Raw genomic sequence first — 230,686 nt, 5'->3', positions numbered from 1 at the left:
CCCGTTTATGGCAAGTTTGTATTCTTTTCCTCCATAAGTCATAAATCCGTCGCGGATCCGCCCCACGTGCGGGAACAGTATGGGCGCATGATATTTCCAAACGGACGGATCTCCATTCCAAATGAACTCTGTTCCGTCGGCAATTTCCTGCAAGGAATTTATCTCAGCCCCGTGTGTGTCGATTATCGCTCTGAAACGAGCGTTTTCCAATGTAATATTCATAATAAAAATATATCACATCGGCGCACTTTTAACTATAACAAAAATTCTGTATAGTAAGTCTATGTTCGAAATAGAACTGAAAGCTCATATCCTTGAACGAAAAAAAGTAATCGCCAGATTGATTTCTTTCGCCGAATTCGCGGGAAAACTTGAGCGGCACGACTTTTATTGGCGCCTATCGCCTCGGGTTTTACTTTGACCGACAAAAAAAATAGTATATAATTGGAAATATTCTACGTCGTACGGGACGGCTGCGCTTGAACTGTGCACTGTTCCCCCTCCGGGCAAAGTCAAGATCGTTGCAGATTTCTGCAAAAGTTTTTATAGGAGATAAACATGTTTGATTCGGCTTTATACAAAAAAAGAGCGAAAGTACAGCTGAAGGGGCGCCGCCGGGTTCCGATGATAATGACGGCAATATTTTTATTCATAATCACGCTGCTTTTAGCGCCGTCAATGCATTTGATGAAGTCGATAAGAATTGAAACGTTTTTTCAGACAAGGCCGAATTTCAATTTTAACGTGGCCTTGAATGCGGATCCGGAACCCAACTTGGCGATATTGTATATTTTAGTATATATTCTGGTTACCGCTCAGCTGTACGTATACTTAAAGGCTGCAAAAGAAACCGCTCCTTTACATTTTAATAATTTTTTGGACGGGCTTACGCTTTGGTTCAGAGCTTTGAGAGCGGGAATTTGGTTTACCTTGTGGGTTTCCGTATGGTCGTTTTTATTTGTGATTCCGGGAATAATAAAGGCCTTTTCATATTCGCAAATTTTCTTTTTGATTGCGGAATATCCCAAACTTCCCGTACGCAAGGCGATGAAAATCAGTAAGATCCTTACAAAAGGATACAAGGGAGACTTGTTCGTCATGGGCTTAAGTTTTATAGGCTGGTATATATTGTCGCTGCTCTCATTCGGCATAGGATTTTTGTGGCTTTGCCCTTATGCGGAACTCTCGTTTACAAATGCGTATCTTGACCTAAAAGAGATGGCATTTAAAACAGGCAGGCTTTTGCCTGAGGACTTGAAGTAAAACATGATACGCCGGCAATCGGCTGCGGAAAATGAAAATTTTATCATTAAGGAACTTCTAAAAACTTCAGTTTTTAGAGGTAACTCGGCATCTTTAAAAAATAGACAAAGACAAATTTTTAAAAGATGCCATTTATATTAAGAGGACGGACGGAATGTCATATAAATCAAATACCGACAAAGAAAACAAAGATTCTGAAGGTTTTACAAAAAAAAGAAGGCGCCTTTCCAAAGGATATATTGTTCTTATAGGTCTGATAATTGTCGCGGCTGCAGCGGGAATTTATCCCTTGTTCTTTGCACATACAAACTCGTTAAAAACCTCCGATACCGTAAATTCCACGGATCGCAAATCCTTTGACGTATCTCCTTCCGATAAGCTCAATAAAATAACGGACATAAAAAACCTTTTTGAAAAAAGATTCAACATCAATGAACTTAAAAAAAGCGACTATATAGCCGTCGTTTACATAGAAGGCGTAATAGAAGACAAAAATAAAACTTACAATCAAAGCGAATTGCTTGACGTCATAAGCGATTTGGAATACGACGAAAGGAACAAGGCTATCCTGCTTTTTATAAATTCTCCGGGAGGAGGAGTTTATAAGTCCGACGAAGTATATACCGCGCTTGAAAGATATAAAACCTCAGGAAAAAAAGTTCACGCATACATGGGGGAACTGGCGGCCTCAGGAGGCTACTATATAGCCTGTGCCGCAAGCCACATAAGCGCAAACAGAAACACACTCACAGGCTCCATAGGCGTGATTGCAGGTCAATCTTTGGACGCTACGGGACTCCTTCAAAAATTGGGCATAAAAGCAAAAACAATCACGGCCGGCAAAAATAAAAACATGATGAATTTTGACGAACCGCTTTCTCAGGAACAGCTGTCCATAATGCAGTCCGTAGCCGACGACGCTTACGTTCAGTTTACAAACATAGTCGCAAACAGCAGAAACATGTCTCAAAAAAGGATACAAACTCTTGCGGACGGAAGGATCTATACTGCGCGTCAGGCGCTTGAAAACGGTCTTATCGACAGCATATGCTCCGTTGAAGAAGCACAAAAAAAACTTGAAGAAGATCTTAAAATGCCTATGATCGACAAGAGGACTTTCAGGTTTGAAAGGCGGCCTTCGGTTTATGATTATTTTACGGACATAGAAACGGCCGTTAAGATATTTGCCGTTTTTGCAAATACGGGTTCTATTGACGCGGCGTTAAAGCAAGCGAGCGGAATGTCCTATCCTGCTTACTATTATTCCCGGTAAACTCTTTCCACTATTTTTGAAAGACTGTCAAGGACGAGCGGTTTTCTAAAAAAATGTGCTACTCCCAATTTTTCAAGCCGCTCTTCTATTCCGGTTTCTTCCAAGGCCGTTATAACCAAAACTTGAGGATTGCCGAATTTTCCGCCTTCATAAATCTGTTTACAGAGTTCGAAGCCGTCCATTCCCGGCAAATCAAGGTCAAGAATCAGACACTGGGGGTGCTTGCTCGCAAGCAAGAGCCCCGCTTCAAAACCGTCATAGGCTTGAAGAATATTTATGGCAGGAAATTTTTTCCGCATATAATCGGCAATAACGTCATTTAAAGGCCTATCGTCGTCTATTATTAAAAGCGTGTTAAGTTCGTATGCTGATCTGTCCTTGCAAAGTTTAAGCAGAGCTTCGGGGATAAGCATGTTTCGGCTGCTCATAAAGGAAGCCAAATCGTCGGGATACACGCGGAACTGTCCGCCGGGAGTGGTAAAAGCTTTTAAATATCCGCTTCTAATCCAATTAATAGCAGTCTGATTTACAACGCCGCAGATATTTGCAACTTCAAGTGCAGAAAAGACAACGGATTTGGTACCTCTTTTTGACATTATTCAAGCCTCATAATAAAACAATACGTATCAAGTCATTTTAGCATAATACGCTTTTCTAGGGCAAGGCGCCGGAAACGGATAAAGGGAAAAAGGCCGAAACTTCAGCTTGTGGACAATTTTCTTGGATATATGTGCCCGGCAGTCGTTAGACTGCAGCACCTTAATGTTGTTGACGTTTGCACTGCCGCCGGTCTGCTGTTGTCTTGCCGGTCGCAGCCAGCCGCATACGGACGTCAAATAAACTCTGTGTCGGCCGCAGGCAGAACATCCCGGATTAGATTGTATGAAAACCCCGCGCGCAACAAGGCGGCAAAGGTTTTGTTTTGATCTTTTTTAAGCCTGCGGCATTTTTCCAACGCCTTAATGCAGGCGTCTCTTTCATCGTTTTGAGCAAAAAAATCGTCCAGAGCTGCGGCGGAAGTTTCTTTATCAATGCCGCGTGCGGCAAGTTCACATGCAAGTTTTGACCGGCCTTCGCTGTGAGTTATTTTTCTGTTATTCAGCCATGCGCGCGCAAAACGCATGTCCGACAGATACGAAGCGCTCTCCAAATGATCAAGAGCTTTATCTATCGCAGTTTTTTCAAATTTTTTTGCCTTAAGCTTACGATAAAGTCCCGCCCTGCTTTGCTCCGCGCGGGACAGGTATTCCAGCGCTTTTTTTTCGGCGGCAAAGGCAAGCCCCGCATTTATAATGTCGTCTTCTTTTTCTTCGATAAAAACCGAACCGGAAACTATTTGTTCGGGAGGCACGAGTGACAGATAAGAGCTGCGGATAAAAAAAGAAGGTCCCGACTCGGTTATAATTTTAATACAACCGGCAGAGACCTCTTCAACGCGGGAAATAACCAAAGTTTAACGTTTGCTGAACTGGAATCTTCTGCGTGCGCCCTTCTGGCCGTATTTTTTACGTTCAACCATGCGGGAGTCGCGAGTAAGGTACCCGTTAGCCTTAAGAGCCGTGTGCGTATCCTGGTCGATCTGTGTCAGGGCGCGGGCAATACCGTGCAAACAGGCAGCGGCCTGTCCGTTTAATCCGCCGCCGAGAACATTGATCACGATATCGAATTTGCTGTCATTTGAAGTAACCAAGAGCGGCTGATGAACGATACGAATCTGTTCTTCGGTCGCAAAATAATCTTTTATATCTTTTCCGTTTACAACAATCTTTCCGCTGCCTTCACGCATAAAAACACGGGCGACCGCAGTTTTTCTTCTACCTGTACCAATAGCAATATCTTTTACCATCTCAAGCTCCTGTTAAATTTCAATCGGCTGCGGATTTTGCGCAGAATGCGGGTGTTCGGCGCCGGCATAAATTTTTACATTGCCGGCCATAGTGCGGCCGAGTCGTCCGCTCGGAAGCATTCCGTTTATCGCACGGCGCATCGGTTCTTCAGGATGCTTTTTGATCAATTCTTCATAGCTGCGTTTTTTTAAGCTGCCTACAAAACCGGTCGTATAATTGTAATAAATCTTATCAGTCTGCTTAGCGCCTGTCATGGCCGCCTTCCCGACATTGATAATGACAACATAATCACCCATATTTTGATTTGCGGTAAACGAAGGTTTGTTTTTGCCGCGCAATATTGAAGCCGCTTTTGCAGCAACGCGCCCTATCGGTTTATCCGTCGCATCGATCAAATACCATTTACGGTCTTGTTCGTGTTCTTTTACGAAAATAGTTTTCATGCATATACCTTACTAAAATAAAGTTGTTCGCTTTGGGATCTTGCATCCGATCCTTAGGCGCACCGATGATCGAGCAAAACATCGGCATTACGGGGTATATAAATATAAATGAATTTAAATGAAAGTGTCAAGTGAATTACAAACCGCTGTCGCAGCGAATCGCTGCGCGGCAGGCGCGACAACGAACAATCGAATCGGCACGCTGCCGGCACAACAATAGCGGAATCACGGCGCGACAATAGTCAGCGAAACCGAATTTAAAATCGCAGATTCCTGCACCGACAAAATATATATCAACGGAATGTAAAAAATAAAAGCTCGCTTACTTCAAAGCGCGCTGTTTTATAAAATGCGCTGTTTCACTGAACGACGAAATTTATTTTTTTTCTTCCGCGGACTGGGCGGCGGCCTCTTCTTTTTGAGCTTCTTTTTTGTCTTTAATGTCGGCCGCCCCGATAAACAAGGCGATAAGGCCTATAAAGGCGGCGAGAACCGGTGCGCATCCTTTTAAAAACGCAATTATTTCCGCACTCCAATCGAGACACGAGGGAAGCGCCGCAACAACGGTAAAAGCGATCAAAACCAGACCTATAATTATTGAAACCATAACATCCGTCCTTAAACAATTTAAAATTTTCGACTGCCGTCGTAGATGCGGCTGCAAGACCGAACAATATCAATCTTACACAATTTTTAAGGCAAGTCAATGATGTTCTGCCGCATAGTTTTACCCGCAATCGGGTTTGTAACAATCGGGTTTATTTGCACAAGGATATAAGTTTAGCTATACTATAAAAATGAACAGATACTACATCGCGCAGGCCGTTAAAATAACTTCGCCCGTATTTTTCGGATACATTGCCATAGGGATCCCTTTCGGACTTATGGTGACGACGACCGGTTACCCGTGGTGGCTCGCTCCGCTCATGAGTCTTTTGATGTATGCGGGGGCGGGACAATATGTTGCGATAGGCTTGTTTGCATCAGGCGTTCCTCTTACGGCGATCGCGGTTACCGAATTGCTGCTTAACATAAGGCACATAGTGTACGGCCTTTCCCTCATAAGCGGATTTAAAAATACCGGAAAATGGAAACCGTTTTTAATCTTTGCACTTACCGACGAAACCTATGCGCTTCTTACCGGCGTTAAATTACCGAAACACACGGATCCGGGGGCTTTTTACGGAACTATAGCGATGCTCAATTACTCGTACTGGGTTTCGGGCAGCACAATAGGAGCCGCAGCCGGCGCCGTTTTGCCTTTTTCATTTGAAGGCGTAGATTTTGCGCTTACGGCGCTGTTCGCCGTCATGCTTGTAAACCGTATAAAGTCTGACCGCGACTTTTTGCCTGTTATAATCGGCGCTTCAGTAACGGTATTTGCCGTAATATTATCCAAAGCGGGAATTCTGGACGGAAAACACATATTGATCTGTGCCCTGTCGGCAGGAATAGCAAGCCTTATTATTTTCCGTGGAAATAAAAGCACAAAAGAAATTTCAAACCGAACGGAACCGTAAAAATACGGCAAAAGGAAGATTTAAATGAAATTAAACATGCAAAGCGTTATGATTGCGGTTGCGATAAGCGCGGCGATCATTTTCGGCACCAGAGCTTTTCCTTTTATACTTTTTTCCAAAAAAGAGCCGCCTGCAATCATAAAATTCATTGAAAAGTATATTCCGCCCATGATCATCGCAATACTCGTAGTCTACGGGGTTAAAGACATAAACGTAACGGCATTCCCTTACGGAATTCCTTATTTTATAGCCCTTGCTTCTGCGGTCATGCTTCACTTATGGAAAAACAATCCGATGCTGAGTATTTTCGGCAGCACGATTTTATTTATGATCCTGCAAAAACTATGGTAAACTGTAAATTTTTTCCAAAATAATTAAAAAAAATATTGACAAAGCCGAACAATAGCAGCATTGTAGATCTTACGCTAATATTTTAAAGCGCTTATTATTGACCTCTACAGGAGAAGTCATTGAAAGGCAGTCGGGTTTCCATAGACCATGTTTCCAAGAACTTCGGGGATTTCCAAGCGCTTAGAGACATAAATTTTGTTATTAAGCCGGGTGAGTTTTTCTCACTCCTTGGTCCGTCAGGATGCGGAAAGACAACGCTACTGCGCATAATAGCCGGATTTGAAGATCCCGACGAGGGCTCAATTCTGTTTGACGATAAAAACGTCATACCTATGCCGCCGGATAAACGGCATTCAAACACGGTATTTCAGACTTATGCGCTTTTTCCTCATCTTACCGTCTACGAAAACATTGCGTTTCCTTTGCGGTTAAAAAAAATCGATAAAAAGACTATAGATGAAAAAGTACGCTCGTATATCCGCTTGGTTCAGCTTGACGGCCATGAGGACAAAAAACCTAACAGGCTTTCAGGCGGACAAAAGCAGCGCGTCGCCATCGCGAGGGCGCTCATAAACGAGCCTCAGGTACTGCTCTTGGACGAACCGCTTTCCGCTCTGGACGCTAAGCTCAGGGCGAACCTCCTTATCGACCTTGACAACCTTCACGACAAGATCGGCATAACGTTCATTTACGTAACGCACGATCAAAGCGAAGCTCTTTCAGTTTCGGACCGTATCGCCATCATGAACCACGGCCGTGTGCTGCAAATAGGCACGCCTTTTGAAATTTACGAAAGCCCCGCGACGCAATTTGTGGCGGAATTCATAGGCGAAACAAACCTGTTTGAAGCCGAAGTTGAAAAATGCGTGCCTTACAATGTAAACGGCGACAAAGAATACATGGTAACGCTAAAAGTTCCCGCATTGGGCAAGCAGGCGCCGCTTCCGACGGATACGCCCGAAATGGCCGACAGCGATAAATTCATGATGGTCACCGATTATGAGCATACGGAACCGGGACAAAAAGTTGCATTTACCGTCCGCCCCGAAAAAATCCGTATAACCAATGAAACCCCGAACGTAAAAGGACGAACGGACATAAACGTATTTAAAGGAGTCGTAGAAGAGCCGGTCTATTCGGGATTCCAGTCCAAATTTTATGTCCGCCTTGAAAACGGCGCCGTCATCAAAGTATTCAAACAGCATACAAATTACCTGGACGACGGGCCTGAAATTTCATGGAAGGACACCGTTTACGTTTCATGGTCTGCAAACGACGGTTACATTGTTGAGGATATAGAGCGATGAGTAAAAAAGCGGACGTATCGGAAAAACCTCCGGCGGGTAAAGAAGAATTTTCCTCTATAGGCGGGGGGCGTAAAAAATCAAATCCCGGTGCGCTGTACGCGTGGCCTATGGGGCTGTGGTTTGTAGCGTTCTTTATCGCGCCGCTCGTGATAATCGTAGTATACAGTTTTATGAAAAAGGGACTGTACGGCGGAGTTGAATGGGAATTCTCCCTCAAAGCTTACCGCCAAATGCTCAGCCCCAATTACGGAATCCTTGTCATGCGGACGCTAAGATTATCCGTTATATCTACGCTTATCACTATTCTGATAGCTCTTCCCTGCGGATATGCAATGGCCAGAAGCAAATATCAAACCTTCCTTCTTTTTCTTGTCATAATTCCGTTTTGGACAAATTCTCTCATAAGAATCTTTGCATGGATGTCCATACTGAACAACGACGGAATTTTAAACCAGATATTAAGAGGCCTCGGACTTGTAAAAGACTATGTAAAATTTCTTTATACCGGAGGCGCCGTAGTGCTTGTTTCCGTGTACATGTATATTCCGTACGCGATATTGCCGATTTTTACCGCCGTAGACAGATTCGACTTTTCGCTCCTTGAAGCTGCCCGCGACTTAGGCGCAAATAAATTTCAGGCGATAATGAAAGTTCTTATTCCCAGTATAAAAAGCGGTATTCTTACAGGCGTAGTCTTTACCTTTATTCCTATTTTCGGAGCATATACTGTACCGCTTTTGGTAGGAGGAAAGGATTCCTACATGCTCGGCAACATAATCGTGGATCAAGTTCAAAAAACACGCAACTGGCCGCTTGCAGCGGCTTTCAGTATGGTTTTGACGGCCGTAAGCACTGCAGGAGTGCTTTGGATGCTCGCTGCAAGCAAAAATGCCGCCGCTCTCAAAAAGACGGATAATACGGATGGAGCGCCAAGATGAAACTCAATTTTTATTCCATTTTGGCAAGCCGTTTTTTATGGAAAAAACGACCGACGGGCGAACCTGCCGTACATGCAAAAAAGACATGGAAGCAGAGAGCAAAGATGCTGTCGTTTTCAAAAACGGTTCTGTTTTTTACATTGCTGTTTTTATTTATTCCTCTTATCATCATTACGGTTTTTTCATTCAATAAAAGCAAGGGCGGAGAATTTACAGGCCTTTCTCTTATCTGGTATAAAAAACTTTTGTTCGAGTCAGGAGACCTTTGGGCTGCGCTTTTTAACAGCCTAATAGTGGCGGTTACCGCAGGAATAGTTTCTACGATCCTCGGCACCTTGTCCGCGCTGGGAATAAGCTGGTATAAGTTTAGGGGCCGTTCGTTCATACAGACAATAAGTTTTTTGCCCATGGTGCTGCCGGAAGTTATAATAGGCGTTTCGATGCTTATATTTTTCAGCGGAATAAAACTTCCATTGGGGCTGTTCACTATTTTTGCGGCGCATACTACTTTCTGTCTTCCGTTCGTTTACCTTATGATTTCGGCGCGCCTTGATGAATTTGATTTTTCAATAATCGAAGCCGCTCACGACTTGGGCGCAACGGAATTACAGACGATGACAAAGGTAATAATTCCCGCCATTATGCCGGGAATACTTTCAGGCTTTTTAATGGCGATCACAATGTCGCTTGAAGATTTTGTGATTACGTTTTTTGTTTCCGGCCCCGGATCGACTACGCTGCCTCTGTATGTTTATTCCATGATCCGTTTCGGCGTTTCTCCGGTGATAAATTCGCTTTCATTTGTCATGATCTTATGTACTTGCTTTATAGCCTTTGTGCTCAGGGGAGGCCTTAAAACTGTAGCGTCAAATCGGTGACCGGTTTAATCAAAAAATACGCCGATTGCAAACTGCAAAAAGCTTTAACCGTAAGGCGATAAAAGAACCGGCAAAATTTAGCCGCATTTTATGGGAGTCTATTATGAAAAGAATTTTTAACGAGTTTTTTGCCGCGGCGTTAATGGGTGCCGCCATTTTATCCGTTTCCTGCTCAAAAAAAACAAGCGAAACCGCAAATAAAACTCTTTATCTTTTCAATTGGACATATTATACGCCGGATTCGCTGATTAAAAAATTCGAAAAAGAATTCGACGTAACGGTAAAAGTAGACACCTTTGATTCCAACGAGGTCATGTATGCAAAACTAAAAGCGGGCGCCAAAGGGTACGACATAACGTTTCCGTCCCAAGATTACGCTTCAATCATGATAAAACAAGGAATGTTAAAAGAAATAGATATTGAAAAATTTCCCAATTCAAAATATATAAATCCCAAAGTCTTAGAAAAAGCGACTTACGATCCGACAATGAAATACGGCGTGCCTTACTACATGGGGGCGGCAGGAGTAGCGATAAACAAGCAAAAGGTAGCGTACTATGAAAAGACGTGGGGCCTTTTCGGCCGCACGGATCTTAAAGATCACATGACAATGATGGACGACATGAGAGAAGTTTTAGGCGACGCGCTTGCATTTCAAGGGAAATCCGTAAACACTCTCGACGATAAAGAGATCGAAGCGGCAAAGGATCTTGTGATAAACAGCTGGAGGCCGAATCTTATAAAATTCGATGCGGAAGGATTCGGAAAGTCCTTTGCATCGGGGGATTTTTGGGTGTGTCAGGGGTATGCGGAAGTTGTTTTCGGCGAAGTGCCGGAAGAAAAACAAGCCGACATGGTTGATTTTTTTATTCCCAAGGAAGGCGGGCCCATGTACATAGATTCCATGGTCATATTAAAAGGAGCGAAAAACTACGAACTCGCCATGAAATTTATAAATTTCATACATGAACCTGAAAATTATGCGATATTTCTAGATGAATTCCGTTTTCCATGCTACGTAAACACGGAAGCCGAAAAATTCCGTAAAACAAAACCCATGTACGACGCCGAAGAAATGGATCCCTGTGAATTAAAAGAGGATTTAGGTGAAGGCCTTGAAAAATACAATAGTGCCTGGCAGGAAATACGGTTCACGGCAAAATGACCATCCCGTGCGGATACTTTTAGTTTATGAGGCATAAAATGAATAGGATATTTTCTGCCGCCGCCGACATAATTTCCTTGTTTGCAAAAAAAGCGGCCGCTTCACCCGAGTATGTCGCTATGGTTTTACTTTTTTTTGCGCTCTTAATCACAGCCTTTTGTATCATACTTTTTCGGATCGGGCTTAAACTCGGGCGCTATGAAGAAAAACAAAAACTCACCGCTTTGCTCCAGGCCGGTCGAGACGACGCCGTAAAGCGCTCGCGTGCGGTCTTAAGCGGACAGATGGCGGAACAGATCGCGCCGTTTTTAAAAGACTTTCCGTGTAATCCTGCGGACGTCCGCTTTGTAGGCAAACCTTTGGATTTTATAGGATTCCCCGGCGCGGCGGACGGAAGCGGAATAAAAGAAATTTTATTTATAGAAGTAAAGACCGGAAATTCAGGTCTTTCAAAGCGCGAACGCGAGATAAAGGCCGCCGTAGAAGAAGGCCGCGTGCGTTATGTCGAATATAACCCGAGTATTTAAAATCTGCCCGATTATCGTCATAAATGCCGATAATTAAGACGGAGTCTTTATGAAAAAAAACAAATTCGCATTATTTATTGCGGTGATCATTTTTTCGCATTTTTCTTTTTTTGCACAGACTAATGTAAAAGGTACGGCCGTAAACGACGATTCAGCGAGCACAAGCGGAAGCGGAAAAATTTTTACATTCAAATATAAAAAAGACGACAGGTATCGAATACTTTCGCGCGTAAACGAAGACGTGCTTATAAACAATCAGCTCGATCATCATTCCGAAATAGTAAGCAGAGTAAGCGTTCACATAGAAAGCGTAAAAGCCGGCGGAAAAGGCGTTCACAAAGCAAACTTTATGACCTCCGATACTTCAACCGCAGGCGAAAACGGCAAACACCTCACGTGGAACGAAGAATACAACAGCGAATATGAAAGAGACGCTCAAGGCCGCTTTACCATAGACGCCGAATATTTTATGCCCGTCATCCGCGACATGCCGGTTTTTCCGCAAAAACCGATATTCCCGGGCGAAACCTGGACGGAAGAAGGATACGAAGCCCACGATCTTAGGCGGACGTTCAATATCAAACAGCCCCTAAAAGTGCCGTTTAACGCCGTATACGTCTATGAAGGCGAAAAACGCGGCGATTCGGGTAAAAAATTCGATGTCTTTACGGTAACGTACAATCTTTACTTCGACAGTCCTTCTCCCGAAAACAAAGAAGGTCTTTATTCAGAATATCCGGTAACCACTACGGGCTATTCTCAGCAAAAGCTGTACTGGGATTACGACAGAAGCGCCTTGGATCATTACACCGAAACGTTCCGCATAACAATCGTAACGTCATACGGTAATGTCTTTAAGTTTAACGGAACTACGGAAGCCGAAATAACACAGTTTGAAAGAACGTCGGACGATCTTGATAAGGTTAAAGAAAAAATCGAAAACCTTAACCTAAAAGACGTTCAGGTAAAAAATAACGACAAAGGGATAACCATAAGCCTTGAAAACATTCAGTTCAAAGCCGATTCAGCGGTGCTGCAGGAAAGCGAAAAGGAAAAACTGAAAAAGATCGCCGTCATATTAAAGGGATATCCCAATAACGATCTTCTCATAAGCGGCTATACGGCTCTGGCGGGAACGATGAAGTCGCGCCTTAAACTTTCAAAAGAGAGAGCCGAAGCGGTGGCGGATTATCTGGCGGAAATAGGTGTAAAAGACCTTTATCATATTTTTACAAAAGGATTCGGAGCGCAAAACCCCGTGGCGCCGAATAATACGGACGAAGGCCGCTCCCGCAACAGACGGGTTGAAATCACTATTCTGGATAAATAGCGAAATGCGCCCCTTTGATTATTCCTTCATTTTGTGGTATTATAAGCTTCATGGATTTGAATACTAATTTCAAGCTCAATCAGCAAGTAGTTTATCCCAGCCAGGGCGTAGGTAAAATAGTCGATATTTTCGAAAAAGTCTTTAACGGCGAAACGCTTCTTCACTATAAAATTTATCTTGAAGTGTCGGACATGATTGTGATCGTGCCCGTAAGCCGTGCGGAAGGACTTGGTATCCGCGCCATAGTTTCTGCGGAAGAAGCGCAAAAAGCGATCGATCTTTTGGGAGAAGGATTTGAGCCCATCACGTCGGATTGGAAATTGCGCTATCAAATGAATCTCGACCTGCTCAAGAAAGGCAGTATCGCCGACATTGCCGTAATCGTCCGCTGTCTATATAACCGCAGCAAGATCAAAGAGCTGCCCATTTTGGAACGAAAGCTTTACGACAACGCAAAAAAACTTCTTGAAGACGAAATTTCATTTGCAATGGGAATCCCCGTCAAAGAAGCGGAGTCCTTGCTCCACGAAAAACTTGAACCGCCAGGCCTTGCTCACGAAACCAAACGCATTATTGACAGCATCGATGACGACGACGAAGTTTTTGACGACGATGCGGACGATTCCTCCGACGAAGAAAACGACGATTCCGATGAAAAACCCATGACAGATTCCGTTGACGACGACGAAGAAGACGATGATTCGGACGACGGCTTTGAGGACTGAAATACAGGCGGAATTGGTCATCCTTGCGGCCGGGAATTCAAGCCGCATGGGCGGAATAAAAAAAGAATTTCTTCCGATGAAAGGCGGCACGGTATTATCCCAAGCTGCCCGCGCATTTTTAGAAGCCTATGATTTTGAACGCATTGTGATTTCGTTCCCGCCGGGAAATTACGACGGCGCAAAAGAGGCATTTTTTTCAGATCCTGTGATAAATTCCCTGTTAAAAACGACTAAACTGTTCTTTGTAGAAGGCGGCGCTACTAGGCAGGCTTCGGTTTTAAATTCCCTTGAACAACTTGAAAAAGAAAACGCCGCCCCCGATTCCATCGTGCTCATACACGACGGTGCGCGCCCTTTCGTAAGCAAAAAACTCATACTCGATACTATCGCCGCTGCAAAAAAGATCGGAGCCGCAGTTCCGGCCATACGCCCCGTGGATACGCAAAAAGAGGTCGGCAAAGACAAACTTATAAAAAGACATTTGGTGCGGGAGGATCTGGCGGCTGTACAGACGCCGCAAGCCTTTTTGTTTGCGCCGCTTCTTAAAGCTCACAGAAACGCTCTAAAAGACGGCTGCGTTTATACCGACGATACCGAAATATGGGGAAAATACGCAGGCGACGTAATAACCGTAGAAGGAGATCCTTTGAATAAAAAGATCACATATCCTTCGGATATCGTTAAAGACATGGAAAATCAAACGAAAAATATGATAAGAGTGGGGCTGGGATACGATCTGCACGCGCTTGTCGAAGGGCGAAAACTGTTTTTGGGCGGAGTGCACATTCCTTTCGATAAGGGGGAAGCCGCGCATTCCGACGGCGATGTGCTCTTACATGCAATCACGGATGCGCTGCTCGGTGCGTGCGCGCTCGGCGACATAGGAAGTTTTTTTCCACCTGAAGACAATAAATGGAAAGACGCCGATTCTCGATTCCTGCTAGGCAACGTTTGGAATAAGATAAGCGCAAAAGGCTGGCAGCTTTGCAACCTGGACTGCGTAATTGCGCTTGAAAAGCCTAAATTTTTACCGTACAGGGACGAAGTAAGAAGATCCATAGCTGCGATACTCGGCACGGACGAAGACAGAATCTTTGTAAAAGCCAAAACCGGCGAAAAATTAGGAAAAATAGGCCGAGGCGAAGCGGTGGAAGCGTGGGCAAACTGCCTGCTTGTTCAGTCGTCAGGCATATCGAGAATCAATTCTATTTCCGTTTCGGAATGATTCATGCGCCTTGCTATCTCTGAAATTTTCCAGCCTTGCCGCTTCAACGTTTTTATGGCTTCGCGATCCTGCGGAGTTATTCCTGAAGACTGTTTTCCGGGATTCTTTTCAAGATCCGCCTTTGTAATCCTTGCCAAAAGATTAAATTTAGTATCGATGTCCTGAGAAAGCTGGTGCAGCCGGGCTTCGCTCCGCCCTATACCGTCACGTTCGCTTTTTATGGCGTCGGTCTTGCGCTCGGCTTCTTCCAAAATTTCATGCAGCGAACCGAGTTTTTCTACGGCTTCGTTTATTCGTCCGTTGCTTGCCAAAATCAAATCCACGTTTTTTTGAACGTCTTCGATTTCCGCCGGCAAAGAAGACGCCTGACGGTTGCAGTTTGAAAGCCTTTGTTCAAGCTCGCGCAAATTTTCAAATGTTTTGTCCACATCGGACGCAACCCTGTCTATGACTTCATTTTTCTTTTCAAGACGATCGTAGCGGTCGGAAATTCCCGAAAGCGTATTTTGAAAATTGCGTACCGCTATCTGTATTTCCTGCAGGTCGTCGCTTGCCGTTTGCAAATCTTTGATTTTAGTATCCATGTTTCCCGACAAAGCAAGCAGTTTATCAAATTTCGATTCGATATTTTCGATCTGACTTCTGCCCGAATTAAAACGCAAAAGTTTTTCGTTGATTTCATTGTCAAGCTTAAGAAGACCGTTGTATTCTGCCGACAGTTTTTCGGCGTCGTCGCGGTAAAGATCAATCTTATCGAACCGGTTATCCAATTCCGTCAACCTGTCGTCCAACTGTTTTTTCATCTGCTCGGCTTTTTCATAAAGCTGCATTTGAACTTCTATGCTCTTCAATTCCTTGTCAAGCTCGCTCATCCTGGTCTGAAAATCATTCGCATCGTTTTGCATTTTCATGACCATATTTGCCTGTCGGACGCGGTTTTCTTCGCCTGCCGATTGGATTTCGTTTTTCAACGCGCGGATTTTTTGCTCGGAATCCGTGGTCTGAGATCTAACCCTCTCTTCCGTAGTTTTGAGCATCTCTTCATACATTTTCTGCATTTCAGATACTATATTTTTGGATCGGTCTTCGTATTCGGAAATGGAAGTTTCGGTTTTATCGTCTAAAGAATCTATGCGCTCCGAAAGTTCATCGAGCTTTTTTTGCCTTTCCGAAGAATATTCTTCCATGCTGCCGTCGAGAATGCCTTGAGCTTCCTCTATTTTTTGTGCGGCGGCGTCCTTCATGCCGTCAAGCTGTTCTTCAAACAGAGACCTCGCCTCGTCAAACTGCTGCCTCAAGTGCTGTTTCCACGTATTAAATTCGGACATCGCGGCGTCTATCGAAGAAACTCCCGTCTTTTGGCGGCTTTCCACACCTTCTTCAAAGGCTTTAAGATCTTCAAGTATTTCTTTTTCCTTTTTTTCAAGCTGAGATATTATCCTTGCGTTATATGCTTCGGAAGCTTCTTTAAGAGCTTTTTCCGAATCCGAGGAAGCCTGCTGCAAATTCTCACGATACTGTTCCATAAAACCGGTCATCTCGCTGCGAACCTGTTCAAGCTGTTCTTGAATGTCTTCGCGCGCCAAGGCTATGTCCGAAGAGCTGCGGGTCAAAAATTCCTTGTTGCGCTCCTGAAGCGCAAGAAGTTTGTTTTTTAAGTCTTCCGTATAATTGCTTTCAACCGCGTGCCTTTGGTCCTCGTACTGCCCCGAAAGTTTTCCGAGCCGGCTGTCAAAGTCCTGCTTCCATTCGTTAAGCTCGTCCGAAAGTTTTGCAGCGCTCGCTCTCAAATTCGAATCGAAAGAATCTTCAAGCCCGTGAAGTTTTTCGCTCACGCTGCTTACGGCGGATTCCTTAAGAGAGTCTAAAGATTTTTCAAGGGCGGAAAGTTCGGCGGCTATTCTGTCAGAATTATCCTTTATCGAAAGCTCAAAATCGCTTTGACGCTTTTGCTGTGCGGCTGAAAAATCCGTAAAATCCGATAAGATGCGGTTCTGAGTCTGATCCATCGCCTTACGAACCGCACTTTCAAGAGATTCAAGATCCTGTCCGGACATTTCAAGATTTGAAAGTCTGTATAACAGGTCCTTTTTATATTCTTCGATGCGGGCGTCCAAATTTGAAAGAGAAGCCGTTACGGCGGAAAGTTTTTCTTCGGCAGACTTCGCAGCAGAAACTGCGCTTTCATTTATCAGATTGATCTTTTCTTGGACGGAATTTTTATACGATTCCAAGTTGCGCTCTGAAATTTCTCTATATTTTTCATATGCGGTTTTTTCCTTATTTTCCGCATCGGAAACCGCCTCTAAAAACATAGAATCGTAACGTTCTTGCAGCCGGACAATCTGAGACTCCAGAGAAGCTCTTATACCTTCGAGAGTCTTTCCGTTGCCGTCCGCTTCTTCGGCAAGCTCTTGTGTCGTTTGACGTATTCGGTCTGCGCTCTCGTCAATTCGGCTGTTTAATTCCGCAAACTTTCTTTCAAGCTGTTTGTCGAATGCGAGATTCTGTTCTTCCAGCAAAGATTCGTATCTTCCCTGCAGACTTTTTTCACGCTGTTCCGTTTCGGCCATTGCCTTAGTTAAAAAATCCGCCGTATCGGAAAGCTGTTTTTTAATTTCCTCCGAATTTCGGTTTATTTCGGTCTTATAAGATTCGCAGCGCGCGGAAGCCTTTTCGCTCAGATGTTTAAAAACGGTGTCTTCAAGCTGAGTCGCTTTTTGGGCAGCGGAATTATACGCGGACGCTATGTCGGCATTCAGCTTTGCAAGAAGTTCTTCGCTCCGTTTTTGGGCGGCGCCGGTCGATTCGTCAAGTTTTTGAGCGCGCAGCTGGTAGCGATTCAAAAGTTCGCTTCCTATCGCCTTGAGCTGTTCGGCGTTTTTGCCTGCAAAATCCGCGGTAATGACGGACAGCTTTTTTTCAATGGAATCCGCCGTCTTTTTTTGAGCGTCGAAACGCGCGTTTACCTGATCGATGACGGAAGACGCTTTTTGTATGCGAAGAAGGTTTTCTTCAACCCGCGCGGACATATCGACGAGTTTTGCAAGTTCGTCTTCGTATTCGGAGGTTTTTTGCTTAAGATTATCTACAACGGAAGTTTTTTCGGAAAGATTTTCCGTCATCTGACGAAATTCTGCAAGCTGCTTTTCAAAGCGTTTTACGGCAGCCGCAGACATAGTCTGCTTTGCGTCAAGTTCGGCGCCTACTGTCATAAGCGCATGATTTTTATCTTTGAAGTATGCGTCAAAATCGGACATGCGCTTGTCCGCGTACTGGCGAACCTTATCCATAGAATTATTGTCTTTATCCAAATAACGGAATACCAATACAACGCCGAAAGATAATATCAGCGATAATAAGATCGTAAATACTCCCACTTTTACCCATCCAAACAACAACGGAACTTCGCCCTGCATTCAAGACATAACGAAGTCCAAAGTATTTATGAATCCGGGGATTTCAATTTCCCGGCGTTCCTTCCAATATGATGTCCTGAAACTTCCTGTAATCGGCAAAACAAATATCGGCGCTAGGACATTTTATATGAAACAGCCTCCGATACCACGGTTCAAGATAAGCGGTCTTCATCCCGGCGTTTTTTGCGCCGTTCACATCGAAACGAATACTGTTTCCAACGTAAAGTATTTTTTCGGGAGGGACCTTAAGCACCATCGATAAAATTCCGAACGGATATTTGGACGGTTTAAGAGCGCCGATAGTTTCCGTTCCTAAAACAGTTTCGCAATACGGTATAACTCCCCAGATAGCTCCCTTTTGTTCGGGCGGAAAATCGGACAAAATCGCAAGCCTGTAACCCGCTTCTTTTAATTTACGGAAAGTCTCTTCAACATTTTTGTAAGGGGTTAAAGAATCAAAAAAAGGTCTAAGCCCCTTGTACACAATAGTGTCGATCTTTTCTTTTGCTTCCGCAGCGGTACACTTCATCTCTATTGCCAAAAGCCTTGCCTGATATTCAAAAAAATCCGCCAGCGGAGCCGTCCTGTGAAGAATTTTTCTTACCTTACCGTACTGTAAAAAAAAACGCAGATGAGAAAGGATATATGGAAATATTTTTAAGTTAAGCCGCCAGGAAGGATACAGAGTACCGTCTATATCAAAAGCTATTACCTCAAAATCTTTCATTCTTTTATTATATAATATCTTACACGGATATGTCGAGTTGTAAAAATATTAAAGATAGGAATACCGCCTGAATCCGTAAAACATGCAGAGATAAAGGCGGAGAAGGGAAATTGCTTGGTAACATAAAAAACGGCCATATTCTCGGCGGAAAATTTATCGCCGCGGCAAGGTCGCTTTTTTATTGACAAATATTCACTTTAGTTCATATATTATAGATATGTGGAATGTAGCCTCATCAGATGAATATGATGCTTGGTTTGAGACCTTGGATGAAGAATGTAAAGAAGCCGTATTGGAACGGGTTTTACTTCTTCACCGGTTTGGACCGAATTTGCCACGGCCGTATGCTGATGTCCTGCATGGAGTAAAAAAATATAAGAATTTAAAGGAGCTTAGGAATCAAACACAAAAGCATTTACTTAGGATAGCGTATTACTTTGATTCAAAAAGAAATACGTTTTTGCTGATCGGCGGTGACAAAAAAAGTAAAGATCAGAAAAAGTTTTATAAAGATCTGGTTACAAAAGCAATTACAATTCTTGAGGAACATGAACGGAGAATAGAAAATGAAAGACGCAATAAAAATGATGAAATGTAAAATGTCGCCTGAATCCGTAAAACGCGCGCAGATAAAGGCGGAGCGGGATATTATGGCCATAAGATTAGCCGAACTTCGTGAAGAAAGAAACGTAAAACAGTCGGAAATGACAAATTTTACTCAGTCATCAGTTTCAAAAATCGAAAAGAGAAAAGATATAAAAATTTCAACATTGATAGATTATCTGGATAGTTTGGGGATGGGGCTTGAAATAATTACTTATCCTAAAATGTCGGATTCAAAGAGCATGGAAAAAGTTTTGCTAAAAGTGTAGGAAACTTAGCGCGGTTTTCAAAACCGATAAAGCTATTTTTTTACGATCGTAAGATCGAATACTGCCGTACTTTCGGATGAAGATTGCGCAAAACGCCATTTTACGATCTGTTCCTTTATTTCAGTTTGAACTGCAGGCGACAAAGACGAAGACGGCATAGTTATTCCGGAGAGCAGAACGTTCCCGTTAGGCAAGATTCTAAACTTGATTTTCAGTTCTACCGACGTTTCAATAGATTCGGCATTCTTGTTTGAAATACGAATCACAGGTTCCTTAGGCTCCAAAAGCCGGCGCACGCTTCCGTCCGTCATCGCTATGGAAATTCCCGACGCCCCGCCGTCCGAAGAAGAATAAGAAGCGGCGCCGAGCAAAGCGGTAGACGTAACGGAATTCCCTGAAGAAGAAAAAGAACGCGGGCGTATCGCTCCGATACCGCTTAGAGACTCTTTTACGCTGCCGGAAACGTTCAAATTTTCCTGAGAAAACCGCGAATCTGACGATGACGACACGCCGGATGCCGGCTCGGAAGCGGAACTTGCAGCGCTTCCCGAGCTCCCGCGCACAGCGTCGGAATCTGCAATCCGCTTTTGCCGGACAGTGCCCGCCGAGCCGGAAACTACGGTATTTGCGCCGTCGTTAAAAACGCTGTCGTTCCATTCGCTCGATTCGGTCTTTTTTCGAGAAGAAAGCTGTTCGGCCAAAAGCTCTTCATTGCTTTTAGCATACGTGGGCTTTGAAAGCGTATATTTTGGAGCTTGTCGGGCAGGCTGGCTTGAAGGCGAAGGCGTTTTTGAAGCGGGCGAAGTCTGCACAGGAGAAACCTCCGGCGAAGTTTCACGCGTCGACTCTTTTTGCGCGGGCTGCGAAGTTTGAGCGGAGTATGAACGCGGCTCTGCTGAGGGCGTCGCAAGCTTTGCAAGAGTTTTTAAATTTTGCGGTTCGGTAAGCGTTATACGAATTTCTTTATATTCGGGAACGGAAGGTTTAAAATGCACCGACACCGATAATACGCATAAGACAATCCAAATACAGGCCGTCGCCGAAAAAGCCAGCTTTCTGCCTTTCGTATTAACGTCGTCGTCTTTATGGATAATAAAAATATGATCGGCAAGCCTTCTCACAAAATTCATTTTTTAGTCGTCCTGAGATTTACCGCGGAAAATCCGTTTTTTCTTAATACGTCAAAAATACGCACGATAGTCCCGTTGGTAACTTCACTGTCGGCTTCAAGGGTGACAGGATATTCTTCCCTAAGCTTCTCTCCGGTGTCAAAAGCGGCGAGGTTTTCATCCAAAGCCCGGTAAGAGACTTTAAGTTCGTTAAAATACATATCGCCGTTTTTTTCCGCAGTGATCGTTATTCCTGCGGAGGCGACCGATTTTGCCGTAGAACTTTCAGGCAGGGCTACGCTTATACCCGGCAGCACTGCAAAAGTCGTCGAGACAAGAAAAAAAAGTATAAGCTGAAAAACCACGTCTATCATGGGAACAAGGTCGACGCTGGCTTTTAAACCGTTTCTTCGTTTTACGCGCATTTAGTGAATCCTTCCCGACAAACGCAATAAAACCGACGTTACAGCAGATTCCATTTCCGCAATACGGCGATTTACCCGCGACACAAAATAATTGTGAAATATAAGAGCCGGAATTGAAACGGAAAGTCCGGCCGCAGTTGTAAGGAGCGCTTCTCCGATCGCGCCTGCAAGCGAAGCGGGATCTCCCATAGAACCGCCCGCGCTCAAAACGCCGAAGGCCTTAATGTTGCCTGTGACGGTTCCGAGAAGCCCCAGTAAGGTGGAAATATTCGCTATGGTTCCCAGCGGCGTGAGCAAATGCTCAAACTGCGGTATCACGGCGTTCATTTCGGCAGAAACGGCTTCTTTTAAATCGTCTTCAGCCCAACGGCGGCATTCAAGAGCCTTTTTTATAACTTGCGCGGCGGGAGTTCCGGCGGCGACACAATCCGCTTGAGCGGTTTGAAAATCGTTTTGCATAAGACTCTTATCAAGCAGCAAATTCAATTCGCCGTCGCGCTTTTTAATCGAAAAAAAATAATAACTGCGTTCTATTATGATAAAGGTTCCGGCGACTGCACATAAAAAAATGGGAATCATCAACAGCCCGCCTGATCGCAATAAATCGAACATCACATCACCTCGCTGAATATATTTTAGAAAAAGAATTTTACCAAAAGGGCGGCGCTGCCGCTCCTTGCACCGTATTTACCGGCGTAGGTTCTCAGCCTGCCGGCAGCCAATTTTACAATATCATCCACTTGCACCGCAATGCGGACTGCAGAAGTAAAACGAACAAAGCTTGCAAAATCAATTACAGGAGTTTTATCGGCGCCCTCGCCCGCTTCAAATCCCAGAGAAAGGTCGGCTCCCGTGCGGGCGTCGGAGCTTTGCACGGACGCGGCGAATTCCGCCAAATGCCTGCTTTCAAGCACCGGAATGTCTTTCCACTCTGCAGTCCACAAAGCCGAAAACGTAAATATTCCCGCATAAAACGAAATATCCGCCTTTGTTTTCAAAAGCTCGCGCTCGGTTTCGGAAAATCCGTACATTCCGGACGGCAAAGCTCTCTCGTAATCCGGCTGCCAAACGCCGTTGCCGAATGCGGTTTTACGGTATTCGGCGGAACCGTTAAAAGTAAGATTTGCGTTTACAGGAAAAGCCGTCCGAACATAAACATACCAGTCCGTTGTTTCAGGAGGAATAAAATTTAGAACGGCAAAGCCGTACTTCTTTTCAAGCATGGAATACGTTTCCTGCACTGAAGATATTCCTCCTTGAGCTGAAAACACGAACGGGCCGCTCATAAACGACGGTTCCGCTTTTATCTCAAAGCCGAGCGTAAAAGGAACGATAATTTTGCGGTCGCTTCCGATCGCAGTTCCCGCGACGGCGGAAACTTCTTCAAAAACGGTAAAAATGCCGTTCGACCAGCTTATATCCGCTCCAAGGCGGCCTCTGTGAGCGGCCTGCGCGTCAAATTCCGAGGACGTTATGTTTTCATCACCCGCAATATTATTCTGCTGTTTATAATCCGCTAAAACTTTCAATTTAACCTGTCCTATTTCCCAAGATGCGCGGACAAAGGGATCCAAAAGGAATATCGAAGCGCCTTCTTCAGGAGCCGAAACGGAGGACGAATTCTTTTTTCCTGCATAACGGCCGTACCACGAAGCTCCGGCGGAAAAAGTCAGCTCAAAAATATCCGAAGGATGAAAACCCGCTTCTACCCTTCCGCCCAAATTCCGTTTTGAAACGTCGTAAAATACGGGAGAAACATTTTGCATGCCGTTACCGTTTTTTTCATACGAGCCTGAGAATTTCCAAACGGAAGAAGGAAGCGTAAAAGTTTTATCGCCGTAAATCTTAGTCGTGTCGTCAAAAAAACCGTCGGAGGCGTCTTTTCGGGAATATCCTGCGGAGCTTTCATGAAAAAAGCCCAGCAAAAACGGATTTTCGCCCGAAGACCGATAAACCGAAAAATCTCCTGTAAAAAACTCAGGATAACCGCCGCCCACAAGCCCTTCTGCAAAGATATCCTTTTCTTTTGTTTTTTCGTCGGCGGTTTCCGTAAGAGAACCTTCACTCCAGGTATGATCGGGCAGCTTTACAAAGTTTCCGGCCGCGGTGTTTTCATCTACAATTACGTCGGAAAAATCGGGCAGAGCGTCTTTTACCGTAAGAACTTCGTTACCGGAAACAACCGTTTCCATGTCGGGCAAGATTATTTCTTCCGTATGCGACACTGAAATGCATAAAAAAAGCAAAGACGCAAATATAAAAAATTTAACCGGACAGCCCAAGCAGCCGTTTTTTATCTCGTTCACACTGATATTCATAAAATCAAAACCTCGTCTTTTCCATCGTTTTTTCACATTCGGTATTTCTCCACAATACGCTTCGCTCCCATATTTTGCGCGCTTTCGGGATAAAGCTTTTCAAGCAGAGCCGCCGTCTCTTTCGCGTTGCCGTACTGCGACGAAGCGTCAAAGGCCTCTACGGCTCCGTACAAAGCGGCCGCCGCGGAATCTTCGTCGGCGCTCATGCGGTAATAAGACGCCGCGTCAAGATACAGCTTTGCGCTTTCGGCATTTTTTTCTTGACGGCGGCGATACGAAGCGAGCAAAACTGCGTTTTTAGCGGCGAACAGACTTTCCGAATCAAGGTTCTTTTTCTGTACGGCGAGCAGCTGTGCGGAAAGAGAGATCGCCTTTTCCTGCATATCGGGCGATTTTGAATACAATGCGGCAAGTTCCGTACCGGCTTTGCGGCCGGCAGGCGTGTTAAGTCCGCCCGAATTTTCATATTCGGATATTTTTTGTACGATTTTTATATCGCTTCCGGCAACCAGCCGTTCAAGTTCTTTGATTTGATCGTCGATCTTGTCGTCTTTCGCCTGCCGGCCGTATTCGGATAAGAGCCTGTTCGCTTCAGCCAAAGCAGATCGGTAATCTCCCGCATGCCTGTAAAGCGAACACAAATTTTTTACGGCGGCATAGCGGTATGCGCTTTCGGGCATGGCGCTCAAAAAAAGTTCGTATTGAAGAACAGCCTTATCGGTGAACCCCAGCGCGGCAAGACTTTCCGCACAAAAATACATCGCGGCATCGTAGAATCTCCCCGACGGGAATTTTCTTATATACTCTTCAAAACGTTTGACGGCGGCATTATAATCTTTTGCGGCGTAATAAAGCTCTCCGCGGCGATACAAGGCGTCTTCCGTAAGCGTACTACGTGGAAAATCTTCGGTTATAGAGGCATACAGTAAGTCCGCTTCTTTGATTTTTTTGTCTTTTTCATAGATCTGCGCAAGTTCATACCTGCACTGCACGGCAAATTCATCTCTTTGCACTGAATAAGGTTTTAAAAGCGAGGCCGCTTTTTCAAATTGTCCAGTGTCAGAATAGATTCCCGCACATAAAAGAGAAGCTTTACGCCTTTTACTCGGCGATATTGAAATTTTAAGAGCATCTTCGGCCGAGCTTTCCGCGCCTTTGAGGTTTCCCGACTGAACGGCGGCTGCGGCAGATGTCATATAGGCGTTCCATGTCAACTCGTGCGAAGGATATTGACCGGCGAAGGCGACGAGGGTCTTATAAGACGCGGCAAAATCGGAATTTCGGTATTGCGCATAACCGATATAAAATTGCGCAAAAGCTTTGTATTTAGGCTCCGCATTTTTATCGGACAGATATTTTGAAAATTCTTTTATAGCGGAATTCCAGTCGCCGAGATTAAAATCGGCGAGAGCGGCATAATACGGCGCTTCGGAAAGAGGCGACAACCTTGCCGCTGCGGCAGCTTCTTTATTTTTTCCCGTGCGTATCAAAATATTTACGTAATTTAAACGCATTCGATCGGACAATAAAGAATCCCTTTCCAGATCCGAAAATACAGCCAAGGCTTTTTCAAGAGGATCTCCGTTTTTCCCGTCAGCGCTGCCGCTTTTTCCGTCGGAACCGCTGCCTAAAGCCGATAAAACAAGAGCGTATAAAAGCCTGCTTTCACCGCTGTGTTTCCATGCGGCGCTTCCTTCGATTTCCGTTTCAAGTGAAGAAACCGCAGCCGCCGTACTTCCGGTCTTATATTCGGCAAGGGCCTTCCAATAAAGCGAATCGGCGTCAGGTTTTTTTATGCGGGAAAGATATTTAAAACAAGCGTCCCAGTCTTGACGCAAAGCCGAATATCGGGCAAGGCGTTTTAAAACGTCTTCATATAATCCGCTTTCAAGCCCTGCTAAATCGTTTTCATATTCTTTCAGAACCGGTAAAAGATAAGTTTCTGCGGCTAACGCTCTGGCGCTGAGACTTTCGCCGCCGGAATTTTTAACCGATCTTGAATTTGCGTTCGCCCCGCCGGATTTTTTGTCCGCTTCGGCCGCTGCCGGGATTTCCGATCCGCCCTCCTTCAAGATCAACTCCGCATTGTAAACGGCTCTTATGTGCCGCACGGGTTCCGCGGCGTTTTCACTTATCGAAGAAAGACATGTTTTCGCCTTAGGATAATTTTTCGATTCGAATGAATCGACGGCAAGCCTCAGCCAAAATTCATCGATAATATCAGAAGAATCGGAAAACTTTTTGCCGACGGACGAAAGTATTTCTCCCGGATCCTTTTTTATTTCTGCGGGATGCGAAGAAGACAGCGCATACGCTTTTTGCAGAGCCGAAACAACTAAAGCGCGTTCGCTTCCGGCAAGAACTTTTTCATAAAGATCGTAAGCTTCTCTATAATTTCCAAGAGCCGCTTGGCAGTCTCCGGCGTACAGCGTAATCCGTTCGTTTACGGGCGGTGAAATCGCGGCAAAAGACGGATAAATTTTTAAAACCTTTTCAAACTGCCTTGTACGCACGTATGAGTCAACAAGAAGGACGGCGGCTTCTTCATATTCTTCGGGGGAATAAAACGGCCCGTTTGCAATGACGTATTCAAAAAGAGGTGCGGCGGAAAAATAATCCTGCTGAAAAACGCAAGTTTTTCCCGCGTAAAACAGCGAAGAAGCGTAAAAAAATTTTGATTTTTCATTTTCTTTTGAACCAGAAGCCGCTTTGTAAAATAAATTTCGTGCGGAGGGAAGGTCTTTCAGCGACAGGCATGTGCGGGCAAGCCAGTATGAAGAAGCGATTAAAAGTTTTTTGTCGTCCTTTGCAGACGATAAAGCCTTTTCAAGGACACTTTTAGCTTCGCTAAAACGGGACAAACGGAATAAACTTTCGCCTTTAAAAACTAAAACCTGCGGTAAAAACGTAGAAAAAGGATAATTTCTTAAAAATATTTCCGAGCGGGAAACCGTTCCCGGATAAAAACCGCTGTTATAAGCCGCCTGTATTTCTCCGAATAAAAAAATCTCGGGAGGAACCGCTTCGGGTGATAACTTTTCGGCTGCAGAAGACTCAAAATTTCCCGCGCCGTACTCAGCTTCGGCCGCTAAGGGAACCGTCGCCCCCGAGAACGCTAGAGCCGCAAAAACAATTCCTGCAAGGCCGCTTGATAACCTACTCTTCAGTTTGCGGGAAAAATCTATCCTCCGTTCCGACCCTGACAAGATGTACAAAATCGTTTTTATATCGCTGCATAAAATACGGTAAGGACAACTCTTTAGCATTTTCAAAAACCGTACAGTCAAAATGTCCTCCGGAATCGAAAAAAGGAAATATCACCGCACAATTATTGAACGGCCTAACTTCCGGAACGGTTTGCGCCGTGCTTCTGATTGCCGCCAAATAACAAAAAGAAGGCTCGGTCGCAGACAGCACATACAGTATCGCTTTAAGTTTTGATACGGCATAACCGGTATCCTTTATATATCCTGCGGTATTGACTATCGTACCGTTTATCAATTCCGCGCTGAACGGTTCTATCGTTACATCCACGCCGGAATCCTTATACAGGTATTTTTTATTCGTGTATACCGATAAGGAAGCCGCCGCAAGATTCCTCGTCCAATTTAAAGCGAAGGACAAGTCATATTTATCGTCTATTATCCCTTGCAGACCTACCGATTTAAAAGTTACCGTAGGCACAAGCAAAGGTTCTCTGTATGTGTAACTCCCCGTCAACGGATATATCAAACCGTCCACTACCCATTTAACAAATCCGGCGTTGGAAAGTGACAGTTTTCCGCTGTCTTTTTTCGTTTTTTTCCTTTCTTTTCCCGTAAGGACGGAAACAGGCCTTCCCGATTCGTCATACATGGCGTCATCGGCAAATACGATCGAAGGAAGATTTTCACGAATAACCTGTATCATCTGAAGGCTGCTGTGATACATTTCAGGGGAAACGATTACGTAATTCCACGGAATAACGGATCTGGTCCACTCATAAAGCTGCTCGAACGAGGCGGTGTAAAAACTGCTGAAAGGAAGCGCAAGCTGAACGCCCCTGGAAGCATAGTTGTTAAAGATCACCATATCGACAAGGGAAACTCTGCCCAAAGGCGAAATCTGAACGAAAACATCGCTGTCTGCGGAAAAATAATACCGTATACTCACGGGGTTTCCTGTAATCTTGTTTCTGACAAGAACCCAGCTTCCGCTTATGTCTCCGGGATATTCGGTTTTTATTACGGTCTCGACGCCGCTTCTTGAATAAACGTCTACGGGAATCTTCGTTTCGGGGGAAACATAGATAAAAACATCCGTATCGTTTTCTTCGGCACGGATCTGAAAACGCCTGCCTTCATAATTCGTCCTTATTTCAGGTCTTCGGCCGTATAAGAGCTCTACGGATTCTGTAAACCAAGTATCCGTAAGTTCTCTGCGGACCTCCGCCGAATCCGGAACGTTAAAACGATTGTAATCTGCAAAAACAGGGGACAGAGAAAAAACGATAAAAAATAATACGGCAAGACGTTTCATACAAACTCCCATAATCGGCGAGGGTTCGAGTCTGCGCAAAAGTGCGCAAAACAGCGGACTCTCTTGACCGCCGCTCTTAACCGGGTTTTACATCTAATTCCGATCTTCTCCGACAACTACGGGAACGTTTATCTCTGCCGTCATCGGAACCATAGATGTGTCTACAGGATCGGTATCGATGAGTCCCATACTGCCTTCCGCATAGCGGACTTCGGGCTTTACCCAACCCTTTTTAGTATACACAAGCCCCTCTTCATTTTCATCAGGATGAGAGCCTATCGGAGCGTTGGACAGTAAAAGCTTAAGGCGGTTTAACTGATTTACTTCGCTTGAACCCGGATCGTAATCGATAGCGCTTATATTGGATTTCGGGAAACGCCTTCTAAGTTCCTTTATCATGCCCTTGCCTGTAACGTGATTCGGCAAACACGCAAACGGCTGCACGCACGCTATGCTCGGCACTCCGGAATGTATCAATTCCACCATTTCGGCCGTAAGGAACCACCCTTCTCCCGTTATATTACCGAGCTGAACTATATCGTCTACGCCCTTCATGAGATCGTATATAGAAGACGGCGGTTCGAATCTTCGGCTCTTTGCAAGATAACGCTTCAAATCCGTCCTGTAAAGCTCCAAAAGCCATACGGACAATTTTGCGTAAAATTTTGTCTTTTTGGCAAACGCCAATTTTTCATGACGGAAAATACCGTTGCTGAAAGAATAAAACAAAAAGTCCGCCAGATCAGGCATAACGCACTCGGCTCCTTCGGCTTCAATCGTATCAACGATTTCATTATTCGCCGTAGGATGGAATTTTACAAGGATCTCCCCTACAACTCCTACTCGCGGTTTTTTGACGGGCAAAAGCTCAAGCTCGTCAAATTCCTTTATAATCTTTTTCAATAAGCGATGATATTTCGACAAAGAAAGCGATTTTATGGACTTTTCGGCGATAGCGTTCCATTTTTCGTACAACTTGTTGGCGGAACCCGGTTCGGCTTCATAAGGTCGTGTGCGGTATAAGACGCGCATAAGAACGTCGCCGATCATAAGAGCCATTAGGGCGCGGTGCAGCAGCGGCAATGTAACTTTAAAGCCCGGATTTTTTTCAAATCCTTGAGCGCTCAAAGACAGAACAGGTATATCCGACCATCCCGCATCGTTGAGCGCGCGTCGGATAAAACCTATGTAATTAGTGGCACGGCAGCCGCCGCCGGTTTGCGTTATTATGAGGCTTGTGTGATCAAGATCGTATTTTCCGGACTCCAGAGCGGCGATCATCTGTCCCGCCACAAGGATTGAAGGATAGCATGCGTCGTTATTTACAAATTTAAGTCCCGCTTCAACCGCTTTAGGATCTACGGCGTCGAGAAGAACAAAATTATAACCGCAATAACGGAACGCTTTTTGAATAAGGCGCATATGAATGGGAGAAAGCTGGGGACACAAAATAGTATGCGTATACTTCATCTCTTTTGTAAAGATCTTGCGCTGATACGAGGCGGCCTTTATTACGGGTTTTTTGTTATTTCTCTCGCGTGCCTTTACCGCCGCAATAAGACTGCGTATCCGTATTCGAACGGCGCCGAGGTTCGAGCCTTCGTCGATCTTTATGAGCGTATACATATGTCCTTTGGAATGCATTATCTCGTCCACTTGATCGGCGGTAACGGCGTCAAGCCCGCAACCGAAGCTTGTAAGCTGTACCAGTTCGAGGTTCGGCATCTGCGAAACAAAGGCTGCGCATCTGTATAAGCGGTTATGATAAGTCCACTGGTCGACTATGCGTAAAGGTCTTTCAATCGCGCCGAGGTGCGCCAAACTGTCTTCCGTAAAGACCGCAATTCCAAGTCCGCTGATCATTTCAGGAATTCCGTGATTTATTTCAGGGTCAAGGTGATAAGGTCTTCCGGCAAGCACAATGCCGTTTGCGCCGCTTCTTATGATGTCTTCTACGGCGGTTTCGCCCGCCGCTTGTACATCCGCGCGGAATTTTTCCTGCTCGGCCCATGCGGCGTCTACGGCCTTGTTTATTTTTTCCTGCGTTAGCGCCGGAAAATGGATTTTAAATTCTTCGTACAGACGCTCGGCAAGCCGTTTTTTATTGTATATAGGCAGAAAAGGATTCATATATAATACATCCTTGTCCTGGCGCAGAGCGTCTATGTTGTTACGCAGAACTTCAGGATAACTTGTCACAATAGGACAGTTATAGTGATTGCCCGATCCCGAGTCTTCCTGTCTTTCATACGGAGCGCAAGGATAAAAGATGAATTTTATTCCCCGGCTTAAAAGCGCTTCTACATGTCCGTGCGATATTTTACCCGGATAACATACTGATTCCGACGGAATGGACTCAAGTCCTTTTTCATAAATCGTGCGCGAAGACCGCGGAGACAGCTGAACGCGGAATCCCAGCTCCGTAAAAAATGTAAACCACAAGGGATAATTTTCATACATATTAAGAACGCGCGGAATTCCGACTTCGCCCATCGGAGCGTCTTCAATTTTAAGGGGAACGTAACCGAACAAACGCTTATATTTCCAATCAAAAAGATTCGGCAGCTTGGAATTTTCAGAACTCTCGGCCTTCGAAGTGTTTTTATTGCTTGCGTCCACTACGTTTCCGCCTATTTCAGCTCCGCGCTCACACCTGTTGCCGGTTACAAAGTGGCGTACCTGAACCGCATTTTCTCCGAAAGAATTTTCTTTATCCGAAACTTTTACAGTCGAAAAAGTATTTATCGTCAAAAGACAATTATTCTGGCATTTTCCGCATCTTGTAAGTTTTAAATCCACTCGGAAAGAATCAAGCTGCTCGAGGGTTGATATTTTGGATCTTACCTCATGAGTCGTCCCTTCAGGCTCGCCGGGTTTGGGCGCCGTCATATCGCGCCATTGGTCGATCGCTATGAGCGCGGCTCCGTAAGCGCCCATAAGCCCTGAAACGTCGGGGCGGAACACTTTAACGCCTGAAATTTTTTCAAAAGCGCGCAGGACGGCCATATTCTTAAAGGTACCGCCCTGAACAACGACTTTCGTGCCGATTTCACTTGCTCTGCGCAATTTTATTACCTTAAAAAGCGCATTTTTTATAACGGAATAAGAAAGGCCAGCTGAAATATCCGCGACGGAAGCGCCTTCTTTTTGAGCCTGTTTTACGCGGCTGTTCATAAAGACTGTACAGCGGCTGCCTAAATCCACCGGATGTTTTGCAAGCAAGGCAAGCTGGCTGAACTGCTCAACATCCATTCCCATAGTGTGCGCAAAATTGTCAAGAAAGCTTCCGCAACCGGCGGAACACGCTTCGTTCAGCTGGATGGAAACGATCGCGCCGTCTTTCATGCGCAGGCACTTCATATCCTGTCCGCCTATGTCCAAAAGAAATTCCACGCCGGGAACGAAGAATTCCGCCGCGCGGTAATGAGCGATAGTTTCAACTTCCCCCGAATCTACGTTGAGAGCCGCCTGAAAAAGAGCCTCTCCGTATCCCGTAGAAACTGCGCGGGCTATATAAACGTTTTCAGGAAGCTTTTTATACAGATCTTTTAAAACACGCACGGCCAGATCCACGGGATTACCGGCATTGACATCGTAAAAATCCCAAAGCAGACGACCGTCTTTATCGAGCAAAACGGCCTTTGTCGTCGTGGAACCGGCATCGAGTCCTAAAAACACAGGCCCTTGTGCCTTTTCAAGATCCGAACGCACAGCCTTTTCTTTAGAATGTCGCTGTTTAAACTCTTCAAGTTCTTCTTCATTTGAAAACAGGGGTTCAAGTCTTTGAACTTCGTTGAGTTCCGCGCCGACTAATTTTTTCAGATCTTCGCGGAAAGATTTTATGGTAGGGAAAACCTTGTTTTTTTCGCCGGAAACGGCCTTCGGCAGCATGTCCGCTGAAAAAGCGGCTCCCGTAGCGACAAAAAGCTGAGAATTTTCAGGAACTATCGTAGAATCGGCGTCAAGTTTTAACGTGGCGATAAAACGTTCCCTAAGCTGATCCATAAAATGGAGCGGTCCGCCTAAAAAAGCCACTTTTCCGCGGATAGGTTTTCCGCAGGCAAGGCCCGAAATCGTCTGATTTACAACCGCTTGGTAGATAGAAGCGGCAATATCTTCGCGGCGCGCGCCTTCATTGATAAGAGGCTGAACGTCCGTTTTGGCAAATACCCCGCAGCGCGCCGCTATGGGGTAAATTGTAGACGCGCCCTTGGCCAATTTGTTAAGGCCAGCGGCGTCCGTTTCAAGCAGCGCGGCCATCTGATCGATAAACGCGCCTGTACCGCCCGCGCAGGTTCCGTTCATGCGCTGTTCTACGCCATTGTCAAAATACGTTATCTTTGCATCTTCGCCGCCGAGCTCTATGACAACATCGGTTTGAGGTATGAGCTTACGAACGGCCGTTGTGGCGGCGATAACTTCCTGAATAAACGGAATGTCGAGCCACTGCGACACGGAAAATCCTCCGGATCCTGTAACCTTTGCGCTTATAGTCTGATTTTCGCCAAGCGGAAGTTCAGCCGCGACAACATCAAAAGCCTTGGAAACCACCGTAATGATCGTGTTGCGAATATCCGCGCGGTGGCGCTCATACGCGCTGTAGAGAATATTATTGGAAGGTCCGAGCGCGACAATCTTTACCGTCGTCGAACCGACGTCTATGCCAACCCGTACGGGCTGAGTTACGGGAGAAAAGGAGGAAATTTTTTCTCCCATTGGTTTAAACTCCATATATATCCTTGAAAATTAGAAAACCGCAAAATAATAATCCGGATATTACCGTTTATCCGGACAATACATATTACCGCGCCGACCGGTAACGTGTATTATATTAAATATATCTGTAAAGTGTTTTTTTTTCAAGGAAATAATGTTTGTCGTATCCTTTCATTCTACGATCGTCCAACACATGTCAAAGCGTGGTAAAATTTTAAAGGGGAACCTAAAACCGCCCGCTTAGGCGACAAGTTTTACAGATAAAAAGTCCCGCGGCGGTTTTACCGAGAGAGATAAATGCAATCACATCAAAAATGAATGGTAAATGCTTTTCACTTCAAAAATGACGTGTTAAACTGTATTAATGAGTTATATTTGGGAAAACGAATCTTGGCCGAATTTTGAATTTGGAGATTCGTCCGTAGCGGCGGCGTTGAGTCATCTGAACAAAGAAAAACAGATGACTGACATTGCCTATTCTTTGATCGATAATCAGACAAGAAACCAATTGATTGCAAGAAATCTCTCAGCAGACATCGTTTCCTCCCTTTCAATCGAAGGTGAATCGATAGATGTCGACTCCGTCTATTCCTCTGTTTCAAAGCATCTGGATGTTGCATTTACAGGAAAATCAAAGGACAGCGCATATGCTCAAAGCATTTTTGAAATGGTTACCGACGCGCTGGATAACCATGAACCGCTGTCACATGAAAGATTGTTCACGTGGAACAGAAAATTGTTCGAAAACAAGGCTGGAATACGTCCAAAGACAATGGGAAACTATAGAAAAGACATCGAGTATGTTATGAAAACTTCAGGAAAAACGCAAGAAGTCATCTACGAAGCTGTAAAGCCTGAAAAAATTCATTCAGAAATGGAAAGATTACTTTCATTCATAAATGACACAAATACTCTAAATCCGTTTGTCAAAGCGGCAGTTGCCTCTCTTTGGTTTATCATCATACACCCGTTTGAGGATGGGAACGGAAGAATTTCACGGGCAATCGCCGATTACATTATAAGTATGAATTCAAATAACGCTTTTCATGCATTCAACATATCAACCGGAATTCTGAAAAACCGAAACTCCTATTACGATCAGATTCGAAAGGTATCAAAAGATAATCCCGGTATGGATATTTCAAACTGGGTTTCATGGTTCCTCAAAATGGTTGCAGATTGTATTTTTCAATCCAGAATCGAACTTATGAGAACTCTCGCAACAACCGCTTTCATGAAAACTCTTGACCCGAATGAATTCAATTCAAGAGAGATGAGCATGCTCTACAAACTTGCAGACGGCTCTTTCTTTGGAAAGCTGACAACAGATAAGTGGAAAAAGATGACAAAATGCTCCGGTGCAGTTGCATTCAGAGATATTCAGCATTTGGTACGGGAAGGATTCCTGATTCCTACTGACGACGCCGGAAAAAACAAGGGATATGTTTTCAATTCAAAAGTTGCAAACAGGCAATAACAATAAAAGTTGAAATCTGCGGAGAAAAACGGTATGATAAACACATCAGTCATCTTAAGTCAGTCTCGCAATTTATTGTTACGAGAGATTTATGCACGATAATGAGGACGCCAGTACAGCTCCATCTCCGGCGCAAAGCGCGCGACACATCGCGCTGCGAACGGCTATACGCCGATCGCGGGCACTGCCGCCGGCGCTTAATGCGCAAAACACACAAAAATCCGCCCAAGTACTTGACAAAGATGAAACGCGCCTAATAATGTCGGTCGGTCGGTCGGTCGGTCGGTCGGTCGGTCGGTCGGTCGGTCGGTCGGTCGGTCGGTCGGTCGGTCGGTCGGTCGGTCGGTCGGTCGGTCGGTCGGTCGCCTAACTCATGCCCGCATAAATTTTCACTCAAACGCACACAACTTTTCTCACGTAATAGAACGCACAAAGGCAGTATTGCGCCCTTGTGCGTTTTTTTATTTTTCCATAGTTTGCCTGTACATCCGCTTTCATCTGCAAAGCGGATATTCCTACAGAAAAGGAGGTATTTATGCTAAAGTACTCTCTTCGTGAAAACTTACTTACCGCTGCGCCGGACGACTTTATGGCGCAGACGCAGGATGTGCGCTCGTACACGCTTGACGAGATTATCGACTTGATGATGCAAAAAGGTTCCACGCTCACGCGGGCCGACGTTTCGGCGGTTTTGCAGATCTACGGCGAAGTGTGCGCCTCGCTCATTGCCGACGGCAGCGCGCTCAACACGCCGCTCATGAACACAGCTTTGAGCATATCGGGCGTGTTCAATGGGGCGAACGACTCTTTCGACAAAAAACGGCACACGGTCAATTTGAACATGACGGCGGGAACTGCGCTCAAAGCCGCAATCGGCAAAATCAGGTGTGAAAAGACGGGAACGGCAAGTACCGACCCGTACATCACCGAAGTTTCCGACATAGTATCGGGCACGGTAAACACAACACTGACCAAGGGCGGCGTGGTGCAGCTTACCGGCTCAAGGCTCAAATTCAACCAAAAGGACGCGGCGCAGGGCATCTTTTTCATCCCTGAAACGGGCAATCTCGTTCGCGCTTCGGTTATCGCCGAAAACAAACCCGCGCGAGTTATGGCAATAATTCCGGCAGATTTGGCGGCCGGAACGTACTATATAGAAGTACGCTCCAAACATTCAGGCGGCGGCAAGCCTCTTAAAGCCGTAAAGGCAGGCCGTTTTGCTAAACCGCTTACGGTTGTACCGTAAAGTATGGGTGCGTAACTTCAAACTGTATGGGTACATAGCCCCGTACAATATGGGTGCACAAACCCGTAAGTCATGGGTGCATAGCCCCACACAACATGGGCACATAAGCCCATGCATTTCTATAGTATGTCCTTTCGGATTGGGACTAATTCAATCCAATTCAAATAATATTTTTAAGGGAGAAGATGTATGAAAAAATTTAACTCAAACAAAAACAAGAAAGCATTTGCTTTGAAAACGAAGGGAGCCGCGGCGCTCATCTTAGCCGCAGTTTTGGCATTGGTCTTTACAGGCTGCCCGAATAATGCGGGCGGAAGCGGTTCGGGCAGTGCCACGCCGCCTGCACCCCCTGAAATCGTATACGAGTTTGTAGACATTCAAGGGGCAACCATTACGGGCGTTGACCCTGACTACACCTTACCCGGAACTGGGGCTCATTGGAAAGGTGTATTTATTAAAGACCGGAAGGTAAAATTAAGCACCTACATGCTGGGCAAAACAGAGGTAACGTATAAACTGTGGAAAGAAGTCTACGACGAGGCGGTAAAACCTGAACATGGGTATGTATTTGCCAATGCGGGGCAAAAAGGCAGTGATGGAACCGGAAGTGAAGATGAGCCTGTAACGACTATAAACTGGCGGGACTGCATTGTGTGGTGTAATGCGTATACTCAAATAAAGCTGGGCTCCGATGAGCAATGCGTATACCGCAAAAGCAAAACCGATTCTACCGTATTAAAAAATGCGACTGATACAGCTGCTTGCGATGCCGCCTATGCCGATATGAGTAAAAAAGGCTTTAGACTTCCTACTGAAGCCGAGTGGGAATATGCGGCCCGCTGGCAGGGAAGCGATAAAACAAATGCGGTGCAATACGGCGATGTATGGCTGACCAAACTAAACAGTGCAAGCGGAGCAAAAGCCGACTGGAATGATGCGGATGAGACAAAAGCCGTTGCATGGTATAGTGGTAATTCAGGAGGAAAAACTCATCCTGTAGGAAAAAAGAGAGCGAATGCACTCGGTTTACACGATATGAGCGGTAATGTCTGGGAATGGTGTTTTGATAGGTATAAGGATGCCCCTGCATCAAACGATAGTGCTTATGAGCAAGGTGGTATTGTTACCGATCCTCAAGGTGCCGCGTCAGGCTCTAGCCGCGTCAGGCGCGGCGGCAGTTGGGGCTACAACGCGTACGACTGCACTGGGGGCAAGCGGGACTACTTCAGTCCTGGCATCAGGAACGGCAATCTTGGTTTCCGCCTGGCGTGTCGGCCTTGAGCCGATGAAAAATGTACGTCCTGTACATTTTTCATCTTAGAGTTTTAGACTTGCGTCTAAAACTCTTGGAAGTTTGAAACCACCGCCATCCGTAGCGGTTGGAGAATGTACATCCGTGTCCGATTTTGAGTTTCGAGTTTTTCCTCACGGCAAAACATCGCATACAGACGGTTTTTAGCTCGCAATTTTGAAAAATTGCTCGCAGCTAAAAAGATAAACAAACCTTCCCGCGTTTCTACGGGTTCTTAGGGGCAGGTATGGAAATCGGACGTCCTGTCCGATTTCCAACTCGAGTTTTGGCAGGCTCACCGCCTGCCAAAACATCGATTACTTACGGCTTTTCCGTACATCCATGTACGGAACATACCGCATTGTTTGAATGTACATAAAAAAGCTGCATGTTCGCAGCGCGGGAAAAAGAGGGGGTTATAGGGGGAGAAAAACCTTGCTCTGAACGAGGTGTTTTCTCCCCCTAAAAGAGGAGGTTTTCAAGATGAAAACAAGTTCAAAACACAAGGCACTCGCCTTTTTGGGAGCAGCTTTTGTGCTGTTCATCGCAATTATGTTCACCGCCTGCCCGAATAACGCGGGAGGAGGCGGAACGCCGCCCACACCGCCCGATGTAGGTTCTTTTGAAGATGCAGGGGATTTTGTAAAAATAATACCGCCTACAAGAGGCATCGTCGGCCTTGACCCTGACTACACCTTACCCGGAAATGAAGCCGAGTGGAAAGGCGTATTTATTAAAGATCGCACGGTAAAATTAAGCACCTACATGCTGGGCAAGACGGAGGTAACCTATAAACTGTGGAAAGAAGTGTACGATTGGGCGGTACAACCTGGACATGGTTACAAATTTGAAAATCCAGGGCAAAAAGGCAAAGACGGAACAGGAAGCGAATATGAGCCTGTAACAACTATAAGCTGGCGGGACTGCATGGTATGGTGTAATGCGTATACGGAAAAAGAAAAAGGAATAGAGCAATGCGTATACCGAAGAAATGATGATGCGGTATTAAAAGACGCAACGGCAGAAGATGATTGCAAATATGCCGAGCCCCGTATGGATAAAAAAGGCTTTAGGCTTCCTACCGCTGCCGAAGGGGAATATGCAGCCCGCTGGCAGGGAAGCGACAGCACAAATGCGGCACAATACGGAGATGTATGGCTTACCAAAGTGAACAGTGCAAGCGGAGCAAAAGACAAGTGGGACACGGATGAGACAGGAGAGGTTGCATGGTATAATCGTAATTCAGGAAGTAAAACTCATCCTGTAGGAGAAAAAAGAGCGAATGCACTTGGTTTATATGACATGTCGGGAAATGTCTTGGAATGGTGTTTTGATTGGTATAAAGAAACGATAACAATCGAAGCGGTTACCGATCCTCAAGGTCCCGCGTCGGGCGAGCGCCGTGTTATACGCGGCGGCTATTGGGACTGGGGTGCAAAGACCTGCACTGTAGGCATACGGAACTACGGCAACGACAAGGGCCCCTCTATTGGCTTCCGCTTGGCGTGGCGCCCCTATAGATAAAACTTGAAACGCCGAAAATCGAAAAATCGCCTTAAGAAATTATCGGTCGAATTATCATTGAAAAATTTAACCAACATCTATATGCTGTAATAAATATGTCCGACATCGCTGAACCGCGCAAAAAGACATCTTTAACTTCTGCGGGTATAAAACTTTCCATATTAATCTTGTTGTCAAGGCTTTTGGGGCTTATTCGGGAAATGACAAAGGCTTCCTTTCTCGGAACGGGTCATCTGGCGGACGCCTTTTCCATCGCTTTTTTGATCCCAAACTTGTTCAGACGCCTTTTTGCGGAAAACAGCATATCCGTCGCGTTTATTCCGACTTTCCGAGGATACGTAGAAGAAAACGATCCTGCAAAAACTAAAGAATTTATAGCGTCAACTTTTACAGTCGCTTCTTTTATTACGGCAATATTCGTTACGCTCGGCATGATCTTTACTCCATTTATAGTTAAACTTTTTTTTAATAAAACCGACACGCAGACATTGCAGGAAACAATTATCCTGACAAGAATAATGTTCCCCTACCTTTTCGTGATTTCTACGGCGGCGTTTTTTCAGGGAATACTTAACGGCGTAAATATTTTCTCACCTTCGGGCGCAACTCCGATTCTGTTCAACATTGTCGTCATCTCTTCAACTTACATATTATCGCCGCATACGGCAAATCCAGCACGAGCTATGGCCACAGGAGTGGTCACAGGCGGAATAATACAGGCGCTTTTTCAACTGCCGTTTGTTTTAAAGACAAATTGGAAGATTAAACTGGCGCCTCTAAAAAAATCGTTTTCAAATCCGGGAACGAAAAAGGTTATTACGCTCATAGGGCCTACTATCGTAGGGATGGCCGCATACCAGTTAAACGACATAGTCTCTACAGCTTTGGCGGGCAAAGCAGGCACGGGAATTGTTTCGAGTCTGCAATATTCTCTTCGCCTTCAGGAACTTATTTTGGGAATTTTCGCCGTTTCCATAGGCACCGTGATTCTTCCGGATTTATCGGGGCTGGCGAAAAAAGAAGACTGGGAAAACTTTAACAATATGCTGCTCAATGCCGTAAAAATCATAATGCTCATAACGATTCCTGTAACTTTTTATTCTCTTGTTTCGGGACGGGAGATAATTTCACTCATCTACAAAAATAATCGCTTTAATCAAATGTCGGTTATGCTCACCCTCAGAGCCTTTAATTTTCACATTTTAGGACTGTGTTTTATCGCCTTGAACCGCGTAATTGCGCCGGCGTTTTACGCCCAAGGGTGTACGAAAAAACCGACCATGGCGGGAATACTCGGTTTTGCCGTAAATATCTTTCTGGCGTTTTTGCTTGTCGGCAAGATGAAAGGCGGAGGCATCGCGCTCTCCTTGACGATAGCAAGTTTTGCCAACACCGTTTTTTTATTTGTGTTTTTAAACGGAATAAAAACAATCTGTGTGGCAAAGATCGTAAAGTCATCGCTTTTATATCTTGCAAAATTGACTTTTTTTTCTGCAACAGCGGCGATTCCCGCGTTTTTTACGCTGGAATTTCTAAGAGTTCACTTTTCAGGCCGTGCAAAACTCATAGCCTACGGGCTGCCGCTTGCTATAACGGCGGCGGTTTTCAGCACGACGGGAATAATTTTGCTTGTAATCAGTAAAGACAATATAGCGCGAATAATCATTCACAAGATCGGGAGAAAAAAATGACCGCAATACAGGACGACCGGTTACAAAAAATATACGCTCAGAGAAGGGCAAAACTTGCCGCACAGATGAAAAAATACGGGATAACGGCTGCAATTTTTGAAGATACGGAATCCAGACGCGACGCGTGCGTAAGATATTTTACCGGGCACCCGGCAGACGCCTTATTCATATTCTTTGACGACGAAAAAAATTTTTTAATTCCGTGGGATGAAAATACCGCAAAATGTCACGCTCACGTCGATAACATTATCGCCTATTCTCAGTATGAAAGGCAGAGTACAAGGGCTGTAAAAGCCGTTTTAAATTCCATGAACATTCAAGGAAAACTCGTAGCGGAACTTCCGGACTGTACGCCTTATCCGCTTTTTTTGCAATACATAGATACGCTTTCGGGATGGGATGTTCGATGCAGGGAAAACAGCCTGCACCAGCAAGCACGTTCCATGCGTGCGATAAAGGATGATTACGAAGTCGAGTGCATAAAAAACGCCGCTCGCGTTACAGATAAGATTATTGATCTTATCGAAGAAAAAATAAGATCCGGCGATATAAAAACGGAAACGGACGCGGCTCTTTTTATCGAAGCGGAATGCCGCAAAAACGGATGTGAAAAAACGGGGTTCGACACGCTTGCGGCAGGCGGCGCCCGCAGTTTTGCCATTCACTGCTTTCCCAATTATACGGACGGGCAATGGCCTACAAACGGACTTTCCATCTTAGACTTCGGTGTGGTTTACGACGGTTATACGAGCGATGTTACGTTGACCGTAGCAAAAGGAAAACTTTCGGCCGCGGCGGAACGGCAGATAAAGTTGGTGCAAAAAGCTTACGACGAATGCTTAAAACTTTATAAAAAAGACGTTCCGATTATCGCAGCGTCCGCAAAGGCGGAAGAAATATTTTCAAAAGCAAAGCGGGCGATGCCGCATTCTTTGGGACACGGAATCGGTCTTGAAATTCATGAAGAACCCTTTGTAAGCAAACGCTCTTCCGCAGAAAAAAAATTTATTCCGGGAATGGTCGTTACTCTCGAGCCGGGATTATACAACCCCATAACAGGCGGCGTCCGACTGGAAAACGACATATTGATCACCGAAGAGGGAAACACGGTTCTGACTCATTCAAGAATAATACGAATGTAAGCCTGTTTTGCCCGAAACTCGTCGTTTAACGAGACCGCGATATTTCAGCGATCGAAGTTAAACTTTCCTTAAAATGCAACAGTCGAACAAAATGTCAATTTTGAAGACTGTTGCATTCGTGCGCTTTTTGCGCACAGTTCAATAAACGAGTTTTCAATAGAAAACTCGAAATTAAAAGCGCCGCGCCTATTCAGCGGCGTCTTTTAAATTTTCCTTAGCCTCTTTTAAAATCGTGTTTAAAGCCGCCGTAAGCGTTTTATCGGTAAGCTCGTCTGACATTTCCGACATGATATCCAACACTGCGGAAGTTAAACCGGCTCCCGAAAGCTCCGGATCATGCGCTTCTTCGGTTGATTGTTCGAGCGTGGGATCGGATCCGCGTATTTCCTGTGCGGTTGCAAGAAGGCCATGCCTGCCCTCAAGTTTTGAAACCACATAATCCATGCGGATCCTATCCATGCTTTCCATAAAGACGGATTTTTTTTCGGGCGGAAGACAGGAACTGAGCATTTGAAGCCGTTGAAAAAGTTTAAGAAGTTCGGTTTTATTTTCCGCCGTTTCGTCCATGCCGGAATCTTCGGTAAAATCGCCCGGAATATCCTCTAAGTCGTCTTCCGCAGGTGAAAGATCGTCCTCCAAGACGTCGGCATCTTCTTCGGGCACGGCGGAAAGTTCGGCATCCTCATCCGCCGGTTCGTCAGCAGATAAGACATCATCGCCTTCTTCATGTTCTTCGTCATAACCGCCGACGGCCTTTTCCGTTTCGTCGTAAATAATACCCGCATCGGACGGCTCTTCATCGTCAGCAATCAAGTCTTCAGGCGGAATGAATTCCATGTCTTCATCTGTCGTTTCGTCCGCAATCTCCGTGTCATCCGCGCCAATATCTTTTTCATCGGACAAAACTTCATCGTCGTCGGCTAATGTTTCTGCATTTTCGATGTCAAAATCTTCGTCAAACACGGCAGACTCATCTTCGGACAGGGTTTCGGCATCCTCGTCGCCAAGAACTTCTTCGTCTTCAACGGGAAGTTCGACATTTTTGGCTAAAGGCTCGTCATAGTCGGAACCGTCATAGGCTTCCTTAAGCTCGGCGGGCACATCTTCGTCCTGCGCATTTTTTACACTCTCCGCCGCTTCCTGCGCGGCCTGTGCAGCTTCCTGCGCTTCTTCAGCCGATTTTTTTGCTTCTGCAGCGGCCTTTATCGCTTCTTCGGAGGCCTCCTTTGCAAGACTGTCAAAATCTTCGGATCCTTTAGCGTCTGAATCCGTGCCGAAATCGGCTTTTTTATCGCCGGTATCGTCTTCTTTATAATCGTCATCTGTAAAACCGCCTAAGTCTTCTTCCCAATCGTCAGAGCTTGCAGGTTTTTCGGGCGCTCTCTGAGAAGGAGTCCTGTCGGGCGTCCTTTCGGGAAGCGACCGGGGTTTTGACTGTTCTCCCAAACCCAATATGTCGTCGTCTTCGATATCTTCCATTTCAAATCCGCCTCTTCCGTCGGCAGGTTCGTCAAACGGCCCGCTTCTTCTTTGCGGTTTCCTGTCGGGTTCAACAGGGCCGCCGTCATCTATCAAACTATTCAAGCCTATGGGCTTTTCATCGTCGTCTTCAATGTCTTCGTCATCCGCAAACTCGAGACCTTCGTCTTTCGCAATAACAGGATGTTCGTTGCCCCACGCGTCAAAATCAAATTCCTCGGATTCAAAATCATTGCCGTTTTTGTCTTTATGAGAATTTTCAAAAAGCGATTCGTCTATGTCCATTGAAACGGCGGGAATATCATCTTCAAAATCGATCTCTTCCATTTCTTTTTCCTCTTCCGCCTTTCTAAGATTTTCTTCCGTCACTTTTTCGCCGAGCCGTTTTACGGCTTCAAGAGCTATGGCATTGTATCTGTCATATTTTAAAACCTTATGATAACAGGCTAAAGCCGTTGACGCCGCATCGGAAATTTCTGAAATGGTTGCAGCGATCAAAAGTCCCGACGGTTCCGTAGGCTTTATCTTAAGATATCTATCTATATAGCGCTTGGCCTTTGTTGTATTGCCGATCTGTTGGCAGCGAAGAGAAGCATCCTTTAAATAATCGGCATACGAAGGATTTACGGATTCGATTTCGGCGTATGTCTCTTCCGCTTTACCGTCGTTTCCTACACACAGATAATACTGTCCGAGCAAATTAAGCGCTTGTAATCTCTGAGGAGATGTTTTTAAAACAGTATTTATCCTTTTCAACGCGGCTTCAAAATGTTCCGAACTCAAAAGCACATGAGCGTATTTTTCCTTAATGTCAATATCGTCCGGTTCGGCGGATTCAAGCTGTTGCATAAGCTCAACCGAACGCGCCTTAACGCCGAGTTTTTCATTCATCAAGGCTGCTCCCAAAACGGCTTTTTTTGATCCGGCGTCAATTTCAAGAGCTTTGTTATATGAATCCAAGGCCGCACGGTAATCGCTTTGGGAGGAAAGACAACGTCCCATAAGTATGTGCAAATTCACATTCTTCGAATCAAAATCAAGGGTTTGGCTTAACATGCGTTCCGTAGTCTTTCTGTGTTTTGTGCGCAAAAGAAGTTTCGCATATTTTTCAATGGCTTCCTGCCAGCCAGGCCGCGCCCGCAACGCCGCCTTGTATGCCGCAGCGGCGTTATCGTTTTGTTTTAAAGCTTCAAAGCTTTCCGCCAAATTTAAATTCAAAACAGGATGATTCGGATCGATCTTAAGACCGCGGCGATATATACTGACTGCAGCGACGTGATCGTTACGAAGCGCGTATATCACGCCCATATGGTTATAGGCAAGAACATCGTTGGGATTTTCTTCTATTGCAGCACGAAAACAGCTTAAAGCTTTTTCATACTCGCCCATAAATTTATATGTAAAACCGAAGTTGTAGTTTATCTGCGGATCCGACTTGTTGATTTTTTCGGCTTTTTGCAAAACCGAAAGCGAATCTTCAAACCTTTTCATGCGCCGGTAAATACCGCCGAGATCTACCAAAGCGTTAAAATTATTGGGATCGATTGCTATGATCTTTTGATAATAAGGCAGCGCCTTTTCATCGTTTCCGCTTTTGACATATGTAGAGCCCAGCTTAAACATGAGGATTTTGCTGTCGGGCTTTTTTGAAAGCAGAGATTTATACAGTCTTATTGCAAGAGAAAAATCTCGAGCCGTAGTCGCGTCATCGGCTCTTTTAAGGATAACTTCAGTATTTGACATATGCGCTCCTGCTCGTTCATTGTTTTTTCGGACGGGCAAAAACTTCCTTTGAAAGCATCCCGTTTATCCTGTCATCATAAGCCGACCACGACGATACGGCAAAATAATAGATAACACCGTTTTTAAGTCCCGTAAGTGTAAGGCTTGTGGATTTTCCCGTATTTATAGGAGAAGCGCCTTCAAGCGCATACCGTCCCAAATACTCACCGGGGCGTTCCCCATAATATACATAATATCCGCCCGCACTGTCATCAGCGGAATGGTCCCAACTTAAGGTAACCGAACCGTCGCCAGCTTCAGCCTGAACAAAAAGAGGAGGCAGCGGAGGCGAGATTTCATCGTAGTTTAAAATCACCTGTGTAACCGACGGTGTAGTACGCCCGCCGCCGTCAGGATACAGCTGTACCGCAAGCTGAAAAAATCCGCCCTTTATCCCTGAAACGGCTTTGCCGCTTTCAACATGGATCCACTGAGGATAAGAATCCGTCCAGCCGAATTTGTTTTCGCCGCCGCGCACATAAAGCTGAACTTCCGTCTGAGGCGGAACGTCCGCAATCGCTTCCACCGAGGTAAGAACCGACCCCTGCTGCACGCGCATCGGTTCCGTTTCAAAACGGCCGCCGTCGATCTTATACATATCGCGTACGGTAACAAAATCTTCTTTTGCATCATCGGAGATTTCCCCCGGCAGCGCTTTTACTATGCGAAAATCATCCATACGCCCCGTATACTGCGGGCACAGCGATATGTCGGCAGGCACTCCCAGAATCATGCGATAAGTATCGCCTCCTTCGCGCCCCGTGGAAGTAATATACTTTAAGTCTTCCGTTATGCCGTCAACCCTGTATTCAAGCAATCCGAATTCTTCGTCGTAACTGATTTTATGATAAGACCAAACGTCCGGAATTATTATTTTTTTTCCGGAAATTACAGCTTCGCCGTCGTTTTTCGAGTATCCTTCAAACACATTCGAAAATTTCCATTCAAGCCGATTGTTAAAAAACGTCGCCGTAATAGTCTGGTATATCGGATAACCTGCTACGGTTCTGGAAGATCGCCACGAAAAAAGCCGCTCGCCGTTTTCGGCGATAGACGGAGCGATCCAAAACTCTATGGAAAAAGAGCCTATTCTTCCCGCCCCGCCGAACATGGTTCCTCTTTTACCCGATAAGAGCATTCCTTTCCCCGTACCGCGGCTTAACGCCGCCCGTTTGCCCATGATACAATTATCCGTAAGAACAAGATCGTTTGCAGAGATTTCATAATTTCCGACGGAATCGGTCATAGCAGCATTTTCAAAGTCAAGAAACAGATCCGTAAAATCCGAAACGGGAGGCGAATTGCGCGAAAGTTCTATGCTTGAATAACCGAATCTTCCTTTGCCTTCAACAACGCCGTCCGCCTTTTGAATGCTGCCCCAGCCTTCCTTTCCGCCTAGAGTCAACGTTTTTGGAACTGCAAAAAGATTATATACCAAAAACACTGGACAAACGCTTACCAAAATCAGTATTTTTTTCATAGTGAATATTATGAGCGCAAATACGGTATATCAACAATTACATCAAACCGCATTGCAAGCCCCTTCCTCCAGCGGAGTTTATCTTTGGCGGAACCCTGAGGGAACCGTCATTTATGTCGGCAAGGCAAAAAACCTCAAAAACCGACTTTCGTCATATTTTTCAGGACGCAAGGATATTAAAACGCGTTTACTCATTTCCCGCTCTCAAACTATTGAGTATATTACAACGGCAAACGAATATGAAGCTTTTCTTCTTGAAAACAATCTCATAAAAACGCATAAACCGCGGTATAATATAGATCTAAAAGACGGAAAATCCTACCCCGTTCTTAGGATTACCAACGAAGAATTCCCGCGTCTGTTTAAAACACGGTATATACAGCATGACGGTTCAACATATTTCGGTCCGTTCCCCGACGTGGGCGCTCTTGACACCTTTATAGACACCCTTTACAAGCTTTATCCCATAAGACACTGCAAGGTCTTAAAAAAACGCCAAAATCCCTGCATGTATTACCACATAGGACAATGCAAGGCGCCGTGCTGCTCAAAAATTTCAAAAGAGTCCTATAATGAATTTTTCGGCGAAATTTCAGGCCTTCTTGAAAGAAATGATAAAGAACATCGCGATAAACTCACGGAGGAAATGAAAAAGGCCGCAAAAAATCTTCAATTTGAAAAAGCCGCTAGACTTCGCGACGGACTTAAAGCCTTTGCCGTAATGCAAAATCAAAACATAGTCGAAGACTTTGGAACGGAAGACCGCGATTACGTAGCTTTCTATAGGGAAGGAGAGCTAGTGTGTTTTACCGTCCTCAAAATGCGCGGAGGAAAACTCTTAGGCCGCGACAATTACAGAACTGCAAGTTTGAATGAAGACGAAGATCTTATCCCTGAATTTATAAATGCGTATTACACTCAAAAAAGCGACGTTCCTCCTAATATTTTCGTACCGACGAGCAACGCTCTGCAATTCATTTCACGCCGCATAAAAGAAACTCTCGACGCCGATGTGAACATAATTCCCATTGAAGACAATATGGAAAACGCAAGCAGGCACAAGGCCGCCATGAATATGGCCTTTGAAAACGCCCATGAAGACACGATAAGAAGGCTGCGCGAACGCGGCGACATACCCGCCCTTGAAGAACTAAAAGCCGTCTTAGGTCTGGAACATCTGCCCGTTCGCATAGAAGGTTTTGATATTGCTCACATAGGCGGAAAATTTCCTGTGGCAAGCCTTATAAGTTTTTATAACGGAAACCCCGACAAAAAAAATTACAGGTATTTCAGGCTTAAGACAACCGACGGCGTTATAGATGATTTTGCTTCAATGCGGGAAGCCGCTACAAGGCGTTATACGCGTCTTGTAAACGAACAATCTGATCTTCCCGATCTCATATTGATAGACGGAGGAATCGGACAGGTGAACGCCGTAAAAGGAGTTCTTGCAGCCCTTAACCTTGACATTCCCATTGCGGGACTTGCAAAGCGCGACGAAGAAATTTACCGCCCGGGAGAAAGCGTCCCGATGTCTTTGCCCAAACACAGCGACGCATTGCGGCTTTTGCAGCGCATACGCGACGAGACGCACAGATTTGCCACGAGCAGGAATCAAAGGCTCCGCACAAAAGAAAATACCGTAAGCATTTTCAGCGAACTTCCGCATGTAGGCAAAACGAGAGCCGGCATCCTTTTAAAGGAATTTACGACTATTGAAAATTTTCATACGGTAAAACCCGCGCAAATTACGGAACTTCTTGGCGTAAACGAAGATCAGGCTAAAGAGATAATAAAGTCCGCGCAGGAACTTTTTGCGATCCGCACTCAAAAAAAAGAAAAAGCAAAAAGAATTTTACAAACGGCGGCTACGACCGTTCAAAAAGCGGAAATTTCACAGTACGCATCGGAACTCGCTTCAAAAGCCTTGCTCGCTGCAGAAGGCGAAAAAGAATATTCACACGAAGATTAGGCTTTCATTCCGCGATTATTATTTCGGGAGCGTCAGGTTCGGTCTCAAGCAGCTGGCCGCCGGTTCCGTCCGTGATTACAGCGTCTATAAGATCGGCGCCGACAGCCTTAAAATTGCACACGACATTTATCTTGTTTCCTGCGGTTACGGCGTAAACCTTGCCGGTAGTTCTTTCTATCATGGTCTGGGTTATAAGCGCTTCCTCATAAACATTAACGGTCAATCCGTGTTTGATCGAAAATCCGTCCAATCCTATAAAGCTTTTATTTGCCCAGATATTCTGAAGCACAAGCGAAGACATAAAGCCGTTCATGCTTCTTGATTTTGCCCTAAAAATTCCGCCTGTAAAAACAATATTCGCCTTTTCATCCTTATCTAAAAATCGGACTATATCGATATTGTTGGTAATAATCGTAATCTGTTTGTTGGTATTTAAAAGACTTTCAACTACGCATACGGCGGTGCTTCCGCCGTTTACGCATATAATATCGCCGTCTTCAACCAAACTTGCAGCTTTTTTACCGATCGCATGTTTTTCTTCCATGAATTCGTTAATCTTTTCCGAATAATCGATTTCCTGCAAAAAATTTTTTGAAAGCACGGCTCCGCCGAAACGGCGGGTCAAAAGTCCGCTGTCGCTTAGAATTTTCAAGTCGCGCCTTATGGTAAGTTCGCTTACTCCGAACGTCTTTGCAAGCGCGCTTACCTGTACGTGTCCCGAACCCTTTATGAGAGAAATTATTTGCTGTTGCCTTTGCGCGGGGATCATATGTCTCCTGATAAAATTTAAAATAACTTCGAATAAAGAAGGGGCCGTAAATTACAAGACCGTAAGATCATAGCCGCCCCTTTCGGATAAAACATTTTAGCTTATATAAAGGCTAAACCGAAACACCGCCTGTTGTCAACAATTCTTTTGGTAATTACATTAAAAAAAAACGCTTCGGCGTTTTTTGTCTCCGGACTTTAGCCGACGGCGATATTTCAGACAGCGCTTTTTATCGTACCTCCGTTTCCGTCACCATTCCGCGACAGTTCCGTCATAGTTGCGCCATATCGGATTTTTCCAGCGATGACCGATTTCAGCGGCTTCCAATACTTTTTCTTTATTTACTTCAATACCGAGCCCCGGAGACGCAGGTATTGAAATATAGCCGTCTTTAAACTTGAATACTTCAGGATCTTTAAGGTAGTCAAGCAAATCGGCTCCTTTGTTATAATGTATGCCTAGGCTTTGTTCCTGAATGCATACATTCGGAGTACACGCATCGAGCTGAACACAAGCTGCAAGAGCGATAGGCCCAAGGGGACAGTGCGGCGCCACGGACATATCATAAGCCTCAGCCATTGAGGCGATTTTTTTAACTTCACTGATTCCGCCCGCATGAGAAAGATCGGGCTGGATTATATCCGCATAACCGTCTTCAAACAAATTCTTGAAGTCCCAACGGCTGAACATACGTTCACCCGTCGCAATAGGCGTAGAAGTATGATTTGCAATTTCGCGAAGAGCTTCATTATTCTGCGGAAGGACGGGTTCTTCAATGAACATAAGATGATACGGTTCAAGTTCATGCGCCAAAACTTTAGCCATGGATTTATGAACACGGCCGTGAAAATCAACAGCTATATCCATTTTACTTCCCATAGTATTACGAATGGCTTCAACGCGCTTGCAGACGGCTTCCACTTTTTCGAAGCTGTCAATGTAATGCATTTCTTCAGTTGCGTTCATCTTTACGGCTGTGCAGCCGCTGTCCCACAACGCCCTTACACCCTTTTCCAAATCATCGGGACGATCTCCGCCGACCCAGCTGTACACACGCAATTTGTCGCGGCATAAGCCGCCGAGAAGTTCATAAACCGGAACTCCGAGATTTTTTCCTTTTATATCCCATAAAGCCTGGTCAATACCTGCAATGGCGCTCATTACTTCGGGGCCGCCGCGGTAAAAACCCGTACGATACATTGTCTGCCATAAATCTTCAATTTTAGAGGGATCTTTTCCAATAAGATAACGGCTGAAATCTTCAACAGCAGCTTTTACAACATCGGCGCGTCCTTCAATTACAGGCTCTCCCCATCCACAGATGCCTTCATCCGTTTCAACTTCCAAGAACAGCCATCTCGGAGGCACGATATAAAGGTTCAATTTCGTAATTTTCACAATTACCCCCTTTTTTATGTGACAAAAATCAATTACACATAACAACGGAATACCAACGCTGACCGCTGCACATACACGGCCGTTTTTTAACACAGGCTCTGCAATACCCCTATAATGTAAAACTAATTTCCAACCTGTCAAGTTTTATTTTTTATTTAAATGCAATTCAATATTGTGCTTAATTTTACAAACAATCCAAACAAAACACGAATATGTGCTATACTTTATTTTACAGAATATTTTAAGGATGGAAAATGAACGCAGACATACAGGTTTTATCTCCGAACGGAAGAAAAAAAGAATGGTTTGAAAACGAAGATTTTTGGAACAATTTCGCTCCCATAATGTTCGATGCGCAAAGATGGGCTGAAGCGCCTACGGTTGCCGACAGCGTATGCAAGATTGCAGGTTTGGGCAGAGGAAGCAGCGTTTTGGATGCGGGCTGCGGCCCGGGACGCATAGCGATAGAGCTGGCGCTTAAAGGAATTTCCGTAACGGGCGTGGATCTCATACAGTCGGAACTGGATGCAGCCTCGGAGACCGCAGAAGCGGAAAACGTAAATATAGAACTCATAAAAGCCGACCTTCGCACATATAAGTCTGAAAAAAAATTCGACGCGGCGGTCAGTTTGTATACTTCGTTCGGATACTGCGAATCCATCGAAGACGATATGAAGATTCTGAAACACATCTGCGATGCGGTAAAAGACGACGGCTGGTTTATTTTGGAATGTACAAGCAGGGAAACCGCCATACTTTATTTTACCGAAGGTGAATGGTTTGAAAGAGCGGGAAAGACCGTTCTGACCGAATTTTCCGTAACAGGCGCGTGGGAAGGACTCCTCTCAAAGTGGATATTGATCGACAACTGCACGGGCGCAAGAATCGAACACGAATTTGTGCAGCGACTTTATTCCGCTGTCGAATTAAAGCGCATGATGACGGCGGCAGGTTTTAAAAGCGCGGAAATTTACGGCGATTTTGATTTTTCTCCTTACGATCAAAAAGCGAGGACTATGGTTATTGTCGCAAGAAAATAACCGTATCTTTTGCACACGTATCTTTTATGCCGCTGCAATAAATCATTAAATCTGATATATTTTTATATATGGACAAAACAAAACCTACCGCAGCTCTTTTTGATCTTGACGGCGTAGTACTCGACACGGAATCGCAATATTCGCTTTTTTGGAAAAATATAGGCAAAACTTATCTGAATAATGAAAACATCGCAAATCAAATAAAGGGAACTTCGTTAAAATACATTTATGAAACCTTTTTTCCCGACCGAGAAAACGATCGAAAAAAAATAAGCGCCGAACTTGAAGAATTTGAAAGAAATATGAAAATGGAATTTATTTCGGGAGCAAAAAATTTTATCGAAGAACTAAGATCCCGCGGCATAAAAACGGCCGTAGTAACCAGTTCGAATTTAATAAAAATGCAGGCCGTCTATAAAGCACAGCCTGAAATAAAATCTCTTTTTAACAAAATTCTTACCGCCGAGCAGTTTAAGAAAAGCAAACCGGCTCCGGATCCGTATTTGCTCGGAGCCAGAGTATTCGACACGATTGAAAAAAACTGTGTCGTCTTTGAAGATTCCTTTAACGGACTTAAATCCGGACGCGCCGCGGGCATGCGTGTTATAGGACTTGCAACCACAAACCCGAAAAACGAAATCTCAGCTTACGCCGACTTGGTAATAAACGATTTTACCGAGCTTACCTTGGAAAAATTTTACAGCGTTCTGGAACAGTAAATTTGAAGCGGTAACAGCGATAAAAAGGCGGACATTCTGCGCGCCTCATCTGCAAATAGCGTTTGCCCTAGCGGCATAGCAGGCGTTTTTTTGAGCCTCCGGCAGATTCCCGAGCTTACCGGCCGTAAAAAAACCCCGACAAATTGCCGGGGTTCTATCTTCATCGCCTATTATCTTTGCACAAAACGCGCAAACAGCGCTAAAATTGCACTATGCAATTTTAGCGGAAGTTTAGTACATTCCGCCCATTCCACCTGCGGGTGCAGCCGGAGCCGGCGCCGGAGGCTCTGGAATATCCGTTACGGCGCATTCCGTCGTGAGCATGGTGCCCGCAATGGAAGAAGCGTTTTTCAAAGCCGAACAGGCAACCTTTGCAGGATCGATTATACCTGCGTCCATCATGTTGACCCATTCGCCGGTATAGGCGTTGAACCCTACTCCCTTCTTTTCGGACTTTGCACGGTCGGCAATAACGGCTCCGTCCCAACCGGCATTGTCAGCTATCTGGCGGATAGGTTCTTCAAGAGCGCGTTTTACGATCTTAAAACCGACCTTTTCGTCTTCGGTAAGTTCTTCGGGGATTTTGTTTAAAGCTTTGGAAGCTTCGATAAGCGCAATACCGCCGCCTGCAACTACACCTTCTTCCAGAGCCGCCCGTGTAGCCGCAATGGTGTCTTCTACGCGGAACTTCTTTTCTTTCATTTCAGTTTCAGTGTCCGCGCCGACATTGATAACGGCAACGCCGCCTGAAAGTTTTGCAAGACGCTTTTGCAGCTGCTCTTTATCATAGCTGGAAGTCGTCTTCTCAATGGCATGTTTTATCTCTTCAACACGGTCGGAAATCTTTTTCTTTTCGCCTGCACCGCCTACGATCGTGGTATTATCTTTGTCGATCTTTACGGATTTTGCCTGGCCGAGCATGGAAATATCCGCTGTTTCAAGTTTAAGGCCGACTTCGTCGGAAATAACCTGTCCGCCAGTCAAAATAGCGATATCCTGCAGCATGTCCTTTCTGCGATCGCCGAAGCCCGGAGCTTTTACCGCACAGCATTTGATCGTTCCGCGGATAGTATTCAAAACCAAGGTCGTAAGAGCTTCTCCGTCGACATCTTCGGCAATAATGACCAGAGCACGGCCGGCATTCGCAATTTTTTCAAGAAGCGGCAACAAGTCTTTCATCGTTGAAATCTTCTTGTCATAAATCAAAACATAGGCGTCTTCATAAGCCGCTTCCATAGACTCTCGGTCTGTAACAAAATACGAAGAGATGTATCCGCGGTCAAACTGCATACCTTCAACCGTATCTACGGTCATCTCCATGTTTTTTGCTTCTTCAACAGTGATAACGCCGTCTTTTCCTACTTTCTGGATTGCGTCGGCGAGCAGTTTTCCGATCTCAGGATCATTGTTTGCAGAAATCGTCGCAATATTAGTTACGTCGGCTTCGCTCTTGACGGGTTTTGAATTCTTGCGTATTTCTTCAACGGCAAGTTTTACAGCCTTGTCCATACCGCGCTTTACACCGATAGGCTGCATTCCTGCGGCAACCGCTTTTAAACCTTCGCGAACCAAGGCATATGAAAGGACCGTCGCCGTCGTCGTACCGTCGCCGGCATCGTCGTTTGTCTTTGAGGCTACTTCTTTTACAAATTGAGCTCCCATATTTTCATACGGATCTTTAAGCTCGATGTCTTTAGCAACCGTAACGCCGTCTTTTGTGATAGTCGGCGCGCCGTATTTTTTGTCCAGCATTACCATACGTCCGCATGGGCCGAGGGTAACCTTTACCGCCTCTGCGATCTGTTCCGCACCTGAAAGCAGCTTTTTACGAGCATCTTCGTTAAACAATAACTGTTTTGCCATTTCAAAACTCCTAATTTAATATGAACATTCCGATTTTTCGGACATCTATAATCGATACCATTAAAGATATAAAAATTAAAGATAATAGGCAATAATTTTTTAAAGATTTTTTCCATGCAATTTTTAATGCATACCGCCGTCAAAAGCGCATGAGAATAAAGCAAAAGCCGCGCAAAATTTCCCGTTAAAATTTCATCTTTCAAAAAGCCGATAGAAATTCCTTTCATAAAATGATATAATAATAAAATATGATAGATATCGAAGGGCAAAAAAAAATCGCCGTGCTTATTGACGCGGACAACACTCCTTACAACAAACTCGCCGCAATTCTTCAAGAAATAGCCGTGCACGGACACATAATAACCAAGCGGGCCTATGGAGATTTTTCTTCTGCGCACTTAAAACACTGGAAAGACGTTTTAAATGAAAACGCGATCCTGCCGATACAGCAATTTTCTTATACAAAAGGAAAAAATTCTTCCGATTCGGCAATGATAATAGACGCAATGGACTTGCTCTATACCGAAAAATACGACGCATTCGTTCTTGTGTCTTCCGACAGCGATTTTACAAAGCTCGCTTCAAGGCTTCGGGAATCGCAGGAATTCGTATTCGGAGTAGGACAAAAAAAGACTCCCGTATCTTTTATAAAGGCCTGCGACGACTTTATATACATAGAAAACCTTACCGAAGAACCTGAAACGGCGACGGAAACGCCTGTAAGCCGCCAAGAAGAAAACCTCCAGAAAAGAGCCTCTCAAGCGGAGACAGCCAAGCAGGACGCCAAAAACAGGACGAACAGGATGTCCGACCGTCAGTTTCGGCAAATCTACAGACTTTTAAGCAATGCGTATGAAAAATATGCCGACGATAACGGCTGGGCGAACGTATCCGCCGCAGGCTCTCTTTTTAAACGCATGGATCCCGGGTTTGACACGCGCGACTTCGGCTTTAGAAAACTTTCGGACCTGATTGAATATCTTAAAGATGATTTTGAAATAACAAAGGTGGCAGGCGCAAATAACCGCGGAATGACGATACTTTACCGCCCTAAAACAGTGTAAAAACTTCCGCATAAAAACCTTACGGCCCGCAACGCCCGATCACTTCCATAAAGTCCGATCCTGCCCCGAAACTTGTACGGCAAAATGCTGAAATCTCAAAAAAAAATCGCTGAAAGCGGATTTTTTGAGGCGCCCTTATGCTTTAATCCGTCTTTTCCTCAAAGTATTCATAGGCGTCGATGATATCCAAATAAACGCCGTCGAACCCCGCGTCGATTATCTTTTTCGTGTAAGAATTATCGGTTCCGAAGATTATTTTTTGCCATTCCTCATCCCAATATCTTACCTTGTAATTTCCGCGCCATTCGGGATTTTCACCGCAAAGCCATTCAGGCGCGGAAGGCAGCGCCTTGTTTTTTTTAGTCCACGACTCAGCCCAGTACCATCTGTAGTCTTCCGCTTCGCCTATGCTCATATAAGCTATAACGAGCCTGTCGCCGCCGCAGGCCTTTTTTTTAAGCGATTCAATCCGATCTTTTCCGAATGTTACTTCCGTGCCGTTTACAAAAGCGTCCATAATGATCAAGTCGTAATCGGTCTTTGCAAGTTCCGCAACAAGATCCGAACCGTCGGTATTTTTGCTTTTCATTCCTATTACGTACAAAAAATTTTTTGCGTCAGAGAGCTTTTTTACGTCGGCAGAGTTTTTCATATAGGGATAATAATGCGAGTCGTAACCGCTGTTTTCGGGTATAATGTCGAGCATGCGGTTGGGAGCCGCAAATCCTATATAGGACTTTGAGGAATTTTCCGAATAAGATTTTTTTATATTCGCTTTTGATTTTGTGTAATCGATAGAAAGAACGCAAAGTCCGCTTTTAAGATAAGCGTCGCATAATCGGGTAAAATACGTGCATATTTCAGGTTTTGTGACCGATCCCGCCTTGGGATATCCGAAAAAGGTGTCTTCCCTTCCTGTTCCGTTTATTACAGAAAAATACGCAGCGTCAGGGCTCGTAAGCGGAATTCCGTATTCGTCGGTTTCGCCGTCTGCATTCCATGCAACTTCCTGGGCGTTCTGCGGGATGACAATAAAGTCTTTATCAAAACCCCTCGCGTAGCCGGCAATATTCATTACAAAGGAACGCATAGCCTTGCGATAATCCGTAACTTCGGTTACGGAAGCTTTTCCGTAGCCGGCCGTCACGCAGGGGCTCGCCGCAAAGCAAAAGATCGATAAGGCAACGGCGACAAACCGCAGATAAAATTTATGCATGATGTATCTCCGAAATAAAAAGAACGCATACCGCGCAGACAAAAAGACTTACCGGCGCTCACGTCGGGCAGAGTTTCCGAGCCGCCGTATTTGATCACAGTCCTTTTTCTTATTTTTTAAGCGAAAAATAGTATTTTGCCATTTCTTTGTCGGTTATCAGTATGTGGTCAAAAAGCCAATCGCGCAAAAAACGCACAAAATTATTCGGAACAAACTGTTTTCCTTGCGTATAGGCGTTTACGGACGTCAATATTTCTTTGACGAAGGATTCGTGCCTTTGCTTGTGTTCCGAAAACTTGGGATACTTTATGCCTTTCATCAAGCGCTCTTCATCTCTAAAATGAATCATAACATAGTCGACGAGCTCTTTCATAACTCCCCGAAACGCTTCATCCAGTCCGTCTTTTTCTCCCAAGCACGCGTTATACAACATATTGGTTAAATGCACCAAATGTCTATGCTGTTTGTCTACTATTTCAATCCCTACGTCAAAGGAAGGATCCCACGTAATAAAATCATTCATTATAATACCTTTTTTACAAAGGCTATTGTACATAAAAAGAGAAAAAGATCCAGAGTCAGCATAGGCGTCGGTCGGCGCTGAGCCGCGTTTCGTCTTTTTTCTTTTATTGCAGGAAGTTTTCCCACGCAGTACAGTTACGGTGCGCTTGTTCTGACAAGCTACTTTTCTATTTTACCCTTCCAGCTCATAATACCGCCGATCTCGATGATGTTTGTGTACCCCATCGCCGAAAGTTTTTTGGCGGCGTCCAGGCTTCTTCGTCCGCTGCGGCAATAAACAAGGACTTTTTGGTTCTTATCTTTGATAACCTGTTCGGCTGTCTTTTCGGTAATGGTTTCGTTTGTAAGGAGCACCGCGCCGGGAATGTGTCCTTCTTTGTATTCTTCGGGACGGCGGACGTCAACAAGTATAAAATCGTTTTTTGTATCCATGAGTTTTGCAGCTTCATCCATCGTAATCGATTTGAATTGACTTACAGCCTTTTTTTCGTCCGCCTTGGCGGTACATGAAAAAAGCATCGCAGCTCCCGCAAAAATAATAATTCCTATATTTCGTTTATTCATAATTTTCCTCTGCCGTATTTTCCAAGATCGCGCACATCTTGTCAAATATCGCGTGAGTTTCACCGAAGCTATTTAAAGATAGACTGTTCGATATGAGAGATAATATAAATCCGCCGCGAGATTTCCGTTATCTCGACGGTTTTTCGTAAAATTTACTGTGAACGCGGCTTTATTTTTTTGCCGAATAGTCTTCGCCGTTATTCCAAGAACCGTTGCCGTCTGAAACAAATACCGACAAAGAGTCGCCTTTAAACCAAAATTCATGCGAAATTTCATTTGAATAGCGCGCCCCGCTGGCTGAAATCACATGCGCACATGTAAATTTATTCCCTTCGGCGTCTTGCACCTTTATAAAATCAAGGCTCTGGTCGGAAAGTGAGTAAAACTTCACAGAAAGTTTTTTGCCGGAAGCTGAAACATATTCTTCGCTTCCCGTAACTATGACGGAAAGATCCGAACTCTCTTTTGTGCTCTTACACGAAACGAATAAAAATAAGACGGAAAGCGATAAGACAAATGCGTAAACTGTTTTTTTCATACAACCCTCGTAAGTTAAATATATTCGGAGTTTACTTTATACGGCCGTTTAAGTAAAGTTCCCGTTCTCGGCACAAGGCAACCGAGTAAACACGGGCCAAACGCAAGCAGCGGCAACTGACAGCGCGCCTCTACGACCGGCGCCAATGCGGTACGGAGTGCTGCGTGTGAGCTCAGGCGGCTTAAGGGATTTTGGGGTTTGCAGAGCTTTAAGTATTCACTCATATTTCACTCCGAAGTAATCCAGATCAACTTTCATAGAATCCTGACCGGTAAGGCAGGTGTCTCTTAAATAGCCGCGTTCGTCTTTCCAGTTTTTGAGACCTCTGTAATAAAATATTTTAAGTTCTTCGGTTATTATGAACGGAACAATGTTGTGCTTAAGACATTCCTTGAATAGTATCAAACGACCTATGCGTCCGTTGCCGTCCTGAAAAGGATGAATCGATTCAAAGCGGACATGAAAATCCAGAATGTCATCAAGAGTGATTTTCGGTTTTGAATTATATTCCGTAAGCAAGGCTTTCATTGCCGCTGCAACTTCGGCAGGTTTTGCGGTTTCACTTCCTCCTACTTCATTTTCCATCATCTTATAGTCGCCTACTCTGAACCAGGATTTCAGGCTGTCTGTAGTTCCTGTTTTTAAGATATAATGAAACTGCTTTATGAAGCTTTCCGAAAGCTTTGTGTGCTCGCCTTCGATAGCAAGATCTATACAACGGAAATGATTTACCGTTTCTACAATGTCATCGACCTTGACCGCTTCATCAGTAATGCTTAAGGTTTTTGTTTCAAATATGAAGCGGGTCTGATCATGAGAAAGTTTTGAACCTTCGATGTGATTTGAGTTATAGGTAAGATCAATCTGAATTTTATGATAGATTCCGCCTTTAAGACCGGCGTCTTTTTCACGTTTTAGGAATGATAAAAGAGTGTCTTCCTGAGGACAGTGGCGAGGCTTGCGGCCGGGCTTTTCTGCTGAAAAAGGAATCTTCCAAGTTTTACCTTCCAAAAGGGCGCCTTCCACTCTGCCCTGAGCACAATAGTTTCTAACGCTGCGTTCGCTGATCCGCCATTTTTCAGAGGCTTCTTTTACTGAAATATATTCAATCCTGCTCATAGGAAAGATTATATCGCGTTATCGGCAAAATACAAAGGCATGTTTACATCTTAAATCACTGTTATATATTGCCGATATTGCTTTCGATAATTTCCGAAACCAGCGATATGCAAGTACCGTCATGAATGGCAACCGAGTAAACACGGAACAAACGCAAGCAGCGGCAACTGACACCGCGCCTCTCCAATCGGTGCAAATGCGGCGAGAGGTGCTGCGTGTGAGCTCAGGCGGCTTAAGGAATTTTTCATTTTCGGATCGGAACGCGCTGTAAAGCTAAAAATACGCCCGTGATTAAAAATATTTTGATATTGCCGTAACGTAGTTTTTATTAATATATTTATAGTTTATAAACTGAATTATTTAAATTGGGGGAAATTTATGATAGAAGTTTCGCATGTTTCCCGAATTTTCGGAGATTTTTGCGCCGTAAACGACGTAAGTTTTTCAATTCCTACAGGCGAAATAGTAGGACTTTTAGGGCCCAACGGAGCGGGAAAAACTACGACAATGCGCATGATAACCGGATTTTTGGAAATGAGTTCAGGTTCCATAAAGATTGACGGAAAGGACATAAGAGAAGATCCGGTACGGGCGAAGCGTAAAATAGGCTACATGCCTGAAGCGGCTCCGCTTTACGGCGATATGATCACGGAAGACTATCTTCGCTATGTGGCGGAAATTCAAGGCGCGGACGCCGATAAAAAAGTTCCCGCCCTGTGCGACATCTGCGGACTTAAAGAAGTAATGCATAAAAACATAAACGAGCTTTCCCGCGGGTACAGACAAAGAGTCGGCCTTGCTCACGCTCTTATGAACGATCCTGAAATTTTGATCTTGGACGAACCGACAAGCGGACTTGATCCGAACCAGATCGGAGACGTAAGAAAACTCATTAAAGAAATAGGAAAGACAAGAACAGTCATAATTTCCACCCACATACTGAGCGAAGTGGAAATGATATGCAATCGTATAATCATTATTTCTCAAGGGCAGCTTGTCGCGGACAGTCCTGCGACGGAACTCAGGGAAAGATACGGGCATTCCCTTAATATAAAAATTACGGTAGGCAAAAGCACGGAAAACGAATTTGTAAAAGCCTGCGGATCGCTTTCGGGGGTTGCGGGAATTACCGTTTTGCAACAAGAAGGACAGAGCGAGATCGAAGGAAATAAAACAGTTTCCACCCTCGTTTCCGTTTCGGGCGGCAAAGAAATTCGCTCTGAAATTTTCGAAATTTGCGTAAAAAATAAATGGATCCTGTATGAAATGACGCCCCAGTATAACAGTCTTGAAGACGTATTTAAAACGCTTACGACTTCGGATAATTCAGGCGAAACGGCCGATCACAAAACAAAAAACACGGGAACGGAAACAAAACGGCGAAAAAAATCCGATACGGCGGCGATAAAAAATTCCGGAGAGGGGGTATAAGATGGATCTTTCTGAAAATATAAAAAACAACAAATATCATAAGAATTCTAAGCAGGCCGACGGAACCGCGCAATCTGCCGGCGCTAAACAGCCTGCAAAACATGAAAAATCAAAAAGCGCTGCGAAACTTAAAAATTCGGCGGCGGCAATCATCATGAAGCGGGAACTTTATTCCTATTTTACAAGCCCCGTAGCTTATATAGTGACGGGACTTTTCCTAGTCTTTTCGGGTTTTATATTTTTTTCAACTTTTTTTATTGCGCGCAGAGCGGAATTGCGTGATTTTTTTGCCATTCTGCCCGTAATGTTCTCATTTTTCATACCGGCTTTGACGATGCGGCTTTTCAGCGAAGAAAAACGCAGCGGGAGCCTTGAAACATTGCTTACGCTGCCTGTCACAGACTTTGACGTAGTTATGGGAAAATTCCTTGCGGCCTTTTTAGCTTCGGCTGCGATGCTGGCGCCTTCGATTTTTTACGTGATAACGGCGTGCATTTTCGGTTCGCCCGACATGGGTCCTATAATAGGCGGATATTTGGGCGCTTTGTTTTTATGCGCCGCATTTTCTGCGGTCGGAATATTTGCATCATCTCTAACGAAGAATCAGATAATTGCGTTTTTTGCGGCCTTTGCAATATGCATTTTATTTTCGATGATAACCGTATTTTTGGTTATCCTTCCGGCGCCGGCCGTAAATTTTCTTTCGTTCTTTTCCGCAAACACGCATTTTAACTCCGTTGCACGAGGAATAATAGATACTCGCGACCTGCTGTATTTTATTTCCATTACGGCGCTTTTTGTGGGTATGACCGTAAAAGCTTCAAAGAACGGCAGAAGGTAAGGTGAAAAAATGAAAAAATTTATTAAATGGATAAAATCTCCGGCAAGCGATTTTGCGCTTTTTGTCATAGTGCTTGTGCTTGCAAATCTTGTTGCCTCGCGCGCATTTATTCGCATAGACTTGACCGAACCTAAATCTTATTCTCTGTCAAATGCAAGCCGGCAGCTGGTAAAAACTCTTAACGAGCCGCTGAGCGTTCAAGTGTTCTTTTCTTCCAACCTGCCCGCTCCCTATAATTCGGTCGAACAATACGTGAGCGACATCCTTGTAGAATATAAAAACGCCGCAAACGGTAATTTCAGCTATCGCATACACGATATGGACAAAGAGGAAAGCCAAGCCCTTGCTTCGGGCTACGGATTGCATCAGGTGCAAATCCGCGAAATCGCAAATAACGAAGTGGGTTTTAAACAGGCGTGGATGGGCGTCGCGATAATCTATGCGGACGCCATAAAAACCATAGATTCCCTTACTTCAAGCGACGGTTTTGAATATAAACTTACGACCGCCGTTTCAAAAATGATCGCTACGGCCGACTCTTTGGCTCTCCTTCCCAAAGACGACAAAATAAAATTAAAGCTGTATGTTTCTCAGGAATTGGGGGACTTTAGGATAGGAGGCTTTGACCAGCTTGACCAAAGCGTAAAAACCGCCTTCGACGCCTTTAACCGCAGAAATCAAAACAGAATTGATTTTGAAAAAATTTCCCCTAAAGCGGCTGAAGTCGAGCCGATCATTGAACGCTACGGAATACAGTCGATAAACTGGCAAACCCAAGACGGAAACAGAGGGACAGGCGTTTTGGGTCTCGTGCTTGAACACGGAGATTCTTTCAGACTTATTCCGCTCAGCATGCAGCGTTCGCTTTTCGGGTACGCTCTTATAGGCCTGGACACTCTCGAAGACTCTCTTTCCGCGGGACTGCAAAGTCTTGTTTCAAAATCTATGGAAATAGGCTACATAACCGGCCACGAAGAAGCTTCTCTTGACGACAGTCAAACGGGAGCGGGCCTTTTAAGCGGCATAGTTTCCGAAATGTACACGTTTAAAGAAATAAACCTTTCTTACGAGGATATTCCCGTAAACATAAGCGCCGTCCTCGTAAACGGGCCGAAGTCGAAGTTTTCCGATGCGGAACTTTATAAGCTCGATCAGTTCATAATGCGCGGCGGGAACGTCATGTTCTTTTTGGATCCGTTCAACAACATATCGTCTTACGGCCAGCAGCCGGTCTATCTGCCCATTGAAACGGGATTGTCCAAACTTTTCGATTCTTACGGTATAAAGACCGGCCATGACTATATACTCGATGAAAACTGCTATACCCAGCAGAATCAACCGGGTTACGGAAAAATAAATCTGTACTTCGCGCCGCTTCTGCAAAAAGAAAATTTTGCAAACCATCCTATTACGAAAAATTTAGGCTACGTTATCTTCCTTCAAAACGGTTCCATAGACGTAACGGAGGCAGAAAAAAACAAGGATGTAAAAATCACTTATCTTGCAAAATCGTCCCCGAAATCATGGCTCATGAAGGATCGCATCGATTTGAATCCCATGAGCATATATCCTCCTTCGGATAAATCCGTTGAAAAAGCCGAAAACCTTGCAGTTCTTCTTGAAGGTAAATTCAAGAGCGCATTTGATGCGGAAGTAAACCCCGACGATCAGTCGGCAAGCGCCGAAACGGAAATTTCCGCAAAAGGACATCTGGCAAAGAGCATTCAAGGCGGAAAAATCTTTATTTCAGGTTCGTCGGCTATGCTTACGCCCCAACTTATAGATGAAAACGGTACGGAACCCGTAGCCATGTTTGTAAAAAACTCGATCGATTACATGAACGGCAACGAAGAACTTTGCACTATGCGGACAAAGGGGCTTTCTCTGAACGTCCTGAACATAACCAATAAAAAAGCCGTAGCGGCGGCAAAATACTTTAACCAATTCGGGCTTGCCGTTCTGATCGCGCTGGCAGGGCTTTTGGTCTGGCAAAAACGTTCCGCACGCCGCAATGCGATCCGAAACCGTTACGATCCGGACGACACAAGGACTGTTTCAAAATCTAAAAAAGGAGATGCCGAAAATGACAAAATTAAAAATGCGTAAGTCCGTTCTTCTTGCGGCGATAGGTATTTTACTCTGCATATATGCAATACAGCTTTTTGTTTTGGGCCGAAATTCCGTCAAAGTTCTTTCTTTAAAAGAAGAAGCGGCGGTTTATGCGATAAAAGGTAACGATATTGACGTAGTTCTTACAAGAAGCGGCGACGAATGGCTCGTAGGAAGCAAAAATTACAAAGCGAACGAATCTTTTTCGGATAGTATCGATAAGGCTGTAAAAACCGTAAAAATATTGGACACAGTCTCGCATTCCGATTCCGAAGCCTCTCTTGAGCGATACGGCCTTGAAAGCGAAAAAGCTCTTACCGTTACGGCTTCGGGCGCAAAAGGAAAGATTTTACGAACAATCACGGTCGGCAAAGAGTCTTCTACCGGTTCGCAAACGTATGTAAAGATCGACTCGGGCAAGGATATTTACCTTGTTTCAGGGGCGCTTAAAAATACTTTTGAGAAGACGGTTGACGATCTTCGAAGCAAGCAGGTTTTCAGTTTTTCATCCGACGACATAGACAAAGTGACGGTTTTTTCAGGCTATAAAGGAACCGACAATGCGGCGGGCGGTGAAGCCGGCGGCAAGCCGAATTCCGGCGCGATCGGTTCCCAAAGACGTTCCGAAGGGATTGCAGACAATAAAATCGGCTGGAGCGTAGAAAAGATAAAAGATTCTTCATCGGATAAGGCGCAGGACAAAGACGCCGTTACGGCGGAAAAACAAACTTCTTGGCGCTTTAGCGGCTCAGGTATAAGCGATTCGGAAATAGACGGCGAAAAAATAAATACATGGATAAATACGCTTTCCTCTTTGAACGTACAAGATTGGCGCAGTGAAAACGCGGCCTTGCCGGACGTTAAAGGAACGACAACGACAATTTTTGTTGCTGGAAAAGAAATTACCGTCACCGTGTACCGAACGGGCGAAGGCGATGAAGCCGAATACATAGGAACTTCGTCTGAAACTCCATACTCTTTTACCGTGTCAAAATACACGGCGAATAAATTTCAAAAAGATCCCGAAGAATTTAAAAAATAAGATTTATATCGCAGCGAGACCTTGTAAAACCTTTACGGCAGGGCCTCGCTGCGTATAAAACGCCTATGCTTACCCCTTCGCCGCGATCTTTAACGGGCAGAATTTTGTTTACCGGCTCGTTAAAAAAAGTAACAAGCGTTTGAAAAAAATATTTATTATTGACAGATCGGTTTACGGGTTATATTATAATAAATATGAACAGATGTTCATATTTACATTTATTGTTAAGAAAAAGGGGCTTCCAAAAACTTCAGTCTTTGGACAGTTTCCTTGATTTTGATTGCGACGTTTAAAATTAAGTCATTGTAATATAAGGACTTAATTTTAAACTCGTCGGAGATGGCGAAAAAGTAACAAACTTTTGAGACATCCCCTAATTGCACAAGGAGTGTAAAACGTAAAATGCCGGATGAAGACTTACTTTTCGACCTCGCGGAATTGTTTAAAATTTTCGGCGATTCCACACGCATAAAAATTCTATTTTCGCTTTTGGCATCCGCTTCGCCCGTAAACGACATCGCGGATAATCTTAAAATGACTCAATCCGCCATAAGCCATCAGCTTAGAATTTTAAAAGCGAACAAACTTGTAAAATACAACAGAGACGGAAAATCTCTCATCTATTCGCTGGACGACGAGCACGTTGAAAAAATTCTAAACATGGGAATGGCGCATCTTTGCGAAAAAGATTAACGGCTAGGGAGGCATGATAAAAACATGGACGAATACAATAGGAACGACGAAATTCAAAATGAAAAACAGCCTAGTGATCATGTTTCGAACGATCACGCAGAAAAACAAAGCGGGCATAAGTGTTGCGCTCATCATCACAGAGACTCTTGCTGCGGCGATCATGACGAGCACAGAGAACACCTAGAGCATGGGTGCTGCTGCCATGACGATCACAAAGAACACGGGTGCTGTTGCCATGACGGCGATGAAATGTCTTTAAAAAAAATAATCGCCGCGCTTGCGATCTTTATCGTTGCGCTTACGACGTCGAATATTCCTTTCATAAAGCGACTTTCGACAAATACTCCGCTCGAGTTTTTCGGAGCAAACGCCTTTTCTTTAATCTTTTTGGCGCTTTATTTTGTTTCATATATCATTGTAGGCCTTCCAGTACTAAAAAGCGCCGTAAAAAATATTCTGCGCGGCAAAGTTTTTGATGAACAATTTCTCATGGCGATTGCATCCGTCGGCGCCTTGCTTTTAGGCGAATATCCCGAAGCCGTAGCGGTAATGCTTTTTTACCAGATAGGCGAATATTTTCAGGATTACGCCGTCGACAAATCAAAAAATTCAATCAAGGAATTGATGAACCTTCGCCCCGACACGGCGACGGTACTGCGCAATTCCCAAGAGATTTCCGTTTCTCCTGAAGACGTAGCCGTAGGAGAAACAATTATCGTAAGACCCGGAGAAAGAATTCCTCTTGACGGAATCATACGAAAAGGAAATTCCTTCGTAGACACTTCAGCACAGACGGGAGAGTCCGTTCCGCGAGAAATCGTTGAAGGAGACGATGTGCTTGCAGGGTTTATAAACATGCAGGGCGTGATCGAAATAACCGTAAAAAAAATCTATTCGGATTCCGCCGTTGCCCGAATACTGAAACTCGTAGAACACGCTGTACAAAACAAAGCGGGGTCGGAAAGGTTTATAACAAAATTTGCACGCTTTTACACACCCGCGGTCTGTATAGCCGCCGTACTCATATCCGTTATTCCTCCGTTGGTAACTCATACAAGTTTTACCCAATGGGTGGCGCGAGCTCTTGTGTTCTTGGTAGTCTCGTGCCCGTGCGCGCTTGTGATTTCGGTACCGCTTAGCTTTTTCGGAGGCATCGGCGCATGCTCACGGAACGGAATCCTTGTAAAGGGAAGCAACTATCTTGAATCCCTCGCAAAAGCCAAAACAGCAGTGTTCGACAAGACCGGAACTTTAACAAAGGGAACCTTTGCAGTAAGCGCAATCCATCCGGATAAAAAATTAAAACTTTCGGAAGAAGAACTTATCGCGCTTGCAACCCACGCCGAATATTTTTCGATCCATCCCATATCAAAATCCTTGCAGCAGGCTCATCACTGCGAACTCTGCGGACACGTTGAACTCAAAAACACAAAAGAGATCAGCGGCCAAGGACTCTGCGTTACCATAGAAAATCAGGAAATTCTCGTAGGAAATTTAAAACTGATAGAAAGCCGCAACGTAGAAGGATTTTCTCCGTGTCCCGAACACGACAGCGGAACGGTCATACACGTAGCGGTGGACAACCGATATGCCGGACACATTGTGATTTCGGACGAAGTAAAAGAAGAATCCGAACAGTCCGTAAAGGCTCTTAAAAAAGCAGGAGTAAAGCACATCTGTATGCTCACAGGCGACAGAAAGGAAACCGCAGAAGATATTGCGGCAAAGCTCGGCATAGATAAAGTTTATGCGGAACTTCTGCCCGAAGACAAGGTTTCGATTCTGGAAAAAATTCTAGCGGAAAATAAGGCGAAAAATGAAACCGTCATGTACATAGGAGACGGAATAAACGACGCTCCTGTGTTGGCGAGAGCGGACGTCGGGGTTGCCATGGGGAAGATCGGATCGGACGCCGCTGTCGAAGCTGCCGACGTGGTAATTCTAAACGGCGATCTTTTAAAACTTGTGCAGGGAATTCACACGGCGAAACGCACGGTGCGGATCGTTAGGCAAAACATCGTCTTTTCGTTGGCGGTAAAATTTGCCGTCATGATATTCGGGGCTATAGGTCTTGCAAACATGTGGGCCGCGGTTTTCGGCGACGTAGGAGTAACCTTCCTCGCGGTTTTAAATGCTCTGAGACTGCTGTAGATTTTCCTGCCGCGTACTGCCGTGAGCGCGGAAAACTTCGCGCTCACGGCAATTCGCCGCAGCGGACGGCTGTTTCCGCCGGAGGCAACGCCGCGCGATTGCCTAGTGTCCCCTGCCCCTCAAAAACGGCCGTATTTTTCAAATGCGACCGTTTATGATATAATCCTCTCCATGATATCGCTCGTCGTTTTTCTCGGAAACTGCGGTAAAGAATATGAAAAAACACGCCACAACGCGGCGTGGCTGTTCGAACAATCTCTGCCGTTTTCCGCGAAAATAAACTGGAAAAACAAATTCAAAGGAAACTTCGCTTCAATTGACACGCTTTCCTTTAAAAGCTGGATTGAAGATTCAAATCTTATCGCAAACACCGTTCCGGCTGCAAAAAGCGCCGGTTCCGGCACAGCATCTGCGCCCGCAACTCCGGCAGTCGTAAATTCGGTCGGCATGAGGCCCGCCGCCGCAAGTTCTGCCGGCGCGCCAGAAAGTCTCGCCGGCGCACAGGAAAGTTTTTCTGCCGGTTCCGCCGGATCAAAGTTTCAAACCTTAAACCTTCCTTCTTCCATAGGCGATAAATTCTATTTTCTAAAGCCCGAAACCTACATGAACCTTTCGGGGCAGAGCGTCGCGGAAGCCGCGCATTTTCTAAAAATAAAACCCGAACAAATCCTTATCGTTCACGACGAAATCGAACTTTCTTTGGGCTTTGTAAGTTTAAAATGGAGCGGAGGGCTGGGCGGACACAACGGGCTTCGTTCAATAAAAACGACGCTCGGCACGGCGGACTTTTGGCGGCTCAGAATAGGCATAAGCAAGCCTTCATACGGCGGCGTCGCCGATTATGTTTTAGGCCGCTTTACTTCGGACGAGCAAATTCTCCTTTCGCAAATATTTTTACAGACAGCAGAACTTTTTGTAAAAATACTTTTTTCGTCCGATCCCAAGCGGCTAATTCCGGAGTGGGGAAAACGCAAATTGGCGACGGAAGATTTAAAAGCCGCCGCAAAGGCGTGTGAATAAAAGCGCGCAAATTCGGCATATTTTTTTGTAAACGCGCATATTTAAAAAAGGCGGCAGGAACGTGCGCTAATTTGAGCTATAATTCAGAATTAATCAGGAGACTATATGAAAGACGCACCGCAAATAAATAAAAAAATACAAAAAGAAGCAGTTGAAGCGGCTTCGTATAAACGACTTTCAGACACCGTAAAATGCCTTAGGGACAAAGACGGATGCCCGTGGGACATAAAGCAAACTCCCCTTTCCATGCGCACGGATCTCGCAGAAGAAACATTCGAAGCCATAGACGCAATAAGCGAACAGGATACGGAACACGCAAAAGAAGAGCTGGGCGACGTATTTCTTAACGCCGTTATGATCGCCTACATGTACGAACAAGAAGGCAGTTTTACCGTCGCGGACGTTTTGGACGCGGTTACGGAAAAAATAATCCGTCGTCATCCTCACGTATTTAAAACAAGCAGCGGCAGCACCTGCGTAACAAAAACGCCCGACACGCCGGAGGAAGTCCTTGTTCAATGGGACAGCATAAAAGAGAGCATAGAAGGCCGCAAAAGCGAAAAATCCATACTGGATCAAATTCCCAAAGGCTTTCCGCCTCTTTTAAAAGCCTATAAAATGCAAAAAAAGGCCGCAAAAAAAGGATTCGACTGGGACAGCCCCCATTCCGTTCTTAAAAAAGTCAAAGAAGAATTGGAAGAAGTTTTAGAAGCGCAAAAATCCGTTCTGAAAGCAAGAGCGGCCTTTAAAGAAGGCGACAAACCCCTAACCATAGCTTCCACGCCTCAGGCGGACAAAGCCCAGCTTAACCTCGAAGAAGAAGTTGGAGACCTTTTATTCTCCGTGGTCAACTATTCGCGTCATCTCGGCGTGGATCCCTTCATCGCCCTTTCCCGCACAAACGAAAAATTTTATAAACGCTTTTCTTTTGTCGAACAAAAAATGAAAGAATCAAATATGGAAATGGATCCGAGCCGCCTTAAAGAAATGGATCGCTTTTGGGATGAGGCAAAGGCGCAAGACCTGTAAACAAATGGCGTTCGGCAAAATTACACAGCAAAACAAATTTCCCGTTCAAAAAGATAAATGCTTCGCCCCGGCGCAAAGACAAAACTACCGCCGTTTTAGGATCACGTTTTTTTTATTAGGGCGGCTGCCCGCAAAGCGGGCACCGGGCTCTTGCTGCAAGTCCTCGCGGCTAAAGCCGCTGCGGTCTTTCCGCGACGATCCCTGCCGCAGGTTAAAGCTTTTGCTTTATCAGTTTTTTCAGGTATTTTCCCGTTACGCTTTCACCGTTATCAACAATCTCCTAAGGAGTGCCGCATGTCCGTGAAACACGATTTCTTTTTCAGGGGACTTAAATCTTTGAAAGGCACATTTGTCCTTACGCCCATTTCGCGCACAAGCAGTTCGGCAGTTTATTCTTCCGCAAATATTTTAAGAGCAAACAAATTGCGCATAAGACCGAAATGTTTGTCAAACGAAAACAAAAAAAGATTATTGTTAATGGCATTTTGAGCAATGATTAAATCGGGAATACCGACTTTGTTTATACCGTACAATAGATTTCGGGTCTGCATATCGATAATCTCGTTCCAGTCTATTTCGAGTTCTATTCGTTTAATTGCAAGCAAGAGCTGTTTCAACTCATATTCTTTTTTCAAATTAATAAAAGGAAGCAATTCGGCAAGCACAAGATTATTGATACAAAGCATATTATTATGTATCAACTCTTTGAGCACGGCAGAGCGTGCAGAGCCTCTAAAATATTCTATCCAGACGGAAGTATCGACCAATACCATCTTATGTCCTTTTTCTCAGCGTTTTTAAGTCGATATTCAAATCAAGTTTGCCGTAATAGTCTTTCAGTTTTTGAACTTTTTCTTTTTGTATCAAATTTTCAAGCGCTTGTGTTATAACCTCCGTTTTTGTCGTAATTTTTGTCAATGTCATCGCTTCTTCAAGCAAGGTATCGGACAGATCCAGCGTTGTTCTCATATACATCCTCCGTATGCATATTATAACACCAAATCATATGCATAATCAATGTTCTTTATACATATCAGTGCCTGCAAACCGTTCCAACCCGCGTTGAGCCGCGATCGTCTATTTTGTTTCATAACAACCGCTTTGGAAGTTGTCCCACATACTTGCATACAAGCCCTTCCGCTCGAGCAGTTTACCAACTTAGCTTAACAAAAGCTGTTCAAATATTTTGTACCGTACAAAAAAGGTTACATCCTTAACACCTGAGCAGCGTTGATAGCAAAAAAGCGGCGCCGTTTTAAGATCACGTTTTTTTATTAGGGCGGCTGCCCGCAAAGCGGGCACCGGGCTCTTGCTGCAAGTCCTCGCGGCTAAAGCCGCTGCGGTCTTTCCGCGACGATCCCTGCCGCATTTGAAGAGAGCGAATACACGCAGCCGCAATAATCCTGCCTGTACACCCCGTACTCTTTGGAAATCTCTATTGACCTTAGGTATCCGTTTTTTTTCTTAAAATCCGAATAAAGATACCTCAATTCAAGTCCGTTTTTTACGGCCTGCTCGTCAAGCAGCCTGCCTATTTCGTTCACCTTGTCGGAATCTTTATAAGGGCTTAAAGTCAAAGTAGTCGCAAAAAAATCAAAATTATTTTCGGCGGCATATTCAAAAGCCTTTTTCATCCGGAATTCGTAACACCTTCGGCATCGTTCGCCGCGCTCGGCCTCAAAAGCAAGTTCCGGGCATTCTTCGATTCTTATCGCCCTGTCATAATCGTCTTTATCGTAGCCGCCTTCCAAAATCCGTATCTCCCGTCCCGTAGCGAAGTTCAGCTTTTCGACAAATTTAAATATCTCGTCCCTGCGTTTTTCATATTCTTCAAATGGATAAATATTCGGGTTATAAAAATACACGCTTATTTCAAAAAACAAAGAAATTTTTTCCAGGCAAGCCGTACTGCACGGCCCGCAGCAGGCGTGCAGTAAAAGTGAAGCTTTTTTTCCTTCAAGGCCGGCTATGAGTTTTTCCATCACTGCATTGTAATTTATCTTTGCGCTACGGTTTTGAGATTTTTTTTTGCGTTCCGCTTCGGATACTTGGATTTCGGATGCTTGCCGTGCCAAATTCATGTTTTAAACATATATTTTTTAACGGCCGAATGCAAGAACGCGAGGCAACAGTCTGCCGCCAGCCGCAGCAGAACGATGCAGGCATATTGCTTGCCTGACGGCTTTTTATTCGCTATATTGAATAAAAAGTTGTTTTTAACTTTTATCTGCGGCATCTGTGCTGCGCTGCCGTTCGCAACAAAATTTTATGCGAGCCGCAATGCAGCTTCGCGCAAAACAAAATTTCAGGCCGCACAAAATTTTATTCGATTTTGCAGGAGCAACGATGAACGGTATGTATGGCACTGTCTTCAATAAAGAAGAAGATGACGACGAAAAAAACAAAAAATCCGCCGATCCGTTAATGGAAAAATTCCTAAAGACAAGGCAGATAATTCTTTCAGGCGAAATAAATAAGGATCTGGCGGAAAAGATAGTCAGACAGCTGCTTTTGCTTGAAGCGGACAACAAAAACGCTATCTGTATGTACATAGATTCTCCGGGCGGCGACGTCGACGCAGGCTTTGCGATATTTGACATGATTCGTTTTATAGACGCCCCCGTATGCCTTATCGGTATGGGACTCATTGCAAGCGCGGCAGCCCTCGTACTCTTAGCGGTACCCAAAGAGCGCCGTATAGGGCTGCCGGACAGCCGATACCTCATACATCAGCCGCTGTCCGGGATAAAAGGAGTGGCGACCGATATAGAAATCCACGCGCAGGAAATGGCAAAAACGCGCGCAAAGCTGAATAAGCTGATCGCAGACGAAACGGGAAAGCCACTGGCTCAAGTTGAAAAAGACACCGATCGTGATTATTGGCTTACCGCGACGGATGCAAAAGAATACGGCCTTATAAGTTCCATAGTTTCAACGCGTGCGGACTTAAAAAAGATAATCTAGACGTATGAATGTCGAGCCTGCCTTCAAACTCGCGATGCAAATCCGCTCAGGAGCTTTAGGACAATCTTAATGTAAGCGGAACGCTAAACACAAACGGTGCGCACAACATTGTCAATCGGAGCCTTTTATGGTACATTGATTTATGTATTTTGAACTTACTGAAAGCATAGCAAACTCCATTCTTGCTGCGATGGAAGATCAGAATTCTTTTTTCGTCTTAGATGCCGTAAACGGAATTTTAATAAAAAAAGAACAAAATACAGTTGATAACGACAGATATTTTTTTTTACCGCAATGGACATCTGCCGACGGGTTTGCCCTTAGGGAACAATTCGTTTCCGACTTGCATGCTCCGCTCATAAAAGACGAACTTCGGCAGATCCTTCATTCCGGAAGGGGGGTGTTCAAAAACTTTAAGACCTGCATAAGACAGTACCCTGAAATCGAGAAAAAGTGGCATTTGTTCAAGCATTATAAAATGCGCCGCCGCCTTAACGAATGGTACAACTCATTGCGCGAAATCTGGGGGCTTGAAAAACTGGCTCAAGACGCGGAGGACTTTGAAATCCCCGTTCAAAACGATTTTATATTTTGCGCATACGATTCGTCAAAGGACAAGAATTTGATACTGCGTTACAGCCGGGCAGCCGCAGGCGATATGGACGAAAACCTGCCGGAAGAAATAAGCACGGCGTTTGTATCTTTATGGAAGTATCAATTCAAATCGCATGATTCTGAAATCGGCTTCATATGCAGAACCTTTTCCGACGAATTTGCAGGCTGCATAACGTTTTCACAATGTCCGTTTCCTCAGGGAAAAACGGTCGTACTTACGTCTTTTTTTGTTTTACAAAATTTCCGCGGACTCGGGATAGGTAAGGAACTTTTATCGCTGAGTCTTGAAGACTTGCAAAAGCGGAATATTCAATGGGTGATCATCGCGAATATCGTAATTCCCGATATCATGATCCCCTTATTGCATCGGTTCGGTTTTGAAAAGACCGGTTCCGGATACACTGCAAAACTATTTTAAATTATTTGGGAGTTTCCTATGTCTTTTAAACATGTGGATGAGATAGATATTAACTTGTTTGTTTCTATTTTAAATGATGCCGTTTCCAAAGTTAAAACGGAAGAGGATCCTGAAATTTTAACAGATCTGAAAAAAATATATAAAAAAAACGTTCCCTTTGCTCTCAGAACATACGTTGCGGCTTACCTTGCAAAGCAGGCAATGGGTTCTCGTTCATCCTCTTACAAAAACCGGCGTCACGAAGGCCGCGCATATTCCAGGGATTGGAAGTCCCGATCTCAACGCGAGACTCATAATTTTCAGGTAAAGAATTCAAACGCCGAAGAAAAAGAAAGCGAAGCCCGTTCTCCTCGAGTACAAATCGACAGCGATCTTGCAACGACCGTTTTTATCGGTATAGGACGCAACAGACGCGTTTATCCGCGCGATCTCGTGGGTCTTTTAATAAGCGTAGCTCACCTGGACCGCGACAGGATCGGCGATATCCGCGTATTGGCAAATTATTCTTTTATACAACTTTTCAACGAAGATGCGGACAAGGTAATCGAAGCTCTCAACGGTTACGACTACCGCGGACGCAAACTTACGGTAAGCTATTCGCACCAAAAAGACGTAAATGACGCCGTAAGGCTTGCCGAATCGGAGCATTCCGAAAGCTTTTCATCCGGAATAAACGAAAACGACAAGCTTTCACAGGAAGATGCCGAAGCTTACGCAGCTGCGGAAAAAGCGGCGGCCGACAAAGAACCGTTTACGACGTCTTCCACGCTTTCATAAAAGATGAAAACAATACGGACAGGGCCGATTCAAGTAAACACATGCATAGTTCCGCTTGCTGAAAATTTTGTCTTTATAGTCGATCCGGCAGGCTGCAAGGCCTCCGGAGACGCAACGGCAATAACGGATTATCTTGCAAAGAATTTTCTTGTTCCCGTTGCAGTTGTGCTTACTCACGGACACTTCGATCACGTAATCGGCCTTTCCGCAATAAAAGAAGCTTATCCCGCCATAAAGATCGCAATACATAAGGACGACGCTTTAAGCTTAGGACAAGGCGGAGTTGAATTCCACAGGCTTTGTCTTGAGCCTATGGGAGGACTTAGCCTTATACCTTTTCTTGCAAGCCTTCCCGAAGCGGATATTTTACTCAACGACGGCGACGATCTTGGAAAAGCCTTCGGTAAAGAGCATTGTCTTAATCTTTGTAAAGAAAACACGGAAAAGGCGGAAGAAAACTTTAAGCTTTTATCTCAATGGACTGTGATACACACTCCGGGACACACTAAGGGGTCTATTTGCCTGTACAACAAAACCCGTAAGGAGCTCATTTCAGGAGATACGCTTTTCTTTCAATCATGGGGAAGGACGGATCTATACGGCGGAAGCGAAAGCGCCATATTAAAAAGCTTGGAGCACTTAAAACAAACGCTTCCCGGCGACACCCTCGTATATCCCGGGCACGATTATTCGGGATTTCCTTTGTCACAGGGCATTTAAAAATAAGTCGGGCTTGCACGCAGGAGAAAATTTCAATTTTCGATCGCGCGCCGTTCGTACGCTCTTTGTTCATAATTCCAGCGATTAAAAAAGTACCGCGCGCTATTCTCGGCTAGTAAAAATTGAACCCCGGCTCGAACGGAACATACCTTAATTTGCCGCCGTAAATTTCTATCTTATAAAAAACAACTTTAATGTCTTCCATGTTTTTTCGGACAAATATCCGGGCAAAAGACGGCGGCATTCCTCCGCGCGGAAAACTGCAGCTTCCGGGGTTTACCAAAACTGCGCCTTTCCTTTCAATTTTGCACGCAATGTGCGTGTGCCCATAAAGCGCCGCATACGCGCCCGCCTTTTTTGCGGCGTAATACAGGTTTTCTGCGGAATAATACCTGTGCCCGTGCGTTATAAATATCTTGTGCAAACAAACCGGTAAAACAAGGCTGTCCAGTATAACGCTGCGCTCGTATCCGTTTTCCGCTTCGAAGCGTCCCGCGCCAGAGGCAAACTGCACGGAAAAACAACCGCCGTCGTTATTGCCGCGAACAACGGCGACTACGGGCGGAATATACTCCGAAAAAGCGATATCCATGCTTGCCCTATCGAGCATAAACGCCACATCTCCCGCCCCGTCGCCGCAAAAAACAAGAGCGTCGCTATCTTTCCCGAAACTGCTTAATATTTCAAAAAGAATGTTTTTATTACCGTGAGAATCTGAAATTACCAGAATATCCGCGCTGTCCGCTTCGGAAAGTTTAAGCGCGTCTTCGTCCGAGCCTATCAGCTTTGATCGAAGTTGAACTAATTTATTCATACGCTTTTAAAACAAAATGATTTACGGAAAGAAGTCCAGTTTCGGGATCCACATACCTGCTTATTTTTCCGTATTTTCCGGCAATAGCTCTGACGTGGAGAATAAGATCGGAATCGGGCGGCAACGGACTGTCAAGCAGCGTCATATATCGCACGGAAGAATCAAGCAGCAAAGATACTTCATCCGTAACTACCACCGATTCTTCCATGTCGGGAACGGCGTCCTGAGGCCTGGCCTCGTCAAGCACAAAGTCGGCCGTCCATTCCATTCCGAGAACATCGTCTTGAGGAAAAAATGAAAAAATCGGAAAAGGAATTTCTCCATCATATAGATTTTTAAAAACCGAGACTGCGTTGTGCGTATTCTCAGGCGCGCCGAGAAATATTATTCCTTTAAGCCGGACATCGCGCAAGATTTCCGACAGCATGGAAATTCTATCCCTGCCGGACACTTTAAAATCTCCGGGAAATAAAAGAGGAATTATAAGTCCGCCGTCTTCCGCAAGACCGTATTTTTCGGAAAGTTCGGCTTTTATTTTTGAAATAAATTCGTCGCCGTTGTAACCGTAGCCGAAGACTATGCATATTTTTTTTTCGGATTCGCTCCAAGCGCGGGAATTCGTCCATACGAAATGCGGCACGCTTTTAATATTCAGGCGCATAAGATCTGCGTAATCGTTATTTTTTTTTCTCTGCCCGCAGCTGCAAAAAATAAAGCATGCAAGGCACAGAACTGCAAATAGCACGGCATTTTCGTATTTTTTCATATTATCATAATACCGAATTTTCAGCTTTTTGAAAATCGGACGCCGGTCGCCGTGATTTGCTCTTTTAAGTATTAAGTCGTAAGGCGAAAAACGCTTGACGCGTTTTTCTTTTAGAGGACACGCTCGCAAATCCTCCTCCACTGCTCGGATTTGCTCGCTCTTATTGCAAATACTAGGATCTTTATGTATTATTCGCGTGTGAACATCATACAAACGGTTTTACAGCTTGCAGGAAGCCTTGCTTTTTTGCTGTACGGAATGAAGATGATGAGCGACGGCGTTCAAAAAAGCGCGGGCGACAGTCTTCAGCACATTTTGGGCTTTATGACGGGAAATCGCCTGATGGCGGTAATAACCGGTATTCTTGTAACCATGATCATACAATCTTCGGGCGCAACTACCGTCATGGTCGTTTCATTTGTAAATTCCGGCCTTCTCACGCTTACACAGTCAATCGGGGTCATTTTCGGCGCCAATATAGGAACTACCGTTACGGCGTGGATAGTCGCACTATTCGGATTTAATTTTAAAATATCTTTATTTGCCGTTCCCGTTTTCGGGTTGGGCTATCTTCTTACCCTTTTAAAAAAATTGCACAAAGAAAGCATCGGCGAATTTTTGATGGGTTTCGGTATGCTGTTTTTGGGACTCGACATGCTTTCATCCGTAGTATCCGTCGAACCTGAAAAAATTCTATTCCTTACGCAACTGCAGGGAATGGGCTTTGCGAGCACAATGATCGGTGTCTTTGCCGGATTTCTTTTGACCGTGCTGCTGCATTCGTCAAGCGCTTCTACTGCCATAATACTCACAATGGCCTACAACAGAATTCTTGAGTGGGAATTTTCCGCAGCTATGATTTTGGGGAGCAATATAGGATCCACCGTCGATTCCGTGCTTGCGGCGGTAAACACAAAGGTAAACGCGCGAAGAGCGGCTTCGATACACGTAATGTTCAACGTAATCGGAACCGTAATAGCCGTAATCATGTTAAAGCCGCTCTTGCACCTGGTAGACTTTCTTGTTCCCGGCAACGTATACTCCGGCATAACATATCATATTGCGATGCTGCACACGATATTCAATTTGCTTGCCACCGTTATATTCCTGCCGTTTACAAAACAAATTGCGCATCTTACGGAACGGCTCATAAAACCGCGCGAAAACGAAAAACAAGCCGTTTACAAGCTGGAATTCATAGACGCGATAGGAAGAAAAAACACACTTGCCCACATAGTCCGAGCGGAAAAAGCGATAGCCGACATGGCCGACCTTGTAATAGAAATGTTCGATCATCTTCAGTTGGGATTTTCCGATCGATCGCAGAACTTTATAGACAAACATATGGAAAGCCTTGTGAGGGACGAAGATTATGCCGATCAAATGTCCGAGCAGATTACGCATTATCTTTTAAAGTGCGGTAAATTGCCGGTAGGTCCGTCGCAGCAAAACAATATATCTCTTATGATGTCTATCGTCGATGAACTTGAAAACATGACCGACGACTGTTATAACGTCGCCTGCCTTTTAAAAAAGAGCATAGAGAAAAAAATGGTCTTTTTGCAGGAAAATATGGACAAGCTGATTCCCTATGTCGAACTCGTGCGGCAGTTTATAACATTCATCCATATAAACATCAACAAGCGTTTAAGCGCGGAAAAACTGGAATTTGCAAAGGAACTTGAAGAACAGATTGACGCTACAAGGAAGAATCTAAAAAAAACCGCAAGAAAGCGGCTTGAAAGCGGCGCCGACGTAAAATCGGAACTTTTATATATCGACGTAGTCCGCCAGATAGAAAAGATAGGCGACTGCGCATTCAATATAGCCGGCGCGCTTTCGGAAACACGCTAAGATTTAAAATCTGTCAATCGACAACCTTGCCGCAGGTTTGAGATTCACAGCGCCGCTTCAAACACGAAGCTTCAAGCGGCGACGGGCATCAAAAACATCCGCACTAATATAGCTTAAAAGGGAATTCCAGCTCTTTATCGGCAAACGGCCCGGCAATAGGAGAAATTCCTCTCTTGTTGTCGAAATAATCTTTATCGAAAATTATCTGAGTACCGTCGGGATTTTCAAATTTTTGTTCCGGCTCAAACGCCTTTCCGAGCGTTTCGGTACAAATAAGATCCGTTTCGAATTCGGGAAGATGCTTGAACAAGTCGGTTTCAAAATAATATTTGTCGTCTTTTTCAATTACTTTTGCATACACCTTGCAGCCGCTCACTTCCTTAAAATTCCTTTCTTTTTTACAGGGTTTTGCGCCGTTAAAGAATACGTTCCCTCCGGTATACACGGGAAGTTTCGTATAGTATTTGCCTCTGTCTTCCTTTGCGCCTGCGTCGCCTTCTTTGAAGAATAAAGCCAAATACTCTTCTTCGCAAGGATAATCGTCAAAGGGAACAGTCCCAGTTTCATTGTTCGTGGGCGTCTTATTTTGTTCCCAGTAAAGGTCATATTCCTTAGGCACTTCGTTTTTTACAAAGATGTTATTGTAAAAACGATCGTCGCCGTGCATAAAGGTCATAAAACCTGCAACTTCCGTTCTATGCGGAAAGTGATAAGGCGTATATCGCGGGCCTCCGTTTTTGCCGTTATCCGTTCCGCCCCCGACGCTCGTAAAGGGCCCGCAGATAAGGTTATGAACGTAGGCGGTTCCCTGTGTGGCAATACGCCCCGCATACACCGAAAGGAAGATATTGTTATCCACAAGAGTAGGTCCGTGGCTTACTTCAATAAACAAGTCTTCGCCTATAGCCAGAGCGGACATCACTTTCGTTCCTATGGGAATAGAATTGTCGTGGAATAAATTCTGCGTAACCCGCGTTCCCTGCGCTTGCCAGTCAAGCCACAAGCCTCTTGTGCAGTGATGGATGTGATTCCTCCTGATCTGCACGTCGATAGCCGCATGCAGCTTTATTCCGCCTATCTCCGCGCCTGCAAGCTGTTGTTTATTGTTTATGTGGTGAATGTGATTGTCTTCGATTATCGAAAACACGCAGCCTAAATGCCCTACGATACCCGTCTGTTCGCAATGGTGTATGTCGCAGCGGCGCACTATATGAGAGCCTATGTTTTCTTTTGTCCAGCCTTCCGCCTGCGCCTGGCATATAGAATCCCTTTCAGTCTGCGTTCCGTGCTTAAGCCTTTTAAAGGTCCATTTGTTTTCGTTTTCCGGTTGCAGATACTTACCTAAAGAAATTCCGCAGCACTTGGAATCGCTTATTTCGCAGTCTTCGATGATCCAGCCCTTACTCCAATGGGGGCCTACCATTCCTTCCTGATAGGCCGTAGGCGGCGCCCAAGTAGTTGCGGCCTGCTTTACGGTAAAACCCGAAAAGGTTATATAGTCCACTCCCGTCTTACTGGGATAAAAACAATTTCTGCGCACGTTTATCTCTACGTTTTCTTTGTTGGGATCCGCTCCGTGAAAATTTGCATATATGTAAGTAGCGCCGTCCTTTTGCTCCGAAAACCACCTGTATACGGAAAATTCCTTATCCCATGCACCTTCATATTTATGAGGCGACAAAACATTTTCAATACTGTCCGTTTCGTACATGGAAGCGCCGTTTAAATACACTTCCCCGGTATGAAGCGGAATTTCACTGAAATACCAATCCCCGCATATTTTTTCCGTATAGGGATTGTAGTTGCCGAAAATTCCGTTGGATACGCGCGCGCTCCAAACATTACCTTTAAATTTCACCCAATTTTTTACTTCTTCCGCGCCGGTAATCACAGCCTTTCCTTTTACTTCGGATCTGTAAACTATTCTGGCGTCATAGGTTCCCTTGTTTACAGGATCCACGTATTCTCTGTATACGCCCGGAGCGACGATAATTTCATCGCCCGCTACGGCGATCTTTGCCGCATCGTTTATCCATTTGAACGGCCTTTCCCTTGTGCCGTCGCCGCCGTACAATGATTCTTTAGAAACATAATATTTCATATCTTACCCCTTTACCGCTCCCTGCGTCAGTCCGTTTATAACCTTATCCTGCGCTATAAAATAAAAGGTCAGCACAGGCAAAGATCCTACCAGTATGGCCGTAAGCACGGCCGGAATATTTATCGTCTGAAATCCGTAAAAATCGCGCACTCCGAGAGAAAGCGTTTTTCTTGCAGGCGTGTCTATCAAAACAAGCGCATAAATAAATTCATTCCACATGTTAAGAAAAGTATACACGCCTACGGTAGAAATTGCAGGAACAGAAAGCGGCATGATGATCTTTCTGTAAATAAGGAATTTACCGCCTCCGTCTATCGTTGCCGCTTCTTCAAGTTCTTTCGGGCATTCTTTAAAAAATTGCGTCATAATAAACACGGAAATCGGAATATTAAACGAAACATAAGGGCCTATAAGACCTATTAGATGATCGTAAAATCCGATCTGATGGCTCAATGTATAAACCGGAATAAGCGTCGTATGAATAGGAATCATCATTCCCGCAATGACAAGAAAATAAAGCGGTTTTGCGACCTTTATTTCAAAACGCGCAAATATGTAAGACATGAGAGAGGCCACCGTGATCGTAAGCAAAACACCGCAAACGCTCACGATAAGGCTGTTTATAAAATATCTTAAAAAGGCGGGAGCCAATACCAAGACGTAGTTTCCTAAATAAATTTTTTTAGGAATAAACCAAATATTCTGCATGTATTCCGGAAGGCTCTTAAAACTGTTAAACAGGAGAAAAAGCAGAGGAAATCCTGTTATTATTGCGATTACGATACAGAACAGATAAATAAAACGTGAAAAAATAAAATCACCTAAAAACCACTTTTCGCCGTTTTCACGCATGTGCCTTCTCCTTTTTTATTTTTTCCTTGTGTTCCTGAGTCAGATACAAAAAACAACAGGCAAAAATAAAACATATTATAAACATTGTTCCGGCAATGGAAGATGCGTAGCCCATGCTGAATTCCACAAATCCTTTTTTGTACATGTATGTAGCCATAAGTTCGCTTGCGCCGTTGGGGCCGCCGCCTGTCATAATGTAAATAAGGTCAAAGTATTTAAGAGAACCGACCATAGACATAACGGCCGACGTTCTCAACGTAGGAGCGATCATCGGCAAGGTTACGTGAACGAAACATTGCCAGCGGTTAGCTCCGTCAATGCGCGCCGCTTCGTATAATTCGGCAGGAATATTTGCAAGTCCGGCCTTTAGGATGATCATGTAAAAAGGAATAAATTGCCAGCATATTACGAACAACACGGCCGGCATCGCAGTGCGTGTATCGGCAAGGAAGCCTATGACTTTGGACCCCAGCCCTAAAAACTTCATCAGATAAGCTAAAATCCCGAACATAGGATCGTAAAACAGCTGCCACATGATACCCGTAGCGACGGTTGAAAAAAGCATGGGTAAAAAGAATACCGTTCTAAAAAATTTTGTTCCTTTTATTTTTGAATTCAGCGCCATAGCGATAAGCAATGCGCAGGGAAGTTGAATGCAGATCGAAGTGACGACTAAAATAAGATTGTTTCTTATGGCGACCATCATGCTGGGATCTTTTACAAGCTTAAAATAATTTTCCAAACCGATAAAAGGCCGGACGTCGCTTATTCCCGTCCATGAAAGCAAACTGTAATGAAAAGTTTTAACTATTCCCAAAAGATTGTAAGTTCCGTAAATCAAAAAACCGGGAACAAGACATGCAATCACAAATAAAATTTCTTTTGTGCGGTTGCTTTTTGAATTATATACACCGGCCAATCTTTCCTCCTTGTGCGGCAAAATTTGCACGCATTTTATGCAAAATCTCAGTATACAAACGCCGATAAAACCGGCTTTTTCAAAGCGGCGCATGCGGCCAACACGGGCTGCCGCGCGTTTTTTGCGCGGCGGCATCCGGTATTTTTCGTATTTTTATTTCTTTGCGGGACCTAAAATTTCAACCGCTTTAGCTTCTACTTCACTAGCGGCCTGTTCGGGAGTCATAGTCAAGCCGAACAGAGCTTGGGTTGTATTTTTATGAACTTCGCCTAAAGCGGGCGGCAAGTACTGATCATAAAAATTCTGCATAAATTTTGCGCCGAGCAGAACTTCGTACTGCTGTTTTACAAGAGGATCCTTTATGTTCACGCCCTTGACGCCTGTAATCATGCTTGAACCGTTTACCATATCCTGTCCGTACGCAAGATCCGAAACGGCTACCAAAAGACCGAAAGCTTCATCAGGGTGTTTACACGAAGAAGAAATGTGAACTACAGTTCCGCCGCCGACAATTTCATCCGCAGAACCTTTTGCGCCTTCGATTACAGGGAATTTAAACAGGCCGAGGTTATTCTTAAAGAAATCAGGAGCTTCGGAACGGCAAGCGCCCAAAAGACCGTTTGTCTGAATTAGGTGCGCGGCTCTTCCGCTGTAAAAAAGCATACGTGAACCGCCAGTGTCGTAATTAATACCGTTCATTCCTTCAGGATAGTATCCTTTTTTAACCCATTCCTGAATTTTAGCACCTGCTTTTACAAAACTTTCGTCGGTAAAATCAGCGCCGTTTCTCGCATACGCCTTTGTAAACGTTTCTGCTCCGCCGTAGCGCATGGAAAGATAAATAAAGGTTATAGCGCCGGGCCATTTGCTTGAGTTTCCGAGCGCAATAGGAATAATTCCGTTTTTCTTAAGAATATCACAGTTGTTTTCAAATTCACTTAAGGTTTTAGGAACCGAAAGGCCGTATTTTTTATACAGCTCGGCGTTATAATAAACGGATGAAGGTCCGCATGTTATCGGTAAACCGTAGTAAGAGTTTCCTACCTTTCCCATCGAAATACCGGGTAAAAGATAATTATCGGACACCTTTGCGATCCTGTCGTTTATGTCAAGAACTTTGCCTGCCTTTACAAATTCTTCAAGCCAGCCGCCGCCCCATGTTATAAATACATCAGGCGGATTTCCGCCGCCCATGGCCGTCTTAAGTTTCGTTTTGTACGGATCGTTTTCAATAGCCTGTTCAATGACTTTTACATTCGGGTTTGCCGCCTGGTATCTGTCAATCGCAGCTTTCATAGCCGCATGACGGGTAGCGTCGACTCCTATGTGCCATAAATTCAACGTGATCTGCTCGCCTGAGGCTGCTCCGCCCTTAGGCGCTTCTTTTGTGCCGTTCGCCGCAGCAAGACCGGCCGCAACGATCAGCACTGCCAAAATAATTCCAATCTTTTTCATGGTACCCCCTATAAATGCATCGCCGCAGGAAAATTTGAATTTTCCAAGACGGCAAAATCCGTGCGCACCGCGCACATACAATCTTAGTAAAGTTTAAAAGTGAAATTTTCATATGTAAAGGCACAATTTTTTACCGAATAAAAAGTGTATGTTTAGACTGGGATAAAAACCGGTTCAAGGGCTGTCCAAAACTTTAGCGCTCTGATGTTTTTCTTAATTTTGTTCCAAACTTTTAGTGTGTCAAATAAATTTCGAGTCGGATAAGATTTACCTGTAGACCTTAGGAGTTTTTCCCGTAACCCGTTTAAAAGCCCGCCTAAAACTTGAGGCGCTTGAGTACCCTACGGCAAACGCGACATTTTCAATAGGATCGTTTTTTACTGCCAGCAATTCGCAGGCTTTTTCTATCCGCTTTTTTTCCAAATAATCCGCAAAATTCACACCGAGTTGCTCTTTGTAGATCATAGAAACATAGCTTTCGGACACTGCAAATTTGTCGCTCACCATGGTAAGGCAAAGCCCCGTCTGGCTATAATTATCATCGAGATAAGATTTTATCTTTTGTGCAAGATCCTTGCGCTGCATGTTTTTTTTCCTTCCGGCATTTTCACATAAGGATTCGCAAATATTCAGCAGCTCGTCAAAATATTTTCTATGATCTTCGGGCGGCAAAGAATAATTTTTAAGAGAGTCCAAACGCCGAGCGCTTACGGTTTCAAGCGCTTCAAACGGCATGAGCGCCGCACAAATTTTTACGTTCAGTTCGGAAAACTTTGCGGCGTCGCAAACCCTGTTTTCAAAATTTTCTTTTTCAATCATGAGCACTATCGATTTTGCAGCTTCAAAGTTTCCCGATCTTATATTGCTGCATAAAAACGCTTCGAGCACTTCAGGATAAAACAGATCTTCTTTTCTGACGGCGGTAATGCTGTCGAACAGCCTTTCAAACAGTTTTTCAAGGCTTGCCATATCGCGAACTTCATGCCCCGCCCCGTGCGTATCGGCAAAGTAATGCGATTCAAGCGAATCAAAAATGTCTTTTACGGGCTTTCCTTTTTTTACGGCAAGGAAGGAAGATATAAAAAGCCCGACGGCCACAGTGAACATGAGCATAAGGATTAAAATCAGCCTTAACCTGTTGAATTTGTTCAACAAGCGATCGGAAGAAACGGCAAGAACATAACTCCAACCGTACTGTTCCGACTGAGTATAAATAATCCAAATTCCTCTGCCCATTTTCATGTTCCGCCTTTGCGAAAGGTCAAGCGTCTGCAAAAGATCGCTTCGTGACATAAAATCTTCAGACCAAAGAACATGCGACATAGGCGTTTCGCTTTTATTTTTGATTTCGTCTACTAGAAAAAAGGAATAAGAACCGTATTCTTCGGAAAAATCAAGTATGTTTTTCATTGCGCCGCTTGAGATATTGCACACTACCGTTCCACAATTTTTACCGTCCCTGTCTACGCCGAACGGCACTATGTAATCTATTCCCGCCCTGTTAGGCAAAAAGAACGGCAGTTTTTTATCAGAATTGCAATACCGATCTTCCCAAAAGGAATATTCAATGCCGAAATTCTTAATATACCCGGTAAAATCGTCAAACGAATAAACTCCCCTCTTATAAAGAACTTTTTTAGGACGGCGCAAAATCACATATGCCGATTCCAGCAAGTCATTGCCGCGTGCGTCGATAATATCGGCAAGCGATTCCAGCGTTTTAAGAAGGACAGGATCGTCGGCGTTTTCTATTCTATCCGTCTTTATCAATTCGTTGAGATCCCTATCGCACACCATGTATCCTGCCAAGGTCTGAATGGAATCCATGCGCAAATCCATGAGCTGTTTTGAATGATTCAAAACAGTCATGTTAGAAATCATCACATTTTCAGTTATAAAAGAAAACGTAAACTGCAACGCGATAAGCACAAACGCTATGGGAATCGTCAAAACCGAAACGTAAGAGATAAGGAACTGTATAATCGGGTTTGCAAAATACGCCCTTTTAAAAAAACCGCCTGCCGCTTTTTTCATATATCCTTGTATATCTTGACGAATTATAACTCGCTGTATTATCGCAAGTTACAACATCGCATTTTAGCGGCTCATGAGCCGCAGTCACCTCTAAGAACCGCAGTTTTTAGAGGTTCCGCCTTATTTTTCAGTACTGTGCCACACTCCGTCCCATTGATCATTCGGGTTCTCCATGAGAATTCTGCACTTTTGCGCGTAGGATCTGCAAGGACCGTCTTCGCCGCAAAAGCGTTCGAACAATAAAATAGAATCGGAAAATCTTCCGGAATAAAAGAGATCTCTTGCCTTATCGAAATTTTCAAAAATTTCGAATTTTTTTTCAAACTCGCTCATCTCAAGCGGTTCGAATACGGTAACGGCTTCTTTTTTCCCGACAACGGCCACACGGGCTAGTTCCCGCCAATAAAGGTTGCATCCGAATTTTACGGCCGCATCCTTTGTAGCCTTTGAACACATCGTGTAAGTACCGAACTGTTTGTTAAGCCCTTCCAGTCTTGAAGCGAGATTTACGCTGTCTCCCAGCATAGTATAATCAAACCGGCTGTGCGACCCCATGTTTCCCACTACCGCATAGCCGGTATTAAGTCCTATCCGCTGATAGATTTGCCCGCCTGAAAGTTTTGCAAGCTCAGCTCGCATCAGGCTCAATTGCCTTTGACATTGCATGGCGGCGTCTACGGCTCTTAAAGCGTGGTCTTCTTCATCGGCGGGCGCGTTCCAAAAGGCTATAATCGCATCTCCTTCATATTTATCTATCGTTCCGCCCGTATTCAAAATAATATCCGTCATTGCCGAAAGATAAGTGTTTAGGAATTCGGTAAGAGCTTCAGGGGAAAGTTTTTCAGAAACGGAAGTAAACCCCTGTATGTCCGAAAAATAAATGCTTATCTCCCGCTTTTCGCCGCCGAGCTTGAGTTTTTTAGGATCCGTTATAAGCTGTTCTATTACGGCGGGACTTAAATATTGGCTGAAAGCTGATTTAATGAATTTTTTCTGCCGGCCTTCAAAAACATAGCCTAAAAAAACCTGCGTGCCAAAAGAAAGTATAAAACCGGTCAAAGGAGCGGCGAGTAATATCCATAAATTGAAATAAAACAGAACAAATGAAAGCGAAATGATCGCCGCCACGCCTAAAAAAAGAGCCGCCGCCGCTATCACAGGCGCCGTTTTTTGATTTTTTTGTCTGCCGGTAATGTCAAGCACCATAGCTCCTGCAAAGCACACCGCAAACAAATAGATGAGATTAAGCCAAGCCGGAAGCTTTTTTACAAAACCGCCATTTAAAATGTTGTCGTAAGCGGTTATGTGAACACCGACACCCGGATACACTTGCGACACGGGCGAAGAACATATATCAAACAGGCCGGGAGCGTAATAGGCCAAAAACACGGCAGTATTCTTAAAATTTTCAGGCGGAAGAATGGGCTCTTTACCCGCCAAAAGAGCGTCGTAGCTTTTTAAAATATCACAGGCCCTGTAAGGAAGATAGGAATCGATATTCCTTTTATATCTTAGCAAAACGGTTTCGTCGGGAAGAAGCGGCGAATTTTTTTTAAGCGATGAAATTGCTTCAGCGACAGATTTTTTGCCTGCCCTTTGCTCGCCGATCACAAACGGCGCCGCTCCCAGCGAAGGATATTCAATTCCGTTCAAATTAAAAGACAGTCTTGTCCGCCTTATAACGTCGTCGCCGTCCTTTGCGCTTATGATATTTGCCAAAAGCGCCGCGGAATTTTTAAGGCTTTCGACCGGAAACAGCGCCTTATAGCCTTTTTCGCTTTCGGCGCTTGCAGATCCGCCGCCCGAAGCCGTATCCGCAAACATAACCTGAACTACCCTGCCGTTTTCTCTGCACGCAATAGCGAAATTTTCATCGTCGGCAATTCCGTAAACCGAAGGTTCCGTATAAAGAACGTCCAAAAGCACGCAGGCGGCATCTCCCAATGTCATATATCTTACGATATCGCCGTAGGCCGAACGCGGCCACGGCCATCCCCAGCCTTTTTCTTTTTGCGCCCAATCAATGCTTGCCTGGTCGACTGCAATAAAGCAAATTTCATCGGACGGAGGCGTTCTTTCGGGAGTTAAAACCGTCCTGGCGTCATAGGCTTTATTTTCGGCAAACGTAAAAAAACCTGAAAAATGCAATAACGAACATAGAGCAAAAACTCCGACAAAGACCGCTACGTTTCTCTTTTTTAATTTCTTCATATTTTACAAAAACTCTTTTATGCGCTCAAAACGCCCCGTTCTGATCAAGCGGGCTTCATCGTCAGAATATTTTTCATACTTGCCTTTGAGATTTTCCATGCGGGCTTCGGGCGAAGGATGAGTTTTTGAAAATCCCGTCGTCTGTCCCTTTTCTTTTTCCTTTAAAAGTTCAAGCATCGAACGCATGGCGTTAGGATCGTAGCCTGCGGCTTTTAAAAGCAAAAGAGCGTTTTCGTCGGCCTCATATTCTTGTTTTTTCGAATAACCCGAATTCACCATAGTGCTCACTATGTCGTTTACGGTATCGTCAAATCCCGCTACGATTCCAGCCAATTCTCCGGAATTTACGGATACGATAAGGGCGGCTCCTGCGGTTTTTAAAACAGCGTCCGTAGCACGGCTGGATCTGATCGCCTTTATGCTGTGCCGCAGCTGTATGTGAGATATTTCATGAGCAAGGACTGCAGCCAATTCGTCTTCGGAATGAGCGCAGGATATGAGCCCCCTGCTTACCATGATGTGTCCGCCTGAAGTTGCAAAAGCGTTTACTTCGTCCGTATCAAGGATCGCGACCCGGTAGTTTTTGTATAATACGGGCCTGTCGGAATTAATTGCAACGGTATTGCATATTTCGTTAAGATATTTTTGCGCCTTTGCAGAATCAAAGACCTTATAATTTTCAAGAATATTACCGGCAACGGCACGGCCTATATAGTATTCCTGTTCGGGAGTAACGGTTTCTGCAGCCTTGCCGATAGCGGCGGCAGATGAAGATACGGAAGACGCAATATTAGGATCGACAATTCCTGCCGATCCCGCTGCTTCGGCTGCGGCGCTCGCAATGTTCATGACGGAACTGCACGAGCTTAAGATTAAAAGTCCGCTTAACAATAAACAAACGGTCAAGATAAACGCATTTTTTTTCATTCCCCAGCCCCGTTTAATTTTCCTTTAAGTATGAATTGAAAAAGATCCGAAGAAGAAAGCTCCGCATCTTCCATTTTGTCCACAGCGGCGTAGTCGGCCTTTCCCGATTTTTTGTATTCGTTTTCCACTTCCTCACTGAACCCCTTACCGGCGAGCGCAAGTTCTTTCGCATCTGCGGAAACACGGTTGCCTCTTGAAACGATCTTCTTTTTTGTGAGCGCCGAACTTTGAAGCCAGCCTGAAACATCTTTTGCTGCGGCGCCTTTATCTTGGGGAGAAACTTTTATCCATTTTCCGTCTGAAGAAAGAACGTCCACTCTGTCGCCGTATAAAAGAGTTGCGACGGTTTTTGAAAAAAAGAAAGTGTTTTCTTTGAGCTGCGCCTTTTGTGCGCATATGTACATCGTTTCCGCGCTCAGGCATCCGCACATCAAAAAAAACACAAAAACGGCAGATTTTTGTTTCATATAAACTCCCGTAAAAACAAAAAAGAAAAAAACCAAGGAACGCCCGAGCACAACGGACGGTCAACAAATCGGCAAACGATCATTCAATCGTCCGTAAAATTTCCTGCGCTAAAGCGTTTTTCCAATGAAGATATAAAAATACTATATTGAATTGATAAATATGTCCAGTTTCAGAGTGATTTATACCAGGGCAAGCGGCAGGAAACAAGCTACAAAAATGCTTAGCAGCATAAAAAGCTAGCCTCCCGGCAGCGATCCGCCGCAATAAACGAAGGTTTAAAAGCAATATAGAATAGGTTTTTTATTTGACAAATGTAAATACTTATGTATATACTTTATTTGAAAGGAGGTTCATTTATGGTTCGTACAAAAGTGTTTACAAGCGGAAACAGCCAGGCCGTAAGGATTCCAAAAGAATTTCATATTGATCATTCCGAATTGTTTATAAAAAAAATAGGCACGACAATTATTCTTTATCCTCGGAATAAACCGTGGGAAAATTTGCAGAAAAGTTTTTCCGAGTTTACGGATGATTTTATGTCCGAAGGCAGAAATCAACCCAAATTTCAGGCAAGGGAAGAATTTTGATGTATCTTTTAGATACGAATATCTGCATTTTTTTGATAAAGAATAAATTTCCTAATCTAACGGAAAAGATTCTTGCTTTTGACAGCAAAGAACTTTTTTTGTCCTCCGTTTCTATTGCCGAAATGGAATACGGAGCTTCCAAAAGTCAAAATAGAGAAAAAAATCGGCAGGCACTGTTAGATTTCTGTGCGGATTTTGAAAACATTCTTGATTTTACTACGGACGATACGGAGGCTTACGGATTGATTAGGGCATACCTTGAAAAGGAAGGAAAAATAATCGGATCTTATGACATGCAAATTGCCGCGCAGGCAATGACAAGGAATCTTACGGTTGTTACAAATAATTATGACGAATTTGGAAGAATCCCTTGGATAAAAGTGGAAGACTGGTCAAAAGCGTAAACCGGCGCTGACGCTGTGAGCGGCTTTTAAACGTTCCTTAAAAAACGGCATACGAGGAAATTTCAATTTCCGAGAATGGCGTTTTCGTGCGCATATTGCGCACAGTTGATAAACGAGTTTTCTAAAAAAACTCGAAGTTAAATTGAACGGCGCTATCTTAGACGTTCAATTTAAACCTTCTTATTTTGTAATATACATCCAAATTGTTTTATTTGAATCATATGCATGGTAAAAAAATATTATATTATTTCCAACGGTCTTTAAATTTTCGATTTGAATATTTGTTTTATAATTCGAAAAGCCATGTGAAAGAAGGAATTCTCTGATTTCCGAAAGTGTAATGCCTGTCTGACTTCCATAATCTGAAATCGTATTGTTGAATAAATACAATCTTAGCGACGCTATATTCATATAGTTAACTTCACTCCAATTTGAAATTTTATTAATCGCAGTGTTATATGTAGAATTCGAAACAGCTCCGACTTCAACTTTATAAATCGTATTATCTTCTGAAGATGATGGGTCGCTGCAACTTATAAAACCGACAAGGCTAATGATAATTGCAAATAGTACGACAACTTTTCTTTTTTTCATAAAGGTCTCCCAAATTTCTTTATACAGATTTCATACTTGCAAAACAAGCAGTTCTAACAGAACACAGCGCAATTTTATTCACTTTCGATTATACCACATCATCGGCGTTTAAGCATAACAATAAGTTTAAAAAAATTAAGGCTTAGCTGTGGTGTCAGCTTTGGAAACCGGTGTTATACAAATACTGTTTGTTTTTGATCGAATACAATATGTGCTTTTTCCGAATTTTTTGAAAGTAAATAAACACAATACTGATTCATACTTACGCCTTCTTTTTTAGAATCTTCAGCGAGGGTTTTGTGTAACGATTTCGGAATACGGATCTTAAATTGCCCGGAATTTTTAGGCCGCAACGTAAATCGTTTTAATCGGCTCAAGGTTCGGAATCGTAAGCGGATTACAGCCGGGTATTTGATTTTCTCCGGTAATTTTCCTCACTGAGACATAGCCGATTGTAAAATGACATCGCATTCGGCGTCAAACATTTTTAAAGCTAATAAAACTATGCTTTCAGACCATTCACTATAAATTATTAATGGACACCATGCGCGCCAGTTTTCTTCCTGCATTATATGTATAAATTTCAATTAAACATCTCTGAAAATGAGCACATAAAAAAGGGCTGTCCTTCGTGAAGTCTTGAATAACTTCCGGAACAGCCCCGCATTTGTTTGCCTTATATTAATTTATTCCTTAATTTATTTAGATAACGACAACCGGCTTTATAAGATCTTTCGGTTTATCCTTCATAAGCATAAGAGCGTCTTCAATGTGTTCAAAGCCCTTAAATTTGTGAGTGAGCATCTTTGAACAATCCAGACGTCCTGTTACCATGAGGGAAGAAAGTTTTTCGACTCTAAGCCGTCCGCCGGGCATAAGTCCGCCGACTATTGTTTTATGTCCCATTCCGCATCCGCTCTGAACTCTTGAGAATCTTACAAATTCTCCGGAACCGAGATAGTTTACGTTTCCAATTCTTCCGCCCGGTTTTACCATCTTTATAGCCTGATCGAAAGTATCGCAATCTCCGCCAGCTATAATTACTTTGTCAACGCCTTTTCCGTGCGTCTTGTCCATAACCTGCTGAACGATATCACCTTCCTTATAGTTAATGATATCCGTCGCTCCGTATTCTTTTGCGAGTTTGCAGCAATCGGGACGTGAGCCTACGGCAAACAGATGTGAAGCGCCTCTGAGAGTTGCGGCGGCAACAGACATAAGACCAACGGGTCCTATTCCGACTACGCAAACTTTATCTCCGTATTGAACATCGGCAAGTTCGGCTCCGTGGAATCCGGTCGGAACCATATCGCTTAACATTACAGCCGGAGCGGGATCAAGACCGTCAGGCAAAAGTCCCAAGTTCGCATCAGCTTCATTTACGTGGAACAATTCACCGAAAACGCCGTCTTTAAAATTCGAAAATTTCCAACCAGCAAGCATTCCGCCCGAATGCATGGAATATCCGCCCTGAGCTTCCAAAGATCCCCAGTTAGGCGTAATAGCAGGAACAAGAACCCTGTCGCCGCGTTTAAGGGTCTTTACAAGGTTACCTACTTCGACAATTTCTCCTACGGCTTCATGCCCGAGGATCATATCCTTTCTTTCGCCCAGTGCGCCTTCCCAAACAGTGTGAATATCGGAAGTGCACGGAGAAACGGCAATAGGCTTTACGATTGCGTCAAGAGGACCGCATTCGGGATCTTTCTTTGTAATCCAGCCTGTTTTACCGATACCCAACATTGCAAAACCTTTCATCTCAACCTCCTAAAATACTATATATGTAATAGTTTACACCACAAATTTACATAAAGCAAGAAATATAATGATTGAATTTGAATCAGTTTGAACTATTTTTTTTTAACTACGGTCGATTTTTAGGCGAAGTTTTAATTAACGGTATAATTTTAATTCTTTTATCACCTTAGCCATATTTATAAAATCACTATCGTTATGCAGTAAATATAAATCGTTTTCTATCGCCGTTTCCGCTATCAAAAAATCTATCGTACTTTTAATTGTTACGCCTTTTTGTCTGCATTTCTTTATAATCGTAATCTTCCAAAAAAAACACCTTACCCTTTAAGTCTCGCAAATCTTTTCTTTTTCGATTTTGGACATATTCTTTTAGAGCGGTTTCTATCAATTCTTTTTTTGTTCGGACAGCAGTAGAATATCTAAAAGCTTCTTCCATAAGCGCATCGTTTAAGACAATATTGGTTCTCATAACAACACACCTCTTTATACACATGATAATACACATATGTCGGCACATCAAGGGAACACATTATCGCTTTTTAAATTCTTTAATATACTGTTCGAAAAATTTCTTACAGAAACGGCGGATAAACCTCCGCAATATTCCTTATTTTCCGAATACGATATTCGGCAAAAACAAACATATTTGCGGAATGAATACAAGCAATATTACTTCTCCCAAAATTGCAATTATATACGGCATGCCCTCTTTCATATATTCTTCAGTGGGGCAGTCGAGAATTTGACATACGGAATACATCGCAGTGCCTACCGGAGGCGTCATGCATCCCATCGTGACAAGCGTCATCATTATGATACCGAAATGAACAGGATCGACTCCGACCGACTTAAGAATCGGAAGAAAAATCGGAGTAAAAATCAAACAGTTTACAGTAGATTCCATAACCATTCCCATAAATAAGAGAAAGACGGTTATTAAAATCAAAAGCACATATTTGTTTGTAGTAATGCCTGTAATCACCTTTGCGATTGCGGCGGGCATACCGCTGTACGCAGAAACAAAGCCGAAAATGCCTGCGGCCGTAATTATGAGCAGGATTACGCCGTTGTCGGTAACGCTGGTATCGATGACGCCAATCAGCTTTTTTAGCGTCAAATCTTTGTAGATGAATTTTCCTACGAACATCGCGTAAACAATGGCAAAGGCGCCGGCTTCGGAAGTGGTAAAAAAACCGAAGCGTATTCCTACGATCAATATGAGGGGAAAAAGCAATGCCCAAAAACTTTCCTGCAGAGCTTTAAAAACTTCACCTGCGTGCGGAGGCCTCTTGTTTTCAACCCTGTAATTTCTCTTTTTTGAAATGACGTGAGTAGGAATCATAAGAATCGCAGTCATAAGTAATCCGGGAACGATGCCGGCGACAAACAATCTGCCTACGGAAACGTCTCCTACAAATCCGAAAACGATCAAACCCAAACTCGGCGGAATCGTAGCGGTTATGAGCCCGCCGTATGAGAGCACCGAAGCGACAAATCCTTTTGAATACCCCGCCTTAATCATGGATGGGCCGAGAAATCTGGCTTCCATAGAAGCGTCGGCGACGGCGCTTCCCGAAATGCCGCCCATTAAGGCGCTTAAGATAACGCTTACCTGAGCAAGCCCGCCCCTCATATGCCCTGTCAGCGTCTTTGCAAATTTTACAAGCCGCTCGGTGATTCCTGAAGCGTTCATAATATTGCCTGCCGTTAAAAAAAACGGAACGGCAAGGAACGTAAACGATTGTGTCGAACTGACCATTTTTTGTGCGGCTATACCCAGCGCGAGATCCGGCTTGCCGAGAAAAAAAACGAGAGAAGAAATCCCGATCACAAAAGCAATCGGCATGCCCATCAAAAGCAGTACGACAAAAAGCACAATAATCACAGTCATAATTTCTCTATCCCCTCACCGTAAAGCATTAATTATTCCGCAGCGCTTTCGAAATCCTCTTCCGAAGCTTTTCCGCACATGATCCTAATTTTTTCCACGATTTGAATAATTTCCGAAACAACCATGAGGGTACATCCAACAAAGAGAGCCGAAGTGATAAAGGAATAACTGATATTTAAAGATGTAATGAGCCTTTTTACGTTTGTTACGGATAATTTAAGCGAACCGAATCCCATAATTATCAAAAAAGCCGTTATCAACAATTTATTTATAAGATCGATAACATCTCGCACTTTTTTAGGAAAATGTCTGATTAAAATATCGACGCCGAGATTTGCTTTTCGTCTGGTAGCCTGGCTGGCGGCGCAGAATGCAAACCAGCAAAAGAGCAGCAAAATGATGTCTATAGACCACGGCAACGGAAAATTAAAAGCCCGCGACATAGCGGCGGCAAAGGTCAAACCTATGATAAAAAATAAAATCGTCCGGCTCACATACTGTTCCGCTTTGACGACGATCGCATATAGATCCTTTATTCTGTTTTTTCGCATAACACAACCTAAAAACTGTCGCAACGAGCGAGTAAGCGCGAAGTTTCGAGCTTAAGCAACACCTGCCCACCGTGTTTTGCCGCCCGATGAATCGAACAAAACGACGGCTGCCGTCTAAACAGCCGCCGTACCTAACAAATTCTACTTTCCGATAATCTTGTCGATCTGTTTTTTGATGTCTGCAAAACCGCTGAATTTTGCATACACCTTATTACCGGCCGCTTTGAATTCGGCAAGATCTATTTCATTTATGACAGTGCCCGCTTTCACCATTTCCGCATCGGCGCGTTTTATGTTTTGCATGGTTAGGTTGGAAGCGTATTCGCCCGCCTTGATACTCTCTTCGATTAAGAGTTTGCGGTATGATTCCGGAAGCTTTTGAAACCACGATTCGCTTACGACCAAGCCGGTCATCAGCTGAAAATGCTGCGTGCGCGTGATGTACTTTGTCACTTCATACAATTTTAAACCGTAGGTGGCCATGTCCTGCTGCTCCGCGCCGTCAACGACCTTTTGCTGAATTGCGGAATAGACTTCACCTTGTGCAAGAGATGTGGGCTTACATCCGAACGCATCGACTGTCGCCTGCCAAACGGGAGAAGACCCCGTGCGTATTTTTAATCCTTTGAGATCCGCCATAGATTTGATAGGTTTATTGGTGATGAAATTTCTGGCTCCCTGATACCAGTTGAACGAACACACTCTGTATCCGTCCTTTTGCAATCGATCCGTCCAGCTTTTAAACAAATCGGACTGTACGATTTTATTTCCTTCTTCATACGTATCAAAGAGGTAGGGAGCGTCCAAAATGCCGATCTCTATAAGATTTCCGGAAAACCTTCCGGCGTCGGTAAGAAGTCCGATGTTCGAACCGGTTTTAACTTGCTCTACTACATCGGCCGTATCGCCTAAAAGGCCGCTCGGGAATACTTGAATTTCAAAGTCTCCCTTTGTTGCGGTTTTGATACTTTCCGCCAGTTTGTAAAGCCCCTTGGTCAACGGGTCTTCTTCGTTTTGAACATAGCTGAGTTTTAAAACATACGAAGCCTTTCCGCCTGTAGCCTTGTCTTTAGAACCCGCTGCGTTGACAGCCGCCATAGCCGCAATCATCATTACGACAGTAAACATTTTTTTCATATTTACATTCCCCCTTTTTGAGAAATATCTCACAAGTTTATACTATCCGAATACCTCGACTTTAAATCCTACAATAGAGCCGAGTTTACGGATTTCGGAAGTGTAATCGCCGTAAACGACTGCAAGATGATGACCGTAACAGCCGTTTGCAAGCGCCTGACGAAATTCCCGAGCGCCGCCTTTTACCCTGTAATAGACGACGGGACTGCAATACGTTTCTTTAAATTCACACCCGAGTATTTCTCCGGTTGCGACGAGCATTCCCGTTCCCCTGCGGTTAAAGCGCCCGAACGTTACGGTTTTTGTCTTTGCCTTGGACATATCCACTTGGATTTTACTTCCCCAGCCTTCGTAAGTAAAATGTCCCAGTTCATAGTTCATAGGGCTTTGATCATAACCTTCCATCATAATGCCCGGAACGGCATGATGAATTTCAAGTACATCTTCGTCGAAAACCTGCGTGGGATCGAACAAAAGCTTGGGCATTCCAAGCTGTGCCACCGTTTTTGAGCCTTTTTTTACCAATACGGGATTTCCCATAAAGACGGATTTTTCCGTCAAATACATAAAAATCATTTCTGCAAGCAAAGCGTTTATGTCTTCTTCACATGCCGAAGGAATTCTATCGTCTTTTAAAAGCGAATGTGTGAGACAGGGAGTACATTTATTGCGCATGGGATAACGCGAAGCGCACAATTCCTTGCATGCGGTAGTAAACGCATTACAGCCGTATTTTTCCATAAAGGCGCGCACGGAATAATAATATTTGATATCCTGCAAAATCCATTCGCGTTTTAATCCTGTTTTTTTCGAACCGGATATAAGTTTATCGGCAAGTTTTTCCATTTCGTCGGTAACTTCCAGTTTTTCCATGATATCAAACACATTTCTAAAAGCGACGCGGTTATTCCTTAATCCGTAACGCTGGAACAGTCCGAACATATCGGGAATGCTGCTGTTAACGCTGGCGGGCACCTGTTCGGTTGCGGAAAGAACTAGCATCTTCGTATTGGCGATCGCTTTTTTTACATGGAGCATCTTAATAAGTTCGTTAAATTCCTCGTAATCATGAGCCATATAAGCGTCAAGACCGATGTCTCTGTAAAAGGCGACAATGTCGACGGGAGTGGGACCGAGATTTATCATAGATATGGGTTTGCCGAAGCGTTCAAGACCGGGGACTCGGTACGTAATCAAAAACAGATCCACATCGGCTGCGTCTTGCTCCAATTTTGCAAATTCCGAATCTGATACGGCAAAACTCTCGTCAAATTCAATGTAAACAGGAGGAAGAATTGACGCATATGAGCATAGATTGTCTTCCAGTTCTTTCTTCCACACTTTAAATTGCTCTTTGCCCGTCCGTATTTCATAGGACGGTTCAAGCTCTTCGGGAAGGCCTACCCTGCACGGACCTTCCCATACGTCGCTGTGAACCATATTGCTGAATATGGGTTTGATATTTACTTTCACATCCGCAGCATATTTCATAATCTTCTCCCCCGCAAAGGAATCGCAAGTCTCTTATAAGATAAAAACGTTTCGGCGTTTTTTTATTTCCCGACTTCAGTACCGTCGCGACTTCGGGAGGCGCCTTTTATCACGTTGCTTTTACAAAAGTTTAACACCGGTTTTTTATTATTTTTATCGTTTTTCGTTTTAAAACTTTGCGTTTCATGAATTTTATGAGAAATTTTTAACTTTTCGTATGCGCTCTATCATGCAATACTATAAAAATGCGCTAGATCCGAATAAGTCAACATGGATCGTACAATCCCTAAATCGATACAAAGTGTCTATCGGAAACGAACAAAACGGCCGAAATCTTCTTTTTGAAAGAACAAAAGCTGATTTTTGTTCTTTCAAAAAGAACAAAATTAATATAAAATTATAGTCATGATGAATGAAAATCTAATTCAGCGCATTGCCGCCGCGATGAACAGAAAAATCGACAGTATCCCTTCAAATCTCCGGCCATTCACAACGGAATATGGAGTATTGCCCCGGACAGCTATTCTCACGGGTCTTAGAGGTACAGGTAAAACAACCTTCCTTCTGCATCATGCCGTCAAATCGGAAAAAAGGATACTTTATCTTTCCGCAGATAATCCAATCGTTTCCGCAGAGCAATTGTATGACTGCGTATCATACATATTTCTTAAAGGATATGACGGCGTCATAGTAGATGAAGTCCACTTTGCAAAAGATTGGAGCCTGCACCTGAAAGCGCTGTCGGATGATTTTCCGGACAGATCAATATGGGCATCCGACTCCTCGTCGCTCATTTTGAGGCAGGGGAATGCGGATCTTTCACGCCGTTTCGTAAGAATCAACATGCCGTTAATGTCCTTTAGAGAATTTCTCTTCCTTGAAATGGGCGCATCGTACGATAAATACAAGTTCGCAAGCACGCAAATTCCAGTAAAACCCTCATCGGATATTCTACAGCTATTCAACACATACAAAGAAATGGGAACAAGACCTTTTTATAAGGAAGGCAATTACAGTGAAAAAGCGTTGGCACTCTTGGATAAAACCATGAGCAGCGACGTCCCCTTCTTTGTTCCGCAGATTACGGCAAATAACATAAGACTCATGTCATCCGTAGTGGGAACTCTTGCATATTCTGCAATACCGAGAATTCAGGTAAGGTCACTATGCTCGGACTGGGCATTGAGCGCAGATAAGCTTTATCAGCTTCTAAATGTTATGGAAGCAGTGGGAATAATCAGAATAATCAGATATGAAAATGACAACAAGGCAAAAAGCTCAGGAGCCAAAATATTCTTGTCCGACCCGTGCCTATATTCGGTACTGAACGGCAACGAAGGTTCAAGAAGAGAAGCATTTGCAACAATGATTCTAAGTGAGGCCGGATACAAAGTAGATGCGTCAAAAAATGAGACATTCGGAGACTTCATTATAGGCCGGGCATACACAAATGAAAGATTTCCGATAGAAATCGGAGGAAAAAATAAAACTATCAAACAGTCGGACTATGTTATCAGAGATGGAACGGACTATCCCGTCGACAAAGCGATTCCTCTTTGGCTGCTCGCAATGCTATGGTAGAGCCGTTGCAGGTTCGCTGAAACAGTTGCTGCAGAAGTTAAACTTTCCGTATACGCTCTATCATGCCGTTAAGGCCGTTTCTTCTTTCTTTAGAGAGCAATTCGTTATCGTTTTCTATTTTTTTAAATGTGGCAAAATCAAAAGAAGCGATTTCTTCAGTAGTCCTACCGGCGCAAACTTCCGCAATAATTCGCGCAAATCCTAAAATTATCAGAGATTCGCTGTCGTATTCGATCGTCAGACGATTGTTCTTTAATCCGCACCGCACCCAGAGCTTTGATTGACATCCCTGTATGAGGTTTCTGTCGTCATGAAGATCGACGCTTTTTTCTTTAGGTTTCGACAGCGCGATATGCATAAGATAATCGTATCTGCCGAAAGAATCTTCAAATGCGTGGAATCCCTTTATCGCTTTTGCTGCGGCTTCATCCATAGTGTCCATATCAAATATAGCGCGCTTGAATTTCTTCTATGACATCGCAAAAACGCGCAATCTCCTCTTCAGTATTGTAAAAAGCGATCGATATGCGGGCAAGTCCGCTTACAAGCCCGAGCTTTTTCATAAGCGGTTGCGCGCACATTTCCCCGCAGCGGCTTGCAATTCCGCGGGCGGATAAAAGCATACTTAAGTCATAAGGACTCACAGCCGAACTGACAAAAGAAATGAGAGGCACGCGCGGACTGTTTTTTGCAATAACATTTATTCCTTCGATACGGTTTAAACGTTTTAGAGCATAATCCGTGAGACTTCTCTCATACTCGTGAAGCCGCGAGGCACCGTGCTCTCTTATGTACTGTAAAGCGGCCGCAAAACCTACGGCGCCTCCTACGTCCTGTGTTCCGGCTTCAAATTTAGCCGGCAACGGCTGCCAGCTTGAAGAGTCAAAATCCTTTCCGACACGGTTCACCATATCTCCGCCGTATGCGTCGGGAAGCATTTTGTCAAGCCACATCTTTTTTCCGTATAAAACGCCCATTCCGTTAGGCCCGTAAACCTTATGTGAAGAAAAAACAAAAAAATCGCAATCCAAGTCGTATACGTCCATATCGGCGTGCGGCGCAAGCTGAGCGCCGTCCACAAGCACCGGCACGCCGTGTGCGTGCGCAATCTTTATAAGGGTATCCAGCGGCGTTAAAACTCCGCTTCCGTTAGACGCTCCCGTCACCGCGACAAGCGCAGTTCCTTTATCGATCATACGCTCAAGAGGGGAAATATCCAAAAGGCCGTCTTCGGTAACGGGCAAAACACGGAATTCTGCGGATTTTCTGCGGCAGGCGGCAAGCCACGGCAGATAATTGGAATGATGTTCCAGTTCCGTAGTTATGATGTTTCCGCCCGACTTAAGAAAAGCGTCGCAAAATGCTCGCGCTACGATATTGATCGATTCGGTTGTGTTCTTTGTAAATATGATTTCACAGTCATCCTTTGCCCCGATAAACTCCTTTACGATACGCCGTGAATTTTCATATAATTCGGTAGAGCGCCTGCTGAGCGCATAGGCGCCGCGGTGTATATTTGCGTTTTCAGTTTCATAGTATTTGCTTATAGCGTGAATAACCGAACGCGGCTTTTGCGTGGTTGCGGCATTGTCCAAATAGATAAAATTTCGATCGCCGGAGTCTATAAGCGGGAAATCCTTTCTGATACTTGTTATATCAATCGTATGACGCCTCCTTGTCGCTCGTCCGCCTTACATATTCGGGATACAGAAGAGCGACTAAATCCGAAACCGTTTCCACTTCGGACGCCGCATCGTCGTTCAGCCGTATTCCCAATTTTTTTTCAAGATTCATCATAAAAAATACTTTTTTTTGAACGGCGGAATTTGTGTGATGGCAATCGTATTTGCCTATACGTAAATCGACGCTTGTCAAATTGGCTTCGGACTTATCCGCCAAAGAGGCCCTAATGCTCATCACCGAAAGCGCGTATATGTTTTCTTCGTCCGTATTCGAATCGAGCATAAATTTGGCAAGAAGATATTGTTTTATATAAATTTTAAAAGAATCGATATCGCATGTTGACGACAACAGCTTGGACATAATTTTTTCGGCATGCGCGTCAAAAGCCATATAGGTGCGAATATACTCTTTGTCAATCATAGATAAAGTATAATACAAAATACCCGCATTTTTTTGCGTTTCGGTAATATTTGTTTACATTTCAAGAAAACGACAGTACAATAATATGCGAATGATATGGAAAGAAAAGATTATCATCTTTACTATGAATCATTCAGTGAAGACTTCCTGTTAAAGCATAAAACTACGTTCAGCCCGGAGAAGCATCGATTTCATATTCATGATGTGTTTGAAATTTTATTTATACGGTCAAGAAACGCCGTATGCAATATCGATGAAAAATCCTATCGCATAGCCGCAGATACGATTGTCCTTTTAAATAATACGGACCTTCATTTAATAACGTTGGATGCGGAAGGCCAATACGACCGGTACGTTTTATTTTTCAAACCGGAATACATCGATGCGTTGTCCTCCCCCGTAACAAATCTGCTTGAATGCTTTTTTTTCAGACCTTTTCCCGATTCGCAAATACTAGAACTTAACAGCGGATCAGCGGAAAACATCGTCGCCATGATGGAAAAAATTATCAACACCGTCGACACGGAAAAAGAAGAATCGTACGGCAAAGATTTAAACAGTAAATTTTTAATTGGAGAGCTGCTCATATATATAAATCGGTTATATCGCTCATATCACAATATTCTGCCTACGACCATATTGCCCGACTACAAAAAGATATATTCGCTCATAACCTACATTCATACGAATCTCGAATCGGAACTGTCGCTCGACAGCCTCGCAAAGTATGTGGGAACCAACAAGCATACTCTGTGCGATCTTTTCAAAAAAGTAACGGGTTTTTCTCCGAATCAATACATAATAAACTGCCGGATCATGAAGGCAAAAGAGCTTCTTGCAAACAATATGCCCGTCGACAGCGTGTGCGCGGCGGTAGGCTACAATACATTGTCACATTTTACCAGAATATTCAAACAGCACACGGAACTGTCGCCCAAACAGTATGCGATATTAAACAGAACTACAGATGCGTAAAAGGCGCTCACTAAACGCCCGGTTTGCCGATCGGGCGGAAAGCTTATCATACTCGTGTTTGCAAAACCGGCATAAAATGCCAAACGGCCGCTCCGATACTCCGACGGGCTATGAAGGTATCCGCGGCATACGCATAACGAATTTTATTGTTGACGATCGTCATATTTTTTTATTATTTTAAATACGATTGATGTCCTGCAATTTTTTGTAATCGCGAGGAAATATAACATTTTTAATACGAGGTTTATATGACAAAGGAATTGGAAACAAAATTAAATCTGTATCTTGCAAATCAGATGATCGATTATGTAAAAAAACATAACCTGCATTGGAACTTAAAGGGAAACGCGTTTTTTACCCTACATGCGAAACTTGAAGAGCTTTATGACGAAACAAGCGACATTCTCGATGAAGTTGCGGAACGCATTCTCGCGCTCGGCGGAAATCCCGTTTCTAATATGAAAAAAGCTCTGTCAATAGCGACGATAAAAGAATTGGAGGACGGTCCCAAGTCTACCGAACAGACTATCCGCGCTCTCGTTTCCGACACCGACTATTGGATCAAAGATTCGAAAGAAATCGTAGACCTTGCTGAAAAAGAGGGCGATGCCGTTACTGCGGATATGTTCAACGGTTACACAAAAGAATATCAAAAATTGGCGTGGATGTTAAAAGCGTATAACAGCTGATAAACTTTTTTCAGTGCGGGTTAAGCGTTTTCGACTGCTCAAAAGCGAATAACCCGCCGTCAAAGGCCGCGATCTAACTTTTTGAGAAAAATTCCGTAAATATAACGCTCCAAACGGCACGCAACAAGAACCTTGCCTTGAACATTTCGTTTTCAAATCTCGCCATTCAGTTGACACACTAAATGGTTGGGAAATTTTGACTTTTATCAAACTCGAAGTTAAAATTAAATACAAAGAAGGTTCAATATGTATAGAAAACTGGCAATCATAACAGGGGCGGCGCAAGGAATAGGAAAAGCTACGGCAGAAAGATTCTTAAAAGAAGACTATCAAGCGGCCGTTGTTGACATCAACAAAGAAAAATTAGAAAAAGTTTACTTAAACGGTGATTACAACAAAGAGCAGATCCTCATATATGGCTGCGACATCAGCGACAGTCATGCCGTGAATGATATGACGGCCGCAATACTTAAAAAAGTAAAGCATATTGACGTGCTGGTAAATTGCGCCGGTATCGTACAGACGGGTAAGATTAAAGATATGAGCGATGATGAATGGGAGAAGACCTTTAAAGTCAATCTTTTCGGGATGTTTTACCTATGCAGAGCCGTTATTCCGACCTTTGAAGCCCAAAAGCATGGAAAGATCGTTAATGTTTCATCTCTCGCAGGCAAAAACGGCGGTATAAATTCAGGAGCAGCTTATTCAGCTTCCAAGGCCGGCGTTATTTCTTTGACCAGAACTCTTGCTAAAGAATTAGCCCCTTATAATATCAACGTGAATGCCATTGCACCGGGAATGGTCGATACGGAAATTTTACAAAAGTACACGGAAGAACAACGATCCAACACAATGAAGACAATACCGCTTGGTCGCTTCGGCCGTCCCGATGAAATTGCAAACGTCATATACTTTTTATCCAGTGAAGAATCAAGCTATATAACAGGCGAACTTATAGACATTAACGGCGGAACATATTTGGACAACTAGATATCAGCTTGGAAACTTCAAAAAAGTTTTTATTTTGAGGCGCATTTTTCCTTGTTCAGCATGATATCTAAAATATTTTTGTCTACTTGTTCCATGCCGTCATGAGTAATATACGAGAGGTTGTCTACAGAGTTCTCCATATCGTTTCCAATTATTCCGCATTCGGCGTCGGGAGAAAGACCCGCAAAAGCTAATTTGATTGATAAAAAAGCGCTTTGCAAACAAGAATAAATTTTAAGCGCACAGGTCATTTTTGCGCCGTCACATACAATGCCCGTTAAATTTCCGATCATATTATCAACAACTCTTTCCATGACTTTTTTAGTTCCGCCTTGGAGAAAAGCCAATCCGCAACCGGTTCCGATAGCGGCCGTGAACGCGCCGCATTGAGCCGAAAGCCGCCCTTTTTTTGCAGAAAGCATTAAGCCTACCAGCTCGGCAATGCATAAAGCTTGCGCTGTATCCCTCTGAGACTTTTTCAGGTACTTGGCAACAACGGCAATCGGAATGGAAAGAGTCATTCCTTGGTTTCCACTGCCGCTGTTTATCATAACCGGAAGCTGACATCCCGCCATCCTTGCATCGCTTCCGCCGGCAGCTAAGGCGGCGCCTAAATTATAAGCATCCTGCAAAGTTTTAGGATAAGGCGGTAATTCCTTCATCAAAGTTTTACCTACGGAAAGTCCGTATTCTTCATTCAAAGATTGCTCGGCAATCTTCATATTGACGTCAATGGCCTTTTCAAGCAAAATCTCTATTTCTTTAGGCATGTTTTTTGAATAAGTAACGATATCCGATAAAGTAAGTTTTTCAACTTGATCAGGATCAATTTTATGTCCGATTGAATCAACCGCTTTATCTTTCAACACAACACCGTCTTTTTCAATATGTGAAAAACTTGTATGCGATCCGCTTATAACGGCAACGGAAGAATGCTTTTCGTTTGAAAGGACAACCTTAATATACAAGGGCAGATTGCTTTGAATTAATTCCAAGTCCGGATTTAAACCGGATGCATACTGTTTTTGCACGGGCGAAACGGTTGAAAGGATATCCAGTCCCTCAGAAACATCAGCGACTGCAATTCCCAAGCAAACGGCAGCTTTTACTCCTTTTTTATCAAAACCGGGAATGTGTACTCCCATAGCATTCTTCAAAATATCACGGGTTGTATAGATTTCGATTTTTACAGGCCTGCCATCCAACAATTCGGCCGCCTTAGCTCCGGCTAAAGCACAGGCTGCCGGTTCGGTGCACCCCATAGCCAGAATCATTTCCTGTTTTAGCAAATCCGAAATCATTCTTCGCTTTTCATCATTGATCATTTTATGTTTTCCTAGATAGTTCTTCCGTAAAATTTCTCTTAATTCTACCAACCAAAGCAGTATCATCAACCAATCTTGAAGCGGCAGAGGCCAACGATTTTGCAGCAAAAAGCATACCTTTTTTCCCAATTTCGCTTCCTACACAAACAGTGACCATCCAACTGTGATTCGGAGTTCCAATAGGATAGCAGGCGCAAAACAGCATTCCTGTAGGAACAATCCAGCTGACATCGCTAATATCGGATGATCCCATAATAGAGTAAGATACTCCTGTCGGAACCTTTATTCCCGTATCCAAAACATTATCCGACACGGGGCGATTACCGTTCTTCAAAATTCTCCTTGAAAAGGCTATGTCATCTTCAGTCCAGCTCAAGCACTCTGCATTTTCGCGCATTCCTTCATCAATAACTTTCACCAGCTCAGGGACAATCAAGGTTTCATGGCAACCGGTTATGTCTTCCGAATCAAAAGTCGTATCTGTCATAAGCGCCGCTCCCTGAGCGATATTTTTTAAGCGATTAATCATTATATTGACATCGGAATCATGAAAGCCCCGCACAAAATACCATACGCCGGCTTTGTCCGGAACAATATTCGGTTTTTCACCTCCGTTAGTTATCACATAGTGCAGCTGCCCGCCGAACGGAGTATGTTCGCGGTAGTAATTTGCGGCGACATTCATAAGTTCGACGGCATCCAAGGCGCTCTTGCCCTTATCCGGAGCCATAGATGCATGACTGGCCACTCCGTTAAAAGAAAATTTGATCGAACGCATTGCCTGATATGAAGCCTCGGACGCCATATTATATTCGCCCGGGTGCCAAGATAAGGCTACATCGAGATCATTAAAAATTCCGGCTTTAGCCATCACAATTTTACCAAGCATAATCTCTTCCGACGGACAACCGAAAACTGTAATACATGCTTTTTTACCGGTTTTTTGCAGGAAATTTTTCAATGAAATTGCGGCGCCCGCTACGGCCGTTCCCAAAAGATTATGTCCGCATCCGTGCCCGTAAGCCTGTCCTTCAATAGGGTTGGCATAATCCGTCAAGTTTTGTGATAATCCTGGCAAGGCATCATACTCGGCAAGGAAACCGATCTTGACGCCCGCATCACCCCACTGGGCTCGAAAAGCCGTAGGAAGTCCGGCGATTCCCATTTCGATACGGAACCCGTTTTGTTTAAGAAATTCCGCTAAACGATCAGCCGAACGCTCTTCATGCTCGGATAACTCAGGGTGCTCCCATAAGTCAAAAGCGACGGCCCATAACGAGTCCTCATTATCACAGATCCAGTCAATAACTTTCATTTGTCAAAAAATTTTTTAAGCAAGTTGACGTCTTTACCGGTCGGGCATACCCAATAATCAAGAAGCATTCCCGAATGCATTAGATCAACAACCGTTTTCCCCAATTCGCCTTCAATTCGCATATCCGCTTTTTCAAATATATCATCCGTTTTTTCGGTACCGATTTCGTTAGTAAGAGTTTCCTTTAATGTTTTATAAATATGACCGCAGTGATATTCCCACAATCTGATTCTTGTATCTCCAAGCTTTTTTTGAATATCCACATTGTCTTTTTTATTCTCTTCCGTCATATCTGCGCCGTTCCATTTGAAGTAGCAGAATTCATCTCCCTTACTCTGATTAGTATCAAGACCGAGTTCAAGGTCATTATTAAAACCCTTAACCAGCGCCGCGTCCACATACTTGCAATAAAGCTCGCCCATTTTGAGCATGTTCTTTTCTTTCCATTCGGCATTCCAAGGACACTTGTAGACATTCCAAACGGCATCGGGAGAACTTTCGGCAATACGAACATCCATTTCTCCGGCAGCAGGAGCCCATTCGCCGAAAGCCAGATAATTTTTCATTGAAAGTTCTTTACCGTTCATAACGGCAAGCTGAGCCATACGAGCTCCTCTCTGATTTCCATAAGTAATGATCCCTTTTATAAGAGCTTCTTCGTTTCGAGCATCGTTTTTAAGGGTCTCCTCCGCAATAACTCCATAGATAAAGGCATGATTACGTGCATTCAACGGCATAAATCCTCCTATAGACCTAAATAGGCTTTTTTTATCGAATCGTCAGCAAGCAATGTCTTTGAGCTGTTCCGATTAATGATTTTCCCCGTCTCCAAAACAAAAGCGTACGAGGACACATTCAAGGCTAAATTGGCATTTTGCTCAACGAGGAAAATAGTTTTTCCCAATTTATTTATTTCAACTATGAATTCAAAGATTTTTTCGACAACTATCGGAGCAATTCCCAAACTCGGTTCATCCAATAGTAGAACGGAAGGATCGCTTGCCAAGCCTCTGGCTATGGCCAGCATTTGCTGTTCTCCTCCGCTTAGGGTTCCGCCAAGCTGATTTCGTCTTTCTTTGAGAATAGGAAAAAGTTGATAACACATATCAATTTTTTCTTTTACAAAAGCTTTGTCGTTGTAACGATTATATGCTCCTACTCTTATATTATTTTCTACAGAAAGAGTTGCAAAAATTTTTCTTCCTTCCGGAACCTGAACCAATCCCTTGTTAGCTATTATATGGGACTTTTTTCCGGTAATATCTTCTCCTTGGAAGGTTATAGCGCCGCTTTTAACAGGTATAGTACTGGAAATAGCATTTAAGAGAGAAGTTTTCCCAGCCCCGTTGGCGCCGATTAGAGCCACTATAGCCCCGGCTTCAATATCTAAGCTGACATCCTGCAAAGCATTAACGCCTCCATAGGAGACACATAAATTCTTTACGCTAAGAACCGTTTTCATTTTTTGCTCCTATAGGCTTTCCCAAGGTAAGCCTCAATGACTAATTCGTTGTTTTGAATCTCGTCTTTTCCTCCTTCCGCAATCTTCTTGCCGTGATCCAAAACCGTTATCATATCGGCCAGAGACATAACCATCCTGACATGATGTTCAATCAACAATATGGTGTATCCCTTTTCTTTAAGACCCAAAATAAAATTTTTTAATCCGTCCGTTTCTATCGGATTCATACCGGCCGCAGGCTCATCCAGCAACAATAGTTTCGGATTGGAAATTAATGCCCGAGCTATCTCCAATTTTCGTTGATCGCCATACGGTAAGCTCCCTGCGGGGTTATGAAGAACACCTCCCAGTTCAACCGACTTAAGCAACTCAACGGCCTTTTCAATCAATCGTTCCTCTTCATTTTTCTCAGCTTTCGTATGAAAAATATCTTGAAGCAGATTACTTTTAGCGTTCATATGGGATCCGCACAGAACATTCTCCAATACGGAAAGAGATTTAAAAAGCTTTATATTCTGAAAAGTTCTGCCGACAGCATTGCGGGCGATCTTGTCAGGGGGAAGCCCCTGAATTTCTTTCCCTTGAAGTTTTATTACGCCTTCATCAAGGGCATGTATTCCTGAAACCGCATTAAAAAAAGTCGATTTTCCCGCGCCGTTAGGACCTATTATGGAATGAATCGTATGCTCTTTGACTTTTAACGAAACGTGATCAACAGCAACAAGCCCTCCGAATTTGACCGTAACATTGTTAGCTTCAAGCACGTACGACCTCCTTCTTTAATCCATGGAACAATCTTCCGAATTTAATACCGCAGATTCCTTTTGGGGCGAAAACTATAGTACAAATTAAAGCTAAACTATAAATCATCTGTCTGTATTCCGACATAAATCTGAATAATTCGGGCAGAATAACCAAAACAATAGCGCCGATAACCGGACCGATACAGGTTCCCATACCGCCAATGACAACCATTGACACCATATTGATTGATTCATTTATATTAAAGGCATCCGCGTTAACGAATCTTGTAAAGTGGGCATAGAAGCTTCCAGCTATTCCCGCAATAAAACAGGATAGAATCATTGTGATTATCTTATATTTGAAAGCATTTATGCCGAGACTTTTTGCTGCTTGCTCGTCTTCACGTATAGACATCAAACTGCGTCCTGTATTGGAGTGAATGAAGTTGTAGATGCCTGTTAAAACCAATATTACCAAAATCAGGCCTAGGTAATAATAAAGCGGCATTGTGAAAGGCTTGCCCAAAAACACAGGAGACGGAACCCCCTGAATTCCCAAGGGACCGCCTGTAAATTCAATCGAATTGAGAATTATAATTCTTAATACTTCGCTCAGTCCTAAGGTGGCAAAGGTAAAGAAAATATCGCTAAGCCTCAAAGTAGCAAAACCGATTAAAAAACCGGCAAAAGCCGCCAATATTCCCGCCGCCAGCATGCAGATCGGGAAAGGTACTCCGAGTCTGGTAGACAACAAACCGGAAGTATAAGCGCCGATACAATAGAAAGCGGCATGCCCCATTGAAAAAAGCCCAAGATGACCGATAAGAAGATTTAAACTGCTTGTCAAAAGGATATAAATCATTGCCATGATTAAAATCCTTTGGTAGTAAGCATTGTCAATCAAAACAGGAAAAAGAAAGGCAAGCAATACCGCAATCGCAAAAGCAATTTTTTTTGAATCAAGTTTCAGCATATTATTCTTCATCTTTCTTCCTCATACCTTAGTTATTTTTTTCTTACCAAGAATGCCCTGTGGCCGAACAAGGAGGAAAATAATTAAAATGACAAAGCTTAGAACATCCCGGTATCCCGCCCCGAAGATTTGTACGCCGAAATTTTCAATTATGCCCATAAGGTAACCGCCCATTATAGCGCCTGGCATTGAAGTCAGCCCTCCAAAAACAGCTGCCGAAAACGATTTCAATCCGGGGATCGTTCCCATTGAGGGGGCAAGAGAACTGTAATATACGCAGGCCAAAACACCGGCAACGCCGGCACAAGCGCCGGCAATTGAAAATGCAATGGAAATAGTTGCATCTACGTTGATTCCCATCAAACCTGCCGTTTTGTAATCATAAGATACGGCGCGAATCGCAAGCCCCATTTTGGTGCCGTATACAAAAAACTGCATTGCTAGAAGTATTACTATAACGACAACTATAAGAATAAGATGCAGCCAACTTACCGAAACATTTCCAACGGTAACGGCGGTTTTTAAAAAGAAAGCCGGCATACTTTGAGTGTATCTGCCAACAACAAGCGCACAAATTTCGTTTATAAATTGAGAAAAACCTATCGTGCATATCAAAGACGCCACACGACTGGCTCCTCGCAAAGATCTGAAAGCAATTTTTTCAAGTAGAAAGGCAGTGGCAAAACCGGCCGCGCCTCCTGCAAGAATTGCCAGAAAAAGATTATGTGTGAGACGAACAACAATCGTCCAGGCTGCATACGCTCCAAGCATATACAGGGAACCTGTTGCAAAGTTCACCAAATTCAAGACCCCGTATACCAAGGAGTACGACAATGCAAGCAAAGCAAACAGCCCGCCCTGTGTTATCCCATTCAGTAGTTGTTGAATAAACATTTTAACAACTCCAAGATAGTCCTGAGCTGATAATGTCAGCTCAGGATATTAATTTAGTCTAGAACAACTGTATCTAGAAAAAGTTAAATAGCACAGAATTTCCCATTCCTTATGGTAAGCTTTATGTAAGATTTTTTAGCGTCACCGTTGGCATCGAATGTTATAGTGCCCGAAACGCCTTCGTGTCCGCTGGTTTTCAAAAGTTCTTTCCTAACGGTCTCGCTGTTCAACACTCCTGCCCGAACAATAGCTTCCATAAGAACATTGAATGCATCAAAAGCGCAAGCGCCATAGTAGTCGGGGGTTGTCCCGTATTTTGACGAATATTTACTTATGAAATCTTTTGCAGCAGGAGGAGGATCCGCAGGGAAGAACCCGACATTTGTCCGAATATTTTCCACCGCTTTACCGCCAAGTTCCACGAATTTCGGAGAATATACGGTTCCGGCACAATAAGTCGGAATATCCCACCCCAACCTGGCTTTCTGTACACATATAGCGGCTCCGTCGTTATAGTAGCTTGCAAGATAAACGGCTTCCGGTTTCACAGCCTGTAATTTTGTCAAGACAGCCGTAAAGTCTCTTTCACTGTCAAAGTAATACTCTTCGGCGGCTATCTTTCCTCCTCTCGCTTCAAAAGCCACTTTAAAACCGTCTCTTACACTCACTCCCCAGTCGCTGTTAATGTAGAGTATAGCCACTTTTCTAATACCGTCGTCATAAGCCCAATCGGCCATAAATCGTCCTTGTTCAACCTGTGTTCCAAGAACTTCAAACGACCAAGGTGAAGCGGAGGCAAAGAAAATATTTGAAGCCGTAGGCGAAAGCTGAATCATTTTAGCGGAATCATAAATTGACTGCGAAGACATGCAACATGCGCTTGTAAAATCACCGATCTGAGCAAAAATCGACTTGTTACTAGTGAATTTTTGCGCCAATGTAGCAGCTTCTTGGGGTACACCTTTGCTATCGCCGTATTCAACGACAATTTTTTTCCCAATTACTCCACCTTTAGCATTCCAATTCTCGCAAGCCAAATCAATAGACCTTTTAAAGCTGACTCCGTACTCTCCCATATCTCCGGTCATCGGAGCAGACACTGCAATCTTCACTGTATTCTCGTCGGCTTCGGAACCTCCTTTTGCAAACAAAGGCACCGACAACACAGCGACCATCGTAAGAATAAATAAATTTCTTTTCATTTCTTACTCCTTTGGGGCTGCCCGAAAATTGAAGTTTTCGGACAGTTTCCTTGCTTAATATGAGATGTTTAAAATTAAGTCATTACAATATAAAGACTTAATTTTAAACTCGACGGGCTGTCGAAAAAGCAACCGACTTTTGAGACAACCCATTAAATACTGTATGCAGCTTCAAACCCTGAAGAAACAGCCTCCAACATTCTTCCGGGATTACTGCAATCACCAATCCCATAAGAAAATTTACCTTCAGCCAACAAGGCGTTACGTAACTCAGTGTCGGGTTTTGATCCGACCGCTATAACAAGGACATCGCACCCGATTTGTCGACCGTCTTTCAGAACGGCTTTTTCATTACGAACTTCACATACTGAATTGGAAAGAAATTCCGCAACTCCTTCGTCTTTAAGCTCCTTAAGCATTTTTAATCTCGTTATGCCGTCAACATCCCCACCAAGAGCAGGCAACATCTCTACAATGCAAACGTCCCTAGCGCCTGAAACCTTGCAGTACAAAGCCGTTTCACAGCCGACGAACCCGCCGCCAAGAATGACAATTCTTTTGCCGTCATAAAAATCATGCCCTTTTATCAATGCATCCCAAGACAAAATCGCATTAGCGCCCAACGTTGCTCCCGGAATATCTATAACCCTGCAAGCAGCTCCCGTGGCTATAATAACTTCGTCAAAATCGGAACTTTCTTCCGGCTTAAATTCATGTTTAAAAACACACTTGACGGAACTCCTTTTCAATTCTTCTGTCAAATATTCAATATAATCCGTAATTTTGCTCTTGCCCGGAGGAAACTGCGCTAAATAAAGCTGGCCGCCGATTCTATCACTTTTCTCAAACAAGGTTACCGAATGCCCGCGCATATCCGCTATAAGAGCCGCAGTTATACCCGACGGTCCCGCTCCGACAACGGCAATTTTTTTAGCCTTATCCGCAGCGATATGTATAATCGGAAGTCTTTCCCTTCCGGCATAAGGATTAAGGCTGCATCTAATCGGAAGATTTTTTCCGGTGTGGGCAAAACAAGCATTGCAGGAAATACATTTTAAAATATGCTTGTCACCTGCCCTGACCTTATTAACCCAATGAGGCTCGCACATCAATTCCCTTCCAAGACAAGCAAAATCCGCTTTCTCTTCCGCAAGTATATTCTCAACCACTTCAGGAGAACGAAGCACGCCGACGCCCAAAACCGGAATATTCACACATTTTTTAATTTCCCAAGCTAAATTTATCTTCCAACCTTCTTCGTAAGAAATCGGCTCAATCATCGTATCTACCGAACCATATACGCCGGCGGAAACATCAATTGCCGCAATTCCGGTTTTTTCAAGAGCTTTGGAAAAAGCAATCGACTCTTCAAGAGTAATTCCGCCTTCAAAGAAATCCGAACCGTTGATTCTGATCATTATAGGATAATTATCGCCGACTTTTTCCTTTATTTTCTTAACAGTCTCCAGTGTGAAACGTATTCTATTCTCAAAAGAACCTCCGTATTCATCATTTCGATGATTGGTAAGCTTGGAAACAAAGGAGGAAATCAGATACCCGTGCCCTCCGTGAAGCTCAATAGCATCATATCCGCAGATTTTGGCTCTTAGGGCGGCGGCGGCAAATTCCTCTTGTATTCTAACAATGTCGGCTTTTTCAAGTTCTCTCGGAGTCAAACCCGTGTTAATATTTAAAATAGCCGAAGGACCCACAGGATGAACTCCTTCAAGAATGCCTTTATTGATTCCCGCATGCCATAACATGGAAATAGCGAGGGAACCGTTTTCATGTATGCTTTCTGCAAGCAATGCATGACCCGGCATCAAAGAATCATTACAAAGTCTAAGATGGTTCGGTTTGCCAACGGCTTCCGGATACGAAATACCCGTTGCCTCAATGATTACGGCGGCGGCGCCTCCCTTTGCGCGCTCAGAGTAAAATGCCCTCATATCCTCGGTCACTCCGCCGTTTACATCGGTAAGACGAGTGCCGATAGGAGACATTATTATCCTGTTTTTTAGAATCAGATTTCCAATCTTTCCCGGTTGGAAAATATGGCTGTATTTCATAACTCCTCCGAGATAAAATATTCTTTCTTCATTGAATCCCTTCCCTTCTCCAAATCTTCAGTCAATAAAGAGAAGACCAAATCCTTATCTTTTGCCTCAACCGCCTTATGTATGGCGACATGATTCTGTAAAGAGTCGGTATATCCCATTTCTTTCCACATAAGTGAAATATACGGACCTATTCTTAACCAACAAGAACGAATAAGTTCATTGTAAATTTGTTTTTTTGCGATACCGTAAAGGCTCATATGATATTTATAGTGAAACAACATAAACCGTCTCTCGTCATCCACAGAATGTTCCATACCATTTATAATCTGGCCTAGTTCAAAAATTTCTTTAGCGCTGGCAATTTCACAGGCTGTGGAAGCTGTTTTAGGTTCAAGCATAAGACGAATATCAGTAAGATCGATAAAATCTTCAAACGACATACTTCTTATCCGATAATCCTTATTATTTCGTTTCACAATGGAACCTTCGGATTCCAAGAACATAAGCGCTTCTCTTATGGGAATAATACTTACGCCGAATTGGCTTGCCAACGAACGCAATTTTAAAGGTTCATCCGGTTTGAAACTGCCGCTGACCAGATTATCCTCTATGTTTGTCAGAATTTGCTGACTATATGTTTTTTTTATTAAACTACTGAAATCTTTATTCATAGTTATATGTTATAACATATCTCCTGTTTGTCAAGTTTTAATTTTTAAACTTTATCAACTTAAAATCTCCTAAAATTATTGATTTTTCTACGACAGATATTTTAATGTCGAATTATATTTTGAGTAATTTTTTTATCCGGTTCGAGTCGCCTATCGTCGCCCATCATACCGATTGATTATTTTGCACCTTTATCACATAATTTTATTCATGGAAACACGTAACATTTTTGACAATCTTTCATGTATCGATCATCGCTATTCATTATCCGAATCTTCAGTCTTCAAAGAGCTTTCCGAATGTATTTCGGAATCGGCGGCGATTCGCTCATGCGCAAAGGCGGAAGCGGCTCTGGTAAAGGCGCATCTCTTTGTGCGCGGAGAACTTACTCCCCAAGTCGAAGATTTGTTGGACAATACCGCCTCGCAAATAGATCCCGAAGAAGTTTATAAAGAAGAAGAAAAAACTCAGCACAATATACGCGCCTTAGTTAACGTAATGAAGACAAAGGTGCCTCCCCAAATAGCCCCGCTTGTCCACCTGGGAGCGACCAGCGTAGATATCCTTGACACAGCGCTTTCAATGCGCATAAAAGAAGCCGTTCAAAAAGTCGTACTACCGGAGCTAAAAGGGCTCGAAGGTCATTTGTGTTCCATAGCGGAAAGGGAGGCTGAAACTCCGCAAGTAGGCCGCACTCACGGGCAGCATGCGGTTCCGATCACTTTCGGCTGGACTGTTGCAGAATTCGTAAGCCGGCTGGGAAAATCCATAATAGAGATTGAAGCTCTTTCAAACAGGCTTAAAGGAAAACTTTCCGGTCCCGTAGGCGCCTATAACGGAATGAGCATGATCGTTAAAGATCCCGAAGAATTTGAAAAACTCTATCTGAAATTTTTAGGCCTTGAAGCAAGCGAATATTCAAACCAACTCGTAGAGCCCGAATATCTTTTGCGGCTTTTGCTTGAATGCAACGTCGCTTTCGGCATTATAGCCAATTTGGCGGACGACCTTCGTAATTTGCAACGCTCGGAAATAGGCGAAGTGTTTGAATATTTCAGTTCCACACAGGTGGGGTCTTCCACAATGCCGCAAAAGCGCAATCCGTGGAACAGCGAACACGTAAAGTCCCTTTGGAAGGCGATGTCGCCCCGTGTGCTGACATTTTACATGGATCAAATTTCGGAACACCAGAGGGACCTCACCAATTCCGCAAGTCAGCGTTTTATCACAGACTACATAACAGGCTTTACTATGGCCGTTTCCAGAATGAAAAAGATCATTTCGGGGTTGCAGGCCGACCGGAAAAATATGGAAAGAAATCTTTCAGACTCCGGCGGAAAAGTAAAAGGCGGCGTTCTTGCGGAACCGGCATACATTCTTTTGGGAGAAGAGGGAATAAATGATGCCCATGAAGTGATCCGTAAAATAACGCTTGAAGCTGAAAAATCAGGCAAAACTTTTTTTGAAGTCCTTAAAACGCATACCGAAGCGTTTAAAATGATTACGGACAGGATTAAAAAGCTCGGTATTCCGGATGCGGAAGGGTTCTTTTCGGACCCGGCGCGGTACAGAGGCCTTGCGGCGAAAAAATCACGGCGCATTGCAAAAAAATATGCGGAACTCATGGAAAAAAAATAAAAGCACCTTTGAAAAAACGGCCGGCGACATAAGCGCCGGCAGCACCAGATCTTCTGCACGAGCTTTTTAAAATTTCGGCAGAGCGTCGAAGCCGCGCTTCAAATCTTCATCGCTCGGAATATAATCGCTCATTTTACCGTCATTAAAATTTTCATAAGCTTTCATATCAAAATAGCCTGTTCCGGTCAAACCGAACACTATGTTTTTTGCCTCTCCGGTTTCTTTACATTTTAAAGCTTCGTCTATTGCGACCTTTATCGCATGGCTGCTTTCGGGCGCCGGTAAAATTCCTTCCACACGGGCAAATTCCGTAGCGGCTTCAAACACCGAAGTTTGTTTGACTGCCCTGGCCTCCAAAAGCCCTTCGTCATATAATTCCGAAAGCACAGGACTCATTCCGTGATAGCGAAGACCGCCTGCATGACTTGCAGAAGGGATAAATTCCGAACCTAATGTATACATCTTTGCAAGCGGGCAAACATGTCCCGTGTCGCAAAAATCATACACAAATTTTCCGCGTGTAAAACTCGGACATGAAGCCGGTTCCACGGCGATGAACTTATAGTTTTTTTCGCCTCTGAGAACTTCTCCCATAAAGGGTGAAATAAGTCCTCCCAAATTGGAACCTCCGCCGGCGCAGCCTATAATTATGTCGGGAACTATACAGTACTTATCGAGGGCGCTCTTAGTTTCAAGCCCGATTATGCTCTGATGGAGCAGCACCATATTCAAAACGCTGCCAAGCACATAGCGATAACCGGGCGATTTTGCGGCGCATTCTACGGCTTCCGAAATAGCGCAGCCGAGGCTTCCCGACGTTCCCGGAAATTCCGCATTGATTTTCTTGCCTATATCGGTTGTCATGGACGGAGACGGGGTAACGGAAGCGCCGTAAGTACGCATGACTTCCCTTCTAAATGGTTTTTGCTCATAAGAACACTTAACCATAAAAACCTTACAGTCAATGCCGAAATAAGCGCATGCCATTGAAAGAGCCGTCCCCCATTGCCCCGCTCCCGTTTCCGTAGTAACGCCTTTTAAACCCTGTTCCTTTGCATAATATGCCTGCGCGATCGCGGAATTGAGCTTGTGACTTCCGCTAGTATTGTTCCCTTCAAACTTATAATAAATATGCGCAGGAGTATCTAATTTTTTTTCAAGGCAATAGGCGCGAACAAGCGGCGACGGTCTATACATTCTATAAAAATCAAGTATCGCTTTCGGTATGGGAATAAGACGATCGTCGTCATTTAATTCCTGTTTTACAAGTTCGTCGCAAAAAACCGGCCGCAAATCTTCATATTTGAGAGCGGCGTGTGTTTTAGGATTAAGAAGCGGAGCGGGCTTTTTTTTCATATCCGCACGGACGTTATACCAATCTTTAGGCATTTCATTTTCCGAAAGATAAATTTTGTACGGGATGTCGTTTTTGTTCATATTTTTACCTCCAACAAGATTTTCGTCGATCATTGCTATGCCTAAAGACCGCACTGATTCATACATTTTTGCGGCGCTTTGTTTCTATTTATAGATACACTATAACAAAAACCGTTGTTCTTGTAAATAGAAACAGTCAAAAAAACAAAAAAATTTTAAATTATTTTTGGATTTTTACGTATCATGTCCGGTAATCAGCCCTTTTCACACAGCTAATAAACGATGTTTGCCTAAAGGGCAAACTCAAAATTCAAGTACCGCCATGGATGGCGGCAAAATATGTAAAAGCGATATTTTGGCTTTGCCAAAATTCGCCATAAACCGATGTACACGGAGGTACGTCGGTTTATAATTATTTCAGACGTTCAATTTAAACCTTCCTTAAAAACTGCGTCGCCGCAGAAATCATCAGATTTCGAGGACGACGCATTCGTGCGCATTTTGCGCACAGTTGATAAGCGATGTTTGCCTAAAGGGCAAACTCGAAATTAAATTGAACGGCGCTATTTCAGACGTTCAATTTAAAAGTTCTTTAAAATTGCACAGCGAGTAAATCGTCAGATTTAAGAGCTGGGCAATTAGTGCGCATGAGCGCACAGTTCAATAAACGAGTTTTCGAAGAAAACTCGATGTTAAAAGCGCCGCGCCTATTTAGCGGTCGAAGTTAAATCTTCCTTAAAATCGCGTCGCCGAAGAAATCATCAGATTTCGAGGACGACGCATTCGTGCGCGCTTTGCGCACAGTTAAAAATGAGTTTTCCGAAGGGAAACTCAAAATTTAACAAGACCGCGATATTTTAGCGGTCGAAGTTAAATCTTCATCTACTCCCATACCGAACAGCGCAAAATCCCCGCGGCACGGATCGTCGGGCCACACCTGTTTTAAAATTTCCGTTAACTCAAATGCGGTCTTAGCGGAAGCGGCGCTTTTTTCAGGTACCAGATGAAGTTTTTTAGCCTGCTGCAGTACATGAGTATCCACCGGGATGATCAATTTTTCGGCAGGATACCAATCCCATAAGCCGATGTCCACAGGAGAATTTTTTCGAACCATCCATCGCAAAAACATGTGCAGACGTTTATTGGCGGATTGTTTTGTATGCGAAACCATGCGGCAATTCTTAAAAAGCTCCGAAAAAATCCGAACGGGTGAAAAATCGTCGGCAGCATTCGCCAAAGCCTTGTTTTTTTCATATTCGCGGCGAAAACAGTTTCCCAAAGTATCGTATTCGGATAAAATTCTTTGCAGGGCGCCGAACACGTCCCTAACGTCGTCGTAGGAATAAAAACGGTAATATTTTTTATTCCCTGAAGGAAAATCACCTTTCCAACTGCCATCCTTGATCCATGCGGCAAAGGAATCGCCGGAATAGGAGAGCACTTCTTCAATTTTTTTTAAAAATTGCTGGCGTTGGCCGAATGCAAAAAGCGATGCTATAAACGAGCAAATTTCAATATCTACCGTTTTATTATAACGGCGCAAAAAAAGGCTCGGATCTCCCGATGAGAAGTCCTGAGTCTCGTATTTGTCCGCCAAATAAACGAGAAGTTTTTTAGTCGTGTCGGAAATTTTATTCATAAGCTGGCCGCCTTTTGCGGTTTCGCGCTGGTGAGAAATCTTCGTTTGACACAAAGGATTTAAGGAGATCCAGCCGCGCTAAGGCGTCTTCTCTTCCCAAGTCATACATACTTTGAAGAACGTAGGGATCGTGTTCGGTTCTTTTAACATTCAAAGGCCGGCTCGGCGCAAAAACAAAAGCGTTTCCCGCATCTTCCTGCTTTTTTACAAAATCAAGTTCTCCATTATAAACCTTATGCCGCACGGCCATGGCCTTTACTACCGAAGGATATTTTTTGTAAACGATTTTGATCAAAGGCAGTAATTTTACAGGCTTCTTTAAATAACCTTGAGGCTGCGTTAGTATGACAATATTTTTTTCATATCCCATTCCCATAATCTTTTTAAGAGGAATAGAATCCGCCATTCCGCCGTCGAGAAGTTTATATCCGTCCACTTCAACAATATGTGAAACAAGCGGCATGGACGCCGAAGCTCTAAGCCACGTAAGATCCGTACTGTCGCCGGAATAAAGTTCACGATATACGGGCTTACCCGTCAATACATCGGTGCATACCGCATAAAATTTTTCAGGCGTGGATTTAAAGGTCTTGGCATCAAAAATATCAAGTTTGTTCGGAATATCGTCATAACAAAATTTCGCGCCGAAAAAATCTCCGGTTTTTATAAACGATCTGATACCGGAATATCTAGGATCACGACAGAATCTTTTGTTATATCGGATAGTACGGCCTATCTGTCTTGATTTATAGTTACAGCCGAAAACCGCTCCCGCCGAAGCTCCCATAATCGCATCGACTTTAATTTCGTTTTCAAGCATTACATCCAATACGCCGGCAGTATACATGCCGCGCATACCGCCGCCTTCAAGTACAAGTCCTATCTTCATCACTATTATTTTACCGATTAAAGGGCAAATTGAACAGTCTGCGGTACTCGCCTAGGGCTGATATAGCCCGCCCGGTATTCCCGGCTAAAGCCTAGCAGTTACCGTATAAACCGCTAGGCGCTTTAACAACAGTTTGTCCATGTAAAGGAGTGTAAGTTTGACATCTTTTACGGGCAAACTGATAGGTTTCTTTGGACAATTTTTTATTAAAACGGCCAAAAGCCGTTTTAATAAAAGAAAGCCCGGCAGGCTACCGTCGTTCGCAGCATAGCTGCTCACTTACCAAGTTTGCAGGGTAAACATTCTATAGCGCTAAGAACCGCCCGTGCAAACTTGCTATGTCCCCTAGAACTCGTTTTATTTAAAAAGGCTGCCTTAAGGCAGCCTTTTTAAATAAAAAAGCCCGGCAGCTACCTACTTTCCCGTCAAAAGACAGTATCATCGGCGTAAGAGAGCTTGACTTCCGTGTTCGGGATGGGAACGGGTATTGCCTCTCCACAATGGCCACCGGGCATATTAACATAATTAAAGATGCGGAAAAAAAGTCAATAAAACTCTCTCAAACCGCTAAGGGAAGATCAGTGAAGAAAAATAACGGGAACAATAATATGGTCAAGCCTCACGACTTATTAGTACTGCTTGGCTGAACGCCTCACGACGCTTACACCTGCAGCCTATCAACCGGATAGTGTCTCCGGAGTCTTTAGGAGGGTTAAACCCTCAGGGATGTCTTATCTTGGGGTGGGCTTCCCGCTTAGATGCTTTCAGCGGTTATCCCTTCCGAACTTAGATACCCAGCACTTACCCTTGGCAGGATAACTGGTAAACCAGAGGTTCGTCCACTTCGGTCCTCTCGTACTAAAAGCAGCTCCTCTCAAACATCCATCGCCCGTAACAGATAGGGACCGAACTGTCTCGCGACGTTCTGAACCCAGCTCACGTACCGCTTTAATTGGCGAACAGCCAAACCCTTGGGACCTGCTCCAGCCCCAGGATGCGATGAGCCGACATCGAGGTGCCAAACTTTCCCGTCGATGTGAACTCTTGGGGAAAATCAGCCTGTTATCCCCGGAGTACCTTTTATCCGTTAAGTGATGGCCCTTCCACACGGAACCACCAGATCATTAAGACCTACTTTCGTACCTGCTCGAAATGTCTTTCTCGCAGTCAAGCCTCCTTGTGCCTTTACACTCGTACGATGATTTCCAACCACCGCGAGGAGACCTTCGCGCACCTCCGTTACTCTTTAGGAGGCGACCGCCCCAGTCAAACCGCCTGCCTACCATTGTCCCTATACCGGCTTCACGGCACAGGTTAGAAATTCCATTCATCAAGGTTGGTATTTCACTTTTCGGCTCTTCGCAACCTAACGGCCACGCATCACTGCCTCCCAACTATTCTACACATGATGAATAGAATCCCAATAGTAAGTTACGGTGAAGGTTCACGGGGTCTTTCCGTCTAGTTACGGGTATCCGGCTTCTTTACCGGAATATAAATTTCACCGAGTCTCGCGTTGAGACAGTGCCCAGAATCGTTACACCATTCGTGCGGGTCGGAACTTACCCGACAAGGAATTTCGCTACCTTAGGACCGTTATAGTTACGGCCGCCGTTTGCTGGGGCTTCGATTCACAGCTTCTCCTTACGGATAACCGCTCCTCTTAACCTTCCAGTACCGGGCAGGTGTCACCACCTATACGTCCCATTGCTGGTTCGCAGATGGCTGTGTTTTTGATAAACAGTCGCCTGGGCCTGCTTTGTGTCGCTCACAATCTTTGATTAAAGTGAGCCGCACTTCTTCCGAAGTTACGTGCGCATTTTGCCGAGTTCCTTAACGCGAGGTCGCTCGTGCGCCTTAGATTTCTCATCCTACCTACCTGTGTCGGTTTCCGGTACGGTCTTTTAAGCCTAACTTAGACATTATTTCCCGGCACCTTGATTACGTCCGCTTCACTTCGACTTTCTCTCCGCTCGCTGTCACGGCTCATCTCAGAGTGTCTTTTAACCCACTCTTCACTAACTTACCGCTTTGACCGGAACTACCGTTCTCCGGCCGGATTTCACCTCATGCGTCATGCCTTCAATACTTAAAAGGTATTGGATTATAAACCAATTTCCCATCGACTACGACTTTCGTCCTTGCCTTAGGGGCCGACTTACCCTGGGCAGATTGCCTTTACCCAGGAAACCTTAGGTTTTCGGCGGACGGGGATCTCACCCGTCTTTTCGTTACTTATACCTGCATTCTCTCTTCCATCTCCTCCAGCATCCCTCACAGGTTTGCCTTCTCAGGTTAATGCAATGCTCCCCTACCAATCATAACTTTCGTTATGAGTCCGTGACTTCGGTATCATGCTTAGCCCCGTTACATTGTCTGCGCACAGGTGCTCGACCAGTGAGCTGTTACGCACTCTTTTAAGGAATGGCTGCTTCTAAGCCAACCTCCTGGCTGTATTTGCATCCGCACTTCATTTCACACTCAGCATGATTTTGGGACCTTAGTCGCCGGTCTGGGCTGTTTCCCTTTCGACTATGAACCTTAGAGCACACAGTCTCACTCCCATACGATGACTGTCGGTATTCAGAGTTTGATTGGTTTCGGTAGGTTTTGACACCCCCTAGTCCATCCAGTGCTTTACCTCCGACAGTTTTGTATGAGGCTGTCCCTAAAGGCATTTCGGGGAGAGCCAGCTATTTCCAGGTTTGTTTAGCCTTTCACTCCTAGTCACAGGTCATCACTACCTTTTTTAACAGATTACTGTTCGGTCCTCCACAAGGTTTTACCCTTGCTTCAACCTGCCCATAACTAGATCACCTTGGCTTCGGGTCTACGACATGCAACTTTTCGCCCTTTTCAGACTCGCTTTCGCTCCGGCTCCGGAACTTCTATCCCTTAACCTCGCTGCATACCGTAACTCGCAGGTTTATTCTACAAAAGACACGCCACTACCCTTTCGGGCTGTGACATCTTGTCAGTCTATGGTTTCAGGTTCTATTTCACTCCCCTTACCGGGGTTCTTTTCGCCTTTCCCTCACGGTACTTCTTCGCTATCGGTAGCTGATTAGTATTTAGCCTTGGATCGTGGTCGACCCGGATTCCGACAGGGTTCCTCGTGCCCCGCCGTACTCAGGTACCGCATCAAAAAGTCATACTTATTTCGCTTACGCGGCTTTCACGCTCTCTGACAGGCTTTTCCAAAACCTTTCTGCTATAAGTATGTTTTCTCCTAACTTTTCGGGTCATCCCCATGCGGCCCTTCAACCCCACTTTGCGTGGTTTGGGCTCCTCCGCTTTCGCTCGCCGCTACTTACGGAATCTCTTTTGTTTTCTTTTCCTCGGGTTACTTAGATGGTTCACTTCACCCGGTTTCGCTCTGCCGCCCTATTTTATTCAGACGTCGCAGTGACAACCTTTTAAGTTGTCGGGTTACCCCATTCGGCTATCCGCGGATCTCTGAATATGTGCTTCTCCCCGCGGCTTTTCGCAGCTTATCACGGCCTTCTTCGCCTTCCAGCTCCTCTAGGCATCCGCCATAGACCTATTTTCGCTTGACCATATTATTCTTCCCGTATCTCAACTTTCGCACTATTAAAAGTTATCAAGCTTACATCTTCTAACGTGCTCGCCTCAATCGGGCATTCTTCACCTAGAAGCAAGTTCCTCTCATGCTTATCACACTCAAGTCTCTCGCTCCTTCTTCCCTTCTCTTGTCTTGTCAAAGATCGTGTAAACATTGATCCGTCCGGCATGAACGAATTTTATGCTTTTATGGAGATAAGGGGATTTGAACCCCTGACCCTCGGCTTGCAAAGCCGATGCTCTAGCCAGCTGAGCTATATCCCCAGAAATAAAATCAAATAAAAACAAAAGGGGAAAGGAAGAAAAAAGATGAAAATAACCTTAACTCCGTCTTACGAAGCTTGTGCCGTACACCGACACTCGTCCTACCTTACAGGACTTACCTTTCTCTTAGAAAGGAGGTGATCCAGCCGCACTTTCCAGTACGGCTACCTTGTTACGACTTCACCCCCCTTACAAAGCATACCTTCGACAGCGCCCTCCTTGCGGTTGAACCACTGGCTTCGGGTATCCTCTACTCGGATGGTGTGACGGGCGGTGTGTACAAGGCCCGGGAACGTATTCACCGCACCGTGCTGATGTGCGATTACTAGCGATTCCAACTTCATGGAGTCGGGTTTCAGACTCCAATCCGGACTACGATCGCTTTTATGCGTTTTGCTTCGCCTCTCGACTTCGCTTCACTCTGTCGCGACCATTGTAGCACGTGTGTTGCCCTGGACATAAGGGCCATGATGACTTGACGTCATCCCCACCTTCCTCCGGTTTGTCACCGGCAGTTCCGCCAGAGTCCCCATCTTTACATGCTGGTAACTGGCAGTAGGGGTTGCGCTCGTTGCGGGACTTAACCCAACACCTCACGGCACGAGCTGACGACAGCCATGCAGCACCTGTTCACAGCCGTATTGCTACGCTCACATATCTCTATATGATCGCTGTGTATGTCAAACCCAGGTAAGGTTCCTCGCGTACCATCGAATTAAACCACATGCTCCACCGCTTGTGCGGGCCCCCGTCAATTCCTTTGAGTTTCACCCTTGCGGGCATACTCCCCAGGCGGTACACTTATCGCGTTTGCTTTGGCACCCAGCCTCTTGGCCGGACACCGAGTGTACATTGTTGACTGTGCGGACTACCAGGGTATCTAATCCTGTTTGCTCCCCGCACCTTCGCACTTCAGCGTCAGTCATCTGCCGGTAACCTGCCTTCGCCATTGGTATTCTTCCAGATATCTACAGATTTCACCCCTACACCTGGAATTCTGGTTGCCCTTCAGTGACTCCAGTCATCCAGTTCTCAATGCAGCCCCGGAGTTAAGCCCCGGTATTTCACACCAAGCTTGAATGACCGCCTAGATGCCCTTTACGCCCAATAATTCCGAACAACGCTCGCAACTTACGTGTTACCGCGGCTGCTGGCACGTAATTAGCCGTTGCTTATTCAAACCTTTCTGTCACCGCTTAAGCATTCCCTCTTAAACTTATTCTTCAGGTTCAAAAGGACTTTACAACCTTTCGGCCTTCATCGTCCACGCGGCGTCGCTCCGTCAGGCTTTCGCCCATTGCGGAATATTCTTAGCTGCTGCCTCCCGTAGGAGTCTGGGCCGTATCTCAGTCCCAATGTGTCCGTCCACCCTCTCAGGCCGGATACCCGTCGTCGCCTTGGCAGGCCTTTACCCTGCCAACTAGCTGATAGGCCGCGAGCCGATCCCCCTGCGGTGCCAAAGCACCTTTCCTCTCTATACTCTAACTATAGAGTTCGTATCCGGTATTATCTGATATTTCTACCAGCTATCCCTGTCAGGAGGGTTCGTCACCCACGTGTTACTCACCAGTCCGCCACTCTAGGAGAAAAGCAAGCTTTCCTCTTGCCGTTCGACTTGCATGCTTAAGACGCGCCGCCAGCGTTCGTTCTGAGCCAGGATCAAACTCTCCATGATTATTTCATAAGCCTTTCGGCTTGTGATTCCTTAAACCATTTATGTCCGGTCCTCTCCCTCTCTTTCAAGGGATTTGCCCTTCCTTCATTTCATTTACCTGATCTCTCAGGCTCCTTTGGCTCTCTTCACCTTTTCCTGGCCGACAATGCTTTATCATTGCCTTCCGTCTTTTCTTCCCTTCCCTCTTGTCTTTCAAAGATCTTAGCCTTCGCAGGCTGTCCCCCGCTTTTATTATTGCGGGTGATTGTTAATATATACCTTTTCCTCTTTTTGTGTCAAGCCTTATTGTCGCTTTTTTTAAACACTTTACGGAAATGTATAAGATAATCCGCAAAAGAAACATAGCTTGCGACAAGGCACAGCACAAACAGTCCCCCGCTTATACTTTTTAAAAGCATAAGAGAATTTTCAATGTCTAATCCCAGCCGCGCGCAACATTCTACTGCAAGGGCGAAGAAACCTGAAACCACATATAAAACGGTTTTAAGCTTGCCGCCCTTTCTTGCCGCAATTGCAATTCCTTTTTTTGCCGCAATCATACGGATAAAATTCATGGAAAATTCGCGATACATTATAAAAACAAATATAATTGAAGGAAGATATGCAACGCCGGAAATTCCTCTGAGCATAAAACATGAAAACGTGGTTAAATGAAGAATAACATCGGCAAAGGGATCAAAAAGTTTTCCGAAATCGCTGACCTGATTGTTTTTTCTGGCAAAAAAACCGTCAAGAAAATCCGTAAACTCCAAAAAGGCAATCAGGGGAATAATGACAAAGACGGACGCGTAAGAAAAATATCCCGTCCAAACCGGAATAAAATACAGCAAAAAGAAAACCGGAGCGCCTATAACGCGACACAATGTAAATTTATCGGATAAGTTCATGGTAAAAAAGTATCAGACCGGCAAAGATAAAGCAAGCGGTATTTTGCCGGTATCTGCCTATAAAAAATTTGCTATAAAATCCGTAAAAGATTACGGATGCGCCTTAAAATCCTGAACAATGCTGATCGCCGAAGTTATGGAATAATCCGGCAAAATTTTATGAGAAACGGCCAGAGCTTTTTCCACAATTGCGCTGGAATCCGCAACACCCTGCAAAACTATGGCCTTGCCTTCAATCGCGGCATGCAAAAAACTGATATTCATTTTGTATTCGAACACAAGGGAGTTGACAAGCCTTTGAGCGCAGATGAGTTCTTCTATCCTCTTTTTGCCTGCCTCTTCTTTTTCAGGAGTCACGGACGATTTTACCAGATCCGCAATGATGCCGGAAGCCGTATCGATGTCAAGAAGTCCCGTATTCAGTATAAGATGAAAATGGGAAGGATCTTCGTTTTCAAGGTTAAAAAAACTTTTATGAAAACCGAGCCTGTTGGCGTCGCTTTCATTTATCCGCTGACGAGCCTGTTTTTCATCTATTCCGAATTCCTTTTGCAAACGCGACAAACGAACAGAATCCTTTGCCACAACTCTCAAAGCGAGCATGTTGGAAAGCTGCTCAAGGATGATAAAAGCACCCCGCCCTATCAAAATGCAGTCGCCCTCGGCGGCGGCCTCTAAAATCGCTATCTGCAGATAATCCAAATACTCGTCCCGCTCTTTTGCAAGGGATGCAAAAAAGCCCGGCTTCTTTTCATCGTATTTTTTCAGAGTTTCTGCAGAAAAACCGAGGGAAATTATTCTGCGCTCTATTTCTTTGCGATCGATAAACGCATAATGCAGTTTTTTTGCAGTAGCCTCGGCAATTTCATCGCCAAGGGCGGCGATTTGACGCGATATCGCAATAACAGCCATAAAATCCTCCCGGCAGGTTTGATGTTTTATTATGCTGATTTGTTATATAATAAACTTAATCCGAAGCAATGTCAAAGGTGGAATTTTTATGGATAAGAACGACGACGACAAACTTGCATGGCGTGAAGCATCTCAAAAACTGCTTTTAAAAACGCCCGTCATGGATATAACTCAGACCGACAGCGTATCGCCCGACGGGGAAATACGCCATTATATAGTAATGAATGCGCCCGATTGGGTGATCACAGTGCCTGTGCTCGGCGACCGGTTGCTCATGGTCAGGCAGTGGAGGCACGGAGAAAAAAGCATGAGCGTGGAATTCCCCGGCGGCGTCAGCGAAAAAAACGAAACTCCCGAACAAGCCGCCAAAAGAGAATTAAAGGAAGAAACCGGATATACCGCAAACAAGATGGTATTTTTAGGATCGGTAAACCCAAATCCGGCTTTAATGTCAAACCACGTGCATATATTTGCCGCCTATGACCTTGAAAATTCGGGCGAACAATCCTTGGACAGCGACGAATACATAAATCTCATGAAGGTTTCAAAAAAAGAAGCGCTGAAAAATCTTGGAACAAAGGAATACCAACACGCACTCATGTCAACGGCTATGGCATTCTTTATGCGCTACGAAAATTCGCTATAATCTAAAAAAAGCCCGCCTAAAAAGGCGGGCTTTTACAAACCGTTAAAGGCTAGCGTTTTACTCCGTAAGCATCGTAACTTTTTGAAGGACTGTAAACGCCCTCACGGAATTCCCCTGTTAGACTCGGAATTTCCATTTTCATTCCGGGCAGGATCAAATTAGGATCGTCCGGTTTAGGCATCGCCTTCTTGTTTTTCTGATATAAGTTTTCCCACAGCCTGGGATCATTATAAACATATGGGCGGCCTGAAATATTCCAATAGCAATCTCTTGTCTGTTCCCAGGGACGGACAACGTAAAATTGTGGAAGAGGCGTAATTTCATAAACATCCGCAAGAACGTCAAGAACTTGCTTCGCATATCCTGCAGCGAATTTATAATCTTCCGCCGCATAAGAACGCCTGGCGTTTTCCATTGCGGTTTCCGCCGAAGAATAGGCCATGGGGAAGTTTCGATCTACATAGGCTTTTTTTGCCCAGTCGATCTTTTTTTGAGCGAGAGACATCTGCTTGTCGGCGTCGGAACGGGCGATCATCATGTCTATGTATGCTCTGGAAAGAGCCGCATTTTCTTCCGCCTTCTGGGCGTACTGAACGGAAAGATCGTATTCGCCGGCGTTAAGAGCTGCGCGGGCTTTGCGGTTGTATTCGTCGGCAAGCTTTTGATAAGTATTGTTTGTGTAACTTACGGCAAACACGGCCGCGCTTGCAAGGGCTATCGCAAAAATTAAAACTATCTTTTTCATTGAGCACCTCCCTGGGTCGCAGCCGATTCGATCGCAGCGGCAGCCTTGCCTGTTTCCGTCACGTCCAAATTAATCGCAGCTTCATCAGGATTTTTATACGTATCCGCCTCAAGCAACGTAGTTCCTTCGTCTTCAATTCCTTCTACTTTGCCTTCAAGAGGAGCCGAAGCATCGGCTTCAGCCGCATACTGTCTGGCGTTTTCAATCGCCTGTCTTGCCTTATCAATTTGAGCCTGCGCCGCCGCACGTTTTTTAGAAACGGATTCATACAACGCCATAAAAGAATTTCTGGCGTCGTTATAACCGTTATATGCCGCTTCGGGATCTCCCGTTACAAGTTTGGAATCGGCTTTAACTATCTTATCGGCACAAGACTTGTATATCGTTTTTTCGGCAACGCCGGCATATACGCTGTCAGCCTTTTTTTTGGCATCAAGGGCGGAAGTTCTGGCTTTTGCGGCTATCTGTTTCAGCCCTGAAGTCAAAACCTTCGAATACGCTGCATTTCCGGCTTTTGCGGTTGCAAGAAGATCTTTATAACCCTTGCCGCCGTCATACTGTTCAAGGAATTTCTTGTATGCAGCCTCTCCCGCCGCATAGTTAGGTTTGTCATACTGAGAAAGATCAAGTTCGTCTATGCGGGTCTTTTTTGCATAAGCTTCGGAAACATTCGCAAGAATTTCATATCGAGCGGTCAATTCGTCGATCTCTGCAGAAACGGACGCGTCTGAAAGATTCTTGGAAATATAATCTTTTCTGCCGTTATAAGCGGCTTCCGTCTCATCAAAATTCTTAGTCAAAATTTTAGGCGCGCCGGCGTCTATCGCCGCCTGTCTGGCTTTTAAAAGCTTTTCAAACTTGCGTTTATTTTCAGCAGTAAGATCCTTCGCCGGAGCAGTCTCTTTGCTTTCGGAAACCTGAGGCTGTTCCTGAGCCTGCGGCGTTGTTTCTGCAGTACTATCTTCGACCTTTTCCTTAGGAGCAGACTTACAGGATGCAAAGATCAACGCCAAAACAGAAACAAACAGAATAAAATATTTTTTCACCGTTTACCTCCAAATCAATAAACCACAGGTAAAACCATCACATAACACCTGTAATTGCTCTAAGAATACTATACAATCGAAAAAACAGCAATCTTTAACCCCTGTTTTTATACAAAAACAAGTACTAAATTTAAAATATATATTAAAATAAGGATAATGGAGGACTTTATGGCTGATGATTTTTCATTTAAGATCACGGAAAGTTTGGGAGAAATTTCGGAAGGAAGAGGCGGATGGAAAATGGAATTAAATTTTGTTTCATGGGGAGACCGCCCGCCCAAGTATGACATAAGAAGCTGGTCTCCGGATCATCAAAAGATGGGCAAAGGCATAACTTTAACAAAAGAAGAGCTCCTTTCACTGAAAGAGCTTTTGAATTCTTTGACTTTATAGAAAAACCGGCGAATAAAGATTTTCAAAATTCATAAACGGAACAAAAGGCTCCTCCCTTCATGATAATCGCGTACAACATCATTTGAAGTTCGGTTTCTTCGAATTGGGCGCCGGAAGCGCGGATAGACACGTCCGAAGAGGCCAGTAAAGCGATGATCGCCGTAGTCTGCCCCGAAGTCCAAACCTTAGAGGCGCAAGCGTATTGCGTACGGGCTTTTTTGCTTGTAAAGCCTTTTGTTTTTAAGGTAAAGTCGTCGGGAAAGGCGCCGTTTGAATGCAGCGAATGCCAAAGCGAAAGACGGCGGAAACAGGAAACGAGTCCTCCGATAAACATCACACTTGAAAAATTTTTTGAAAGGCGAATTTTCTGCAAAATCAAAAGCGCGTTTTCAAATCGTTCTTCCGGGCGCATTTTAAAATCGGCCATGGCGTCAAAAAGCGTAAAAGCCGATTCTTCGCGGTTATGAGCAAGGATATTTTCAACGTCTGAAACGGTAACTTCCTGTCCGGGCGGAAGACAAAGAAAAAAACGCGAACACTCGTTTTTCAGCGCTTCGGTGTTGTTTTCTACCAAATCAAGGATTGTTTCCGCCGCTTCGGATTCAAGTTTATAACCCGCTTTAAGAAAAAACTTTTCAAGCCACTCGCGTTTTTGATCTTCAAACATTTCCCAAAATATTTTTCTGTTTGCTTTAGGAATAAGCTTTTCAATCTTGGCATCTATGGAAATTTCATCGGACACAAGTATGAGAACTGAATTTTCTCCGGACGACGAGGCGATCCACGACGATAAAAGGTCTATGTCTCTCTTGGCTTTTAACAGCTCCGCTTCGCGTAAGACGACGCAGGTAGCGGGAACAAAAAGAGAAGAACTTTGGAGCGTCGTAAGAACTTCGGAAAAATCGGTTTCGGAAGCGTAATACAGATATTCGTCTATAGGAGATGAGTTTTTTTCCGACAAAGTTGCAGAATTTTGCACGCCGTATTTTTTTTTGAGCACGGATTTTACGGAATCGACGGCCGCATTTCTTTCACCGAATTCAGGGCCCGTGTAAAGATATACGGAAGGCGTCATATTACCAATAAGTGCGCACTATATTTGAAAGAACGCCGACGATTCTTACATTCTGGCTGTATATTGCCTGAAAAGCGGGGTTTTCCGGCTGAAGCCTTACGCGGGAAGACTCCTTGTAATAGCGCTTAAGAGTGATCGCATCGTCAAGGACTGCAACCACGATCTGTCCGTCAAGCGCCGTCGCCGCCTGTTCCACGACCGCAAGATCGCCTTCAAGAATGCCTGCGTTTATCATGCTAGCCCCTCTGACCCGCAGTGCAAAATACGTCTTATCCGGCCGAACGAAGGGCTCGGTAAGAGTTACGTAACCGTCCAAATTTTCTTCGCACAAAAGGGGCTTGCCTGCGGCGACGGTTCCTAAGAGAGGCACCTTGCTTACGTAGGACGAAGAAATTCCTTTTAGGTCGTTTTTAAGGACTTTTATCGAGCGTGATCGCTTTTGACTTTGCGATAAAAACCCTTTTTTCTGCAGAGCCGCTATGTGATCCTGCACCGCCCGCAATGAAATTTCAAAATGCTCGCCTATTTCACGCACCGTAGGCGGAAAAGAATTTTCTTCCGTAAATTCCGAAATAAAAGCCAACACTTCTTTTTGTCTGTCCGTAATTTCTTTCATATCACTCTTCTTCGAATTTCGCTTCAAACAAATTTTCTATTGCACGGGCGGCTTCCTTTTCGTCGCTGCCCTCAACCTGTAAAGTTATGGCGGTGTTGTAGCCGGCCGCCATAGTTATCACGCCCATGATCGACTTTGCATTGACCGTAATATCATCGCGAATGAGTGTGATCTCCGATTCGAACTTATTGGCCGTCTGCGCAATGATCGCAGCCGGACGCGCATGAATTCCGGCACGATTTTTTACCGTCAACAATTTTTCGATCATAAAACCCCTTTAATATGCGTCTTCACCGCTGTAATAAACGGACTGAGCCTCTCCGCTTTCGATCCATTTAAGTACGTTTTGATTGAAATCGCGGGCAGAAAAATACCCCATCTTTTTAAGTCTTTCATTCATCGCCGCCGCTTCCAAAATAATCGGCAGATTTCGGCCCGGCTTAACAGGAATTTCCAAACACGGAACCTTTACGCCGAAAAAATCGACGGTCTTTTGATCGCTTCCTATTCTGTCGTAAACTTTTTTTGAATCCCATTCTTCAAGGTGAACTACAAGCTGAACTTCTTTTTGATTGCGTATGGCGCCGACGCCGAACATTTGAGCGACGTTAATAATCCCGAGTCCTCTTACTTCCATGTGGTGGCTTATCTGATTGTTCGCTCCCTGTCCGAGTATCATATTACCGTTTACGCAGCGCATTTCAACAATGTCGTCGGCAACAAGGCGGTGGCCGCGTTCTACCAGCTCCAATGCGGTTTCGCTTTTGCCTACCCCCGAATGCCCGGAAAGAAAAATCCCTATACCGTAGACGTCGACGAGAACGCCGTACATTGTTTTCTTAGGAGCGAATATATTTGCAAATATGCGTAAAAGGCGCGAAGAAAAATCCGTGGATTCCAAATCCGTCTGAAGAATTGTACAGTTATTTTCTTCTGATATCTTAAAAATTTCTTCCGTAGGATTAAGATTGTGAGTGAACACGCAGCACGGCATATTGTAGCCGAACATCTTTACTAGAGTGTCGAAATTGCCTTCGTCGTGCATTTTTTGAAGATACGCAACTTCGCCGCGCCCGAAAAGCTGAACCCGCTGATAAGCGAACGAATCGTAAAATCCGGAAAGAGCAAGCCCCGGACGGTTAACGTCCGGCACCGTGATAACGCGAGTGAGACCTCTACGGCCGGAAATACATTTGAGGTCCAAAGCGTCGTGTCCTTTAAGCTCAAGTTCCAAAAGATCCAGGACTGTGAATTTTTTTTCGGCCATATGTATACTATACAGTCTTGCAATATTTTTTACAACCACAAACGACTGCTAAAATACTGCTAAATACTTAGAACCGGAATATGCCGCACCGGATCCGCACCAAATTACGCTAAACGCACACCGCACGAATAAAAAAATGCGGCGGCATACCGATTCGAGAAGAGGAGTTTTAATCCGGGGCAAAACAAAATCTATTTTTTTTCTTGAACCTTATCTTTTTCTTTTTTTACCTTATTGTCCAGAATATCCATCATTTTATTTAATCCTGCGGCAAAATCGTAGTCATCGCTGGTTACGTGAGCTTGAGCGCCCCACCTGAAGTGGACGGTACAATCAAAACTATAAGACTTATCGCGTTTTATTCTGAGCATCAAATCAACAATCAGGTCGTCGGCGTAATCGATTCGCTTTATCTTTTTGTCTATCATTTCCTGCTGTTTTTTTTCCAACTCGAAACCGACTGCTGAAATGTCTTTTTTCATAATACCTTCCCCCTGTTCGAAAATGTCATGACCGTTTAGGCCGCAATTCTTTGCAGCTTACGCCGCTGTCTTAATTATACTCAAAATTTACCGAAAACACAAAATTTAACGCAAATAAGACGATTCTATATTCAGTTGACTTCTGTATTTTGCAACCGTGCGCCGGGCAATTTTTATGCCGCTTTGTTCAAGCAATGCGGCAAGTTTTTGGTCCGAAAGAGGCCTGGCTCCCGGAGGCTGCGAAGATATGATCTTTGAAATTTCATATTTAACTTTTTCGCTTGAAACGGCGCCGTATTTTTGAGCGGATGCGGAACTCAAATCCGTTGACAGCGCGTTCGTAAAAAAATATTTTACGGGGAAAAGTCCCCATTCGCACTGAATGAATTTGCTATTTGCCATACGAGAAACGGTCGCCTCATGAACGCCTATATCGGCGGCAATGTCTTTTTGGCGCAGCGGAGCAAGAAAGTGCGGCCCTTTTGCAAAAAAATCAAACTGGGCTCTCACTATGGCGTTGCAAGCTTTTATGATGGTTTGCTTTCTGAATTCAAGATTTTCAATAAACGATTTTGCTTCCCGCACGGAAGCGGCGATAAATTTTTTATCGTCTTTTGAGACGATATTCGGTTCGATTTTCATATATCCGGGAGAAACGGCTACGGAAGGAATAAAATTTTCGGCAAGCTCTACGCGAAAGCCGAAATCGCGGGCCGCGCCGCTTTCAATGCCGGCCGCACTGCCGATCCCGACGCTTTTAATGCCGCCGGCAGCGGTTTCGCCGATTTTTTCTTGAACGCCGCCCTCAGTGCCGCTGCCGGAATTGCCGCAGGCTTTATTTGCGCCGCTGCCTGTGCTGTCTGAGCCGCCGTCAATATCGCCGCGCTTTCCAGCTTCTGTTGGTATGTCAACGGGAACCTTGTAAACATAAACGTCCGGGACGACGTAGGCGCCCGCCGACAGTCCGAACTGCCTCGCAGGAAACGGATCCAGAGTCTTTATAAAGGCTAGAGCGTCTTCAACATCTTTAATATCGAAATTTTCAGGGTGATAATCTTTTTTTTCATAATCGGAAGAAGAAAAAGCCATTTTTTTTCTTTTTTCAACAAATTCTTTTATTTTCTTTAAAATCGAAGAAGGCCGCGGAGGATCTAAAAAATCAAAATGTCCGTCCAATAAAAACAATACCGCCAGAGAAGCGTTTTTTTTAAGAGAGGCCTGAACAAAAAGACTTTCGGGAACGCCGGTACAGCAAGTACCTATCGGATCCATGCGGCGGACAAGATCCATACACGAATCAAGAAATTTCTCAGTGTGCAAAGGATTTTCAGAATCCAAAAGCGAAATAGGCGCCAATATGTGAAAGCCGGAATTATCAAGATTTTCAATGAGCTTTCGCGAAAGTTTGTATTTATCCTTTGAAATTTTAGAAACATTCAGCTGTGAAATAAGATGTTCCTGCAAGGTCTCTCTTTCGTCGGGGCGGCTTTCAAGCGCTTCCTGAAAACTGTCGGCCTTGCTTTGCCCTAATGCGGAGGCTCTTCCCAGCCTTAGGTAGTCGGAAGGCCTAAAAGAAACTTTTTTTACATTCTCTCCGGCAAGGACGGGATCTTTTACAATCTCAAGCGCGGGATTCTTTTCAGCGGCCGCATATATTTCGCTTCGGAGATCCTGACTGTTCATTGCAAGTAGATTAAGAGAATAAATTTGCTGCCGGCTCATTTTTTGGGTCTGTATTTGCGAAGCTTTTTGAATCTGATAAAATTTGGCTTCCGGCATAAATTTACTATAGCACAAAAAATTTCTTACTGATATATTTTTAACATGGAAATATTAAATAAAGCGGGAATTTTTGTTCCCGAAATTCTATTACCGAAAAACGTAGACACGAAAACATGGGCCGTGATCGCCTGCGACCAATACACACAAAACAAGGACTATTGGAAAAAAGCAAAGGAACTCGCATGCGGCAAAGCTTCGACTCTAAACATGATTCTGCCTGAAGTTTATCTTGACGAACCGGACAAAAACGCCCGCATCCAAGATATAAGGCGAACTATGAAAGATTATTTGGACAACGGTGTTTTTGCAGCGCCGAAAAAACAATTCATATACACGGAAAGGACAACCGCTTTCGGTCGCACGCGCTCAGGTCTTGTCGCCGCAATCGACCTTGAAACCTATGACTGGAAACCCGGCAGCAAGGCGCCTATAAGGGCTACGGAAGCGACCATTGCGTCGCGTATTCCTCCGAGAATGGAAATACGAAAAGGGGCTCCGCTTGAAATTCCGCACATAATGCTCTTGGTGAACGATTTTGAACACATTTTCATTGAAGAAGCGGGAAGGCGCGTAAAACTCTCAGGCAAAAAGCCCGAATACAGCGGAAATCTCATGCAAAACGGAGGAAGCATAACGGGCTGGGGAATAGATAAAGCGGAAGACATACAAAACATCGAAAAGGCTCTAAAAATCATCGCTCAAAAGAACACGGATCCGCAAGGTTCGGTGTTTTTGTTTGCCGTCGGCGACGGAAACCACTCTTTGGCAACGGCAAAGGCGGTCTGGGAAGAGTATAAAAAAGAACTTTACGAAAAAGGAGTTCCCGAAGATGAAGTCATAAACAGCCGCATACGTTATGCCCTTGTTGAAATCGTAAACATATACGACTCGGGTCTAACATTCGAGCCGATTCACAGGGTTTTGTTCAATGCGGATCCGCAAAAACTTATTTTATTTTTACAAAACAAACTTTCCGGAACCGTCATGGAATGCGGATCGGCAAAAGAGCTGAAAGAACGGGTAAAAGACAATTCCAAAGGCGAACACTTCGGGATGGTTTATACGAAAGAAGGAGAGGTAAAATATCTTGACATCAAAACTTCTTTTAAAGACCTGCTCGTAGCGGGCCTGCAGCCCGAGCTTGATCTTTTTATCGGCGGCGAAACAAAAAAAGGCATAGACATAACGATCGATTACATTCACGGAAGCGATGAAGTTTTTTCATTGGGAGCAAAAGACGGCGTCGTCGCTCTTCTTTTGCCGCCGGTCGATAAAGAAAGTTTTTTTAAAACGATAAGAGACCGCGGCGCGCTGCCGCGAAAGAGTTTTTCAATGGGAGAAGCCGACGAAAAACGATTTTATATGGAATGCCGCAGGCTTTTTTAAACAGCTCTCGCTATGGTACAGCCGGCCAGCCTATGACGGCGGCTAAACGGCTAACGCTGCAGCGATAAAAAGCGGGCGCACTGTAACGAGCGCCCGCTTGCCCCAATAAACGCATATTTGCTAATATGAGGCATAAAAAGTGCACGGAAATCAGGGAAACCGTCCAAGAGCGGAAGTTTTTGGACAGTTAATTTTGTAGGATAGGAGTAGACAATGAAAAATTTAAACAAAAAGCCTCTATTTTTATTTTTAGCGGGAACCGCATTACTCGCTTTAAGTTTGGCGCTTACTTCGTGTTCTTCTTCGGAGGAAGATTTTTCCGATGCGATAAAACGCGTATGGAGAGAAGTTTCAACTCAAGAAGGAACCAGCCCCATACAAATACACCCTCATCCGGGGCCTGGTGCGCCAAACGCTACTCTAATACAGCCGTATATGTGTCTATATCAAAACAAGATTTACAATGCAGAGAAACAAACGGGATTTACAGACCCTTCTAAAGACGGATTTTACAAAATGGGAGACTGGGATATTTCGTACTACGTAGAGGACACAAAATTGATATTTGTTAGAGGCTCCGACACGATCCATGCGTACCTCTCCTTGAAAGGTAACAGCTTGACAATGGTAGAAACATCCGGCGGCAATAGTACGACGAGAAAATTTGAAAGGGTACGCAGCCCCACCTTTACTGAAATCCTTAGCGCTAAAGACTAAGAAAAAAAGTTTTACCTTAAAAAAGAAAAACGTCTGAAAAAAAAGCGCACTCGTTATGAGTGCGCTTTTTTTAGACCTTGCGCGGTATTCTTTTAATGTATTTGTGTTACAACGCAGCTGAAAAAGCCCCGCGGAACTTTTTACAGCCGCCTTGTTATTTGTAAAAGCTGCTTACTAATGTGTTCTAAACCATTCTTGCCACAGCTCTTCGCCTTTGTCTAGGGTAATTACTTCACCCACATACCTATCAGTAGCGAATGCATTGTTTGGATAGTTAAAAATGTAAGGGCGACCATCTCTATAGTAGATTCCGTAAGGGAATATCCTGTTTTCCTTATAATTATTGTCAACAACATAGATTGCAATAATATTTCCCTCTCCATCAAAGACCGCACCCCAAAGTGTTATTGCATGGCCATAATCTTTTCCGCCCTTTGTACCCCGCATGTGTAGTCCGATTGCTTTTTGGGAATTAAGCGCTTCGGTTATTACTGTTTCAAACTCAACTTTGTTCATAACAATTTTATCTTCAATAGGAGTGTCTTCTTTGCTAAACACATCTTTGAATAAAGCAGGTCCTTCGTATGTGGGGGTGCTGGGGTGTGATGCACTTGTATTACCGTAGAGATACCATGCAAGACCGCTTATAACATATCCCCCTAGCTCTCCGTTATGTGCCTTTGTCCTGAAAGTTTTTGCTATATAACTTTTCTCCGGCTCTTGATTATCGGAAAAATTCCGGTAATAAAAATGTTGATACTTATCTTTTTCAGCACCTGTTATATTTTTCTTTGTTATGTAATTGTCTATGTTTTCTTTATTCTGTAAAAACCACCAATGTAACATATTGGAAGCAGTTTTAGCCCAGCATTGGTTGCTATCGCCGCCGTCGGTAGCAACTGCACCTACGGGCTTTGCCTTTCTATTGTTGAACCATTTCGTATTATCACCTTCATACCAGAAGAAAATATTTTCATCATTCCAATAAAATTTTTTAGCTTGACCGACATGAGGAACCGGAATTGCTGTCTTTTCACTCGGAGTCGGAGCATCTATGCCATGAACCCATTGTATTCTTACAGTTGGGTTCTCGTTCTCTTTCTGAACTACTTTTACCTCGAGTTTTTTTCCATCGGCATTTTTGATCACTTGATTGGATTCATCCTCGAAGTTAATATAGGCAGTTCGCTTCCATACGGTTTTATTTTGAGCAGCTTTTAGGTGTATTGTATCTTTTTCTACATCTGTAGTGTTGTCTATGTGAACAACGGTAAGCCAGCTGCTTCCTTCTCCAACAATTTTAGGCGTATATGAAAGCTTCCCGTTGAGCGTTTTTATTTCAAGATTCAGATTTGATTCACTGCTTTCACTCGTCATTTCTTCTGTTATCAGTTCAATTGAGGGTCTTTGTTTTATGGTGATAGTAACAGTCGCTATGATTTCGGGATCGCTTTGCGACTTTACGGTTATGTTTACAGTTCCCTCCGATTGGGCAGTTACCGTACCATCGGAAGCTACATGTGCACTATTATTGTCTGCGGTGTAGGTAAGCTCTTTATTCGTTGCTTCATCAGGTTGTACTTTTGCCATGATTCTATAGCTTTCACCGATAAATAAAGAGGTAGGTACCGTTTGTTCAAACACAATGCTTGTAACCGGAACAGGAGCCGCCGTAACGGTAACGCCAATCTGTCGTTGCACATTGTTAGCGGCTTTTATCGTAAGGGTAACGGGACCGCCCACATCCTTCGCCGACACAATTCCCGAATCACTTACGGAAATGATATCGGCAGTATCCGTCGAATAAGTCAAAGTTTGATTTCCGGCTTCAAAGGGAATAACTCTAGCGGTTAACCGATAGTCGGTACCTTTTACAAGACTGAGATTAACTTCATTGCTCGGAACATAAATACCCGTAACAGGAATATGGTTGTCGGTTGGGCTGTCGTCTAACGATGCGTCAAGTTTGCAGGATGATACAGATAATAAGGAAAAGGCAAATAAAAACGCAGATAAAAAAGCCCAATGAATTTTCGGCATAATAATCCTCCAAATCATAGGTTTATTTTTAAACATATTTTTAGATACGTTATACTAACATAAATGGACGATAGTGGCAAGAGCACGCAAATCTTTCGATTTGCGTGCGTGTCCGATAAAAGAAAAACGCACTAAGCGTTTTTCAACTCTCGACTTAAACGAGCGATTTCGAGGGAAACGCAGAAATCGCGAGCGCCTCCTATAAAAGAAAAACGACCTAGTCGTTTTTTACTTTCGACTTTTTAGAGTAAATCCGAGCAGTGGCGCAGGATTTGCGAGCGTCTCTATAAAAGAAAAATGCCGGAGCATTTTTCTTCTCCAGACTTATCAGAGTAAATCCGAGCAGTGGCCGTTCGCGGTACATCCATGTACCGCTCACTACCGTATTTTTGCATGGCAAAAATACGCGGCTATTTTGTGCGACACGGCATCCGCGCGGTGCGTCCGTGTGCTGCAGGGCGGCGGCCGATCTGAACATAAGTCTAAAAACATGCGGCTTGTCAAAATCTGAAATTTTTGTTATATTTTTTATACTCGCCGGCGTGGTGGAATGGTAGACACGAAGGACTCAAAATCCTTTGTCAGCAATGATGTAAGAGTTCAAGTCTCTTCGCCGGTAATCACACAAAATCTATTCCTCCCGAATTTTTTCTGTATTCCACGGCTTCCTTTATATGCTCCGTTTTAATATCTTCGCTCCCTTCCAGATCGGCGACAGTCCGCGAAAGTTTTAAACAGGAAGCCGACGCCCGCGGAGAAAACCCGTATCTTTTTGAAGCCGCGTCAAGAAAGTTTTCGGCATCGTCCGACAATCTGCAAAAAGTCGCTATTTCGTCACTGTTCAGTCTAGCGTTTCTTTTTCCCTGCCGCTTCCGCTGCATTTTTACCGCCAGGGCAACGCCCTTTCTGAGTTCTTCCGTAGAAAATTTTTCGGCAGTAAAAGGAATATCGGTGCGGATGCGCATGTCTATGCGATCGAGCAAGGGACCTGAAAACCGCTTCCAATACAGTTCGATTGAATGCGTGCTGCATAAGCAAATTTTGTTTTTAGAACCGAAATTTCCGCAGGGACACGGGTTAGCCGCCATGAGAAGCTGAAACGAAGCCGGATAAACCGAAGATCGCCCGGCGCGGCTTAGGGTTACGTATCCGCTTTCAAGCGGAACTCTCAGCATCTGGAGCACGGAGGTTTTGAATTCCGGCGCTTCGTCCAAAAATAAGACGCCGTTGTGCGCCAAAGAGATTTCTCCGGGTTTACAAGCCGGCCCTCCTCCGCAAAGGCCTTCGATGCTGGCGGTTTGATGCGGCATTCTAAAAGGCGGAAGGCGTACGCGTGATTTTTCAACCGGGAGAATTCCCGCCAAAGAATAAATCCTTGTGACGGGACGCGATTCTTCGACGGTTAAAAGGGGAAGCAAAGCCGGAAATTTTTGCAGCGCCATCGATTTTCCGCAGCCGGGAGGCCCGAATACCAAAAGATTATGGAAGCCGGCCGCCGCAATCTGTAAGCCGCGGATTAAAAACGGCTGCCCCACGACATCCGAAAATTCAAAACCGGCCGTAACCTTAGAAAAAGCGATTCCGCCTATTTCTACAAAATCGTCTTCAAAAAGAATCTCTCTGCCGGCCGAATCCGAAGATTCTTTAAAAGCGGAAGTATCTTCCAAAGCGAAAAACGCTTCTTTTAGAGTCGCAGCGGAAAACACGCGCATTCCGCACACTTCTTGCGCTTCGCTTGAGTTTACGGCGGGAACTATGCAATATCTTATTCCGGCCGAAGCCGCGGTTTCCGCAGCGGCATGTATTCCGCGGACGGGACGCACATTCCCGCAAAGCTCAAGTTCCCCCATAACGAGAATTGATTTTTCGCCGCCGTAATCCCCGTAGCCGCCGTAGTCCGCATTGTTTTCGGGTAAAAAGCGTTTCGGCTTTTCATCCTTTTGCTTTTTAGCCTGCAATACGGCCAAAGCTATCGCCAGATCAAAACCGGCTCCTTCTTTTTTTAAATCTGCGGGAGATAAACTTATTAAAACCCTTTCCTGTGGAAATTCAAAACCCGCGTTACAGATTGCCGAGCGCATGCGCTCCCGCGATTCCCTTACGGCTCCGTCCGCAAGTCCGACCAAATCTACGGAAGGAATGCCGCGCCGTAAGTCAACTTCAACTGAAACTAAAGCGCCTTCATAACCGAACGGAGAAAACGAAAAGATCCTCATTTAACCCTCTGATTATAAAATGCGCGCGTTTTATAAAATTCTGCAAAAGGATCCTTTCAAAAAGAACACCGAATCCCATATCGGATTTGCTCGTTCCGTGTTCCAGCCGGCTCCGGTCAAAAAGTTTCCGTAAAATTCTTTAAATGAGGGCGAAGTTCTTCTGTCCAAAAACGATCTTCTATAGCTTTTCCGCCTGAAGTATGCCCGAGTCTGCGTTCGGCTCTGACTTTTTCACCGTGAAAATCGCTTCCGGCCGTTACAAAAAAACCTATTTTCCGCGCCATAGCTTCAATGCGCTCCGCATCAACAACGCGCGCGCCCGGATGCCACGCTTCAAGTCCCTGAACACCGCTGTCGTAAATGCCGCGAAGCGTATTTTCAAGTTTTCCCCACGAGACATAGAGAGAAAGCGGATGCGCGATAACGGGAACTCCCGAAGCGGCGAGGATAGCCTCTACCGCCTCTTGCAGGTCGGCGCCTTTGCGCGGTATGTACCAGGGGCGGCCGCGCGCAAAATACTTGTCAAACGCTTCTTGTCGAGTCTTTACGATCTTTCTTAAAACAAGCAGGTCGGCAAAATGCGGCCGCCCAACGGTCTGTCCGGCAAATATTTTTTCCATTTCATCCATAGTGATATCAACGCCGCCGTCTCTCATCTTTTGCACGATAAGAGAATTCCTTCGCTTGCGTTCATCTTGCAGATATGAAATGATACTCGCTAATTTTTTTGAACCGGGCATTATTCCCAGTCCCAACAGATGAAATTCTCCCGTCGGCCATTCAATTTCAAGTTCCGTTCCAGGAATAAAAACGATGCTGGCTTTTTTTGCCGCTTCCGAAGCTTCTTCATGTCCGGCTAAGGTATCGTGATCGGTAAGGGCTAAAACGCGAACTCCTTCGGATGCGGCTTTTTGAACCAATGCAGCAGGGCTGTACTGTCCGTCCGACGCAGTAGAATGAGAATGCAGATCTATCATAAAAATAGAATAGCATAAATACGTTTTTTGTGATATTCTATGCTATAGTACGGAATATACGGGAAACTCTAAAAACCAGGCGGTTTTCAGAGGAACATGGTATATCAAAACAACGAAAATAAAAATTATAGAAGGATTTTTTAGGAAAACCTGTTATAATTTTTGTTAGACTAATGGACACAAGAAAATGCCAAAAGCGGTAAAATACACAAAAGGTTCGATCATTTACTTTTCCGGCGATAAGGATGACAGAGTATTCATACTTCAAAGCGGAATAGTTATTCTTACCACCCACGACATAGAATCAAATTCTCAAATTACCGAACAGGTGAAGACCGGAGAATTTTTCGGTGTAAAATCGGCCTTGGGGCATTTTCCTCGTGAAGAAACGGCAACCGTATTGACCGACAGCATAGTGATCACGATGAACGTAGCGGAATTTGAAACGCTTTTCAGCTCGAAAAAAGACGTTATCATAAAGATGCTGAGAGTCTTTTCTCACCAGCTGCGGATGGTGCACAAAAAGATCGAATCCATACTGCATAACAGCGAAGAAATAAATCAAGCGTCGGGAATGCTTTCCGTAGCAAAAAGTTTTTACAATGACGAACAATACCGTTCATGCTGCGACGTATGCATAAAGCTGCTTACTCGGTTTCCCAATTCAGAACTCAAAGAGACGGTTGCCAAATTATATGCCGACGCAAAGCTGAGATACGACAAAACCACGGCGAGAAAGCACAGGACTCTTCCCGCTCAAAACGCGGCTCCGGCAAAGGGCGCTCTAAAACAATTTTCTCTCCCGGCCTTTGAGCGTTTTGCCAAAATGTTTGAGCCGGATCAGGTAATTATTTCGGAATTTGAACCGGGAGATTGCTTTTACCTTATACAGTCAGGCGAAGTGCAGCTTGTAAAATGCGTAAACGGTGCGAAGAAAAACCTCGACATACTTAAACCAGGAGAATTTTTCGGCGAGATGGCCATCCTCGATAATTCGCCGCGTTCGGCTACCTGTGTGGCGATAAATCAAGTAGAGCTGCTGGAATTCAATAAAGAGAATTTTCAATCGCTCATCGCCGGAAACCCTCAAATCGCGCTTATTCTTTTAAAACTTTTCTGTAAAAGGATATACGATCAAAAACGCCGCCTCAACATCCTTGTAATAAGCGATTTGCAGGCCAGAATCGCAGACGTATTCGTCATGTACGATGAAATGAACCCCGTTCAAAATATCGAAGATCGCTCGCGAAAATTCAACTTGACAATCGCGTCGGTCGCTCATTGGGCAGGACTTACTCCCGAGGTCGCAAGAGAAGAGATCAATAAATTCATTGAAAAACGCAAACTCGAAGTCTTTGAAAATTATATGATAGTTTCAAATATAACCGACATGAAACGCATCGTCGACACAAAATCGGTTCAAAAAACAAATTAAAATCTTATATGCAAAAGGGCTTGACTTACGGCATGTAAATTGATAAGTTATCACTACTTAAGCCAACTTAGCTCACCCGGCAGAGCAGCTCATTCGTAATGAGCAGGTATTGTGTTCGAGTCACAAAGTTGGCTCTGGCCGCCTGATTTTTCAGGCGGTTTTTTTATTTTAAATAAAAGGAAGGCGGATACGAATGTTTAAAAACCGATTTACGGCGTAGATCTTTCAGCTATATGGGGCGTTAAAACCGCCACAAGCGCAAAACCCGCCGCACAAAGGCCGCATTCGTAATCCCCGCCCCCTAAAGCGCGGTAATCTGCTAAACCGTTATGCCGACCAGACACATCCATTCGGCTTCGGCGCAAAGAGTTCCGCCGACGTAGGCCTTTCCGGACTGTTTTATCATGTTTTTGCTTACGCGCAAATTTTTTATTTCCATTCGGACAATGTCGCCCGGCCTAACCTGCTTACGGAATTTTACTTTATCTACCGTTCCCAAAAAGTATAAACTGCCTTCTTCAAATTTTCTCTGAAAGCTCAACGCAGCTCCGCCGGCTTGTGCCATTGCTTCTACGAGTATCATACCCGGAACCACCGGATATTTCGGAAAATGTCCTCTAAAAAAGAAATCTTTTTCCGTAAATTTTCGTTTGCTTACGCTGCCTTCGTCATCGCAGCTTATAATCTCGTCGACAAATAAAAACGGACTGCGATGAGGCAGCAATATTTCTATGTTTCTTGTTCCTGCCATTAGTTCTCCTAAAAAATTCTATTTCATTTTTTTGATGACGACTGCGCCGTTATGTCCGCCGAACCCGAAGTTCGTGCTCATAGCGCAATCGATTTTCCCTTCATATCCTTTGTTCGGGATGTAATCAAGATCGCAACCGCCTTCCACGTCCGGCTCGTCAAGATTGATAGTCGCAGGGAAAAATCCGTCTTCTATCGCTTTTACGCAAATCATAGCCTCGATAGCGCCCGTAGCTCCCAAACAATGTCCCGTCATGCTCTTTGTAGATGAAATTTTAAGTTTTTTTGCCTGCTCTTCACCGAAAGCAAGTTTTATCATCTTTGTTTCGGAAGGATCGTTTATATGTGTCGACGTTCCGTGCGCGTTATAGTATTGAATGTCTTCAGGTTTTACGCCCGCATCTTTCATTGCGGCAATCATACAGCGCGAACCGCAAACACCTGAAGGATCGGGACTCGTAAGATGATAAGCGTCGCTTGAAGCGCCGTAACCCGCTAATTCCGCATAGATTTTTGCTCCGCGCTTCTTTGCGTGCTCATATTCTTCAAGGATGAGTATAGCGCTTCCTTCGCCCATAACAAAGCCCTCTCGTTTTTTATCGAACGGGCGGCTGGCCTTTGTAGGATCGTCCGTAAATGATTTGGAAAGGGTTTGAAGCACGTCAAAGGCGACCATTGCGTAGCCGTTAACGGTGCTTTCGGCTCCGCCTGAAAGGCAAACGTCAAGGCGCCCCGCACGTATGAGATCCAAAGCGTCTCCCAAAGCGTCGCAGCCGCTGGCACAGGCCGTAGCTACGGTATGAGAAAGTCCGTGAATTCCGAACTGCATGCAGATATTTCCTGCAGCTTCATTGGGAATAAGTTCGGGAATTGTCATGGGAGGCACTCTCTGGTGGTTCGATTCATGATAACGGATACAGCCTTCTTCGGTAACTTCAAATCCGCCTATCCCTACGCCCAAAAATACGCCTGCGTTGTCAAGAACTTCTTTGTTATCAATAAGATTTGCATCTTCAAGCGCCATTCTTGCGGCTGCTACCGCATACTTTGTAAAACGAGCCATCTTACGGGCTTCTTTCGGATCCATGTATTTTGACGCATCAAAATGTTTTATTTCGGCGGCATATTTAACGTTTATATCGCTCGTATCAAAATGCGTAATCGGCGCGATACCGCTCTTACCCGCTTTAACTCCGGCCCAAGTTTCCTCCACGGAATTTCCCAACGGTGTTACAGCTCCCATTCCGGTAATAACAACTCTTCTCTGTGCCATAAAAATCTCCCAAATAAAAGCAACCAAGGAAACTTCCGTTTCCGGTTCGGCTTTATAATATTATTTTGCTTTAACCGCAGCTTTCGACTTCTAAGCAAAAGACACGGTTTATAAAACGGTCTGCAACGCAAACCCTTGCCGGCATGACGCCGTTTAAAACTTTGCCGGCGCTAAATTTTATTTTACGCGCAAATTAAGCGCCCAATCCTCCGTCAATTCCTATGACCTGTCCCGTAATATATGAAGACAAATCGCTTGCAAGGAATAAGACGGTATTTGCCACTTCTTCAACCGTACCGGCGCGGCGCATGGGAATATGTTTTACCCAGGATTCGCGAATTTCCTCTTTTACGGCGCGCGTCATATCGGTGTCGATAAAACCCGGAGCAACCGCATTTACGCGAACTTCGCGGCTTCCGGTTTCTTTACAAAGCGCCTTAGTATACCCTATGAGAGCCGCCTTGCTTGCGGAATAGTTTGTCTGTCCGCCTTCTCCGTGAACGCCTGAAATGCTCGACATATTTATTATCGAACCGGATTTTCTATGAATCATATCGTTGGAAACTATCTGCGTCGCAACGAATACCCCCGTAAGGTTTATATCGATAACTTTTTGCCAATCTTCCATCTTCATACGGAAAGAAAGGCCGTCTTTTGTAATTCCGGCATTGTTTACAAGCACGTCAAATCCGCCGGATTCTTTTAACGCGGAAGAAACTACGGACGCCAGTTCGCTGTGATTTCCCGCATCCGCACAAATTTCGTGGAATTTCGTGCCGTGCCGTGCCGCAAAAGATTCAAGATCCGCTTTGGCGGCGGAAGGATGAGAACACAACCCCCAAACTTCGGCTCCGTTTTCCATAAAAACTTCAACTATCTTTCGTCCTATTCCGCGGCTTGAGCCCGTTACAAGGGCTTTTTTATTTTTCAGCAGATCCATATATTCACCTCTAAAACCTTTATTTATAATGAATTAATGTCGGAAGCGGTACCTACGGGTATTGAAGGCCATTTTTCACCGAATGCTGTATCGCGCCATAATCCGCTCAACACCTTTCCGGGGCCTACTTCCAAAACAGCCCATTCGTTTGACGTATCGCCTTCGATCGTCGAACCTAAAACGACCTCTTCGTCCGTCCATAAAACGGGATGCGTCAAATGGAGAACGGCCGCCTCCTTTGCTTCGCTTCCTTTTGTCACTTTTTTTCCGCTGACATTGCTGAAAAGAGCGATCTTAGGATCGTTAAAAGCGACGTTCTCTATAGCCTTTTCAAATCCTGCCGCCGCCTTTTGCATGAGCGGGCTGTGAAACGGCCCCGCAACCGCAAGGCGGATAAAGCGGCGGGCGCCGGCTTCCTTGCATTTCGCTTCGGCCTGATCGAGACCAGCGGCGGTGGCGGAAATAACCGTCTGCTTTTCGCTGTTCATGTTTGCAGCATAAGCGCCTTCGCAGCTTTTTGTGATTTCAATAATTTTTTTGGGTTCAAGACCTATGACGGCCGCCATGCCGGGAGCGTGTCCTTCGTTTGCGGCGGCGATTTCCTCACATACGCCCTGCATGATTTTTCCGCGCTGTTGAACAACCTTAATCACGTCTTCAAATGAAAGAACTCCGGCCGTATAAAGCGCCGGAAATTCGCCTAAGCTGAAACCCATAACGGAAGACGGTTCAACGCCTTTGGACTTAATCGCTGCAGCGACTGCAAGAGACGCCGCCGTGATCGCAAGCTGACTGCGGTCAGTTCTGCTTAAAACGGAAGCGTCGGTTTCCCACAGGAGTTTTGTGATATCTTCACCTGTGATCTCGGAAGCTTTATCGATACACTTGCGAGCTTCAACAAAGGCCTCGCAAACATCTTTCATCATTCCGGGCGTCTGAGCGCCCTGTCCAGGAAATAAAAACGCATATTTTTTTGCCATAAAAAACCTCGTCTTAAAATAGACCGAATAAAACAGATCCGCAAAAACGCCTCTCTTTTTTCAAAAAAGGCTTCGGCGGAAGCGTCCGCCTTCCGAAAACTCACGTCTCATTCGAAACACAAAAGTCGCCGGAGATGCCGGATTTATAAATGACATTTTATGATAAAGTGTCATTTATAAATTACTATAAGAATAACGAATTCTCAAAAATTGTCAAGTGAAATTAAAAATTCGGTTCAATTCCGAGGTTAGTAAACTCGGAATTTTTCGCTCTTCAGCGTGCCAACAGAATGGCGAATTCTGAAAACGGAATGCTCAAGGCGAGGTTCCGGTTGCGCGCCGCTTTTAAACGGCCGAAAGTTTTTTTGTGATGGATTCAAAAAAATCGAAACTCCACAAACCGAGCTGCTCCTGATCTTCGACAAAGGGCCTTAGACTTCCCTTTGCCTCGTGAAAATTTATCTTTTTAAAACGCAGTTCCAGCATAGCTTTAAGGTTTTCCAATGCAGCTTCCCTGCCCTCAGGATTTCCGCCGTTATGTTCATTATGTTCAAGACATGAATTTAAATAATTCATATTTACCGAAACGGAATGCGAAACAAACCACACGTATTCATATACCGCGTGCCATAAAAAACGATCGCCTTCCGGCCGCCCCAGTATGTTATAAATACTTCTTGCGAATAACGACGGAAGGTCAAGAACGCAGACCGAATACGGAGAAGGTAAAAGAATATAGCGCACGTCGTATGTCGCGCCGGAGGCTAGGCGTCCGTACACTTCAAAAAAAATTAAGATATTTTCATCGGGAGCGACGCCTGAAACCAAAGGTTCGTTCGGACTTATCTTTAATTTATATGAAAAATTTGCAGGCTGTGTCGAAATTGCCGACAGCGCGGAAACTGCGGACGCGACGTGCGGAATTTTTGGCGATGAGGAATCTACGGCTTTGGAGGCGACATCGTCAAGTGAAAAGCCGGGAAAGCCCCGACCGCGCGAAAAAGTCGTCTCTTGCTTTTCGGAAGTCATGGAAAAACCGTTTGCGTTGAGCTCCGAACGCACGACTGTAAGATAATACGGAAGACTGAAATCCGTATCCGGTTCCTTAAGTAAAAAGTTCATACTGCTTGTAAAAGAATCCAAACCGTAGAACGTCCTTAAAACACAACCTTCGCACAAAATCGCCTTGGAAAAAAAACCTGCCCGGCTCAATCCGCACAAGATAATTCCTTGAACGATCTCTTTTACGGCATTCTTATATTCCATGGGATTTTTACAGCCGAAACTTTTTATCATTGAAGCGACGACGCTGGTCATATTATATTTTCCTCACAAAACCTAAACCTTTTCCGCACGAACCTTAAATAAAGGCGCGCGCCCACAATCGTTTTATTTCAGGCGCCTTCTAAAAATTGCAATAATAGCATGGTGTTTTTACGTCCGTAACGCGGCGCAAGAAACCTTATGTCGTTCCTTTTCAAAGATCGCAAAACTCTTTCTTCCATTCCTAAAGAATCGAAAAGCATGCTTTGCAATTCGGACACGTTTTTTAAAGGTGGCGCTTTATAAAGAGTATCGCACAGAGCTTTTTCAGGCGACGCCATCTGCCAGCTGTAACCGTTTTCAGTGAAAATACCCACGTCGTAAGGATATACGGCTTTAGGCACCGGCTGATATAGATAGTACCCGAAAGGAGTTTGAAATTCTTTTATCTTATTTTTTCCGAATACGGCCCCCGTAATTACGCTCACCCGCTCGTGAATAATATTATACCAATAAAGCGCATATTCAAACGAAAGATAAGAAGGACCGTAAACGGCTGATAAAAGCGCATAGGGGGGCGCCGAAGGATCCGTTTCAAATAATCCGCGCCTGATCTGTACGAGTTCGTTTTTCTTTATAAGCTGCGTTATCTTGGATTTAGGCGACTTATACTCTTTAAGCTTATAAAGAACCGTTCGGCTGTCCATTATCATATCATAACCTCAGGCACAAATCTCCACGGCACAGTTTTAAACGCAAACGGCACATTAACGGCGCAACACATGATCGGCACTGCACATTATCGGCGGCGTTTTCAGAGTGCAAGAGCACACATTATCGGTGCGTTTGCAAAGCGGTTCGAAGTTTTACGGAACCGAGATATTTCAGCGGTTGAAATCGAACGTTATTCTCCTATAAGTATAATATTATCATACTTTCAGGAGAATTTAAAATATTTTTTTACTTTTAAAACTTATAAAAATGCTTTTTTATTAACAACGAAACAAAAAAGTGATAGATATACGGCAAAGGCCTTTGCCGATGCGATAATCGGTCAATAGAGGCAGGAGAAAAACATGGAACATATATTTGTAAATTCTGCTGAAAAACTGGAAGAAGAAATCGCGCGCGTCCGTGCCGCGCAAAAAAAGTATTCTTTATTTTCACAGGAGCAGGTAGACGCCATATTTAAAGCCGCCGCATCGGCAGCAAACCAAATGCGCGTTCCGCTTGCAATGCAGGCTGTGGCAGAAACCGGTATGGGCGTTGTGGAAGACAAGGTTATTAAAAATCATTTCGCTTCCGAATACATATACAACGCGTATAAAAACACAAAAACCTGCGGGATAATCGAAGAGGACGACAGTTACGGCTTAAAAAAGATCGCCGAGCCCATCGGCGTAATCGCCGCCGTCATTCCTACTACAAATCCTACTTCAACTGCGATCTTTAAAACCCTCATATCGCTTAAAACCAGAAACGGGATAGTAATAAGCCCTCATCCGAGAGCCCAAAAATGTACGATCGCCGCAGCGAAGGTTGTTCTTGACGCAGCGGTAAAAGCGGGAGCTCCGGAAGGTATAATAAGTTGGATAGACGAACCCTCTCTGGAACTCACAAACCTTATAATGAAAGAAGCCGATATTATCCTTGCAACCGGCGGACCTGGAATGGTAAAGTCCGCGTATTCCAGCGGCAAACCCGCGCTCGGCGTAGGAGCGGGCAATACGCCTGCCATCATCGACGAATCGGCCGACATACTGCTCGCGGTCAGTTCGATAATTCATTCCAAAACTTTCGATAACGGAATGATCTGCGCTTCCGAGCAGTCCGTTATCGTACATGAAAAAATATATGCAAAAGTAAAAAAAGAATTTGCCGACAGGGGCTGTTATTTCCTTGATCCGAAAGAAACGGATAAGGTTCGTAAAACCATTCTTGTAAACGGCGCCATCAATGCAAAAATAGTGGGACAAAAAGCTTTTACCATAGCCGAAATGGCAGGCATAAAGGTTCCTGAAGCAACAAAAATTCTTATAGGCGAAGTTGAAAGCGTCGATATTTCAGAAGAATTTGCACATGAAAAACTTTCTCCGGTACTCGCAATGTACAAGGCAAAAAATTTCACCGACGCGCTGCAAAAAGCCGAACATCTCATAGCCGACGGAGGCTACGGACACACTTCATCCCTTTATATAAACGCTTCAACCGAAAAAGAAAAAATAGCTGAATTTGAAAAAAAGATGTGTACGGGAAGAATTCTCATAAACACACCTTCTTCTCAAGGAGGAATAGGAGACCTTTATAATTTCAAACTCACTCCTTCCCTCACCCTGGGCTGCGGTTCATGGGGAGGAAATTCCGTTTCGGAAAACGTAGGCGTAAAACATCTGTTAAACGTTAAAACCGTTGCAGAAAGGAGAGAAAACATGCTGTGGTTCCGCTGCCCCGAAAAAGTATACGTAAAGAGAGGCTGTCTGCCTGTGGCTCTCGACGAGATAAAGTCCGTAATGAACAAAAAACGCGCGTTTATAGTTACGGACGAATTTTTGTTTGCACACGGATATACGAAACCGATCACGGATAAACTCGATCAGATGGGAATAACGCACACCACGTTCTTTGAAGTACAGCCGGATCCTTCTCTTTCCGCCGCAAAAGCCGGAGCCGCCGCCATGACGGCTTTTAAACCGGACGTCATAATAGCGATGGGCGGCGGCTCCTCTATGGATGCGGGTAAGATAATGTGGGTATTGTACGAGCATCCGGAAGTGGATTTTCAGGACATGGCTATGCGCTTTTGCGACATCAGAAAACGCATTTACACCTTTCCTAAGATGGGAGAAAAGGCATACTTTATCGCCGTTCCCACTTCTGCAGGAACAGGGTCGGAAGTTACTCCGTTTGCCGTAATAACCGATGAAAAAACAAACGCGAAATACCCTCTTGCCGATTACGAACTCTTACCGAATATGGCAATAATTGACGCGGACATGATGAAAGACGGTCCTAAAGGTCTTACCGCCGCATCGGGAATCGACGCGGTTTCTCACAACCTTGAAGCGCTCGCTTCCGTAATGGCAACCGATTATACGGACGGGCTTGCGATGCGTTCTCTTAAAAATATTTTTGAATACCTGCCGAGAGCATACGACAAGGGCGCCCAAGACATGGTAGCGCGCGAAAAAATGGCGGACGCGGCGACGATGGCCGGTATGGCTTTTGCAAACGCGTTCCTCGGGATAAGTCATTCTTTGGCGCATAAACTGGGAGCGTTCCACCACGTAGTTCACGGAATTGCAAACTCCGTTCTTTTACCTGAGATAATCCGTTTTAATGCGGCCGAAACTCCTGTAAAAATGGGGACATTCCCGCAGTACGCCTATCCTCAGGCCGGACACCGCTATGCGGAAGTCGCTCAAATGCTCGGACTTAAAGGTAAAACCGACGAGGAAAAGGTGGAAGCCCTCATAGAAGCTGTAAAAGCTCTCAGCGCCAGAGTAGGCATTAAACCCACCATAAGAGACTATGTCCCGGATGAAAAAGCCTTCCTTGCGACTTTGGACGATATGGTTGTAGCCGCCTTTGACGATCAGTGTACCGGCGCCAATCCGCGGTATCCGCTTATGTCGGAAATCAAAGAAATTTATCTTAACTCCTATTACGGAAGAGACGGGAAAAAGTAAGAATATTGTCGGGGCGGCAGGCTTAATTTTTACAGACTTGCCGCTGTCGCTTACAACAAAATATTCAGTATGGAGGATCAATATGAATCTTAACACGGTCATTGCGTCGCGAAGCGATAAAACTATTTACAGAGACGGAGATCTGGCAATAAAAATTTTTAACGAAACCTATTCGAAATCGGATATTTTAAACGAAGCTCTGAATAACGCGCGCGTAGAAGAGACCGGATTAAACATTCCGAAAATTGAAGAAGTTGCTAAAATCGACAATCGGTGGGCCATAATTTCAACTTTTATCGAAGGAAAAACTATGGCGCAGCTTATTGAAGAGAATCCCGAAAAAGAGCAGGACTATCTGAAAAGATTTGTCGACATACAAACGGAAATCCACAGCAAAAGATCGCCTCTGCTTAACAAGCTTCAAGACAAAATGTTCAGAAAAATCGCGGAAACGAATCTTGACGAAACCGTGAAGTACGATCTGCAGACGCGGCTTCAGGGTATGCCGAAGCATGTAAAGGTTTGCCACGGGGATTTTAATCCCAGCAATATAATAATCGCAAAAGGAGACGTTCCTTATATTTTGGACTGGTCTCATGCCACACAGGGCAACGCTTCCGCCGACGTAGCAAGAACATATCTTTTGTTCCGTCTTGCAGGTAAAGAAAAGGCTGCGGAATATTATATCGATCTGTTTTGCAAAAAGACAAATACCGAAAAAAAATACATCCAAAGCTGGATGCCGATCGTAGCCGCGTCTCAACTGGTAAAGAGTAAAGCGGAAGAACGCAAATTCCTGCTTAAATGGACGCAGGTTGTAGATTACGTATAAAGGCAAACGCTCCGGCAAATTTTAAACGGCTGACCGCCGCTGTAATATGCCGGAGCCTCGATTTGTGCACAATTTTATTTGCGGTTGAGCTTACATTCCGCGTGCGTATAACGGCGCATGTGGAATAAGCTTTCGCTTTGGGAAGCCTAGACTTTTTCCAAGGCCTGTTTTATGTCGCAAATAATGTCGTCTACATTTTCAAGGCCGCAGCTGAAGCGAACCATACCGCCGTCGATTCCGGCAGCGACAAGCTGTTCGTCCGTAAGCTGGCGGTGAGTTGCGCTTGCAGGATGCAATACGCATGTCCTTATGTCAGCCACGTGAACTTCGTCCGAGGCAAGTTTAAGGGAATCCATAAAACGCATCGCAGCCTTGCGGCCGCCCTTTATGCTCACGGTTATCACTCCGCTTGCTCCGAGGGGTAGATATTTTTTTGCATTTTCATAGTATTTGTCGCCTCCAAGCATGGGATATCTGACTTTGGCAATCTTATCGTGCCTTTGAAAGAATTCCGCAACCTGCAGAGCGTTCTTACAGTACCGTTCCATACGGATCGGCAAGGTTTCGATTCCCATATTAAGCAAAAAGGCGGAATGCGCCGCAGGGTAACACCCGAAATCTCTCATAAGCTGAGTTCTTGCCTTTATTATGTAAGCGGCCTTGCCGAATTCTTTTACATACTCAAGTCCGTGATAGCTCGGATCGGGTTTGACAAGATCTTCAAAATAGCCGGTCGCCTTGTTTGCGGCAACCCAGTCGAAATTTCCGCTGTCGACGATCGCTCCGCCGCCCTGAACCGCATGTCCGTCCAGATATTTTGTGGTCGAATGAACGACGATATCCGCGCCGAATTCGAACGGACGGCAGAGATACGGCGTGGCAAAGGTGTTGTCAACAATTAGAGGAACGTGTTTTTCATGCGCAGCCTTAGCCCACTTTTCAATATCAAAAACCGTAAGCGCAGGATTTGCGATGGTTTCGCCGAAAACGGCCTTTGTATTAGGTTTAAAAGACTTCAGTATTTCATCGTAAGAAGCGTCGACATCCACCCAAATACATTCTATTCCGAGTTTTTTAAGCGTAAAACCGAACAAATTTATGGTTCCGCCGTAGATTGACGCGCTCGCAATAAAACTGTCTCCGGCTGAACATAAATTTAAGATGGAAAGAAGGGAAGCCGCCTGCCCGCTTGAAGTAAGCATGGCGCCGACGCCGCCTTCCATGTCGGCAAGTTTTTTTTCAACGGCGTCGCACGTAGGGTTTGCAAAGCGCGAATATATGTATTCCGTGGGTTTGTCAAAAAGATCTGCAACGTGATCGCAGGAATCAAAGCGATAAGTCGTGCTTTGCACAATGGGAACAACGCGAGGTTCGCCGTTTTTGGGAGCATATCCCGAATGCAGGCACTTAGTTTCAAATTTCATATTCTGTCTCCGGCCTTTAAACTTTATTATAACTGGAGTATATGCAAAAAATATTTTTTACACAATAAAGCGGCGGACACAACTGACGACAACAAGCGACACACAGCGGCGGCGGCGGTGAAAAATCTTGTTAAAACCGCAATACTCGCCGCTACATATTTTCCATGCTTAATCCGCTGAATTCTATAGAATACCCTGGAACGTTTGACTTAAAAACATTGCCTTTTTCTTCGAGCAATTTTAAATTTATTTTCTCAGCTTTACGCTTAACTTCATATATGCTGCAGGTTTTATTCAAATCGTTAACGGCAATAATATCAATTTCATTCTGTGATTTTCTGTCCCTCCAGCCGCCAAGTAATGTAAGTTGAGTTTCTTCTTTAATTTTTTCAGTGAAATACTGCTCGAGCGTCCTTCCGGTGAAAGTCTCATAATCGCGTAAAATCACAGTTTTCAATACGTCATATTGTCCAAGTTCAACGAGATTCTGATTTGAATAAATGAACCGGAAATAGAATCTCAAATAACTGTCCGTAATCTGCCATCGAACATTGCGACTTTCAGCCTTTGAATATAAAGGTTTTATAGGTTGTATTACATCATAAATTTTATAAAGGTTGGAAAGATATGCGCCCGTATTTTTTTGAATTATAGAATCAATTTCATTTTGAGCTGTCATTCCGTTTGAAATAAGAGAAAGAATGGAAAAATAAATGCCGTAATCCTTGCCCATTTCATTTATTAGAACATCTTTGCCGTCAATTAAAAATGGAGAAGTAACTCCGGTGACATAATCAATCATTTTTTCTTTTGTAGTACTGCCGGAATCCATAAGCAGCATCATGTATTTTGCAACTCCGCCGCTGAGCATATAAAGGCACAATAAATCTTCATTATTAAAATCCGGATTATACGCTTTTAAAATTTCCTTACAAACAGAAGGGGTAAACGGCCTTAGATTGATTTTTGCAGTTGCCCGACCGAATAACGGCTCTTTTGAATCCTCAAAAATCTTAATCATCATGGAATAAACGGAGCCGCACACAATTAAATTGATCTTAGAATTGTCCTTATTACTGTCCCATATATTCTGCATCTCGCTGAAAAAAGCAGGATTAATAGATTTTAGATCCTGAAATTCATCAATAACCAAAATAAAATGACGTTGCGTTGAAAAGAGCATTATTTGTTCAAATAAATCGGCAAGCTTATAAATATTTCCGAATATTTTTAGTCCGATTTTTTCTTCCAGTTCCTTCTGCCACTGTCGGCATAAAAGACTCTCCGAATTTCTTGTGGTGAATAGATAGCAGCTTTTCTTTCTTTCAAGAAATTTTTTAAGCAATGCTGTTTTTCCTATCCGTCTGCGACCTGTCATTACTGTAAAAGCTGCTGAAGATGAGGAATTTCTCTCTATCTGTCCGAGCAAGGCCAATTCTTTCTTTCTATCATAAAATTTTGACATATTATTTTAACCACTGTTAACTTAATGACTATTACAATAATACAATATATCTTAGAGTATTACAATACCGATTTTCCTTAATTTGCTGAACCGGTAATCCCGAAGAATTCCTTGGATGAAAAATTAATCACGCCATTTTTTTTATGAAACATACATATGCCGCAAAGCCTTTAAAATGCGGAAATTTGCCGCGTAATTCACCGCGAAACTATCCGGTGCAATGCCCGATGCAACGTTACGGTACAATGCGCCGCGCCGGTTTTTAACGGCTTATCGCCCTGACGCCTAAAATGTGTTAAAGTTGTTTATATGAGCGAAAGTGCAAAAATCATCCATTTAAAATCTCATACTAAAATGCCCGAAACTGTAATCCATACGATAGAGCCGGTCTTTAATTTTGAAAGCGCTATCCTGATTCTGGGAACCATGCCTTCGCCGGCTTCGCGCAGGGCAGGATTTTATTACATGCATCCGCAAAACAGATTTTGGCCTATAATAGCGGAAATTTACGGGGAAAAACTGAAATTTTCAAACAAGGAAGCCGTAATGGGGGCAGTTGAAGTTTCAAAGGATTCGGCATTCTTAAACGTATGCCGCGAATGCATAGAAGAACGCAGACATCTTGTTCTTAACCACGGCATAGCGCTCTGGGACGTTCTTAAATATTGCCGGATAGCGGGCGCGGACGACGCTTCCATAAAATTTCCCGAGCCGAACGATATTTCAAAGATAATCGAAAACAGCCGAATATCCAGGATTTTTTGCACCGGTAAGACGGCTTTTAATTTGTACAAAAAATTTTACGGACGAACATTGGAAAAAGACGCGCAGTATTTGCCTTCTACCAGCCCCGCAAACAGGGGCAAATGGCCTACCGAAAAACTACTTGAATTCTACCGAGCAAAACTGCTTGGGTAAAAGCCCCGCCGGAATAAAGGTTGGAATCACAGCCGAAAGCGCCGCGATAAAGAGCGCTTTTGGCTTCAAGCCGTTATGCGGAAATTTCAGAGCCGTTTAATCCGGTCATGTACGTAACTATACAAGGCCCTGCGCTATCATCGCTTTTGCAACTTTTATAAAACCTGCGATGTTGGCGCCGGCGACGTAATTTCCCTTCATGCCGAATTTTTCAGCGGTATTATAGGCGTTATCGTGTATACTTATCATTATCTGATGAAGCCTTTCGTCAACTTCGTTTCGCGTCCATGAGAGGCGAGCGGAATTTTGGCTCATCTCAAGTCCCGAAGTTGCAACTCCGCCGGCGTTCGAAGCCTTTCCGGGAGCAAAAAAAACTCCGGCCTTTTGAAATTTTTCGGTCGCCTCAAGCGTCGACGGCATATTTGCGCCTTCGGCCACAAGTTTTACGCCGTTTTTAATAAGCGCGTCCGCATCTTTTCCGTCCAATTCGTTTTGCGTGGCACAGGGAAATGCGCAGTCAACCTTTACCGACCACGGACGAGCGTTTGCCGTAAATTTTGCACCTGAAAATTTCTTTACATATTCTCCGATCTTTTTGTGTTCCGAGCGCAAGCGTTTTACATAGTCCAGTTTTTCTTGATTAATCCCGTCAGGATCATATATAAATCCCGACGAATCGGAAAGCGTTACCGGTTTAGCCCCAAGATGGATCAATTTTTCCGCCGCGTATTGCGCAACATTGCCGTCGCCAGAAACGGCACAGATTTTTCCTTTAAAATCTTCTCCGACTTTTTTAAGCATACACTCCGCAAAATATATAAGCCCGTAGCCCGTAGCCTCGGTACGGATCAAGGATCCTCCGAACTCAAGTCCTTTCCCGGTAAACACGCCGGTAAACTCATTGCGAAGTCTTTTATATTGGCCGAACATGTAAGCTACTTCCCTTCCGCCTACGCCCTTATCTCCCGCAGGAACATCCGTGTCCGCTCCTATGTGACGGCTAAGTTCAATCATAAACGACTGACAAAAGCGCATAACTTCCGCATTAGATTTTCCGTGCGGATCAAAGTCGGAACCGCCCTTGCCTCCTCCCATAGGAAGAGTTGTAAGGCTGTTTTTTAAGACTTGTTCGAATCCCAAAAATTTAAGCACCGAAAGATTTACTTCCGGGGAAAAACGAAGGCCGCCTTTATAAGGGCCTATCGCGCTGTTAAACTGAACCCTGTAGCCTCTGTTGATATGAGCCTTACCCTTATCGTCCATCCACGGAACGCGGAATATTACGATGCGCTCAGGCTCTACCAGACGCTCTAAAATTGCATTTTCTTCAAGATCGGGCATTTTATCGATAACAGGATCAAGAGTTATAAAAACTTCCTGTACTGCCTGTAAAAATTCCGGCTGATCTGCATTTCGCTTTTGGACGTCCGCCCAAACACGTTTTACGTATCTATTAGTCATATTAACCCCTATCGGCTCTTCTGAAGAAAACACTACCGACGGTGATTATATTATCAAAAAAAAATATATTGGAAAAGTATTTGTGCCTCGGCGGCCGATCACCGCCCGCACTTATGCAGGGGACTTCACACTCATACGGGACCGAAAAAATCCTGCATACAGGCTCTTGCTTCAAGCGAACAAATCTGTTTTTCCAATACGGAATTTACAGGGGTGGGAATTCCGTATTTTTTTCCCAGCGTTATTACGGTACGGGCAAACATTTCAACTTCCGTTTTTCGTCCAGCCTTTATATCCTGACACATCGAAGTGCAGCTTTCGGGGGTAAGGCCGTCAAGAAAATCAAACCACTCTTGCATATCGCTTTCGTTTAAATTTATGCCGGCAGGTTTTGAAACGGCGATCACTTCCTTCATAGCGTCAGTCATCAGCTCGCGCGCAAAAGGAATATTAAACGGCTTTCCGTTAGCCTGAAACGCACCGTAGGGAAGTTTTAAAACGGCTGAAACTTGGTTTATTCCCACGTTTATCATGAATTTAACCCACTGCTGTCTTATCATATCGTTAGGAACGGAATAAGGTACTTTGGAACGTTCAAAAAAGTCCGAAATCAAACGCACGGCGTCGGAACATTCGGGCGCAGCTTTCCCGCCCACGCTCGGATTCTTTTCTTCGCCGAAAAATATTATTCCTTTTTGCTTGAATATCGTATGACAGTCTTTATGCTGGGCATCGGTTCCTAAAATGAGCGCATACGGAATGCGCCGGAGGCCGTATTCCTTTGCAATAATTTCTTCGCTTGAAATTCCGTTAAGAAGGGAAAGTATGTATGTTTCTTTTCCTACATAGTTTTTAATGTCGTCGATTATTTGCGCCAAATGATGAAATTTACAGGCAATAATTATAAGATCGGCCTTGCAGTCGGCTTTTTGCGCGTCCGCAAACAAAAAGTCGATCTTTTTACCGTTTACAAAAAGCCCGGAATCTTTGTACTTTTTAAGCCGCTCGCCTTTCGCAAGTATGTAAACGCTTTTAGGATCCCACTCATAAATAGTTGAAGCGACTGTAAGACCTACGGCGCCCGCTCCGGCAATAAGAACTGTTTTTATCTCTTTCATATTATGATTTTAAAGGCAAATCGAATATACTGCAAGAGCACGAAAATCGAAAGATTTTCGTGCGTCTCCAATAAAAGAAAAACGGCTTGGCCGCTTTTCGCCTTTAGGCTTAAAAAAGCAAATCGAAAGATTTTCGTGCGTGTCCTATAAAAGAAAAACGCCGAAAGGCATTTTTCAACTCTAGACTTAAACAAGAAAATCCGAGCAGTGGCCGTTCGCGTTACATCCGTGTACCGCTCACTACCGTATTTTGCTATGCAAAAATACGCGACCAAATTCCGACACGGCATCCATGTCGTGCAGCGGACGGAGGATTTTCGTGCGTCTTCGATAAAAGAAAAACGCTCCGCATTCCACACGCGGACTTTTTCCATTATAATCGCTCCTATGAATATTCTTTCAATAAATGCTCTGGCCATGCAGGGGCGAGAAAGTCCTCTTTTTGAGGGCGTAAGCTTCGGTCTTAACTACGGTGAAAAGGTCGCCGTTATAGGCAAAAACGGAAGCGGAAAGTCTACGCTGCTTAAAATTATTGCGGGAATATTGCAGCCGAGCGGAGGTTCCGTCGTCATAAACAAAGAAGCGGGCGTATCTTTTTTGCCGCAGGATCCCTCGTATGACAAAAACGACACAATACTTGACCATATATTTAAAAGTCCTTCCCCGAAACTTAATATAATCCGTAAATACGAAGAAATCTGTGAAAAACTTGCTTTTGAAAGTACAAAAGAAGGCGCTCTCGATCGGCAGTTTGAAGACCTCAACAGGCAAATGGAAGAAAAAGATCTGTGGAATTACGAATCGCAAATTTCATCAATACTGACGGCGCTCGGAATAAAAAACATGCAAAGAAAGATGTCGGAGCTTTCAGGCGGAATGATAAAAAAAGTCGCTTTAGCCCAGGTTTTGGCAGAAGACACAAAACTTCTTTTGCTCGACGAGCCTACAAACCACCTTGATATAAGAACGATAAGCTACCTGCAAGACTATCTTGCTTCATCAAACCGCACGGTGCTTATGGTAACGCACGACAGATATTTTTTAGACAACGTGTGCGATACTATCTACGAGCTTGAACGCGGGACGCTAAAATACTACAAAGGGAACTATTCATCCTATCTTGAAAAAAAACAAATCGAAGCTGAGATTGAAGCGAATGCCGACCGCCGCATTGAATCCGTCCTGCGGACGGAACGCGAATGGCTTTTGCGAGGCCCCTGCGCGCGCGGCACAAAAGCAAAGGCAAGAATTCAGCGCGACATGCAGCTTATAAACCGGGAAAAATTTAAAGCCGACAAAGAATTTTCTTTTGAAGTTTCAGGAAGAAGATCAGGCAAAAAAATTCTTGAATTGCACGGCATAAGTAAAAATTTTCCCAAGGGCTATGCTGAAAAAGAAATTTCCAAATCATTTGACGCCGATGCGTACGGCAAAGAGCCGGTAAGGGTGACGACGGCCGCCGTTCCTTCTCCCGTATTAAAAAATTTTTCTTATACATTCAGTAAAGGGCAAAAAATCGGCATATTCGGCGATAACGGCACGGGAAAATCCACCTTGGTAAACATAATAACCGGAAAAATTTCCCCGGATTCCGGGAGCATCATAAAAGGCGAAAATACGGTATTCGCGCATTACGAGCAAAATCCCGTCTTTCCCGACAAAGAAATGACCGTTCTTGAATACGTAAAAGAAGCGGCGGAAATCATCAAAATCAATGACAAAAACTCTGTAAGCGCTGCCCGTTTTTTGGAAGAATTCGGTTTTGAAGGCAAGATTCAATATTCGCCCGTTTCTGCTTTGAGCGGCGGTGAAAAAAAACGTCTTTTGCTTGTGCGGCTTCTCATAGGCAATCCTAATTTTTTGATCCTCGACGAACCGACCAACGACTTTGACATATTCACTATGAACATTCTTGAACGGTTTCTTACGGAATACGAGGGCTGCCTTCTTGTGATAAGCCACGACCGCTACTTTATGGACAAGGTTGCCGACACCCTTTTTATACTTGAAGACGACGGAAGCGTTTCAGGCTTTGCAGGAAAATGTTCCGAATATATTATGCAGGAAAAAAGCCGCTCGAAGCATAAGGAGAATAAAAAAGATAAAATCGATAAAAAGGAAAAAAGCAGCCGGAATAAAACGTCGGTGCAAAATTCCGTTTCTTCCGACACGGGAATAAAAAAACTTTCATTCAAAGAGCAAAGGGAATTCGAACAGATTGAAAAAGACATCGAAACTCTTGAAAAGCGCAAAAAAGAGCTTGAAAATATTATGTCGGACGGCAAAACGGATTTTTCAAAAATCGGAAAAATAAACGCCGAATATCAAACGCTATCCTTGTCGCTGGAAAAAAAATATGAAAGATGGGAAGAACTGGCGTAACGGATCCGCCGGTAAGACTCCTGTAAAGCCCCGAGGGAAAACCGAATCTGTGTAAACGTCGGTATTACTCGGCGCCGCATTGTGCCACGAGCTCTGTAATGTGCTATAATCCTTAAAACTATGAACACTGAAATTTCAATAACTTTAAATCCCGAAGATGAAAATAAAAATCTTGTCATACTCCAAAAGATAATTAAGGAATTAAAAAAACAAAAAATAACCGTTCCCCAAGCCGGTTCTAAAGATAAAATAAGATTTGTAAACATAAAAAGATCCGTAGACGCGCGGCATGCAAAAGTAAAACTTTATATGCGCTACAAGGTATATATAGGCGAACGGATCGAAGATCAGGATATAGGACAAAAAACAGTCGGCGGGGCAAGCTGCAAGGCGGAAACCGGAAGGCAAGATTTTTTGCCGATCCGGAAAATAGAACACGGCGATGGCGCTAAAAAAGTTGTTATAATAGGATCGGGTCCTGCTGGACTGTTCGGCGCGCTGCGGCTGCTCGAAAACGGAATAAGACCCGTGATCATTGAGCGCGGAAGCAATGTTTCTCAAAGAAAGCGCGACATTGCGCAGATAAGCCTTAACGGCGTTGTGGATCCTAACAGCAATTACTGTTTCGGCGAAGGCGGAGCCGGAACTTTCAGCGACGGAAAATTATACACCAGGAGCAATAAACGCGGCGACGTTTCGCGCATATTAAAAATACTTGTGTATTTCGGCGCGGATCCTGCGATCTTAACCGATTCTCATCCTCACATAGGAACGGATAAATTACCGAAAATCATCGATGCCGTGCGCTCAACAATAATAGATGCAGGCGGAGAATTTTACTTTAACACTCTGTTTACGGATTTTTTGTTTGACGGGCGGTCAAATGCGAAAACCGTTTGCGGCGTGCGCGTGCAAAACACAAAGACGGGCGAAAGCTTTCAATTGGATGCTGACGCCGTTCTTTTGGCTTCGGGGCATTCCGCTTCGGACATATACTTTACGCTGGCAAAGACCGATCCTTCATCGCTTGAAGCGAAAACCTTCGCCGCCGGAGTCCGCGTAGAGCATCCCAGAAAAATCATAGATAAAATTCAATATCACGGCAATGCGTCAAATCTTCTTTCCGCAGCCGAATACAGTCTGACCACTCAGGCAGAAGGACGGGGAGTATATTCGTTTTGTATGTGTCCCGGCGGATTCGTAGTTCCTTCTTCAACAAGCTCCGCCGAAATCGTCATAAACGGAATGTCGCAGTCTTCAAGGAATTCTCCGTGGTCTAATTCGGCCGTAGTCGTAGAAATCCGGCCGGAAGATATTCCCGAAAGGTTTACGGAAGAAGCAAAGCAAAAAGGATGCGTTGCTCTGGCAGGACTTTTTTACAGAACCTATCTTGAAATTCAAACGAAAAAACACGGCGAAGGCCAAAAGGCGCCCGCCCAAAGGCTCTGCGACTTTCTTGACAAAAGGCCTTCACAGGAACTTCCCAAATCAAGTTATTTTCCGGGACTCGTTCCAAGCCGTTTGGATCTATGGCTCGATTCTCACATCAAAACCCGCATTGAACAGGGATTTAAAAATTTCAACAAAATGATGAAGGGCTTTATCTGCCCTGAAGCTATAATAATCGCAAGCGAAACCCGCACGTCCACTCCGGTGCGCATATTGCGGAGCAAAGAAACGTTTGAAAGTCCCGCCCTTAAAAACCTGTTTCCTGCAGGGGAAGGCTCAGGATATTCGGGCGGGATAGTGTCGTCGGCGATGGACGGGGAAAACGCCTGCGCCGCTATTGCAAAAAAACTTAAATCGTCTTCCTCATAGCTTTTCTAAAATTTCTTTCGCTTTTTTTTCTATTGCAGAAGCCGTGAGCCCGTAATGTTCAAGAAGCTCGTCATAGTTTTTTGCACTTGTGCCGTAACTGTCTTTTATTCCCACCATTCCTATGGGGAGCCTTGAAGCGCAAAGCGCTTCCGCCACGGCGGAACCTATTCCGCAAAAAACGTTGTGTTCTTCTGCGGTTACGACGGCCTTAACGCCCGTACACTGCGCCTCCAATTCTTTTAAATCAAGCGGCTTAACGGTTGAAAGGTTTACCACGCGGGCGCTTATTCCGCCTTTTTCAAGATTTTCAGCGGCTTCAAGGCTTTTTAACACCATAACGCCCGACGCAAATATTACGACGTCTTTGCCTTCACGCAGTCTTGTCATCTGCCCTATCCTGTAGGGCTTTGCCGGATCCGTAAGAACCGGAAGATCGGAGCGGTTTATGCGCAAATAAACCGGGCCTTTGTGCGCCAGTACGGCTTCCATCATGCTCTTTGTTTCTACGGAATCCGCGGGACTTAAAACCGTCATATTGGGAAGAACTCTCATTATTCCTATGTCGTCGATACTTTGATGCGTTTTTCCGTCGCCGAAATCCGAAAGCCCGGCCGAAGATCCGCAGATCAAAACTGTTAAATTGGGAATTGCGATCGAAGAACGTATCTGATCGTAGGCGCGCCCTGACGCAAAAACCGCGAACGTGCTTATAAAAGGAATTTTCCCCGTAAGAGCAAGTCCTGCAGCCGTAGACGCCATATTCTGTTCCGCGATACCCATCTGAAAATATCTTTCGGGAATCTCATTTGCAAACATTATGCTTTGGGTAGATTTTCCCAAGTCGGCTTCGAGCGCCACCACGCGTTTATCTTTTTTTCCAAGCTCTACAAGTTTTTCACCATATGCGCTGCGTAAACTTTCATATTTCATTGCATTCCCCCTTTAGACTTCCAGCTCTTTTTTCATGGCTTCAATATCTTTTTTGCACTGTGCAAACTGCTCTTCGTTAAGAGCTGCGTTATGGAACTGAGCCTTTCCTTCGGCAAACGGGAACCCTTTACCTTTTACGGTATTCGCTATGATCATGGTGGGAACTCCGAAAGTTTTATCCGCTTCAAAAACCGCATCAAGAATCTGCGATATGTCATGACCGTCTATTTCAATGACGTGCCAGCCGAAGGCAGTCCATTTTTCTTTAAGATTATCCACAGGAAGAATTTCATCTATGGGACCGGTAGCCTGTACTTTGTTTCTGTCTATAAACACGCAAAGATTGTCCAGCTTGTAGGCGGCCGCGCTCATTGCCGCTTCCCAAATCTGTCCTTCTGCAAGTTCGCCGTCGCCGCATATACAGAACACCTTCGCCGGATTTTTATCAAGTTTAAGCGCCATCGCGATTCCTTGAGAGACGCTTAAGCCCTGCCCCAAAGAACCGGTTACGGCTTCAAGACCCGGAGTTTTGTCTATGTCAGGATGTCCTTGAAGCATTCCGCCGAGCGTCTTTACTTTTAAAAGCTCTTCCCTGCCGAAATAGCCCAGTTCCGAAAGCCCCGCATACTGAACCAGCACCGCATGTCCCTTACTTAAAATAAGACGGTCCCTTTGAGGCGCTTTGGGATTTTTGGGATCAAGCCCCTTCATCCTGTCAAAATATAAAACCGTAACTATATCTGCAGCTGAGCAGCTTCCTCCAAGGTGTCCGATCTTTCCGGGCGGAATCATTTCAACAATGTCTTCCCTGAGCCGCACCGCCATTCGTTTTAAGTCTTTTATTCTCTTTGCGTCGTATTTCATGTGTTTTCTCCCATTAAAATCAATAACAAGTTACTCCGCCGTCAACGGTAAGAGCGGCGCCGTTTATAAAAGAAGCCTCTTCGCTTGCAAGAAACAAAACAGCTTGTGCAACGTCCTGAGCGGTGCAAAGCCTTCCGAGAGGAACTTCGCCGAGCCGTTCCGCACACCATTGCGGATCTGAAAGCATTTTTTCAACCAGAGCCGTCTTTACAGTGCTGGGATGTATGGAATTGCTCCGTATGCCGTCTTTCGCATAGCGCGAGGCAACCGCCTTTGTGAGCATAGTGACGGCACCTTTTGAAGCGGTATAAGCTTCAGGCGTGTATTTATGACCTACGAGACCGCACACTGAAGAAGTGTTTATTATCGCGCCCGAATGCTGTTTTCTCATTACGGGAATCACATACTTACACCCTAAAAAGACGGATCCTGTATTAACCGTCATCATGGTATTCCATTCGGAAATATTCATTTCTTCTATAGGTTTACGGATATTTATACCCGCATTGTTTACAAGCACGTCAATTTTACCGGTTTGTGCGACGACGCTTTGAACGACGCGTTTCCAGTCTTCTTCGCTTGTGAGGTCGATTTTTTCAAACCGCGCGTTACCGCCTTCGGCATTGAGTTTTTCGGCTAGAGCCGATCCCTTTGTTTCTTCCATATCGAGAATAAAAACCGCGGCCCCGTTTAGGCTTAGAACTTCCGATATTTCAGCTCCAAGACCTCCCGCTCCGCCCGTTATAAGGCAGACCTTATTTTTTACGTTGCTCATGCTGCAACCTCCGTATGAGTTTTCAGCTTGTATGTTATATTACAAGTCGAGATCGTTCATTAATAAGCGATGTTTGCCTAAGGGCAAACTCGATGTTAAAAGACGCCGCGCCTATTCAGCGGCGGCTTTTAAACGTTAAAAGCACATAATCTGTAAACCGATAATCTTACCTGCCGTGAAGATCCAAAAGCATCTCCTTTAATCTTTCTGCGGTAACCCCGATGTGTTCCCTCATCAATTCAACAGCTTTATTTTTATTCCTCTTCTTTAGGGCTGAAAGAATTTCCGTGTGATAGTGAATGCCGTCTTTACGCCCCAGCTTGGAAACCGTAGTTTCCATTCCCTTCCTCAGCATTTCAAACATAAGATCGTTCATTTGGATTATAAAGCTGTTATGCGAAGCCTTTGAAATGGTCAGATGGAATTTAAGGTCGTCGTCAATGAATTTCCGTATGTCAACGTCGCTCCTCTTCATATCGGTAACCAAGCGCTCCAATTCGGCAAGCTCTTCGTCCGTTATGCGCTCTGCGGCTAAAGCTATAGCGCCCGGTTCGTTTATGGAGCGGAATTCGATTATTTCAAGCAGTGAAGGCGGATCCATCGTAAAAAGCGGGAGCAGAATATTTTTTGTGCAATTTTCAAGCGAAATCTGTTTTAAGAACGAACCTTCCCCCTGCCGCGTTTCAACTATGCCCATGGCGGCAAACCGCTTTACGGCTTCTCTGACTGAAATTCTGCTTACGTTAAAAGCCGAAGCCATTTCATTTTCGGAAGGAAGTTTGTCGCCTGCTTCCCATACGCCGGCTTTTATCTGATCAAGCAGCTGATCGAATACCTGATCGGCGATTTTTTTGGAAGCGATTTTTTTGAGCGTCGAAGTTTTTCTTGCCATACTTATATGATAACTTATAACGGACATTTGTCAAGTACTAAGTATGTGTAGGGCGGATCGAACAGACGCATCAAGCCAGGCAAATCGAGCGGCCGTACAGGAAAATATAAAAAAGTCCGTACTCCCTGCAGCGCCCTGCCGTCCGCCGCAGGAAACTTCGCGCTCATTGCAAGACGCCGCGGGATACGGCGCAAAACCTCATATCAGTTTTCTTTCCTTCCACTTTCCTTTTGAAAACCGCCGCACGAATAAAAAAGAGCGCATAAGCCAGTCGAGAATCATCGCATACCAGACGCAAAGAGCTCCGAACGAAGAGGGCCAATTCATGAATTCTACAAGGCCGAATATTCCCGTCCATTTAAAAACATAGCTGAAACCTATGCGCAAAATCCACATGGAAAGTATTGAAACGGTCATAGTGTAGGCGGTGTCGCCGGCGGCGCGCAATGCGTTCGGGAATGCAAAGGCAAGCGGCCAAATGAATATTGAAAAACAACTGTGACTCACGCTCATGAGCCATGCCAGGCGTGTCGTTTCCTGCGACATGCCGTAAAAACTTAAAATTTTTGAACAAAACAAAAGGATCGGAATATTTATAATGAACACCGAAACATAGGCTGTCGCTGTTATTTTTTTTGTAAAGTACACCGCTTCTTTTTGTCTTCCGGCGCCAATACATTGACCCACAACCGTAAGAATGGCAAGTCCGCATGCACTGCCCGGAAGTGTTTCAAGCATAGCCATAGTATTTCCTCCTGCGTTCGCGGCGATTGCGGAAGTTCCGTAACTTGAGACAATGGAAAGTACGAGTATTTTTCCAATTTGAAATACTCCGTTTTCAAGTCCGCTCGGGATACCTACATAAAGTATTTTTCTTATGATTCTAAAATTCAGCCTTACATGTCCCACACCCTTGATGGAAACGGCCGTACGACCGTGATATTCTTTTGCACCGTATAATAAAACTATCAATACGGACGCTGCTATAAGGCGAGAAATCAGCGTAGGAAGCGCGACTCCTTCCACGCCCCAGTGCAGATGGAACAGGAAAAACGCATTGCCGCTTATGTTAAGAATGTTGATGAGAACCGAAATAAGCATGGACACATAGGAATTTCCTTGCGCTCTGAATAAGGCGGCGCATCCGCTGTAAAGCGCTATGCCCGGCAAAGAAAAAAGCGTCCAAACAAAATATTTTTGACTTGCAGCGTAAACGTCGGCTTCTATGCTTCCGAATATCACGGACAAAATCCACGAACGCGAAAGAAAACCCAAAACTACAAGGAATACTGAAATGATTATAAGCGAATACAAAAGCTGTTTTGCCGTTTCGCCGGCAAGTTTTTCATCTTTTTTTCCCACATACTGTGAAGCGACTACTGCGCCGCCGGTGCCCAGGGCTGCAAATACCTGAATTACAAGAACCATGACGGCGTCGACGAGAGAAACGCCCGAAACCGCAGCCTCTCCCAAAGAAGCGACCATCATAATATCGGCTATGCCGAGCGTTATATTTAAAAGCTGTTCGATTATGAGCGGCCAAATGAGATTAAGCAGATCCGTGTTTGAAAACAGCAATGAGGACGTATCTGTGTTCGATGAAAAGCGTTTAAGAAATTGGAATGACATCAATCACCTGCCGCAGTATTTAAAAAGTCTTTCCATCTCTACGCCTGCTAAAAGCACTATCCCGATACCGTGAGTATCATTCAATCTGGGCAGAAGATGTTCCGCATAATATCTGGGCGTAAATGCAAATTCCGAGCCGCGGCATACGCCGTAGACATTTCCTTCCGCATCGATGGAAAAACGCTCTATCGCTCTCCACGCTTTGACGCACGATTTTTTGTACTCTTCAACGTTTTCAGTAAGCCATCCGTTTCTTATTCCGCGCGAATAAGCGCAAATGAACATCGCCGTACATGAAGTTTCACGGTAACTTTCCGGCATATTGAGAACCTGTCTCCACATTCCGTCATCGTTTTGCCGTTTTAATATTCCCGCCGCAAGTTCCCTAAAAAATGCGGTCAGCTCTTTTTTCAAAGGATGCAAATCCGGCAAAAAACGCAAAATTTCCGACAAAGAAAAGATCGTCCAGCCGTTGCCTCTGCCCCAAGGTACGCCGGTGTTCATCTTTCGGCCGAAATCGTATACGTGCGCCATTAAAGAATTTTCCGGCATAAAAAGGAATTTTTTAAAACCCAAAAACTGCATGGCGGCGTCCGTCAAAATTTTTTCATCGTTTTTTAAAACCGAATAGCGGCACAAAAACGGAACGCTCATGTAAAGATCGTCGGCCCACATAGTACCGTTGTGAAAACCGTGCATCATGCGCTTTCTGAAAAAAGTTCCGTCCGGCAGGCGAGATTGTTTTTTGATTATGTAGTCGCCTACGTATTCCGCAATCCGCCTGTAAAGATCTTCAACGCTTTCCGAATTTTCAGAAGCGCAGCCGCCGTGAGCTTCAGCCGTCCTTTCGCCGTCCCAAATTTGCGCATCCGTGCAAAATTCAAGCATCGTCGAAGCGAACGAACCGCAGTCGTCAAGGCTGTCTATCGAAGTAAGAAGATGGTGAACCGCCGTCGCCCCCGTAAACTGCTTTTTATCGAAAAGCGCATAATCGAACGTCTTAAGCGAGCGTAAAATATGAGCTTTAACGTAGTCTGAAATTTTTTGCGATAACTCCGGTAAACCTGCGCTTTTTAAATGCCGCGCCGTCTCGGTAAGCCCGTACAAGGTAACTCCGAGCGGATAGTTCCAATGGGCAAAAAGAGGCGCGTCATTGTACAGCCTCAGCCATCCGCCGGGCATATCGATCCGCCAATAGGTTTTTTCGCCGTCCGCGCCCACAAGCGCATTCCTGTCGAAATTGCCGTCAAGAAGCTGAGCCGGCGAAGTCTTTTTAAAAGGACCTGCGAACATCCACGGGAAGCGTTCGGGTCTTTGTGTAATTAGGGGATTGAGCAGACGCACCCTGTGTCCTTTTGAATTTTTTACCGTTACGGAAAAATCCGCCTCGTGTTTTAATGAAAGGACTTTAAATATCAAAAAGATATTGTGAATTCCATCTCCGCACGAAATTTCTTTTTTTACGCGCAGAGCGCCGCGCAATTCAACGCCCGTTTTTTTTTCACACTCAGCATTTCTCTCAGATTTTGCTTTGTATGATTCATCCTCACGGGCTTTGACGCCGCCAAGTTCCGCTTTGTCAGGCCCGACATCGCAGAGCTTTACGCCGTCTACATAAACTTCAGCTTGCAAAGAAGGCGAAACATCGATTAAAAAAGCGTACTTTTGAGAACCGGAGTCCGTCTTTGGGGATACGAATACAGTGCGCGCGACAAAGGTCTTATTTACAGGATCATGCAAAAGTCTGCCGAAAATGCGGTTTAAAACGCCGGATCTTTGCTGTTTTTCATCCCAGCTTGCGAACGGGACGAATAGGGAAGTTTTAGCAGGAAGCTTTTTTAAAGCGTTTTTTTGCGGATACGTATAGTCAAAGCCTTCAATATCCCGAAGCCCCTCGCGTTCATGCAAAAAATAATAATCGAGTTTCCCCAGCCATGTTCCGAATTCCGCGCCGAAGCCGGCCCTTGTTTTTGTGCAGCGGACGCAGAGGCTGTTATACCCCGCCCTTACGGGAATATCAATAGTGATCGACTTATTTTCGTATCGTTCGTCCTCAAAGGTCGTTCCGTAGACAGCTTTATTGTTCATATAGATTTTTACCGGCCCGAACGGAATAAACAAAAACTTTATGGCCCCTGAAGACCGCGCAAAATAACGCCCGCAAAAATAAACATAACTGCCATCTTCCGCATCCGGGAATAATTTTGAGCAGTCGGCCGTATAGCGATAATCGGGGTTTCTGCTTATGTCGTAAAGCGAAAAAGGCCGAACGGTAAAAGGCTCTTCGGGATTCACATTCATATACCGTGACGAAACTGCGGACAGTGTTTTTAAAATATCGCCGTTCGAAATTTTTTCTATGCTTTTTTCCGGTTTAAAATAATCAGTCATATTCTTATTATAACACAATTTCATGGGACAATCGCGCCGGAATAGGTATCGGACGGCGCTCGCTTTCTTCCGGAAAGCTCGCTTGCCAACAGTCAGAGCAGCCTGCGCCAGTTGCCGCTGCCTCGCGTTTTGCCGTTACGGTTGTCATTATAATTTCTTCTTTGACTATTTACAAAAATCGGCGATTGCCGCATTATCCGTAGTATGTTTAAACCGGAATTAATTTCGTCCTTGCGCACTTATAATATGAAATCGTTTTTTGCAGACTTATCTGCAGGAATTATCGTAGGAGTCGTCGCTCTCCCGCTCGCCATAGCCTTCGGGATCGCAAGCGGCGTAAAACCGGAGCAGGGTATTTTTACCGCTATAGTTGCAGGATTTTTAATATCCGCGCTGGGCGGCAGTAAAGTCCAGATAGGAGGCCCTACGGGAGCCTTTGTAGTCATAGTATACAGCGTCGTGCAGCAATACGGATATTCCGGGCTGGCCATAGCCACAATAATGGCGGGCGTCATGCTTATTCTGCTGGGAATTCTGAAACTGGGAGGGCTTATCTCATTCATTCCGTATACGATCATCACCGGTTTTACGGCGGGAATCGCAGTTACGATTTTTACCACTCAGATCGGAGATTTTTTAGGACTCGCGGTATCCGGAATGCCGGGAGATTTTTTTGGCAAAATAAAAGTATACGCAAAAGCGATCGGTACGATCGATATATATACGTCGATCGTGGCGACCGTTTCGCTCGCTGCGATTTTTATCTGGCCGCGCTTCAATAAAAAAATTCCGGGTTCCTTAGTCGTTATTGTACTTTCCACGATCGTATGCCTTACGCTTAAAAAGGTCTTCGGATTTGAAATTGCCACGATAGGGAGCCGCTACGGTGAAATTCCCGTAGGCCTGCCTTTACCGAAAATTCTTTCATTTTCAGGCGCCGAGATAAAGGAGCTGTTTCCCGTAAGCGTATCCATAGCCATGCTTGCGGCAATAGAGTCGCTTTTGAGCGCGGTCGTGGCGGACGGCATGACGGGAACAAAGCATAATTCAAATACGGAATTGATCGCCCAAGGCATAGCGAACATCGCAAGCCCGATTTTCGGAGGAATCCCGGCGACGGGCGCTATCGCACGAACGGCTACAAACATTAAAAACGGCGGGCGCACGCCGGTTGCCGGAATAATACACGCACTCACCCTTCTTTTGATCACATTTTTTTTAGGACGCTATGTAGTTTATATTCCGATGGCGGCTCTTGCGGCGGTCCTTGTTTCGGTTTCATGGAATATGGCGGGGATCCCCGCCGTTCGCGAGCTTTTAAAAGGGCAAAAATCGGACAGCGCCGTTTTATTCATAACTTTTTTTCTTACGGTATTCATAGATTTGACAGTCGCCATAGGCGCAGGACTTTTGTTTGCAGCCTTCTTCTTTATTAAAAAGATGGTAGACATTTCGACAGTCCGCGAGTACGGCGACATTTCCGACGGTCTCATATCGGAAAGCGAAGGTGAAAAACCCTTGAACGTTCCAGACGGTATTTTAGTATACGAAGTTTTAGGTCCGCTTTTTTTCGGCACCGTGCGGAAATTTGAAATCGCGGTGGAAAGGGCGGGAGTGGAATACAGGGTTTTGATCTTGAGGCTGCGCCACACAAACTACCTTGACGCCGGCGGAATAATGGTTTTAACGCAGCTTAAAAACGCATGCGACAAAAAAGGCATAAAAATAGTCTTGGCGGGAGTACATCCGCAGCCCTTAAAATTACTTACAAAGACGGGAATGGCAGAAAAAATAGGAACCGAAAACATCTTTGACAACTTTGCAGGCGCCTTGAAACACGCCGTAAAAATAAGAGACTGAATGAAAAGCCTCCGACGCCTTTACTGAGATATTACGGATTTTAAAAACTGCTTTAAGCGTTCGCTCTTAGGCTGTTGGAAAATTTGCTTGGGATTTCCTTCCTCTTCGATCTTGCCGTCGGCCATAAAGACTACCCGTCCGGCAACTTCGCGCGCGAACCCCATTTCGTGAGTGACTACGATCATCGTCATGCCGTCTTCCGCAAGTTTTTTCATGACGGACAAAACTTCGCCTACCAGTTCAGGATCAAGGGCGGAAGTCGGTTCGTCAAACAACATGATCTTAGGTTCCATCGCAAGAGAACGAGCAATCGCTACACGCTGCTGTTGCCCGCCCGACAGATTGTTGGGATATTCGTTTATCTTATCGCTGAGCCCTACCCGCCCCAAAAGTTCCACAGCCTTATCCCTGGCTTCTTTTACGGGAATTTTACGCACATGGACGGGGGCGAGCATTACGTTTTCAAGGACGGTTTTGTGCGGAAACAGATTAAAACGCTGAAACACCATTCCCACGTCCAAAAGAAAACGCATTCTTTCATGGGAAGGCAGTTTGAATTTTCTTTCCCCGTTTTCATAGTGATCGAGCAGATTATCTTCGATATATATTTTACCGTTGTCAATCGCTTCAAGGTGGTTTAACGTGCGCAGATAAGTCGATTTTCCGGCTCCGGAAGGCCCTATTATGCACACAACTTCTCTGGATTCCACGGACAGCGAAACGTTTTTAAGCACTTCAAGTCCGCCGAATTTTTTACATATATTTTCAGTCTTTATCATCGACATAAAAAGCTCTCCTAAGTATTTTCATAAACCGAATATTTTTTTTCAAGACTGCCAAATACGAATGAAAATACTGCGGTAATGATCAAATACAATATCATCGCAGGAATATAGACCAAGGCGGAAGCCGTAGATGACGATATGCTTCTGGTTACCTTTGTGATATCCGCAAGCGCAATGATCGAAACAAGCGAAGCGTCTTTTAAAACCATTATGAATTCGTTTCCTACCGGAGGAATAAGCCTTCGTATCGATTGGGGAACTATCACAAGCTTCATAGTCTGAGCATAACTCATGCCGAGCGCGTGAGAAGCTTCGAATTGTCCCTTGTCTATAGATTGAATGGCGGCGCGGATTATCTCTGCGGTATAGGCTGCGGAATTCAGCGCAAACGCAATGAACGCCGCAAAAAAACGATTGTTTATCGTAAATACCGGAGAGAGCTGGGGCAAACCGTAATAAACAAAATAAAGCTGCATTAAAAGCGGCGTTCCCCGAAAAAAGAAAATATAGCCGGAACAGATTTTGTTCAGCCATTTTATCTTTGACATCTTTCCGAGCGCTAAAAACAAGGCGAGAACAAGACCTGCGCATACGGCTACCAGCGTAAGCGAAATAGTGATTTTTGCGCCGTCTAAAAGGCTCGGTATCCATCCGATTATGTCTTTTAAAAATTTCATTTAGCTAAGTCCTTGCATCTTTGATAGAATCGAACCGGATCGGCCGGCCGCACAAGATTTCAAAGCAAAATATGCGGCCGTGGAAATTCAGTTAAGATCCGAAACTATGTCGCTTCCGAAATTCTTTTCCGACAATTTTTTAAGAGTGCCGTCGGAGCGCAGCTGAAGCAACGCTTTATCTACGACGGCGGCAAGTTCCTTGTTTCCTTTTTTCATCGCTATTCCCAAAAATTCTTCGGCCTTTCCCTGCCACGCAATTTTGTACGGATTGTTGGGCTTGGAAACATAGTCAATGGCGACAAGGGAATCGGAAACTACGGCGTCGCAGCGGCCGTTCTTCAGATCGGCAAAAGAATTCATCGCGTCGTCATATTCTGCGGCGGTAAATTTCAATCCGGCTTCGGCTTTTGTGGTCATAAAAATATCGGACGTGGATTCGGTAAGATAGCCTACCGTAAGTCCCGTAAGATCTTCCGGAGCGGAAATTTTTAAGGCAGAATCTTTTCTTATGATTATCGACTGGCCGTTTCCTACATACGGCTTTGAAAATTCAAACGCGTCAAGGCGTTCCGGCGTAATGGTAACTCCGGAAATTATACAGTCGTATTTATTGGTATTGAGACCGGCAAATATCCCTTCCCACGCAACATCTATAAATTTCGCTTTAAGTCCGAGCTGCTTTGCAACGGCGTTTCCGAGATCTATATCAAAACCCATAGCGGTTTTTCCGTCCTCGCCGTAGTATTCAAACGGCGGATAAGCGACGTTTACTCCTATCTGCAATTCCCCGGACTTTAAGACCATGCTTGTTTCAGATTTTTTAGCACATGAGGCAAAAAACAAAATTGAAGATCCTACGATAAATAATAAAATTTTTTTCATATAAACTCCCAAGCCGATACCTTGGAATATAAACCGTATCGACAGCAATGAGTATAAGAGGTCAGCGGCAAAGCGTCAATAAATGAAAATATATTCTAAATGCAAAGAAAATGCAAAACGGAAACTCAAAAACGCAAAAAAATATCGCGAAATTTTATTTTTTATATTATACTTATGTTCATGAATATAAGATTTACCGTTTCCGTTAAAAAGAAAGACGGCGCGATAGCTTTATCCGTAAAAGGTGAAAATGAGCTTTTTGCTTTTTACAATAAAATTTACGAAGAAGGCGACCGCATAGAAATAGAGCCTTCGGATAAGAATTTTTTTGCCATAGTGCAGATTGATCAGGCGTTGCAACCGTCGTTCGTCTACTGCACCGGCGCGTTTTCTTTTCCGATTCCTTTCGAAGAAAAAAAGCGATGCTATCCGCAGCAAAGTTTTTCAGGCGAGGGGCATTATATTTACATAAGAAAAGCCCGTTCCGAAGAGATTGAAGCAAGAAAAAACCTAGCGTTAAATCCGTGCGACTGGCATGAAAACGCAACTTTTTTTCCGCATGCGAGCGCAAACGTCGAAACGCGGGGAGAATCCATTTTTTTTGCAAGAAATGCGATCGACGGATGTATTGCAAACGATCACCACGGAAGCTGGCCGTTTGCAAGCTGGGGAATAAACAGAGATCCGGCAGCGGAACTGCGCATAGACTTCGGAAGAGAGGTGTGTGCGGACGAGCTTGTGTTTTACCTTAGAGCGGACTTTCCGCACGACGCTTGGTGGAAAAGCGGAACCGTTCATTTTTCGGACGGAAGTTCGTACGTAGCGGAATTTATAAAGACGGGAAGCGCTCAGCGCTTTAAAATGGAAAAGAGGACGTTCTCTTGGCTTACCTTAGACACTCTCATAAAAGCCGACGATCCGTCGCCGTTTCCGGCTTTAACCCAGCTGGAAGTTTTCGGAACCGAAGCGAATTAGTTTCATGCCTTGTCGCCCCCGTAAAAAATTTCTTTTACGATCGAAAAAATTTCTTTATCTTGGGACTTAAACACGAAAGATTCGCTTTTTTGAAAAGATAAGCTGAATTTTCCGTCTTCGCCTTGCTGCATAAAAGGAATATAGTCTTGGGCTTTTTGTTCAAAAAAAAGCCAGCATTGCAAAAATATAAGATCGCTTCCGATCGTGTACTGTTCTTTAAGTGCAAGAGGACTTACGATCTTAGCCTTAATGAACGTCTTGTCGTCGCCGTCTTTTTCATTCGCTTCTTCGACGGCTTTAAACAGGTTGTAAGCCGAAAGCAGTCTTTGCTCGTCAGTAAATATGTCGTCCGCCTGAGCGGAATTTTCACCCAAGGCCTTATGAGGGAACCGGTATTTTTTATACGTCGAAACGACCGATTTTTTAAATGCAAAATCCTTTTCGGATATAAGCCTTTTCAGGCGGCTGTCTTCGCCGTCTTTTAGGCCGATTTTTGCGTCGCGATTGGCTTTGTTAAAACGCTCAAGTTTGCTTGAAAATTCCGAAATCGCATTTGTTATTTTCATCGTTACTCCTTGAGCGTACGCTTAAAATTTATTTCATCAGTTCCTTTACGGCTTCGGCGATTTTTTTATCTTTGCAGGAAGCGAAAAAGAGTTTTTCAAATTTTTCACCGGCAAAGGCTCCCCGCACAAGATCCTTATCGAGGCTTTTTAAAATGGAAACAAAGTCTTTAAATGCAGCTTTTCTCACTCCGTCAAGAATTTTTTTATTCCTCTGTTCCGGAACGGCGCGTTCTCTGGGATAGCCTTGTCCGCTCGGTTCGCAAAAAAGTTTTTCAAAAATATATTCAAGATTAAGGTCGCCGCCCCAGCCGAAACCCTTTGCAAAAGGCAGAGCTATCGCATTTCCGTCATTGATCTGAGCAAAGGTATAAGCGTCGAGCGGATCTTCCACATGGCCGCATATTACGCCCGGAAAACTGTTTAAAGCGAGCATCGCACCTTCGCCCGTTCCGCATCCGGTAATCACATAATCGGCGGCTCCGGAATTCAAAATCGCAGCTCCGAGTATTCCCACTTGAACATAAGTGAGTTCGGCCTTGTCGTCGGCGGAATACATTCCGTAATTTACGACTTCAAAGCCCATCGGTTCCACGACTTTTTTAAGCGCATTCAAAACTATTGTGTTTTTTGCCGCCTGGCTGTTTTCATTGATCAAAGCAATTTTCATAAAAACCCTCCTATAAAAACTTTTGCAGGAAGTTTCAACTTCCGAAAAAGTTTTTAGCCGTGCGCTAAAGCGCACACGTCAGATAATCGAGTTTGCAAAATAAAGTATATCGTATCCATTCGATTTTATCGGCACGATACGTAATATAAGTCTTCTGCAAACATCCGCGCAAACTCGAAATAAAAAGTGACGGCGATATTTTAGACGTCGCTTTTTATCATACCTCCTACTAAAAAATTTTTATCGCTTATAGTGATCTGTCCCGCAGACCTCTGCGGGGCAAAAAATCGAACCCGGTTTGGGCAAAAACTATCGCCGCGAACATAAGAGCGCAGCCTATGATCATGTGTCCCGTCATGTTTTCGCCGAGCAGAACTGCGCTGAAAAATACGCCGAAGATTGCTTCCGTAGACAAAAACAGCGCGGCTAAGGAAGACTGTAAATATTTAAGGCACACGTTCTGCAAAACAAAGGCAACCATAGTGCTGAATATTCCCAAATAAAGCATTGAAAAAACAATCTTGGAATCTTCTAACGCACCGCCGGGAAAGGGTCCGTCAATAAAAGGAGCCGCTATCCATGAAAATATCGCCGCAAAAACAAACTGAAACACCGTCAGCAAAACAGGATCGCGGTTTTGATCGTAATGCGCGGTAAACAGAATGTGAACCGCATAAAAGATTCCGCATATGAGCGTGAGCACGTCTCCTATGTTGACCTTCAGAGCGCCGCCTTTGCCCTTTAACACAAGCATACCGATACCTGCCAAGGCCGTCAACGCAGCGATAAACACGTGACTCTCCGGACGGCGCTTTTTTAAAGGCCATCCCAAAAGCGGCACAAGTATGACATAAATCGCCGTTAAAAAAGCGTTTTTTCCGGCGGTGGTATAAACGCAGCCCACAGTCTGAAAAGAATAAGCTAAAAACAGATACAAGCCCAAAACGGCGCCGTACTTCAAATAAGAAAAATTAAACGCAAAAAGCCTTTTCGCGTAGACCAGAGCGAGTGCAAGAGAAGCTATCGTAAAACGGAAGGCGAGCATGTAAATCGCAGGCACACAATCAAGGCTGTCTTTTACTATCACAAAGGCAAAACCCCATATACAAGCCGCACATAGCAACCCAAGCCCCGAAAACATCGAAACGAATCTTTTATTCATCAGTTTTCTGTTTTACAGTTACCGGAACTTTTTTCAGCTTCCATATGTCGCGCACATACTCTTCGATCGTTCTGTCGGACGAAAATTTTCCGCTGTTTGCAATGTTTTTCAACATCATCTTAGCCCAGTGAATTCTGTCGTTGTATTCGGCTTCTATCTTTTCATGCGCTTCGCAATATGCGTTAAAATCCGCAAGAATGTAATACACGTCCGGCCTTTGTCCTTCAACGCCGAAAACCAGAGAATCGTACAGCTCTTTAAACAATTGCCGCGAAGGATCGTATGTGCCGTCGACAAGCTGTTCCACAACCTTGGCCAGTTCCGGATTTTTGGAAAAATATTCCTGCGGATGATAGGAATTTTCCGTCTGTATCTTCAATATCTCATCCGTCTTCAGTCCGAAGATGAATTCGTTTTCGACGCCGGCCTCTTGTACTATTTCGATATTCGCTCCGTCAAGGGTACCCAGCGTTATCGCTCCGTTCACCATAAATTTCATATTGCTCGTTCCCGAAGCTTCTTTTCCGGCCGTAGAAATCTGCTCCGAAACATCGGCGGCGGGGAAAATTTTTTCTGCAACGCTTACCCGGTAATTTTCAATAAACACAACTCTCAATTTTCCGCGCACGCGGCGGTCGTTGTTCACATGTTCGGCGACTGTGTTGATCAGTTTTATTATAGCTTTTGCGCGGCGATAGCCGCTTGCGGATTTTGCGCCAAAGATAAAAGTCCTCGGATAAGGATTGTAAGACGGATCGGCAATGAGCTTGTTATAAAGATACATGATGTGCAAGATGTTTAAAAGCTGGCGTTTATATTCGTGCAGGCGTTTTACCTGAACGTCAAAGATGCTGTCGGGATCAAGAAATTCGTTCTGGGTTACTTTAAGATATTCGGTCAGCCGCCGTTTGTTTTCCTGCTTTATTTCCAAAAGTTCTCGTAAAGAGGCTTCGTCGTCCAAGTATTTTTCCAGTTCCTTTAACTTGGTCAAATCCTTTATCCATCCGGGGCCTATTCGTTTGGTAATAAAGTCCGCAAGGAGAGGATTGGCGGACAGGAGCCACCGCCGCTGCGTTATTCCGTTTGTTTTGTTGTTGAATTTCTTAGGATAAAGTTCAGCCCAATCTTTCAATTCCCTCGTCTTTAAAAGTTCCGTGTGCAATTCGGCGACTCCGTTTACGCTGAAACAGGAATGGATAGCAAGGCGCGCCATATGCACCATGCCGTCCGCAATGATCGACATAGCGTTGTGTTTTTGGTAATCGCCCGGATATTTTTCACGAAGTTCGATCAAAAAACGGCGGTTTATTTCTTCTACGATTTGATAGATTCTGGGTAAAAGTCCCTGAAATATATCGATAGGCCATTTTTCCAGAGCTTCGGCAAGTATCGTATGATTGGTATAGGCGAACGTCTTTACAACAATGCTCCAAGCCATATCCCAGCTGACACGGTATTCGTCTACGAGAATACGCATCAATTCAGGAATCGCGACTACGGGATGAGTGTCGTTAAGCTGTATTACATTACAGTCGGAAAATCTTGAAAAATCAGTACCGTATTCCGAAACAAAGCCGTGTACTAAATCCTGAAGGCTCGCGGATGAAAAGAAATACTGCTGCTTTAAACGCAATGCCTTTCCGCTTGGCCCCGAATCGTTAGGATACAACACGCGGCTTATGTTTTCAGCGCTGATCTGCTTTTCCACAGCACGCGTATATTGCATATCGTTAAACAGCTGAAGGTTAAATCCGTCCGGCGAAGAAGCTTCCCAAAGGCGGAGCATTCCGACGGTATCCGTTCCGTAACCTACGACGGGAATATCAAAAGGGGTCGCCGTGACGGCTTCGGTATCTTCAAGATTAAAGCGCTCTTGTCCGTCAGGCGTTTTTCTGTACACTATCTTCCCGCCGAAATGCACCGTAACGGCCAAATCGCTCCGCTTTATTTCCCACGGATCTCTGTGCGTAAGCCATCTGTCCGGATATTCCACTTGAAATCCGTTTTCTATGCGCTGTTCAAACATGCCGTATTCATAGCGAATTCCGTATCCTCGCGCAGGATAGTCGAGCGTTGCAAGGCTGTCCAAAAAACAGGCGGCAAGCCTTCCAAGACCTCCGTTTCCCAGTCCCGGCTCAGGTTCCGTATCTTCAATCACGTTCAGGTTAAGATGAAAACCTTTTAGAATGTCTTCAACAGCTTCTTTTATTTCAAGATTGATCAGATTGTTTCCTAAGGAACGTCCCATAAGAAATTCCGCGGAAAAATAGCATACACGGCGCATTCCGGGTTCTTTTTCGTATGTCCGCCGAGTGGCGATCCACTTATCCACAACCGTATTCATACATGCCGAAGCGACGGCGTCGTAGATATCGTGCCGCGTAGCGATCGCAATGTCCTTTCCGTACTGCTGGCGCAGACGAGTCATCAATATATTTTTAAATTTTTCCTTATCAAATTCCATTTTTTCCCTCCGGATAATTTGCAAGAGACCTTCTGTTCTGTAATATATCTACGCTTTGTAACAGCACCGCGCTTCCTGCCGGTACTACGTATCGTTTTTGCGACGGAAGGATTTCTTCGTCTCCCGGATCGCAAATATCGTTCGGTGAATAAGCGGACGTATCGACTACGCGCCGCCAACTTTTTTCTGCGGGCAAGGGCGGCAGGACGGCTATGCAATCCCTGTTATGCATATTTACTGCAAGATAAAAGTTGTTGTCTTTTAGGCCGTTAAAGCTCTGCATACTGTCGCCGTCAAGGCGGCATGCTAAAAAATGTTTCATCTTAGGCCAATCGGGTTCCTGCCCTTCGGCATTATACCAAATTATGTCGGGCAACACACCGCTTTGCAAATCTCCGCCTTTAAAAAAGGCGGAACGCCTGAATACGCAGTGAGCTTTGCGAAGCTCTATAAGCTTACGCACGAAGCGCAGAAGATCCGCGTTTTTTTCGCATAAAGACCAATCAACCCACGAAACATCGTTGTCTTGGCAATAAGCATTGTTGTTCCCTTTTTGCGTCCTTCGGAATTCGTCTCCCGCAAGAAGAAGAGGAACTCCCTGCGAAATGATCAGAAACAAGAGCATGTTTTTTATAGATATGAGCCTTTGTTTTTCGATTACAGGATTATCGCTTTCACCCTCTATTCCGTTGTTATAGCTGTAATTGCAATCCGAGCCGTCACGGTTATTTTCGGCGTTAGCCTCGTTGTGTTTTGCCAAATAGCTTACAAGATCGTTAAGAGTAAAACCGTCGTGCACGGTAATAAAATTTATGGAATATTCGGGGCTTGAAGACATATAAAGATCGGAACTTCCGGCAAGCCTTGTCGCCATCTCCGTTACCATAAAATTTTCACCGCGGAAAAACCGTCTCATTCCGTCACGAAATTTGTCGTTCCAGCTGCACCAGCGCCCTCCGGGGAATTTTCCCACGTGATAAGCTCCTGCGGCATCCCACGCTTCGGCGATGATTTTTGTGTTACGCAGAACGGGATCTTCGGATATGGCGCGCGTGAGTATCGGAAATTCTTCCAGCGAGCCGCTTTCGGAGCGGCAAAAAACGCTTGCAAGGTCGAAACGGAAGCCGTCTACGTGCATTTGCAAAACCCAATAGCGCAAGCAATCGATTATAAAGCGTACCGTTACGGGATGATTGCAGTTCATAGTGTTGCCGCAGCCGGTATAATCGTTATAAAATCTGCGGTCGTCGTTTTGCAGAATATAGTAAATGTTGTTTGCCAATCCGCGGAAAGAAAAAGTGTGCCCCATATGGTTGCCTTCGGCCGTATGGTTAAAGACGACGTCCAGAATAACTTCAATGCCCGCGCTGTGAAAATCCTTTACCATCTGTTTGAATTCCGTTACGACTTTGGAATTCTTCCCTGCGGAATAAGATTGTTTAGGCGCAAAAAAGCATATCGTGCTGTATCCCCAAAAATTTTTAAGCCTCTTTCCCGTCGCAGGATCCGTTCTGTCCAGTTCGTTTTCATCAAATTCGAAAACCGGCAAAAGCTCCACCGCCGTTATTCCGAGTTTTTTTAAATACGGAATTTTTTCCGCAAGGCCGCAGAAGGTTCCGCGTTTTTTTGTTTTTGAAGTTGCAGACATAGTAAAGCCGCGAACGTGTAATTCATAAATTATCGTATCGTGCAGCGGGATATTTAAAGGAACGTCGTTTTCCCAGTCAAAATCATCGTCGACGACGATACACTTCGGAAAAACGGATAAGTCGCACTTGTTTGAAACTTTTCCGCCGGCTTTGATTCTTTCAAGTTCCTTTGCAGTATCGCCGACAGCGCGGAACGCATTAAAAACGGAACCTTGGGTGAGAGCCTTGGCGTAAGGGTCAAGCAGATGCGCTTCGCCGTCAAACCGCAGCCCTTTTTCAGGCGCATATTCTCCGTCGGCGCGGAAAAGATACAGATCTCCCGCCTTCAATCCTTTTACAAAAACATGCCAAACGTCGCCCGTCCTGTTGATTTCAGGGTCAAAATTCAAAACCGCATAAGGCTCCTTATCTTCTGCGGATCTAAAAAGTTCCAAGCGGACAGCTTTTGCGTCTCTGCTGAAGACGGCAAAATTAACTCCGCCTTTCTCGATGGAAGCCCCAAGGGGAACCGGAGATCCCCTGCAACAAGTCAGACACATATTTTATATATTATCACAGTTTTGATTAAATACAAATGGCGTCGCATTGACACTTGTTTTTCTCTCGCAAGCTGCCAATCAACTAATTTGCGTTTTTTGCGCACAGCTAATAAGCGATGTTTCAGCGGATGATATTTTATTCGATTGATCTTAATGAATGTTTACCGATTTATCGGCGGATTACTCGTGCGGAGAGTTCAATTCCTCGTTGCTGCTTGAAGCCTCGCTGCAAATCTGCGGCGAGGTTGCTGGTTTGTTTTTAGATACGAGACCGGCTATTTTGTCGAAGGTTTTTTCAATGTATTGAATTTCGCCTTCCGAAACCGCCGCCCGTGAAAACAGGTTTCTCCAAAAACTTTCCATGTCGCTGCGCCCTGCAATGCGGAAAAATCCTATTTTTTTAAGATCGTCGGTAAGAGATTTTACAGTTTTGTCTATTTCATTAAGCGTTAAAGGCGTATATCCGTGTTTGCCCTTATTTTTTTCACGAAAAAGCTGGTAGCACATTATCTGGACGGCATGAGACAGGTTCAGAGAAGGAAATACTTGTGAAGAAGGTATCGTAACTCCTACAGTACATTCCTGAAGTTCCGAATCGGTAAGCCCCGTTCTTTCGTTTCCGAACACGACGGCGATATTCCCCGCGCCGCTTTCGGAGCCTGCACTTATTTTTGCCGCGAGCGAAGAAAATTCTTCAGGGAACAAAAGTTTCCCTTTTCGCTTTTTCCCGCGCCTGCGTGTAGTGCCTGCGGAGACGGTACAGTCCGCCGTAGCTTCGGTTATGGAATTAAAAAACTGTGCCGAATCCCATATAGGCGAGGCATGTATGGCCAAGACGCGTATGTGGGAATCATCATAGTCTTCTCTTTTACCTACGATCCTCAATATTTTTATGTCATTGTTTGCCATTGCGCGGCACACGGCGCCTATATTTCTGCTTTCTTCGGGATGAGACAAAACTATACGGATCTTGTTCAGATTCATAACTAAATATACATATTTTATTTTATTTACGCTATAATTAAGCGCATGGGTGTGTTTTCGGGTAAAAAGGCTTTTGTCATAGGCGGTTCCGGCGGCATAGGCCGCGCGTTATCACAAAAACTTGCGCGCTCAGGAGCGGATCTTTTTGTTCACGGAGCGCATGACACAAAAGCGTTCGATTCGCTTATAAAGGAACTTAAATCCGTCTCTCTGAGTAAAAAAAATGCGGACATACAGAGGTGTGAAAACCCGATAAACATACAAAAAATGGTGTATAAAATTGAAAATTTCAGCGATTTGGCTTCGTCGCCGCTGAATTCAATATTGAAAGAGTCCGACATAGTGTGCGTTTGCTTCGGCCCATTTATTCAAAAGCCGCTTACGGAAACTACTCTTGAAGATTGGATGGACGCGGCGCTGCTTGACTATGCCCTTCCAGGTTACTGCGTGAGTACGGCTCTGCCCGGCATGATCTTAAAAGGCTGGGGGCGCTTTCTTTTTTTCGGAGGAACTCGGACTTACAATATAAACGGATACAAGACCAACGCTGCTTACGGCGGCGCAAAGACTGGGGTAGGCTCGCTTGTCCGTTCCGTTGCGCATGAATACGCGTCAAAAGGCATAACCTGTAACGCCGTTCTTCCAGGCTTTACAGATACTGAATATGTTTCAGAAGCTGAAAAACGTCTGCTTTCAAATAAACTTCCCTGCAAAAAATTCATTTCCGCAGATTCTGTAGCAAGGGGAGGAATGTTTTTGCTTGAATCGCCTGAAATAAACGGAGCCCTTTTAAACATAGATTTCGGCTGGGACGGAAAACTATAGTCTGTTGTGCGGATCAGCGGCGTTTTTCGGCGGGTTGTCCTCGGTACTTTGCGGTTTTGTGGACTAGCGTTCTCGGCGCCCCAAAGCAATTTATCGCATGATTTTTGTTACGAATTGGGAATAATGTTGTTTTAGGCATAAGAAGATTTGGATCCGGCAAGGTTCCGCTTCGACCGTACATAAATAGTAATATTTGACATATTGGTGTTTTTTGGTGTACTATGAATAAGTAGCTTTACGCACGAATGTGCGTTCCTATATGCCATATTTAAAAGTTAAAACTTTACTGCAATTTACTGCGCCTAAGTTTTGTTTTTATTCATAATTATGATAGAATATTTACTGTAAGAGGTTTATTAAGTTAGCATGATAAATAATAATCTTGTGCCTGGCTTTGACGACGAAAAAGACGATAGTATTAAGATTACTCTGGAACGTATTGCCGAAGTTCCGAATTGTTTAAGCGTGCATTTGAACGGCTATATCGACACGTACAATTCCAGCTTTTTTCAAAAACGCATCGCTAAAGTCGTGGAAGCGGGATATATAAATTTAGTCTTTAATTGCAGCGCGTTGAACTATGTGTCTTCGACAGGCATCGGTTCTTTTACTGCGTTTTTAAAATTGGTTAAATCCAAAGGCGGGGATATCGTTCTTCTTGAAATTCAGCCAAAGGTGTTTGAAGTTTTTCAGCTGTTGGGTTTTTCTCAGTTTTTTAACATAAAGAATACATATGCGGATTCCATAGAGCTTTTTAAATCCGGCAGACCCGAAGTCAATACGGTTTTTCCCGTTATTTTTTCCTGTCCCGTGTGTTCAAAGCGTCTCAAGGCTACCCGTTCAGGACGCTTCCGCTGTTCCGAATGTAAGTCCATTTTAACCGTCGACGCGCAAGGACAATGTTCCTTAGGGTAAAAACGTCACTTTTTTAGTGTTTTGCGCCGGTGCGACGCAAAAATCCTGTTTCATAGTGCAAAATCTGTGGATAAGTCCTTCTTCTTAAAGCATTGGAAGGATTTATCTTTTTTTATCGGTGGAAATTTTAGAGTTTTTTGACTCTATTACGTTTTTGTATCGCTTATTCCTTGTATTATAAAGACTTGCGCTTGTAAAGCGTATTTCTATATATTGTAATAACTTATTGTTATTTTCTTTGCAGTGTTTTCGGCGTGTGGATAAATTGTGGAAATCCGCTTTGATTTTTGTTGAAAATCACGGTCGGCCGCGGAGTTTCAGTGTTTTAGGACTTGCAGTGTTTCAGGTTGTTTTTACCGTATTTTCATGATATTCTGGATAAAATGAAACAGGCGCTTGGACTTTTGGCGATTTTCCCGATATTTTGCATTGTAGGAACTTTTGCAGGAGCTGTTTTATACATACTGTACATACAATGCGTATCATACGTGGCCGGACTTCCTACGGAAGCCGTCGCTGTTGCAATGTGCGCGGAAGGCGTCATAAAAGCCGTTCCTTCGGTTTTGCTGTTTTCCCCTTTATTTTTATCGCTGTATCTGATACGCCATCCCAAGCGGTTTTTAGCGGTTCTTATGTTTTATTTGATAGAAGTCCTTGCACTGTTCTTTTTATTCCCGTTAAGCCTAAAATCTCCTTTGTATTTTAAAACATCGACCGCCGTCGCCGATCATGATGCGGCCTCAGAGCGCGATGTGGGCGCCGTGCGCACGGTTACGAGCGGTTTTTTTAGAAAAAGCGGACAATACTTGTATTATTATTCCGCAGTGCGGTCAGACGGTTCGGCGTCGGGCGTAAAATTCAAGTTGGAGAATGTAAGCGCCTCGGAAAGCCGAAACCCGAAACTCATAGACGGCGATTTATCAGGAACCGCATCTGCGCCTGAAAAGGCTTCAGTTAAGGTGGAAAAGCCGTCTTCTTTTGAATTTTCCGACGTGCTTGCGGAAGAAGTTCTTAAGCCCCCTTTTACTGTAAGGGCTATCACATACTTGTTTTTTTTACCGGCCTTGATTGCGTCGAATTCGGGGGTGGAATTTGATCGGATTATCATGTTTTCAATGTGTTTTGCTTTGATTGCGGTGTGCGCCGTAAGGCATATGAGCCAATGGAGACTGATAAACGTCTTTTTTGTAATAGCTTTGACTATGGCCGTTTTGTTCGCCAATACCGGATATTACTGTAAAAATGAAATTTTCATGTCTTTTTGCGAAAAGGTGGAAGAGCTTTTGCCCTCATCGAACCTTCCTTTTATCGCAATACTGAACACAACCGTGGGATTTTTATCTTTGGTTTTTTCCTTGCTTTTTATGATCATTCGTAAAAGAAGGCCGAAATGAAGCTGAAAAAACCGTTTATCTTTTCTTTTTTTATACTGTTCGGCGCCGGCTGCTTTATCTGGAGTTTTTTATACGGAAATATTCCTGCAATTTTTCCTCACAGCATAGTGCGTTTTAGGATTTTGCGTGCATTGGCTGTCTTTTTGAAAGGACTTCCGGCCGTTATGTGCACGGCATTTTTGTTTGAATTTTCACTTGTGTTCGGCCGCGACCCTTCGGGAAGCAAAAAAAGATTTTCTTCCGGAATGCTTGACCGCTACGTCAGCGTGATAATAGTATCTTTAATACTTTCTTTAGTGCTGACACTCTGTGTGCAGGTTTTTTTGCCTGCGGTAAATAAGAATCTTTCATATATTGAAAGACAGCCCGAACTGCGCAGATTGTATGTGGAATTAAGCGAGCAAAGCAGGGAGCAGGGCAATAAAGAAGCCGCTTATATGTACATGCTTCAGGCTTCGGAAATCGATCCTCACAATGAAAGAATTGAAGACTCTCTTAGGGAACTTAAAATCGCCTCCGAATATAAAAAGGAGGATCCTAAGATTGAACCGCCTTTGCCTGAACCTAGCAAAGATGAAGCTCCCGCTGATTTTAACGAAATGCTTGACAAAGCAAAAGGAGCTTTTAAAAACGAAGACTGGCTTTACGCTCATTATTGCGCAAGGGCGGCTGTAAACTTGGCGGCTCCTGGAGAGTTAAAACTTGAAGAGGCGGAACGGCTTTCCGTCGCGGCGTGGAAAAAGTTGTCGGAAGTGTCCGCTTCCGGCGATACGGAAACTCAAAAACTTTTCGAGCGCAAAATGGAAGGATATAACGCCTTTATCAGAGGCGACTACCTTGATTCGTATTATATTTTTAATGAACTGAATTTACAAAATCGCAGAGCTGATCCTGACATAAAGCGTTACTTTGCGTTATCTGAAAAGAACCTTAAAAACCGGTATTTTTTTAACGATGAATATAAGGATCTTCAAAAGTATGAAACCGTTTCGGATCTGTATTTTACAATAAAAAATAAGAACGGATCGTCCGAAGTTTATTTTATTCGAGGGATTACGAATATCGGACGGCAGGGCAACTTAGTGCGTTTTCTCCGCGACCTGACAGTTACGTATTTTGATAAAGACGGCTGTTTCGTTAAAAGTCTGTCCGTTCCGTATGCAAAGATGTTTTCCGTTTCTTCTTCTCTGTTTTCTGAGTTAGGAAGTGATGAAAAATTTGTTCCGTATATTTTATTGGATTCGATAAACAGGCTTTATTATGCGGGAATAGAAAGACCTGAATACAGGTATGCAAAGGCGAATGCCGTGCAGAAAGAAAATAATTATTTAATTCTTGACATGCCCTACGAAGATTTTGAAATTCTCTCTTACGCGCCGGGCGGCGCTGAAAACATGGATCTGTTTTCGCTTTTTAAATTTGTTTTTGTAGCATCCAAGTACGGTTATTCAAGCGAAGCCTACGCTGCCGTTTTGCAGGAAAGACTTTTGTATCCTTTTTCGCTGCTTCTGCTTTTTTTACTTTTTGCGCTCATGTCATGGAATTACCGTATCGAAGAAGACGTTCCGTTTAAATTCAAATGGATTTTTACGATACCGTTTTTTATTTTATTCGTGCATGTTTTTTTACGGGCGGCGTTCTACATAGTGAGACTCATAAACTTTACGGCGGCATATGCGGTAGATCTTAAATGGACGCCGGCCTTTTCAAGCGTCGTAGACCTTATTGCCTTTATATTCCTTTCGGTCATGTTTTTAGCCAGGAAAAAATGATCCAATGAAAAATTATTTAAAAAAGTCCGTAAGGAATTTTTTTTATCGGCACGCAGTTTTTTTTATCTGTACGGCGATAGGCTGCCTTGCCGGTTTATGGGGCGTTTTATGCGGCTTCCTGACAGGGGCGATCTTCGATAGAATTTTGATCGGATTTTTGGAAGAAAGACGGCTGCGAAAGATCTTGGATGAAGGCCGCTTTGTGAGTATTTTAAATGAATCTTTTCCCGGAGCGTTTTACGTCGCCGCTTTGACCGTTTTTTGTCTGCACGATATGGAAAATTCCGTTTATCAGTTGAAATCCGTTTTCGGCAAAAAGGAAGACTGGTATATCTTTTGCCGCGCAGCTTATACTGCCAAAGAATTAAACGGAGATCTTCTCGTTGAATGTCTTGCCGCTTCCATAAAAAAGTCTTCGGAAAATAAAAAAGAAAAAATCGATTTTGTTTGTGCGCACGGACAGGACGATGTGAGCATTTCCGTCATCGTGCATGACGTTTTCAGACTTTTAAGCGCGGCGGAATTTTTGTGGGATGAAAAACTTCGCGGAGAAAAACCTTCGCATTATCTTGCGGAACTTTTAAATTACACGTACGTGAGCGATGAAATCGCCGCAGCCTACCGCGTGCTCGGTCTTAATCCCGGTGCGGACATAAAAAAAGTTCGGACGGCGCACCGCAGACTTGCGGCAAAATTTCATCCGGATGCCGCAGGGGCGGATATTGCAGACAAAAGCGCCGCCGAATATCATAAAACAAATTCCGGCGACGGAATTTCTTCGTTTATGCGAATTCAAGCGGCATATGAAACTATTTTACATCAATCTTTTTGATGTGAGCTCCCAGTTTTTGAAGACGCTCGACAAGGTTTTCATATCCGCGCTCAATTTGATAAACATTGCTTATGACGCTTTCACCGCGCGCAATCATCGCGGCGATTACCATTGCCATTCCTGCGCGTACGTCCGGAGAAACCAAATGATCTTTGTGCAACGTTGACGGCCCTGATACGACGGCGCGGTGCGGATCGCATAAGGTGATCCTCGCACCCATGCTTATAAGTTTGTCCACAAAAAACATGCGCGACTCGAACATCTTTTCAAAAATAAGGACTGTGCCTTCCACCTGCGTCGCAACGACCGTCATAATGCTTGTAAGATCGGGAGGGAATCCCGGCCACGGCGCGTCGTCGATCTTAGGTATCATTCCTCCGAGATCGGTATTTATTTTCATTTCCTGATTGAGAGGCACTTCAAGGGTTGTTCCTTGCAAATTCCAACGTATTCCGAGTTTGCCGAAGGCAATGCGTATGGGGCGCAAGTCCGGGGGATTTACGTCCGTAATCTTTATGGTACCTCTTGTTGCGGCGGCCATTCCTATAAACGAACCTATTTCCATAAAATCAGGTCCTATTTTAAAATCACAGCCGTGAAGTTCTTTTACTCCCGATATCGTAAGTATATTGCTGCCGGTTCCGCTTATTTTCGCGCCCATGAGATTGAGCATTGCGCACAGATCCTGTACGTGCGGTTCGCTTGCAGCGTTTGTGATCTTCGTAATGCCTTCGGCGAGAACGGCCGCCATAACGGCGTTTTCGGTAGCGGTTACGGAGGTTTCGTCCAAAAATATATCCGCCCCGGCCAATTTATTTGCGGAAAATTCAAACGCGCCTTCGACGTTCACGTTGGCGCCCAATTCGGTCAGAGCCAAAAAATGGGTGTCCAAACGCCTTCTTCCTATGACGTCTCCTCCGGGAGGAGGCAATACTGCTTTACCGGTTCGCGCAAGAAGCGGTCCCGCAAAGAGTATTGAGGCGCGTATCTTCTTTGAAAGCTCATGAGGTATTGAGTTTGATTCAATTTTTTTTGCGCATATTTTCCAAGTGTTTTCGGCAAGGCATTCCACGTCGGCGCCTAAGGCTTTAAGAATTTCAAGCATAACGGTTGTGTCTTCGATCTTCGGAATGTTTCGAAGGACAACGGTATCTTCGGTCAACAACGACGCGGCAATGCACGGCAAGGCCGCGTTCTTATTTCCGCTCGCTCTTATGGATCCTTGGACGGGAAACCCGCCTTCAATATGATATTCGTACATCAATTTTCTCCGATGATCAAAGCAAGATGAATGAGAACTTCCGCAGCCGCCGTCATCTGCGAAAGAGACGCCCATTCGTTTCTTGAATGATAGTTATGTCCGCCGGTAAAGATATTCGGCGTGGGGATTCCCATTTCGGTGAGCCTTGAGCCGTCCGTTCCGCCTCGTATAGGCTTTTTTACGGGGGTTATGCCCGCTTTTTCATACGCCTTGTAAAGATCGGCCATAACTTCAGGGTGTTCGTCGAGTTTTTTCTTCATGTTCAGGTACTGCTTGGTATGGACGACTTCGGCTTTTCCTCCGAATGAGGCCGCCGTAATATTTGCCAAATCGGTTATGAAGTTTTTACGGCGTTCCATTCCTTCGTCGGTAAAATCGCGCAGCAACAGCAAAACATAGGAACGCTCTACGGAAGACGTTATTTCAAGCGGAGCATAAAATCCTTGAAAAGAATCCGTCGTTTCGGGCGCTTCGTGACGCGGCAGTGATGCGACGAAATTTGCCGCCATCGTAACGGCGTTTACAAGCCCGCCTTCGCGCGCAGTGCCGGTGTGGACTGCGTGGCCGGTAAAAGTGACGTCGCTTTTGTAGGCCGTAAAGCACTCGTCTTCTATTTCGCCTATATGCCCTCCGTCCACCGTGTAAGCGCGTTTTGAAGAAAGCAGTTTAAGAGGAACGTTGTCCATGCCGTGACCGGTCTCTTCGTCGGGAGAAAATAAAACCTCTATCTTTCCGTGTTCTATCTCTTTATTTTTTGCAAGAAAAGAAAGCGCCGTCATGATTTCCGCTATACCGGCCTTGTCGTCGGCGCCGAGCAGAGTTGTTCCGTCCGTAGTAATTACAGTGTCTTTTTCTTTTGCGGCAAGCGCCAAGGCCTTGTCGTTTGCCGGATCAAGCGTGACATTGCATTTTAATTTGACGGGGCTTCCGTTGTAGCCGGTTATTATGTTGGGTTTTACATTTTCACCGGAAACATCTCCGGCCGTGTCCATGTGCGCCATAAGGCAAAACGCCGGCGAAAGCTCCGATCCGTCGGACGCCGGCAAAAAGCCGTATACGTAGCAGCGATCAGTTATTTGTACGTCCTGCAAGCCGATCTCTTTCATTTCTTCGGCTAGCAGCTTTGCCAAATCCCACTGCCTTTCGGTTGAAGGCTGAACGCCGCTGTCGGCGGCTTTTACGTCGCTTGTCGTATGTATTTTTACATATTTGATAAACCGCTCAAGCAGCTTTTTTTTGTCGGCTTCTCTTAAAAGTTTCATAACTATTGACAGAATAAGATATTGTCGTATAAAAAGCAACGGAGCGAGGCGGACGGCATTAGTCGGACGCCGGGTTTTACGCGGCAAGTAATGTTGCTCGCCCGTGTGCGGCCGCCCCGAACAAAACAAATGTAAAAACCGATATTAAATCTATTTATCAAGCAGTTTTGTCAGCACCATGTCTTTTTGCCGCCAGTTTTTATCCACCTTTACCTGAAGGTCCAAATCGATGCGGTAATCGAAAATTTTTCGCAGAGCTTTTATGGATTCTATGCGGATCGTTTTTATCATGGAAGCACCTTTGCCGATGACAATTCCTTTTTGGCTTTCGCGTTCCACACATAAAAACGCCCTCACCCAAAGTTCCCTTCCTTCTTTCCGCATTTCCATGTCGGCAATGTTTACGTAGATGGAATGAGGAATTTCTTCTTCAAGGCGGTTTATAGCCTCTCCGCGGATCACTTCCGAAATGCGGAATCCCACTTCCTGGTCGGTATAAAATTCTTTCGGATAAAGGGCCGGCGCATTCGGCGCAAGGGAATAAAGCGATTTTAACACGTCGTCGATTCCCGTGTCTTTTTTTGCCGAAATTTCAAATATTTTTGAAGCGGGAATTTGAGGAAGATTTTCGGATAAAAACGCTCGTATGACGGCCGGCCGCGCCTTTGGATCGTCGGTCTTATTTACTGCGACGACGGTTTTTTGTGCATGCGGCCTTACAAGCTCCGACGTAAGATGCTCTTCGCTCCCGCACGGGCGCGTAGCGTCTATTATGTAAAGGATACATTCGGCTTCTTTAAGCTGCTCTTCCGTCGTGTTTTTAAGTTTTAAGTTGAGTTTTTTTTCGGATTCGTGGTAGCCGGGCGTGTCGATAAACACAAGCTGTCCAAGAGACGTGTTCACTATGCCGCGGATAGCGTTTCGCGTTGTTTGCGGTACGGGCGAAACTATGGAAACGGCCGCGCCGCATGCCGTATTTAAAAACGTGGATTTGCCCGAGCTCGGCCGCCCTATAATCGCTACGACGGCGGTTTTATGCTCCTCGTTCGGCTGTAAAGGGCAAGGTTCCTGAGATACGGTATCGAGATTTTTTTTCATGATAAAAAGTATACAGAAAAGGCGCAGATTTGTCAGGTGGAGGGATGTGTGTGTGCCACGGGAATCAATTTTCACGCAACCTAAATTATTATTACCCCGAATTTCGAGTTTAGAGAGGAATGTACATAACGTGCCGCTTTTCAAGAGCCTGAGGGGCAATCCGGTATATGAATTTCTTCTTTCACAGTTCAATTGAAAACGTGGGCCAAAACGAAAACTCAGTCTTTATGAAGGCGACCAATAAATCAACCGTTTTTATCCCGGCTTTCACGGACTTCCTTATGGAAATGAACAGAAGCAAGGTTTCTGATATTCATTATATGGATTCAACGCCGATAAGTGTGTGCCTTAATCATAAGATTTATTCACATAAAGTCACCAAAACGGTGGCAAGAATAAGCATTGTAGGAATGTTCCGTCATTTCTTTTACAGTGTTGCCGCTTATATGTTTTATCGCAATCCTGTAAAATTTTGTGTTGACAAAACAGCGCAGTTGAGACCGTATGAGCAACTTTCGTGCAAAAGCAAATGTCAGGTTGAAGCGGGTGTTGGCACCTATATGTAAATATATTTTCTATTTTAGCTTTATTATAGAGCCTGTATATATCAAAATCAGAATCTATGCTAATTATCTGTCGTATTTCTCTTTCCTCAGCAGCGATTACTAATGTTGCGTCGGCAAAGTCCATAGGTTTATCATCATATTTTCTTGTTAGGTCTATTATTCTTTTTATATTGCTTTGTTTGATTTCATGAATAATAACACCTTCTTTCATTATCCACTCTAAAAAACTAATCTGAACTGCTACATTAAAATCAAGCATATACATCGCTTCTGTTAACACCGCAGTCGTCGATATAAACCTATAACTTGTCTTTTTGATAAATTCTAAAATTGATTTATGATATTTATCATCTCGATCAAATAAGGCTATGAGCGGTCCGGTATCAATGAGTACAGTATTTAGCATGGAGTTTTTCCTTTAATTCTTGCTTATACGTAGTTGATAAATCGGTTCGTCCGCTGCCGTACTGACCAAAATAGTCTTTTCCTAATTCATAAGAATTCATTTCCAATTCTGCTTTATGAAAAAAAATATCAAGGGCATCTTTAATCAATTCGCTTTTATTTTTTTTCCTCAAGGCAGACAATACATCTAATTTTTGCTCATATTCTATCGGTAATCTTACTGTAGTCATATACACTCCTGTATTACAAATGTAATACATCGTAGAATATTTGTCACTGACAATCATTTGATTGATTTAGCGCCGTAGTTGTAAGGTTCTACAAATCAAAAAGAATTAAAGTCAGATACGATTGGCAATCTTCTATTTCCACTACCACCTATAGATGAACAAAAACGTATTGTCAAAAAAGTTGACGAATTATATTTATTTCTCGATACTATAAATATAAATGTTAAAGATTGTACATAAAAAACATGTGTAATTTAAAAATTCTAAGATAGAACGTAACTATTTTACTAATAGACTTTTTATATGAAAAGGGATATATTTTAGCGAATGAGTGTATTATATAGCACAGCAACATTCATATTTGAGAGATTCTCAGATATTACATCTAAAAATACATTAGTTTCTGATGCATTTTCTAGTGAATTTCCTGAAATATCTACTCTTAATACACCAGAAGATGCACCTGTAGAGATTCCTCGTTTCGTCTTATTTAGTCATCATGGATTTTCAACAGTTATTATTACTTCGAATATGATACAATTATCTACAAAATTTGATAATAATTTTTCAGAAGATTGGATTGGACGTTGCAAACCATATTTAGAGAAAAAAGTAAATTTAGTATTCAATTTTTTTAAAGAATTAAACATAAATCCAAAATATTGTGGACTGACAGTTAATTCTTTGCTAACCGTTGATAATTCAAGTGTAGCTAAAATTGAAAACCTATTTTTAAAGAAAAAATTCATCTCTAATTTAAATTTGCATGATGTATTAATAAAACAGAGTTTTGATTTTGAGAACAAATATTTTATTAATTTACAACTTCAGAATCAAAGATATCAGCAGAATCAAATTACTAATTTGGAAAGTATTCAGATTTTGCCTGAAATGAATAATAAAATAGGTATAACTCTTGATATGAATGACAGAAAAATTGCAAATAGATCGAGAGATTATTTTTCAACAAAAGAATCTTTTGAAAAAATATTAATAATTGCTGATGATGTATTAAAATCAGGTTTGGATAATTTAGTTAGCAAAGGAGAAATTCAATGTTAGGCATGGTTATTATTGGATTAAATAATTCTGTTTGTGATACTCAAATTTCTTTTTCAAATTTTGATATACATAGCAATTGCAATTCTATGCCCCCAATTATCTCATACCAGAAAGCTCAGACAGCTTATTCTACTGCATCTTCTTTATTTCCCGATATGCGTTCTTTCACATCTGAAGAACAGAGAAAATATACACAGGCAATTAGTAAAATATATAAGCCTACAGGTATGAAATTGTTCTAAGAGGTTGTAATTTGATATTTGATGCCTCGTTTATAGATTTTGTAACATCGCTATTTCCTTCAATAAATCCATATGTACAAGAACAAACAAAACATAGTTTAAAACAGTTCTATGAGCATGGAAAAACATTTGAATGTTATAATAACAAACTTCTCGATGGCATATGCCAGGGTGATATTATTGAAAATGTTAATGTTCCAATAATAGGAATTGACGGTTCTATTAATATGGCTAAACGAACCGTTTTAATAATTTCAAATTCTTGTGATATAGAGAATGATGATTATATTTTAATTGCACCATTTTATTCTTTTGATGAGGGGTGCTTTTCAAAATCGCAAATAACAGAATTAAAAAATAATAAGTTCTTTGGAAAAATGTATTTTCCTGATGTATCTGAAGAAGAAATATTTGCTGATTTTTCATATATTCAATCTATGCCAAAACAATATTTTATTGATGGCAGAAAAAATAATCAAATGTGTATAAAACATTCTCTTAATCTTGTGGGATTCTACCTACTCTTATGCAAATTAACAATACATTTTATGAGACCAGAGGATAAACAATTACAATCAGGCAGGGAACATATTGATTTCAATTTAGATGAAAGATAATACTCAAGAATTATATGTTCATTCTTGATTGTGTCAATTTTAGTTCGCAATTTTGTTTTTGAAAAAAGTCATAAATCCATCATGCTGCGTTAAACAGAATTTCCTTTTGAACTTTTATTGAAGTGGCATTTATGTAGCAACGCTCAGTCTGCCAGTCCTCTGAATACTCAAGCAGATAGCTTGTTATCAGCCTTATATAAGCATTCGTTGACGGAAAAATGCCGACAACAGATGACCTTCGCCGGATTTCACGGTTAAGCCGTTCAAGCGTGCTAGTGCTTGAAATCTTACGACTGTCCAGTTCCTCAAAAGCGTAAAATTGAACGGAATCTTCAAATCCTTCTTCAAGACATTCTACTGCCTTGGGAAATGATTTTTCATATTCCTCGCAGAAATCATCCTTCAGTGCTCTTGCCGATTTTTCATCAGGAACTTTCCGGATAAGCTTCAGCCTTGCACCAACTTTTTCCTTGTCTTTCTGCCGAACATATGCAAGTATATTCCGCATGAAATGAACCTTACACCTCTGCCATGTAGTTTCAGGCATGGTTTTGCGTATCGCCGCCTGAAGCCCCTTGTGTGCATCGGAAACGCACAGCCAGACTTTCTCAAGTCCGCGTTCCCGGAGCTTTCTGAAAAGAGCTGAATATGTCTCTTCAGATTCATTTTCCATAGGCTCCACAGCAAGAATTTCCTGCTGCCCTTCAAGATTTACCGCCTTAATTACCATCACGGCCTTGTTGGTAATTCTGTGGTTGTCACGAATCTTTTCATAAAGAGCGTCTACCCAGATTACCGGATACTCTGCTTCCAGCCTGCGCTTACGGAACTCATCGACCATCTGGTCAAGAGAACTGTTTATCCGGCTGACCTCAGAGGCGCTCAGGCTTTCAATTCCGAGTTTCTTCGCTATATGCTCAATCTTGCGCGTTGATACTCCGTTCAGCCAGCATTCCTGCACGACCTGAATGAGCGCCTGTTCGCTGCGTTTCTTCTCCGTCACAAAGAACGGGATATAGCCGCCCTGTCGTATTTTGGGAACCGAAAGATAAACTGTCCCGAGCCGTGTATCAAAGCGGCGGATTCTGTAGCCGCATCTGTAACCGGTGCGGCTTTGCGCGTGAATCTCTTTTTCGGCTCCGGTCTTATGCGCAACTTCAATCTCCATGAACTTGTCCATTACCCACTGGAGCATTTCCAACATAGGATCTGTTGACGTTACAAAATCCAGTAGTTTTTTTTCAAAAAATGCAGTATCGTTCTTCTTGGCCATTGTTTGTTCCTTTTTTGTTAGTGTGCTAACCAACATTCTGGAATTTTCAATGGCTTTTTTCTACCCCAAATTGCGAACTTTATTGTACAGTATCGTCATTTCAGTTCCTCAAAAGTGAAACCAATCAAGCCTAAATATATGTCCGATAAAGTCTCATTATATGTTCGTAAAATATAATAAGAAATAAAATTGTTTTTTTTGTTTTTAAAATTAAAAGCACCAAGACAACGAACATTATTATTCTCAAACATTAAATCCCAGTTGTTCTCAGGTCCTATTTTAAAACAACATATAATTACACTATCTTCTTTCCGTTCGTACTTATACATTCTAGATTTAGTTTCTTTAAAAAAGGCTTCTAAAATTGCATTGCTATAGTGTAAAAATATAGCATCATTCTTTTTTCCTAAAATTTTATTTGTCATTACTTCTATTTTTCTATTATCCCAATAAATTTCATTCTCTGAGAAAATAATTTTTGACGTTTCAGTTTTTTTATTGAAGAGTTTAGTTACTATGAGGTTTTCATTGTCATTTTGAAAAATCAGCAATAACCTGTCATCGTAGTAAACTTGAATTTTATCATCACTCTGTTTGATAATTAAATTATTCCCATAATAACCGGAAAGTTTATCAAACCCATTAGTTAAACCTGTTAATAATCCACTTTCATTAAAATTGAGTATTATATTTTTTTCGGACAGTTTATTTTTTCGATTGAATTTTGAGTAATATTTATTGATTTCCGCATTAAAACATAAATTTATGTTTTCTCCGAAGATACAAAAGCTTGAAAATATCAAAAATAAAATACTTATTAGTTTTTTCATATGTTAGTCCTGAACTGTAATAATTGAGGTGTTTTTTTCAATTTTTTCGTTTAATTGAAATAATTTTACGTTTAACCACATTTTAAACTTACTGAAAACACCAACACAACCTGCGGTGTTACTATAGCCTGTAGCGTGGACATTATATCCGCTCGAACGTGTTGTTTTTTGTGAACCATCTTCGTTTAAAACAGGATTACCATCCGAATCATATACTGGTAACAATTGAGATGCAGATGTTCTTAATTGTTGTGAACCGTATTTATCAGCTTCCGTTTTCCCCTGAGAATCTTTTTTTGTCTTATCGGACTGTTTTACTTCTGTAATTTTCCAAGTCCCATTAGGATATTGGGTCCAAAAACTACCATCTGAGGCGTCCCGTTGATTAGTATTTACATTAGCAGCAGGATCCTGTGTTGTATCCCCATCAGGAACAACATGTGTTGTTACTTTTGAATTAAAATTTATTAAAGTTGCTCCTCCTATTTCAAATTTTGTATTCATACTTTGTTCTGACTTATCAACAGTCAAAGTTAATTTTTTCCCATCCGGATCGGTATACTTCACAGGATTATTGCCCGCATAGTGATATAGTTGTAAGTTTACAATATTGAAGATACCACCCTGTCCCGGCAGGCTTTGGTTGTATTTCTTCGCCTCATCACTTACAGGAGTCTGCGGAATGTACTCCCCGACCGCCGGATCGGTCGACAACCACCTACTGTACTTCGCATCGAGGTATCTCGCTCCATAGTAGTAGAGTCCGGTTTCTTCATCTTGCTCTTTCGCAGTAAATTTGTATGGCAGGAAACGTAAGCCTTCTTCCGTCTTTGACTTCTTCTCTACCCAGAGCTCTCCATACGGCGTGTATTCAATACGTTGGTACTCGTTTCCCTCATAGTCTGTTACAAGCTGTGCCGAGCCTAGATGGTCAGGGTGATAGTAATACCTGTGGTGATACTCATCGCTTTGCCCATAGCTTATATCAAGCTTACTTGTCTGCTTGGTTACGATCCTTGTCTCACCTAGGTAGATGTGCTTTGAATACTGCCCTTCAGGAAGTCCCGTATCAGTGTGCCATGTCCACATAGTGTTAAAGTATAATGTCTCACTTGAGTTAGAGAGTCCATTTGGCAGCTCTGTTTCCGTCCGCACTATATGCATAGCGCGTGTCATAGACAGAGTTTACGCTTCGGCTTAAAAGGTTTCTGCTGTTCCATTCATAGGTACGTTTGTTAGTTGAGACAGGCTTTTTTCCCGTATTGTTATTGCCCCAAGGCCATGCCCATGCATAGTCGGCTTCATAGACGGGATTTCCCTCTTCATTCGTGTGTGAGGTTACGGTTACGGGTGTAAGAGTCGTCGTGTCTTCATTAGGAGATGTTCCGTCGCTTTCGGATGTAACATTCCCGTTTTTATCATATGTATAATATCTAAAGCCTTTCTTCTCACTTCCTACTCTCTTTAAGCGGTGTGCATAGTCCGTATCATACTCATATGTAAACTCATAGTTTAAATCGTCTCCACTCTTCTTCTGCATTGCAGGAGTGATTATTTCAGTACTCTTCTTATTTATCATGTTCCCGATTTCATCAAAGGAGAAGTTTTGACTGTAAGAGCTTAGATAATCAGGCGATCCTATAATACCGTAGGGGTTGTCTTCCGTAGTACCTTCTGCAAAAATAAGCTGATAAAGAGAATCATAGGTATATGTCTGCTTTGTGCTGTAGCGCGCTCCGTTCATACAGTTATTATCATAGCCTAATACATTACCTACATCGTCAAAGGTGTAGTCTATGTTTTGATATTGCATCCCGAATTTGTTTTCGGTGTTTATGTGCTTTAGCCATCTCATATCGTCATCATACGTGTAGTTTGTCTCAACTCCGTTTCCGTATTTTATATACACTCTCTGGCTGTATTCGTCATATCCTATGTTCTCTATGTAAGTGTACTCTTGAGAGTCGTGTATGCCTTTTATACTTCTGACCTGTCCTCCTTCGTCATAGCCGTAAGTAACTTTTTCCCTGTCAGGATATGTAATGCTCTGCATTCGGCCGAGGTAGTCGCTTACATATTCCATTACGGATGTCTTTTCACTCTCATGTGACGGTATGTGTCTTTTAAGCGTTCGCTTTTCTTTTATAACTTCTCCGAGCTTTCCGTACTCATATGCGGCAAGTTTCATAACCGATGCAAGCAACGAAAGCATTTCCGAAACGCATACCGGCATAACTGTAAGCGCCATCAGCGTTCTAGGCAAAGCAAAACCGCCTTCAGTTTCTCCAACAAAGTGATAGCCGTATCTTTTCCTTAGCTAAGGTTACACAACCCCTATATATTTTTCTACTATCGTGTTCTGCAATAATTGTGAAAAATTCACATGATTTTTCTCTGCAAGCGTATTTACCCATTTCGGAAGCGTTATATTTTTTCTTATGGATTTACTTGAATACTTTTCACTATATGAATCCATATCCAATATAAGTATAGTTATAAAACTCTTATCATCTGTTAATTTTATTTTTGCCGGATCGCTTGCTTTCGGTATGCTTTCTCCCTCCTCCATCTCCGTCAGTATCCATCCTGAAGCCGCATCTATGCCCATCTCTATCGCCTCGATAAGAGAAAACCCTCCAGAAACACATCCTTTCAAATCGGGAAATTCCACACTATAACTGGTATCTTCTTCACAGTATGTTATAATCGCCGGATATGCTAATTTCATGTTCTTTTCCTCCGTTATGCTTATTTCAATCCCGCCTGCTTTAGGATTGCTTTTACCGTTCCGATGGGTATATCCCCTTTATGATTCGGTACCGTAACTTTTCCGGATTTTACACTATGTTTATATTGATTGTGAGAGCCCTTTGCTGTAACAAAATACCACCCGTCAGCCTTGAGTATTTTTTCTATCTCTTTTACCGTCATCTCATCTCTATTTATAGTATACACACTATGCGCATTGTTAGCAAGCCGTCGCGTCGTGTTGATCTGTTTTTCCGCTAATGTTTATAGATTCTATATTTTTCCCCTTCTACAAAGTGCATTCGCCTTTCAGCAACGGTTATCCTCTTCTCATCATAGCTTACAGCTCCGCTTATGTTCCATCCGACTTTGCTTGTCTTTGTGTGTTTTTTCGAGATGCCGACGAGCTTTAACTCGCTGTATTATCGCGAGTTAAAACATCGCATTCTACCATTCCCTGAACCGCCGATAAATGTGCATTAAGATCAATCGAATAAAATATCGTCCGCATCGATAAGCTTGTCTCGGCAAAAAACCATCGCTCGGGAAAGGCAGTGCATGAGCTGGCGGACATTACCGGGCCAATCGTAAGACTCTAAAAGTGAAAGCGCCGCATCGGAAATACGGCAGGAATTTTTGCTTAAAAAATTTTCAGCAAGGGGAGCTATGTCTTCGACACGTTCGCGAAGCGGCCTTAAGCGTATCGGAAAAACGTTTATTCTGTCGTAAAGATCTTCCCGAAATAATTTTTGTTCTATGAGCGACTGAAGATCCGCGTTCGTCGCAAAAATCAGCCGTGAATTTACCGTATTTTCTTTTACCGCTCCAACGGGACGAAAAGCGCCTGTTTCCAAAAATCTTAAAAGCTTAGCCTGCACTGAAAGAGGCGTGTTGGCTATCTCATCCAAAAAAAGTGTTCCTCCGTCGGACAAAAGCAAAAGCCCCGAAGAATCTACGGCGCCCGTAAAAGCTCCGTGCCTCGACCCGAACAATTCGGTATCGGCTAAATTTTCAGACAGCGTTCCCATATCGAGCACGCAAAAAAGAGATTTTCTGCGTTTGGATAATCTATGAATAAACGAAGCAGCAAAACTTTTACCCGTTCCCGGTTCCCCTAAAAAGATGACCGGCAAATCCGAGCGCGCCGCCAATGCCAGCTGGAATTTCAATTTTTTTGCGGCAGGAGATCCGCCTATAATTTCCGAGAGTATGAAATTCTCAAAATCGGAAAGTTCTACGGATTCGGCAGGATCATATTCCGGCGGATTTTTACCGGATCGCAAAAGAATATCCTCGTCGCAGGGAAGCGGAATAACCGAAGCGTCGGGATTTTCCGTAGACTGTAAAAAAGACAAAACTTCATCCTGAGGCATTATAAAATGCGTATTTTTTTTCACTCGGTCTTCTTGATAAAACGAAGTTTGTATTTTATTTAAAACCGCCTTATCCGCTATTTGGGGATCTATAAATAAGGCATTCCGCCGTCTGCCGCGCGAGCCGGAAATGTCGGAAAACAAAGGTGCATTTATAAATTTAGGATCCGAATAAAAATGCACTTCCGTACCTGCGTAAAGGCGCCTCCTGAAAAAATTTGCAATCTCAGGCCGCGCAGTATAAACATGTATTTCACTGGATAAAACAGCGGAAAGCATATTTTTCCCCCTTTCAATCCTCCTTACTTTTTCGGCTTCAATCGATACCAGACAAGCAGTATTGTAAACCATAAAAAGGGAAAAACAAGAAATAATTTTAACGGATTATGTAAAATTTCATGAAATATCTCAAAACCTTTATCAAATGCGTCGTCACTTATGCGCTTTAGCCTTTTTGAAAATATTCCTATCGCGTCTTTGTAATACAAGAATATGCTTGAAGAAAACTGATTCCTGCGGCGGTAAGCCCATACGTCTTTTTCTTTTATGCCGCTGCACAAAAGAGCAAGCGACGGAGAAGCTTTAAATACGGCCTGGACTACGTCTTTTTCAAAGGTTTCGGTATATTTCCCTGCACAGCGGCCCACTATGTGAAGTTTGGGGAACGTTGAACGCACATTGTTTTCCGCATCGTCAAGTTGTTTTTTGTACCCGCCGAGCAAAAACAATGTCTTATAGTGAATTTCAAGTATGGAAAGAATTTCTATGAGCGCCGTAAAAGGATTATATCTTACAGGAACGGGCTTTTTAAGAAATTCCGCAGCGCGCAGTATGCTTTTTGAAACGGGAATAACGAGATCCGCATTTCGAACGCATTCTGCATAATCGTTTTGACCGCGCGCCTTTAATAAATTCCAAACCGACAAAAACACTATCTGTTTAGTACCGGGTTTTGCTAAAAGTTCAAGAATGTTCCCTTCCATTTCTTCCGGACGGCAAACGTCTACCGGCACTCCCAAAATTTCTATACGCTGTAAAGACATCAGTTTTTTCCTGTCACTAAATTTTGCAAGACTGCAATTCCGTACAAGGCGGCCGTCTCGCATCTTAAAATATTTGTTCGAAAATGAACCGGTATAAAACCGTTTTCTTTCAAAAAAGACATTTCGGAGGGGCTTATTCCGCCTTCACAGCCTACTGCAAGCCCCGCAAGTCTTATCCGCCGATCCTCGCAATTCTCGCCGCGCGGCAGGGGCGATCTTCCCGTGCTGTCATAAAAACCCAATACGGCATAGTCCATTCCAAGCGTGTCATAAGTTTGTTCCGTAAGCGCAAAGGCCGCGCTGTTTTTTACTTCGGCGGATCTTTGTTGCCACAGACCTACAGCCTCGTCCAAACCGCACGGATTTTCAAAGACGGTGTTCACAGGGGAACCGCTTTGCTGGCGGGCATCTTTTATTATACGCAATATCCTTTCTCTGCGCGATGCGTTAAAAAACGTTCCGGCTTTTTGCGTATATTCGCCTATTACGGGTACTATACGCGCTACGCCGCATTCCGTAGCCTGTCTTATAATTATATCCATTTTTTGCGGCCGTGCAATAAACTGAAAAAGCCAATACTCCGCCTGAAAATCTTCGATTAAGGACGCCTGAGTTCCGCGCGTAATGTTTTTTCCCTCGTCGCACGCCTTCAATTCAAGGAATCTTTTATTTTCATATATGCCGCACACTTTCATGTCTTGAAGATCTCCATTCGTAAGCCGCACGGATACGAGATCTCCTTTTTTTACACGTAGAACTTGTTTAAAATAGCGGTAATCCTTTCCTTCTATGCGTAAAATTCCGTGCGGATCGACAGAAACGGAAGCTATAAACTGTCTCATTCCTTTGCGCTTTGGGCTATTCCTTTTTCGGAAGCAGCCTCCTGCAATTCTTTTAGAGTTTTTGAAGACCGCATCAACTCCCGGAAATTTTCTTTTTCCAAAATACCGATAGCTTCGTTAAGCTGAATGTCATAATCAAGATCGTATGCGGGCATTCCCTTTGTGCGGTAAACTTCCATACGTATAATTCGCCGCATGGTACGTATGTCAAACGGATATTTTTTATACAAAACATTCGCATAAGAAGCTATGTCGTTTTCGGACATATCGGGATGAGATTCGACATACTTGGCGACTGTATTATCTTTCATCATTTCGGAAAAATTTTTCTCTTCTTCTTCCGTGAGCTCAGGGTGCAATACTTCGCGGTCGGGAGGAATGCCGATCTTGTCGATATTCGTGTCGCTCGGCGTATAATAGCGAGCAACCGTTACCTTGCAGCCGTCAACATAACCCAATTGTATCACCTGTTGGACGGATCCCTTACCGTAAGTATTTTGTCCCACAAGATAGGCCAAATGATAGTCTTTGAGCGCGCCGGCGAGGATTTCGGAAGCGCTGGCGGACCCCTTGTTAATAAGAACCACGATAGGAATGTCTTTGGGCATTGTAGTCTTTATGCGGCTCGCCGTATATTCGTAAGTATCATAAGGAACGCGACTTTTAGTAGAAACTATTACTCCGTTATCTATAAATTTATCCGCTACATCGACGGCGCTTGTGATAAGTCCTCCCGGATTGTTTCGCAGATCTATTATCAGGCCTTTAAAGTCGTTCTTTTTAAATTCATTCAAACCTTCTTCAGCCCGCTTTGCGGTTTCGGGCGTGAATTCGATGAGCTTAAGATAACCCAAGGAATTTATCATAGCATATTTTACGGTAGGAACTTCTATAAGCTCTCGTACCAGAGTCTTCGTAAAATTCATGTTTTTGCCGCGCAAAAATGAAACTTCTACAGGATCTCCTACCTTGCCGCGCAGGTGAAGCAGAACCTCATTCATTGTCATATCGACTGTAGAAAGTCCGTCTATTGCGGTGATAAGGTCTCCTGCATGAATTCCCGCTTTGGAGCCGGGCGTGTTTTCTATCGGCGACACAACTTCGACATACGCCGGTTTTTCAGGAGAATTTGAGACGATCTTTGTTATGGAAAGTCCGACTCCTCCGAATTTTCCTACAGTGGTATCGGCAAGCTCCCGCACGGAATTGCTGTCAAGATAAATCGAATACGGGTCTTCAAGCGCATTCATCATTCCTTTTATGGCGCCTTCGTATAATATTTTCGGATCTATTTCATCCACATAGTTTTGATCGACAAATTTCAAAGCGTTTTTTATACGCCTTAAATACTCATTCGTCTGACCCGAAGCTTCAGAAGCCGATACAGCCGCAGATTGAGTAAAGCACTGAGAAGATATCAAAAGCAGTAAAGCGAAGTAAACGGCGCCTACGAAGCGTCTTAAAATTTTATTGTCCATATAAGTTATTTTATGTTACGTAAAGGATTTGTCAAGGCAAGCGATATTATGTTATACTGCTTTTATGCAAATCATACCTGTTGCAAGCGGAAAAGGCGGCGTCGGAAAAAGCCTTTTGTCGGCGAACATGGCCATCGCGCTTGCTCAGTCCGGCAAGAAAGTCGTTCTTGCAGACCTGGATCTCGGCGCATCGAATCTTCACCTTGTACTCGGTCAGAGTTCTCCGAAAACGGGGATCGGCACGTGGATTTCGGAACGCAGCGATTTTGACGGCATAATTACCGTTACCGATTACGCCAACCTCAATTTTATCGCCGGCGACAGTGAAATTCCGGGTCTTTCATCGCTGGGACTGGAAACAAAACGCAAACTCATTTCAAACTTGCTGAATATAAAGGCCGATTACCTCGTGCTTGACTTGGGAGCGGGAACGCATTCAATCATACTTGACATGTTCTTGCTTTCTCCGCAGGGTATCGTCGTGACGGCTCCCACGGTTACGGCAACTCTAAACGCATACCTTTTTTTGAAAAATGCGGTATTTAAACTGATAAATTCGACTTTTAAAAACGGTTCTCCGGGACGCAAGTGGCTTAATAAGCTAAAAAAGACTTCTCAGTCGATGCAGCGGCTTTATATCCCTAAAATGATAGAGGAACTAGGCAATGTCGACGCGGAAAACACCGTCATTCTTAAGCGCCGCATGGAAAAATTCTGTCCGCGCCTTATAATCAATATGATAGACGATCCTAAAGATACGGAAAAGGCTCTGAAAATAAGAAGATCCTGTACACAGTACCTCGGACTCGATATAGAGTATTTGGGCGTGATGTACCGCGACGCCTATCAGGACAAGGCGCTTTCTTCAAGGCTGCCGGTGATAATTTATAAACCGCAAAGCATCCTTTCTCAAGGGATTTCCAGAATTGCGGAAAAAATAATAACGTCCGAAACGGTCAGTTTTGATGCCGACCTCAGTTCAGGCGAAGGAGGAGATCAAAACGATTCCTTCAATGCCATAAGCGAAGAAGCCGAAGAAGATTACACGCAAAAAATGGAAAGCCTTCAAGATCTCATAGGCGGAGGAACTTTTTCCACAGGCGAACTTTCGGAAATGATAAAGACTCTTCAATTCGACATGACGCAATTAAAAAAAGAAAATATTCTTCTAAAATCAAAACTTGTAAAGGCTGCCGAACAAGGCTTTAAGGTGTAAAAATGTATTTGCCTCTTTCGATCACATACCCCTCATGGCTGCATCCGGAAATTTTTCCCGGAATACCGGTGCTCGGACTCATACGTTGGTACGGACTGATGTACATAGTAGCGTTTTTTGTCGCTTACACTCTTTTTAAAAGATTGGTAAAAGAAGGCTTTTTGGATACTCAAGAATACAAGGTAAGCGAGGAAGATATTTTTTCATTTTTCACTACCGTCATTCTGTTCCTTTTAATAGGCGCCCGTGTTTTTTCTACGCTAGTCTATGACACAAGCGGATTATATTGGTCTAAACCGTGGCTTATTTTTTGGCCTTTTTCCGAAAACGGAAATTTTACGGGACTGGCAGGAATGTCTTACCACGGAGGATTTATAGGAGCGCTTTTAGGCTCCGTTTTTTGGTGTGTCCGAAAAAAAAAGCCGGTTCTAAGGTGGGCCGACGCCGCATCTTGCGTGATCCCGGCCGGATACACTTTCGGACGATTGGGCAATTTTTTAAACGGCGAATTATACGGGCGCATTACGACAATGCCGTGGGGAGTTGTTTTTCCGCACGCCCAAAGATTTTCAAAATCACTCGATTGGTTACAGGATTTTGCGCAAAAAGCGGGACTTGATCTTACGGCGGCGTCAAACCTTGTAAACCTGCCGCGTCACCCGAGCCAGCTTTACGAAGCTTTTTTTGAAGGGCTGATTCTTTGGGCGGTTATATGGGCTTTGCGAAAGAAAAAACTTTTTGACGGATTTTTAGCGGCCGTTTATACATTCGGCTACGGCGCCGTTCGATTTGTGATAGAGTATTTTCGAGAACCCGATGCGGATTTGGGATACCGCATAATGAAAGAAAGCAACGCGCCTATTTATCTGAACACGTCTCTTATGAATTTGTCTACGGGGCAAATCTTATGCCTTATCATGATGGCGGCGAGCCTCTTGTTCGTCGCAGTCCGTATCATAGGAACTTCCGGCAAACAAAAATCCGGCTAAACGCGGAAAATCAAAAAACCGGCGCCTTAAAACTGCAAAGCCCTAAGAGCGCCGGTCAGATCAAGCGAGCTGTCCGAAAACTGAAGTTTTGGGACAGCTCTCAAAAGAGTCAAATTACAACAAAAAACTATTTTTTCAATAATTCCGCAAGTTTTTCGGCGGTAAAGCCCAAATGCTCTGCAACCTTTCCGGCAGGACCGGATTCTCCGAAGCGGTCAATACAGAAAATATCCTCGTGAGAAGTGGCAAATCTGTCCCAGCCCATGCTGATACCGGCTTCAGCCGTAACTACGCGTTTTGCAGAGCCGATTATCCTGTCCTGAAATTCTTTGTCTTGTCTTCCGAACAAATTCAAATCAGTAACGGAAACCACACGGATCTTTTTATTCGGAACGAGTTTTACGGCTTCAAGCGCCATATTCACTTCCGATCCTGTGGCCAAAATAGTTATGCCGGGCTTTGCCGAACCTTCAAGCACTACATAAGCTCCCCTGCGGGCGGTCTTTTTCCAATCCGGATCCGCCTTTTGGTAAACCTGCAAGGCCTGCCTCGTAAACGCCATACAGACGGGATGATCCTTGCTTTCCATTGCCATCTCCCATGCAAGCTCGGTTTCCTGCGGATCTCCGGGGCGCAAAAACTGAACGTTGGGAATAGCACGCAAACCCGCAAAGGTTTCGATCGGCTGGTGCGTAGGGCCGTCTTCACCCACATAGATGGAATCGTGCGTAAGTATGTAGATGGGATTTATTTTTTGCAATGCCGCAAGGCGAAGCGAAGCGCGCATATAATCCACAAACACAAGGAACGTTGCTCCGAATGCGCGCAATCCTCCGTGCAGGGTAATGCCGCAGCAAACGGCCGACATCGCAAATTCTCTTATGCCGAATTCGATATAGCGACCTTTTCTGTTTGAAAAAGTGTATATGCCGTCGGAATTTTCAAGCTTCGTCTTATTGGATCCTGTAAGATCTGCGGATCCGCCTACAAGATTCATGTATCGGCTTGCCATAACGTTTAAAACTTTTCCGTTCACATCGCGGGTAGCGGCTTTATCTCCGGTCTTATAAACAGGATATGAAGCCTTGCCTGTCGCTTTGCCTTTAAAAAAGGCGTCCCACGTTTTTCTGAGTTCGGGATTTTCTTTGGACCATGCTTCAAATTCCGCATTCCAATTCTTTTCGGCCTTCGCGAACAATTCTTTTTTGCTTTTAAAATACTCGTAAGCTTCGGGAACTACGTAAAACTGTTTGTCTTCGGGTAAGCCGAGCTTCTTCTTAGCCTCAAGCACGCCTTGCACGCCGAGCGGAGAACCGTGCACATCTGCAGTATTTTCTTTGGGAGCGCCCTTGCCTATTACGGATTTAAGCATGATTAAAGTCGGCTTATCTTTGCATTTCTTTGCTTCTTCCGTCAGAGAAACTATCCCCTCAACATCGTACATCGAGCCTTTTAAAACCTGCCATCCGTAGGCTTCATAGCGTTTGGCGATGTCGTCGGTAAACGTTATGTCGGTAGAACCGTCAATGCTTATGCGGTTTTCATCGTAAAATACGATGAGTTTTCCAAGTTTTAAATGCCCCGCAAGGCTTGAAGCTTCGGAAGAAACGCCTTCCATCAAACAGCCTTCACCCACCAAGGAATAAGTATAATGATCGACTACAGTGTGTTTGGAGGTGTTAAAGCGGGCTGCAAGCATTGTTTCGGCGATAGCCATTCCTACGGCCATTGAAATTCCCTGCCCCAGAGGCCCGGTAGTACATTCAACTCCGTCGGTTAAACCGTATTCCGGATGCCCTGCACATTTTGAACCGATCTGTCTGAAATTCTTTATATTCTGCAGCGACACCTTGTATCCTGCAAGATGCAATATGGAATACAAAAGCATGGAACCGTGTCCTGCCGATAAAACAAATCTGTCCCTGTCGGGCCATTTTGAGTTTTCGGGGTTGTGTTTCATTATTTCGCCGTATAAGACGGCTGCAAGCTCGGCAGCTCCCATAGCAATTCCGGGATGTCCAGAATTCGCTTTTTGAACGGCATCCATCGACAAACTTCGTATGGACAATGCAGCTGCGGCAATTCCCTTTTGATTCATAAAAACCTCTCTTTTATCTTATTTTATAGGGCATCTCGAAAAACTCGCCTTTAGCGATTTTTTTTCGAGATTTCGACGAGTTGTGACTCGCTGTATTATCGCGAGTTACAACATCGCATTTTTAAAGTTAACTCTAAAAACTGCAGTTTTTAGAGCTTCCCTATAATTTTAAAACCTTTTTTACTCTGTTCGATAACCGAAGCCCGTATAATAGGTCTTATATCATAAAAATTAAATTCCATTCCTTCAAGCGAAAGCATCATAGCTTCCGATTCTTCATTGATGTACGCGGGCGTCATCTCAAGCGACTCAAGCATGTGAAGCAGATGAGTATAAAGCTGTGTTAATATTACCAGTTCCTGTTGCGGAAGTTTTTCCAAATCTACGGCTTCCGACATGATATCGCACATAAGAGAACACGCTTCCCTGTACAATTTAAGAGCGCTGTGCCTTACCGCTCCGGTAACAAAATCTGCAAACCAATTATATGTTTTGGCGATCTCCGCTTTTCTGTTTTCTATGCGCTGTTTGACGTCTCGTATCTCTTTTTTTTCAAAGGGGAGCGATTTAAGTGATTCTTCCAGGCCGATCGTATCGTTCTTTTTTTGATACATAAGATCTTTAATGTAAGTATCTATCAGAAAATCAATCGAAGGAAGCCAATCTTCCGCCGATAATTCCTTAAAAGAGCTGTTCCATGCGCCTACTGCCGGAACGTCTTCTCCGATCCGCCACAACCTAGACTCCACCCCGTAGTTTTCAAAGCCGATTTTTTTAGACCTTTGTAAAAGTTCTTCCACGGAACCGCATTCTTCACACGAAAGCTCGTCGCCGTGTTTGAAAAAAACATTAGCCAGCTGTTCTTCAATAGAATTTAACGGCCCGATATCGTCAAAACCTTCAAGAAGATATTTTTCAAGTTTATCGTACCATTCCTGCCTTTTTACGTCGTCCTTACGGATCTTAAGGCCGTGATCGCTCGTTTTTATAGGTGAAACTGAAAAAGTGCCCGCATCCCAGTCTATGAGTTCGCAGAGAATTCTATCCCCGTAATGAATGCCGAAAGCTTTTTGGAACGGTTCCAAAGAAATTCCCGTAAGCCATACCTTTTGCGGCAATTCAAAATCCAAACTTGCAAGATCCAAATCTTCGTTTGCAGGATCGGCGGCTATATACTGGCTCACATATTCTTCTCCGAACAGTAAAAAGAATTTAGCAGCCGAAAAGCTGTCAAATTCTTTAGACGTTTTGTAAAGTGAAGCTCCGTTAAATAAAAAATTCAGCGAAAACGAAAGCGTTTCGGGGTTTGCAAAGGGCATAAACCTGTGTCCCGGAATAAACATGTTTTTGTCTATTTCTTCTTGAGTAAGTTTAAATGAAAATTTTTTTCCGGTAAAGGCGCCCGCCCTTGTTATATAAACGCCTTTGTGAAGTTCAAAGACAAAGGGGCTTGTTTCAAGATAATCTTTGCAATCCTTTAAGCTTATTTTACCCTTTCCTTTTATGAGGAATTCCTGAAGCGCTTCGGCTGTAAACGGATAGGGATAAGTTCTGAGAAACTGATTTATGACCGCTTCCGATGAAACATACATATATATAAGATACTATGAATACCCACAAAATAAAACAGGCCGATAAAAAAATCTACGAAATGAAGATCTTTTAACTAGTTTTCACGAATGCTTCTCAGTTCGGCGTTGACTACGCTGCCGATACTTTCCAACTGCGAAAGATTTATCCCGGACGCTTTTATGGTTATGCGCCTGTGCGCCGGATCGTCGCCTTCCCAAGTTATCAGCGAAATTATGTTTCCGTTCAGATCCGCTATAGCCTGCGTTATTTTTGCAAGGATCCCGGGCTGGTCGCTTACCATAAACGTTGCGCGCACGCCGGGTTGGCGCACGCCGAAGAGGTTTATGAGCGCATTGAACAGATCGCTTTCCGTTATTATGCCGACAAGCAGATCTCCCTTCATAACGGGAAGACAGCCTATACCGTTGTCTATCATTATCCTTGCAGCCTCTTCCACAACTTCGTCCTCCGACACTGTGCGGACATTTTTATGCATGACTTTTTCAACCGTAAGTTTTGAAAGCAAATAGCCTATTTCATACATGTCCAATGTCGTAGCAGCCGAAGGGCTCGCCCTGTTCAAATCATTTTTTGTTATAATTCCTACAAGGCGTTTCGATTCGTCCAAAACCGGTAACTTGCTGATCTTCTGCTTCATCATAAGCGCCTTCGCATCCGTCACGGACACGGAAGGAGAAATATAAACCGGGTTTCGCGTCATTATATCTTTAACTCTCATAATTCCTCCGGATAAATTAATCTTCAAGCTACATTATAGCACATTTTTGCGCACAGACTGCACACACAATCGACTGCACAATCGAGCCCGCGTAAAACACAAGCGGCAAATCTTGCTGGCGCAGCATTATCCTAGCCGCCCAAATACGCTTCTTTTACGGCCGGATCCTTTGCAAGGTCGGCGGCGGCTCCCGTTTTAGTGATCGCCCCGGTTTCCAAAACGTAGGCTCTGTCCGCTATGGACAAAGCTTTAAACGCGTTCTGTTCTACAAGAAGAACCGTAGTTCCTTCTTTGTTGATCCGCTGAATTATTTCAAATATTTCATCTACGAGGATGGGCGCAAGCCCCATGCTTGGTTCGTCAAGCAAAAGAAGAATGGGGTTGGCCATTAGCGCCCTTCCTATCGCCAACATCTGCAATTCTCCTCCGCTCAAAGTACCCGACACCTGTTTTAGTCGCTCCTTCATGCGCGGAAAAAATTCAAACACTTTTTCCATATCCGCCTTTATGCCGGCCTTATCGTTCCTCTTATATGCGCCCAATTCCAAATTTTCTTTAACCGTAAGATTTGCAAAGATACGTCTGCCTTCCGGCACTTGAATAAGATTTCTCAAAACAATTTTATCGGCTTCCATGTCGGTGATGTCTTCGCCGTTAAAAAAAACTTTTCCTGACTGCTTTTTTATTATGTTGGAAATGGCGTGGAGTGTAGTAGTCTTACCCGCTCCGTTTGAACCGATAAGAGTAATTATTTCTCCCTTTTCCACGGAAAAAGAAATTTTACGAATAGCCTTGATCGCTCCGTACGAAACTTCCAGATCTTTTACTTCAAGCATCCAGAGCCTCCTGTCCCAAATAAGCCTTTATTACCTGCGGATCCGACCTTATTTCTTCGGGCAATCCTTCGGCGATGATTCTGCCGTAATCAAGAACCATAATCCGCTCGCAAATTCCCATGACAAGACGCATGTCGTGTTCGATAAGAAGTATCGTCAAATCGAATTTTTTGCGTATAAAGGCTATGAGCTTCATCAATTCCGCCGTTTCCTGAGGATTCATGCCCGCCGCGGGTTCGTCAAGCAAAAGGAAGGTCGGGTTCGACGCAAGCGCTCTCACTATTTCAAGTTTACGCTGTTCGCCGTACGGTAAATTTTTTGCCGTTTCATTCTTTTTATTGTCGATCTTAAAAAGGCTTAAAAGCTCGTTTACCTGAACCGTCATAAGCTCTTCGTCATGCCTAAAACGCGGCGTACGCAGCAGCACGTCCAGAGGATTTACCGACCTGCTTGAATGCAATGCGACACGCACATTGTCCGCCACGCTCATGCCCGGAAAAAGCCTTATGTTTTGAAACGTTCTCGCCATTCCCATCTTATTAAGTTGATAGGGATGCGATTTATTTATTATTCTGATCTTACCGCTTCTGTCCCAAAAGGTTATCTGCCCTTCCGTGGGGCGGTAAATGCCGCTCAGCATATTGAACACGGTAGTTTTTCCGGCGCCGTTAGGGCCTATGAGTCCTACAAGTTCTCCGTGCGAGATCTTGCATGAAAAATCGCTTACCGCTCTAAGCCCGCCGAATACGATAGATATGTCGGACGCCTGTAAAACCGTCTTTTCGTCTCTCATCTTTTATCTCCGTTTTTTGTTCCGACATTCTCGGGGCCGGCGCGCCGTTTACTCAAAAAGGCCGACATCTTTTTTTTGAAAAGCGGCAGATCGTCCCACAGCTTTACGAATGAAAATTCTTTTGTTCCCAACAAGCCCTGCGGTCTGAACTGCATTACAAGGATGAGAATCACAGGATAAAAAAGCAGTCGATAATTCTGTAAAAAGCGCAAAAATTCCTGCAAAGAAGTTAAGACAAAAGCGGATAAAACGCTTCCCGTAGTCGATCCCATTCCTCCCAAAACAACGAATATCAAATAATCGATGCTTCTGTTAAACGAAGCGATGTCCGGTTTAATAAAGCCGATAAACGGGGCATACAAGGCGCCGCCTATTCCCGCTACAAATGAAGCTATCACAAAACCGATCATCTTATATTTAAAAACTCCGATTCCGCTTGAATTTGCGGCTATTTCGTCGTCGCGGACGGCGAGGATTGCGCGGCCGTAGGTCGATCGTATAAAATTCTGCAGCAAAACTATCAATGAAACAAGACTTCCTATTATCACAAGATAAGCGACGGTAGGATTCAACGTCATCAGCGTCGGAAACTGTTTGCCGTTAGGCCCGCCCGTTACGGAGCGCAGGTTTACCAAGATAACGCGGATTATTTCGCCGAAGCCCAGCGTGACTATCGCAAGGTAATCACCTTCAAGTTTTAAAGTCGGAAAGCCGATCAAAAAACCGAAAAAAGCCGTTACAAGCCCGGAAAGTATAATGCCGACAGGCAGGGGAAGCCCCATATTGGAAGAAAAGAGTATCGTAGAATACGCTCCGATAGCCATAAAACCTGCCTGCCCGAGCGAGAGCTGCCCCGTAATTCCGCATATGATGTTCACGGACAAGGCCATGATCGCGTTTATTCCTGCAAGCGTTAAAATCTGCGCCGAATACGCATCTATCAAAGAAACTTCTATCAAGACCGCCGGAACGACTACTGCAAAAACGGCGCAAACGCCGGGAATAAGCATATTACGGATTACCTTATTTTTCATAAAAACTCCTGAATGCCAAATTACTTATCATAGCCGTCAGACCTTTACCCTTGCGGTCTTGCCCAAAATTCCTGAAGGTTTTACCAAAAGAATGATAATCAAAATTGAAAATGAAATCGCGTCCGCAAATTGCGACGACAAAAACCCTTTTGTAAGCGTTTCCGCTATTCCAAGGATAATGCCGCCCAGCATGGCTCCGGGGATCGATCCGATTCCTCCTAGAACGGCGGCGACGAAGGCTTTTAAACCGGGCATGTATCCCATAAACGGATCGATCTGAGGGTAGGCCGTAGCGTATAAAATTCCTCCTGCGGCCGCAAGAACGGATCCTATGGCAAAGGTAAAAGCTATAGTATTATTTACGCTTATGCCCATAAGGCTTGAAGCCTGAAGATCGTACGAGACGGCCTTCATAGCTTTTCCCGTCTTTGTGCGGTCAACAATGTAACTGAGCGCTATCATAAGCAAAGCGCTCAATATGATCACTACAAGCTGAATGTTTGAAACGGAAACGGAACCTATTCTAAAATTTTTGATCGGAAAAGTAGGAAATTGACGCGGATCCGGTCCGACGAAGGGCAAAACCCGCATAGTGTTTTGCAGTATCAATTCAACTCCTATCGCGGTGATCAGTGAATTAAGGCGAGGCGCAGTACGCAGCGGACGATAAGCAAAGCGCTCTATGGCAATTGAAAGCAAGGCGCAAACCGCCATTGAAACGACAAAGGCCGCTATCATCCCTTGAGAATTGGTGCCCAACGCCTTAAGGACAAAATACCCGGTATAAGCGCCTATCATCATAATGTCGCCGTGCGCAAAATTTATAAGCTTTACTATTCCGTAGACCATCGTGTAGCCAAGAGCGATAAGCGCATAAATGCTGCCCAAGGAAAGTCCGTTTATGAGCTGCTGTAAAAAAATAATTCCGGTGTTCACCACATCCTCCTGCCGGCATTATCACAAAACACAGGCTCCGCCTAAAATATCCGGCGACCCGAAGCTTTTTACGTCTCGCGGCATAGATTTTTACAATCAAATATGTATATATTATAGAAGCACAGTAATTTAGTAAATAACTGAAAAAGGGCACCTGCCTTTGACGGCGGATGCCCTTATAACCGCTATTATGAGATTTATCCGTGTCCGATACAGGTTCTTTGCTTTATTTAGCGGCGTCTTTTACATTACGGATTAACGGTAGCTTTATACGAAGGCATGAGCTTACCGTCGGCGCCCTTTACTATTTCAATCATTACGGCCGACTTTACGGGATTGCGCTTTTCATCAAAACTTAACCGGCCTGTAACATAGTCGGAATTGGTAGCTTTTAAAGCGTCTCGGACAGCCGTCGGGTCGTCGCTGCCGGCTCTGACAATAGCGTCGCGGAACATATACACGCAGTCGTATCCGAGTGCGGCAAAGGAATTCGGCTCCTTATTATACTTGGCTTTAAATGAAGCGACAAATTTCTGAACGGCCGGAGAAGTGGAATCGGGTGCATAATGGTTTGAATAAAAACCGTTCAAAACCTCGTCGCCGGAATTACCGGTCAAGCCGTCCCACCCGTCGGCTCCTACGATTGGAACCTTAATTCCCTGAGCTCTAAGCTGCGTAGCTATGAGAGAGACCGTTCCGTAATAATCCGGAAGATAAACCACCTCGGGATTTGCATTTTTGATCTTTGTAAGCTGAGCGTTAAAATCTTTGTCACCCGTGCTGTAGGATTCTTTGGCGACGATAGTCCCGCCGTTGGCCGTAAATGCGGAAATAAAATTGTCCGTAAGGCCTACCGAATAATCGTTTCCGACGTCATATAAAACCGCGGCTTTTTTCATACCGAGATTTTCGGAAACGAAACGTCCGCCGACTGTTCCCTGGAAAGGATCTATAAAACACGCTCTAAAAATATAATCGCCGGCGTCCGTAATTGCGGGAGCCGTAGCAGCCGGTGCAAACTGAACAACCTTGCTCGCCTGCGCCAAGGTAGTGATCGCCTGGGTGCAGCCCGAAGTCAAAGAACCGATTATAAGTTTTATATTATCCTTTGTTGTAAGCTTTTTAAAAGCGTTTACGGTCTTATCGGGATTTCCTTCGTCGTCTTCGCTTACAAGAACAAATTGCTTCCCGTTTGCGCCGCCCGAAGCGTTTATTTCTTCAATTGCAAGGTCAATGCCGTTTTTGCATTCTACACCGTAAACTGCAACTCCTCCCGAAAGCGGAAAAATGCCGCCAATCTTTATCTGACTGCTCTGCTTTTTTGCACAGCCCGATGCAAGAAAAATGACGCATGCCGACAAGGCTGCGCCTATAAATTTTACGGTTATTTTCATATTAAACCTCCGATTTCATTCTTTCTTTAACTCCGCTTAAAGTCATCATGAAAAACTCGTCTTTAACGATTTTTTCATGATTTTTGCGAGTTTTAACTATACTTAAATATATTCAAAAAATTGAAGTTGTTCAAGACTACAAACCGCGCGGTTCGCGCCTGTTTTGCGGCGTTATTTCAGCGGTCGAAACTAAACTTTCATCGACGGACAAAACAAAAAAAGCCGTTCTTTTAGAGAGCGGCTTTGTGCGGATAATTTTTTTATGCGGTCAATTTATGCTTGCGCTTCTGCAGGAGCGGCTTCAGCTTCCGCAGCGACGGCTGCGGCCGCAGGTTTTGCCGCGCGAGCGGCTACACGCGCTTTGTTTTTTAACGCCGCATTGCAAAATTTGCAGATCTTTACCTGTTTTCCGTCAATTTCCTGCTCATAAATAACTTTTATATTTTCTTTTTGACAGACAGGACATTTCCCTCTTCCGTGAGCCGGCTGTCCGCGCAAACCGCTTCCGCGATGATTTTTAGACATTTTCTACTCCCATAAAAAGTCGAACATAAACGTAAATTTACACATCCGCTTTTTATTTATAATAGGGAATCTCAAAAACCCGCCTTTAGGATTTTTTTTCGAGATTCCGGCGGGTTGCAACCCGCCGTATTGTCACGAGTTACAACATCGCATTTACAAAGTTACGGAACACCGTTTAAGGCAATTCCATTTTACAAAATACACCGATCAGCCCGCATACGAATCAATCGACGCTTCCACAGATCTTTTACTTTTCCCCTTTCCCGTCGGAAGGTTTCTTTTCCGCTTTAGGAGCCTTAGCTTTCGGAGCCGGCTTCTTTTCCGCTGCTGCAGATCCGCCGCCGGTTTTTTTTGCAGCCGGTTCTTTTTTGGCCTTTGCTTTCGGAGCTGCTTCAGTCTTGTCGCCCGCCTTTTCAGCGGGTGCGGCGGCTTTTTCAGCCTTGGCAGCCTTTTTTTCCGCTTTTTTCGCTTCGGCTTCAGTATCAAGCTTGTAGTCTACCAATTCAAGAATGACCATATCCGCGGCGTCGCCTTGGCGGAAACCTATTTTTAAAATGCGCGTATATCCGCCGTTGCGATCCTTCATGCGCGGACCTATATCGGTGAACAATTTGTTCAGGATCTTTTCGTCCTGTACGAATTTCGCAACCTGACGGCGGTTATGAACCGTGTCTTCTTTTCCGCGTGTGATAATTCTTTCTGCAGCCTTTCGCACTTCCAAAGCTTTCGACTTTGTTGTGGTAATACGTTCAAATCTAAAGAGAGACGTTACCATATTCCGTGACATGGCACGGCGATGGGCTGTCGTGCGTGAAAGCGGATTAAAACCGTTTTTATGATTCATCTGATTCTTCCTTCTGCTTAGTTAAATTGACGGCATTTTTAAGATGACTGTAATCGGTCATACCGAGCGTAAGATTCCATTCATGGAGTTTTTCTTTGATCTCGGTAAGACTTTTTTTACCGAAGTTGCGGGTCTTCGCAATGTCATCTTCCGTCTTTTTCGTTAATTCTCCGATCGTGCGAATATTGGCGTTTTTAAGACAATTGGAAGATCTCACTGAAAGTTCAAGCTCTTCGACAGGCGTATTGAGCAATGTGCGAATATGCTCGTCCCCTTCTTCAAGATCGTCTCCGCCGGAATATTCGCTGTCGTTAAAGTTCACAAATATCGAAAAATGATCTTTCGCGATCTTTGCAGCTTCGGCAAGAGCGTCTTCCGGCTTTATAGTCCCGTCAGTCCAAATCTCCAAAACAAGTTTGTCATAATCATTGCGTTGACCCACACGGCAAGGTTCGATCGAATATTTTACCTTAGGCACGGGGGTAAATATCGCATCCATAGGAATGGTGCCGACGACTTCGATATAGTGTTCGTTTACTTCCGCAGGAACATATCCTCGCCCCAGATCAACTTGGATTTCAAAATCAAGGCGCGCGCCTTCCATCATTTTGAAAATCGGCTGACCTTTGGACATAATTTCCAAGCTGCCTTCTTTTGCAAAATCATCGCTTTTTACCGTTCCCGGGCCTGTAAACTCGTACAGCAGTGTATCCTGTTCGATGTCCTCGGGAAGCTTTAAATGGATCTGTTTTAAGCTGTTCAATATCTCAAGAGCGTCTTCTTCAACATTGGGAATAGCTTCAAATTCGCTCGAAATAACGTGAGGAACACCGTCGGCATCGTATGAAGTTATCCTCACGGAAGTGATCGCATATCCCTGAATGGAAGAAAGCAATACGCGTCTTAACGTGTTGCCCACCGTAGTTCCAAACCCGGTTTCAAAAGGATAGGCTATAAACTTACCGTAATTGGGATTGGTTTCAAGATGTTCAAATGTAATGCCTTTGGGCTTTTTAAAACCTTTAAGCAGATTTTTGCGAGCCATCTGGACTCCTTTAATTTATAAAATTACTTCAACCAAGAGTTTTTAAGCTCCTGATTTCCTCAACAACTCACATATGCAGCTTTTATGCGTTACATATGGCGGGTCTTGCGCGGTCTGCATCCGTTATGCGGAATCGGGGTTACATCGGAAATCGACTTTACCTTTAGCCCCAAAGACCCCAAAGACCTGATCGCGTTTTCACGTCCCATGCCGGGCCCTTTTACGAACACGTGAACTTCACGCAATCCGTAACTTGCCGCCTTTTGCACGGCCGTTTCAGCAACAGACTGGGCTGCAAACGGAGTGGATTTTTTTGCTCCGCGAAAACCGAGCCCGCCGGAAGACGACCAAGCGAGTGTGTTTCCCCGTAAGTCCGTAATAGTAACGATAGTATTGTTGAAGGAAGCCTGAATGTATACATTACCTTCAAAAACGCTCTTTTTTTCTTTTCTTTTCTTTACAGTAGCCAATTAATTACCCTCCACCTTAGACTGCCTTTTTCTTGTTTGCAACAGTCTTCTTCTTTCCCTTGCGAGTGCGGGCGTTCGTACGTGTTCGCTGTCCGCGAACGGGAAGACCTCTTCGATGGCGAAGTCCGCGATAACAGCCTATATCCATAAGCCGTTTGATGTTAAGACCTATTTCCGTGCGAAGCTGACCTTCAATCTTATACTCTTTATCAAGAATTTCACGGATCTTACCGAGATCCTCGTTTGAAAGGTCATTTATCATCGCCGTGGGATCAACCTTAGCCTTCTGGCAAATAGCGTTTGCCGACGACCTGCCGATTCCGTAAATGTAAGTCAAAGCGACCCTGACATGTTTATTTGGGAGGTCAACTCCCGCAATTCGAGCCATCTGTTACTCCTCTCAGCCCTGTCTCTGTTTGTGTTTCGGGTTTGTACAAATTATACGGATAATCCCGTTGCGTTTGATAACCTTACATTTGTCACAAATAGGCTTTACACTGGTTCGTACTTTCATAAAGTCCCCTTGGGATAGACCTCGTCCGGCTCAGGCAGCTCGCAATGAGTTGCACCGGTAAGATCTTCTCCCGTTTTATTCTACAAAAAGCTCACAAAACCTAAAGATTTCGTGACCGAATCCTGCCCTTCTTTGTCAATCCGTCATGATGATGCATCTTGAGAAGAGCTTCCACCTGACTCATAGTATCCAAGTCGACGCCAACCATAATTATCAAAGACGTTCCTCCCATCAACATTGAAATTGACTGAGGAAATCCGAATAAATTTTGGATTACCGTCGGCAATACGGCTATAGCCGCAAGGAATAAAGAGCCCGGAAGAACTAAACGGTTCAACACCCGTTGTAAATATTCTTCAGTCTTGTCGGTGCGTATTCCGGGAATGGAACCGCCGTTTTCCCTAATGTTCTTAGCTATTTCAGTGGGGTTCAGGGATACCTGAGTGTAGAAGTATGCAAAGAAAACTATAAGGATTACCATAAGAATATTATACCACCAGCCGGCCGGATTTAAAAAAGCGGAAAGCTTTCCTATCCATCGCGCCGAATTCTGGTTGCTTCCTATACTTGATATGATCTGCAACGGGAATGTTAAAAACGACGATGCAAAAATTACGGGAATAACGTTCGACGGATTAATCTTAAACGGAATATACGTATTTTGACCGCCGTACATCTTTCTGCCGACTACGCGTTTTGCATAGTGCACCGGAATTTTTCTCTCTCCCCGTTCTTCAAAAATAACAAGCCCGATAATTCCGATAAACATAACAAAGACGACCACGACAAAGACGACATTTATTTCATTGTTGCCGACCATCTGTGCTAGGTCCAGAACCGCCGAAGGCAATCTGGCAACTATGCCCGCAAAAAGCAACATCGAAATTCCGTTGCCGATGCCGCGCGCCGTTATCTGATCTCCCAGCCATATTGTCACCATAGTTCCCGTAGAAACCGTGAGCATGGCGAGCATTTTCATCTGTATGCTGCCGCTCCAAGCGTCGGGAATGCTGTCGGCGTACACCGTTACGGCGAACGACTGTATGAGACACACAACGATAGTTCCTACGCGCGTCCACCACGCTACGCGGCGCTGCCCGCCGTCTTCCTGCGCCATGCGTTTCAACGACGGAAAGATAATAAGCGCAAGCTGCAAAATAATCTGCGTCGAGATGTAAGGCATAACGCCGAGCATGAATATTGAAAAACGCGAAAACGCGCCGCCTACAAAAAAGTCCATATAGCTGGCAAAGGCGTTTCTATTCTGTGTTGCCAAATTATCGAAATACTGAAGCAGAACGGCTGCGTCGATTCCGGGAACGGTAAGAACGCTGCCCATGCGGAAAACAGCAAGGATAATAAAAGTAAAGAATAAGCGGTTTCGCAATTCTTTAAGTTTAAAAATATTTACAATAGGACTGCTTGCCATCTGTTACTCCGTTGCTTATTTTTTTTCTTCAGATTTTTTCTCTGAATCCTTTACCGTAACTGTTCCGCCGGCTTTTTCAATTTTCGCTTTTGCGGAAGCGGAAACCTTATCCACGTTAACCGAAAGTTTTTTCGTAAGCTCTCCGTCGCCGAGGATCTTTACCGAATAAGCGGATTTTCCGATCAATCCCTTGTCGATCAGGGTTTCCCTGCTCACAGTTTCGCCTTCGCCGTATTTCGCTTCGATTTCCGATAAATTAAAGACCGCGTATTCCTTTTTAAAAAGGGCGTTCGAAAAACCTCTGTTAGCGATACGGCGGTACAAGGGCATTTGGCCGCCTTCAAATCCGATATAGGTTTTCCCGCCGGAACGCGACTGCTGTCCCTTATTGCCGCGCCCTGCCGTAGTACCGCGGCCAGAAGATGAACCTCGGCCGACTCTTCTATCTTTTTTATTTGCGCCCTCGGGAGCGTTCAAAACAGGATTGTAATCCGCCATTATTTCACCTCTTCAACTTTTACTATATGAGAAACGCTTGCTATCATTCCACGTATAGAGGCATTGTCTTCATGTATCGCGCTTGAACTGATTCTTCTTAAGCCGAGACTCCTCACCGTAGCGACCTTATCTTTTTTTTGCCCGATCGTACTTCTGATAAGAGTAACTTTGATCTTCTTTGCCATAAATTACCCCCACAACTCGGCCAGAGTCTTGCCTCTGTTCGCCGCCACAGTACGCGCATCAAGCATTTTTGCTATTGCATTGAAAGTCGCACGCACGACATTTACCGAAGCGCTCGAACCGATCGACTTGGAAAGCACGTCGGTAGCGCCCGCGGCGTCCAAAACCGCACGCACCGTACCGCCGGCAATAATACCGGTACCGGAACACGCCGGCTTAAGCAGCACGGAAGAACTCTTGTATTTGCCGATAATTTCATGAGGAATAGTCCCGTTTTTTATTGGCAAAGTTACGAGGTTTCTTTTCGCCTTATCTATACTCTTTTTAATGGCTTCGCTTACGTCGTTGGCCTTGCCTAAACCGTAACCGACCCGCCCCTTTCTGTCGCCGACAACGGTCAGCGCCGCAAACGACATACGGCGTCCGCCTTTTACTGTCTTCGCGGTGCGGTTAAGAGTAACGAGCTTTTCAATGAACTCTTTTTCTCTGGGTTCCTTATCAACATTTTTCCGATGTTCCATAGCCTCTCCTAGAATACGATCCCGGCTTTACGGGTTCCGTCAGCAAGGGCTTTAATAACACCGTGATAAAGATAACCGTTCCGGTCAAAAACTACCGTAGTAATTTTTTTATCTTTAAGGCGTGCCCCAAAAGCTTCTCCAAGTTTTGCAGCTCCGTCCGTGTTGGGCTTAAAAGCGGCAAAATCCTTTTCAAGTGTAGAAATTGAAGCAAGGGTCTTTCCCTCATCATCATCAATTACCTGAACATAAAGATTGCAATTGCTGCGGGTCACAGTCATGCGCGGACGAAGAGCCGTTCCGTAAACGGATTTACGGATATGGATCTTTCTATGCAGACGTTTTCTTCTTTTATCGTCAAGTTTTTTTAACATATCGCTTCACCTTATTTAACACCGGTCTTACCGACTTTGCGTCTGATGACTTCAGTAGAATAACGAACTCCCTTTCCCTTATAAGGTTCGGGTTTCCGCAATTTACGAATCTGAGCGCTGAATTCTCCGACCTGCTGTTTGCTTATGCCGGAAATAGTAACTTGCCCCTGTGCGTCGGCCGTCACAGTAAGACCGTCCGGAATCATAGCGACAAAGTCGTTGGAATAGCCCAAGTTCATAACGAGCGTTTTTCCCTGTACTTCAGCGCGATAACCGACGCCTGTTATGATAAGGGTTTTTGAAAAACCCTTCGAAACGCCTATGACCATATTATGGATCAGATTACGGTACAGTCCGTGTGCGGCATTTGCAGCCTTCGTTTCTTCCAGAGGCGTCACCAACACCTCTTGTCCCTTAACTTCAATAGAAACGTTATTCGTATAATCCTGTTTCAATTCACCCTTCGGCCCCTTTACGGTAACCAAAGAAGGAGCAACGTTTACGCTTACGCCTTCGGGAATAGATACAGGAAGTTTACCAAGTTTTGACATGTCGTACTCCTATTACCAAACCTTACAGACGAGCTCGCCGCCCACCATCTTCTCTCTCGCCTTACGAACGGTGGTAACGCCGGAAGATGTCGAAACGATAACTATGCCGTAGCCGTTAAAAACACGCGGCATATCTTTATAACCCGAATAAACGCGGCGTCCGGGCGTTGAAATTTTTTCAAGCCCGTGAATTACCGAACCGTTTTGATCGTCATATTTTAAGAATATGCGGATCACGCTGTGGCCTTCTTCCTGAACCTTTTTAAAGTTTTTGATAAACCCTTCGGTTTTCAGGATTTTCACGATTTCCAACTTTAATTTGGAAGCAGGAATATCTACCTTTTCGTGGCGGGCCTGTGCCGCATTCCGGATCTTTGTAAGCATATCTGCTACGGGATCTGATGCACTCATTTTACTCTCCTACCACGCTACCAGCTGGATTTAATGACGCCCGGCAATAAGCCTTGGCTTGCATATTTACGAAAACAAATTCTGCACATTTTGAATTTCCGCAGATAACCCCTTGCCCTGCCGCAAAGCGGACACCGGTTATATCTGCGTGTGCTGTACTTAGGCGTACGGGATGCCTTTATCATCATTGATTTTTTAGCCATGAACTCCTCACTTATTTACGGAAGGGCATGTTGAACTTGGCAAGCAGAGCACGGGCTTCACTATCCGTTCTGGCACTAGTTACAATAGCAACGTTTAATCCGGAAATTTTAGCGATCTTATCGAAATCGATCTCCGGAAAGATTATTTGCTCTGTAATACCAAGAGAAAAATTTCCGTGACCGTCAAAGCCGGTAGCTTTGATTCCGCGGAAATCCTTGACACGCGGCAGAGCGACATTGATAAGTCTGTCGAGGAACTCATACATGATGTTCCCGCGGAGCGTTACCATTACGCCTACCTCATTGCCCTCACGAAGCTTGAAGTTCGCAATACTTTTCCTCGCCTTTGTTTTTACAGCTTTCTGACCGGTTATTTGGGTAAGGTCGTCAAGCGCGGCATCAAGGAGTTTCTTATTTGTGAGAGCTTCGCCTACACCCATGCTGACAACTACCTTTTTTACGGCGGGTATCTGCATGACTGAAGTATAGCCGAGCTCTTTAAAAAGCTCTGGCGCGATAGTGTCCTTATAGACTTTCTTAAGCCGGGGTACGTAATTATCCATTACAGTGCTTCTCCACTTTTGCGGCTGACACGAATTTTCTTGTCGCCTTCAATCTTATATCCGACCCTCGTCGGGTTACCTTTTTTGTCAACGACTGCAACATTGGAAATATGCAGCGGCGCTTCAATTTCGGCGATACCGCCCTGATCCTGTTGAGAGCGCTTTTTCATTGCCTTTTTAACAATGTTTATACCCGACACGATCACCGCATTTTTTTTCGGAATGATGCGTACGACGGTGCCGCGTTTACCTTTGTCTTTACCTGCAAGCACTTGGACCGTATCGTCCTTACGGATTTTATATTTTTTGTCCATAGTCAATATTCCTTACAAAACTTCCGGAGCAAGCGAGATTATCTTCATGTAATCCAAATCGCGCAGCTCGCGGGCGACGGGTCCGAAAATGCGCTTGCCCTTGGGATTCTTATTTTCGTCTACGATGACGCAAGCGTTATCGTCAAAACGGATATAAGTTCCGTCCGGACGGCGGTATTCTTTTGCCTGGCGGACAATAACGGCCTTTTCAACGGAACCCTTTTTTATAGTAGACGTAGGAATCGCTTCTTTTACGGCTACGACAACAATGTCACCGATTCCGGCATAGCGGCGGTGAGATCCGCCGATGACCTTAATACACTGGACGATTTTTGCGCCGGAGTTGTCAGCGACGGTCATGTTTGACTGCATCTGAATCATAGTTTTTCTCCTTATTTAGCGCGTTCAACGATCTCGGCCAAACGCCAGCACTTATCCTTGCTCAAAGGCCGACATTCCACAATACGGACCGTATCACCGATATGGGCGTCATTTTTTTCATCATGAGCCTTATATTTTTTAGTCCACGTAACATATTTTTTGTAAAGCTGATCCATTCGTTTTGTAGAAACAGTGACGACTATCGTCTTATCCATCTTATCGCTTGTGACAAGTCCTACAAAAGAACGTTTCGACGCTTTGGCTTTTACAGCTTGTTCTTCCACGGCTCAGCTCCTACTTATTCTCTCCGGCAAGTTCTTTTTGCCGGATAAACGTATTCAAGCGGGCGATCTCTCGGCGCATAGTACGTTTTTGCATCGGATTATCAACATGGGAAATGATCATCTGAAAGCGCAAATCCATGTATTTCTTTTTCTGCTCTGTAAGCTGATTTACCAATTCAGCATAAGACAGTTCTTTGTCTGTTTTTTTTGTCGACTTTGCCATCTTATACCTCCTTAATCTTTTGTAGGCTTATAAGCAATTTTTGTTTTTATGGGCAATTTACTGGCCGCAAGCTTTAAAGCGTCGGCAGCAAGACCTTTTTCGATTCCGCCTATTTCAAACAGTATCATGCCCGGCTTTATGTTCGCAGCCCAAAATTCAGGAGCGCCTTTTCCTTTACCCATACGGGTTTCGGCAGGCTTCCGTGAAATCGGCTTATCCGGAAAGACGCGAATCCAAACCTGTCCGGCGCGATTTATCTTACGGTTGATCGCAACACGGGCAGCTTCGATATGAGTCGCACGCAGCCAGACGGGATCCATGGCCACAAGCGCGACGTCTCCAAAATCAATATTATTATCGCGCGTAGCAAAACCGTGTTGTCTGCCGCGCTGCACCTTACGGTGAATTACTCTTTTAGGACTAAGTGGCATAGACTAACTCCTTGAAGCCTTGTCCGCGTTTTCGGCGCCTTTTTCGACGGAGGTTTCACCGTCTTGTCCGGCCGCATTTGCACGGGCAGGTCTTTCACGTCGAGGCTTTCGGACAAGCTGTCCTGCATCTTCGTTCTGCTCATGACCATAATTCATGCCGTTGTACACCCAAACTTTTACGCCGATTTTGCCGTAAGTAGTTAGAGCTTCAAAGACACCATAGTCAATATCCGCGCGAAGAGTGTGAAGAGGAACCCTTCCTTCCTTCTGCTCTTCGCTCCGCTTCATTTCGGCGCCGCCCAGACGTCCGGCCAAGCGGATCTTTATACCCTGAGCGCCGGCCCTCATAGCGTTGCTCGTCGCCTGCTTCATAGCCTTACGGAATGAAGCGCGCCCCATCATTTGACGGCCTACATTTTGCGCAATCAAAGAAGCGTTAACGTCGGCGCGTTTGATCTCTTTTATCTTTATCTGCACCTTCTTTGTCAGCTGCTTTTGAATGTCCGTACTGATCTTTTCGATCGTAGCGCCTTTTACACCGATAATCACTCCCGGGCGGGCCGTATGAATCACAATGGTAACCCGCTGAGGATGACGAATAATCTCAATCTGTGCGATGTCCGCATTTTTACATTCCGGAAACTCGGAGATCATTTTTCTGATCTTCATGTCTTCCAAAACCAGGTCTGCATATTCACGGGGAGATGCATACCAGCGGGACTGCCATGTCTTGTTGATTCCAAGACGTAAACCGATAGGACTAACTTTCTGACCCACTTTATTCCTCCGCCTTTTCGTCAACGACCACTGTAATATGACACATGCGTTTTAAAAGCTGATCGGCGCGGCCGCGCGCACGAAACCAAACTCTTTTAAGCCTAGGACCTTCGTCAATACGAATTTCCTTAACGAACAGCATGTCTTCATCCAGTTTGTTGTTAGCATTCAGCGCATTGGCCACCGCAGACTTCAACGTGCCGCGGATAAGTTCCGCACCTTTCTGCGGCATATTCTCAAGAATCGCCATCGCCTTCGAACAGGACTTTTGATTGATCACATGCGCTACAGGACGAACTTTAGTAGGAGATGCGATCAGGAATTTTGCAGTGGCTACATAACCTTTCTTTACAGTCATAATATCCACCTATTATTTAGCTGCCGGAGCCGCGCCGGCGCTAGCTTTTTTATCAGTACCACCATGTCCCCGGAATATACGCGTAGGAGCAAACTCGCCGAGCTTGTGCCCGACAAGGTTTTCCGTGATATAAACCGGAATCCATGTTTTTCCGTTATAGACGGAAATCGTATTGCCAACCATTTCAGGGATGATTGTAGAGCAGCGGGAATATGTCTTTATCATCTTCCTGTCAGACTCTTTATTCATTTCCGTAACCTTTTTATACAGGCTCTTTTCAACAAAAGGGCCTTTTTTAACAGATCTTGACACCATTAACTCCTATACAACTATTTCTTCCGACGCGAAACGATAAATCTGTCCGACGTCTTCCGCTTGTTGCGGGTTTTATAGCCTTTGCAAGGCTGTCCCCAAGGAGTAACGGGGTTACGTCCCTTACCTCTGCCTTCACCGCCGCCGAGCGGATGATCCACAGGGTTCATCGCCATACCGCGCACGGAAGGACGAATTCCGAGCCATCTTGAATGTCCGGCTTTACCCAGCTGAACATTCATGTGGTCTTCATTTCCTACCACGCCGATCGTAGCATAGCATTTTCCGTTTACGCGGCGGAGTTCGCTTGACGGCAGGCGGAGAGTTACATAGTCTCCTTCCTTCGCCGCGACCTGCGCGCTTGCGCCTGCGGACCTGGCCAACTGCCCGCCGCGGCCTATCGTCAATTCAATATTATGCACGGTAAACCCCACAGGAATTACCGAAAGCGGAAGTGCGTTTCCCACGGAAGGATCCGCATTTTCTCCGGACATTATCTTTTGCCCTACGGTCAAACCTTTAGGCGCAATAATATAACGCTTGTCGCCGTCGGCATAGAAAATCAATGCGATATTCGCACTCCTGTTCGGATCGTATTCTATAGTCTTGACGGTTCCCGGAATTCCGTGTTTGTCGCGTCTAAAATCAATATCACGGTATCTGCGCTTGTGTCCGCCTCCCTGATGACGTACGGAAATACGTCCTCCGGCGCCGCGTCC

213 protein-coding genes, 3 tRNA genes, 3 rRNA genes and 2 pseudogenes (2 of these 221 running past the window's edge) are annotated in these 230,686 nt (G+C 44.3%); 70 read left to right on the top strand and 151 right to left on the bottom strand.

Translation table 11 applies throughout. The features are described from left to right. On the bottom strand, positions 1-222 hold the beginning of the coding sequence (locus tag HRQ91_RS02685) for an aldose 1-epimerase family protein (protein WP_210120142.1). The gene continues 684 nt to the left of window position 1, outside the view; the window shows 222 of its 906 coding nt (coding positions 1-222); its start codon is at positions 220-222; its stop codon lies off the left edge, out of view. A gap of 336 nt (positions 223-558) precedes the next feature. Between HRQ91_RS02685 and HRQ91_RS02680 the strand changes: the two genes are divergently transcribed. Together HRQ91_RS02680 and sppA are read left to right on the top strand one after the other, a co-directional pair. Beyond that, complete coding sequence (locus tag HRQ91_RS02680) at positions 559-1,263, top strand: DUF975 family protein (protein ID WP_210120141.1); 705 nt, start codon at positions 559-561, stop codon at positions 1,261-1,263. A 154-nt stretch (positions 1,264-1,417) separates the two neighbouring features. After that, complete coding sequence (gene sppA / locus HRQ91_RS02675) at positions 1,418-2,536, top strand: signal peptide peptidase SppA (RefSeq protein WP_210120140.1); 1,119 nt, start codon at positions 1,418-1,420, stop codon at positions 2,534-2,536. On the opposite strand, the gene HRQ91_RS02670 is transcribed toward sppA, so the two are convergent. From HRQ91_RS02670 to HRQ91_RS02650, 5 genes are all read right to left on the bottom strand, one after another. Then, positions 2,524-3,132, bottom strand: coding sequence for a response regulator (locus tag HRQ91_RS02670; RefSeq protein ID WP_210120139.1), 609 nt, complete (start codon positions 3,130-3,132; stop codon positions 2,524-2,526). The two genes, sppA and HRQ91_RS02670, sit on opposite strands and share 13 nt — an antisense overlap. A 236-nt stretch (positions 3,133-3,368) precedes the next feature. After that, positions 3,369-3,887, bottom strand: a complete 519-nt coding sequence (locus tag HRQ91_RS02665; RefSeq protein ID WP_210120138.1) for a regulatory protein RecX — start codon at positions 3,885-3,887, stop codon at positions 3,369-3,371. A 102-nt stretch (positions 3,888-3,989) separates the two neighbouring features. Beyond that, positions 3,990-4,382 (bottom strand): 30S ribosomal protein S9, encoded by a 393-nt coding sequence (rpsI, locus tag HRQ91_RS02660; protein ID WP_210117062.1) that lies wholly within the window; start codon positions 4,380-4,382, stop codon positions 3,990-3,992. A gap of 12 nt (positions 4,383-4,394) precedes the next feature. After that, on the bottom strand, positions 4,395-4,826 hold the full coding sequence (gene rplM, locus HRQ91_RS02655) for a 50S ribosomal protein L13 (protein WP_210117063.1): 432 nt from the start codon (positions 4,824-4,826) through the stop codon (positions 4,395-4,397). A gap of 376 nt (positions 4,827-5,202) precedes the next feature. Further along, positions 5,203-5,433 carry a hypothetical protein gene (locus HRQ91_RS02650; RefSeq protein ID WP_210117064.1) on the bottom strand — a complete coding sequence of 77 codons (231 nt, stop codon included), beginning with the start codon at positions 5,431-5,433 and terminating at the stop codon, positions 5,203-5,205. Between the two features lie 190 nt (positions 5,434-5,623). Between HRQ91_RS02650 and HRQ91_RS02645 the strand changes: the two genes are divergently transcribed. From HRQ91_RS02645 to ispF, 11 genes and pseudogenes are all read left to right on the top strand, one after another. Continuing rightward, on the top strand, positions 5,624-6,346 hold the full coding sequence (locus HRQ91_RS02645) for an AzlC family ABC transporter permease (protein WP_210120137.1): 723 nt from the start codon (positions 5,624-5,626) through the stop codon (positions 6,344-6,346). A gap of 24 nt (positions 6,347-6,370) precedes the next feature. Next, the gene (locus HRQ91_RS02640; RefSeq protein ID WP_210120136.1) at positions 6,371-6,697 is read left to right on the top strand and encodes a branched-chain amino acid transporter permease; all 327 of its coding nucleotides are present in this window, start codon (positions 6,371-6,373) and stop codon (positions 6,695-6,697) included. A 119-nt stretch (positions 6,698-6,816) separates the two neighbouring features. Further along, positions 6,817-8,004, top strand: coding sequence for an ABC transporter ATP-binding protein (locus HRQ91_RS02635; RefSeq protein WP_210117067.1), 1,188 nt, complete (start codon positions 6,817-6,819; stop codon positions 8,002-8,004). Further along, a complete protein-coding gene (locus HRQ91_RS02630; protein ID WP_210120135.1) occupies positions 8,001-8,942 on the top strand; it encodes an ABC transporter permease in 942 nt (313 codons plus the stop codon). The genes HRQ91_RS02635 and HRQ91_RS02630 overlap by 4 nt, the downstream gene beginning before the upstream one ends. Next, positions 8,939-9,820 (top strand): ABC transporter permease, encoded by an 882-nt coding sequence (locus HRQ91_RS02625; RefSeq protein ID WP_210117069.1) that lies wholly within the window; start codon positions 8,939-8,941, stop codon positions 9,818-9,820. The genes HRQ91_RS02630 and HRQ91_RS02625 overlap by 4 nt, the downstream gene beginning before the upstream one ends. A 103-nt stretch (positions 9,821-9,923) precedes the next feature. Continuing rightward, the gene (locus HRQ91_RS02620) at positions 9,924-10,985 is read left to right on the top strand and encodes an extracellular solute-binding protein (RefSeq protein WP_210120134.1); all 1,062 of its coding nucleotides are present in this window, start codon (positions 9,924-9,926) and stop codon (positions 10,983-10,985) included. Between the two features lie 38 nt (positions 10,986-11,023). After that, on the top strand, positions 11,024-11,512 hold the full coding sequence (locus HRQ91_RS02615) for a Holliday junction resolvase-like protein (RefSeq protein WP_246473262.1): 489 nt from the start codon (positions 11,024-11,026) through the stop codon (positions 11,510-11,512). A gap of 49 nt (positions 11,513-11,561) precedes the next feature. Further along, on the top strand, positions 11,562-12,842 hold the full coding sequence (locus tag HRQ91_RS02610; protein WP_210120133.1) for an OmpA family protein: 1,281 nt from the start codon (positions 11,562-11,564) through the stop codon (positions 12,840-12,842). A gap of 50 nt (positions 12,843-12,892) precedes the next feature. Beyond that, a complete protein-coding gene (locus tag HRQ91_RS02605) occupies positions 12,893-13,567 on the top strand; it encodes a CarD family transcriptional regulator (RefSeq protein ID WP_210120132.1) in 675 nt (224 codons plus the stop codon). Further along, positions 13,539-14,237: pseudogene (locus tag HRQ91_RS11880) on the top strand (IspD/TarI family cytidylyltransferase); the annotation flags it as partial. The gene HRQ91_RS02605 and the pseudogene HRQ91_RS11880, both read left to right, overlap by 29 nt. Before the next feature lie 42 nt (positions 14,238-14,279). Beyond that, positions 14,280-14,792 carry a 2-C-methyl-D-erythritol 2,4-cyclodiphosphate synthase gene (ispF, locus tag HRQ91_RS11875; RefSeq protein WP_476718535.1) on the top strand — a complete coding sequence of 171 codons (513 nt, stop codon included), beginning with the start codon at positions 14,280-14,282 and terminating at the stop codon, positions 14,790-14,792. Here ispF and HRQ91_RS02595 read toward each other — a convergent pair. Next, complete coding sequence (locus HRQ91_RS02595; RefSeq protein ID WP_210120130.1) at positions 14,744-18,172, bottom strand: SpiroCoCo family coiled-coil protein; 3,429 nt, start codon at positions 18,170-18,172, stop codon at positions 14,744-14,746. The two genes, ispF and HRQ91_RS02595, sit on opposite strands and share 49 nt — an antisense overlap. 82 nt (positions 18,173-18,254) lie before the next feature. After that, positions 18,255-18,938, bottom strand: a complete 684-nt coding sequence (locus HRQ91_RS02590; protein ID WP_210120129.1) for an HAD family hydrolase — start codon at positions 18,936-18,938, stop codon at positions 18,255-18,257. Between the two features lie 217 nt (positions 18,939-19,155). On the opposite strand from HRQ91_RS02590, the gene HRQ91_RS02585 reads away from it, so the two are divergent. Both HRQ91_RS02585 and HRQ91_RS02580 read left to right on the top strand, forming a co-directional pair. Then, the gene (locus HRQ91_RS02585; protein ID WP_210120128.1) at positions 19,156-19,536 is read left to right on the top strand and encodes a type II toxin-antitoxin system RelE/ParE family toxin; all 381 of its coding nucleotides are present in this window, start codon (positions 19,156-19,158) and stop codon (positions 19,534-19,536) included. Further along, positions 19,505-19,810 (top strand): helix-turn-helix domain-containing protein, encoded by a 306-nt coding sequence (locus HRQ91_RS02580; protein WP_210120127.1) that lies wholly within the window; start codon positions 19,505-19,507, stop codon positions 19,808-19,810. Before HRQ91_RS02585 ends, HRQ91_RS02580 begins: the two co-directional genes overlap by 32 nt. A 32-nt stretch (positions 19,811-19,842) precedes the next feature. Here the strand turns inward: HRQ91_RS02580 and HRQ91_RS02575 are convergent, their stop codons facing one another. The 7 genes from HRQ91_RS02575 to HRQ91_RS02545 all read right to left on the bottom strand — a co-directional run bounded on the left by HRQ91_RS02575 (position 19,843) and on the right by HRQ91_RS02545 (position 32,896). Next, the gene (locus tag HRQ91_RS02575; protein WP_210120126.1) at positions 19,843-20,940 is read right to left on the bottom strand and encodes a hypothetical protein; all 1,098 of its coding nucleotides are present in this window, start codon (positions 20,938-20,940) and stop codon (positions 19,843-19,845) included. Then, a complete protein-coding gene (locus tag HRQ91_RS02570) occupies positions 20,937-21,344 on the bottom strand; it encodes an ExbD/TolR family protein (protein WP_210120125.1) in 408 nt (135 codons plus the stop codon). The genes HRQ91_RS02575 and HRQ91_RS02570 overlap by 4 nt, the downstream gene beginning before the upstream one ends. After that, a complete protein-coding gene (locus tag HRQ91_RS02565) occupies positions 21,345-21,956 on the bottom strand; it encodes a MotA/TolQ/ExbB proton channel family protein (protein WP_210120124.1) in 612 nt (203 codons plus the stop codon). 23 nt (positions 21,957-21,979) lie between these two features. Continuing rightward, entirely contained in the window at positions 21,980-23,698 is a 1,719-nt protein-coding gene (locus HRQ91_RS02560; RefSeq protein WP_210120123.1) for a hypothetical protein, read from the bottom strand. Next, complete coding sequence (locus HRQ91_RS02555; RefSeq protein ID WP_210120122.1) at positions 23,695-26,877, bottom strand: tetratricopeptide repeat protein; 3,183 nt, start codon at positions 26,875-26,877, stop codon at positions 23,695-23,697. Before HRQ91_RS02555 ends, HRQ91_RS02560 begins: the two co-directional genes overlap by 4 nt. After that, a complete protein-coding gene (locus HRQ91_RS02550; protein ID WP_210120121.1) occupies positions 26,819-28,180 on the bottom strand; it encodes a hypothetical protein in 1,362 nt (453 codons plus the stop codon). The genes HRQ91_RS02555 and HRQ91_RS02550 overlap by 59 nt, the downstream gene beginning before the upstream one ends. Before the next feature lie 93 nt (positions 28,181-28,273). After that, entirely contained in the window at positions 28,274-32,896 is a 4,623-nt protein-coding gene (locus HRQ91_RS02545) for a 2-hydroxyacyl-CoA dehydratase (protein WP_246473261.1), read from the bottom strand. Positions 32,897-33,260: 364 nt separating this feature from the next. Here HRQ91_RS02545 and HRQ91_RS02540 point away from each other — a divergent pair, with 364 nt between their 5' ends. From HRQ91_RS02540 to HRQ91_RS02510, 6 genes are all read left to right on the top strand, one after another. Next, the gene (locus tag HRQ91_RS02540) at positions 33,261-34,373 is read left to right on the top strand and encodes a DUF4172 domain-containing protein (RefSeq protein WP_210120119.1); all 1,113 of its coding nucleotides are present in this window, start codon (positions 33,261-33,263) and stop codon (positions 34,371-34,373) included. 535 nt (positions 34,374-34,908) lie between these two features. Next, a complete protein-coding gene (locus tag HRQ91_RS02530; RefSeq protein ID WP_210120117.1) occupies positions 34,909-35,619 on the top strand; it encodes a DNA-binding domain-containing protein in 711 nt (236 codons plus the stop codon). Positions 35,620-35,808: 189 nt separating this feature from the next. Continuing rightward, entirely contained in the window at positions 35,809-36,900 is a 1,092-nt protein-coding gene (locus tag HRQ91_RS02525; protein ID WP_210120116.1) for a formylglycine-generating enzyme family protein, read from the top strand. Positions 36,901-37,393: 493 nt separating this feature from the next. Continuing rightward, entirely contained in the window at positions 37,394-38,434 is a 1,041-nt protein-coding gene (locus HRQ91_RS02520; protein ID WP_210120115.1) for a formylglycine-generating enzyme family protein, read from the top strand. Positions 38,435-38,529: 95 nt separating this feature from the next. Then, complete coding sequence (murJ, locus tag HRQ91_RS02515) at positions 38,530-40,125, top strand: murein biosynthesis integral membrane protein MurJ (protein WP_210120114.1); 1,596 nt, start codon at positions 38,530-38,532, stop codon at positions 40,123-40,125. After that, on the top strand, positions 40,122-41,267 hold the full coding sequence (locus HRQ91_RS02510) for a M24 family metallopeptidase (RefSeq protein ID WP_210120113.1): 1,146 nt from the start codon (positions 40,122-40,124) through the stop codon (positions 41,265-41,267). Before murJ ends, HRQ91_RS02510 begins: the two co-directional genes overlap by 4 nt. A gap of 186 nt (positions 41,268-41,453) precedes the next feature. On the opposite strand, the gene HRQ91_RS02505 is transcribed toward HRQ91_RS02510, so the two are convergent. Both HRQ91_RS02505 and HRQ91_RS02500 read right to left on the bottom strand, forming a co-directional pair. Further along, entirely contained in the window at positions 41,454-44,489 is a 3,036-nt protein-coding gene (locus HRQ91_RS02505; protein ID WP_210120112.1) for a tetratricopeptide repeat protein, read from the bottom strand. 16 nt (positions 44,490-44,505) lie between these two features. Next, entirely contained in the window at positions 44,506-46,008 is a 1,503-nt protein-coding gene (locus HRQ91_RS02500) for a fibronectin type III domain-containing protein (protein ID WP_210120111.1), read from the bottom strand. A 10-nt stretch (positions 46,009-46,018) separates the two neighbouring features. Between HRQ91_RS02500 and uvrC the strand changes: the two genes are divergently transcribed. Beyond that, positions 46,019-47,980, top strand: coding sequence for an excinuclease ABC subunit UvrC (gene uvrC / locus HRQ91_RS02495; protein WP_210120110.1), 1,962 nt, complete (start codon positions 46,019-46,021; stop codon positions 47,978-47,980). Between the two features lie 4 nt (positions 47,981-47,984). Here uvrC and HRQ91_RS02490 read toward each other — a convergent pair whose 3' ends face one another. Together HRQ91_RS02490 and dgoD are read right to left on the bottom strand one after the other, a co-directional pair. Beyond that, positions 47,985-48,749 (bottom strand): DeoR/GlpR family DNA-binding transcription regulator, encoded by a 765-nt coding sequence (locus HRQ91_RS02490; RefSeq protein WP_210120109.1) that lies wholly within the window; start codon positions 48,747-48,749, stop codon positions 47,985-47,987. Between the two features lie 249 nt (positions 48,750-48,998). Further along, positions 48,999-50,147, bottom strand: a complete 1,149-nt coding sequence (dgoD, locus tag HRQ91_RS02485; protein WP_210120108.1) for a galactonate dehydratase — start codon at positions 50,145-50,147, stop codon at positions 48,999-49,001. Between the two features lie 254 nt (positions 50,148-50,401). On the opposite strand from dgoD, the gene HRQ91_RS02480 reads away from it, so the two are divergent. Both HRQ91_RS02480 and HRQ91_RS02475 read left to right on the top strand, forming a co-directional pair. Further along, on the top strand, positions 50,402-51,187 hold the full coding sequence (locus tag HRQ91_RS02480; protein WP_210120107.1) for a class I SAM-dependent methyltransferase: 786 nt from the start codon (positions 50,402-50,404) through the stop codon (positions 51,185-51,187). A 68-nt stretch (positions 51,188-51,255) separates the two neighbouring features. Beyond that, positions 51,256-51,906: an HAD family hydrolase gene (locus tag HRQ91_RS02475; RefSeq protein WP_210120106.1), complete on the top strand. Its 651-nt coding sequence runs from the start codon at positions 51,256-51,258 to the stop codon at positions 51,904-51,906. A 231-nt stretch (positions 51,907-52,137) separates the two neighbouring features. On the opposite strand, the gene groL is transcribed toward HRQ91_RS02475, so the two are convergent. Beyond that, positions 52,138-53,769 (bottom strand): chaperonin GroEL, encoded by a 1,632-nt coding sequence (gene groL / locus HRQ91_RS02470; RefSeq protein WP_210120105.1) that lies wholly within the window; start codon positions 53,767-53,769, stop codon positions 52,138-52,140. 248 nt (positions 53,770-54,017) lie between these two features. Between groL and HRQ91_RS02465 the strand changes: the two genes are divergently transcribed. Then, positions 54,018-54,833, top strand: coding sequence for an NYN domain-containing protein (locus HRQ91_RS02465; RefSeq protein ID WP_210120104.1), 816 nt, complete (start codon positions 54,018-54,020; stop codon positions 54,831-54,833). Between the two features lie 142 nt (positions 54,834-54,975). On the opposite strand, the gene HRQ91_RS02460 is transcribed toward HRQ91_RS02465, so the two are convergent. From HRQ91_RS02460 to HRQ91_RS02440, 5 genes are all read right to left on the bottom strand, one after another. Continuing rightward, positions 54,976-56,049 carry an endo alpha-1,4 polygalactosaminidase gene (locus HRQ91_RS02460; protein WP_210120103.1) on the bottom strand — a complete coding sequence of 358 codons (1,074 nt, stop codon included), beginning with the start codon at positions 56,047-56,049 and terminating at the stop codon, positions 54,976-54,978. A 109-nt stretch (positions 56,050-56,158) separates the two neighbouring features. Then, a complete protein-coding gene (locus HRQ91_RS02455; protein WP_210120102.1) occupies positions 56,159-56,572 on the bottom strand; it encodes a bacteriohemerythrin in 414 nt (137 codons plus the stop codon). Positions 56,573-56,730: 158 nt separating this feature from the next. Then, positions 56,731-57,135: a rhodanese-like domain-containing protein gene (locus tag HRQ91_RS02450; RefSeq protein ID WP_210120101.1), complete on the bottom strand. Its 405-nt coding sequence runs from the start codon at positions 57,133-57,135 to the stop codon at positions 56,731-56,733. Positions 57,136-57,304: 169 nt separating this feature from the next. Beyond that, positions 57,305-57,673 (bottom strand): MliC family protein, encoded by a 369-nt coding sequence (locus HRQ91_RS02445; RefSeq protein ID WP_210120100.1) that lies wholly within the window; start codon positions 57,671-57,673, stop codon positions 57,305-57,307. A gap of 216 nt (positions 57,674-57,889) precedes the next feature. Further along, the gene (locus HRQ91_RS02440; protein WP_210120099.1) at positions 57,890-58,792 is read right to left on the bottom strand and encodes a Fic family protein; all 903 of its coding nucleotides are present in this window, start codon (positions 58,790-58,792) and stop codon (positions 57,890-57,892) included. Between the two features lie 378 nt (positions 58,793-59,170). On the opposite strand from HRQ91_RS02440, the gene HRQ91_RS02435 reads away from it, so the two are divergent. The 8 genes from HRQ91_RS02435 (at position 59,171) to mazG (ending at position 69,108) form a co-directional block, all read left to right on the top strand. Beyond that, a complete protein-coding gene (locus HRQ91_RS02435; RefSeq protein WP_210120098.1) occupies positions 59,171-60,223 on the top strand; it encodes an ABC transporter ATP-binding protein in 1,053 nt (350 codons plus the stop codon). A gap of 1 nt (position 60,224) precedes the next feature. Continuing rightward, positions 60,225-61,064 (top strand): ABC transporter permease subunit, encoded by an 840-nt coding sequence (locus tag HRQ91_RS02430; RefSeq protein WP_210120097.1) that lies wholly within the window; start codon positions 60,225-60,227, stop codon positions 61,062-61,064. 9 nt (positions 61,065-61,073) lie between these two features. Continuing rightward, positions 61,074-63,170 (top strand): GldG family protein, encoded by a 2,097-nt coding sequence (locus HRQ91_RS02425; protein WP_210120096.1) that lies wholly within the window; start codon positions 61,074-61,076, stop codon positions 63,168-63,170. Next, a complete protein-coding gene (locus tag HRQ91_RS02420) occupies positions 63,148-64,215 on the top strand; it encodes a DUF4340 domain-containing protein (RefSeq protein ID WP_210120095.1) in 1,068 nt (355 codons plus the stop codon). The genes HRQ91_RS02425 and HRQ91_RS02420 overlap by 23 nt, the downstream gene beginning before the upstream one ends. Before the next feature lie 402 nt (positions 64,216-64,617). Further along, positions 64,618-64,908, top strand: a complete 291-nt coding sequence (locus tag HRQ91_RS02415; RefSeq protein ID WP_210120094.1) for an ArsR/SmtB family transcription factor — start codon at positions 64,618-64,620, stop codon at positions 64,906-64,908. Positions 64,909-64,932: 24 nt separating this feature from the next. Further along, complete coding sequence (locus HRQ91_RS02410) at positions 64,933-67,059, top strand: heavy metal translocating P-type ATPase (RefSeq protein ID WP_210120093.1); 2,127 nt, start codon at positions 64,933-64,935, stop codon at positions 67,057-67,059. Positions 67,060-67,230: 171 nt separating this feature from the next. Beyond that, positions 67,231-68,079 (top strand): aminoacyl-tRNA hydrolase, encoded by an 849-nt coding sequence (gene pth, locus HRQ91_RS02405; protein ID WP_210120092.1) that lies wholly within the window; start codon positions 67,231-67,233, stop codon positions 68,077-68,079. A gap of 105 nt (positions 68,080-68,184) precedes the next feature. Continuing rightward, complete coding sequence (gene mazG, locus HRQ91_RS02400) at positions 68,185-69,108, top strand: nucleoside triphosphate pyrophosphohydrolase (RefSeq protein WP_210120091.1); 924 nt, start codon at positions 68,185-68,187, stop codon at positions 69,106-69,108. Positions 69,109-69,497: 389 nt separating this feature from the next. Here mazG and HRQ91_RS02395 read toward each other — a convergent pair whose 3' ends face one another. From HRQ91_RS02395 to HRQ91_RS02385, 3 genes are all read right to left on the bottom strand, one after another. Beyond that, entirely contained in the window at positions 69,498-69,881 is a 384-nt protein-coding gene (locus tag HRQ91_RS02395; RefSeq protein WP_210120090.1) for a PIN domain-containing protein, read from the bottom strand. Position 69,882: 1 nt separating this feature from the next. Further along, complete coding sequence (locus tag HRQ91_RS02390; protein ID WP_210120089.1) at positions 69,883-70,077, bottom strand: type II toxin-antitoxin system VapB family antitoxin; 195 nt, start codon at positions 70,075-70,077, stop codon at positions 69,883-69,885. A gap of 359 nt (positions 70,078-70,436) precedes the next feature. Next, complete coding sequence (locus HRQ91_RS02385) at positions 70,437-71,189, bottom strand: epoxyqueuosine reductase QueH (protein ID WP_246473260.1); 753 nt, start codon at positions 71,187-71,189, stop codon at positions 70,437-70,439. Positions 71,190-71,454: 265 nt separating this feature from the next. On the opposite strand from HRQ91_RS02385, the gene HRQ91_RS02380 reads away from it, so the two are divergent. The 4 genes from HRQ91_RS02380 to HRQ91_RS02365 all read left to right on the top strand — a co-directional run bounded on the left by HRQ91_RS02380 (position 71,455) and on the right by HRQ91_RS02365 (position 74,602). Continuing rightward, complete coding sequence (locus HRQ91_RS02380; RefSeq protein ID WP_210120088.1) at positions 71,455-72,072, top strand: ATP-dependent Clp protease proteolytic subunit; 618 nt, start codon at positions 71,455-71,457, stop codon at positions 72,070-72,072. A 142-nt stretch (positions 72,073-72,214) separates the two neighbouring features. Beyond that, entirely contained in the window at positions 72,215-73,105 is an 891-nt protein-coding gene (locus HRQ91_RS02375) for a GNAT family N-acetyltransferase (protein ID WP_210120087.1), read from the top strand. A gap of 18 nt (positions 73,106-73,123) precedes the next feature. After that, positions 73,124-73,882, top strand: coding sequence for a DbpA RNA binding domain-containing protein (locus tag HRQ91_RS02370; RefSeq protein ID WP_210120086.1), 759 nt, complete (start codon positions 73,124-73,126; stop codon positions 73,880-73,882). A 3-nt stretch (positions 73,883-73,885) separates the two neighbouring features. Next, positions 73,886-74,602 carry an MBL fold metallo-hydrolase gene (locus HRQ91_RS02365; RefSeq protein WP_210120085.1) on the top strand — a complete coding sequence of 239 codons (717 nt, stop codon included), beginning with the start codon at positions 73,886-73,888 and terminating at the stop codon, positions 74,600-74,602. Between the two features lie 112 nt (positions 74,603-74,714). Here HRQ91_RS02365 and HRQ91_RS02360 read toward each other — a convergent pair whose 3' ends face one another. Next, complete coding sequence (locus tag HRQ91_RS02360) at positions 74,715-75,416, bottom strand: YfcE family phosphodiesterase (RefSeq protein ID WP_210120084.1); 702 nt, start codon at positions 75,414-75,416, stop codon at positions 74,715-74,717. Continuing rightward, entirely contained in the window at positions 75,409-76,182 is a 774-nt protein-coding gene (locus tag HRQ91_RS02355) for a hypothetical protein (protein ID WP_210120083.1), read from the bottom strand. The genes HRQ91_RS02360 and HRQ91_RS02355 overlap by 8 nt, the downstream gene beginning before the upstream one ends. Before the next feature lie 198 nt (positions 76,183-76,380). On the opposite strand from HRQ91_RS02355, the gene HRQ91_RS02350 reads away from it, so the two are divergent. After that, positions 76,381-78,036 (top strand): Na/Pi cotransporter family protein, encoded by a 1,656-nt coding sequence (locus HRQ91_RS02350; protein WP_210120082.1) that lies wholly within the window; start codon positions 76,381-76,383, stop codon positions 78,034-78,036. 103 nt (positions 78,037-78,139) lie between these two features. On the opposite strand, the gene HRQ91_RS02345 is transcribed toward HRQ91_RS02350, so the two are convergent. The 8 genes from HRQ91_RS02345 to HRQ91_RS02310 all read right to left on the bottom strand — a co-directional run bounded on the left by HRQ91_RS02345 (position 78,140) and on the right by HRQ91_RS02310 (position 89,002). Beyond that, a complete protein-coding gene (locus HRQ91_RS02345; protein WP_210120081.1) occupies positions 78,140-80,137 on the bottom strand; it encodes a right-handed parallel beta-helix repeat-containing protein in 1,998 nt (665 codons plus the stop codon). A gap of 3 nt (positions 80,138-80,140) precedes the next feature. Next, positions 80,141-80,989 carry a carbohydrate ABC transporter permease gene (locus HRQ91_RS02340; RefSeq protein ID WP_210120080.1) on the bottom strand — a complete coding sequence of 283 codons (849 nt, stop codon included), beginning with the start codon at positions 80,987-80,989 and terminating at the stop codon, positions 80,141-80,143. Beyond that, entirely contained in the window at positions 80,982-81,908 is a 927-nt protein-coding gene (locus tag HRQ91_RS02335) for a carbohydrate ABC transporter permease (protein ID WP_246473259.1), read from the bottom strand. Before HRQ91_RS02335 ends, HRQ91_RS02340 begins: the two co-directional genes overlap by 8 nt. 153 nt (positions 81,909-82,061) lie before the next feature. Next, positions 82,062-83,363, bottom strand: coding sequence for an extracellular solute-binding protein (locus HRQ91_RS02330; protein ID WP_210120079.1), 1,302 nt, complete (start codon positions 83,361-83,363; stop codon positions 82,062-82,064). Positions 83,364-83,630: 267 nt separating this feature from the next. Beyond that, the gene (locus tag HRQ91_RS02325) at positions 83,631-85,397 is read right to left on the bottom strand and encodes a helix-turn-helix domain-containing protein (protein WP_210120078.1); all 1,767 of its coding nucleotides are present in this window, start codon (positions 85,395-85,397) and stop codon (positions 83,631-83,633) included. A gap of 120 nt (positions 85,398-85,517) precedes the next feature. Next, a complete protein-coding gene (locus tag HRQ91_RS02320) occupies positions 85,518-87,608 on the bottom strand; it encodes a CHASE2 domain-containing protein (RefSeq protein ID WP_210120077.1) in 2,091 nt (696 codons plus the stop codon). A gap of 3 nt (positions 87,609-87,611) precedes the next feature. Then, the gene (locus HRQ91_RS02315; protein ID WP_210120076.1) at positions 87,612-88,535 is read right to left on the bottom strand and encodes a M48 family metallopeptidase; all 924 of its coding nucleotides are present in this window, start codon (positions 88,533-88,535) and stop codon (positions 87,612-87,614) included. Next, positions 88,532-89,002 (bottom strand): SH3 domain-containing protein, encoded by a 471-nt coding sequence (locus tag HRQ91_RS02310; RefSeq protein ID WP_210120075.1) that lies wholly within the window; start codon positions 89,000-89,002, stop codon positions 88,532-88,534. The genes HRQ91_RS02315 and HRQ91_RS02310 overlap by 4 nt, the downstream gene beginning before the upstream one ends. A 357-nt stretch (positions 89,003-89,359) precedes the next feature. Here HRQ91_RS02310 and vapB point away from each other — a divergent pair, with 357 nt between their 5' ends. Continuing rightward, positions 89,360-89,590 carry a type II toxin-antitoxin system antitoxin VapB gene (vapB, locus tag HRQ91_RS02305; protein ID WP_210120074.1) on the top strand — a complete coding sequence of 77 codons (231 nt, stop codon included), beginning with the start codon at positions 89,360-89,362 and terminating at the stop codon, positions 89,588-89,590. Next, positions 89,590-89,994: a type II toxin-antitoxin system tRNA(fMet)-specific endonuclease VapC gene (gene vapC / locus HRQ91_RS02300; protein ID WP_210120073.1), complete on the top strand. Its 405-nt coding sequence runs from the start codon at positions 89,590-89,592 to the stop codon at positions 89,992-89,994. The genes vapB and vapC overlap by 1 nt, the downstream gene beginning before the upstream one ends. Positions 89,995-90,174: 180 nt before the next feature. Here vapC and HRQ91_RS02295 read toward each other — a convergent pair whose 3' ends face one another. From HRQ91_RS02295 to HRQ91_RS02260, 8 genes are all read right to left on the bottom strand, one after another. Beyond that, positions 90,175-90,588, bottom strand: a complete 414-nt coding sequence (locus HRQ91_RS02295) for a hypothetical protein (protein WP_210120072.1) — start codon at positions 90,586-90,588, stop codon at positions 90,175-90,177. Between the two features lie 173 nt (positions 90,589-90,761). Then, positions 90,762-90,941, bottom strand: a complete 180-nt coding sequence (locus HRQ91_RS02290; RefSeq protein ID WP_246473258.1) for a toxin-antitoxin system HicB family antitoxin — start codon at positions 90,939-90,941, stop codon at positions 90,762-90,764. 349 nt (positions 90,942-91,290) lie between these two features. Further along, positions 91,291-92,346: an NAD(P)-dependent alcohol dehydrogenase gene (locus tag HRQ91_RS02285; protein WP_210117137.1), complete on the bottom strand. Its 1,056-nt coding sequence runs from the start codon at positions 92,344-92,346 to the stop codon at positions 91,291-91,293. Between the two features lie 256 nt (positions 92,347-92,602). Then, complete coding sequence (locus tag HRQ91_RS02280; RefSeq protein ID WP_210120071.1) at positions 92,603-92,815, bottom strand: type II toxin-antitoxin system VapB family antitoxin; 213 nt, start codon at positions 92,813-92,815, stop codon at positions 92,603-92,605. Positions 92,816-92,953: 138 nt separating this feature from the next. Then, on the bottom strand, positions 92,954-94,237 hold the full coding sequence (locus HRQ91_RS02275) for a TRAP transporter large permease (protein ID WP_210120070.1): 1,284 nt from the start codon (positions 94,235-94,237) through the stop codon (positions 92,954-92,956). A 32-nt stretch (positions 94,238-94,269) separates the two neighbouring features. Next, on the bottom strand, positions 94,270-94,788 hold the full coding sequence (locus HRQ91_RS02270; RefSeq protein ID WP_210120069.1) for a TRAP transporter small permease: 519 nt from the start codon (positions 94,786-94,788) through the stop codon (positions 94,270-94,272). 141 nt (positions 94,789-94,929) lie between these two features. Next, positions 94,930-95,925, bottom strand: coding sequence for a C4-dicarboxylate TRAP transporter substrate-binding protein (locus tag HRQ91_RS02265; RefSeq protein WP_210120068.1), 996 nt, complete (start codon positions 95,923-95,925; stop codon positions 94,930-94,932). Positions 95,926-95,967: 42 nt separating this feature from the next. Continuing rightward, positions 95,968-97,416, bottom strand: a complete 1,449-nt coding sequence (locus tag HRQ91_RS02260; RefSeq protein WP_210120067.1) for a hypothetical protein — start codon at positions 97,414-97,416, stop codon at positions 95,968-95,970. A gap of 405 nt (positions 97,417-97,821) precedes the next feature. On the opposite strand from HRQ91_RS02260, the gene HRQ91_RS02255 reads away from it, so the two are divergent. Further along, positions 97,822-98,997 (top strand): ATP-binding protein, encoded by a 1,176-nt coding sequence (locus HRQ91_RS02255; protein WP_210120066.1) that lies wholly within the window; start codon positions 97,822-97,824, stop codon positions 98,995-98,997. A gap of 37 nt (positions 98,998-99,034) precedes the next feature. Here HRQ91_RS02255 and HRQ91_RS02250 read toward each other — a convergent pair whose 3' ends face one another. From HRQ91_RS02250 to HRQ91_RS02240, 3 genes are all read right to left on the bottom strand, one after another. Continuing rightward, a complete protein-coding gene (locus HRQ91_RS02250) occupies positions 99,035-99,439 on the bottom strand; it encodes a SufE family protein (RefSeq protein WP_210120065.1) in 405 nt (134 codons plus the stop codon). A gap of 1 nt (position 99,440) precedes the next feature. Further along, positions 99,441-100,592 (bottom strand): aminotransferase class V-fold PLP-dependent enzyme, encoded by a 1,152-nt coding sequence (locus tag HRQ91_RS02245; RefSeq protein ID WP_210120064.1) that lies wholly within the window; start codon positions 100,590-100,592, stop codon positions 99,441-99,443. Between the two features lie 61 nt (positions 100,593-100,653). Next, positions 100,654-101,100: an acyl carrier protein gene (locus HRQ91_RS02240; protein WP_210120063.1), complete on the bottom strand. Its 447-nt coding sequence runs from the start codon at positions 101,098-101,100 to the stop codon at positions 100,654-100,656. Between the two features lie 96 nt (positions 101,101-101,196). Here HRQ91_RS02240 and HRQ91_RS02235 point away from each other — a divergent pair, with 96 nt between their 5' ends. From HRQ91_RS02235 to HRQ91_RS02225, 3 genes are all read left to right on the top strand, one after another. Continuing rightward, positions 101,197-102,075, top strand: coding sequence for an AraC family transcriptional regulator (locus HRQ91_RS02235; RefSeq protein ID WP_210120062.1), 879 nt, complete (start codon positions 101,197-101,199; stop codon positions 102,073-102,075). Positions 102,076-102,323: 248 nt separating this feature from the next. Then, positions 102,324-102,764 carry a Dps family protein gene (locus HRQ91_RS02230; protein WP_210120061.1) on the top strand — a complete coding sequence of 147 codons (441 nt, stop codon included), beginning with the start codon at positions 102,324-102,326 and terminating at the stop codon, positions 102,762-102,764. Between the two features lie 246 nt (positions 102,765-103,010). Then, a complete protein-coding gene (locus HRQ91_RS02225; protein WP_210120060.1) occupies positions 103,011-103,754 on the top strand; it encodes an SDR family NAD(P)-dependent oxidoreductase in 744 nt (247 codons plus the stop codon). 29 nt (positions 103,755-103,783) lie between these two features. Here HRQ91_RS02225 and HRQ91_RS02220 read toward each other — a convergent pair whose 3' ends face one another. The 10 genes from HRQ91_RS02220 to HRQ91_RS02175 all read right to left on the bottom strand — a co-directional run bounded on the left by HRQ91_RS02220 (position 103,784) and on the right by HRQ91_RS02175 (position 114,399). Further along, positions 103,784-105,079: an L-cysteine desulfidase family protein gene (locus HRQ91_RS02220; protein ID WP_246473257.1), complete on the bottom strand. Its 1,296-nt coding sequence runs from the start codon at positions 105,077-105,079 to the stop codon at positions 103,784-103,786. Between the two features lies 1 nt (position 105,080). Further along, a complete protein-coding gene (locus HRQ91_RS02215) occupies positions 105,081-106,394 on the bottom strand; it encodes an amidohydrolase (RefSeq protein ID WP_210120059.1) in 1,314 nt (437 codons plus the stop codon). Continuing rightward, on the bottom strand, positions 106,391-107,131 hold the full coding sequence (locus HRQ91_RS02210; RefSeq protein ID WP_210120058.1) for an L-2-amino-thiazoline-4-carboxylic acid hydrolase: 741 nt from the start codon (positions 107,129-107,131) through the stop codon (positions 106,391-106,393). Before HRQ91_RS02210 ends, HRQ91_RS02215 begins: the two co-directional genes overlap by 4 nt. A gap of 8 nt (positions 107,132-107,139) precedes the next feature. Continuing rightward, positions 107,140-107,856 carry an ABC transporter ATP-binding protein gene (locus HRQ91_RS02205; protein WP_210120057.1) on the bottom strand — a complete coding sequence of 239 codons (717 nt, stop codon included), beginning with the start codon at positions 107,854-107,856 and terminating at the stop codon, positions 107,140-107,142. Then, on the bottom strand, positions 107,853-108,620 hold the full coding sequence (locus tag HRQ91_RS02200; RefSeq protein WP_210120056.1) for an ABC transporter ATP-binding protein: 768 nt from the start codon (positions 108,618-108,620) through the stop codon (positions 107,853-107,855). Before HRQ91_RS02200 ends, HRQ91_RS02205 begins: the two co-directional genes overlap by 4 nt. After that, positions 108,613-109,584 (bottom strand): branched-chain amino acid ABC transporter permease, encoded by a 972-nt coding sequence (locus HRQ91_RS02195; protein ID WP_210120055.1) that lies wholly within the window; start codon positions 109,582-109,584, stop codon positions 108,613-108,615. Before HRQ91_RS02195 ends, HRQ91_RS02200 begins: the two co-directional genes overlap by 8 nt. A gap of 9 nt (positions 109,585-109,593) precedes the next feature. Next, entirely contained in the window at positions 109,594-110,466 is an 873-nt protein-coding gene (locus tag HRQ91_RS02190) for a branched-chain amino acid ABC transporter permease (RefSeq protein WP_210120054.1), read from the bottom strand. Positions 110,467-110,549: 83 nt separating this feature from the next. After that, positions 110,550-111,668, bottom strand: a complete 1,119-nt coding sequence (locus HRQ91_RS02185) for an ABC transporter substrate-binding protein (RefSeq protein WP_210120053.1) — start codon at positions 111,666-111,668, stop codon at positions 110,550-110,552. Between the two features lie 152 nt (positions 111,669-111,820). Beyond that, complete coding sequence (locus HRQ91_RS02180; protein WP_210120052.1) at positions 111,821-113,737, bottom strand: NAD(P)/FAD-dependent oxidoreductase; 1,917 nt, start codon at positions 113,735-113,737, stop codon at positions 111,821-111,823. Further along, positions 113,734-114,399, bottom strand: coding sequence for a GntR family transcriptional regulator (locus HRQ91_RS02175; RefSeq protein WP_210120051.1), 666 nt, complete (start codon positions 114,397-114,399; stop codon positions 113,734-113,736). The genes HRQ91_RS02180 and HRQ91_RS02175 overlap by 4 nt, the downstream gene beginning before the upstream one ends. A 208-nt stretch (positions 114,400-114,607) precedes the next feature. On the opposite strand from HRQ91_RS02175, the gene HRQ91_RS02170 reads away from it, so the two are divergent. Continuing rightward, the gene (locus HRQ91_RS02170; RefSeq protein WP_210120050.1) at positions 114,608-116,035 is read left to right on the top strand and encodes a lyase family protein; all 1,428 of its coding nucleotides are present in this window, start codon (positions 114,608-114,610) and stop codon (positions 116,033-116,035) included. A gap of 66 nt (positions 116,036-116,101) precedes the next feature. Here the strand turns inward: HRQ91_RS02170 and HRQ91_RS02165 are convergent, their stop codons facing one another. From HRQ91_RS02165 to HRQ91_RS02125, 9 genes are all read right to left on the bottom strand, one after another. Beyond that, positions 116,102-117,472, bottom strand: a complete 1,371-nt coding sequence (locus HRQ91_RS02165) for a TrpB-like pyridoxal phosphate-dependent enzyme (RefSeq protein WP_210120049.1) — start codon at positions 117,470-117,472, stop codon at positions 116,102-116,104. A gap of 778 nt (positions 117,473-118,250) precedes the next feature. Continuing rightward, the gene (locus HRQ91_RS02160; protein WP_210120048.1) at positions 118,251-119,051 is read right to left on the bottom strand and encodes a TIGR02757 family protein; all 801 of its coding nucleotides are present in this window, start codon (positions 119,049-119,051) and stop codon (positions 118,251-118,253) included. After that, on the bottom strand, positions 119,044-119,940 hold the full coding sequence (locus HRQ91_RS02155) for a patatin-like phospholipase family protein (protein ID WP_210120047.1): 897 nt from the start codon (positions 119,938-119,940) through the stop codon (positions 119,044-119,046). The genes HRQ91_RS02160 and HRQ91_RS02155 overlap by 8 nt, the downstream gene beginning before the upstream one ends. A 401-nt stretch (positions 119,941-120,341) precedes the next feature. Continuing rightward, positions 120,342-120,452, bottom strand: a 5S ribosomal RNA gene (gene rrf, locus HRQ91_RS02150). Positions 120,453-120,548: 96 nt separating this feature from the next. Continuing rightward, positions 120,549-123,497: ribosomal RNA gene (locus tag HRQ91_RS02145) — 23S ribosomal RNA — on the bottom strand. A gap of 215 nt (positions 123,498-123,712) precedes the next feature. Continuing rightward, positions 123,713-123,786, bottom strand: a tRNA-Ala gene (locus HRQ91_RS02140). 130 nt (positions 123,787-123,916) lie between these two features. Continuing rightward, positions 123,917-125,461: ribosomal RNA gene (locus HRQ91_RS02135) — 16S ribosomal RNA — on the bottom strand. The 16S, 23S and 5S rRNA genes sit together here with 1 tRNA gene alongside, the layout of an rRNA operon. A 275-nt stretch (positions 125,462-125,736) precedes the next feature. Beyond that, on the bottom strand, positions 125,737-126,348 hold the full coding sequence (gene pgsA, locus HRQ91_RS02130; RefSeq protein WP_210120046.1) for a CDP-diacylglycerol--glycerol-3-phosphate 3-phosphatidyltransferase: 612 nt from the start codon (positions 126,346-126,348) through the stop codon (positions 125,737-125,739). Between the two features lie 90 nt (positions 126,349-126,438). Next, positions 126,439-127,260: a cytidylate kinase-like family protein gene (locus tag HRQ91_RS02125; protein WP_210120045.1), complete on the bottom strand. Its 822-nt coding sequence runs from the start codon at positions 127,258-127,260 to the stop codon at positions 126,439-126,441. Between the two features lie 88 nt (positions 127,261-127,348). Here HRQ91_RS02125 and HRQ91_RS02120 point away from each other — a divergent pair, with 88 nt between their 5' ends. Further along, positions 127,349-127,906: an NUDIX hydrolase gene (locus HRQ91_RS02120; RefSeq protein WP_210120044.1), complete on the top strand. Its 558-nt coding sequence runs from the start codon at positions 127,349-127,351 to the stop codon at positions 127,904-127,906. Positions 127,907-127,955: 49 nt separating this feature from the next. On the opposite strand, the gene HRQ91_RS02115 is transcribed toward HRQ91_RS02120, so the two are convergent. Then, complete coding sequence (locus HRQ91_RS02115; RefSeq protein ID WP_210120043.1) at positions 127,956-128,651, bottom strand: LysM peptidoglycan-binding domain-containing protein; 696 nt, start codon at positions 128,649-128,651, stop codon at positions 127,956-127,958. After that, entirely contained in the window at positions 128,648-129,697 is a 1,050-nt protein-coding gene (locus HRQ91_RS02110; protein ID WP_210120042.1) for a hypothetical protein, read from the bottom strand. The genes HRQ91_RS02115 and HRQ91_RS02110 overlap by 4 nt, the downstream gene beginning before the upstream one ends. A gap of 168 nt (positions 129,698-129,865) precedes the next feature. On the opposite strand from HRQ91_RS02110, the gene HRQ91_RS02105 reads away from it, so the two are divergent. Further along, positions 129,866-130,090 carry a YdbC family protein gene (locus HRQ91_RS02105; protein WP_246473256.1) on the top strand — a complete coding sequence of 75 codons (225 nt, stop codon included), beginning with the start codon at positions 129,866-129,868 and terminating at the stop codon, positions 130,088-130,090. Between the two features lie 22 nt (positions 130,091-130,112). Here HRQ91_RS02105 and holA read toward each other — a convergent pair whose 3' ends face one another. The 6 genes from holA to HRQ91_RS02075 form a co-directional block, all read right to left on the bottom strand. Beyond that, entirely contained in the window at positions 130,113-131,165 is a 1,053-nt protein-coding gene (gene holA, locus HRQ91_RS02100) for a DNA polymerase III subunit delta (protein ID WP_210120040.1), read from the bottom strand. A gap of 1 nt (position 131,166) precedes the next feature. Continuing rightward, positions 131,167-131,781, bottom strand: a complete 615-nt coding sequence (gene lexA, locus HRQ91_RS02095; RefSeq protein ID WP_210120039.1) for a transcriptional repressor LexA — start codon at positions 131,779-131,781, stop codon at positions 131,167-131,169. Between the two features lies 1 nt (position 131,782). Further along, entirely contained in the window at positions 131,783-132,049 is a 267-nt protein-coding gene (locus tag HRQ91_RS02090; RefSeq protein WP_210120038.1) for an HPr family phosphocarrier protein, read from the bottom strand. Positions 132,050-132,058: 9 nt separating this feature from the next. Beyond that, positions 132,059-133,048 carry an HPr(Ser) kinase/phosphatase gene (hprK, locus tag HRQ91_RS02085; RefSeq protein ID WP_210120037.1) on the bottom strand — a complete coding sequence of 330 codons (990 nt, stop codon included), beginning with the start codon at positions 133,046-133,048 and terminating at the stop codon, positions 132,059-132,061. 191 nt (positions 133,049-133,239) lie between these two features. Then, the gene (locus HRQ91_RS02080) at positions 133,240-133,530 is read right to left on the bottom strand and encodes an HPF/RaiA family ribosome-associated protein (protein ID WP_210117152.1); all 291 of its coding nucleotides are present in this window, start codon (positions 133,528-133,530) and stop codon (positions 133,240-133,242) included. Positions 133,531-133,635: 105 nt separating this feature from the next. Beyond that, on the bottom strand, positions 133,636-135,309 hold the full coding sequence (locus tag HRQ91_RS02075) for an RNA polymerase factor sigma-54 (protein ID WP_210120036.1): 1,674 nt from the start codon (positions 135,307-135,309) through the stop codon (positions 133,636-133,638). A gap of 45 nt (positions 135,310-135,354) precedes the next feature. Here HRQ91_RS02075 and HRQ91_RS02070 point away from each other — a divergent pair, with 45 nt between their 5' ends. Continuing rightward, positions 135,355-136,698, top strand: a complete 1,344-nt coding sequence (locus tag HRQ91_RS02070; protein WP_210120035.1) for a DUF1015 domain-containing protein — start codon at positions 135,355-135,357, stop codon at positions 136,696-136,698. A gap of 213 nt (positions 136,699-136,911) precedes the next feature. Then, positions 136,912-137,415: a hypothetical protein gene (locus HRQ91_RS02065; RefSeq protein WP_210120034.1), complete on the top strand. Its 504-nt coding sequence runs from the start codon at positions 136,912-136,914 to the stop codon at positions 137,413-137,415. Positions 137,416-137,589: 174 nt separating this feature from the next. On the opposite strand, the gene HRQ91_RS02060 is transcribed toward HRQ91_RS02065, so the two are convergent. Next, positions 137,590-139,455 (bottom strand): IdeS/Mac family cysteine endopeptidase, encoded by a 1,866-nt coding sequence (locus tag HRQ91_RS02060; protein WP_210120033.1) that lies wholly within the window; start codon positions 139,453-139,455, stop codon positions 137,590-137,592. A 536-nt stretch (positions 139,456-139,991) separates the two neighbouring features. On the opposite strand from HRQ91_RS02060, the gene HRQ91_RS02055 reads away from it, so the two are divergent. Further along, positions 139,992-140,074 (top strand) — tRNA-Leu (locus HRQ91_RS02055). Position 140,075: 1 nt separating this feature from the next. On the opposite strand, the gene HRQ91_RS02050 is transcribed toward HRQ91_RS02055, so the two are convergent. Both HRQ91_RS02050 and HRQ91_RS02045 read right to left on the bottom strand, forming a co-directional pair. Further along, entirely contained in the window at positions 140,076-141,671 is a 1,596-nt protein-coding gene (locus HRQ91_RS02050; RefSeq protein WP_210120032.1) for a YifB family Mg chelatase-like AAA ATPase, read from the bottom strand. Between the two features lie 116 nt (positions 141,672-141,787). After that, positions 141,788-142,648, bottom strand: coding sequence for a PHP domain-containing protein (locus HRQ91_RS02045; RefSeq protein WP_210120031.1), 861 nt, complete (start codon positions 142,646-142,648; stop codon positions 141,788-141,790). Positions 142,649-142,835: 187 nt separating this feature from the next. Here HRQ91_RS02045 and HRQ91_RS02040 point away from each other — a divergent pair, with 187 nt between their 5' ends. Next, a complete protein-coding gene (locus HRQ91_RS02040; protein ID WP_210120030.1) occupies positions 142,836-144,083 on the top strand; it encodes a Crp/Fnr family transcriptional regulator in 1,248 nt (415 codons plus the stop codon). A 61-nt stretch (positions 144,084-144,144) separates the two neighbouring features. Further along, positions 144,145-144,217: transfer RNA gene (locus HRQ91_RS02035), tRNA-Thr, on the top strand. 185 nt (positions 144,218-144,402) lie between these two features. Here the strand turns inward: HRQ91_RS02035 and fabZ are convergent. The 6 genes from fabZ to HRQ91_RS02005 form a co-directional block, all read right to left on the bottom strand. Continuing rightward, complete coding sequence (gene fabZ, locus HRQ91_RS02030; RefSeq protein ID WP_210120029.1) at positions 144,403-144,834, bottom strand: 3-hydroxyacyl-ACP dehydratase FabZ; 432 nt, start codon at positions 144,832-144,834, stop codon at positions 144,403-144,405. Between the two features lie 18 nt (positions 144,835-144,852). Beyond that, positions 144,853-146,106: a beta-ketoacyl-ACP synthase II gene (gene fabF, locus HRQ91_RS02025; protein WP_210120028.1), complete on the bottom strand. Its 1,254-nt coding sequence runs from the start codon at positions 146,104-146,106 to the stop codon at positions 144,853-144,855. Positions 146,107-146,299: 193 nt separating this feature from the next. Further along, positions 146,300-147,046 (bottom strand): 3-oxoacyl-ACP reductase FabG, encoded by a 747-nt coding sequence (gene fabG / locus HRQ91_RS02020; RefSeq protein WP_210120027.1) that lies wholly within the window; start codon positions 147,044-147,046, stop codon positions 146,300-146,302. Between the two features lie 23 nt (positions 147,047-147,069). Then, positions 147,070-148,026: an ACP S-malonyltransferase gene (locus HRQ91_RS02015; protein WP_210120026.1), complete on the bottom strand. Its 957-nt coding sequence runs from the start codon at positions 148,024-148,026 to the stop codon at positions 147,070-147,072. A 345-nt stretch (positions 148,027-148,371) separates the two neighbouring features. Further along, positions 148,372-149,343 carry a hypothetical protein gene (locus HRQ91_RS02010; RefSeq protein WP_210120025.1) on the bottom strand — a complete coding sequence of 324 codons (972 nt, stop codon included), beginning with the start codon at positions 149,341-149,343 and terminating at the stop codon, positions 148,372-148,374. Positions 149,344-149,420: 77 nt separating this feature from the next. Then, positions 149,421-150,002, bottom strand: coding sequence for a type IV toxin-antitoxin system AbiEi family antitoxin domain-containing protein (locus HRQ91_RS02005; protein WP_210120024.1), 582 nt, complete (start codon positions 150,000-150,002; stop codon positions 149,421-149,423). A 363-nt stretch (positions 150,003-150,365) separates the two neighbouring features. On the opposite strand from HRQ91_RS02005, the gene adhE reads away from it, so the two are divergent. Both adhE and HRQ91_RS01995 read left to right on the top strand, forming a co-directional pair. Beyond that, positions 150,366-152,975: a bifunctional acetaldehyde-CoA/alcohol dehydrogenase gene (adhE, locus tag HRQ91_RS02000; RefSeq protein ID WP_210120023.1), complete on the top strand. Its 2,610-nt coding sequence runs from the start codon at positions 150,366-150,368 to the stop codon at positions 152,973-152,975. Positions 152,976-153,057: 82 nt separating this feature from the next. Then, on the top strand, positions 153,058-153,807 hold the full coding sequence (locus tag HRQ91_RS01995) for a phosphotransferase family protein (RefSeq protein ID WP_210117167.1): 750 nt from the start codon (positions 153,058-153,060) through the stop codon (positions 153,805-153,807). A gap of 146 nt (positions 153,808-153,953) precedes the next feature. Here HRQ91_RS01995 and HRQ91_RS01990 read toward each other — a convergent pair whose 3' ends face one another. Then, positions 153,954-155,231, bottom strand: coding sequence for an O-acetylhomoserine aminocarboxypropyltransferase/cysteine synthase family protein (locus HRQ91_RS01990; RefSeq protein WP_210120022.1), 1,278 nt, complete (start codon positions 155,229-155,231; stop codon positions 153,954-153,956). Between the two features lie 151 nt (positions 155,232-155,382). After that, entirely contained in the window at positions 155,383-156,696 is a 1,314-nt protein-coding gene (locus HRQ91_RS01985) for an ATP-binding protein (RefSeq protein ID WP_210120021.1), read from the bottom strand. Positions 156,697-157,005: 309 nt separating this feature from the next. Here HRQ91_RS01985 and HRQ91_RS01980 point away from each other — a divergent pair, with 309 nt between their 5' ends. After that, entirely contained in the window at positions 157,006-157,614 is a 609-nt protein-coding gene (locus HRQ91_RS01980; protein WP_246473255.1) for a uracil-DNA glycosylase family protein, read from the top strand. A gap of 117 nt (positions 157,615-157,731) precedes the next feature. Here HRQ91_RS01980 and gdhA read toward each other — a convergent pair whose 3' ends face one another. Both gdhA and HRQ91_RS01970 read right to left on the bottom strand, forming a co-directional pair. After that, complete coding sequence (gene gdhA, locus HRQ91_RS01975) at positions 157,732-159,075, bottom strand: NADP-specific glutamate dehydrogenase (protein ID WP_210120020.1); 1,344 nt, start codon at positions 159,073-159,075, stop codon at positions 157,732-157,734. Positions 159,076-159,206: 131 nt separating this feature from the next. Next, positions 159,207-160,193 carry a ketopantoate reductase family protein gene (locus HRQ91_RS01970; RefSeq protein WP_210120019.1) on the bottom strand — a complete coding sequence of 329 codons (987 nt, stop codon included), beginning with the start codon at positions 160,191-160,193 and terminating at the stop codon, positions 159,207-159,209. Positions 160,194-160,580: 387 nt separating this feature from the next. Here HRQ91_RS01970 and HRQ91_RS01965 point away from each other — a divergent pair, with 387 nt between their 5' ends. After that, positions 160,581-162,575, top strand: a complete 1,995-nt coding sequence (locus tag HRQ91_RS01965; RefSeq protein WP_210120018.1) for an ABC-F family ATP-binding cassette domain-containing protein — start codon at positions 160,581-160,583, stop codon at positions 162,573-162,575. A 120-nt stretch (positions 162,576-162,695) separates the two neighbouring features. Further along, a complete protein-coding gene (locus tag HRQ91_RS01960; protein ID WP_210120017.1) occupies positions 162,696-164,393 on the top strand; it encodes an NAD(P)/FAD-dependent oxidoreductase in 1,698 nt (565 codons plus the stop codon). On the opposite strand, the gene HRQ91_RS01955 is transcribed toward HRQ91_RS01960, so the two are convergent. The 6 genes from HRQ91_RS01955 to HRQ91_RS01930 form a co-directional block, all read right to left on the bottom strand. Continuing rightward, positions 164,388-165,323: a transketolase family protein gene (locus HRQ91_RS01955; protein WP_210120016.1), complete on the bottom strand. Its 936-nt coding sequence runs from the start codon at positions 165,321-165,323 to the stop codon at positions 164,388-164,390. The genes HRQ91_RS01960 and HRQ91_RS01955 overlap by 6 nt on opposite strands. Before the next feature lie 12 nt (positions 165,324-165,335). Then, complete coding sequence (locus HRQ91_RS01950; RefSeq protein WP_210117177.1) at positions 165,336-166,187, bottom strand: transketolase; 852 nt, start codon at positions 166,185-166,187, stop codon at positions 165,336-165,338. Positions 166,188-166,206: 19 nt separating this feature from the next. Next, positions 166,207-166,962, bottom strand: coding sequence for an SDR family NAD(P)-dependent oxidoreductase (locus HRQ91_RS01945; RefSeq protein ID WP_210120015.1), 756 nt, complete (start codon positions 166,960-166,962; stop codon positions 166,207-166,209). Positions 166,963-167,128: 166 nt separating this feature from the next. Beyond that, on the bottom strand, positions 167,129-167,854 hold the full coding sequence (locus HRQ91_RS01940; protein ID WP_210120014.1) for a FadR/GntR family transcriptional regulator: 726 nt from the start codon (positions 167,852-167,854) through the stop codon (positions 167,129-167,131). A gap of 198 nt (positions 167,855-168,052) precedes the next feature. Continuing rightward, a complete protein-coding gene (locus HRQ91_RS01935; RefSeq protein WP_210120013.1) occupies positions 168,053-169,483 on the bottom strand; it encodes an MATE family efflux transporter in 1,431 nt (476 codons plus the stop codon). A 3-nt stretch (positions 169,484-169,486) separates the two neighbouring features. Continuing rightward, positions 169,487-171,874, bottom strand: coding sequence for a glycoside hydrolase family 88/105 protein (locus tag HRQ91_RS01930; RefSeq protein WP_210120012.1), 2,388 nt, complete (start codon positions 171,872-171,874; stop codon positions 169,487-169,489). 246 nt (positions 171,875-172,120) lie between these two features. On the opposite strand from HRQ91_RS01930, the gene HRQ91_RS01925 reads away from it, so the two are divergent. Then, positions 172,121-173,734, top strand: coding sequence for a SulP family inorganic anion transporter (locus HRQ91_RS01925; protein ID WP_246473254.1), 1,614 nt, complete (start codon positions 172,121-172,123; stop codon positions 173,732-173,734). A gap of 20 nt (positions 173,735-173,754) precedes the next feature. Here the strand turns inward: HRQ91_RS01925 and HRQ91_RS01920 are convergent, their stop codons facing one another. From HRQ91_RS01920 to HRQ91_RS01910, 3 genes are all read right to left on the bottom strand, one after another. Next, positions 173,755-174,513, bottom strand: coding sequence for an amino acid ABC transporter ATP-binding protein (locus HRQ91_RS01920; RefSeq protein WP_210120703.1), 759 nt, complete (start codon positions 174,511-174,513; stop codon positions 173,755-173,757). A 17-nt stretch (positions 174,514-174,530) separates the two neighbouring features. Further along, positions 174,531-175,196 (bottom strand): amino acid ABC transporter permease, encoded by a 666-nt coding sequence (locus tag HRQ91_RS01915; protein ID WP_210120010.1) that lies wholly within the window; start codon positions 175,194-175,196, stop codon positions 174,531-174,533. A gap of 87 nt (positions 175,197-175,283) precedes the next feature. Next, complete coding sequence (locus tag HRQ91_RS01910; RefSeq protein WP_210120009.1) at positions 175,284-176,078, bottom strand: substrate-binding periplasmic protein; 795 nt, start codon at positions 176,076-176,078, stop codon at positions 175,284-175,286. A gap of 180 nt (positions 176,079-176,258) precedes the next feature. On the opposite strand from HRQ91_RS01910, the gene HRQ91_RS01905 reads away from it, so the two are divergent. Further along, positions 176,259-177,053, top strand: coding sequence for a carbohydrate-binding protein (locus HRQ91_RS01905; RefSeq protein WP_210120008.1), 795 nt, complete (start codon positions 176,259-176,261; stop codon positions 177,051-177,053). A 2-nt stretch (positions 177,054-177,055) separates the two neighbouring features. Here the strand turns inward: HRQ91_RS01905 and HRQ91_RS01900 are convergent, their stop codons facing one another. From HRQ91_RS01900 to HRQ91_RS01875, 6 genes are all read right to left on the bottom strand, one after another. Next, entirely contained in the window at positions 177,056-177,619 is a 564-nt protein-coding gene (locus HRQ91_RS01900) for a hypothetical protein (protein ID WP_210120007.1), read from the bottom strand. Positions 177,620-177,647: 28 nt separating this feature from the next. Then, the gene (locus HRQ91_RS01895) at positions 177,648-178,286 is read right to left on the bottom strand and encodes an RpiB/LacA/LacB family sugar-phosphate isomerase (protein ID WP_210120006.1); all 639 of its coding nucleotides are present in this window, start codon (positions 178,284-178,286) and stop codon (positions 177,648-177,650) included. A 247-nt stretch (positions 178,287-178,533) separates the two neighbouring features. Further along, a complete protein-coding gene (locus HRQ91_RS01890; RefSeq protein ID WP_210120005.1) occupies positions 178,534-179,448 on the bottom strand; it encodes a DMT family transporter in 915 nt (304 codons plus the stop codon). Then, positions 179,441-181,912, bottom strand: coding sequence for a glycogen/starch/alpha-glucan phosphorylase (locus HRQ91_RS01885; RefSeq protein ID WP_210120004.1), 2,472 nt, complete (start codon positions 181,910-181,912; stop codon positions 179,441-179,443). Before HRQ91_RS01885 ends, HRQ91_RS01890 begins: the two co-directional genes overlap by 8 nt. Beyond that, positions 181,902-184,100, bottom strand: a complete 2,199-nt coding sequence (gene glgX / locus HRQ91_RS01880; RefSeq protein WP_210120003.1) for a glycogen debranching protein GlgX — start codon at positions 184,098-184,100, stop codon at positions 181,902-181,904. The genes HRQ91_RS01885 and glgX overlap by 11 nt, the downstream gene beginning before the upstream one ends. A 180-nt stretch (positions 184,101-184,280) precedes the next feature. After that, complete coding sequence (locus HRQ91_RS01875) at positions 184,281-185,084, bottom strand: RNA methyltransferase (RefSeq protein WP_210120002.1); 804 nt, start codon at positions 185,082-185,084, stop codon at positions 184,281-184,283. Between the two features lie 45 nt (positions 185,085-185,129). On the opposite strand from HRQ91_RS01875, the gene HRQ91_RS01870 reads away from it, so the two are divergent. The 5 genes from HRQ91_RS01870 to HRQ91_RS01850 all read left to right on the top strand — a co-directional run bounded on the left by HRQ91_RS01870 (position 185,130) and on the right by HRQ91_RS01850 (position 190,822). Further along, on the top strand, positions 185,130-185,909 hold the full coding sequence (locus tag HRQ91_RS01870; RefSeq protein ID WP_210120001.1) for an SDR family NAD(P)-dependent oxidoreductase: 780 nt from the start codon (positions 185,130-185,132) through the stop codon (positions 185,907-185,909). A gap of 366 nt (positions 185,910-186,275) precedes the next feature. Continuing rightward, positions 186,276-186,824, top strand: coding sequence for an STAS domain-containing protein (locus HRQ91_RS01865; protein ID WP_210120000.1), 549 nt, complete (start codon positions 186,276-186,278; stop codon positions 186,822-186,824). Between the two features lie 383 nt (positions 186,825-187,207). Next, complete coding sequence (locus tag HRQ91_RS01860) at positions 187,208-188,218, top strand: hypothetical protein (RefSeq protein ID WP_210119999.1); 1,011 nt, start codon at positions 187,208-187,210, stop codon at positions 188,216-188,218. Then, the gene (locus tag HRQ91_RS01855; protein ID WP_210119998.1) at positions 188,215-189,990 is read left to right on the top strand and encodes an energy-coupling factor transporter transmembrane component T family protein; all 1,776 of its coding nucleotides are present in this window, start codon (positions 188,215-188,217) and stop codon (positions 189,988-189,990) included. Before HRQ91_RS01860 ends, HRQ91_RS01855 begins: the two co-directional genes overlap by 4 nt. 4 nt (positions 189,991-189,994) lie before the next feature. Beyond that, positions 189,995-190,822 (top strand): J domain-containing protein, encoded by an 828-nt coding sequence (locus tag HRQ91_RS01850; RefSeq protein ID WP_210119997.1) that lies wholly within the window; start codon positions 189,995-189,997, stop codon positions 190,820-190,822. Here the strand turns inward: HRQ91_RS01850 and murA are convergent. From murA to HRQ91_RS01825, 5 genes are all read right to left on the bottom strand, one after another. Next, on the bottom strand, positions 190,800-192,083 hold the full coding sequence (gene murA, locus HRQ91_RS01845; RefSeq protein WP_210119996.1) for a UDP-N-acetylglucosamine 1-carboxyvinyltransferase: 1,284 nt from the start codon (positions 192,081-192,083) through the stop codon (positions 190,800-190,802). The two genes, HRQ91_RS01850 and murA, sit on opposite strands and share 23 nt — an antisense overlap. After that, positions 192,083-193,345 (bottom strand): peptidase T, encoded by a 1,263-nt coding sequence (gene pepT / locus HRQ91_RS01840; RefSeq protein WP_210119995.1) that lies wholly within the window; start codon positions 193,343-193,345, stop codon positions 192,083-192,085. Before pepT ends, murA begins: the two co-directional genes overlap by 1 nt. A gap of 150 nt (positions 193,346-193,495) precedes the next feature. Then, entirely contained in the window at positions 193,496-194,443 is a 948-nt protein-coding gene (gene era / locus HRQ91_RS01835; RefSeq protein WP_210119994.1) for a GTPase Era, read from the bottom strand. Between the two features lie 375 nt (positions 194,444-194,818). Further along, a complete protein-coding gene (locus HRQ91_RS01830; protein ID WP_210119993.1) occupies positions 194,819-195,415 on the bottom strand; it encodes a type II toxin-antitoxin system VapC family toxin in 597 nt (198 codons plus the stop codon). Further along, positions 195,393-195,644: a ribbon-helix-helix domain-containing protein gene (locus HRQ91_RS01825; protein WP_210119992.1), complete on the bottom strand. Its 252-nt coding sequence runs from the start codon at positions 195,642-195,644 to the stop codon at positions 195,393-195,395. The genes HRQ91_RS01830 and HRQ91_RS01825 overlap by 23 nt, the downstream gene beginning before the upstream one ends. 99 nt (positions 195,645-195,743) lie before the next feature. Between HRQ91_RS01825 and HRQ91_RS11835 the strand changes: the two are divergent. From HRQ91_RS11835 to HRQ91_RS01805, 4 genes and pseudogenes are all read left to right on the top strand, one after another. Next, a pseudogene (locus HRQ91_RS11835) lies at positions 195,744-195,884 on the top strand (hypothetical protein); the annotation flags it as partial. An 87-nt stretch (positions 195,885-195,971) separates the two neighbouring features. Beyond that, positions 195,972-196,706: a hypothetical protein gene (locus HRQ91_RS01815; protein WP_210119991.1), complete on the top strand. Its 735-nt coding sequence runs from the start codon at positions 195,972-195,974 to the stop codon at positions 196,704-196,706. Beyond that, entirely contained in the window at positions 196,700-196,948 is a 249-nt protein-coding gene (locus tag HRQ91_RS01810) for a hypothetical protein (RefSeq protein WP_210119990.1), read from the top strand. Before HRQ91_RS01815 ends, HRQ91_RS01810 begins: the two co-directional genes overlap by 7 nt. A gap of 11 nt (positions 196,949-196,959) precedes the next feature. Further along, on the top strand, positions 196,960-197,565 hold the full coding sequence (locus tag HRQ91_RS01805) for a hypothetical protein (RefSeq protein WP_210119989.1): 606 nt from the start codon (positions 196,960-196,962) through the stop codon (positions 197,563-197,565). A 79-nt stretch (positions 197,566-197,644) separates the two neighbouring features. Here HRQ91_RS01805 and HRQ91_RS01800 read toward each other — a convergent pair whose 3' ends face one another. The 10 genes from HRQ91_RS01800 to HRQ91_RS01755 form a co-directional block, all read right to left on the bottom strand. Then, the gene (locus HRQ91_RS01800; protein ID WP_210119988.1) at positions 197,645-198,838 is read right to left on the bottom strand and encodes an IS256 family transposase; all 1,194 of its coding nucleotides are present in this window, start codon (positions 198,836-198,838) and stop codon (positions 197,645-197,647) included. Positions 198,839-198,933: 95 nt separating this feature from the next. Next, complete coding sequence (locus HRQ91_RS01795) at positions 198,934-199,668, bottom strand: hypothetical protein (RefSeq protein ID WP_210119987.1); 735 nt, start codon at positions 199,666-199,668, stop codon at positions 198,934-198,936. Positions 199,669-199,671: 3 nt separating this feature from the next. Beyond that, positions 199,672-200,757: an RHS repeat-associated core domain-containing protein gene (locus tag HRQ91_RS01790; RefSeq protein WP_246473253.1), complete on the bottom strand. Its 1,086-nt coding sequence runs from the start codon at positions 200,755-200,757 to the stop codon at positions 199,672-199,674. Positions 200,758-200,785: 28 nt separating this feature from the next. After that, a complete protein-coding gene (locus HRQ91_RS01785) occupies positions 200,786-201,931 on the bottom strand; it encodes an RHS repeat domain-containing protein (RefSeq protein WP_210119985.1) in 1,146 nt (381 codons plus the stop codon). A 60-nt stretch (positions 201,932-201,991) separates the two neighbouring features. Beyond that, a complete protein-coding gene (locus tag HRQ91_RS01780) occupies positions 201,992-202,396 on the bottom strand; it encodes a type II toxin-antitoxin system HicB family antitoxin (protein WP_210119984.1) in 405 nt (134 codons plus the stop codon). A gap of 20 nt (positions 202,397-202,416) precedes the next feature. Continuing rightward, positions 202,417-202,599, bottom strand: coding sequence for a type II toxin-antitoxin system HicA family toxin (locus tag HRQ91_RS01775; RefSeq protein ID WP_210120701.1), 183 nt, complete (start codon positions 202,597-202,599; stop codon positions 202,417-202,419). A 302-nt stretch (positions 202,600-202,901) separates the two neighbouring features. Then, entirely contained in the window at positions 202,902-204,068 is a 1,167-nt protein-coding gene (locus HRQ91_RS01770; protein WP_210119983.1) for a sigma 54-interacting transcriptional regulator, read from the bottom strand. A gap of 23 nt (positions 204,069-204,091) precedes the next feature. Continuing rightward, positions 204,092-204,832, bottom strand: coding sequence for a WecB/TagA/CpsF family glycosyltransferase (locus tag HRQ91_RS01765; RefSeq protein WP_210119982.1), 741 nt, complete (start codon positions 204,830-204,832; stop codon positions 204,092-204,094). Continuing rightward, on the bottom strand, positions 204,832-205,674 hold the full coding sequence (locus HRQ91_RS01760; RefSeq protein ID WP_210119981.1) for an RsmE family RNA methyltransferase: 843 nt from the start codon (positions 205,672-205,674) through the stop codon (positions 204,832-204,834). Before HRQ91_RS01760 ends, HRQ91_RS01765 begins: the two co-directional genes overlap by 1 nt. After that, positions 205,671-207,152 carry a S41 family peptidase gene (locus tag HRQ91_RS01755; RefSeq protein ID WP_210119980.1) on the bottom strand — a complete coding sequence of 494 codons (1,482 nt, stop codon included), beginning with the start codon at positions 207,150-207,152 and terminating at the stop codon, positions 205,671-205,673. The genes HRQ91_RS01760 and HRQ91_RS01755 overlap by 4 nt, the downstream gene beginning before the upstream one ends. A gap of 64 nt (positions 207,153-207,216) precedes the next feature. On the opposite strand from HRQ91_RS01755, the gene HRQ91_RS01750 reads away from it, so the two are divergent. Together HRQ91_RS01750 and lgt are read left to right on the top strand one after the other, a co-directional pair. Continuing rightward, positions 207,217-208,368, top strand: a complete 1,152-nt coding sequence (locus tag HRQ91_RS01750) for a nucleotide-binding protein (RefSeq protein ID WP_210119979.1) — start codon at positions 207,217-207,219, stop codon at positions 208,366-208,368. A gap of 8 nt (positions 208,369-208,376) precedes the next feature. After that, on the top strand, positions 208,377-209,357 hold the full coding sequence (gene lgt, locus HRQ91_RS01745) for a prolipoprotein diacylglyceryl transferase (RefSeq protein WP_210120700.1): 981 nt from the start codon (positions 208,377-208,379) through the stop codon (positions 209,355-209,357). Positions 209,358-209,484: 127 nt separating this feature from the next. Here the strand turns inward: lgt and tkt are convergent, their stop codons facing one another. The 32 genes from tkt to rplB form a co-directional block, all read right to left on the bottom strand. Then, positions 209,485-211,455, bottom strand: a complete 1,971-nt coding sequence (gene tkt / locus HRQ91_RS01740; protein ID WP_210119978.1) for a transketolase — start codon at positions 211,453-211,455, stop codon at positions 209,485-209,487. Positions 211,456-211,604: 149 nt separating this feature from the next. Beyond that, positions 211,605-213,047, bottom strand: a complete 1,443-nt coding sequence (locus tag HRQ91_RS01735) for a hypothetical protein (protein ID WP_210119977.1) — start codon at positions 213,045-213,047, stop codon at positions 211,605-211,607. A gap of 74 nt (positions 213,048-213,121) precedes the next feature. Beyond that, the gene (locus HRQ91_RS01730; RefSeq protein ID WP_210117207.1) at positions 213,122-213,766 is read right to left on the bottom strand and encodes a CBS domain-containing protein; all 645 of its coding nucleotides are present in this window, start codon (positions 213,764-213,766) and stop codon (positions 213,122-213,124) included. 131 nt (positions 213,767-213,897) lie between these two features. Next, complete coding sequence (locus HRQ91_RS01725) at positions 213,898-214,602, bottom strand: ABC transporter ATP-binding protein (protein WP_210119976.1); 705 nt, start codon at positions 214,600-214,602, stop codon at positions 213,898-213,900. Further along, positions 214,595-215,395 (bottom strand): ABC transporter ATP-binding protein, encoded by an 801-nt coding sequence (locus HRQ91_RS01720; protein WP_210119975.1) that lies wholly within the window; start codon positions 215,393-215,395, stop codon positions 214,595-214,597. Before HRQ91_RS01720 ends, HRQ91_RS01725 begins: the two co-directional genes overlap by 8 nt. After that, positions 215,392-216,429, bottom strand: a complete 1,038-nt coding sequence (locus HRQ91_RS01715) for a branched-chain amino acid ABC transporter permease (RefSeq protein WP_210119974.1) — start codon at positions 216,427-216,429, stop codon at positions 215,392-215,394. The genes HRQ91_RS01720 and HRQ91_RS01715 overlap by 4 nt, the downstream gene beginning before the upstream one ends. A gap of 36 nt (positions 216,430-216,465) precedes the next feature. Continuing rightward, positions 216,466-217,365: a branched-chain amino acid ABC transporter permease gene (locus tag HRQ91_RS01710; protein WP_210117211.1), complete on the bottom strand. Its 900-nt coding sequence runs from the start codon at positions 217,363-217,365 to the stop codon at positions 216,466-216,468. Positions 217,366-217,613: 248 nt separating this feature from the next. Further along, a complete protein-coding gene (locus HRQ91_RS01705; protein ID WP_210119973.1) occupies positions 217,614-218,759 on the bottom strand; it encodes an ABC transporter substrate-binding protein in 1,146 nt (381 codons plus the stop codon). A 273-nt stretch (positions 218,760-219,032) separates the two neighbouring features. Beyond that, on the bottom strand, positions 219,033-219,284 hold the full coding sequence (locus HRQ91_RS01700; RefSeq protein WP_210119972.1) for a hypothetical protein: 252 nt from the start codon (positions 219,282-219,284) through the stop codon (positions 219,033-219,035). Between the two features lie 247 nt (positions 219,285-219,531). Next, positions 219,532-220,128: a 50S ribosomal protein L17 gene (rplQ, locus tag HRQ91_RS01695; RefSeq protein WP_210119971.1), complete on the bottom strand. Its 597-nt coding sequence runs from the start codon at positions 220,126-220,128 to the stop codon at positions 219,532-219,534. Continuing rightward, positions 220,118-221,173 (bottom strand): DNA-directed RNA polymerase subunit alpha, encoded by a 1,056-nt coding sequence (locus HRQ91_RS01690; protein WP_210119970.1) that lies wholly within the window; start codon positions 221,171-221,173, stop codon positions 220,118-220,120. Before HRQ91_RS01690 ends, rplQ begins: the two co-directional genes overlap by 11 nt. Positions 221,174-221,262: 89 nt before the next feature. Further along, positions 221,263-221,643, bottom strand: a complete 381-nt coding sequence (gene rpsK, locus HRQ91_RS01685; RefSeq protein WP_210117216.1) for a 30S ribosomal protein S11 — start codon at positions 221,641-221,643, stop codon at positions 221,263-221,265. A gap of 16 nt (positions 221,644-221,659) precedes the next feature. Beyond that, positions 221,660-222,031 carry a 30S ribosomal protein S13 gene (gene rpsM, locus HRQ91_RS01680; RefSeq protein WP_210117217.1) on the bottom strand — a complete coding sequence of 124 codons (372 nt, stop codon included), beginning with the start codon at positions 222,029-222,031 and terminating at the stop codon, positions 221,660-221,662. 12 nt (positions 222,032-222,043) lie between these two features. Further along, positions 222,044-222,157: a 50S ribosomal protein L36 gene (gene rpmJ, locus HRQ91_RS01675; protein ID WP_081478566.1), complete on the bottom strand. Its 114-nt coding sequence runs from the start codon at positions 222,155-222,157 to the stop codon at positions 222,044-222,046. Between the two features lie 100 nt (positions 222,158-222,257). Next, on the bottom strand, positions 222,258-223,586 hold the full coding sequence (gene secY, locus HRQ91_RS01670; RefSeq protein WP_210119969.1) for a preprotein translocase subunit SecY: 1,329 nt from the start codon (positions 223,584-223,586) through the stop codon (positions 222,258-222,260). Between the two features lie 15 nt (positions 223,587-223,601). Then, on the bottom strand, positions 223,602-224,084 hold the full coding sequence (gene rplO, locus HRQ91_RS01665; protein WP_210117219.1) for a 50S ribosomal protein L15: 483 nt from the start codon (positions 224,082-224,084) through the stop codon (positions 223,602-223,604). Then, positions 224,084-224,269 carry a 50S ribosomal protein L30 gene (gene rpmD, locus HRQ91_RS01660; RefSeq protein ID WP_210117220.1) on the bottom strand — a complete coding sequence of 62 codons (186 nt, stop codon included), beginning with the start codon at positions 224,267-224,269 and terminating at the stop codon, positions 224,084-224,086. The genes rplO and rpmD overlap by 1 nt, the downstream gene beginning before the upstream one ends. A gap of 3 nt (positions 224,270-224,272) precedes the next feature. After that, entirely contained in the window at positions 224,273-224,788 is a 516-nt protein-coding gene (gene rpsE / locus HRQ91_RS01655; protein WP_210119968.1) for a 30S ribosomal protein S5, read from the bottom strand. Between the two features lie 8 nt (positions 224,789-224,796). Further along, positions 224,797-225,159 carry a 50S ribosomal protein L18 gene (rplR, locus tag HRQ91_RS01650; RefSeq protein ID WP_210119967.1) on the bottom strand — a complete coding sequence of 121 codons (363 nt, stop codon included), beginning with the start codon at positions 225,157-225,159 and terminating at the stop codon, positions 224,797-224,799. 11 nt (positions 225,160-225,170) lie between these two features. Then, a complete protein-coding gene (gene rplF / locus HRQ91_RS01645; RefSeq protein ID WP_210119966.1) occupies positions 225,171-225,710 on the bottom strand; it encodes a 50S ribosomal protein L6 in 540 nt (179 codons plus the stop codon). Between the two features lie 12 nt (positions 225,711-225,722). Beyond that, a complete protein-coding gene (gene rpsH / locus HRQ91_RS01640) occupies positions 225,723-226,121 on the bottom strand; it encodes a 30S ribosomal protein S8 (RefSeq protein ID WP_210117224.1) in 399 nt (132 codons plus the stop codon). A 17-nt stretch (positions 226,122-226,138) separates the two neighbouring features. Next, positions 226,139-226,324, bottom strand: coding sequence for a type Z 30S ribosomal protein S14 (locus HRQ91_RS01635; protein WP_210117225.1), 186 nt, complete (start codon positions 226,322-226,324; stop codon positions 226,139-226,141). Positions 226,325-226,335: 11 nt separating this feature from the next. Then, complete coding sequence (gene rplE, locus HRQ91_RS01630; RefSeq protein WP_210117226.1) at positions 226,336-226,887, bottom strand: 50S ribosomal protein L5; 552 nt, start codon at positions 226,885-226,887, stop codon at positions 226,336-226,338. Further along, entirely contained in the window at positions 226,887-227,201 is a 315-nt protein-coding gene (rplX, locus tag HRQ91_RS01625) for a 50S ribosomal protein L24 (protein WP_210119965.1), read from the bottom strand. The genes rplE and rplX overlap by 1 nt, the downstream gene beginning before the upstream one ends. A gap of 12 nt (positions 227,202-227,213) precedes the next feature. Further along, a complete protein-coding gene (gene rplN, locus HRQ91_RS01620; protein ID WP_210117228.1) occupies positions 227,214-227,582 on the bottom strand; it encodes a 50S ribosomal protein L14 in 369 nt (122 codons plus the stop codon). Positions 227,583-227,593: 11 nt separating this feature from the next. Further along, the gene (gene rpsQ, locus HRQ91_RS01615) at positions 227,594-227,866 is read right to left on the bottom strand and encodes a 30S ribosomal protein S17 (protein WP_210117229.1); all 273 of its coding nucleotides are present in this window, start codon (positions 227,864-227,866) and stop codon (positions 227,594-227,596) included. 10 nt (positions 227,867-227,876) lie between these two features. Then, complete coding sequence (gene rpmC, locus HRQ91_RS01610; protein ID WP_210117230.1) at positions 227,877-228,089, bottom strand: 50S ribosomal protein L29; 213 nt, start codon at positions 228,087-228,089, stop codon at positions 227,877-227,879. Between the two features lie 11 nt (positions 228,090-228,100). Next, complete coding sequence (gene rplP / locus HRQ91_RS01605; protein ID WP_210117231.1) at positions 228,101-228,520, bottom strand: 50S ribosomal protein L16; 420 nt, start codon at positions 228,518-228,520, stop codon at positions 228,101-228,103. A 3-nt stretch (positions 228,521-228,523) separates the two neighbouring features. Next, a complete protein-coding gene (gene rpsC / locus HRQ91_RS01600) occupies positions 228,524-229,297 on the bottom strand; it encodes a 30S ribosomal protein S3 (protein WP_210119964.1) in 774 nt (257 codons plus the stop codon). Between the two features lies 1 nt (position 229,298). Then, positions 229,299-229,655: a 50S ribosomal protein L22 gene (gene rplV, locus HRQ91_RS01595; protein ID WP_210117233.1), complete on the bottom strand. Its 357-nt coding sequence runs from the start codon at positions 229,653-229,655 to the stop codon at positions 229,299-229,301. A gap of 12 nt (positions 229,656-229,667) precedes the next feature. Beyond that, positions 229,668-229,967 (bottom strand): 30S ribosomal protein S19, encoded by a 300-nt coding sequence (gene rpsS / locus HRQ91_RS01590; RefSeq protein WP_210117234.1) that lies wholly within the window; start codon positions 229,965-229,967, stop codon positions 229,668-229,670. 17 nt (positions 229,968-229,984) lie between these two features. Further along, a protein-coding gene (gene rplB / locus HRQ91_RS01585; protein WP_210117235.1) for a 50S ribosomal protein L2 crosses the window boundary here: on the bottom strand, positions 229,985-230,686 show its 3' portion. Its footprint extends 123 nt past the window's final position; 702 of the gene's 825 nt are visible here — the last part of the coding sequence; its start codon lies beyond the right edge, outside the window; its stop codon occupies positions 229,985-229,987.

The organism is Treponema parvum (genome assembly GCF_017893965.1).
Taxonomy (GTDB): domain Bacteria; phylum Spirochaetota; class Spirochaetia; order Treponematales; family Treponemataceae; genus Treponema_D; species Treponema_D parvum.
This window is presented reverse-complemented; position numbering and strand designations above follow the sequence as displayed.

Coding starts and splice junctions, on each gene's coding strand:
- HRQ91_RS02680 (WP_210120141.1), top strand. CDS start 559: ATGTTTGATTCGGCTTTATACAAAAAAAGAGCGAAAGTACAGCTGAAG.
- sppA (WP_210120140.1), top strand. CDS start 1,418: ATGTCATATAAATCAAATACCGACAAAGAAAACAAAGATTCTGAAGGT.
- HRQ91_RS02670 (WP_210120139.1), bottom strand. CDS start 3,132: ATGTCAAAAAGAGGTACCAAATCCGTTGTCTTTTCTGCACTTGAAGTT.
- rpsI (WP_210117062.1), bottom strand. CDS start 4,382: ATGGTAAAAGATATTGCTATTGGTACAGGTAGAAGAAAAACTGCGGTC.
- rplM (WP_210117063.1), bottom strand. CDS start 4,826: ATGAAAACTATTTTCGTAAAAGAACACGAACAAGACCGTAAATGGTAT.
- HRQ91_RS02650 (WP_210117064.1), bottom strand. CDS start 5,433: ATGGTTTCAATAATTATAGGTCTGGTTTTGATCGCTTTTACCGTTGTT.
- HRQ91_RS02645 (WP_210120137.1), top strand. CDS start 5,624: ATGAACAGATACTACATCGCGCAGGCCGTTAAAATAACTTCGCCCGTA.
- HRQ91_RS02640 (WP_210120136.1), top strand. CDS start 6,371: ATGAAATTAAACATGCAAAGCGTTATGATTGCGGTTGCGATAAGCGCG.
- HRQ91_RS02630 (WP_210120135.1), top strand. CDS start 8,001: ATGAGTAAAAAAGCGGACGTATCGGAAAAACCTCCGGCGGGTAAAGAA.
- HRQ91_RS02625 (WP_210117069.1), top strand. CDS start 8,939: ATGAAACTCAATTTTTATTCCATTTTGGCAAGCCGTTTTTTATGGAAA.
- HRQ91_RS02620 (WP_210120134.1), top strand. CDS start 9,924: ATGAAAAGAATTTTTAACGAGTTTTTTGCCGCGGCGTTAATGGGTGCC.
- HRQ91_RS02615 (WP_246473262.1), top strand. CDS start 11,024: ATGAATAGGATATTTTCTGCCGCCGCCGACATAATTTCCTTGTTTGCA.
- HRQ91_RS02610 (WP_210120133.1), top strand. CDS start 11,562: ATGAAAAAAAACAAATTCGCATTATTTATTGCGGTGATCATTTTTTCG.
- HRQ91_RS02605 (WP_210120132.1), top strand. CDS start 12,893: ATGGATTTGAATACTAATTTCAAGCTCAATCAGCAAGTAGTTTATCCC.
- HRQ91_RS02590 (WP_210120129.1), bottom strand. CDS start 18,938: ATGAAAGATTTTGAGGTAATAGCTTTTGATATAGACGGTACTCTGTAT.
- HRQ91_RS02585 (WP_210120128.1), top strand. CDS start 19,156: ATGTGGAATGTAGCCTCATCAGATGAATATGATGCTTGGTTTGAGACC.
- HRQ91_RS02580 (WP_210120127.1), top strand. CDS start 19,505: ATGAAAGACGCAATAAAAATGATGAAATGTAAAATGTCGCCTGAATCC.
- HRQ91_RS02575 (WP_210120126.1), bottom strand. CDS start 20,940: ATGAATTTTGTGAGAAGGCTTGCCGATCATATTTTTATTATCCATAAA.
- HRQ91_RS02570 (WP_210120125.1), bottom strand. CDS start 21,344: ATGCGCGTAAAACGAAGAAACGGTTTAAAAGCCAGCGTCGACCTTGTT.
- HRQ91_RS02565 (WP_210120124.1), bottom strand. CDS start 21,956: ATGTTCGATTTATTGCGATCAGGCGGGCTGTTGATGATTCCCATTTTT.
- HRQ91_RS02550 (WP_210120121.1), bottom strand. CDS start 28,180: ATGAAACGTCTTGCCGTATTATTTTTTATCGTTTTTTCTCTGTCCCCT.
- HRQ91_RS02545 (WP_246473261.1), bottom strand. CDS start 32,896: ATGGGAGAAAAAATTTCCTCCTTTTCTCCCGTAACTCAGCCCGTACGG.
- HRQ91_RS02540 (WP_210120119.1), top strand. CDS start 33,261: ATGAGTTATATTTGGGAAAACGAATCTTGGCCGAATTTTGAATTTGGA.
- HRQ91_RS02530 (WP_210120117.1), top strand. CDS start 34,909: ATGCTAAAGTACTCTCTTCGTGAAAACTTACTTACCGCTGCGCCGGAC.
- HRQ91_RS02525 (WP_210120116.1), top strand. CDS start 35,809: ATGAAAAAATTTAACTCAAACAAAAACAAGAAAGCATTTGCTTTGAAA.
- HRQ91_RS02520 (WP_210120115.1), top strand. CDS start 37,394: ATGAAAACAAGTTCAAAACACAAGGCACTCGCCTTTTTGGGAGCAGCT.
- murJ (WP_210120114.1), top strand. CDS start 38,530: ATGTCCGACATCGCTGAACCGCGCAAAAAGACATCTTTAACTTCTGCG.
- HRQ91_RS02510 (WP_210120113.1), top strand. CDS start 40,122: ATGACCGCAATACAGGACGACCGGTTACAAAAAATATACGCTCAGAGA.
- HRQ91_RS02505 (WP_210120112.1), bottom strand. CDS start 44,489: ATGTCAAATACTGAAGTTATCCTTAAAAGAGCCGATGACGCGACTACG.
- HRQ91_RS02500 (WP_210120111.1), bottom strand. CDS start 46,008: ATGAAAAAAATACTGATTTTGGTAAGCGTTTGTCCAGTGTTTTTGGTA.
- uvrC (WP_210120110.1), top strand. CDS start 46,019: ATGAGCGCAAATACGGTATATCAACAATTACATCAAACCGCATTGCAA.
- HRQ91_RS02490 (WP_210120109.1), bottom strand. CDS start 48,749: ATGATCCCCGCGCAAAGGCAACAGCAAATAATTTCTCTCATAAAGGGT.
- HRQ91_RS02480 (WP_210120107.1), top strand. CDS start 50,402: ATGAACGCAGACATACAGGTTTTATCTCCGAACGGAAGAAAAAAAGAA.
- HRQ91_RS02475 (WP_210120106.1), top strand. CDS start 51,256: ATGGACAAAACAAAACCTACCGCAGCTCTTTTTGATCTTGACGGCGTA.
- groL (WP_210120105.1), bottom strand. CDS start 53,769: ATGGCAAAACAGTTATTGTTTAACGAAGATGCTCGTAAAAAGCTGCTT.
- HRQ91_RS02465 (WP_210120104.1), top strand. CDS start 54,018: ATGATAGATATCGAAGGGCAAAAAAAAATCGCCGTGCTTATTGACGCG.
- HRQ91_RS02460 (WP_210120103.1), bottom strand. CDS start 56,049: ATGCATAAATTTTATCTGCGGTTTGTCGCCGTTGCCTTATCGATCTTT.
- HRQ91_RS02455 (WP_210120102.1), bottom strand. CDS start 56,572: ATGAATGATTTTATTACGTGGGATCCTTCCTTTGACGTAGGGATTGAA.
- HRQ91_RS02450 (WP_210120101.1), bottom strand. CDS start 57,135: ATGAATAAACGAAATATAGGAATTATTATTTTTGCGGGAGCTGCGATG.
- HRQ91_RS02445 (WP_210120100.1), bottom strand. CDS start 57,673: ATGAAAAAAACAGTTTACGCATTTGTCTTATCGCTTTCCGTCTTATTT.
- HRQ91_RS02440 (WP_210120099.1), bottom strand. CDS start 58,792: ATGAGCAGGATTGAATATATTTCAGTAAAAGAAGCCTCTGAAAAATGG.
- HRQ91_RS02435 (WP_210120098.1), top strand. CDS start 59,171: ATGATAGAAGTTTCGCATGTTTCCCGAATTTTCGGAGATTTTTGCGCC.
- HRQ91_RS02430 (WP_210120097.1), top strand. CDS start 60,225: ATGGATCTTTCTGAAAATATAAAAAACAACAAATATCATAAGAATTCT.
- HRQ91_RS02425 (WP_210120096.1), top strand. CDS start 61,074: ATGAAAAAATTTATTAAATGGATAAAATCTCCGGCAAGCGATTTTGCG.
- HRQ91_RS02420 (WP_210120095.1), top strand. CDS start 63,148: ATGACAAAATTAAAAATGCGTAAGTCCGTTCTTCTTGCGGCGATAGGT.
- HRQ91_RS02415 (WP_210120094.1), top strand. CDS start 64,618: ATGCCGGATGAAGACTTACTTTTCGACCTCGCGGAATTGTTTAAAATT.
- HRQ91_RS02410 (WP_210120093.1), top strand. CDS start 64,933: ATGGACGAATACAATAGGAACGACGAAATTCAAAATGAAAAACAGCCT.
- pth (WP_210120092.1), top strand. CDS start 67,231: ATGATATCGCTCGTCGTTTTTCTCGGAAACTGCGGTAAAGAATATGAA.
- mazG (WP_210120091.1), top strand. CDS start 68,185: ATGAAAGACGCACCGCAAATAAATAAAAAAATACAAAAAGAAGCAGTT.
- HRQ91_RS02395 (WP_210120090.1), bottom strand. CDS start 69,881: ATGGTATTGGTCGATACTTCCGTCTGGATAGAATATTTTAGAGGCTCT.
- HRQ91_RS02390 (WP_210120089.1), bottom strand. CDS start 70,077: ATGAGAACAACGCTGGATCTGTCCGATACCTTGCTTGAAGAAGCGATG.
- HRQ91_RS02385 (WP_246473260.1), bottom strand. CDS start 71,189: ATGAATTTGGCACGGCAAGCATCCGAAATCCAAGTATCCGAAGCGGAA.
- HRQ91_RS02380 (WP_210120088.1), top strand. CDS start 71,455: ATGAACGGTATGTATGGCACTGTCTTCAATAAAGAAGAAGATGACGAC.
- HRQ91_RS02375 (WP_210120087.1), top strand. CDS start 72,215: ATGTATTTTGAACTTACTGAAAGCATAGCAAACTCCATTCTTGCTGCG.
- HRQ91_RS02370 (WP_210120086.1), top strand. CDS start 73,124: ATGTCTTTTAAACATGTGGATGAGATAGATATTAACTTGTTTGTTTCT.
- HRQ91_RS02365 (WP_210120085.1), top strand. CDS start 73,886: ATGAAAACAATACGGACAGGGCCGATTCAAGTAAACACATGCATAGTT.
- HRQ91_RS02360 (WP_210120084.1), bottom strand. CDS start 75,416: ATGAATAAATTAGTTCAACTTCGATCAAAGCTGATAGGCTCGGACGAA.
- HRQ91_RS02355 (WP_210120083.1), bottom strand. CDS start 76,182: ATGAAAAAATACGAAAATGCCGTGCTATTTGCAGTTCTGTGCCTTGCA.
- HRQ91_RS02345 (WP_210120081.1), bottom strand. CDS start 80,137: ATGAAATATTATGTTTCTAAAGAATCATTGTACGGCGGCGACGGCACA.
- HRQ91_RS02340 (WP_210120080.1), bottom strand. CDS start 80,989: ATGCGTGAAAACGGCGAAAAGTGGTTTTTAGGTGATTTTATTTTTTCA.
- HRQ91_RS02330 (WP_210120079.1), bottom strand. CDS start 83,363: ATGAAAAAGATTGGAATTATTTTGGCAGTGCTGATCGTTGCGGCCGGT.
- HRQ91_RS02325 (WP_210120078.1), bottom strand. CDS start 85,397: ATGAAAAAAGCGGCAGGCGGTTTTTTTAAAAGGGCGTATTTTGCAAAC.
- HRQ91_RS02320 (WP_210120077.1), bottom strand. CDS start 87,608: ATGAAGAAATTAAAAAAGAGAAACGTAGCGGTCTTTGTCGGAGTTTTT.
- HRQ91_RS02315 (WP_210120076.1), bottom strand. CDS start 88,535: ATGAAAAAAAATGCGTTTATCTTGACCGTTTGTTTATTGTTAAGCGGA.
- HRQ91_RS02310 (WP_210120075.1), bottom strand. CDS start 89,002: ATGAAACAAAAATCTGCCGTTTTTGTGTTTTTTTTGATGTGCGGATGC.
- vapB (WP_210120074.1), top strand. CDS start 89,360: ATGGTTCGTACAAAAGTGTTTACAAGCGGAAACAGCCAGGCCGTAAGG.
- vapC (WP_210120073.1), top strand. CDS start 89,590: ATGTATCTTTTAGATACGAATATCTGCATTTTTTTGATAAAGAATAAA.
- HRQ91_RS02295 (WP_210120072.1), bottom strand. CDS start 90,588: ATGAAAAAAAGAAAAGTTGTCGTACTATTTGCAATTATCATTAGCCTT.
- HRQ91_RS02285 (WP_210117137.1), bottom strand. CDS start 92,346: ATGAAAGGTTTTGCAATGTTGGGTATCGGTAAAACAGGCTGGATTACA.
- HRQ91_RS02280 (WP_210120071.1), bottom strand. CDS start 92,815: ATGAGAACCAATATTGTCTTAAACGATGCGCTTATGGAAGAAGCTTTT.
- HRQ91_RS02275 (WP_210120070.1), bottom strand. CDS start 94,237: ATGACTGTGATTATTGTGCTTTTTGTCGTACTGCTTTTGATGGGCATG.
- HRQ91_RS02270 (WP_210120069.1), bottom strand. CDS start 94,788: ATGCGAAAAAACAGAATAAAGGATCTATATGCGATCGTCGTCAAAGCG.
- HRQ91_RS02265 (WP_210120068.1), bottom strand. CDS start 95,925: ATGAAAAAAATGTTTACTGTCGTAATGATGATTGCGGCTATGGCGGCT.
- HRQ91_RS02260 (WP_210120067.1), bottom strand. CDS start 97,416: ATGAAATATGCTGCGGATGTGAAAGTAAATATCAAACCCATATTCAGC.
- HRQ91_RS02255 (WP_210120066.1), top strand. CDS start 97,822: ATGATGAATGAAAATCTAATTCAGCGCATTGCCGCCGCGATGAACAGA.
- HRQ91_RS02250 (WP_210120065.1), bottom strand. CDS start 99,439: ATGGACACTATGGATGAAGCCGCAGCAAAAGCGATAAAGGGATTCCAC.
- HRQ91_RS02240 (WP_210120063.1), bottom strand. CDS start 101,100: ATGATTGACAAAGAGTATATTCGCACCTATATGGCTTTTGACGCGCAT.
- HRQ91_RS02235 (WP_210120062.1), top strand. CDS start 101,197: ATGGAAAGAAAAGATTATCATCTTTACTATGAATCATTCAGTGAAGAC.
- HRQ91_RS02230 (WP_210120061.1), top strand. CDS start 102,324: ATGACAAAGGAATTGGAAACAAAATTAAATCTGTATCTTGCAAATCAG.
- HRQ91_RS02225 (WP_210120060.1), top strand. CDS start 103,011: ATGTATAGAAAACTGGCAATCATAACAGGGGCGGCGCAAGGAATAGGA.
- HRQ91_RS02220 (WP_246473257.1), bottom strand. CDS start 105,079: ATGATCAATGATGAAAAGCGAAGAATGATTTCGGATTTGCTAAAACAG.
- HRQ91_RS02215 (WP_210120059.1), bottom strand. CDS start 106,394: ATGAAAGTTATTGACTGGATCTGTGATAATGAGGACTCGTTATGGGCC.
- HRQ91_RS02210 (WP_210120058.1), bottom strand. CDS start 107,131: ATGCCGTTGAATGCACGTAATCATGCCTTTATCTATGGAGTTATTGCG.
- HRQ91_RS02205 (WP_210120057.1), bottom strand. CDS start 107,856: ATGAAAACGGTTCTTAGCGTAAAGAATTTATGTGTCTCCTATGGAGGC.
- HRQ91_RS02195 (WP_210120055.1), bottom strand. CDS start 109,584: ATGAAGAATAATATGCTGAAACTTGATTCAAAAAAAATTGCTTTTGCG.
- HRQ91_RS02190 (WP_210120054.1), bottom strand. CDS start 110,466: ATGTTTATTCAACAACTACTGAATGGGATAACACAGGGCGGGCTGTTT.
- HRQ91_RS02185 (WP_210120053.1), bottom strand. CDS start 111,668: ATGAAAAGAAATTTATTTATTCTTACGATGGTCGCTGTGTTGTCGGTG.
- HRQ91_RS02180 (WP_210120052.1), bottom strand. CDS start 113,737: ATGAAATACAGCCATATTTTCCAACCGGGAAAGATTGGAAATCTGATT.
- HRQ91_RS02175 (WP_210120051.1), bottom strand. CDS start 114,399: ATGAATAAAGATTTCAGTAGTTTAATAAAAAAAACATATAGTCAGCAA.
- HRQ91_RS02170 (WP_210120050.1), top strand. CDS start 114,608: ATGGAAACACGTAACATTTTTGACAATCTTTCATGTATCGATCATCGC.
- HRQ91_RS02165 (WP_210120049.1), bottom strand. CDS start 117,472: ATGAACAAAAACGACATCCCGTACAAAATTTATCTTTCGGAAAATGAA.
- HRQ91_RS02160 (WP_210120048.1), bottom strand. CDS start 119,051: ATGAATAAAATTTCCGACACGACTAAAAAACTTCTCGTTTATTTGGCG.
- HRQ91_RS02155 (WP_210120047.1), bottom strand. CDS start 119,940: ATGAAGATAGGACTTGTACTTGAAGGCGGCGGTATGCGCGGCATGTAT.
- pgsA (WP_210120046.1), bottom strand. CDS start 126,348: ATGAACTTATCCGATAAATTTACATTGTGTCGCGTTATAGGCGCTCCG.
- HRQ91_RS02125 (WP_210120045.1), bottom strand. CDS start 127,260: ATGGCTGTTATTGCGATATCGCGTCAAATCGCCGCCCTTGGCGATGAA.
- HRQ91_RS02120 (WP_210120044.1), top strand. CDS start 127,349: ATGGATAAGAACGACGACGACAAACTTGCATGGCGTGAAGCATCTCAA.
- HRQ91_RS02115 (WP_210120043.1), bottom strand. CDS start 128,651: ATGAAAAAGATAGTTTTAATTTTTGCGATAGCCCTTGCAAGCGCGGCC.
- HRQ91_RS02105 (WP_246473256.1), top strand. CDS start 129,866: ATGGCTGATGATTTTTCATTTAAGATCACGGAAAGTTTGGGAGAAATT.
- holA (WP_210120040.1), bottom strand. CDS start 131,165: ATGACGCCTTCCGTATATCTTTACACGGGCCCTGAATTCGGTGAAAGA.
- lexA (WP_210120039.1), bottom strand. CDS start 131,781: ATGAAAGAAATTACGGACAGACAAAAAGAAGTGTTGGCTTTTATTTCG.
- HRQ91_RS02090 (WP_210120038.1), bottom strand. CDS start 132,049: ATGATCGAAAAATTGTTGACGGTAAAAAATCGTGCCGGAATTCATGCG.
- hprK (WP_210120037.1), bottom strand. CDS start 133,048: ATGGCCGAAAAAAAATTCACAGTCCTGGATCTTTTGGAACTTGAGCTT.
- HRQ91_RS02080 (WP_210117152.1), bottom strand. CDS start 133,530: ATGAAAAAAGACATTTCAGCAGTCGGTTTCGAGTTGGAAAAAAAACAG.
- HRQ91_RS02075 (WP_210120036.1), bottom strand. CDS start 135,309: ATGCCGGAAGCCAAATTTTATCAGATTCAAAAAGCTTCGCAAATACAG.
- HRQ91_RS02070 (WP_210120035.1), top strand. CDS start 135,355: ATGGAAATATTAAATAAAGCGGGAATTTTTGTTCCCGAAATTCTATTA.
- HRQ91_RS02065 (WP_210120034.1), top strand. CDS start 136,912: ATGAAAAATTTAAACAAAAAGCCTCTATTTTTATTTTTAGCGGGAACC.
- HRQ91_RS02060 (WP_210120033.1), bottom strand. CDS start 139,455: ATGCCGAAAATTCATTGGGCTTTTTTATCTGCGTTTTTATTTGCCTTT.
- HRQ91_RS02050 (WP_210120032.1), bottom strand. CDS start 141,671: ATGAGGATCTTTTCGTTTTCTCCGTTCGGTTATGAAGGCGCTTTAGTT.
- HRQ91_RS02045 (WP_210120031.1), bottom strand. CDS start 142,648: ATGATAGATCTGCATTCTCATTCTACTGCGTCGGACGGACAGTACAGC.
- HRQ91_RS02040 (WP_210120030.1), top strand. CDS start 142,836: ATGCCAAAAGCGGTAAAATACACAAAAGGTTCGATCATTTACTTTTCC.
- fabZ (WP_210120029.1), bottom strand. CDS start 144,834: ATGGCAGGAACAAGAAACATAGAAATATTGCTGCCTCATCGCAGTCCG.
- fabF (WP_210120028.1), bottom strand. CDS start 146,106: ATGGCACAGAGAAGAGTTGTTATTACCGGAATGGGAGCTGTAACACCG.
- fabG (WP_210120027.1), bottom strand. CDS start 147,046: ATGGATCTGCTGAAAAATAAAAAAGCCCTTGTAACGGGCTCAAGCCGC.
- HRQ91_RS02015 (WP_210120026.1), bottom strand. CDS start 148,026: ATGGCAAAAAAATATGCGTTTTTATTTCCTGGACAGGGCGCTCAGACG.
- HRQ91_RS02010 (WP_210120025.1), bottom strand. CDS start 149,343: ATGACCAGCGTCGTCGCTTCAATGATAAAAAGTTTCGGCTGTAAAAAT.
- HRQ91_RS02005 (WP_210120024.1), bottom strand. CDS start 150,002: ATGATAATGGACAGCCGAACGGTTCTTTATAAGCTTAAAGAGTATAAG.
- adhE (WP_210120023.1), top strand. CDS start 150,366: ATGGAACATATATTTGTAAATTCTGCTGAAAAACTGGAAGAAGAAATC.
- HRQ91_RS01995 (WP_210117167.1), top strand. CDS start 153,058: ATGAATCTTAACACGGTCATTGCGTCGCGAAGCGATAAAACTATTTAC.
- HRQ91_RS01990 (WP_210120022.1), bottom strand. CDS start 155,231: ATGAAATTTGAAACTAAGTGCCTGCATTCGGGATATGCTCCCAAAAAC.
- HRQ91_RS01985 (WP_210120021.1), bottom strand. CDS start 156,696: ATGTCAAAATTTTATGATAGAAAGAAAGAATTGGCCTTGCTCGGACAG.
- HRQ91_RS01980 (WP_246473255.1), top strand. CDS start 157,006: ATGAGCGAAAGTGCAAAAATCATCCATTTAAAATCTCATACTAAAATG.
- gdhA (WP_210120020.1), bottom strand. CDS start 159,075: ATGACTAATAGATACGTAAAACGTGTTTGGGCGGACGTCCAAAAGCGA.
- HRQ91_RS01970 (WP_210120019.1), bottom strand. CDS start 160,193: ATGAAAGAGATAAAAACAGTTCTTATTGCCGGAGCGGGCGCCGTAGGT.
- HRQ91_RS01965 (WP_210120018.1), top strand. CDS start 160,581: ATGAATATTCTTTCAATAAATGCTCTGGCCATGCAGGGGCGAGAAAGT.
- HRQ91_RS01960 (WP_210120017.1), top strand. CDS start 162,696: ATGAACACTGAAATTTCAATAACTTTAAATCCCGAAGATGAAAATAAA.
- HRQ91_RS01955 (WP_210120016.1), bottom strand. CDS start 165,323: ATGAAATATGAAAGTTTACGCAGCGCATATGGTGAAAAACTTGTAGAG.
- HRQ91_RS01950 (WP_210117177.1), bottom strand. CDS start 166,187: ATGAAATACGACGCAAAGAGAATAAAAGACTTAAAACGAATGGCGGTG.
- HRQ91_RS01945 (WP_210120015.1), bottom strand. CDS start 166,962: ATGAGCAACGTAAAAAATAAGGTCTGCCTTATAACGGGCGGAGCGGGA.
- HRQ91_RS01940 (WP_210120014.1), bottom strand. CDS start 167,854: ATGGCAAGAAAAACTTCGACGCTCAAAAAAATCGCTTCCAAAAAAATC.
- HRQ91_RS01935 (WP_210120013.1), bottom strand. CDS start 169,483: ATGTCATTCCAATTTCTTAAACGCTTTTCATCGAACACAGATACGTCC.
- HRQ91_RS01930 (WP_210120012.1), bottom strand. CDS start 171,874: ATGACTGATTATTTTAAACCGGAAAAAAGCATAGAAAAAATTTCGAAC.
- HRQ91_RS01925 (WP_246473254.1), top strand. CDS start 172,121: ATGAAATCGTTTTTTGCAGACTTATCTGCAGGAATTATCGTAGGAGTC.
- HRQ91_RS01920 (WP_210120703.1), bottom strand. CDS start 174,513: ATGATAAAGACTGAAAATATATGTAAAAAATTCGGCGGACTTGAAGTG.
- HRQ91_RS01915 (WP_210120010.1), bottom strand. CDS start 175,196: ATGAAATTTTTAAAAGACATAATCGGATGGATACCGAGCCTTTTAGAC.
- HRQ91_RS01910 (WP_210120009.1), bottom strand. CDS start 176,078: ATGAAAAAAATTTTATTATTTATCGTAGGATCTTCAATTTTGTTTTTT.
- HRQ91_RS01905 (WP_210120008.1), top strand. CDS start 176,259: ATGAATATAAGATTTACCGTTTCCGTTAAAAAGAAAGACGGCGCGATA.
- HRQ91_RS01900 (WP_210120007.1), bottom strand. CDS start 177,619: ATGAAAATAACAAATGCGATTTCGGAATTTTCAAGCAAACTTGAGCGT.
- HRQ91_RS01895 (WP_210120006.1), bottom strand. CDS start 178,286: ATGAAAATTGCTTTGATCAATGAAAACAGCCAGGCGGCAAAAAACACA.
- HRQ91_RS01890 (WP_210120005.1), bottom strand. CDS start 179,448: ATGAATAAAAGATTCGTTTCGATGTTTTCGGGGCTTGGGTTGCTATGT.
- HRQ91_RS01885 (WP_210120004.1), bottom strand. CDS start 181,912: ATGGAATTTGATAAGGAAAAATTTAAAAATATATTGATGACTCGTCTG.
- glgX (WP_210120003.1), bottom strand. CDS start 184,100: ATGTGTCTGACTTGTTGCAGGGGATCTCCGGTTCCCCTTGGGGCTTCC.
- HRQ91_RS01875 (WP_210120002.1), bottom strand. CDS start 185,084: ATGAATCTGAACAAGATCCGTATAGTTTTGTCTCATCCCGAAGAAAGC.
- HRQ91_RS01870 (WP_210120001.1), top strand. CDS start 185,130: ATGGGTGTGTTTTCGGGTAAAAAGGCTTTTGTCATAGGCGGTTCCGGC.
- HRQ91_RS01865 (WP_210120000.1), top strand. CDS start 186,276: ATGATAAATAATAATCTTGTGCCTGGCTTTGACGACGAAAAAGACGAT.
- HRQ91_RS01860 (WP_210119999.1), top strand. CDS start 187,208: ATGAAACAGGCGCTTGGACTTTTGGCGATTTTCCCGATATTTTGCATT.
- HRQ91_RS01855 (WP_210119998.1), top strand. CDS start 188,215: ATGAAGCTGAAAAAACCGTTTATCTTTTCTTTTTTTATACTGTTCGGC.
- HRQ91_RS01850 (WP_210119997.1), top strand. CDS start 189,995: ATGAAAAATTATTTAAAAAAGTCCGTAAGGAATTTTTTTTATCGGCAC.
- murA (WP_210119996.1), bottom strand. CDS start 192,083: ATGTACGAATATCATATTGAAGGCGGGTTTCCCGTCCAAGGATCCATA.
- pepT (WP_210119995.1), bottom strand. CDS start 193,345: ATGAAACTTTTAAGAGAAGCCGACAAAAAAAAGCTGCTTGAGCGGTTT.
- era (WP_210119994.1), bottom strand. CDS start 194,443: ATGAAAAAAAATCTCGATACCGTATCTCAGGAACCTTGCCCTTTACAG.
- HRQ91_RS01830 (WP_210119993.1), bottom strand. CDS start 195,415: ATGCTAAATACTGTACTCATTGATACCGGACCGCTCATAGCCTTATTT.
- HRQ91_RS01825 (WP_210119992.1), bottom strand. CDS start 195,644: ATGACTACAGTAAGATTACCGATAGAATATGAGCAAAAATTAGATGTA.
- HRQ91_RS01815 (WP_210119991.1), top strand. CDS start 195,972: ATGAGTGTATTATATAGCACAGCAACATTCATATTTGAGAGATTCTCA.
- HRQ91_RS01810 (WP_210119990.1), top strand. CDS start 196,700: ATGTTAGGCATGGTTATTATTGGATTAAATAATTCTGTTTGTGATACT.
- HRQ91_RS01800 (WP_210119988.1), bottom strand. CDS start 198,838: ATGGCCAAGAAGAACGATACTGCATTTTTTGAAAAAAAACTACTGGAT.
- HRQ91_RS01795 (WP_210119987.1), bottom strand. CDS start 199,668: ATGAAAAAACTAATAAGTATTTTATTTTTGATATTTTCAAGCTTTTGT.
- HRQ91_RS01790 (WP_246473253.1), bottom strand. CDS start 200,757: ATGTGGACATGGCACACTGATACGGGACTTCCTGAAGGGCAGTATTCA.
- HRQ91_RS01780 (WP_210119984.1), bottom strand. CDS start 202,396: ATGAAATTAGCATATCCGGCGATTATAACATACTGTGAAGAAGATACC.
- HRQ91_RS01775 (WP_210120701.1), bottom strand. CDS start 202,599: ATGACGGTAAAAGAGATAGAAAAAATACTCAAGGCTGACGGGTGGTAT.
- HRQ91_RS01770 (WP_210119983.1), bottom strand. CDS start 204,068: ATGCTTTCCGCTGTTTTATCCAGTGAAATACATGTTTATACTGCGCGG.
- HRQ91_RS01765 (WP_210119982.1), bottom strand. CDS start 204,832: ATGTCTTTACAGCGTATAGAAATTTTGGGAGTGCCGGTAGACGTTTGC.
- HRQ91_RS01760 (WP_210119981.1), bottom strand. CDS start 205,674: ATGAGACAGTTTATAGCTTCCGTTTCTGTCGATCCGCACGGAATTTTA.
- HRQ91_RS01755 (WP_210119980.1), bottom strand. CDS start 207,152: ATGGACAATAAAATTTTAAGACGCTTCGTAGGCGCCGTTTACTTCGCT.
- HRQ91_RS01750 (WP_210119979.1), top strand. CDS start 207,217: ATGCAAATCATACCTGTTGCAAGCGGAAAAGGCGGCGTCGGAAAAAGC.
- tkt (WP_210119978.1), bottom strand. CDS start 211,455: ATGAATCAAAAGGGAATTGCCGCAGCTGCATTGTCCATACGAAGTTTG.
- HRQ91_RS01735 (WP_210119977.1), bottom strand. CDS start 213,047: ATGTATGTTTCATCGGAAGCGGTCATAAATCAGTTTCTCAGAACTTAT.
- HRQ91_RS01730 (WP_210117207.1), bottom strand. CDS start 213,766: ATGAGAGTTAAAGATATAATGACGCGAAACCCGGTTTATATTTCTCCT.
- HRQ91_RS01725 (WP_210119976.1), bottom strand. CDS start 214,602: ATGCTTGAAGTAAAAGATCTGGAAGTTTCGTACGGAGCGATCAAGGCT.
- HRQ91_RS01720 (WP_210119975.1), bottom strand. CDS start 215,395: ATGAGAGACGAAAAGACGGTTTTACAGGCGTCCGACATATCTATCGTA.
- HRQ91_RS01715 (WP_210119974.1), bottom strand. CDS start 216,429: ATGAAAAATAAGGTAATCCGTAATATGCTTATTCCCGGCGTTTGCGCC.
- HRQ91_RS01705 (WP_210119973.1), bottom strand. CDS start 218,759: ATGAAAATAACCGTAAAATTTATAGGCGCAGCCTTGTCGGCATGCGTC.
- HRQ91_RS01700 (WP_210119972.1), bottom strand. CDS start 219,284: ATGTCTAAAAATCATCGCGGAAGCGGTTTGCGCGGACAGCCGGCTCAC.
- rplQ (WP_210119971.1), bottom strand. CDS start 220,128: ATGAATCATAAAAACGGTTTTAATCCGCTTTCACGCACGACAGCCCAT.
- HRQ91_RS01690 (WP_210119970.1), bottom strand. CDS start 221,173: ATGGCTCGCAAAAATCTGCTTAAAGGTTTTAAAAAGCCCAAAGGCATT.
- rpsM (WP_210117217.1), bottom strand. CDS start 222,031: ATGGCTCGAATTGCGGGAGTTGACCTCCCAAATAAACATGTCAGGGTC.
- rpmJ (WP_081478566.1), bottom strand. CDS start 222,157: ATGAAAGTACGAACCAGTGTAAAGCCTATTTGTGACAAATGTAAGGTT.
- secY (WP_210119969.1), bottom strand. CDS start 223,586: ATGGCAAGCAGTCCTATTGTAAATATTTTTAAACTTAAAGAATTGCGA.
- rplO (WP_210117219.1), bottom strand. CDS start 224,084: ATGGCGGATTACAATCCTGTTTTGAACGCTCCCGAGGGCGCAAATAAA.
- rpmD (WP_210117220.1), bottom strand. CDS start 224,269: ATGGCAAAGAAGATCAAAGTTACTCTTATCAGAAGTACGATCGGGCAA.
- rpsE (WP_210119968.1), bottom strand. CDS start 224,788: ATGGAACATCGGAAAAATGTTGATAAGGAACCCAGAGAAAAAGAGTTC.
- rplR (WP_210119967.1), bottom strand. CDS start 225,159: ATGTTAAAAAAACTTGACGATAAAAGAAGAAAACGTCTGCATAGAAAG.
- rplF (WP_210119966.1), bottom strand. CDS start 225,710: ATGTCAAAACTTGGTAAACTTCCTGTATCTATTCCCGAAGGCGTAAGC.
- rpsH (WP_210117224.1), bottom strand. CDS start 226,121: ATGAGTGCATCAGATCCCGTAGCAGATATGCTTACAAAGATCCGGAAT.
- HRQ91_RS01635 (WP_210117225.1), bottom strand. CDS start 226,324: ATGGCTAAAAAATCAATGATGATAAAGGCATCCCGTACGCCTAAGTAC.
- rplE (WP_210117226.1), bottom strand. CDS start 226,887: ATGGATAATTACGTACCCCGGCTTAAGAAAGTCTATAAGGACACTATC.
- rplX (WP_210119965.1), bottom strand. CDS start 227,201: ATGGACAAAAAATATAAAATCCGTAAGGACGATACGGTCCAAGTGCTT.
- rplN (WP_210117228.1), bottom strand. CDS start 227,582: ATGATTCAGATGCAGTCAAACATGACCGTCGCTGACAACTCCGGCGCA.
- rpmC (WP_210117230.1), bottom strand. CDS start 228,089: ATGGCAAAGTCGACAAAAAAAACAGACAAAGAACTGTCTTATGCTGAA.
- rplP (WP_210117231.1), bottom strand. CDS start 228,520: ATGCCACTTAGTCCTAAAAGAGTAATTCACCGTAAGGTGCAGCGCGGC.
- rplV (WP_210117233.1), bottom strand. CDS start 229,655: ATGACTGTAAAGAAAGGTTATGTAGCCACTGCAAAATTCCTGATCGCA.